General features: G+C 34.9%; 173 protein-coding genes, 1 tRNA gene and 1 pseudogene. 77 read left to right on the top strand and 98 right to left on the bottom strand.

All coding sequences use genetic code 11. From position 1 onward, the window contains the following. Window positions 1-242 precede the first annotated feature (242 nt). From EKL99_RS12740 to EKL99_RS12750, 3 genes are all read right to left on the bottom strand, one after another. Window positions 243-2,117 carry a M1 family metallopeptidase gene (locus tag EKL99_RS12740; RefSeq protein ID WP_126577079.1) on the bottom strand — a complete coding sequence of 625 codons (1,875 nt, stop codon included), beginning with the start codon at window positions 2,115-2,117 and terminating at the stop codon, window positions 243-245. A gap of 149 nt (window positions 2,118-2,266) precedes the next feature. Further along, window positions 2,267-3,898, bottom strand: a complete 1,632-nt coding sequence (locus EKL99_RS12745) for a S8 family peptidase (protein ID WP_126515245.1) — start codon at window positions 3,896-3,898, stop codon at window positions 2,267-2,269. Window positions 3,899-3,974: 76 nt separating this feature from the next. After that, on the bottom strand, window positions 3,975-4,835 hold the full coding sequence (locus EKL99_RS12750) for an MBL fold metallo-hydrolase (protein WP_126577080.1): 861 nt from the start codon (window positions 4,833-4,835) through the stop codon (window positions 3,975-3,977). A 167-nt stretch (window positions 4,836-5,002) separates the two neighbouring features. Between EKL99_RS12750 and EKL99_RS12755 the strand changes: the two genes are divergently transcribed. The 8 genes from EKL99_RS12755 to sufD all read left to right on the top strand — a co-directional run bounded on the left by EKL99_RS12755 (window position 5,003) and on the right by sufD (window position 10,325). Then, window positions 5,003-5,332 carry an iron-sulfur cluster assembly accessory protein gene (locus EKL99_RS12755; RefSeq protein ID WP_126455801.1) on the top strand — a complete coding sequence of 110 codons (330 nt, stop codon included), beginning with the start codon at window positions 5,003-5,005 and terminating at the stop codon, window positions 5,330-5,332. A gap of 43 nt (window positions 5,333-5,375) precedes the next feature. Continuing rightward, window positions 5,376-5,633, top strand: coding sequence for a four helix bundle protein (locus EKL99_RS12760; RefSeq protein ID WP_126552925.1), 258 nt, complete (start codon window positions 5,376-5,378; stop codon window positions 5,631-5,633). A 155-nt stretch (window positions 5,634-5,788) separates the two neighbouring features. Beyond that, on the top strand, window positions 5,789-7,237 hold the full coding sequence (sufB, locus tag EKL99_RS12765) for a Fe-S cluster assembly protein SufB (RefSeq protein ID WP_126457852.1): 1,449 nt from the start codon (window positions 5,789-5,791) through the stop codon (window positions 7,235-7,237). A gap of 19 nt (window positions 7,238-7,256) precedes the next feature. Next, window positions 7,257-7,460, top strand: coding sequence for a DUF2683 family protein (locus EKL99_RS12770; RefSeq protein ID WP_126552921.1), 204 nt, complete (start codon window positions 7,257-7,259; stop codon window positions 7,458-7,460). Next, window positions 7,451-7,690, top strand: a complete 240-nt coding sequence (locus tag EKL99_RS12775; protein WP_126457846.1) for a Txe/YoeB family addiction module toxin — start codon at window positions 7,451-7,453, stop codon at window positions 7,688-7,690. Before EKL99_RS12770 ends, EKL99_RS12775 begins: the two co-directional genes overlap by 10 nt. A 44-nt stretch (window positions 7,691-7,734) precedes the next feature. Beyond that, a complete protein-coding gene (sufC, locus tag EKL99_RS12780; RefSeq protein ID WP_126455797.1) occupies window positions 7,735-8,487 on the top strand; it encodes a Fe-S cluster assembly ATPase SufC in 753 nt (250 codons plus the stop codon). Window positions 8,488-8,536: 49 nt separating this feature from the next. Then, window positions 8,537-8,911 (top strand): four helix bundle protein, encoded by a 375-nt coding sequence (locus tag EKL99_RS12785; protein ID WP_126552919.1) that lies wholly within the window; start codon window positions 8,537-8,539, stop codon window positions 8,909-8,911. 97 nt (window positions 8,912-9,008) lie between these two features. Further along, window positions 9,009-10,325, top strand: a complete 1,317-nt coding sequence (sufD, locus tag EKL99_RS12790) for a Fe-S cluster assembly protein SufD (RefSeq protein ID WP_126552917.1) — start codon at window positions 9,009-9,011, stop codon at window positions 10,323-10,325. Window positions 10,326-10,395: 70 nt separating this feature from the next. On the opposite strand, the gene EKL99_RS12795 is transcribed toward sufD, so the two are convergent. Then, entirely contained in the window at window positions 10,396-11,742 is a 1,347-nt protein-coding gene (locus EKL99_RS12795; protein ID WP_126577081.1) for a serine hydrolase, read from the bottom strand. A gap of 237 nt (window positions 11,743-11,979) precedes the next feature. Between EKL99_RS12795 and EKL99_RS12800 the strand changes: the two genes are divergently transcribed. From EKL99_RS12800 to EKL99_RS12835, 10 genes are all read left to right on the top strand, one after another. Then, window positions 11,980-13,194, top strand: coding sequence for an aminotransferase class V-fold PLP-dependent enzyme (locus EKL99_RS12800; RefSeq protein ID WP_126577082.1), 1,215 nt, complete (start codon window positions 11,980-11,982; stop codon window positions 13,192-13,194). A 106-nt stretch (window positions 13,195-13,300) separates the two neighbouring features. Continuing rightward, on the top strand, window positions 13,301-13,732 hold the full coding sequence (locus EKL99_RS12805) for a hypothetical protein (RefSeq protein ID WP_126577083.1): 432 nt from the start codon (window positions 13,301-13,303) through the stop codon (window positions 13,730-13,732). A 23-nt stretch (window positions 13,733-13,755) separates the two neighbouring features. Then, window positions 13,756-14,175, top strand: coding sequence for a SufE family protein (locus EKL99_RS12810; protein ID WP_126457833.1), 420 nt, complete (start codon window positions 13,756-13,758; stop codon window positions 14,173-14,175). 71 nt (window positions 14,176-14,246) lie between these two features. Then, the gene (locus EKL99_RS12815; protein ID WP_126567857.1) at window positions 14,247-14,666 is read left to right on the top strand and encodes a GxxExxY protein; all 420 of its coding nucleotides are present in this window, start codon (window positions 14,247-14,249) and stop codon (window positions 14,664-14,666) included. 183 nt (window positions 14,667-14,849) lie between these two features. Beyond that, window positions 14,850-15,173: an SUF system Fe-S cluster assembly protein gene (locus tag EKL99_RS12820; RefSeq protein WP_126455787.1), complete on the top strand. Its 324-nt coding sequence runs from the start codon at window positions 14,850-14,852 to the stop codon at window positions 15,171-15,173. An 82-nt stretch (window positions 15,174-15,255) separates the two neighbouring features. Continuing rightward, window positions 15,256-15,765, top strand: coding sequence for a DUF2480 family protein (locus tag EKL99_RS12825; protein ID WP_126552907.1), 510 nt, complete (start codon window positions 15,256-15,258; stop codon window positions 15,763-15,765). 25 nt (window positions 15,766-15,790) lie between these two features. Next, window positions 15,791-15,958: a hypothetical protein gene (locus tag EKL99_RS14465; protein ID WP_156063277.1), complete on the top strand. Its 168-nt coding sequence runs from the start codon at window positions 15,791-15,793 to the stop codon at window positions 15,956-15,958. Between the two features lie 12 nt (window positions 15,959-15,970). Continuing rightward, on the top strand, window positions 15,971-16,123 hold the full coding sequence (locus EKL99_RS14470) for a hypothetical protein (RefSeq protein WP_156063279.1): 153 nt from the start codon (window positions 15,971-15,973) through the stop codon (window positions 16,121-16,123). Between the two features lie 206 nt (window positions 16,124-16,329). Then, window positions 16,330-17,454: a PQQ-dependent sugar dehydrogenase gene (locus EKL99_RS12830; RefSeq protein WP_126577084.1), complete on the top strand. Its 1,125-nt coding sequence runs from the start codon at window positions 16,330-16,332 to the stop codon at window positions 17,452-17,454. Window positions 17,455-17,457: 3 nt separating this feature from the next. Then, window positions 17,458-17,901, top strand: a complete 444-nt coding sequence (locus EKL99_RS12835; RefSeq protein ID WP_126577085.1) for a cytochrome c — start codon at window positions 17,458-17,460, stop codon at window positions 17,899-17,901. Between the two features lie 22 nt (window positions 17,902-17,923). Here the strand turns inward: EKL99_RS12835 and EKL99_RS12840 are convergent, their stop codons facing one another. After that, window positions 17,924-20,002 (bottom strand): TonB-dependent receptor, encoded by a 2,079-nt coding sequence (locus tag EKL99_RS12840; protein WP_126577086.1) that lies wholly within the window; start codon window positions 20,000-20,002, stop codon window positions 17,924-17,926. Window positions 20,003-20,343: 341 nt separating this feature from the next. On the opposite strand from EKL99_RS12840, the gene EKL99_RS12845 reads away from it, so the two are divergent. Together EKL99_RS12845 and EKL99_RS12850 are read left to right on the top strand one after the other, a co-directional pair. After that, complete coding sequence (locus EKL99_RS12845) at window positions 20,344-21,372, top strand: hypothetical protein (RefSeq protein ID WP_126567852.1); 1,029 nt, start codon at window positions 20,344-20,346, stop codon at window positions 21,370-21,372. 15 nt (window positions 21,373-21,387) lie between these two features. After that, entirely contained in the window at window positions 21,388-22,236 is an 849-nt protein-coding gene (locus EKL99_RS12850; RefSeq protein ID WP_126567851.1) for a polysaccharide deacetylase family protein, read from the top strand. Window positions 22,237-22,437: 201 nt separating this feature from the next. Here the strand turns inward: EKL99_RS12850 and EKL99_RS12855 are convergent, their stop codons facing one another. From EKL99_RS12855 to EKL99_RS12890, 8 genes are all read right to left on the bottom strand, one after another. Then, on the bottom strand, window positions 22,438-23,691 hold the full coding sequence (locus EKL99_RS12855; RefSeq protein WP_126455028.1) for a murein hydrolase activator EnvC: 1,254 nt from the start codon (window positions 23,689-23,691) through the stop codon (window positions 22,438-22,440). A 23-nt stretch (window positions 23,692-23,714) separates the two neighbouring features. Beyond that, window positions 23,715-24,500 (bottom strand): DUF4292 domain-containing protein, encoded by a 786-nt coding sequence (locus tag EKL99_RS12860; RefSeq protein WP_126457815.1) that lies wholly within the window; start codon window positions 24,498-24,500, stop codon window positions 23,715-23,717. Then, a complete protein-coding gene (locus EKL99_RS12865) occupies window positions 24,500-25,849 on the bottom strand; it encodes a lipopolysaccharide assembly protein LapB (protein ID WP_126577087.1) in 1,350 nt (449 codons plus the stop codon). Before EKL99_RS12865 ends, EKL99_RS12860 begins: the two co-directional genes overlap by 1 nt. A gap of 417 nt (window positions 25,850-26,266) precedes the next feature. Then, window positions 26,267-27,277 (bottom strand): sugar phosphate nucleotidyltransferase, encoded by a 1,011-nt coding sequence (locus EKL99_RS12870; RefSeq protein ID WP_126567849.1) that lies wholly within the window; start codon window positions 27,275-27,277, stop codon window positions 26,267-26,269. A gap of 84 nt (window positions 27,278-27,361) precedes the next feature. Continuing rightward, window positions 27,362-27,796 carry a dUTP diphosphatase gene (gene dut / locus EKL99_RS12875; protein ID WP_126552895.1) on the bottom strand — a complete coding sequence of 145 codons (435 nt, stop codon included), beginning with the start codon at window positions 27,794-27,796 and terminating at the stop codon, window positions 27,362-27,364. Beyond that, a complete protein-coding gene (locus tag EKL99_RS12880; RefSeq protein ID WP_126577088.1) occupies window positions 27,793-29,259 on the bottom strand; it encodes a lipopolysaccharide biosynthesis protein in 1,467 nt (488 codons plus the stop codon). Before EKL99_RS12880 ends, dut begins: the two co-directional genes overlap by 4 nt. Before the next feature lie 121 nt (window positions 29,260-29,380). After that, window positions 29,381-29,842 (bottom strand): hypothetical protein, encoded by a 462-nt coding sequence (locus EKL99_RS12885; protein WP_126577089.1) that lies wholly within the window; start codon window positions 29,840-29,842, stop codon window positions 29,381-29,383. A 10-nt stretch (window positions 29,843-29,852) separates the two neighbouring features. Then, window positions 29,853-30,296 carry a GNAT family N-acetyltransferase gene (locus tag EKL99_RS12890; protein ID WP_126457805.1) on the bottom strand — a complete coding sequence of 148 codons (444 nt, stop codon included), beginning with the start codon at window positions 30,294-30,296 and terminating at the stop codon, window positions 29,853-29,855. A 406-nt stretch (window positions 30,297-30,702) separates the two neighbouring features. Between EKL99_RS12890 and EKL99_RS12895 the strand changes: the two genes are divergently transcribed. The 5 genes from EKL99_RS12895 to EKL99_RS12915 all read left to right on the top strand — a co-directional run bounded on the left by EKL99_RS12895 (window position 30,703) and on the right by EKL99_RS12915 (window position 35,497). After that, window positions 30,703-32,163, top strand: coding sequence for a hypothetical protein (locus EKL99_RS12895; RefSeq protein ID WP_126552891.1), 1,461 nt, complete (start codon window positions 30,703-30,705; stop codon window positions 32,161-32,163). 50 nt (window positions 32,164-32,213) lie between these two features. Further along, window positions 32,214-32,876, top strand: a complete 663-nt coding sequence (locus tag EKL99_RS12900) for a hypothetical protein (protein ID WP_091259556.1) — start codon at window positions 32,214-32,216, stop codon at window positions 32,874-32,876. A gap of 83 nt (window positions 32,877-32,959) precedes the next feature. Further along, complete coding sequence (locus tag EKL99_RS12905) at window positions 32,960-33,586, top strand: hypothetical protein (RefSeq protein ID WP_126457799.1); 627 nt, start codon at window positions 32,960-32,962, stop codon at window positions 33,584-33,586. 169 nt (window positions 33,587-33,755) lie between these two features. After that, on the top strand, window positions 33,756-34,526 hold the full coding sequence (locus EKL99_RS12910) for a hypothetical protein (protein WP_126552889.1): 771 nt from the start codon (window positions 33,756-33,758) through the stop codon (window positions 34,524-34,526). After that, entirely contained in the window at window positions 34,520-35,497 is a 978-nt protein-coding gene (locus tag EKL99_RS12915; protein WP_126457795.1) for a hypothetical protein, read from the top strand. The genes EKL99_RS12910 and EKL99_RS12915 overlap by 7 nt, the downstream gene beginning before the upstream one ends. 60 nt (window positions 35,498-35,557) lie before the next feature. Here EKL99_RS12915 and EKL99_RS12920 read toward each other — a convergent pair whose 3' ends face one another. From EKL99_RS12920 to EKL99_RS12940, 5 genes are all read right to left on the bottom strand, one after another. After that, complete coding sequence (locus EKL99_RS12920) at window positions 35,558-36,406, bottom strand: thiopeptide-type bacteriocin biosynthesis protein (RefSeq protein WP_126457793.1); 849 nt, start codon at window positions 36,404-36,406, stop codon at window positions 35,558-35,560. A 3-nt stretch (window positions 36,407-36,409) separates the two neighbouring features. Then, window positions 36,410-38,620: a lantibiotic dehydratase family protein gene (locus EKL99_RS12925; protein ID WP_126457792.1), complete on the bottom strand. Its 2,211-nt coding sequence runs from the start codon at window positions 38,618-38,620 to the stop codon at window positions 36,410-36,412. After that, window positions 38,620-40,284 carry a S8 family serine peptidase gene (locus tag EKL99_RS12930; RefSeq protein WP_126457791.1) on the bottom strand — a complete coding sequence of 555 codons (1,665 nt, stop codon included), beginning with the start codon at window positions 40,282-40,284 and terminating at the stop codon, window positions 38,620-38,622. Before EKL99_RS12930 ends, EKL99_RS12925 begins: the two co-directional genes overlap by 1 nt. Beyond that, a complete protein-coding gene (locus EKL99_RS12935) occupies window positions 40,281-40,460 on the bottom strand; it encodes a hypothetical protein (RefSeq protein WP_126457790.1) in 180 nt (59 codons plus the stop codon). Before EKL99_RS12935 ends, EKL99_RS12930 begins: the two co-directional genes overlap by 4 nt. Before the next feature lie 141 nt (window positions 40,461-40,601). After that, complete coding sequence (locus EKL99_RS12940; RefSeq protein ID WP_158614838.1) at window positions 40,602-42,308, bottom strand: AraC family transcriptional regulator; 1,707 nt, start codon at window positions 42,306-42,308, stop codon at window positions 40,602-40,604. A gap of 421 nt (window positions 42,309-42,729) precedes the next feature. Between EKL99_RS12940 and EKL99_RS14720 the strand changes: the two genes are divergently transcribed. The 3 genes from EKL99_RS14720 (at window position 42,730) to EKL99_RS12955 (ending at window position 44,535) form a co-directional block, all read left to right on the top strand. Next, on the top strand, window positions 42,730-42,903 hold the full coding sequence (locus EKL99_RS14720; protein ID WP_231507447.1) for a bacteriocin: 174 nt from the start codon (window positions 42,730-42,732) through the stop codon (window positions 42,901-42,903). A gap of 24 nt (window positions 42,904-42,927) precedes the next feature. Further along, window positions 42,928-43,113, top strand: coding sequence for a hypothetical protein (locus EKL99_RS14565; protein ID WP_091259184.1), 186 nt, complete (start codon window positions 42,928-42,930; stop codon window positions 43,111-43,113). 279 nt (window positions 43,114-43,392) lie between these two features. After that, window positions 43,393-44,535, top strand: coding sequence for an HlyD family secretion protein (locus EKL99_RS12955; protein ID WP_197037248.1), 1,143 nt, complete (start codon window positions 43,393-43,395; stop codon window positions 44,533-44,535). 44 nt (window positions 44,536-44,579) lie between these two features. Here EKL99_RS12955 and EKL99_RS12960 read toward each other — a convergent pair whose 3' ends face one another. Then, complete coding sequence (locus EKL99_RS12960) at window positions 44,580-44,942, bottom strand: four helix bundle protein (RefSeq protein ID WP_126577090.1); 363 nt, start codon at window positions 44,940-44,942, stop codon at window positions 44,580-44,582. Window positions 44,943-45,005: 63 nt separating this feature from the next. Here EKL99_RS12960 and EKL99_RS12965 point away from each other — a divergent pair, with 63 nt between their 5' ends. Then, the gene (locus EKL99_RS12965) at window positions 45,006-47,174 is read left to right on the top strand and encodes a peptidase domain-containing ABC transporter (protein ID WP_126577091.1); all 2,169 of its coding nucleotides are present in this window, start codon (window positions 45,006-45,008) and stop codon (window positions 47,172-47,174) included. Window positions 47,175-47,263: 89 nt separating this feature from the next. Here EKL99_RS12965 and atpG read toward each other — a convergent pair whose 3' ends face one another. The 15 genes from atpG to EKL99_RS13040 all read right to left on the bottom strand — a co-directional run bounded on the left by atpG (window position 47,264) and on the right by EKL99_RS13040 (window position 60,595). Next, complete coding sequence (atpG, locus tag EKL99_RS12970; protein ID WP_126577092.1) at window positions 47,264-48,124, bottom strand: ATP synthase F1 subunit gamma; 861 nt, start codon at window positions 48,122-48,124, stop codon at window positions 47,264-47,266. Window positions 48,125-48,222: 98 nt separating this feature from the next. Further along, a complete protein-coding gene (gene atpA, locus EKL99_RS12975) occupies window positions 48,223-49,800 on the bottom strand; it encodes a F0F1 ATP synthase subunit alpha (RefSeq protein ID WP_126457785.1) in 1,578 nt (525 codons plus the stop codon). Window positions 49,801-49,838: 38 nt separating this feature from the next. Then, window positions 49,839-50,372, bottom strand: a complete 534-nt coding sequence (atpH, locus tag EKL99_RS12980; protein WP_126455011.1) for an ATP synthase F1 subunit delta — start codon at window positions 50,370-50,372, stop codon at window positions 49,839-49,841. Window positions 50,373-50,377: 5 nt separating this feature from the next. Then, complete coding sequence (locus tag EKL99_RS12985) at window positions 50,378-50,878, bottom strand: F0F1 ATP synthase subunit B (protein WP_126455009.1); 501 nt, start codon at window positions 50,876-50,878, stop codon at window positions 50,378-50,380. 117 nt (window positions 50,879-50,995) lie between these two features. Further along, window positions 50,996-51,187: an ATP synthase F0 subunit C gene (gene atpE / locus EKL99_RS12990; protein ID WP_073353856.1), complete on the bottom strand. Its 192-nt coding sequence runs from the start codon at window positions 51,185-51,187 to the stop codon at window positions 50,996-50,998. A 106-nt stretch (window positions 51,188-51,293) separates the two neighbouring features. Then, a complete protein-coding gene (atpB, locus tag EKL99_RS12995) occupies window positions 51,294-52,430 on the bottom strand; it encodes a F0F1 ATP synthase subunit A (protein WP_126552879.1) in 1,137 nt (378 codons plus the stop codon). A gap of 120 nt (window positions 52,431-52,550) precedes the next feature. Continuing rightward, a complete protein-coding gene (locus EKL99_RS13000; RefSeq protein ID WP_126561349.1) occupies window positions 52,551-52,943 on the bottom strand; it encodes a hypothetical protein in 393 nt (130 codons plus the stop codon). Between the two features lie 102 nt (window positions 52,944-53,045). After that, window positions 53,046-53,273 carry an AtpZ/AtpI family protein gene (locus EKL99_RS13005; RefSeq protein WP_126552877.1) on the bottom strand — a complete coding sequence of 76 codons (228 nt, stop codon included), beginning with the start codon at window positions 53,271-53,273 and terminating at the stop codon, window positions 53,046-53,048. Further along, window positions 53,239-53,649 (bottom strand): polymer-forming cytoskeletal protein, encoded by a 411-nt coding sequence (locus EKL99_RS13010; RefSeq protein WP_126457781.1) that lies wholly within the window; start codon window positions 53,647-53,649, stop codon window positions 53,239-53,241. The genes EKL99_RS13005 and EKL99_RS13010 overlap by 35 nt, the downstream gene beginning before the upstream one ends. A gap of 2 nt (window positions 53,650-53,651) precedes the next feature. Further along, a complete protein-coding gene (locus EKL99_RS13015; RefSeq protein ID WP_197037249.1) occupies window positions 53,652-56,276 on the bottom strand; it encodes a tetratricopeptide repeat protein in 2,625 nt (874 codons plus the stop codon). A 324-nt stretch (window positions 56,277-56,600) separates the two neighbouring features. Beyond that, on the bottom strand, window positions 56,601-57,296 hold the full coding sequence (locus tag EKL99_RS13020) for an ABC transporter ATP-binding protein (RefSeq protein ID WP_126577093.1): 696 nt from the start codon (window positions 57,294-57,296) through the stop codon (window positions 56,601-56,603). Window positions 57,297-57,346: 50 nt separating this feature from the next. Beyond that, complete coding sequence (locus EKL99_RS13025; protein ID WP_126577094.1) at window positions 57,347-58,816, bottom strand: DUF5687 family protein; 1,470 nt, start codon at window positions 58,814-58,816, stop codon at window positions 57,347-57,349. 47 nt (window positions 58,817-58,863) lie between these two features. Next, window positions 58,864-59,565, bottom strand: coding sequence for a hypothetical protein (locus tag EKL99_RS13030; protein WP_126577095.1), 702 nt, complete (start codon window positions 59,563-59,565; stop codon window positions 58,864-58,866). 6 nt (window positions 59,566-59,571) lie between these two features. Then, window positions 59,572-60,243, bottom strand: a complete 672-nt coding sequence (locus EKL99_RS13035; protein ID WP_126577096.1) for a hypothetical protein — start codon at window positions 60,241-60,243, stop codon at window positions 59,572-59,574. 10 nt (window positions 60,244-60,253) lie between these two features. Beyond that, complete coding sequence (locus tag EKL99_RS13040) at window positions 60,254-60,595, bottom strand: PadR family transcriptional regulator (protein ID WP_126577097.1); 342 nt, start codon at window positions 60,593-60,595, stop codon at window positions 60,254-60,256. A 151-nt stretch (window positions 60,596-60,746) separates the two neighbouring features. Between EKL99_RS13040 and EKL99_RS13045 the strand changes: the two genes are divergently transcribed. Then, on the top strand, window positions 60,747-61,799 hold the full coding sequence (locus EKL99_RS13045) for a ferredoxin--NADP reductase (protein ID WP_126454992.1): 1,053 nt from the start codon (window positions 60,747-60,749) through the stop codon (window positions 61,797-61,799). Window positions 61,800-61,884: 85 nt separating this feature from the next. On the opposite strand, the gene EKL99_RS13050 is transcribed toward EKL99_RS13045, so the two are convergent. Continuing rightward, window positions 61,885-62,892: a glycosyltransferase family 9 protein gene (locus tag EKL99_RS13050; protein ID WP_126577098.1), complete on the bottom strand. Its 1,008-nt coding sequence runs from the start codon at window positions 62,890-62,892 to the stop codon at window positions 61,885-61,887. 43 nt (window positions 62,893-62,935) lie between these two features. Further along, window positions 62,936-63,541 carry a DUF4254 domain-containing protein gene (locus tag EKL99_RS13055; protein ID WP_126561354.1) on the bottom strand — a complete coding sequence of 202 codons (606 nt, stop codon included), beginning with the start codon at window positions 63,539-63,541 and terminating at the stop codon, window positions 62,936-62,938. An 86-nt stretch (window positions 63,542-63,627) separates the two neighbouring features. Between EKL99_RS13055 and upp the strand changes: the two genes are divergently transcribed. Then, the gene (gene upp / locus EKL99_RS13060) at window positions 63,628-64,281 is read left to right on the top strand and encodes a uracil phosphoribosyltransferase (RefSeq protein WP_126454984.1); all 654 of its coding nucleotides are present in this window, start codon (window positions 63,628-63,630) and stop codon (window positions 64,279-64,281) included. Here the strand turns inward: upp and EKL99_RS13065 are convergent. Further along, window positions 64,276-65,205 (bottom strand): DUF6427 family protein, encoded by a 930-nt coding sequence (locus EKL99_RS13065; RefSeq protein WP_126454982.1) that lies wholly within the window; start codon window positions 65,203-65,205, stop codon window positions 64,276-64,278. The genes upp and EKL99_RS13065 overlap by 6 nt on opposite strands. 143 nt (window positions 65,206-65,348) lie before the next feature. Here EKL99_RS13065 and EKL99_RS13070 point away from each other — a divergent pair, with 143 nt between their 5' ends. Further along, window positions 65,349-65,579 (top strand): uracil phosphoribosyltransferase, encoded by a 231-nt coding sequence (locus EKL99_RS13070; RefSeq protein WP_126454980.1) that lies wholly within the window; start codon window positions 65,349-65,351, stop codon window positions 65,577-65,579. Window positions 65,580-65,606: 27 nt separating this feature from the next. Here EKL99_RS13070 and purD read toward each other — a convergent pair whose 3' ends face one another. Continuing rightward, window positions 65,607-66,881 (bottom strand): phosphoribosylamine--glycine ligase, encoded by a 1,275-nt coding sequence (gene purD / locus EKL99_RS13075; protein WP_126561357.1) that lies wholly within the window; start codon window positions 66,879-66,881, stop codon window positions 65,607-65,609. A 132-nt stretch (window positions 66,882-67,013) separates the two neighbouring features. On the opposite strand from purD, the gene EKL99_RS13080 reads away from it, so the two are divergent. Continuing rightward, on the top strand, window positions 67,014-68,324 hold the full coding sequence (locus EKL99_RS13080; RefSeq protein WP_126577099.1) for a phenylacetate--CoA ligase family protein: 1,311 nt from the start codon (window positions 67,014-67,016) through the stop codon (window positions 68,322-68,324). Here EKL99_RS13080 and EKL99_RS13085 read toward each other — a convergent pair. From EKL99_RS13085 to EKL99_RS13095, 3 genes are all read right to left on the bottom strand, one after another. Beyond that, on the bottom strand, window positions 68,308-69,090 hold the full coding sequence (locus EKL99_RS13085; RefSeq protein WP_126577100.1) for a glycosyltransferase family 2 protein: 783 nt from the start codon (window positions 69,088-69,090) through the stop codon (window positions 68,308-68,310). The two genes, EKL99_RS13080 and EKL99_RS13085, sit on opposite strands and share 17 nt — an antisense overlap. A 2-nt stretch (window positions 69,091-69,092) precedes the next feature. Further along, window positions 69,093-70,445: an exopolysaccharide biosynthesis polyprenyl glycosylphosphotransferase gene (locus EKL99_RS13090; protein ID WP_126577101.1), complete on the bottom strand. Its 1,353-nt coding sequence runs from the start codon at window positions 70,443-70,445 to the stop codon at window positions 69,093-69,095. Between the two features lie 120 nt (window positions 70,446-70,565). Then, on the bottom strand, window positions 70,566-71,549 hold the full coding sequence (locus EKL99_RS13095; RefSeq protein ID WP_126577102.1) for a UDP-glucuronic acid decarboxylase family protein: 984 nt from the start codon (window positions 71,547-71,549) through the stop codon (window positions 70,566-70,568). A gap of 290 nt (window positions 71,550-71,839) precedes the next feature. On the opposite strand from EKL99_RS13095, the gene EKL99_RS13100 reads away from it, so the two are divergent. Then, window positions 71,840-72,946 carry a glycosyltransferase gene (locus EKL99_RS13100; RefSeq protein WP_126577103.1) on the top strand — a complete coding sequence of 369 codons (1,107 nt, stop codon included), beginning with the start codon at window positions 71,840-71,842 and terminating at the stop codon, window positions 72,944-72,946. Here EKL99_RS13100 and EKL99_RS13105 read toward each other — a convergent pair. From EKL99_RS13105 to EKL99_RS13135, 7 genes are all read right to left on the bottom strand, one after another. Further along, a complete protein-coding gene (locus EKL99_RS13105) occupies window positions 72,882-74,186 on the bottom strand; it encodes an O-antigen ligase (RefSeq protein ID WP_126577104.1) in 1,305 nt (434 codons plus the stop codon). The genes EKL99_RS13100 and EKL99_RS13105 overlap by 65 nt on opposite strands. Further along, window positions 74,158-75,222: a hypothetical protein gene (locus EKL99_RS13110; RefSeq protein ID WP_126561362.1), complete on the bottom strand. Its 1,065-nt coding sequence runs from the start codon at window positions 75,220-75,222 to the stop codon at window positions 74,158-74,160. The genes EKL99_RS13105 and EKL99_RS13110 overlap by 29 nt, the downstream gene beginning before the upstream one ends. Window positions 75,223-75,253: 31 nt before the next feature. Continuing rightward, window positions 75,254-76,564, bottom strand: a complete 1,311-nt coding sequence (locus tag EKL99_RS13115) for an MATE family efflux transporter (RefSeq protein ID WP_197037250.1) — start codon at window positions 76,562-76,564, stop codon at window positions 75,254-75,256. A gap of 34 nt (window positions 76,565-76,598) precedes the next feature. After that, window positions 76,599-77,582, bottom strand: coding sequence for a hypothetical protein (locus EKL99_RS13120; RefSeq protein WP_126577106.1), 984 nt, complete (start codon window positions 77,580-77,582; stop codon window positions 76,599-76,601). Window positions 77,583-77,589: 7 nt separating this feature from the next. Next, window positions 77,590-79,269 carry a hypothetical protein gene (locus tag EKL99_RS13125; RefSeq protein ID WP_126457763.1) on the bottom strand — a complete coding sequence of 560 codons (1,680 nt, stop codon included), beginning with the start codon at window positions 79,267-79,269 and terminating at the stop codon, window positions 77,590-77,592. A gap of 36 nt (window positions 79,270-79,305) precedes the next feature. Continuing rightward, complete coding sequence (locus tag EKL99_RS13130) at window positions 79,306-80,805, bottom strand: GH3 auxin-responsive promoter family protein (protein ID WP_126577107.1); 1,500 nt, start codon at window positions 80,803-80,805, stop codon at window positions 79,306-79,308. 67 nt (window positions 80,806-80,872) lie between these two features. Then, window positions 80,873-81,394: a peptidase gene (locus EKL99_RS13135; protein WP_126552842.1), complete on the bottom strand. Its 522-nt coding sequence runs from the start codon at window positions 81,392-81,394 to the stop codon at window positions 80,873-80,875. A 214-nt stretch (window positions 81,395-81,608) separates the two neighbouring features. On the opposite strand from EKL99_RS13135, the gene tatA reads away from it, so the two are divergent. Next, window positions 81,609-81,782: a twin-arginine translocase TatA/TatE family subunit gene (tatA, locus tag EKL99_RS13140; protein WP_126454940.1), complete on the top strand. Its 174-nt coding sequence runs from the start codon at window positions 81,609-81,611 to the stop codon at window positions 81,780-81,782. A gap of 40 nt (window positions 81,783-81,822) precedes the next feature. Here the strand turns inward: tatA and EKL99_RS13145 are convergent, their stop codons facing one another. After that, on the bottom strand, window positions 81,823-83,946 hold the full coding sequence (locus EKL99_RS13145; RefSeq protein WP_126577108.1) for a Tex family protein: 2,124 nt from the start codon (window positions 83,944-83,946) through the stop codon (window positions 81,823-81,825). A gap of 64 nt (window positions 83,947-84,010) precedes the next feature. Between EKL99_RS13145 and EKL99_RS13150 the strand changes: the two genes are divergently transcribed. Then, a complete protein-coding gene (locus EKL99_RS13150) occupies window positions 84,011-84,289 on the top strand; it encodes a DUF1294 domain-containing protein (protein WP_126577109.1) in 279 nt (92 codons plus the stop codon). Here the strand turns inward: EKL99_RS13150 and rpiB are convergent. Together rpiB and EKL99_RS13160 are read right to left on the bottom strand one after the other, a co-directional pair. Further along, complete coding sequence (gene rpiB / locus EKL99_RS13155) at window positions 84,286-84,714, bottom strand: ribose 5-phosphate isomerase B (RefSeq protein ID WP_126454933.1); 429 nt, start codon at window positions 84,712-84,714, stop codon at window positions 84,286-84,288. The genes EKL99_RS13150 and rpiB overlap by 4 nt on opposite strands. A 718-nt stretch (window positions 84,715-85,432) precedes the next feature. Further along, window positions 85,433-85,666, bottom strand: a complete 234-nt coding sequence (locus EKL99_RS13160) for a DUF2007 domain-containing protein (protein WP_126454931.1) — start codon at window positions 85,664-85,666, stop codon at window positions 85,433-85,435. 108 nt (window positions 85,667-85,774) lie between these two features. Here EKL99_RS13160 and rnr point away from each other — a divergent pair, with 108 nt between their 5' ends. From rnr to EKL99_RS13175, 3 genes are read left to right on the top strand one after another with little or no spacing between them, the layout of a single operon-like run. Continuing rightward, on the top strand, window positions 85,775-87,964 hold the full coding sequence (gene rnr, locus EKL99_RS13165) for a ribonuclease R (RefSeq protein WP_126577110.1): 2,190 nt from the start codon (window positions 85,775-85,777) through the stop codon (window positions 87,962-87,964). 5 nt (window positions 87,965-87,969) lie between these two features. Further along, on the top strand, window positions 87,970-88,713 hold the full coding sequence (locus EKL99_RS13170) for a head GIN domain-containing protein (protein ID WP_126577111.1): 744 nt from the start codon (window positions 87,970-87,972) through the stop codon (window positions 88,711-88,713). Between the two features lie 41 nt (window positions 88,714-88,754). Then, window positions 88,755-89,432, top strand: coding sequence for a LysE family translocator (locus tag EKL99_RS13175; RefSeq protein ID WP_126452318.1), 678 nt, complete (start codon window positions 88,755-88,757; stop codon window positions 89,430-89,432). Window positions 89,433-89,637: 205 nt separating this feature from the next. Here EKL99_RS13175 and EKL99_RS13180 read toward each other — a convergent pair. Together EKL99_RS13180 and folB are read right to left on the bottom strand one after the other, a co-directional pair. Further along, window positions 89,638-89,708: transfer RNA gene (locus tag EKL99_RS13180), tRNA-Cys, on the bottom strand. Between the two features lie 82 nt (window positions 89,709-89,790). After that, entirely contained in the window at window positions 89,791-90,150 is a 360-nt protein-coding gene (gene folB / locus EKL99_RS13185; RefSeq protein ID WP_126452316.1) for a dihydroneopterin aldolase, read from the bottom strand. Window positions 90,151-90,275: 125 nt separating this feature from the next. Here folB and EKL99_RS13190 point away from each other — a divergent pair, with 125 nt between their 5' ends. The 4 genes from EKL99_RS13190 (at window position 90,276) to EKL99_RS13205 (ending at window position 93,657) form a co-directional block, all read left to right on the top strand. After that, window positions 90,276-92,378: a glutamine--tRNA ligase/YqeY domain fusion protein gene (locus EKL99_RS13190; RefSeq protein WP_126563535.1), complete on the top strand. Its 2,103-nt coding sequence runs from the start codon at window positions 90,276-90,278 to the stop codon at window positions 92,376-92,378. A 304-nt stretch (window positions 92,379-92,682) separates the two neighbouring features. Continuing rightward, the gene (locus EKL99_RS13195; protein ID WP_126457756.1) at window positions 92,683-93,012 is read left to right on the top strand and encodes a YtxH domain-containing protein; all 330 of its coding nucleotides are present in this window, start codon (window positions 92,683-92,685) and stop codon (window positions 93,010-93,012) included. Between the two features lie 39 nt (window positions 93,013-93,051). Next, the gene (locus EKL99_RS13200) at window positions 93,052-93,402 is read left to right on the top strand and encodes a competence protein (RefSeq protein ID WP_126452310.1); all 351 of its coding nucleotides are present in this window, start codon (window positions 93,052-93,054) and stop codon (window positions 93,400-93,402) included. Between the two features lie 3 nt (window positions 93,403-93,405). Continuing rightward, window positions 93,406-93,657, top strand: coding sequence for a DUF6327 family protein (locus EKL99_RS13205; RefSeq protein ID WP_126457755.1), 252 nt, complete (start codon window positions 93,406-93,408; stop codon window positions 93,655-93,657). Between the two features lie 31 nt (window positions 93,658-93,688). Here the strand turns inward: EKL99_RS13205 and EKL99_RS13210 are convergent, their stop codons facing one another. Further along, entirely contained in the window at window positions 93,689-94,675 is a 987-nt protein-coding gene (locus EKL99_RS13210) for an SPFH domain-containing protein (RefSeq protein WP_126457754.1), read from the bottom strand. Between the two features lie 280 nt (window positions 94,676-94,955). Between EKL99_RS13210 and EKL99_RS14725 the strand changes: the two genes are divergently transcribed. Further along, a complete protein-coding gene (locus EKL99_RS14725; protein ID WP_231507448.1) occupies window positions 94,956-95,135 on the top strand; it encodes a hypothetical protein in 180 nt (59 codons plus the stop codon). Between the two features lie 327 nt (window positions 95,136-95,462). Here the strand turns inward: EKL99_RS14725 and gltX are convergent, their stop codons facing one another. Then, window positions 95,463-96,968 (bottom strand): glutamate--tRNA ligase, encoded by a 1,506-nt coding sequence (gltX, locus tag EKL99_RS13220; protein WP_126577112.1) that lies wholly within the window; start codon window positions 96,966-96,968, stop codon window positions 95,463-95,465. A 308-nt stretch (window positions 96,969-97,276) separates the two neighbouring features. Here gltX and EKL99_RS13225 point away from each other — a divergent pair, with 308 nt between their 5' ends. The 6 genes from EKL99_RS13225 to EKL99_RS13250 all read left to right on the top strand — a co-directional run bounded on the left by EKL99_RS13225 (window position 97,277) and on the right by EKL99_RS13250 (window position 107,513). After that, entirely contained in the window at window positions 97,277-100,579 is a 3,303-nt protein-coding gene (locus EKL99_RS13225) for a hypothetical protein (protein ID WP_126577113.1), read from the top strand. Further along, window positions 100,576-100,983: an rRNA maturation RNase YbeY gene (ybeY, locus tag EKL99_RS13230; RefSeq protein WP_126457751.1), complete on the top strand. Its 408-nt coding sequence runs from the start codon at window positions 100,576-100,578 to the stop codon at window positions 100,981-100,983. Before EKL99_RS13225 ends, ybeY begins: the two co-directional genes overlap by 4 nt. A gap of 153 nt (window positions 100,984-101,136) precedes the next feature. Next, the gene (gene mnmG / locus EKL99_RS13235) at window positions 101,137-103,008 is read left to right on the top strand and encodes a tRNA uridine-5-carboxymethylaminomethyl(34) synthesis enzyme MnmG (protein WP_126577114.1); all 1,872 of its coding nucleotides are present in this window, start codon (window positions 101,137-101,139) and stop codon (window positions 103,006-103,008) included. 221 nt (window positions 103,009-103,229) lie between these two features. Beyond that, window positions 103,230-104,078, top strand: a complete 849-nt coding sequence (locus EKL99_RS13240) for a bifunctional 2-polyprenyl-6-hydroxyphenol methylase/3-demethylubiquinol 3-O-methyltransferase UbiG (protein WP_126567807.1) — start codon at window positions 103,230-103,232, stop codon at window positions 104,076-104,078. A gap of 315 nt (window positions 104,079-104,393) precedes the next feature. Continuing rightward, the gene (locus tag EKL99_RS13245; RefSeq protein ID WP_126553165.1) at window positions 104,394-104,960 is read left to right on the top strand and encodes an OmpH family outer membrane protein; all 567 of its coding nucleotides are present in this window, start codon (window positions 104,394-104,396) and stop codon (window positions 104,958-104,960) included. A 285-nt stretch (window positions 104,961-105,245) separates the two neighbouring features. Beyond that, the gene (locus tag EKL99_RS13250; protein WP_126577115.1) at window positions 105,246-107,513 is read left to right on the top strand and encodes a helix-turn-helix domain-containing protein; all 2,268 of its coding nucleotides are present in this window, start codon (window positions 105,246-105,248) and stop codon (window positions 107,511-107,513) included. Between the two features lie 57 nt (window positions 107,514-107,570). On the opposite strand, the gene EKL99_RS13255 is transcribed toward EKL99_RS13250, so the two are convergent. Next, a complete protein-coding gene (locus EKL99_RS13255; protein ID WP_126457747.1) occupies window positions 107,571-108,515 on the bottom strand; it encodes an SPOR domain-containing protein in 945 nt (314 codons plus the stop codon). Window positions 108,516-108,617: 102 nt separating this feature from the next. Here EKL99_RS13255 and dprA point away from each other — a divergent pair, with 102 nt between their 5' ends. Next, complete coding sequence (gene dprA / locus EKL99_RS13260) at window positions 108,618-109,718, top strand: DNA-processing protein DprA (RefSeq protein ID WP_126552819.1); 1,101 nt, start codon at window positions 108,618-108,620, stop codon at window positions 109,716-109,718. Between the two features lie 47 nt (window positions 109,719-109,765). Here the strand turns inward: dprA and EKL99_RS13265 are convergent. The 4 genes and pseudogenes from EKL99_RS13265 to trpS form a co-directional block, all read right to left on the bottom strand. Then, window positions 109,766-109,903: pseudogene (locus EKL99_RS13265) on the bottom strand (tryptophan--tRNA ligase); the annotation flags it as partial. 264 nt (window positions 109,904-110,167) lie between these two features. Beyond that, window positions 110,168-110,569, bottom strand: a complete 402-nt coding sequence (locus EKL99_RS13270; RefSeq protein ID WP_126552817.1) for a hypothetical protein — start codon at window positions 110,567-110,569, stop codon at window positions 110,168-110,170. Window positions 110,570-110,585: 16 nt separating this feature from the next. Continuing rightward, the gene (locus tag EKL99_RS13275; protein ID WP_126552815.1) at window positions 110,586-112,049 is read right to left on the bottom strand and encodes a hypothetical protein; all 1,464 of its coding nucleotides are present in this window, start codon (window positions 112,047-112,049) and stop codon (window positions 110,586-110,588) included. A gap of 333 nt (window positions 112,050-112,382) precedes the next feature. Then, complete coding sequence (gene trpS, locus EKL99_RS13280) at window positions 112,383-113,357, bottom strand: tryptophan--tRNA ligase (RefSeq protein WP_126577116.1); 975 nt, start codon at window positions 113,355-113,357, stop codon at window positions 112,383-112,385. A 260-nt stretch (window positions 113,358-113,617) separates the two neighbouring features. Here trpS and EKL99_RS13285 point away from each other — a divergent pair, with 260 nt between their 5' ends. Next, window positions 113,618-114,361 carry a 1-acyl-sn-glycerol-3-phosphate acyltransferase gene (locus tag EKL99_RS13285; protein ID WP_126561375.1) on the top strand — a complete coding sequence of 248 codons (744 nt, stop codon included), beginning with the start codon at window positions 113,618-113,620 and terminating at the stop codon, window positions 114,359-114,361. Window positions 114,362-114,657: 296 nt separating this feature from the next. Here the strand turns inward: EKL99_RS13285 and EKL99_RS13290 are convergent, their stop codons facing one another. The 5 genes from EKL99_RS13290 to EKL99_RS13310 form a co-directional block, all read right to left on the bottom strand. Beyond that, entirely contained in the window at window positions 114,658-115,074 is a 417-nt protein-coding gene (locus EKL99_RS13290) for a hypothetical protein (RefSeq protein ID WP_126577117.1), read from the bottom strand. A 143-nt stretch (window positions 115,075-115,217) separates the two neighbouring features. Further along, entirely contained in the window at window positions 115,218-116,225 is a 1,008-nt protein-coding gene (recA, locus tag EKL99_RS13295) for a recombinase RecA (RefSeq protein ID WP_126452335.1), read from the bottom strand. A 202-nt stretch (window positions 116,226-116,427) separates the two neighbouring features. Beyond that, the gene (locus tag EKL99_RS13300; RefSeq protein ID WP_126452284.1) at window positions 116,428-116,937 is read right to left on the bottom strand and encodes an acyl-CoA thioesterase; all 510 of its coding nucleotides are present in this window, start codon (window positions 116,935-116,937) and stop codon (window positions 116,428-116,430) included. Window positions 116,938-116,982: 45 nt separating this feature from the next. Then, entirely contained in the window at window positions 116,983-117,366 is a 384-nt protein-coding gene (locus tag EKL99_RS13305; protein ID WP_126457742.1) for a DoxX family membrane protein, read from the bottom strand. A 4-nt stretch (window positions 117,367-117,370) separates the two neighbouring features. Next, a complete protein-coding gene (locus EKL99_RS13310) occupies window positions 117,371-118,519 on the bottom strand; it encodes a DNA polymerase III subunit delta' (protein ID WP_126561376.1) in 1,149 nt (382 codons plus the stop codon). A gap of 282 nt (window positions 118,520-118,801) precedes the next feature. Here EKL99_RS13310 and pgk point away from each other — a divergent pair, with 282 nt between their 5' ends. The 4 genes from pgk to EKL99_RS13330 all read left to right on the top strand — a co-directional run bounded on the left by pgk (window position 118,802) and on the right by EKL99_RS13330 (window position 123,652). After that, the gene (gene pgk / locus EKL99_RS13315) at window positions 118,802-119,989 is read left to right on the top strand and encodes a phosphoglycerate kinase (protein ID WP_126561377.1); all 1,188 of its coding nucleotides are present in this window, start codon (window positions 118,802-118,804) and stop codon (window positions 119,987-119,989) included. A 298-nt stretch (window positions 119,990-120,287) separates the two neighbouring features. After that, window positions 120,288-122,120, top strand: coding sequence for a LysM peptidoglycan-binding domain-containing protein (locus EKL99_RS13320; RefSeq protein WP_126552805.1), 1,833 nt, complete (start codon window positions 120,288-120,290; stop codon window positions 122,118-122,120). 48 nt (window positions 122,121-122,168) lie between these two features. Next, on the top strand, window positions 122,169-123,149 hold the full coding sequence (locus EKL99_RS13325) for a DUF4837 family protein (protein ID WP_126561378.1): 981 nt from the start codon (window positions 122,169-122,171) through the stop codon (window positions 123,147-123,149). Between the two features lie 47 nt (window positions 123,150-123,196). After that, window positions 123,197-123,652, top strand: a complete 456-nt coding sequence (locus tag EKL99_RS13330; RefSeq protein ID WP_126457737.1) for a GNAT family N-acetyltransferase — start codon at window positions 123,197-123,199, stop codon at window positions 123,650-123,652. Here the strand turns inward: EKL99_RS13330 and EKL99_RS13335 are convergent. The 3 genes from EKL99_RS13335 to rnpA all read right to left on the bottom strand — a co-directional run bounded on the left by EKL99_RS13335 (window position 123,641) and on the right by rnpA (window position 126,618). Continuing rightward, a complete protein-coding gene (locus tag EKL99_RS13335; protein ID WP_126457736.1) occupies window positions 123,641-124,447 on the bottom strand; it encodes an OmpA family protein in 807 nt (268 codons plus the stop codon). The two genes, EKL99_RS13330 and EKL99_RS13335, sit on opposite strands and share 12 nt — an antisense overlap. Continuing rightward, window positions 124,444-126,075: a S41 family peptidase gene (locus EKL99_RS13340; RefSeq protein WP_126577118.1), complete on the bottom strand. Its 1,632-nt coding sequence runs from the start codon at window positions 126,073-126,075 to the stop codon at window positions 124,444-124,446. The genes EKL99_RS13335 and EKL99_RS13340 overlap by 4 nt, the downstream gene beginning before the upstream one ends. Window positions 126,076-126,183: 108 nt before the next feature. After that, window positions 126,184-126,618: a ribonuclease P protein component gene (gene rnpA, locus EKL99_RS13345; protein ID WP_126457734.1), complete on the bottom strand. Its 435-nt coding sequence runs from the start codon at window positions 126,616-126,618 to the stop codon at window positions 126,184-126,186. A gap of 127 nt (window positions 126,619-126,745) precedes the next feature. Between rnpA and EKL99_RS13350 the strand changes: the two genes are divergently transcribed. From EKL99_RS13350 to EKL99_RS13360, 3 genes are all read left to right on the top strand, one after another. Beyond that, window positions 126,746-127,480 carry a 1-acyl-sn-glycerol-3-phosphate acyltransferase gene (locus EKL99_RS13350; protein WP_126457733.1) on the top strand — a complete coding sequence of 245 codons (735 nt, stop codon included), beginning with the start codon at window positions 126,746-126,748 and terminating at the stop codon, window positions 127,478-127,480. Window positions 127,481-127,490: 10 nt separating this feature from the next. Next, window positions 127,491-128,480 (top strand): acyl-ACP desaturase, encoded by a 990-nt coding sequence (locus tag EKL99_RS13355; protein ID WP_126457732.1) that lies wholly within the window; start codon window positions 127,491-127,493, stop codon window positions 128,478-128,480. Between the two features lie 91 nt (window positions 128,481-128,571). Then, complete coding sequence (locus tag EKL99_RS13360) at window positions 128,572-129,225, top strand: HD domain-containing protein (protein WP_126457731.1); 654 nt, start codon at window positions 128,572-128,574, stop codon at window positions 129,223-129,225. 218 nt (window positions 129,226-129,443) lie between these two features. On the opposite strand, the gene EKL99_RS13365 is transcribed toward EKL99_RS13360, so the two are convergent. The 7 genes from EKL99_RS13365 to EKL99_RS13395 all read right to left on the bottom strand — a co-directional run bounded on the left by EKL99_RS13365 (window position 129,444) and on the right by EKL99_RS13395 (window position 136,181). Beyond that, the gene (locus EKL99_RS13365) at window positions 129,444-129,848 is read right to left on the bottom strand and encodes a hypothetical protein (RefSeq protein ID WP_126567800.1); all 405 of its coding nucleotides are present in this window, start codon (window positions 129,846-129,848) and stop codon (window positions 129,444-129,446) included. A 146-nt stretch (window positions 129,849-129,994) separates the two neighbouring features. Continuing rightward, window positions 129,995-130,777: an enoyl-CoA hydratase/isomerase family protein gene (locus EKL99_RS13370; protein ID WP_126457729.1), complete on the bottom strand. Its 783-nt coding sequence runs from the start codon at window positions 130,775-130,777 to the stop codon at window positions 129,995-129,997. 10 nt (window positions 130,778-130,787) lie between these two features. Then, window positions 130,788-132,260: a PAS domain-containing sensor histidine kinase gene (locus EKL99_RS13375; protein ID WP_370274107.1), complete on the bottom strand. Its 1,473-nt coding sequence runs from the start codon at window positions 132,258-132,260 to the stop codon at window positions 130,788-130,790. A 2-nt stretch (window positions 132,261-132,262) separates the two neighbouring features. After that, the gene (locus EKL99_RS13380; RefSeq protein ID WP_126561382.1) at window positions 132,263-132,808 is read right to left on the bottom strand and encodes a CopD family protein; all 546 of its coding nucleotides are present in this window, start codon (window positions 132,806-132,808) and stop codon (window positions 132,263-132,265) included. Continuing rightward, complete coding sequence (locus EKL99_RS13385; protein WP_126561383.1) at window positions 132,795-134,150, bottom strand: MATE family efflux transporter; 1,356 nt, start codon at window positions 134,148-134,150, stop codon at window positions 132,795-132,797. Before EKL99_RS13385 ends, EKL99_RS13380 begins: the two co-directional genes overlap by 14 nt. Then, on the bottom strand, window positions 134,151-135,206 hold the full coding sequence (hemH, locus tag EKL99_RS13390) for a ferrochelatase (protein WP_126567798.1): 1,056 nt from the start codon (window positions 135,204-135,206) through the stop codon (window positions 134,151-134,153). 99 nt (window positions 135,207-135,305) lie between these two features. Next, window positions 135,306-136,181, bottom strand: coding sequence for an AraC family transcriptional regulator (locus EKL99_RS13395; RefSeq protein ID WP_126567797.1), 876 nt, complete (start codon window positions 136,179-136,181; stop codon window positions 135,306-135,308). A gap of 228 nt (window positions 136,182-136,409) precedes the next feature. Between EKL99_RS13395 and hemA the strand changes: the two genes are divergently transcribed. From hemA to EKL99_RS13455, 12 genes are all read left to right on the top strand, one after another. Further along, window positions 136,410-137,666, top strand: coding sequence for a glutamyl-tRNA reductase (gene hemA / locus EKL99_RS13400; RefSeq protein ID WP_126452248.1), 1,257 nt, complete (start codon window positions 136,410-136,412; stop codon window positions 137,664-137,666). Window positions 137,667-137,737: 71 nt separating this feature from the next. Then, window positions 137,738-138,658 (top strand): hydroxymethylbilane synthase, encoded by a 921-nt coding sequence (hemC, locus tag EKL99_RS13405; protein WP_126567795.1) that lies wholly within the window; start codon window positions 137,738-137,740, stop codon window positions 138,656-138,658. Beyond that, on the top strand, window positions 138,658-139,341 hold the full coding sequence (locus EKL99_RS13410) for a uroporphyrinogen-III synthase (protein ID WP_126567793.1): 684 nt from the start codon (window positions 138,658-138,660) through the stop codon (window positions 139,339-139,341). Before hemC ends, EKL99_RS13410 begins: the two co-directional genes overlap by 1 nt. A 22-nt stretch (window positions 139,342-139,363) precedes the next feature. Then, the gene (gene hemE / locus EKL99_RS13415) at window positions 139,364-140,389 is read left to right on the top strand and encodes a uroporphyrinogen decarboxylase (RefSeq protein WP_126452242.1); all 1,026 of its coding nucleotides are present in this window, start codon (window positions 139,364-139,366) and stop codon (window positions 140,387-140,389) included. Between the two features lie 188 nt (window positions 140,390-140,577). After that, window positions 140,578-141,480: an oxygen-dependent coproporphyrinogen oxidase gene (hemF, locus tag EKL99_RS13420; RefSeq protein WP_126567792.1), complete on the top strand. Its 903-nt coding sequence runs from the start codon at window positions 140,578-140,580 to the stop codon at window positions 141,478-141,480. Window positions 141,481-141,589: 109 nt separating this feature from the next. After that, window positions 141,590-142,582: a porphobilinogen synthase gene (hemB, locus tag EKL99_RS13425; RefSeq protein WP_126457720.1), complete on the top strand. Its 993-nt coding sequence runs from the start codon at window positions 141,590-141,592 to the stop codon at window positions 142,580-142,582. Between the two features lie 2 nt (window positions 142,583-142,584). After that, window positions 142,585-143,094, top strand: a complete 510-nt coding sequence (locus EKL99_RS13430; protein ID WP_126563552.1) for a DinB family protein — start codon at window positions 142,585-142,587, stop codon at window positions 143,092-143,094. Window positions 143,095-143,132: 38 nt separating this feature from the next. Beyond that, entirely contained in the window at window positions 143,133-143,519 is a 387-nt protein-coding gene (locus tag EKL99_RS13435; protein ID WP_126457718.1) for a c-type cytochrome, read from the top strand. A 237-nt stretch (window positions 143,520-143,756) separates the two neighbouring features. Beyond that, a complete protein-coding gene (locus EKL99_RS13440) occupies window positions 143,757-144,227 on the top strand; it encodes a methylated-DNA--[protein]-cysteine S-methyltransferase (protein WP_126457717.1) in 471 nt (156 codons plus the stop codon). Window positions 144,228-144,309: 82 nt separating this feature from the next. Further along, window positions 144,310-145,023 (top strand): 3'-5' exonuclease, encoded by a 714-nt coding sequence (locus tag EKL99_RS13445; RefSeq protein WP_126577119.1) that lies wholly within the window; start codon window positions 144,310-144,312, stop codon window positions 145,021-145,023. A 123-nt stretch (window positions 145,024-145,146) separates the two neighbouring features. Continuing rightward, window positions 145,147-146,586, top strand: coding sequence for a nucleoside recognition domain-containing protein (locus EKL99_RS13450; protein ID WP_126457715.1), 1,440 nt, complete (start codon window positions 145,147-145,149; stop codon window positions 146,584-146,586). A gap of 295 nt (window positions 146,587-146,881) precedes the next feature. Next, the gene (locus EKL99_RS13455; RefSeq protein ID WP_126577120.1) at window positions 146,882-149,080 is read left to right on the top strand and encodes a TonB-dependent siderophore receptor; all 2,199 of its coding nucleotides are present in this window, start codon (window positions 146,882-146,884) and stop codon (window positions 149,078-149,080) included. A gap of 73 nt (window positions 149,081-149,153) precedes the next feature. Here EKL99_RS13455 and EKL99_RS13460 read toward each other — a convergent pair whose 3' ends face one another. From EKL99_RS13460 to EKL99_RS13480, 5 genes are all read right to left on the bottom strand, one after another. Next, window positions 149,154-149,813 (bottom strand): 3-oxoacid CoA-transferase subunit B, encoded by a 660-nt coding sequence (locus EKL99_RS13460; RefSeq protein WP_126561390.1) that lies wholly within the window; start codon window positions 149,811-149,813, stop codon window positions 149,154-149,156. A 2-nt stretch (window positions 149,814-149,815) separates the two neighbouring features. Then, entirely contained in the window at window positions 149,816-150,517 is a 702-nt protein-coding gene (locus tag EKL99_RS13465) for a CoA transferase subunit A (RefSeq protein ID WP_126552783.1), read from the bottom strand. A 188-nt stretch (window positions 150,518-150,705) separates the two neighbouring features. Continuing rightward, a complete protein-coding gene (locus EKL99_RS13470; protein WP_126552781.1) occupies window positions 150,706-153,015 on the bottom strand; it encodes a penicillin-binding protein 1A in 2,310 nt (769 codons plus the stop codon). A gap of 9 nt (window positions 153,016-153,024) precedes the next feature. Beyond that, a complete protein-coding gene (locus tag EKL99_RS13475; protein ID WP_126457707.1) occupies window positions 153,025-153,504 on the bottom strand; it encodes a gliding motility lipoprotein GldH in 480 nt (159 codons plus the stop codon). After that, window positions 153,488-154,744 carry a regulatory iron-sulfur-containing complex subunit RicT gene (locus EKL99_RS13480; RefSeq protein WP_126457706.1) on the bottom strand — a complete coding sequence of 419 codons (1,257 nt, stop codon included), beginning with the start codon at window positions 154,742-154,744 and terminating at the stop codon, window positions 153,488-153,490. The genes EKL99_RS13475 and EKL99_RS13480 overlap by 17 nt, the downstream gene beginning before the upstream one ends. Before the next feature lie 604 nt (window positions 154,745-155,348). On the opposite strand from EKL99_RS13480, the gene EKL99_RS14475 reads away from it, so the two are divergent. Beyond that, complete coding sequence (locus EKL99_RS14475) at window positions 155,349-155,510, top strand: hypothetical protein (RefSeq protein ID WP_156063281.1); 162 nt, start codon at window positions 155,349-155,351, stop codon at window positions 155,508-155,510. 282 nt (window positions 155,511-155,792) lie between these two features. Here the strand turns inward: EKL99_RS14475 and tnpA are convergent, their stop codons facing one another. The 6 genes from tnpA to EKL99_RS13510 all read right to left on the bottom strand — a co-directional run bounded on the left by tnpA (window position 155,793) and on the right by EKL99_RS13510 (window position 162,539). Beyond that, window positions 155,793-156,227 carry an IS200/IS605 family transposase gene (gene tnpA, locus EKL99_RS13485; RefSeq protein ID WP_126563558.1) on the bottom strand — a complete coding sequence of 145 codons (435 nt, stop codon included), beginning with the start codon at window positions 156,225-156,227 and terminating at the stop codon, window positions 155,793-155,795. A gap of 21 nt (window positions 156,228-156,248) precedes the next feature. Beyond that, the gene (locus tag EKL99_RS13490) at window positions 156,249-157,634 is read right to left on the bottom strand and encodes a rhodanese-related sulfurtransferase (RefSeq protein WP_126567788.1); all 1,386 of its coding nucleotides are present in this window, start codon (window positions 157,632-157,634) and stop codon (window positions 156,249-156,251) included. A 505-nt stretch (window positions 157,635-158,139) separates the two neighbouring features. Continuing rightward, complete coding sequence (locus tag EKL99_RS13495; RefSeq protein WP_126577121.1) at window positions 158,140-158,550, bottom strand: BrxA/BrxB family bacilliredoxin; 411 nt, start codon at window positions 158,548-158,550, stop codon at window positions 158,140-158,142. A gap of 87 nt (window positions 158,551-158,637) precedes the next feature. Further along, window positions 158,638-159,792, bottom strand: coding sequence for a lycopene cyclase family protein (locus EKL99_RS13500; protein WP_126577122.1), 1,155 nt, complete (start codon window positions 159,790-159,792; stop codon window positions 158,638-158,640). Window positions 159,793-159,828: 36 nt separating this feature from the next. Continuing rightward, window positions 159,829-160,296 (bottom strand): thioredoxin family protein, encoded by a 468-nt coding sequence (locus EKL99_RS13505; protein ID WP_126577123.1) that lies wholly within the window; start codon window positions 160,294-160,296, stop codon window positions 159,829-159,831. Next, complete coding sequence (locus tag EKL99_RS13510) at window positions 160,296-162,539, bottom strand: TonB-dependent receptor (protein ID WP_126577130.1); 2,244 nt, start codon at window positions 162,537-162,539, stop codon at window positions 160,296-160,298. Before EKL99_RS13510 ends, EKL99_RS13505 begins: the two co-directional genes overlap by 1 nt. A 197-nt stretch (window positions 162,540-162,736) precedes the next feature. On the opposite strand from EKL99_RS13510, the gene EKL99_RS13515 reads away from it, so the two are divergent. The 3 genes from EKL99_RS13515 (at window position 162,737) to EKL99_RS13525 (ending at window position 164,685) form a co-directional block, all read left to right on the top strand. Next, the gene (locus EKL99_RS13515; RefSeq protein WP_126457701.1) at window positions 162,737-163,384 is read left to right on the top strand and encodes a metal-dependent transcriptional regulator; all 648 of its coding nucleotides are present in this window, start codon (window positions 162,737-162,739) and stop codon (window positions 163,382-163,384) included. A 2-nt stretch (window positions 163,385-163,386) separates the two neighbouring features. Further along, on the top strand, window positions 163,387-164,205 hold the full coding sequence (locus EKL99_RS13520; protein WP_126457700.1) for a ZIP family metal transporter: 819 nt from the start codon (window positions 163,387-163,389) through the stop codon (window positions 164,203-164,205). A gap of 63 nt (window positions 164,206-164,268) precedes the next feature. Then, complete coding sequence (locus tag EKL99_RS13525) at window positions 164,269-164,685, top strand: hypothetical protein (RefSeq protein ID WP_126457699.1); 417 nt, start codon at window positions 164,269-164,271, stop codon at window positions 164,683-164,685. A gap of 407 nt (window positions 164,686-165,092) precedes the next feature. Here the strand turns inward: EKL99_RS13525 and EKL99_RS13530 are convergent, their stop codons facing one another. The 5 genes from EKL99_RS13530 to EKL99_RS13550 all read right to left on the bottom strand — a co-directional run bounded on the left by EKL99_RS13530 (window position 165,093) and on the right by EKL99_RS13550 (window position 171,132). Then, window positions 165,093-165,224, bottom strand: coding sequence for a FeoB-associated Cys-rich membrane protein (locus EKL99_RS13530; protein ID WP_126457698.1), 132 nt, complete (start codon window positions 165,222-165,224; stop codon window positions 165,093-165,095). 67 nt (window positions 165,225-165,291) lie between these two features. Beyond that, complete coding sequence (locus EKL99_RS13535; RefSeq protein WP_126577124.1) at window positions 165,292-167,520, bottom strand: TonB-dependent receptor domain-containing protein; 2,229 nt, start codon at window positions 167,518-167,520, stop codon at window positions 165,292-165,294. Between the two features lie 452 nt (window positions 167,521-167,972). Further along, the gene (feoB, locus tag EKL99_RS13540; RefSeq protein WP_126577125.1) at window positions 167,973-170,072 is read right to left on the bottom strand and encodes a ferrous iron transport protein B; all 2,100 of its coding nucleotides are present in this window, start codon (window positions 170,070-170,072) and stop codon (window positions 167,973-167,975) included. Beyond that, window positions 170,072-170,311 carry a FeoA family protein gene (locus EKL99_RS13545; protein WP_126457695.1) on the bottom strand — a complete coding sequence of 80 codons (240 nt, stop codon included), beginning with the start codon at window positions 170,309-170,311 and terminating at the stop codon, window positions 170,072-170,074. Before EKL99_RS13545 ends, feoB begins: the two co-directional genes overlap by 1 nt. A gap of 155 nt (window positions 170,312-170,466) precedes the next feature. Then, the gene (locus EKL99_RS13550; protein ID WP_126577126.1) at window positions 170,467-171,132 is read right to left on the bottom strand and encodes an SCO family protein; all 666 of its coding nucleotides are present in this window, start codon (window positions 171,130-171,132) and stop codon (window positions 170,467-170,469) included. A 138-nt stretch (window positions 171,133-171,270) separates the two neighbouring features. Between EKL99_RS13550 and EKL99_RS13555 the strand changes: the two genes are divergently transcribed. Further along, entirely contained in the window at window positions 171,271-173,334 is a 2,064-nt protein-coding gene (locus EKL99_RS13555; protein WP_126452174.1) for a M13 family metallopeptidase, read from the top strand. Window positions 173,335-173,481: 147 nt separating this feature from the next. Here EKL99_RS13555 and EKL99_RS13560 read toward each other — a convergent pair whose 3' ends face one another. From EKL99_RS13560 to EKL99_RS13580, 5 genes are all read right to left on the bottom strand, one after another. Continuing rightward, window positions 173,482-174,423 (bottom strand): DMT family transporter, encoded by a 942-nt coding sequence (locus EKL99_RS13560; protein WP_231507449.1) that lies wholly within the window; start codon window positions 174,421-174,423, stop codon window positions 173,482-173,484. Between the two features lies 1 nt (window position 174,424). Next, window positions 174,425-175,228, bottom strand: coding sequence for an SDR family oxidoreductase (locus EKL99_RS13565; RefSeq protein WP_126552761.1), 804 nt, complete (start codon window positions 175,226-175,228; stop codon window positions 174,425-174,427). A gap of 120 nt (window positions 175,229-175,348) precedes the next feature. After that, window positions 175,349-177,739, bottom strand: a complete 2,391-nt coding sequence (locus EKL99_RS13570) for a M28 family peptidase (protein WP_370453910.1) — start codon at window positions 177,737-177,739, stop codon at window positions 175,349-175,351. Between the two features lie 27 nt (window positions 177,740-177,766). Further along, complete coding sequence (locus EKL99_RS13575; RefSeq protein WP_126577127.1) at window positions 177,767-178,117, bottom strand: hypothetical protein; 351 nt, start codon at window positions 178,115-178,117, stop codon at window positions 177,767-177,769. Continuing rightward, complete coding sequence (locus tag EKL99_RS13580) at window positions 178,114-179,643, bottom strand: bifunctional GNAT family N-acetyltransferase/carbon-nitrogen hydrolase family protein (protein ID WP_126452162.1); 1,530 nt, start codon at window positions 179,641-179,643, stop codon at window positions 178,114-178,116. Before EKL99_RS13580 ends, EKL99_RS13575 begins: the two co-directional genes overlap by 4 nt. Window positions 179,644-179,821: 178 nt before the next feature. Between EKL99_RS13580 and EKL99_RS13585 the strand changes: the two genes are divergently transcribed. Continuing rightward, window positions 179,822-180,154 (top strand): single-stranded DNA-binding protein, encoded by a 333-nt coding sequence (locus EKL99_RS13585; RefSeq protein WP_126452160.1) that lies wholly within the window; start codon window positions 179,822-179,824, stop codon window positions 180,152-180,154. Window positions 180,155-180,449: 295 nt separating this feature from the next. Here EKL99_RS13585 and EKL99_RS13590 read toward each other — a convergent pair whose 3' ends face one another. Beyond that, window positions 180,450-180,956, bottom strand: coding sequence for a ferritin (locus EKL99_RS13590; protein WP_126457689.1), 507 nt, complete (start codon window positions 180,954-180,956; stop codon window positions 180,450-180,452). Window positions 180,957-180,993: 37 nt separating this feature from the next. Further along, window positions 180,994-181,623 carry a chloramphenicol acetyltransferase gene (locus EKL99_RS13595; RefSeq protein WP_126561401.1) on the bottom strand — a complete coding sequence of 210 codons (630 nt, stop codon included), beginning with the start codon at window positions 181,621-181,623 and terminating at the stop codon, window positions 180,994-180,996. Window positions 181,624-181,831 lie beyond the last annotated feature (208 nt).

Here is a 181,831-nt window from a genome sequence, read left to right on the forward strand (position 1 = left end):
AAATAATTGGTTCGTTTATATTTCATAAAAATAGGGTATAATTTACAAGCTACAATACCCACTTTTAGGGATATTTTTAGTAACGAAAAAACAAAAAACTTCAAGTATGGAAACATGAATTTAATTTAGAAACGATGACTGTCGATATGTTGGAGCATTTGAAGTAAATCATTTAACAATATAAACCAAAAAAAAAGTCTAGTTGTGAAAATTAGACTTTTTTTATAACGTTTCAATAGTAGTTACTTTATTTCGTACGTATTGTTTTCCTTTTTCAAATCAGCCATTAATCCGCTTGGGTCAATGGTAATTTTTTTGATGGAAGTTTTCGATTTAGAAATATCAAATTCAAAGGTTGGGTACGCCCACGCCCAATCATTCAAAACCGTTCTTTTTATGGCGGGATTTGGATTTTCTTTTTCGAAACTCATCATGCGCAACGGAATGTAGAAACTTTCCGTTGTTCCATCTGTGTACTCCACTAATAAATCAATTGGCATTGGCATTCTACCAATTCTTTCTAAAGTAACGGTTGTTTTGTCTCCATTTTCTTTTATATCCTTAATACCATAATCAATAGTATTGGTGGTTTCTGTCCAATCCACTAAGTACCAATCGAGATTTGCTCCAGAAATTCGTTCTGCAGATCTTTTAATGTCATTTGGCGTAGGGTGCTTGAATTTAAAATCGCTGTAATATTTCTTCAATGTTTTCATGACATTATCTTTTCCAATCAAATATATCAATTGAGTCAAGAAAATTTCCCCTTTACTATACGATGTGATGCTGTAGACTCTGTTTTCATCAAAACGATCTGCATGCGTTCCTTGTGGTAATTCTTTTCCCGAATTTGCCATAGAAAAATAACCGGTATAGGCTCCTGTATAAGGGTTTTCTACTTTTTTATTTGCAATTTCATTCAGTCCAAAATCTTCCAGAAATGAGGTAAAACCTTCGTCCATCCATCCGTGTTTTGATTCATTGGAAGCCAAAACATGTTGGAACCAAGAGTGCGCCATTTCGTGTGCGGTTACACCGAGCAAACCTTCAAACGTGCCTTGTCCTAAAATTAACGTACACATGGCATATTCCATTCCGCCATCGCCACCTTGAATTACGGAGTACTGCTTATATGGATAATCGCCAACCGTTTTGTTGTAAATCTCCATTAACTGTACTGTTTTGAGCTGTAAATTTTTCCAGTTCTGAATAAATTGTGGGTTGTTTTTATACAAAAAATGAATGTCGACACCATTAGGTCCTTTCGCCACATCATGAATATAATCCTTATCTGCTGCCCAAGTAAAATCATGAACCATGGGTGCATTAAAATGCCAAGTCAACGTTTTTGCTTTCTTTGGCACATTGACCACAACACCTTGATCTTGGTAACCAAAACCAATTTCATTTTTGTTTAGTAAGTAGCCCGTACCGCCTAGAACGTAGTTTTTATCGATCGTGATTTTGACATCAAAATTTCCCCAAACACCGTGAAATTCTCTGGCGATATACGGATCAGCATGCCAACCTTCAAAATCAAATTCCGCCATTTTTGGATACCATTGCGACATGGATAATGCTACACCTTCAGCATTATTTCTTCCGGAACGACGAATCTGAATGGGAACCTGACCCTCAAAATCTAATGTAAATGTAGTTTTAGTATTCGGTAATATTGGCTTGGCCAAAGTCACTTCAAGAATAGTTCCAACCTCTTTTGCAGTAGCAACTGCTCCATCTTGTTTAAAATTTGAAATTCGCAAAAAACCAATTTCATTTGGTTTCAGGTTTTTAATGCGGCTTTCCTTCACTTCTTTACCGTCTACTTTTATTTTGGTGACCATTCTGCCGTCAGGATCTTTGATACTTTGGATTCTGGCATCCATTTCGCTTCCGGGCTGAAAGGCATTATTAAATAGGTGATAATATACTTTTCTCAAAGTATCCGAAGAATTATTGGTGTATACCAATTCCTGCTTCCCGGTGTACTGGTATGTTTTTACATCCAAGGTAACATCCATTTTGTAATCGACATGTTGTTGCCAATACGAGGAGTTTTGGGCAAAAACAGTTCCGAGACCAAAAACAACAAAAGAAAATAAAAGTAATTTTTTCATATGTAGATAATATTTGTTTTTTATAGGAATATGGTATCGCCAGATCTTCATTGGTGTTTGCGACAGCTTCTGTCATGGCGATTTCATAGGTAGGTTTAAATAAAAATGGAAGGACAAACTGCCCTTCCAAGTACTAAATTCTTAAAATATTATTTTTTAGACATTTTTTCTGCCATGAGTAAAGCATTGTATGCATTTACTATTTTACCAGATTTAGAAAGTGCCGAAAAGGGACGCGTGTCATTTGGTTTTCCTCCCACAATAACAGCTGTTGTAATTGCAATTCCGGAATCCATCAAGATGTGTTTTACTTGTTGCGCGGATAATTTTGGGTAATACGAACGGATCAAAGCCGCTACTCCGGCAACGTTTGGCGCAGCCATTGAAGTTCCTTGCAAGTATTTATAAGTATCGTTTGGAGTTGTAGCATAGATTTTTACGCCAGGCGCAAAAACATCTACATTAATTTTTCCAATGTTAGAAAAACGAGCCACCACTTTGTTTCCATATTCAAAATTTAAAGCCCCAATTGTGATAAAATTATCTGCAAACTCTGTTATTTTATCCTCAGAGTCATTTGGAAAATTGTCTGCATAATCGATGTCTTTTGCGTCATTTCCGGCTGCATGTACAATCAAGACGTCTTTTTTCTCTGCATATTTTATAGCATCGTACACCCATTGCTTGTGAGGAGAAAAGCCTTTTCCAAAACTTCCGTTGATTACTTTGGCTCCATTATCTACTGCGTAACGAATTCCAAGTGCAATATCTTTATCATACTCATCTCCATCCGGCACAGCGCGAACGGTCAGAATTTGAACATTATTAGCCACACCATCACCTCCCAAAGTATTATTTCTGGTTTGAGCAACAATTCCGGCAACGTGAGTTCCATGAAGAATTTCGTTCTTGTCTGGTCCCATCACATTATTATTCCCGTATTTAGTATCCGTAATATCATTTGGATTGTCGCCTACTACTTTACGATAATCTGTTTTTAGATTGTCACCGTTTATAAGGGCAACCTGATCGTCTAATTGTTTTTGAATAGCCACTTTTAGTTCCGCAATTGGCAATCCATAAGAGAGCATTTGTTGCATAGCCGCTTTGCTCTTTTGTATTTCCAGTTCTTGCGAAACAATCGCATTTACCTCTTCAATGGTATAAACTGACTTACCAAAATGTTTTACTAAAGTAGCATCGCTGGTCATAAGAGCTGCTAACATTTGCTCGGAACGTGTTTTTCCTGCCGCAGCATCAGCCACTTTTTTGTCATTCAACGCTTTTGCAGCTTGATAGGTAACGTCATCTACCAGGGTTTTATCTTTGATAATTCTTTCGTATTCCAGATTCTCTTTGGTACTATCTCCAAGAAAATTCCAACCGTGAATATCATCAATATATCCATTTTTGTCATCGTCAATTCCGTTTCCGGGAATTTCTTTGGTATTAGTCCAAAGTGCCGATTTTAAATCCTCATGTTCAATATCCACTCCCGAATCTACAATCCCAACAATAACAGGCACGCCTTTTTTACCCTTCAATAATTCAGCATACGCTTTATCTACGCTCATTCCGGGAATCGTGTCAGTAACAATATCTAAATGGCTCCAACGTTTCAAGTCATTTTCAGTTATTGGTGCTTTTTTTGTAATATTCAAAGGAGCGCTTATGGCAACCAGTCCAGAAATTGAAGTATTTGAAACTTGTCTTGAAGCGCCACAACCTGCTAATGCTAATAAAGCAAAAGCAGAAATGCAAATGGGTTTAATGGTATTCATCGAAAATGTTTTTTGTTAATTTTAAAATATTTGTCTAAAATAATTTTTTTTGTTACAACTGAAACTATACTTAACACTACGTTAAGACTTCATCACATGAAAACCGTTCTTTCAAACGCACCCCTTTTTCCGTTTTTTCAACCGTTATGATTTCGTTATGCGCATCATGTTCTAAAAATAAATAGTAATTATTTTCTGCTGCAGCATTTAGAAATTTCGCTTTTTCAGGCATCGTTAACAAAGGTCTGGTGTCATAACCCATGACATACGCAATGGGAACGTGTCCGGCTGTTGCCAATAAATCAGCGCAAAAAACGATTGTTTTGTCATTGTATTGTATGTGCGGAATCATTTGCTTTTCCGTATGTCCATCAGCAAAGAAGATGCCAAAACCCAATTCCGATTTTGCCAGAAAATCGCCTTCCGGTCTTTGGATGAAATGCAACTGACCGCTTTCCTGTATCGGCAAAATGTTTTCAGACAAGAACGATGCTTTCTCTCTGGGATTTGGTTTGGTTGCCCATTCCCAGTGATTTTCGTTACTCCAGAATTTAGCGTTTTTAAAAGCCGGTTCATACCCCGTTTTGCCCTTATTCCATTGTACACTGCCCCCACAATGGTCAAAATGCAAATGCGTCATAAAAACATCCGTGACATCATCCCGATGAAAACCGTGTTTGGCTAATGAGTTGTCCATCGAATGGGTACCCCAAAGCGAGTAATATCCAAAAAATTTATCGGATTGTTTGTTTCCCATTCCGGTATCAATCAAAATCAATCGATTGCCCTCTTCTATTAGTAAACAACGAGCGGCAATGTCAATCAGGTTATTCTCATCTGCGGGATTGGTTTTGTTCCAAATGGTTTTTGGCACTACGCCAAACATTGCACCACCATCTAATTTAAAGTTTCCAGTTTCTATGGGGTATAATTTCATGTTTTTGTGTTTTTTGAGAAGTTTCAAAGTTAAGGAATTCAAATGCTTTTAGTTGTTTAAAATAGCTTTTTTCTATTTTTGTATTGGTTATAAAAATGTTATCAACTATGTAAAAAGCTTTTTATATACTATCTTTGTCTTTAATTTAGACAAAATCAATATAAGCTATGATAAAAGTTTCTGACACAGCAAGAAAAAAAATCATCGATTTAATGCAAGATGATGGTTTTGACGCCTCCATAGACTACGTGAGAGTAGGTGTGAAAAGCGGCGGATGTTCTGGATTGTCTTATGATTTAAAATTTGATAAAACAAAAAGCGACGACGATAAGATTTTTATTGACAACGATATCACTATTGCTGTCGAAAAAAAATCCTTTCTGTACCTAGCCGGAACAGTATTAGAATTTTCAGGAGGAATAAATGGCAAAGGATTTGTTTTTAATAATCCTAATGCCAATAGAACATGTGGTTGCGGTGAGAGTTTCTCTCTTTAATTTAAAGATTGAAAAATTTAAAAATTAAAAGATTAATGATAGTATGACAAAATCATTTGAAGAATTTGATGTCCATAAAAAAGGTATTGTCTTAACTAAATTAGTTTTTGAATTATTAAATAATAAATCCTTGGAAAAAGAATTTGGTTTTAAGGACCAAATAAAAAGAGCAGTAGTTTCAATTACAAATAATATTGCCGAAGGTTCAGAATACAACAGTAATAGACAATTTACAAGATATTTAAAAATCTCCAAAGGCAGTTGTGCTGAGGTTAGAAATATGTTGGTATTATCCAGATAGTTAGGTTTTTGCAATCACGAAGAAATTCAAAAAAGTTATAATTTAACTATTGAGATTTCTCAAAACCTTTCTAATTTTATTAAATATTTAGACACAAATAATAAAGTTTAATATTCAATAATTGAATCTTTAAATCTTTAAATCTTTAAATCAGAATGAGCAAATATACAGAAGACGACTTAAAAATCGAACTCGAAAATAAAGAATACGAATACGGATTTTACACTGAATTAGAATCAGAAACGTTTCCTATAGGTTTAAATGAAGATATCGTTCGCGCTATTTCGCACAAAAAAGGAGAACCTCAATGGATGACTGATTGGCGTCTTGAGGCTTTTCGTGCTTGGGAGCAAATGACAGAGCCAGAATGGGCAAATGTGCATTATACCAAACCTGATTTTCAGGCTATTTCCTATTATTCAGCTCCAAAAGCGGTAGATCCAAATAAAACATTGGATGATGTAGATCCGGAACTTTTAGAAATGTACAAAAAGTTAGGCATCTCTGTCGATGAGCAAAAGATGATGAATAATGTAGCTATGGATATCGTTGTGGATTCCGTTTCAGTAGCAACGACTTTCAAAAAAACATTAGGCGAAAAAGGAATTATCTTCATGAGTATTTCTGAAGCTATTAAAGAACATCCCGAATTAGTTCGTAAATATTTAGGGACAGTTGTACCGCAAAAAGACAACTTTTATGCGGCGCTGAATTCGGCAGTTTTCTCGGATGGATCTTTCTGTTATATTCCAAAAGGCATTCGTTGTCCAATGGAACTATCTACTTATTTTAGAATTAATCAAGCAGGAACAGGACAATTTGAAAGAACATTATTAATTGCTGACGAAGGTAGCTATGTGTCTTACTTAGAAGGTTGCACCGCTCCAAGTCGTGATGAAAATCAATTGCACGCTGCAGTAGTAGAATTAATCGCTTTGGACGATGCCGAAATAAAATATTCAACCGTACAAAACTGGTATCCGGGAAACAAAGAAGGAAAAGGCGGCGTTTTCAACTTTGTAACCAAAAGAGGAATTTGCGAGAAAAACGCAAAAATTTCCTGGACACAAGTGGAGACCGGCTCTGCAATAACATGGAAATATCCTTCGGTTATTTTAAAAGGAGACAATTCAACCGGCGAATTTTATTCGATTGCGGTGACCAATAATTTCCAACAAGCCGATACAGGAACTAAGATGGTGCATCTAGGTAAAAACACTAAATCTACTATTATATCTAAAGGGATTTCTGCCGGAAGATCACAAAATAGTTACAGAGGTTTGGTGCGCATTTCAGCAAACGCAGAGAACGCTAGAAACTTTTCACAATGTGATTCCTTATTAATGGGAAACAATTGTGGCGCGCATACGTTTCCTTATATCGAAAGCAAAAATCCATCGGCAAAAATCGAACATGAGGCTACGACAAGTAAAATTGGCGAAGACCAAGTTTTCTATTGCAACCAACGTGGAATTCCAACCGAAAAAGCTATTGCTTTAATCGTAAACGGTTTCAGTAAAGATGTATTGAATAAGTTACCAATGGAATTCGCCGTAGAAGCACAAAAATTATTAGAAATTTCGTTAGAAGGTTCTGTAGGGTAATTTTTTAAATCTAAATATTATGGATATAATTTTAAAAAATGTAAAGAAAAAAGATTTTCCATTGTTAAAATCGTTGGCGAAATCACTTGGATTTGAAATTGTAAAAGAAGAAAATCCATATAACCCTGAGTTTGTAAAAGAAATTTTGGAAGCAGAACAAAGTATTAAAAACGGGAAAGGGATAAAAATGACGATGGAAGAAATACGTGCTTTATGCAAATAGTATTTACGACTAAAGCTAGAAAAGATTTAGATTTTTGGATTAAATCTGGAAATAAAAATATTTTAAATAAAATTACAGATTTAATAGAAGACATTCAACTACATCCTTTTGAAGGAATTGGAAAGCCGGAACAATTGAAATACCAGCTTTCTGGAAAATGGTCAAGAAGAATAAATCAAGAACATCGCATTATATATAAAGTTACCGAAAAAATACAATTGAAATATTAGACATTTTATCACTAAAAGGTCATTACGAATAAACAAAGAAACAAATGTTAAGTATAAAAAATTTACACGCCTCAATAGGTGACAAAGAAATATTAAAAGGAATCAACCTTGAAGTAAAAGCGGGAGAAATTCACGCGATAATGGGACCAAACGGTGCCGGAAAAAGCACGTTAGCCTCCATCATTGCAGGAAACGAAAACTACGAAGTAACCGAAGGCGAAATCACTTTAGACGGAGAAGACCTTTCGGAATTGGCACCAGAAGAAAGAGCGCACAAAGGCGTTTTTCTTTCGTTCCAATATCCAGTGGAAATTCCAGGAGTTTCAGTTACCAACTTCATGAGAACAGCAATCAACGAAACCCGTAAAGCTAAAGGATTAGAAGAAATGCCTTCTAATGAAATGCTAAAAGTGATTCGGGAGAAATCAGAATTATTAGAAATTGACCGTAAATTTTTATCTCGTTCTTTAAACGAAGGTTTTTCTGGTGGAGAAAAAAAACGGAATGAAATTTTCCAAATGGCAATGCTAGAACCAAAATTGGCTATTCTTGATGAAACTGATTCTGGACTTGATATTGATGCCTTGCGTATTGTTGCAAATGGGGTAAACAAACTAAAAAGCGACAAAAATGCAATTGTAGTGATCACACACTACCAAAGATTGTTAGACTATATCGTTCCTGATTTTGTTCACGTATTGTACAATGGAAAAATTGTAAAATCTGGTGGAAAAGAACTGGCACACGAACTGGAAGAAAAAGGATACGACTGGATTAAACAAGAACAAGAAGCTTAAAATTAAAATAGTCTAAAGTCGAAGGTCATAAAGTCAAAAGAAAAAAGTAATGGGAAAATTTAATTCTTTCGAAGAAATTAATTCTTGGCAAAAAGCAAGAGTTTTTAACAAAAAAGTTTACTTAGTTACCGAAAATACAAATTTCAAGAAAGACTTTGATTTCACTAGACAAATTAGGCGAGCATCAATTTCTATATCATCAAATATCGCTGAAGGCTTTGAGAGAAATACAGACAAAGAGTTTATTTACTTTTTATATGTTGCAAAAGCTTCCGCTGGAGAAGTTCGTTCTCAATTATATTTAGCATTTGATTTAGATTATATTACTAAAGAAGAATTTGAAAAACTTTTAGAATCAGTAACAGAAATATCAAAATTGTTAAGTGGTTTTATTAAATACCTAGAATCTAGTCGTAAAGTTTAAAAATCGAAAGTCGAAAGTCTAAAATAGTTGAATCAGCTATTTTATGCTTATACCGACTTTAAGACATTTGACTTTCGACTTTAAGACTTAAATAAAAATGGAATTAAAAGAAAAATTACTATCGTCTTTTATGGCTTTCGAAGAACGCATTGATGTACACTCTGAACTTCATGACGTGAGAACTGCTGCCATAAAAAACTTCGAAAATAAAGGTTTCCCAACAAAAAAAGAGGAGTCTTGGAAATACACATCGCTAAACGCCATCCTGAAAAATGACTTTACCGTTTTTTCAAAACAGGAAAATGCAGTTGAATTCAACCATGTAAAAAAATATTTCTTACACGAAATAGACACCTACAAAGTAGTATTTATCGACGGTGTTTTCAGTTCTAATTTATCGTCAACCACACACGAAGGGATTGATGTTTGCTTAATGTCATCGGCATTGACCAAACCAAAATACAAAATGGTTATTGATACTTATTTTAATCAAATTGCCAGCAAAGAGGAAAGTCTAACATCATTGAATACGGCTTTCGCCAATGAAGGAGCGTATATCAATATCCCAAAAAGTAAAGTAGCTGACAAGCCTATTGAAATCATGTATTTCTCTACAGGGAATGAAGCAGCACTAATGGTTCAACCTAGAAATTTGATTATTGTAGGGGAGAATTCCCATGTACAAATTATTGAACGGCATCAAAGCTTAACCGAAAATCCCGTATTAACGAATTCTGTGACTGAGATTTTTGCTCAAAAACGCGCCATCGTTGATTATTATAAAATTCAAAACGATACGCTTGAAGCCAATCTCATTGACAATACCTACGTTTCTCAAAAACAAGAAAGCAGTGTATCCGTTAATACGTTTTGTTTTGGCGGAAACCTCACCAGAAACAACTTGAACTTTTATCATTTTGGAGAAAGAATCGTAAGTTATCTTAACGGAATAACAATAATTGGGGAGAAACAACACGTAGATCATTACACTCTAGTGCAGCACTCTACTCCTAATTGCGAAAGTCATCAAGATTATAAAGGAATCTATTCTGATCGCTCGACGGGCGTTTTCAACGGAAAGATTTTTGTAGAAAGAGAAGCCCAGAAAACCAATGCCTTTCAGAAAAGCAATAATATACTATTGAGTGATAAAGCAACAATCAACGCCAAACCGCAACTAGAAATTTTTGCTGATGATGTAAAATGTTCTCATGGCTGTACTATTGGACAATTGGATGAAACCGCAATGTTCTACATGCAAGCGCGTGGAATTCCTAAAAAAGAAGCCAAAGCGTTATTAATGTATGCCTTCTCCAATGCAGTTATTGAAAGCATTAAAATACCGGAACTCAAAAAACGAATTACTACGATTATTGCAACTAAATTAGGTGTAAAAATGGGATTCGATTTGTAATCAACACTAAAAAGAAGTTATAATAGTAACCCTGTCAGAGTTTAAAACTCTAACAGGGTTTTTTATCCAATCATTTTTTCACACTCTCCACAATCCCACGCAACATTCCATTAAAATCAAAATTAGGATTTTCCTTCAAACCCATTCGTACAATCACTAAATCCAGTGATGGAATAATCGCTACCATCTGACCTTGAAAACCGCTGCAGTAATACATATCTCTGGGAACATCAGGGAAGTGTCCGCCGGCATTGAGCCAAAAGTGTCCACCATATCTTCCATTGGAAGTGTTTGTAGGAGTTGCGGTGTATTTTGCCCAACTTTCGTTGAAAATTTGTTCACCATTCCAGTTGCCTTTATGCAAATACAACAACCCAAATTTAGACCAATCACGTGTGGTAGCCCAACCGTAAGATGAACCCACATAATTTCCTGCCATATCCGTTTCGATTACCATCGAGTACATTCCTATTTTATCTATCAAGGCACTGTACCAGAAGTCTAAATATTCCTGATGCGTTTTGAACTGCTTCCGTAAAATTCCCGAAAGCAAATTCGTGGTCCCCGAAGAATAATTCCAATGCGTATTCGTCCGGAATACCATTGATTTTTTCCGTTGTACAAGGGTCATGTCTTCGGCTTGGAAAAGCATTTTGGTGGCATCAGAAATTTTATCGTATTGCTCCTCCCATTCTAAACCGGAATTCATGTGTAATAAATCATTGGTAGTAATACTTTTTCGATCGTCATTTTTCCATTCTGGAATTGGAGCAGGTTTGTAAATATCGTATTTGCCTTGTATTTCCAAAATTCCAAACATGGCGCTGGTAATACTTTTTGTCATCGACCAACCCAATATTTTACTGTTTTTATCAAAACCGCTATCGTATTTTTCGGCAATAATTTTATCTTTATAAATCACTAAAAGGGAGCGGGTTCTTTTTTTGATTGCCTCTTTTTCATCAAAAGCATTGGCAACAGCCGCATTCAATTTAGTGTAATCAACATCTGAAAAAACAGTGTCTTTTGGCTCGTTATTCCCGTATGGAAAAGGCATATTAATATTCAATCTCGTTCTTTTAGGAAGCAAATACGGCTTTGAAACATCAAAATCATCGTTGATTAAAGTGGCCCCCAAGCCTTCACGATAAATCGCTTTTCGTTCTTTCAAACCATAAACCGAAGCAACCGCAAATTTTCCGGTAGCTTCTATTTTGTTTTTGGCTAAGTCAATCATATCGATGTCATTGTCGCCTTTTTCTATCATTTTCTGCGAACGATTATCAATAAAATGTCCCGAGGCTATACTTTTGGCTGAAAAGCCAGAAATTAAATCCAATTTTGGATAGGTTATTAAACCAACATAAAAGATTCCGATAAAAGAGACAAAACCAACGAACTTGAATACTTTTTTCATAGAGGCTTAATTTGAAGCAATTTAATAAAAAAGAACCACATTATTGGAACAGTATCGGATTGAGAAAATGAGGTATTATTAACAAGTGTTTGCTATAAATTAATTCCAATTTCACTACTTTTGTATGTAGAAAAATTCTAAATAAGAAAAGACCAATACTAAATTGGATTGTCTAAAAAATTGTTGACTATTGGCGTTCTATCTTACCAATAAAAACAATAAAAACAAGCAGATAAAATGTTAGATGTAAATAAAATTAGAGCCGACTTCCCTATTCTTTCTCAGAAAGTAAACGGGAAAGCATTGGTTTATTTTGACAACGGAGCCACTTCGCAAAAGCCACAAGTTGTGATTGATGCGATCTCTAAATACTACCAGGAAATCAATGCTAATATTCATCGTGGTGTTCATACGCTGAGCCAACTGGCCACCGATGCTTATGAGATTTCACGCGGTAAATTACAAAATCACATCAATGCAAAATTTCCCCATGAAGTGCTTTTTACTTCGGGGACTACTCATGGAATTAATTTAGTGGCCAATGGATTTGCTTCGATTTTGAAACCCGGTGATGAAATTTTAGTTTCGGCAATGGAACACCACAGCAATATTGTGCCTTGGCAAATGTTGTGTGAGAAAACCGGAGCAATTTTGCGGGTCATTCCAATGAATCTGAATGGCGAACTGATCATGTCCGAATATGACAAATTACTTTCGGACAAAACGAAGATTGTAACAGTAAATCATATTTCGAATGCTCTTGGAACTGTCAATCCTATCAAATACATGATTGACAAAGCACATGAGGCAGGAGCCGCAATTTTGATTGATGGCGCACAAGCCGTTCCACACCTGAAACCAGATGTACAAGAATTAAATTGTGATTTTTATGTTTTTTCAGGACATAAAATATGTGGTCCAACAGGCGTCGGAATTTTATACGGAAAAGAAGCGTGGTTGAATAAATTACCCCCATATCAAGGCGGAGGCGAAATGATCAAAGAAGTAACTTTCGAAAAAACTACTTATGCGGAATTGCCCCATAAATTTGAGGCCGGAACACCAAATATTGCCGGAGGAATTGTTCTGGGAACTGCGGTTGATTATATGAACCAAGTGGGTTTTGACAACATTCAACAACAGGAATTAGAATTATTGGAATATGGAACCAAACGGTTATTGGAAATTGAAGGGTTGAAAATTTTTGGCACCGCAGCAGCAAAGACTTCCGTAATATCCTTTAATATTGAAGGCATTCATCCGTACGATATTGGCACTATAATTGACAAGCTAGGAATAGCCGTACGAACAGGCCATCATTGTGCGCAACCCATCATGGATTTCTTTAAGATTCCAGGTACGATACGAGCATCATTTGCTTTTTATAATACCACCGAAGAAATTGATGTTATGGTTGAAGCTATTAAAAAAGCAAAAGTCATGCTGTCCTAAAATTTAAAATTATCTTCATATGAAATCGCCATGACAGAAGCTGTATCAAACACCAATGAAGATCTGGCGATACCATATTCCTATAAAAAACAAATATTATCTTCATATGAAAATACTATCTATTATATTCCTGACTATTTTTATGGGCAACGGTTGCAATAGTGCCAAAGCACAAGATATGGAAACTACTGTTATTGAATACACGGTCAACACCAGAGGTTTTTATCAAAAAATAACGGTGAAAAATCAGATACTGACAGTTTCAAAAGACAGAGATGGAAATGACAAACCAATACCCAAAAAAGTATCGGATGCCGACTGGAAAGAATTAGTGGATTGTTTTAAAACAGTGAAATTGGATAGTTTGTCTAAGCTCAAAGCGCCCAGCGAAAAACGTTTTCATGACGGTGCCGCTATAGCCAAACTGAAAATTACCCTTAAGGAGAAAGCCTATGAAACCACTAGTTTTGATCACGGTTTTCCACCAAAAGAAATTAAGAAGTTTGTGAATACGATAACTTCATTAGCTAAAGAATAATACTGAAATAAATTCAGCATAGTATGAAAATTAAAGAAATACAAGAAGAAATTGTAGCGGAGTTCTCCATGTTTGACGACTGGATGGAGCGTTATGAATACATCATCGAATTAGGAAGAAAGCTTCCTTTAATCAAAGAAGAATTCAAGACAGAGAACAACATTATCAAAGGCTGCCAGTCCAAAGTGTGGTTGCAAGGAGAACAAACGGATGATAAAATTATTTTCACTGCTGACAGTGATGCCATTTTGACAAAAGGAATTATTGCGATATTAATTCGTACTTTTTCCAATCAAAAAGCATCTGATATTCTGGAAGCAGATCTACATTTTATTGACGAAATAGGTTTGAAAGAACACTTGTCGCCAACTCGAGCCAACGGATTGGTATCTATGATAAAAAATATAAAAATGTATGCTTTGGCGTTCAACGCACAGAATTGATTTCAAACATATAAGTCATATCAATTTTTTTAATTCAAATTAACATACACTAACTTTACCAACGTAAGCTGATGGCTGTAAACATAACGAGGAGTTATCTCAAAGATTTAGTGTATCAGGTTAATGGAGCAGCGATTGAAGTTCATAAAAGTATAGGTCCGGGTTTATTGGAATGTGTTTATCATCAATGCCTAAAAAAAGAATTAGAATTACGGAAAATAAATTATTCTTCTGAATTACTGGTCCCTTTAAAATATAAAGGATATGAGTTAGAATCTAAATTACGATGTGATTTATTTATTGAAAATGCTCTTGTTGTTGAATTAAAATCGGTAAGTGAAATAAACCCAATTTATGAAGCACAATTACTTACTTACATGAATTTATTAAATGCGCCAATTGGTTTGTTGATTAACTTTAACGTGAAAAATATTTTCTACGAAGGTCAAAAAACAATGGTGAATGAATTATATAGGCGGCTTGGAGACTAAAAAAAATTAAACATATAAGTCATATAAGCAAATTTAGATGAATGTTTTACTTTGAACAAAGAAACTTACATGACTTATATGTTTTAAAAATATTAAAAACTAAAATAAAAACGTACACATACTTATATCTTCTTTAAAAAGAGAAACTTATATGACTTATGTGTTTAAAAAATAGACAAAATTATGACACAAGAAATAGACACAACTGAATTAGGAGAATCGATCGTAAAAATATTAAAGACTATTTACGATCCGGAGATTCCTGTAGACATTTACGAATTAGGATTAATTTATGACGTGATGGTCAATACGGATTATGAAGTAAAAATCCTGATGACCCTTACTTCGCCCAACTGCCCCGTTGCAGAAAGCTTACCAAGAGAAGTGGAAGAAAAAGTGAAATCGATCGAACATGTAAAAGACGCTGAAGTAGAAATTACTTTTGATCCGCCTTGGAGCAAAGATTTAATGAGCGAAGAAGCTAAATTAGAATTGGGAATGCTTTAAATTAGTCCTAATGTCGAAAGTCATAAAGTCTCTAAGTAATTGACCTTATGACTTTAGACATTCGACTTTAAGACTTTTAAAAATGGAAATAATAAATAAAGTTGCGAATAGTGTTTTGGAAGTTTTCGATCTTGAAGACTATTATCCAAAAGGGATTCGTACGCAAATCGATATTTCAAAATGGCTTTTAGAAGGATTTTTATTGAAAGAAAAAGACTTTAGAGAGGAACTGAAAAATCACGATTGGTCACAATATCAAGATCACTATGTGGCAATTCACTGCAGCACTGATGCTATTGTTCCTGCCTGGGCTTCGATTTTGGTTGCCATTCAATTGGCGCCATTTGCAAAGAAAATTATCAATGGAACCTTGGAAGATTTAGACGCATCCTTGTATGAAGAATTACTCCCTAAAATTGACTACTCAGCGTATGAAAACAAGCCTATTATTATAAAAGGATGCTCCAGAAAACCGGTTCCGATGCGGGCTTATGTATTGGCCGCGCATTACTTGTACCCTTTTGCACGAAGTATCATGTATGGTGAAGCCTGCTCTGCCGTTCCATTATACAAAGCGCCTAAAAAAGGATAATACCATTACGGAAACTAAAAGCGCCATGAAAGGAAAGCCGGTATTAGTATCTGTGAATATTTCTAATCCAATGGTTTTTGGGGAATTTAAAAAAGAAGTAGATGCCATCGTGGGAGAATTTGGTGTTCAAATGGAAGCTTTATTGGATATTGTTTCGGGTAAAACAGAACCTTCCGGATTATTGCCATTGTAAATGCCATTGAATATGACAACCGTTGAAAAACAATTAGAAGACGTTCCTCTTGACATGATTCCACACACAGATGCATCTGGTAATGTGAATGATTTTGGTTTTGGATTGAACTGGAAAGGGGTAATCAACAACGACAGAACTGCAAAATACAGCGCTAAGAAATAATTTTTTTTCAAGAAGATTAAATTTAACCCCCTGATTTTTAGGTGAGTTTTTTGTCCAATTCTAAATTTAAATCATAGCTCTAAAAAAGGAATTCAATAGCTCCCTTTTGTTAATTCTAAGCAAAATCAAATACTTATTTGCCTTTTTAAATCCTCTTTTACTATCTTTAAAAGATTTCTTTTTTTTAAAGACCAAAAATGATACTCATGAAAAAAATTAAATTAGTTTCACTTTCAATTATATCCTTTCTTTCTTTAAGTTGTAACGCTCAGGTAAAATCTGATGACATTCCTATTAAAGACGAGGTAAAAAACTATACGCTTGAAACCGTGGTTGCAGATATTGTTGTTCCGTGGGGGATGACTTGGTTGCCAGACGGTGCAATGTTGGTTACTGACAAAAGTGGTATTCTATATCACATTAAAAACGGAACAAAAACAGAAATCAAAAATGTTCCAAAAGTATACGCACGCGGACAAGGCGGGTTATTAGACATCGCTTTACACCCTGATTATGCTAAAAATGGTTGGATTTATATGACCTTCGCTTCCGATGAAGGGGAAGGTACCGGCGGTCACACAAAACTCATTCGAGCCAAATTATTGGACGGAGCGCTGACACAAATCGAATCACTTTACAAAGCCACTCCAAACACTACAAAAGGACAACATTTTGGTTCCCGAATTCTATTTGACGACGATGGTTATTTATATTTCTCCATCGGAGAGCGGGGCGAACATTTTGTAAATCCGCAAGACATTACGCGTGATGGCGGAAAAATATACCGATTAAATGATGATGGAAGCATTCCTAAAGACAATCCATTTGTAGGTCAAACCGGAGCCAAAGAAGCAATTTACACTTATGGAAATCGGAATCCGCAAGGAATGGCCAAAAACCCCGTAACAGGAGCCATTTGGGAACATGAACATGGTCCGCAAGGTGGAGACGAAATCAATATCATAAAAAAAGGAATCAATTATGGATGGCCTGTGGTTACTTATGGTATCGATTATGACGGAACCACCATTAGTAAAGAAAATGAAAAACCAGGCATCCAAAAACCTATTTATTATTGGTTGCCGTCCATCGCTCCAAGCGGAATGACCTTTGTCACCAGCGACAAATATCCAGACTGGAAAGGACATTTATTGGTGGGCTCTTTGAAATTCCAATATCTTGAATTGCTAAAGTTAAAAGGAAACGAAGTGATCGGCAGACAAAAAATTGCAACCGGAATTGGTCGCGTGCGTAATGTGGCACAAGGTCCGGATGGCTATATTTATATGGGCGTGGAAGGAAAAGGAATTATTAAAATTATACCAAATTAAACGATGTTGATAACGAAATTATTTTTAGGATTTGGAGTGTTTGTATTGGGAAGCTTCTCTTTTGCAAATCCATTTTCCGCAGACAACTATATTGACTTGAATACTGAAACCGCAGTTGCTGCAAAACTTCAGTCACCCGGAAAAGAAATTTATGCAGATTTTTGCATGCAATGCCATGGCGCAAATGGAAAAGGAGATGGTAAGAACTTCCCGCCTCTAGACGGTTCGGACTGGTTAAAAACTAAGAGAAATCAAAGTATCGCTGCCGTAAAATTTGGACAAAGTGGCGAAATTGCTGTCAATAAAATCAAGTACAATAGCAGCATGCCGGCCATGGGACTTACGGATCAGGAAGTGGCTGATGTGATGAATTACATTATGACTTCCTGGAGTAATAAACAAACCAAAATCGTTACCGAGAAAGAAGTCGCGGGCATTAAAAAATAAAATATCGGCTTAGGATTCCTATCTAAAAAAGAAACGCTACCGAAAAACCACCGTAAAAATTGACGGGATTTCCTGGATAAAAATAACGTGGCGCAGCAGTGCCAAAACCAACTGCGTTTGGCAAAATATTAGCCGCATATTTAGTATCCAAAGCGTTATTGATTCCAGCATTCAGCTCTGTTTTCAGGATTTTAAGAATCGTGAAAACATAGGTCGTTTTAATATCAAGCAACGAATACCGCTCACTGTATTTTGTATTGGAATCATTTAACGGAATTTTACTAATCGTTCGGAAAGAAGTATTGACACCAAATCCATTTTTTGTGGTTAAATCTACTCCAAAATTAAATTGCTTTTCAGGAACGCCCGTCAATTGATTTCCCGAATAATCAGCATCACCATCCAAGAATTCTTTGAATTTAAAGTTATTCACCGCACCTGAAAAATAAGAAGTCATTTGAAATTGGGTAAGTTCGAAAAGTTTGTAATTAACCAAGAATTCTAATCCTGAATGTGAACTGCTTCCTGCATTAATCCCAACAAATTGATCATTGGCGGTGCGTCGTGCCACTAATAAATTTTCAATTTGTGTGCTATAAAACGTTACTTCGGTGTATATTTTATTTTCAAGCCAGTTTCCTTTGAAACCCAATTCATAATTCCACCCCACTTCTGGTTTCAAATCGGTGTTTATTTGCCCTTCTGGAGTCAATGTTTCAGCAACTGATGGCACCGAAAATCCTTTACTCACCGATGTAAATATATTTTTTCCTTTGCTTACTTTATACGAGAAACCAATTCTTGGTGACCACACATTTCCAAAAGTAAAGGGCATTTTTTGAGCCCCAGAATTATTTTCGAAAATATCTTCTAACGAATATTTGGTTGTGTTAAATGCTACTCCGGTTTCCAGATGCAGTTTTTCTGAAATCCAAAATTCCATTTGTAAAAAGTAGTTGCTGTAGTTCCGGTTTTGTTCGATGGAGCTGAATTCGTCGCCTTTTAAACTACCTTGACCAGGTTGCGATTTGTACAAATTTTTAAAAAGGGAATACGCGTATTTTTCCGTCAATAATTCGGTGCCAAAACTCAGTTCAAAGGGCAAAGAAAACAATTGGTCTTTGTAATTCACATTCGAACGAAGGCCTAGCGAACTTGTTTTTTCGTCCAAAATGTCAAAAGGTCTGGGTTCGTAAGCATCTTTAAAATTAGAAAAAATACTGGTTTGCAGCGACCATTTTTCAGAAAATTGATGGTCGTATCCTAAACCCAGCATGAATTTATCATACGACTCAAAACCTTGTGCGGCTGCCCATGTAGCGGCTGCTTTCTCTGGATTATTTTTTAAATCCGTCTCATTAATAGAACTTGGAATAAAAGCTTTCAATCGGGTGAATGTTCCCAAAAAGGAAAAACTACCCTTTGAATTAATTTTTTGTTTGGCATGCAGGTTAAATGATTTTCTGTCATAGGAACTATTTTCCCTGAATCCCTCACTTTGTAAATCCGTAAAACTCGCAAATACATTCGTTTTGGAATCGCTGTATCCTGCCGAGAGTCGGTTTTGTAGCAACCCAAAACTCCCAAAAGTAACTGTTGATTTTCCAAACGATTCCAATAATGGAGTTTCTCTTGAAAACAACTGAATCACGCCACCCAAACCGGATCCAAAACTCGTAGAATTTGGTCCTTTTATGATTTCTATTTTTTCGATTGACGCTAAATCAATATCGTCAATAGTGGTTTCACCATCACCGGAACTCAATGGTATACCATCAAAATAGGCTTTTATTTTATTGGTTCCGTATTGAGATCTGGCGCCAATGCCACGAATCGTAATCCTGTTGGTGTTCAACGCACCTTGTTGCATGGTAACCCCGGGAATTTTGTTTAGTACAGGGGTCAGTATAATGCCATCACTTTTATTGATGTCGGCAGTAGTAATCACTGAAACGGAAGAAGCAGTGTTTTGAGGTGCATTTTTAATTGGCGAACCCTTCAAAGTGATTTCTGAAAGGGCTATGGTATCTTTTTTTATTTGTCCAAAAACAGTGAAAACACTACATAAAAAAAGAAGAAAGGAAAGGCTGTTTTTGAACAATTTTTGTTGTGTTTAAGGGAATGAAAACGTTTATAAAGTTAGTATTTTCTTTTTGTTCCAAAAAACCCTTTTAAATAAAATATGGATTAAATAAAAATGCTCCCCACAATTATTAAGTTGCAATTTACATTCTGTTTCATATTGTTTTGAATTCGATTAAAGATTATTGTAAAATTACACAAAAGTCTAGTTTAAACGGAAATTATATAAAAAACACCATTTTAAAAACACTAGTTTAACCAAAATGACGTTCTTTAAAAATCATATCTTTGTGATTAATCCCAGAATTAAATTATCTTTAAACTTGGACCTTCATTTTAAATAAAAAGTAGTAGCTACCTATGAAAAAATCAACAATTGCATATATCACACTTCCCGTATTATTGTTAAGTACGCTAGCCTGTAATCGGAATAAAGCCGCTGATAATGAAAGTGAAACAGAAAAACCGGCCACCGTAAAAGTAGATTCGATAGAAAAGAAAATATCCCTTACCATCGACACGCTTGATTTTAATACCAGAATGATTGCCTTAAGCAACAATGACACCTCGGGCAGATGGCCTGTAAAAGCCCCTTATCCTTTACCGGGCGCACTCTTACCCTACAATAGAATCATTGCTTATTACGGCAACTTATATTCCACCAGAATGGGAATATTAGGTGAAATTCCCCGAAAAGAAATGTTGGCAAAATTACAAGGTGAAGTGGCCAAGTGGCAAGCTGCTGATTCTACTGTAAAAGCAATTCCGGCTTTGCATTATATTGCCGTTACCGCTCAAGGCGCTCCGGGAAAAAATAATATGCACCGCATGCGTATGCCATTTAAGCAAATAGACACTATTATAAGTTGGGCAAAACCTATAAATGCGCTGGTATTTCTAGACATTCAGGTGGGACACAGCACCGTTAAGGCAGAAGTGGCAGAACTGGAACAATACCTTTCAATGCCTAATGTACACCTTGGAATTGATCCGGAGTTTTCTATGAAAAATGGAGAGCGCCCAGGTTCAAAAATCGGGCATTTCACTGCCGCTGATATTAACGATGCCATTGACATATTGGCAAATATTGTGCGCAAAAATAAACTGACTCCAAAAGTGCTTGTAATACACCGTTTTACTCAGGGCATGGTAAAAAACTATAAAGAAATCAAGACCGTTCCTGAAGTTCAAATCGTTATGGACATGGATGGTTTTGGAAGTAAAATTCTAAAAAAGTCCACGTATATGAGTTATATTTATAGAGAACCGGTACAATTCACTGGTTTTAAATTATTTTATAAAAATGACAATAAAAACGATTGGAAGATGTACAGCCCAGAGGAATTAGTAAAATTTACTCCAAAACCAATTTACATTCAGTACCAATAATTTACCAATTGATTTATGAAGAATATTCTTTATTCCCTTTCTGTTGGGTTTTTTTTAGTAGTTGGATGCCAATCAGAACCTCGTAAAATAATACCGGAAATCCCGCTTATAACTGTTCCTGCAAAAATTATTGCACCAAAAAAAGTAGCGGCTGATGCTGCGACTATTCTTTCAAAAAAAGAAGTACCCGTTTTATGTTATCATAATATCCGAGATTTTAGTGCCAGTGCGAGCGGAAACATGAAAGTGTACACCGTAAAACCTGATGCTTTTGCAGCACAAATGAAAGCCTTAGCCGATGCAGGATATAAAACCGTTTTGCCACAACAACTCTATGATTATTTAGTATTTGATGGTCCCTTACCGGAAAAGCCAATCATGATTACTTTTGATGATACCAGAGAAGAACAATTTAGCATTGGCGCAGCCGAAATGAAAAAACAGGGTTTCAAAGGCGTGTTTTATATTATGACTGTCTCAATTAATCGTCCCGGATATATGAGCAAAAAGCAAATTAAAAGCTTATCTGATGACGGACATGTGGTAGGCGCGCATACTTGGGATCACCACATGGTTACAAAATATATGGGCGACGACTGGAATTTACAATTGGTAAAACCAAAAGCAAAATTAGAAGAAATCATAGGAAAACCGGTGACGGATTTTGCCTATCCGTTTGGATTATGGAATACTGCAGCTATTCCTGAAATTAAGAAAAGTGGTTATGAAATGGCTTATATTTTATCAACCAAAAGAGATCCTGCAGATCCATTGTACACTATCAGACGTATTATAGTTTCCGGAACCTGGTCTACTGAAGGAATGATGAAAGCTGTACATTCTTCTTTTAATAAAGCAGAATAACCCATTAAAAGGTTCTAAATTCGTTAATTTATTCAAAAATCAAACAGCTATCTATACTAACACTACAGCAATGGAGCACAACCGTCAAAAAGGTTTCGTCAACAGACCTTTTATCCATTAATACTAAAGAATTCCTTAACTAAAAAAAGCACTATCAATTCGATTGAATTGATAGTGCTTTTTTTATCAGACAACTATTTTCTATCTTGGGGACAACCAGCTTGAAGGATTATTATAGGTTGTATTTTGTAGGATTAAAAATTTAATTATCGTTTTTCCGGTCTCGCCATTCGTTCTTACTTTTCCAAGACTTTGCTTTATACTCACTTTATCTCCTTTATTGACTGACACTGAGCTTAAATTTTGATAGACCGTAAAGAAATCTCCGTGCTGTATCATTACGGCTTTGTTTACTGGTGACAAAACGATGACACTGGTTACTTCTCCTCCAAAAACAGCTCTGGCACTTGCGCCATTGTCCGTAGTGATTTCTACACCGCTGTTGTGAACCGTAATTGTATTGAACAAAGGATGGGTTTGGTTTCCATATCCTAATGATATATATCCTTTTTCAACAGGATACGGCAATCTTCCTCTATTCGCTCTAAAATTATCAGCAACTATTTTAGCTTCGGGAGTTAACTCAATTTTAGAGGATGACACTGCACCTCTGGAAACCGGAGCACTTGGATTGGCTTTCGCTTTTTCTAAGGCGGCTTTCCTATTGGCTGCCGCAATGGCTTCCCGAATTAATTTATTGATTTGTCTGTCAATTGATTTGTACTCTTGTTGTCTTTTCTTAAGCTCTTTGGCAATCATATTTTTATCTTTTTTGATAAAATTTACTACCTTTTGCTGTTCTTTCTTTTCCTTTTCCAGAGCCAATCGTTCCTTTTCGTTTTCGGCAATCAGTTTTTGTTTTTCCTTTTTTTGAATGTTTAATTTATCATTATAGTCCAATAACTTGGTCGACTTAGATTTAATTTCCTCGCCCTGTGCTTTTCTATAACTGGTGTACTGCTTCATGTACTGCGCTCTTTTGTATGCCTGTAAAAAGTTTTCAGAAGACAATAAAAACATCGCTCTACTTTCTGACGAACGGCTTTTATATGATTTTAAAATCATTTCGGCATAATCCTCCTTCAGTTCCCCCAATTCTTTTTTTAATTTATTGATCTGAACCTGATTAATATACATATCGTTGTTAAGCAACTTGGTTTGCTTTTCAGTGGTATTTATTAATTTTTCTTTAAGCCTTATTTTAGTACTTTGAATAATCACCACATTGAGAGCGGATTTCTCTTTTTTCTTTACATTCTGCAGTAATCTTTCATTTTCTCGAATTTCTTTTTGAATTTGAGCTTTACGTTCTTCTAATTTTTCTTGTTGGGATTCCTGACTCCATAGTAATGAAGTGGTACAAATTAAAATTAGGCTTAGGAGAAATTTTGGCATATCGGAAAAATATTTTTGCTAATTTACTTAATTATAATTCTTTTGTACCCATTTGGAACACTATAAGGAAAAGAAAGTTCTTCATTGAAAGTTACCGTATTGTAATCTAAACTGATTTCGGTAGTTCCTTTCTTCTGAAACGTATTAATTAAAACACTTGTAGGCAATGTTGTCTCGTTGTATACTTTGTTGTCTGTGTATGTAACTTTGATCGTTCGCTCTTCGGCAGTTTGTGTAATTTCTTGCTTTTGAACTAAAAATTTATCGGCATCTAAAAAGAATGATTTTTTTGTGTTTTTGTTCGATGTATCATCTAATCGATAGGTTTGTTCCAATAATGTTTCTAGATATTTTCCTTTAGTCAAATCATCAATAGCCTGACCTAATAACATGTTCTGGATTTTATTATAATCCAAATCCGTTCCTAACCACTGGCTTAAACTGCTGAAATCCCCTTCAAAATAGTTTCCGTTGATTTTTTCGTAATAGCTCACCGTGGAAGGCGTAATCAATGCTTTTGCCATTGTAATTCCAAGAAAACGAATGCTTACTAAAATTTGTTCGTCTTTCTTGATTTTAATTTCTGCGGTAACGTTTTGGGTCTGCTTGTCATCCGCATAACGCGCGCTTGACTTAATGTATAATGTAGAAAATTCATTTTTATTGTTATAATGATTTTCTATTATTTTTTTGGCTGACATATACCCCGCTTCAGCAACGGGCTCATTACTGGCAGCAACCACAATGGCTTTAGATTTACAAGAAATCATAAAAACAGTAAGTAGAACTACTATTGAAATTTTTTTCATTATTTTTTTTCTTTTAATAATTGATTGGCTTTAGAGAAAAACGAGTCTTTTTTCTTGAAATCTCCCAAACCATTATACGCTTCTCCAAGTTGAATATTGAAATTGATTTCCAACTCTTTATTCTCCACTACATAATCCATGCCCATTTCTAAAAAACCCTTCGCCTTTTTAAATTGTTGCAGCTGATTGTTGGCTAAACCCGCATAATAATAAAACTGAGGCTGCGTTGGAAAAGTCTCCATAAGTGCCGAAGCTTTCCTAGCTACTGTATCAAATTGTTTCATCTCCGTATGCGCTTGAAGCAAAAGTAAATTCATTCCGACGGCATCATCAGATTCCTTATTTGCTGATTTTTCATAATACATAATTGCTTTGTTCCACTGTTTTTTAGCATGGAAAAACTTCCCAATTTCTTTGGCAACATCAACGGAAGTATCCTTGTCAAAATAGCCGACAGCCTTCTCTAAATCAGCCGAATATTGCGGATTTTTATCGGTAAAAACCAGAAACTCATTCAGAATTCGGTGTTTAATCTTTGAATCAATTTTGGCACTGGCCAAAACAATATTCATTGCTTTAATGGCTTTTGGTGCGTCATTAGCATCCAAGTAATTTTTGAATACACTTACTTGTGCCCACTCCGAATCTGGGATTGCTTTTTCGAGTTTTTTGACGGTTTCAAACGCTTTTGACTCTTCATTATTTTTCGAATACAAAAAAATTAAACTGATATAATTGAACTCATCCTGTGGGTTTTTAGCAATCAGATCTACCAGATTGGTAATCTCCATATTCTGAAATTTTCCTACAGACAGAATCTGGCTTTTGTATAATTCCCTTCTATCTGTTTTTCCGATGGTTTCATTAAGTTCCTGAATCAGTGCCAAAGCTTTCTCATACTGATTAGTCCCCATATAAAGTGAGGTCAAATCTTCTTTGTACTTGGGATCAAATTCAATCAACTTATTGATGACGGTAATTCCCTGAGTAAAATTTTTAGTTTCGTAACTCACATCATACATTCCTATCCAGAACCACTTGTTTTTAGGATCAATTTTAGTGGCGTTTTCAAAGTAATTATAAGCACTTTTATACTCTTTTAATGCTAAATAATTCTTCCCTAACTCATAATATACGGCGGCATCATTGGGTTTAATTTTATTGGCTTTATCCAAAGCTACAATTGCTTTATCATAGTTCTCAATCCCTTTTTGCAACAACGATTCATAAAAAAGTTCCTGAAACTGATCCGTATCGAGCTTTATTTCCTCAGGTTCTGTTTGTGCCCACAGCAAAGCCGAATTGCATTGCAAAACGAGAAATAAAATTATGAAAGCGCTTTTTTTCATGCTGTATTTTTAATCCTGAATCTTTTTTATATAATACCACTTAACATTACAAATAATAACATTTCGTCGCATACTTGTTTAAACATATAAGTCATATAAGTTTTGAATTAATTCAAGTAAAACCAATAGTTCATTTAAGCGAAGCCACATAGCCTTGCAAGACTCGTATGTTTAAAATTAAATATTTTTATTTTTGATTATAGCATTTAAGTAGTTGGACCTATTTAATGTCATACTAAAAAATGAGTGAAATACTATTTGATATATAAGTCATATAAGAATTAAACCTTAAATGACCTTATGATTGTTTAAGTTACATAAGGCCAACACAATTGAAACTTAAACTTACATGACTTATATGGTAAAAAAATGCAACATTGTTTTATTCTTATTGCTTAGTGCATTAATTGAATCCTTTTACTCCAATACCGAATAATCCCCAATGCTAATACTGGAAAAATTACCGTCGAAACTAACGTGATTCCCAATCATTGCATTGTCTAAATTCGCATTTTTGATATGAGAATGGGTTTGTACCAAACTGTTTTTTATTGTACTGTTTGAAACATGGCATCCATCTCCTAAAGATACATTAGGACCAACAGTTGCGTTAATCAAAATTACATTTTTACCGATATAACAAGGCGGAATTATAGTCGAATTCTCTAATTTGACATCAAAATCCACTAAATGTTCGCCATCATTATGCAAGAATCCTAACATTCTGGAATTGGTTTCAACGGTTACATTCTTGTTGCCACAATCCATCCATTCGTCCACTTTACCGGGAACAAATTTCATGCCTTTAGCCATCATTTGTTTGATACCATCATTTATTTGATATTCACCACCGTGGATAATATTGTTATCTAATACTAATTGTAATTCGTTTTTCAGCACGGCCACATCTTTAAAATAGTAAATTCCGATAACGGCAAGATCTGAGACAAAAGTTACCGGTTTCTCTACTAATTCTACTATTTCATTTGCTTCATTCAGTTTTACAACACCAAAAGCTTCCGGCTGATCTACTTGTTTCACCCAAATCACGCTGTCGGCATTTTGGTCCAAATCGAAATCAGCCCGAATCAACGTATCTGCGTAAGCGATAACTGCTGGTCCACTCAAAGAATCTTTGGCACACATAATGGCGTGACCGGTTCCTAAAGCTTCGTTTTGGTAATAAATAGTGCCTTTGGCGCCTAATTTTTGTGCGATAGCAATTAGTTCCTCTTCTACTTTTTTGCCAAAACTTTCATGAATAATAAAGGCTACTTCTTCGATCGCTTGATTTAATACGCCTGCAATATCCTCTACTAAACGGTGAACAATCGGTTTTCCTGCAATAGGAATTAAAGGTTTAGGAATGGTTAATGTATGTGGGCGAAGGCGTGAACCACGGCCTGCCATTGGGACAATTATTTTCATGTTTTTTTATTGAAAGATTAAACGATTGAAAAATTTAAAGAGTATCGCAAATCTTTAAATTTTTCAATCTTTAAATTATTAAATCTATTTCACTCCCGTACTACCAAATCCGCCTTCTCCTCTGGAGGTTTCTGTCAGCTCTTGTACTTGAATCCACTCTGCACGTTCGTGTTTTGCGATGATGAGTTGTGCAATGCGTTCTCCGTTTTGGATAACAAAATCTTCATTGGATAAATTTACTAAAATAACTCCGATTTCACCCCGATAATCGGCATCTACTGTTCCGGGAGCGTTCAACACCGTAATTCCGTTTTTAGCAGCGAGACCGCTTCGAGGTCTTACTTGCGCTTCGTACCCTATGGGCAATTCGATGAAAAGACCTGTTTTTACAATCGCTCTTTCCAGTGGCTTTAATGTTATGGGTTCCGTTAAATTGGCACGTAAATCCATTCCTGCTGAGGCTATGGTTTCATAGTTAGGCAAGGCATGTTGTGATTTGTTGATTATGTTTATTGTCATTGTTTTTTTCGATTAATAATTTTGATTAATAATTCTTTTTCATTGTGGTATATAAAATACATAAACACCAGTAATAACGTGATTCCTACGTAATAATTCTCTCTGAAACCATAAAAGGAAACTGCCGAAAATCCTACTGAAATCAATAGATACATGAAGATTTTATTGGTATCATACGGAATAGGATAATATTTATTCCCAAAATAGTAGGAAATACACATCATACTTCCATAAGCCGCAATGGTGGCAATTGCAGAACCGTAATAACTCATTGTAGGAATTAAAAGAAAGTTTAATGCTAAGGTAATGATGGCTCCCACTATAGAAATGTATGCACCAATATGGGTTTTGTCGATCAGTTTGTACCAAACGGAAAGGTTGGTGTAAATGCCTAGGAAAAAATTAGCCAAAATAATTAATGGTACTACTTTCATGGCTTCCCAATAGGAATCATCTCGGATCATAATAACTTTGAGCACATCGGCAAAAACGATGACGGACAGTAATATAAACGACCCAAAAATGACAAAATATTTGGTAATTGTAGCGTAGGTTTGTGGCGCATCTTTACTATTAGAATGGCTAAAAAAGAAGGGTTCGATTCCCAAAGTATAGGCAGTTCGGTACAAGACCATGAACAAACCGAGTTTGTAGCAGGCGTTATACACTCCCACTTCGGCATCAGCAATGTCAGGAGGCAATAAGTATCCCAATAAAATTTTGTCAAATTGGTCGTTGATGGCAAATGCTATTCCGGCCACCATAATAGGCATTCCGTACTGCATCATGCGTTTCCACAGGGAATAATCAAACTGCCATTTCAATATAAAGTAATTGGGTGACAACACTATAAAGGTCAGTAGACTGGCAATTAAATTAGACACAAAAATATATCCTATTTGGAAATCTTCCAGGTACAAAGAGCGTAAAATACTGTCCGGATTTGATTCTGCAATCGCGGGTAAATAACTCAAAAAGAAAAGGTTCAGAAAAAGATTGACGGCTACATTTCCTATTTTGATTATGCCGTATCTTACGGGTTGCTGGTTGACCCTTAATTTAGAGAACGGAACAATAACCAATGCATCGAGCACTAAAATCCAAATGGTGTATGTAATATATTGTTCATCAATTCCTGACCAAAGCGCTAATGTGTTTCGAAAAAGTAATGCTATGAATAAAAAGGTAAGTGAAGTCCAGAAGATCGACACTGAGGTTGTTTCAACTACTGAATTCTTGTTTGTTTCCTTATTATAAAACCTAAAAAAAGCAGTTTCCATTCCGTATGCAAGAATGACATTAAAAAAAATCATTCCGGCAAAAATTATGGAAACCTTCCCATACTCCGCTTTAGGAAGTAGATCCGTATATAAAGGCACCAATAAAAAACTGAACATTCGCGGGATGACCGTTGCTAATCCGTAAATGGCAGTCTGTTTAAAAAGATTTTTATATAATCCCAAAATGGTGTTTTTATTAAAATTAAAGAGCCAAAAATAACTAATTCTTTGGTTAAATACACTGAAGTGAATGTTTGTTTTGAAAGAGAAAAATCAATTACAAAAGCTTTTCAATTGCAAAAAATTATCGCAAGGGTTTTTCTAGGACATTCGATATTTTATAAAAAAGGGTTTTACCGTCTTTCGTATATTCCAAAACTGCTTCATTGAATTTTAAATCAAATTTAGATTTTTGAACGACTGGTGCCTTATTGCCATATTCTTTGGCGGGATTCCTATTCAAAATTAAATCTTCTTTTTTATTACTTTGATAAAAATGTGATACAAAAGTATTTTTAGTAATTTCACTCACCGGGGATTCTTCATTGTGAAAATAGATTTTCTCCAATTTGATGTTGTTTGCAAGCGGTTTTTTGAATTCGATATAAAAATGCGTAGCGCTATTTTCGTTGCCATTCTTTATTTTCTGATAAAAAGCAGACTGGATTTCTTGAGGAAATTCCGTTTGAAGTTCGTGCTTCATGGCACAAAAAGTAAGGCTGATAGCGGTAATCGCTGAGAAAAAAATTGTTTTATATCCTTTCATAATTTTCTATTTAACTTAGTCCTTCTTCGTTTAAAATTTTAAGAAAGTGAAATCCTTTGGGTACGTAACCTTGGTTGTAATAAAAGCGATGTGCGGTGAAATTTCCGGTAAAGGCATCTAAAACGATCATCGTACAGCCCGTTTTTTTTGCCAAAGCATCAACATAATCCGTCAACATTTTGCCAATTCCTTTTTTGCGGTGATCTGGGTGTACAATAAAATTATCAATTTCTAAATACTTGCCAGACCAGAGTTTAGTTCCTGACCACAATCCAGAGAGTCCAACACATACATCACCTTCAAAAACGGCAATTTGCTTGTAGTTGTGTGGGATCATCTCTGTGAGATACGCATCGTATTTGTCTAAAGTGAAATTCGTATATAAATGTAGCATAACTTCATATTGAGCTAACATTTCCTGTTTAGTGGTCAGTTCTCTAATTTCTAATTTCATATTTGCTTTTCAAAAATGTAAAATTAGAGAAAAAGGAATGAGATTGAAAGTGATGATAGGGTAAATTTTTGAGAAATCTAATTGAAAATTTTGAAGTTTAATAAGTGTCATTTATCGCGCAACACCTAAAATTAGAGCTTATAGCTTAAATTCATAGAAAAAATCATGTTTTCAAATTATTGATGTTCAGGTATTTTAAAAAAATATTCACGGAATTAAGACACGGAATTCCGTGAATTCCGATAACAAGTGTTTGTATGTTAAAATATATGAGGGTAGTTTTGGAGTCAAGAAAAACAAATAAGTTCTTAGTAAGACGTTATTTAGAATTAAGTTTTTTTTCTAAAATGATATTGTAGCTACTTATCTAAAATTTATCAATTTAAAACAATTAAAACAATCTTAAATGAGAACAAAATTTATAATGAGAAAAAGTATATTCCTACTTTCCTTCTGCCTCTTGGTAATCAGTTGTTCTACTGAAAACAATAGTGAAACACTAGAAAAAACAAATTTAAATTCAAAACAGAAGTTAGTACAAGAAACTGCTATTTTGTTAGGCAAGTTATTAACTGACTCTGAAGTCAAAAACGCTTTAAATAACAAAATGAAAGAAGTTGACAAAGATGCAAATATTGTATCTTTTGCATACTTACTTGAACAAGAAGAAGGTTTAAGAAAAAATGAACAAGCTACGTTCAAAAACCAAATAAATAATTTAAGAAAGCAAAATATTTTTAAAAATGCTTTAAGAAAAGAGTTTGAAAATAATTCTAATGATTATAAAACAATTAAAGAAATTTTGGACAAAAACTTAACTTCTAAGAACAATTTTAGATCTACAGCGTTTATTGCAGATGAATTAACTAATCTTCTTGTTTCACAGGAATTACAAATTTTTTTTCCATTTGATCCTGAATATGAAAATGATGATCAAAATGCACAAGAATATTATGTTTCATTCGATCCGCTAAACAATTCGCAAACAAACATCGGATTTCAATTTAATACAGGCTACAGTGATTATGAAATTATTAATAATCTTGATAACAATTTTTTAGATAACAATCCCGTTTATGTAATCGTACCTATAGATCCATGTGATATTGCTGGTAGACCTTGTAATTTTATAGAACTGTTACCTACACCTTTAGACCAAAATAATGAACTGATAACTAGTGAGAATCAATTCATGGTTTACAATCCTAGTGGATTTACTAATAATAACAATACAATACCAACAACAACATTACTGACAACAAATACCAATCATAATAATATTCCCGAAACAGATGGTATCAGTTCCTATATCCCAAGAATAAGAATAAATGGAACTGGTTACATGGGGTTTGGTGGCACACATCAAAAGTTGAGATTTTACCGCGGCACAACTGATGGTTCTGTCACACAAAACGCAGATGGCACAATAACAGCTTCTCCAAAAGATTATATTGTAAAAGAATTCAGATGTAAAAGAAAACATGTCAAAGATAAAAATTGGGTTGATTTTGGTGCTGAATTTGACCAAGATTGGAACATGAGCGAAAATACACAGGATTTCGCTATTTTTTCCATACATAACTTGAAGGCTACAGCATCTTTTGAACTTTCCATGAAGTCAGGTTTTAAACTTGAAGATGGTAAAATTAAACCAAATGCCGAGGCAAGCGGTTCAGCTAAAATTAATGTTTCAGTCGGTAATGCAAAGTTTAGGACAAATGCAGAAATCTCACGTAGAATTGTTTTAGCAACTATTGTAGGTCTTGGCGCTACTGGTGAAACAGTCAGTGATGGTGGTGTGGATTATAATGTGAAGAAAAATGGCATTGTAGATTACTACTTTAAACACTATTATACCGACCTTTAATTATTAATTAGATGCTGTATCTTTGGTACAGCATCTACATTTATGTTGTTATGAAAAAAAATTTTACAGTTTTATTTATCTTTATTTTTACAATCTCATCTGCTCAAAACGAAAGCGTTTATGTGTCAATTGGCAAACCTTGGTTTCCTGATAAAGAAAGCAACTTAAATAATTTTTCACTAGGTTTAAATTATCAAAATAGATTTTCTCAGTCTTTTGCATTTGATTTGTATTTAGAATACAATCAAAGTAATGATTTTCCTCGTTTTTTTGATGATGCAACAGCAGTCGATAATTATTTAATGGATCAAACCTACTCAGGTGTATATTTTAATTCGCTTTGGTCAAAAATAAATACTGTTACTGTAGGAACTAAGATAGATTATCTATTTGTTAATAATGATCGGTTTTTATTTAATTTTAATTTAGGTGCTGGCTATTTGTTTTCATATTCTAGAGCGCATGATGTAAAAAATTGGACTTATGATTTTAATAATGGACAGATACTTACTTATGAAAATGGAACCACTTCAGGTAATTTAAATACTTTTTATTATACCTTAGGATTACAATTTCAATGTACATTTTATAAGAATTACTTTGTTGGTATCAGTCCGTACTATTTAATGCCTATTGGCGAAAAAAAAATTAACTCAATTCCGGTGTATCCTAACCACTATAACCTTACTTTAAATATTGGTAAAAGATTCTAATTATCATAAAATTATTTTTAGAAAAATGATTCAATAAAACATTCATTAAAATTAAAAAACAGTTACTTATAAAATCTAATCCTATGAAAAATAGACTACTATTAACTATATTTTTTCTTTCAACTTCTTTATTTGCTCAAGAAAACAAAGAACAAAAAATTGAAATTTCGTTCTCTTATGGTCTATCCTACATCGAGTACTCCAAATCCTTTTTAGATGATCCCGTACCTTTTGAATTGCCAAATATTGGCTCGTTTTATGAAATAAATTTTGATTTTAAATTACCTAAAGACCGCTACATTGGATTAGGTTATTCTAGGTTACAGCATGCAAAAAATATAGATGATGGTGTAATACTTACTTCAACCAATACTGGTTTGGTTTTACAAAACTATAGAAACATTCATACCAAAGACTTTTATGATGTTCATTTTAGAACCGTTTTTAAAAACAATTTGCAGTTTACGCTTGGAGCATACTATTTTATTGAAAATATGAACAGAAGCGATATTACTAATATTGATAACAATACTGTGTTTGTGTTAATAAACGAAAAAAATCGAGCAGACAATTTGGGTTTATTTGGATCTTTAGAATATTATTTCAAACTCAATAGTTATGCTGAACTTGGTTTAAAAAGCAAGTTGTATTATTCATTAAATGGTGTTGAAACCATAGCTATATTACCTACTTTAAGAGTAAAATTATAACGTAATGATTGTTACTTGTTATGTAGCAAATCGAATAGAAATGTTCAGTAATTTTGCTATTTTCCAACATAAAAAATGATGGTGCTAAAGTCAATTTTTAAAGGATGCTTACAATGTTTGGGAAGGTACTGCATCAGAGGGTTGGCAAAGAGACAACATCTATTATGGATTGACTCCTAGCAAGCAAAAAGGAGCAATTAGTGGTGGGAAGTATAGAGAATACATAACCTCTTTCAAAATGTCGGGAAATGATGCACAAGGAGCATTTAATACTATTTCAAACACAGATGACCCAAAACAAGTAACTGATTATAGACTCAATAGCTCCTCCGGATGGACAGACGGACAATTTGAATTTATGATTTATTGCTTTTATGGATCAAAAGCATCAAACACTGGTGAATCAGATAAAAAAGGCTTTTTTGCTAAACCGTCTGATTTATTTGAATTAAAACATGAAGCATACAGCAGATTTAATTGGCCTTTCAAAAAAACTTACATTCGTACAACTATAATTGGCTTAAAAACTATAAATTTTTTGAATAATAATTACGGTACAGTGTTAGAATTTCAAACGTGGGATTTAAATAGATTTTCAAATGAATGGAAATTTTCTTTTGAAGAAGTAGATGATCCATTAATAATTGAAACTAAACAATCAATAAGCTCAAAATTCAATGCTAACTTTTCTACCGAATTAAGCGGGACAATTTTTGAGGTTGTTAAAGTGAACACGAAATATGGAGCGTCAATTGAAGAATCAAAATCAAATGATTATATCGTCAAAAGAACAACGAAAAGCAACAATTTATTCGACTCTGTAATTCCTTTTTACGATAATGTAGTAAATAAAAATCCTAATACTGGGCAATTTGCTACAAGAACATATTATACTGGTAAAGTAGAGTTTCAAGTAAGACCAATTCAAGTTCAATGGTAGGCACAAAAAAAAACATATCCACCTACGGTAAGTACTGTAGGTGGTTTTTAATAAAAGCAAATAGTTTGCTTTTATTCCTTTTTATAGCATCTTGTGAAAGAGAAGAAGTTCTTAAAGAAGAAGTTGTGAATTCTCTAAATATTAAAATTGACAATGAACAGTTAAATTTAATAAATAGTCGCATCGGCTCCAACGAAAGTTGTGAAAGTTTATTTTTTAGTTGTAGCTATCAAAACAATAAAAATCCAGGTTTTAGAATTGAATTCTCGCTATTGAAAAATGGTACGTTAAAAAATATTACACTTTTTGACTATAGAAATCAAAATGCACATTTTGAATCTGCCGATTTTAACCCTAAAGGCTTAATGACAATATCAAATTTCAACTACGATGAAACAAAAAAGTACCTTCATTTTGATTTTAAAGGATATCTATTAGAACAATCTTACTATGATGAATTAGACATTGATAAAAAAAGAAAATATATCGAAGGGTCGGTAACTAGTAATAATGTAAGAACTACCGAGTGCCCATATACTTTTACAAATATGAATTTTAAAGGAACTGCTTTAAGTTTTTTTACCGCATTTCATTTTGGCGAATATGATCCGAAACTATTAAATAATCCATATCAAATGTACTTTTACACAGATAACGGATTTAGAGCTTTAATTAAATCTAAAATTAAATTGCCAAATTTAGCAGTAGGCACGTATAAATTTGACCAAAATACAATAGAGAACAGAATTGATTTTGATCAATATGTTGGCATATTTAGAGCTACCCAGTTATTGTGGATTAGAGATATTGATTGGAAAAAATACCAAACAGCTGGCAGTTACACAATTCTTGAGCATACAACTATAAATGAAGAAAAAGTAACTAGAGGCGAAATGAATCTGCAAGTTTATAATAAAGGCGCTTTGATTCACAATATTACAAATGGTAAATTTGTTGTCACTGATTTTTAACTAAAACATTCTATTGTATTATAGAGCAAAAGGGCTTAACTCAAAAGTCAATCCCAATTTTTAATGCCTTCTGAGCTCCTGAGTTTTATAAAACCGATACAAATGGTCGTATATCAGGAGCTCATATTGTCGTTGGCGGGAGGTAAACTGACGATTAACCATCATGTGAATATGGCTGCTTAAAAAATCAAAAAGAGGAATCTCCAACTGACTTTTTATGTTGGAACTTAACAAAGCAATTTCTGATATTTTAGTTTCTATGAAGGGAGTTAATACTTCAAATGGCAAGTCCGTTTTGCCTAGTAGCAAGGCAGTAATTTCTACTTCACGCTTGCGGTATTGGGTATCTAGTCCCTTATTTGTGGCCGCATCGGCATTAAATTCTTTTTTAAAATTCATTTGTAACCGGCGCATCAATTCATGTTTTTCAGACATTGATAACTGAAAACTTTCTAAAAAATGATGAATTGTAAACAGTCCAAACAATAGCTGTGCTGCTACCTCAAAATTGGATTTATGCTTTAAATAGGCTACAATCAACTCACTATGATACCCAAACAAAGTCTCAGAATCTACCATGGTAGCCTCTCCGTACCGCTCCAATTCTCTCTTATAAGTATCCGTTTGTACTTTCCAAACTAAATGGTTGACCAATAACTTCTCAAAAACAGGATGGAATGAACTGATAATGGTAGCTATTGCTTCTGGTTTGGTTACTAAAAAACGAAGACGAAGATGCGAATCAGGATCGTTATACCGAATAAAAAACCATTTGGCAATTATCTTTTCCTTTTGTAAATCTAAAATTAAGGGATACAACTTTTCAGATAATATAAGATCTGCTGTTTTTACTCCAGTGTATATTTTATAATACAGCCATTCACTTCCTATGCAAAAATCCCTTTTCATACTTTACAATTGGTCTTTATAATAGGATAGAATGAACTGATTGGCAAAATTTTCACCTTTTGCGTTTTTCACCACAGATTCCTCTGTAAATAGAAATTCTTCTAAAGTGATTTTAACATGATTTACAACTGATTTCAAAAATAATTGAATCCCTATATTTGTCTCAAAATCAAGTAACAATGTGTTGTCAAAATGAGCCCAATTTACAAGACTAGGAATGCTTCGTTGTTTTCTCCAAATCGAAAAAGCTTCAAATAATAGAATGCCATCCATTTTATAAAAAGGCATAATTTCAGTTTTACTTACGATCCATTTTGATTTTGAAAGTAGTACTCCGTTATATTCAACCCTTGGAAAAAAATCATAATGCGTTTCTAAAACACCCCAACTGAAACTGTAAATAGGCTTTACATCTTGCGACTGTAAATCACATAAAAAATGATAAACAGGCAGCGATTTAGTAACATAATTATGGGCATTTGACAAACAAGGAATAACTTCTTTATTGTGTTTCTTAGATCGCAAAATAATTTTGTTGTTGCGTATCGAAATCATTAAATCATTTAAGTCAATCGTGTAGTCTTTAGTTGCTGCCGAATTAGCCAAATAGGCAATTTCAAATGCTCTTAAAACAGGTCTTCTTAATATATTACCAGTTCTTGATTCCGGAATATGAACAATCTCTGCTAAAATTTTATCAGAATGATAGGTCGCTTCTTTGGCTACAACTTCATTGGTTAAATTGAAAATAGCATCATTTCCATTACAAAAACGCCCTAATAGTTTGGCGGCACTAACATCCCCCGAAGATTCAATTGATATGATTTCTTTTTCTTGATGCAATGCAATTTCAATCATTACCGAGAAAGTAGCTGGTGCATTATTCCAACTAGGATCAAAATCCGGAAAATCCTTTTCAGAAAGCGATACTGCTTCTTCATTTTTAAGAATACATTGCTGAAGTTTCTTCTCCATTATAAAATCATAAGCCGTCCAAGGTTCGAGGATTGTTTCTTGAACTTTACTTTTAAAAGAAAAATGCTCCAAAATCTCATGCGTATCATTCATTTCAGAATTTTGAAGATACCCAATTCCCGTTTCAGTATCTAAAACAGTTGTCAAAGGCATTTCTCTTGATTCATTCCTTTGTGTGAATGCTTTTATAAAATTAGTATGGTTTTCAGACTTCTTTTGCTTTTGAATTCCGTTTAAAAAACGAACCGCTTGGAAGACTTTATTTTGTGAACTAGTACTCAAAGTATTTACGGAAGCGGTCGTATTTAAATCAGTTTGAAAAAGATATTTTTCATCAAACTCCACACCTGTTTTCTCAATTAAATCCTGTATCGCTTCATAGTCTTTTTCAGAAGGAACAAGCGTTTGGTCTAATACTAAAAATTGAGTTCTTATACTTTGCAAAAGTTGAGAATCTTTTTTTAAGTTCGGAATTTTATCGATGATAGAAAAAACGCGTCCCCATTCATCACTACCTGTAACTGTTGCATCCAATTCACTTACAAGAAACTGAAAATCGATAAGCTGATTAATATATTCTAAAGCTTCTGCGGTTTCAGAATCATCATCGGCAAGAAGACAAACCATTTCATCAACAGTCATCCCTGATGTTGCTTTAAGCACTAATTCACTTAAAAGGGCTGTTTTTCGCAATGCTGAAATGGTATGGACTCTTTTTGTTTTTACATAGTTGTAATCAACATAGCGGTAAAAATCCCCAAGAGCATAGATCGAATTATTAGGATAATATTTAAGATAAGGTATAACTTCTTCTCTTTTAGCAAATTCTCGTAATAATGCCACCCAAAATTGCATGTCAAATTGTGTAAAACGACTAAAATTTTCAGTTGAATTGAGTATAATGTTCGTTTCAGAAGCTATTTTTCCAACTGAACAACCCGCAAATAACCCGAAAGGAGTACAACGAGTTGATATTCGCGCAATGTATTTCAGTAAACTAAGCTGCAAACTCTCCCTTTTTTTAGGTGATACACTGGAAGGATCAGCTTTCCATTTTTTTAAAGCTGTTAGTAGTTCCGGTGAAGCCATACGAATGGCTTCTCTAACATAAGGGTTTTCAAACTGCAGCAATAAGGCCTCTTCGGAATAATTTTCCAATAAATCAAAATAGAAAGGCAATGGAAATAAAGGGGTTCTTAAAACATAGTGCGAGAAAGGACGAACTTGATAGTGGTGCATTATCGTTTCTTTTTACTCACTTTCTCAGCGAGTTGCATCGCGTTATAGACATTTAATACTTTTCCTGATTTAGATAATTCACTAAATTTGATTTTTTTGCCCTCTCCACCAGGGACCAAAACGTCTAAATCGTAAGCCGTTCCTGATTCTAGAATAATTTGTTTAACCTCCTTAGCTGTTAGTTTAGGATAATACGACCATATTAAAGCCGCTGTTCCAGAAACCATGGGTGCTGCAAGTGAAGTACCTGAATCATAGCCATAACTATTGCCTGCGGTTGTGGTATAAATTTTATCTCCAGGAGCAAATAAATCTACATTCTTCTTGCCGTAATTTGAATAAGAGGCCACAAAAGTACTGTCTGCTTTTGCAGTAGTGGCGCCTACATTGATAAAATTATCTACGACTTCTTTTGCATCATCCTTAAATTCTGTATCTGACGGATAATAAGGGTTTTCGTCAATATTGAATTTATTGTTACCCGCAGAATGTACAATCAATACATCCCTTTTCATTGCATACTTTAATGCTTCTATTACCAATTCTTTATATAAAGAAAATTCTTTACCAAATGACATATTGATAACCTTTGCACCATTATCTACTGCATAATATATCGCATTAGCTATATCCTGATCGTATTCATCACCTGATGCCGAAATTACTAACGGCATTATCTTGAAATTATTTTTTGCAATCATCGATACAATACCTGATACCTTAGTTGAATGATTATGCGTAGATCTTTTGCCTGCCTTGTTTTCTGAGATAGTCGCATTTCCATATCCTTTACTAACTAAATAAGGATTGCCTTTAATATATATTCTTTCATCAAAATTTACATTTAGATTTCTGTTGACTATCGAATCTATTCGAACCCTTGTATCTAAAGCTTCCTCAATTGTATTCTCTCCTGCTTGCAATCTTGACTTTATAAAACCTATCATTGCACCAATATCATAATCCTTGTCTTCACGTCTTTGTTTAAAAGTTTTATCATTAATTTTATGCTTGAGATACAAACTATCTAATTCCTTGATTGAATACTTTTCATTAGGAAAATATCTTTTTAAGCTATCTTTTGCTATTTGATAATTATCAACAATGTATTGTTGTGATTTTAACCAGTTGTCATAAGCTCCAAATTGCTTGTTATAAGTGTTGATTATACGTTTATATTCATCACCGCCTAGGTTTTGAATAGTTAATTGAGGATTAGAATTAGCGTTCAAAATTTTCAAAAATCTTACAAATTCAAAATTAACCCAAACTAAATAACCATTATCTCTTGTTCCTATAAAATTCCAACCATTAATATCGTCTACATAGCCATTTTTATCGTCATCTATACCGTTAGAAGGAATTTCATGTTTATTGAACCAAATATTATTCTTTAAATATTCATGATTAGTATCTAATGGAGTGTCAATTATAGCAACCACAACATTATTGTTTCGAACTTTACTTTTAGATGTTTTTTTGACTTGAATAAAATCAATGATAAAAGCATTTTGATCTTTATTGACTTTATGAAACCAATTTAAAGAATCTAAACTTCGCCAACCAGAGCTAATTGATTCATTTTTTAAAACATAAACTCCATTTTTTTTTGTGGCACAACTTAAAATTATACAGACTAAAAAAATTAAATAAATATTTTTCATTTTTTTAAGTTAAAGTTATTGGGAGGAGGCATTAAAGAGTCAGTTACAGTTTCAATGTCACCAGTCAATTTTAAAAAACCACCATTTATTAAATGTAAGTTATCCAATTGAGCTACTTTCATTTTTTCTAAATTGAACTTTGATTGCGTTTTTGTTTGTTTTTTTTCTGTTTTCATGTGATAAAATTATTTATTTATTATACAAGTTGCAAAAGTAAAAGCTTGGCCTGATAATAGCTAAAAAAAATTAAAAGTTATTGGCGGAATTCCGTGAATTCCGATAGCGCTATATAAAATAATTAACTGAAAACGAAATAGTTATGAATATTTTTCATTTTCTAGTGCTTTTAGAAAAAAAGTAGGCTTAATCTTGTTTTTCTTATAAAAAGCCGCAGCAAAAGCTTCGGCAGAATTGAATCCAAACTCCTTCGCTAAAAAAGGCATGGTGTAATTTCGTAATTTCGTTTGGGCTTGCAATTGGTCAACCGCATGTGTAATTCTCAAATCGTTAATATAATGCACAAACGTTTTTCCTTTATGTTCATTAATAACATTAGACAAATATTTTGTATTTGTATTTAACTGCAAAGCTACTTTTTGAATGGTAATCGTATTCTCTAAATATCCCTTATTGCGTTCAAAGTAGACTAACTTCTCTAATAATTGCTCCACAACCTCTATTGCTATACCTCGTGATTCTTGTGATTTACTTTCTTGTTTAAAATCATCTTCCTTTTTTATAGCACCAGAAGGCTGAAAATCAACTGATGTAGGACGAATAATTGCTTCAAATCGTTTTTGATATTGTTTTTTTGAATAAAATTGGTAGCCTATTAAGCCTCCAATACCTACTATTAGAATCAAAATCCATATAAAATATCTAGATTCATTGTTTTGCAAGGATTGTACAAGGGATTCTTTTTCTGCAAGTAAACGAGGAGTGTCATATTCTTTGACTAAAACTTTATTTAAATGCTTATAGTTTCTTTGTAATATGCTATCAATACTCATAAACTTATTCAAGAATTTTAATTGATTTTCTTTGTCTCCAGTTTTTTTGTAATATTCAATTAAATAGGAATACCCACTTATAAACTCTGGTGTAATTCTTTTATTTAATAAATACATGGAATCTACTTTGATAAAATTTTGAATCGCTTTCTTTTCACTACTCATACCAGCGTACGACTTTCCTAAATAAAAATAAGACGCCAGTATATTACCAAAATTTTTATCTAATATTATTTGAGGCAATGCCTTATTTATACTATCTAAAGATGCTTTGTAATTTTTCTTTAACATTTCATTTGCACCTTCATTTAAAATAAAATATGGTATATAAAACTTATCGTTGGTTATAATCGATTCTTTGTACCCTAATTTGTTATAAAAACTAGCAGAGTCTAAATTCTTTAATGATTTGTGCGCATCGGCAATCACAAATAAAAGATTGTGATAATCGCTACTGTATTTTAAAGATGATATGTCTTTTTTTCTTATGTAACTTAAACATTCACGATATAGTAGCAATGCCTCCTCTACTTCACCTAATTCCTCTGACCTTAAAACACCAATTGACCGCTTGATATAAAAATTTAAATCTTCATTATTGTCTTTAGCATATTTTTCTGCTTTGAAATAATTAGCTAAAGCCTTGCTATACTTAAATTGCATTCTTAACTCATATGCCTTTCTAGAATAAGACAATGCTGGAAAATTATAATCATTTTGATTAGTTGAATAGGCAATAGATGAATCAAGGTATTGTATTGCTTTATTTCCTTTGTATAATGTTGATAAAAGATAAAAACCCCGTGAAAGACTTAAATTATTTTTTCTAGAATAAGATTTAGAAATGATTTCCGAAATAAATGTTTTCTTATTATTATCACTTTTCTGTAAAATAAACTCTTTTTTTAAATCTTCATACGAATCTTTTCCGATAAATTTATCAGCCGTTTGCGCCAATAAACAATAAGGAAACAGTATTAAAAGCACTATTTTAATAAAACGTTGGTTAGTCATTACAGTAGATTTTGCACAAAAATACAGCAACATCACTAAAATAATCTTAAAAATAATGATTTTTTTACATTATTTAAATAGCATATTTTCAGTGATTTATAAAATACAATTTGTGGAATTCCGTGAATTCAGTATCGGAATTCAGGAATTCCGATAACAACAGTTTGCTTAGAACCTCTTCTTACTCTAGTTTTGGCACAAAGAAAGTGAAAGCGTTTGGAGTAAGACGTTACTTTTAAATGTAGATTACTTTCCTAAATCAATTGGCCAATTACAAGGGAATAATTCAGCTGTACTGTAACCCTTTCAAAAAAAACAGAGCAAGGAGTTTGAAAGCTATGGTCTCTAAAAAAAACCAAGCACAAAAGTTCTCGAGAAACTTTTTATTGAAATGAAATGTGTAATTTTAAAAACTTAAAAAATGAATTTAGATAATTTGAATTTAGTGGAGCTTAATGCTCAAGAAGTTAAAGGAACAGAAGGTGGGTTTATACCTCTTCTAATATGGGGAATAGCAATATCTGCTGAAACTGTAGCTACTGCATTTTGGGTAGGAGTTGGTGTAGGTGCAGCAGTTGCTCAAGGACAAAAATAATGTTAAATATCAAAAAATTAAAATATGAATTTAGAAGCGTTGAATTTAAAGGAAATTAGTATCCAAGAGTCCAAAGAGACTGAAGGAGGTTATCTTGCTCCAGCAGTGATAGCCGTGGCTGCTGCAGGGGCTACAGTTGTTGGCGTTGTTGTTGTAGGTGCTTTAGTTGGATATGGCGTCTATAAATTTGTAGACTGGGCAACATCATAAAATTAACACAATGACTTATCATAAAATAATGCAATACTTAGCTCCTTATTGGTTTAAGATATTTATCATAGGTATTGCTTTAGGAGCGTTAATTGCTCATATTCAAAAGTTAAAAAATAACTTTTAAATCAAGATTTTTATTGTGAGACTGCCTATTTTATTAGGCAGTCTTTTTAGTATTGAAATAGTAATCAGTTAAAGGAAATTTGTTTGTTGGATTGCAGGTTCTCCATGTTTTTATTATCTATACAAACGTGTCTTATAAATTCACTAAAAAAAATGAACTTCAGTCAAGATCCCATAAACACTCTCGAAAACCTTATCGCAAAAAACAAAACCAAGAGTATTTCTATTTACTTGGTCTTGATTCTGGCTATACTTATTTTTCTGGCACTATTGCCTGTCATCAAAATAGACATTAGCAGTCAGAGTCGCGGTATCGTGCGAAGTACTACTGACAATGTTCCAGTAAGTAGCTTAGTGAATGGCAAAGTAACTTTTATAAAAATAAAGAATAACCAAGTAGTGCAACAAGGAGATACCCTGATTGCCATTACCCAAGAAAATTTAAATACCGAGAAAGCCAATAATCAAGTGACGGCGGCTACTATTCAGGATCAAATTCATGATTTAACTCAAGTTACACAAGGCAGGGCTACGGGTTTTAAAACACTTGCTATGCAGCAAGAGTGGCAGAGTTACAATAATAAAAGAGAGGAATTGCAAAGCAAAATTGCCCAATCAAAAATAGTATATGACCGAAACAAACAGTTGCATGATAAGGGCATAATTGCCAAAGCTGAATTTGAGAAATATAGTTTTGATTATACGTATGCTCAGCAAGCACTTTCTGGTTTAGAAAAAAACCAACGTAGCCTTTGGCAAAACAGCAAACGAGAGCTACAAATGCAACTTCAAAACCTAAACGGCACCCTAGAAAAAATAAAAGTAGAAGCGCAAAACTATTATATAACAGCACCATTATCTGGAACTATAGAAAATTTCTCAGGAATTCAAGCTGGTTCTTTCTTGAACGCCTCTCAACCTATAGCCTCTATTTCGGCAATAGATCAATTGATTGTAGAAAGCACCGTTTCACCAAACGATATAGGTTTAATTAGAAAAAATCAAAAGGTGAAATTTCAACTCGATGCTTTCAATTACAACCAATGGGGTTTGCTAGAAGGAAAAGTAATCGATATTGACCGTAATATTACCATTCAAGGGGAACAAGCTTTTTTTAAAGTACGATGCGCACTGAATACTACCGCAATGCAATTGCAATCCGGTTACAAAACCCAAATTACAAAAGGAATGACCCTCACTACACGCTACATCATTACAAGAAGAAGCTTATTTGATTTATTGTTTGACAAAGTCGATGATTGGCTCAACCCAAAACAATTAGCAATTAGGAGTTAGAAATTAGTAATTGGGAAAAATTGCTAATTTCTACTTGTTCCTTTTTAATTACTTAAAGTTTCTTTCAATTTTTTAGTTATGGCGACCAATAGTTTTAGTATTTCAATACAATCCGTAGACAATGAATCAAATTCCATTTTTGTAATGTATTCCGTTTCAAACAATAGTTCAATCCAATACTGGGTTTCGTTTGCTTCTTTTAAAGCAATGTACAATTTGTTCAGAAAATCTTTTCTGCTTTGGGCAAATTCACTTTCTTTAATTAAAGCGCCAATTGCTGTTCCACTTCGAAGCATTTGTTTAGACAAAACAAATTCTTTTTTCTCTGTTTGTAAATACTTAAAAGTATTGATAATTTTAATTGCAAATTTTTTTGACTTTACATGGATAAGATTATCGTTTTTCATAAAGAAATTAATTTATAGAAAATCAAAATTACTAATTTCTAACTACTAATTTCTAATTACATAATGGCCTCTATAAAAATAAAACAACATGATATCAAAGATTGTGGCGCTGCTTGTCTCGCTTCTATTGGCAATCATTACAAAGTTAATCTGCCTATAGCCCGAATTCGTCAATTTGCCAATACCGATAAACGAGGTACCAATGTCCTGGGGATAATTGAAGCCGCCGAAAAAATGGGTTTTTCTGCCAAAGGAGTAAAAGGAGGTATCGATGCTATTGATAAAATTCCGCTCCCTGCTATTGCTCACGTGGTGGTAAAAGAACAATTGCATCATTATGTTGTTATTTATTCTGTCTCCTCCCCTTCGGGGAGGTCGGGAGGGGAAATTACAGCAATGGATCCCGCTTTTGGCAAAATGGAAACCTATACGTATGAAGAATTTCAAAAAATCTGGACTGGTGTACTGATTCTTTTTGCACCGAATGATGATTTCAAGGAATATAACGAAAAAGTTACTCCATTAAAACGCTTTTGGGATTTGGTACAGCCACATAAAACCATTTTAATTCAGGCTTTGGCGGGTGCCATACTTTTTACCGTTTTAGGATTGGCCATGTCCATCTACATTCAAAAAATTACCGATTATGTTTTGGTTGAAGGCAACAGAAACTTACTCAATTTGCTGAGTGTTTCCATGATTTTTATCATCATATTGCAAGCCTACATCGGTTCTCAAAAGAGTGTTTTTGTTATGAAAACGGGGCAATTGATTGATGCCAAATTAATTTTAGGATACTATAAACATTTACTCCATCTTCCGCAACGTTTTTTTGACACGATGCAAGTTGGAGAAATCACATCCCGGATTGGCGATGCGGTAAAAATTAGATCTTTTATCAATGAAGTGGCGATTGATATGATTGTAAATATCTTCATTGTGATTTTTTCCTTTACCTTGATGTTTACCTATTATTGGAAATTGGCCTTGGTGATTCTGTTGGTAATTCCATTTTATGGAGCTATTTATTTTATTTTAAATAAATTCAATAAAAAAGTAGAACGTGTTATCATGGAGAATGCCGCCGAATTACAAACACAATTAGTTGAAAGTGTAACGCATATCAGAACCGTAAAAGAATTTGGAATCGAAGAGTTTTCGAATCTAAAGACAGAAAACAAATTTGTAAAACTATTGTTCACCACCTATAAATCAGGCTTAAACAGTGTTTTTGCAGGGACTTCCACCCAATTTCTGGCTTCGATATTTACTGTTATTCTAATGTGGATTGGTTCGGGTTATGTGATTGACAGAGCCATTACTCCAGGGGAATTATTTTCCTTTTATGCTTTGATTGGATATTTTACTTCGCCTGTTGCTTCCTTGATTGGGATGAACAAAACAGCACAAAATGCACTCATAGCAGCTGATCGACTTTTTGAAATAATGGATTTAGAACGAGAAGAGACAGAAAATAAAGTCGAATTACAAAGAGAAAACATAGGAGATATAAAATTCGAAAATGTAACGTTTCGTTATGGCTCTCGAACAGAAGTTTTCAAAAATTTTAATGCGGTTTTCAAGAAAAATGAAACCACAGCTATCGTTGGCGAAAGCGGAAGTGGTAAAACGACACTGATTTCACTGTTGCAAAACTTATATCCCATAAAAGAAGGAAAAATTTATATTGGAGAATATGATTCTCAATTCATACATTATCAGAGTTTACGGAATTGCATTGGTGTCATTCCGCAACAGCTCAATCTGTTTTCGGGAAATATTATCGAAAACATTGCTTTAGGCGATTCATTTCCAAATATTCAACGCATTTTAGATTTGTCCAAACAATTGGGAATTACAGAGTTTGTGGAGAAATTGCCCAATGGTTTTGAAACTCAAATTGGAGAAAATGGCGCCATGCTCTCTGGAGGACAAAAACAACGTATTGCTATAGCAAGAGCCTTGTACAAAAACCCGGAAGTGTTATTAATGGATGAAGCCACTTCTTCATTAGATACTAACTCGGAACACATTGTAAAAGAAGTGATTGATAATTTTAAATCTCAGGGAAAAACAGTTATTGTCATAGCCCATCGATTGAGTACTATAGCTAATGCAGATACTATTTTGGTAATGGAAAATGGCACTATCGTGGAGTCCGGAAATCATGTCGCATTATTAGAACAAAAAGGAAAGTACTACGATTTATGGAATAAACAAGGATTGGTATAAGAAAAAAAAGATTATTAAACAATTCCCTTAGAAACAAAAAAAGAGTCACGCATAGCGTGACTCTTTATATATTTTGAATCAATAATCTATTATCCATTCAATGCTTCCGCACCACCAACGATCTCTAAGATCTCATTAGTAATAGAAGCTTGACGTGCTTTATTGTACGTTAATTTCAATTGATTTCTCATTTCCGTTGCATTATCAGTTGCTTTATGCATCGCAGTCATACGCGCTCCGTGCTCTGAGGCAAATGAATCCCGAATTCCTTTATACAATTGTGTTTTTAATGATTTTGGAATTAAAGTCAACACGATTTCTTCTTTTGAAGGTTCAAAAATATAATCACCAGTTGAAACTGTAAGATCAGATTTTATAGGTGCCAATGGCAAAAATTGTTCGGTTTGAACGATTTGTGTTGCGGCATTTTTAAATTGGTTATAAATCAACTCAATTTTATCATATTCTCCTGAAACGAATTTCTCCATTAATGTATCCGCAATTTTAGCTACAGCATCAAAAGTCAAGTCATCAAAAACAACGCTTTGATTATCAACCACTGAATGTGTTTTACTCAAAACATCATTTCCTTTTTTGCCAATAGCAAAAATATCCACTTGCTTCCCTGTATAAAATTCAGCGCGATTTTTAGCTTCTTTGATTGCATTCGTATTAAAAGCACCCGCTAAACCTCTGTTAGATGTTATTACAACTAATAAAACTTTCTTGATCTCTCGTTGTATGGTAAACTCTCCTCCTATCTCACCATCAAGCGTGGCAGAAAGATTTTGCAATAATTCCGTTAATTTTTCGGCATAAGGGCGCATTGCTGTGATTGCATCTTGTGCTTTCTTTAGCTTTGCTGCAGAAACCATTTTCATTGCCGATGTAATTTGCATCGTAGATGAAACGGAAGTAATTCTATTACGGATTTCCTTTAAATTTGCCATTTTATATTAGTCTAATGTCGTAAAGTCATAAAGTCTAAAGTCCTCAAAAGCAGATAAACTGACTTTAAGACTTTCGACTTTACAACTTTTGACTAGTTTTAGTTATATTTTGCTGATAATTCTTTTGCCACAGATTCAATTACATCTGTAATTTCGTCTGTTAATTTTCCTGCTTTTAAAGCGTCAAGAGTTGCTCTGTGTTTGTTGTTCAAGAATTCCAAGAAATCTTTCTCAAATTCTCTTACTTTATTTACAGGAACATTTCTCAATAAGTTTTTAGAACCAGCATAGATAATTGCAACTTGATCTTCAACAGTATATGGATCGTTCAAACCTTGTTTCAAGATTTCAACGTTTCTTCTTCCTTTTTCAATTACGTTTAAAGTAACGGCATCAAGATCAGAACCAAATTTAGCAAACGCTTCTAATTCACGGAATTGTGCTTGATCCAGTTTCAATGTACCTGCTACCTTTTTCATTGATTTAATTTGGGCATTTCCTCCAACACGAGATACCGAAATACCTACGTTAATTGCCGGACGAACCCCAGAGTTAAACAAATCTCCATCAAGGAAAATTTGACCATCTGTAATCGAAATTACGTTTGTTGGGATGTATGCAGAAACGTCACCAGCTTGAGTTTCAATAATTGGCAGCGCAGTCAATGAACCACCACCTTTTACAATTGATTTCAATGAATCTGGTAAATCGTTCATGTCTTTAGCAATTCCATCATCTGCAATTACTTTACAAGCACGTTCTAATAATCTACTGTGAAGGTAGAAAACGTCTCCAGGATATGCTTCGCGTCCCGGTGGTCTTCTCAATAACAGAGAAACCTCACGGTATGCAACCGCTTGTTTAGATAAATCATCATAAACAATTAAAGCCGGACGTCCTGAATCTCTAAAATATTCTCCAATTGCAGCACCTGCGAAAGGAGCATACACTTGCATTGGAGCTGGATCAGAAGCATTTGCAGCAACAATAATGGTATATGCCATTGCGCCTTTTTCTTCTAACATTTTAGCAATTCCTGCTACAGTCGAAGCTTTTTGTCCAATAGCAACATAGATACAAAATACTGGTTTCCCAGCATCGTAAAATTCTTTTTGATTTAAGATAGTATCGATACAAACAGTTGATTTACCTGTTTGACGGTCACCAATAACTAGCTCACGTTGTCCACGACCTACTGGAATCATAGCATCTACTGCTTTTATTCCTGTTTGTAATGGCTCAGTAACGGGTTGACGGAAGATAACTCCAGGAGCTTTTCTTTCCAAAGGCATCTCGTATAAGTCTCCACCGATTGGTCCTTTTCCATCAATAGGAAAACCAAGTGTGTTTACTACACGACCTACCATTTGTTCTCCTACTTTAAGAGAAGCAATACGTTGTGTTCTTTTAGCAGTTGAACCTTCTTTGATTCCTGTAGATGGTCCTAAAAGTACCACACCTACATTATCTTCTTCAAGATTCAAAACAATAGCTTCTAATCCATTGTCAAATTCAACTAACTCTCCATATTGAACATTCGAAAGCCCGTAAACACGAGCAATACCATCTCCAACTTGAAGTACTGTTCCTACTTCTTCTAGTGTAGCACCAGATTCAAAACCTTCTACTTGCTTTCTTAATATTGCTGAAATTTCAGCAGGTTTGATTTCCGCCATCTTAATTTATAATTTAGACACTTAAATGTGCAATAAAACTAATTACTTAACTCTCTTTTTAATACTTGTAATCTGTTGGCTACTGAAGCATTGTATTGCTTGTCGCCTATTCTAAGAATAAATCCTCCAATGATTGAAGCATCTACTATATTTTCTATTGTGATTTTTTTATCCGAAAGTGTTGCAATTTTAGCCAAAACTTTAGCTTCTAATGCTGCATCCATAAGAATCGCTGTAGTAACCTGCGCTACTTCAATACCATTCATAATATCCGATAATTTACTGTACTCTATGGCAATTGCTTCTAGAATTTCGAATCTTTTGTTTTCAAATAATAAATGAAACAACCCTTGAGTTACGCCATTTATACCGGCAAAAACTTCTAACAGTGCTTTCTCTTTTACCTCCACTTTCATGGTCGGGTTTTGAATAAAAGTACTCAATTCTAAATTACCCTTAATTGTCGAAGCAATCAATTTCATGTCGTTATTTACAACTTCGGCAACACCTTTTGAGTTTGCTAAGTCTAGAATTGCTTTTGCATAGCGAATTGCTGCTCTTGTACTTGCCATAATTGTTAGTTTAACTTTACATCACCTAACATTTTCTCAACTAATTTAGTTTGAGCTTCTTTGTTAGATAATTCGTCTTTCAATATTTTTTCTGCGATATTCAATGACAATGTTGAAACTTGTAATTTCAATTCGGCCATGGCTGCATTTTTTTCACTTTCAATTGCTGCTTTCGCTTGCTCGATCATTTTTAATCCTTGAGCCTGTGCTTCATTTTTTGCATCAGCAACCATTTTCTCTTTTATTTCACGAGCGTCTTTAAGCATGTTGTCACGCTCTAATCTTGCTTCTTGTAAAATACGTTGGTTGTCAGCTTGAAGATTTTGCATTTCTTTTCTAGCGTTTTCAGCAGATAGTAAGGCATTTTTAATTCCTTCTTCTCTATCATTAACTGCATCCAGAATTGGTTTCCAAGCGAATTTTTTTAACAAGAATATCAATCCTACAAATATTACTATTTGCCAAATAAACAAACCAAACGAAAAATCATTTATTAACTTATCCATTATATCTAATTATAAATTTTAAAGTATGAATTGCTTTTAATCGCAATTTGTAATGTTTTAATTTTAAAAACAATAGTTACAACCAACCGTTGTAACTATTGTTTTTTTTAGTTTTAATTAAGATGCGAATAACGCAGCAAAACCAATACCTTCAATAAGTGCAGCTGCGATAAGCATAGCTGTTTGGATTTTTCCAGAAGCTTCTGGTTGACGAGCAATAGCGTCCATTGCTGAACCACCAATTCTACCAATACCTAAACCTGCTCCGATAACGATTAAACCTGCTCCTACAATAGTTGGAATTTCCATAATATATAAATTAAAAATTAAACATTTTTATTAATAGTCTAAAGTTGTAAGGTCGAATGTCATAAAGTCAAGGTGACTTTTAAACTTTCAACGTTTGACTTTCGACTTAATGGTGAGCCTCTTCGTGATGATGCTCTTCGTTTCCTGCTCCAAAATAAAGTGCGGATAACATAGTGAAAATATACGCTTGTAAAAAAGCTACTAATATTTCAAGAATCATAAGCACAAATGCCAATCCAAATGACAAACTGCTTCCAATCCAACTTTTAAAAATAAACATTAAACCAATGATACTCATCAAAACTACGTGTCCTGCTAAAATATTAGCGTACAAACGGATCATTAATGAAAATGGTTTGATGATGGTTCCCAATAATTCAATTGGCGCCAAAATAAATTTCATTGGAGTTGGCACCCCTGGCATCCAGAAAATGTGTGCCCAGTAATTTTTATTGGCTGAGAAAGTGGTAATTACATACGTCAAAATAGCCAGCGATGCTGTTATAGCAATATTTCCCGTTATATTGAATCCCAGTGGCGTTAACCCTAAAATGTTTAGAAATAAAATAAAGAAAAATATCGTTAACAAGTAACTCATGTATTTCTTATATTTTTTTTCTCCAATATTTGGTATGGCAATTTCGTCTCTGACATACAAAACAATCGGTTCAAATATGCGTCCGGCTCCTGAAGCAATTCCTCCGTTTTTAGTATATGATTTTGCTAAACCTTTAAACAAGATAAACATTAAAATGGCGACAAACAAAATACCAACCACACTTTTAGTGATGGATAAATCAAGTGGCGTTACATTAGTAGGATGACCATGTTCGCCTTCTGTTAAAGTTCCGTCCGCCTCTGTTTTGTATATTTTTTCGTGGTGCAATACGTAGAAGTTTCCATTGTGCTCTGCTGTTTCTTCACCATAATGAAATTTTGAAGAAGAAAATACTTGCAAACCATTGTCCCAAAGGATAACAGGCAATGAGAAACCATTATGTGATCCTGATTCTTTATCCGCATTAAAGGTAAAAGAATGTGAATCTAAAAGGTGATGATTGATAAATTCCTTAATTTCAGATTTTACATCTGTTGGTTCAGCATGAGCTCCTTCAGCTGCCTCATGAGCAACTTCTGTTTTTACTTTCACAGAATCCTGTTCCGGATTTGCAAAACTAATTAAAGGAAGACACGCTACTAAAGTCGCTACTATGAATCTAAGTGGTTTGTTTGAAATCACCATAACAGTTAATTATCTTAATTTATTACGTTTCTGAAATTTGGTGCAAATGTACATCTTTTATTAATATGCAAAAGAATATAAAAAATTATTTTTGATGGATTTGTTCCTTAAAAAATATATTTATTGCTTTTCGTTTAAGATACGTATTGTTAATATGGTTTCGATTGCTAAAAAGAGAATAAACATTATAAAAAAATTAATTTTCTCTATTGATTTAATTTCAATTGTAACCCGCAATATAGGCTTTAAAATCAAATAACAAACTATCATTTTGATACTGGTGCTCAAAAGAAATGACATGCCTACATTATCAAAACTTCGTTCTTTCACTTTCAGCAAAACCACAAATACCATAATTGACAACGCCAAGAACAGCAGGTATAGGGTTTCTATCGAATAGTAAAAAGTGGAGTCATTTATGTGCAAAACATAAAAAATAACTCTATGAATACCGTAAGCCAATCCCGCAAGCACCAATAAAGGCAGCAGTGGTTTGTATTTTTTTAAATTCATTGTATTTGTTTTTTGCCGCAAAGGCACTCAGGCGCAACGTTATTTTAATTTGTAAAATCGGAACGTGTTACGATTGGTTTTTACGCTTTTTATTTTGAAAAATTACTGCGTTTTATTGATTTCGTTTACCTGACGGATTACATTGTACAATGCCAAAACCACGCCAACCATCACTACAATTTTACTGTAATATACTCTTGGATGGGGATAATTCTCGTCTAACCACTCCCCAAGATAGGAAAACAAAAATATGATAACTCCCATTTGAATTGGAATATTAATGAACTGCAGCCATTTATTCGCTCTTTTCGGGGGTGGTTTGTTGTCCATCGTTTTGCATTACATTTTTAATATTTGTTTTCATGGCACAAGATGCACTAAAATCAGCGCCTGGCTCTACTGCTAATTTCCCTACAATAACTTCTCCATGAATACTGGCCTTTGATTTTACATTCAATACTTCGGTTACCTGAATTTTACCTTCAAATTTTCCTTCGATGTCCGCATTTTTGCATACAATATCTCCAGTGACACTTCCTGCGGGTCCAATCACTATTTTTCCTTCTGACTGAAAATTACCAATTAAATTTCCGTCTAATCTAAAATCAGCCTGCGAAATAATATCGCCTTTTATCGTAGTTCCTTCAACAATCCGATTCGTTTTTCCTAAAAGATCGGTATAGGATTTTGCTTTTTTATCAAACATAATTATTGCTTTTTTGGTACCAAATACGTTTCGAGATTTTTCTTGATTTGGATTACTTTGTAGTTTTCACCTGAAACCACTATTGCGGCATCCGTGATTTTATATTTTATGTTCTCTGCTAAAACCAATGTTATGTCAGTTGCATAAACCCGTGATTTTATACCGTGAATGGTAATGAAATTTTCTTTCTCCGTATAAATATCATAGGAATAATATAGTTTCTGAAGATTTTCACTGGCTATGAACATTTTAATTTTTTCTTCCACTGCTTTTGTATTTTTATCGTCACGAGAACCTACTTGATATAGAATTTTCCAATTATTTGAATCCGTTGTATTCAACTCCATTTTCTCTAAAAACGGGATTTGGTCATTCAAAATAACCTGTGCTCCTTTGCCTTCTTCGCTATTTGGATAATTATCAGCCACCTCTTGTAATGCGTTTTTGTAGGCCGTCACACCTTTTAGTTTTCCAATGGCACTTGCTTTGAGCAATTCGAATTTAGATACAATATCCTCGCCTGAAAATTGAGTAATCAAGCTGTCTGAATGCTCTATAACGGCAATAAATTGCTCTTCTTGGAATGCATTATACCACTTAGCATAGACGCTTTCCGGGGTTTCGGTTTGAGAAATTGCATCTGGATTGGTGTTGTTAATTATTTGTGCATAACGCGAATCCGGAAACTGAATTGTTATCTTCTTTTTCATCGCAGTTGCCATGTTTACATCGGTGATTTGATATAATTTATACAAATTATACATCGCTGGAAGTACCAGTTTTTCCTCTGGATTATTGTTTAATAATTGTTCCAGTTTTGCAATAGCCAAACTATTTTCTTTGAATTTTTCCTTATAAATAATACCCAATTGATAGTAAGCAAAATTACGTTCTTTGGCTATACTGTCTAACTCGATTTGTGCCGTAGGAAGCTGTTTCAGGTAAAAATCTGGTGTATGTTCTTCTATAATTTTATTTGATTCCGTTTTCTTTTCAACGGATTGACTGTTCTCAACCGAAGCAGCAGCCAAAGTTGGGTTAGCATTTCCTGATGAAAGTCTCCAATTCCCATTTAAAGTCCTTTCGCCCCAATTTTTCTTGAAGTCTACTTTTCCAAAAGCAACTGTTGTAGGATTATAAAAATAGAAACTACCCGCTGATTGGGTCGTCGCGCTGGGAATGGTTGGTGGCATCATGGGTGATTTCCGAATGGGTTTTGCGGACTCTTGATCTGAAGCCGAACCTGCCGATCCAATCGAATTATTCCGCTCTATGTTTTCCTGTTTTGCTTTATTTTGCTCCGCTAAAAGTCTTTTGGCCTCCTCTTTTTCTTTTAGTTGAACGATATACTTTTCAAAATAAGTTTGACGATCCGCAGGGTTCATCGCCACCACATTCAGGATGCTGTCATTTCGCTTTGCAAGCGCTTCATACAAAATCACCTCATCGAGATTGCTTCTTATTTTTTGTATTTTATTAAACTCCCTTGATTTTGTATTCAATTTAACCAAGGTACTGTCATAATATTTTGCCGCCACAGGATAATCCGCATTTCTAAAATACAGGTTTCCTAAATTTCTATAATTTGAAGCTACTAAATAGGTGTCTTTTGAACTGGTCTTTAACGAGGCGTTATAAAAATCTAAGGCTTGTTCCTGTCTGTTTTGTTTATCATAAAACACTGCCATTTGATGAAAAATCAGATCTTTATAAGGCCTGTTCTCTCTGTCTTCTATTAATTCATCGTAAGTTTCAACAAAAGAATTAAAATCTCCCTTTTCATAATCAAACAATTCGGCTTTTTTGGCATGCGCCTGAATGACAAATCTTCTTTCGGATTTTCGGTTCATGTCAATCACGGATTGATAGGATGCAACCGCGCTGTCTTTGTATCCTAATCCCTGATACAGTTGTCCCAAAACAAAACGGTATCGTGCTTTTTCCTGATTTATTTTAGTGAATTCAATCGCGTTTTTGATCTTAGCAACAGCGCTGTCTTTTTCTTCTAAATTAAAAAAAGAAGCGGCCAAAAGGGCATTTGCATCTGCAAAAACTTGATTTTTCAGGTCGTGATCTTCTACTAATTTACTGATGTTTTTTATGACCAAAGCATCATTTCCCAGACGCATGTTTGTTTTTTCCCGCCAAATTTTGGCTTCATAAATCTTGCTGCTGTTTGGATATTTGTAGAGAATGTAATTGAAAGCATCGAGTGCCGGAACAAATCGCTGGTCGTAATACCTGGCTTTTCCAAGCATCAGATACGCTTCGTCTATTTGACTGTTTTTTTCTCTGCCACCAATGTTCATCGAATGTTTTTGAATGGCTTTGGTCGCTTTGGCTTCTGCCAATTCAAAATCGGTATTTTTAGGTTTTGTTGTGGAAGTAAAATCTTCTACAATTTGCATTTTTTCTACCGGCAGAAGTTGCCAAAAATCATCATCGCTATTGGCATTTACCGCCAGAACTCCTTTATCCAATCCTACTTGACCGTTATATAAAATATTATACTTGGTACTTAACGCGTGTGAATTTCTTGCCATAAAAGTATCTCTCTTGGTAGAACAGGCTACCAAAAAAGAAAAAAAGAAAAAGAAAAATAACTGCTTGAATCTATTGATTTTCAATGGAAAACGTTTTTTATCAATTAACTAGTAAATACCCGTTTTAGTATATTTAGTGGTAAAAATACATTTCTTTTTGCTATCGTGAAAATTATGGTGTTATATTTCGGTTTTCCTATCGTGCGTAAGGGATGGAAGCGGCATCCCTCGCTTTTTAGCGTGGATACAGCGTACAGCCCGACCCGAAGTTGCGAGGAGGAACGACGAAGCAATCACGGAGGGTTACGCCCAAAAAAAACCGCTAATTCGCAAACTGAACATTTAAATTAATAAATGCAATTAGCAAATTAGCGGTAAAAGTTTAGTCTACGACTGTTGCGTTGAATTTTAAACGGCAAAAAATAGTTCTAATTCCTTTAAGGTTTCCTCCGAAGTTTGAATGTCTTTGACCACTTCGCCTTTGTGCAGCGCAACAATCCTGTTGCTGACCTCAACGGTGTGTAGTAAATCGTGGCTAGAAACCAGAACGGTTACTTCCGGATTATCCGCTAAATCCTTGATGATTTTTTTTAATCGAAATTGGGTCGTGGGATCTAAATTGGCAAACGGCTCATCCAGAATAATGACTTCCGGATTTCCGATTAAGGTGGCAATGATGCCTACTTTCTTCTGGTTTCCTTTGCTTAAATCACGTAAATATTTCTTGTTTTTAAGAATTTCTCCGTTGAAAAATTCTTCATGTGTGGCCAATAAAGCATCTACATCGGCTTTGTTTTGTCCGCGTAAATCACCAATGAAATAGAAATATTCTTCCGGCGTTAAGTAGCCAATCAGGAAGCTTTCATCCAAGAAAGAAGCGGTGAATGGTTTCCAGTTTTCGCTGGTGTTTACCTGAATGTCATTATTGATAATATTTCCTGTTGATGGCTGGATCAAGTCCAATAAAAGACTGAAAAAAGTGGTTTTTCCTGCTCCGTTATTCCCTACTAATCCAAAGCTTTCGCCTTTTTTTATTTCTAAAGTATCTATTTTTAATACGGTTGTTCCGTTGTATGTTTTCGAAAGGTTGTTTACTTGTATCATTTTTTGAAGTTTAATCGGTTGACTCGTTATTTGGTTAATGTAATTGCTAATTATCCTTTTTGTTTGTAAGCCGCAATGGTCGCGTATTTCTCTGATTTATAGATTTTTTCAATTAACGAAAATGCTTTCTCTTTGAATGCAAAACCAATCACCCCTGCCCCTGCTACTATCGCTAAGCCTATATTGGCATTGCCAAATTTAGAACCTAACCAATACAACAAAACGGGCAAAGCCAACTGCGGAATCGAAATCAACATGGTTTTTACATTGAATGCTTTTTTATCGCCAAAAGCACCTTTTCCGGAACTTAAATCGATTGGTGTTTTAGTGTATGCGCCGCCCAGCAATACCAAATGGGAATTGACTCCAATGTTATAAATAGCACCCACAATAATTGTTAAATATACCTGCCATCCAAAATAAAGATAGAAGGACGCAATGGTTGTGGTCACTACTGTAGCAATCACCATCAGCCACCATTTCGAACTTAAATAGCCTTTATACGGAATGTTTTGCGTCATCATTAACGGATAATACGCGCTGTCCCAACTCGGTACAAATTGTCCGAAGGTGATTAAGAATCCACCCGAAACGAATATCCCCGCAAAAATATGCATTATAGGATTATTATACGCTTCAATCCCATTAGTGAAGAAAAGAAAGCCATAAAAAAGGAACATGACGCTCAGTCCCACAGTGGTTTTTGACCGTTTGTTTCTTTTGATTAATTTAATGTCATTTTTCAAAAAGGTTCCTATGGTTCCAAATTGGTTTAACCAAGTCAGCTCTTCCGTTTTAGCAACATCATGTTTGTTTGACAATCCCGCGTCGAGGTATAAATTCTTTTTGAAATACTGAAAAGTAATATAATATAGCACGATTAAAACCAAAACCGGAATAGCGAAAGCCCAGTACGTATTGAAAATAGCATTAAAAAATGGCGCTGTAAACTCCGTAATATTAAAGAGTCCGTAATAGTGTAATCCTCCTAAAATAGCAGCTATTGCCAAGAAAATCGCAAATAAATTATCTTTATTACTCAATAGAATATTCAGAAAATTATTGCTGAACAGCAAAGAAAAGATCGCAGTGTACCAAAGCATTACGGAAACTACATCGTATCCTTCGATAATTAAAACAACACAAAACGGAATCAGGAAAAAACAGTGCACCAAATTGAAGAAGGACAAAACCGTCTTCCCTAGTGAGAAATGAACAATTGTTGATTTTTTTATGGGGAAAATCAACATAGGACGAATGTTCATTACCGGAATTTTTTGCAACAGCAATCGGATGGTTAGATCCATCAACACATAATAAATCAGGAATTGATTTACGGTAACAATTGGGTCCAGATTCATTTTCTTCAGAATATAAAAGGCCCCGACTCCTAATGCCAAGAAAATTAAAATGAAATAAATGGCAACAAAACCCATCAGGATTTTCAAAGCCAAATTAGTGGCGAAGGAAGCCGATCTAAAAAATGCTTTCCATTCGAGATAAAGAAATTTTTGAATCATAGTTTGGTTCTTTTGGTTTTATAGTAGGTAGTCAAAATGAGAAAACGTTACAAATTTTCTAATTTATATTCCGGATAGGTTTGTTTTAAATAGGCCTCAGCTTTGGAAGGGATTATTTTTAATACAATGAAAATCGCCAAAGACATTGAGACTATAAACAAGGTCATGCAAAATAGTGCCAAGTCACTTGGATTTGAAATTCGATCAATTCTAATGATATTAAAAAAATGAATGGGCAAAATCATTAACCACGGAAAAGTTCCATAATTAGATAGTATCTTTTCAAAAAGCCAAATTTTTCCCGTTTCCTGCTTGCGCTTCTTCATTTTTCTGTTTTCAAAAAACAAAAAAGGCAGCATACTACTAATTAAAAAAAGCATCGTTGCGGTAAAAATCTCTTTTGTATAATATTCTTTAAGAAAATAAAACACTGCTAAAATCAAAAACCCAGTTAATATAATTTTAGGTATGGTAAAAAACCCTTTGAAATGACTCCATACAATACGATTGTATTTTTTCCCTAGAGCTGTTTGCCGACTTTCTACCACATCCATAAACCCAAAAACACCAAACTTCCTGAACTCTTTATGTAGAACTTCGTCAAAAGTAAGTTTGGGATTTTGCTGCCATTCAGTTTCAATAGCGTTTGCTAAATGATCGACCAATTCCGTTTGTAGATCGTAATATTCCACATAATGCTGACGGGTAAAAAGGTAAAGTTGGTCTATTTGTTGGTGGGTTAGTTTCATGTGAAATTAATTCAGTTGGTATTGTTTTTTGACATTTTCCTTTGTTTCTTTTTGAAGGTGAATTGCTGTAATTGAAATCAAAATTCCTAATACCCAAATACAACAAAAGAGTAATACCAACCATTGGTATTGGACTAATTCTTGTTTCAGTAGATTACTCATACTCATTCCCAAATTAGGAAAAGAAAATACCAAAAGATTAGGGTTTAAGGTTTCTAAAGTTAAAAAGTGCTTACCATCAATTTCTTTGCTTTTCCACCAGTAATATAACGATGGCAAACCAATGAGTAATAAAGAACAAAATAATACCGCTAAATATTTCTGAGGACTAACAAAATAAGCTGAAAAAGTATAAGCGAGATATACTAAAAGAATACTTCCAAAAATTTTAGGAAACTTCAAATATTCAGTTATCATTTTCCATTGTACTTTTCTGTACAATTTTTGTAAAATACGTTTTCTTTCCTCTTGAATCGCTTTAAAACTAGAATCCCCTACAAACTTATTTGCAGCATTCTGTTTCACTTGATGAAAAGTAAGTTCGGGATCTTTCTCCCAAATTTCCTCTATACTGCTTACCATGTGATCTGTAAATTCTACTTGCAATTCATACCATTTGATGTCAAAGGATTTGACATAGTTGGACACATATTCTATTTGTTCGGTGGTTAGTTTCATCTTCAAAAAATTAAAATTCTAATTTTGGACTTGGGTTCACTAAACTCTGCATATTCCGAATGAAATCTTCGAGTTCTGAGAGTCGGTTTACGGTTTCTTTCTGACCACTCTCCGTGAGTTTGTAGTATTTACGCATGCGGTTATCCACTTTTTCCATCTCTACATCCAGCAAACCTTCGGCTTCCAGTTTGTGCAAGGCCGGATACAAAGCACCTTCGGTAATGTTGAGTTCGCCTTGGGTAATTAACTTTACTTTCTGAGTGATTTCATATCCGTACATCTTGCCGTTTTCTTCGAGCAATTTCATGATAATCGTATTCAGACTTCCTTTGTATAATTGTGAGTTTTTCATTTTTTTGTCATTGAGCGTTTTGGAATCATCTCGATTGTACCTAACAAATATACATAAGAAACTTATACATAACTTAGTGATGTATGTTAAATTTCAAATATTTTGAATTCAAAAAACCTATTCTGTTTACTATATTTGCAAAAAAAACAACATGTCGTCATTCTATAAATTAAACATTAAAGAAGTTAAACGAGAAACCACAGACTCGGTTTCGGTCTTATTTAACGTCCCATTAGAATTTAAAGCTTTTTACACCTATCTGGCTGGTCAATACACAACCTTAAAATTGAAACTTGACGGTGAAGAGATCCGCCGTGCGTATTCCATTTGTTCTTCTCCGGAAAGCGGCGAATTGCGAATTGCGGTAAAAGCCGTAAAAGGTGGTGCATTTTCTCAATTGGCTAATACAAAACTAAAAGCAGGAGATACCCTGGAAGTAGGAACTCCAGAAGGAAAATTTACCTTTGTTGCTGATGCGGATCGCGCCAGAAATTATGCGGCTTTTGTAGCCGGAAGCGGAATTACTCCCGTTTTATCCATCATTCAAAGTGTTCTCAGCAGCGAACCTAAAAGCAGTTTTATCTTGGTTTACGGAAATAAAACTCCAGAAGAAACCATGTTTCACCAACTATTACATGATTTACAACAAAAATATGTAGCTCGTTTCTTTGTTCACTATGTATACAGTCAGTCCAAAATTGAAGGTGAATTATTCGGCAGAATTGAAAAATCAACCGTCAACTTCATTTTGAAAAATAAACATAAAGAATTAGAATTCGAAAAATTCTATTTGTGTGGTCCGGAAACAATGATCAATACGGTTTCGGATGTTTTAAAAGAAAATAATGTCAAGGAATCGGCTATAAAATTTGAACTTTTCACTCCGTCTGCCGAAGAAAATCAAATAAAAAAATCATTGGGTGGACATACCAAAATCACGATTATGGTGGATGATGAGGAAACGACTTTTGAAATGTCACAAAAACAAACCGTTCTTGATGCCGCTTTAAAACAAGGCCTTGATGCTCCGTACTCCTGCCAAGGCGGAATTTGCAGCAGCTGTCTGGCTCGCATTACCTCCGGAACTGCCGAAATGACGAAAAATTCTATCCTTACCGATAAAGAAATCGCAGATGGACTTATTCTTACCTGTCAAGCGCATCCTACCTCTGAAACTATCTATGTAGATTATGATGATGTTTAGGAAAACTGTTCCCTTTACGGTAGCTTTGTTTAAAACATCTTGAGAGGCATAATTGAGATGTAATTTTTCTAAATACCTTAATGGTTCAAAAAAACATTTTTATTTTTAAAACTATTGTCCCCGGCAAAATCGTACGCATCGCATCTTCATAACCAGCTACTTTTTTATTCCCGTAAACCGAAGTCGGTAATTTTGGAAACATATTTCGATCGGAAACCAAAGAATTTTCCAATGGCTGATTAAACGGTGAAAATCCTGCATACGGATGCGTCGCGCCCCACAGTGTAATCACTTTTACGCCTAGCATTGCTGCAATATGTGCATTCCCAGAATCCATGGAAAGCATTACATCAAGATTGCTAATGAGTTGTAATTCCTGTCGCAATTTGAGTTGCCCCGCAACAACAATCATGTTTTCTTTATTAGCAGCAAGCGAATCTAAGATTTCGATTTCCTTTTTTCCACCGCCAAAAAGCAAAATGGTATTGGTTGTGTCCAGAGCTAATTTGTCAATTACTTCCTGCATTAAATCCAACGGATACACTTTAGAATCGTATTGTGCAAAAGGAGCAATTCCAATCCATTTTTGATTTTTTTCTCCAATTATCGCAAGAATTTCTGGACTCAAAATTGCTTTTTGAGGAAATTCAGGTTGTGATAAATTAATTGTAAAACCGAGTTGTTCAAATACTTTAACGTGTCTTTCGAACATCGTAGGGAGTTGCTGGAACACTTTGTTTTCTGGCTGGGTCAGCGCTTTTTTCTCGGCTCTTCCTTTATCCGCAGAAGCTACTTTTTTTCCGCTTAAAGCAAAAAGGTTTCGGATGATTTTAGAGCGCAAGACATTGTGTAAATCGGCAAAAGCATCAATGTTTAAACCTTTTAAATCTCGGAACAAACGCAACAATCCTGCAACCCCTTTGTGTCGTACTTTTTCATCGAAAGCAAAAAAAGAAAGATTCGGAATTCCTTCAAAAAAAGGTTCGAAAAACGGTCTGGAAATCACTGTGATTTTAACATTCGGATGCTGGTTTACAAAAGCGCGTAAAACAGGAACCGTCATGGCGACATCTCCCATTGCGGAAAGCCTCATGACGGATATATGTTGGATTTCTTTTGACAAAAGAGGGTTTAAATTATTTCTTGTTTTGGTACAAAACAGGATTCAAATCATCATCGTTGTACATTTTCATTTGTTTGTACACTTTCATGAATTTATTGCCATTTTCAATGTCTGTTAATAAATCATCAATGGCAGTTGACAAATCTGTTCTTTGTTCCAATAAAATATTCAACTTAGCCTGACATTTATCTCTGTGCTCTTGTGAAGCTTCTGTACGAGTAGCTTCTTCATTCATGTGATAAATTTTTAAGGCTAAAATCGACAATCGATCAAAAGCCCAAGCCGGACTTTCGGAGTTGATTTTTGCTTGGTCTTTTACTTTTACAGCACTGTATTTTTGAAGAAAATAACTGTCAATATATTCCACCATATCGGTACGTTCCTGATTAGAAGCATCGATTCTTCTTTTTAAGGTCAAAGCGGCAACCGGATCAATATTTGGATCCCGAATAATATCCTCAAAATGCCATTGCACGGTGTCAATCCAGTTTTTGTGATACAACAAATGTTCAAATTTATCCTTTGGGAAAGGATTATTTATGGGCTGATCAACAGTATCAAATTGATGATAATCGTTGATACTTTGTTCGAATACGGAGTACGCTAATTTTGAAAACATATCTTTATATATTAAAAGACAAAGATACTTTTTATACTTTTATACCATATAAAAATAACTATAAGTTTAATTACAAAAATACGACCATGCAAATCCATTATTTATCAGAGGAAAACAGCGTCCTAAATCATTTTTTAGGGCAGATTAGAAATGTGAACGTTCACAATGACAGCATGCGCTTCCGAAGAAACATTGAACGTATTGGTGAAATAATGGCGTATGAATTGAGTAAAGAATTACAGTATAAAAGTGTAGAAATCAAAACACCATTAGGCCTTAAAAAAACCACTGAAATCAAGGATCAATTGGTTTTATGTTCCATTCTACGGGCCGGATTGCCATTACATTTGGGTTTTCTGAATTATTTTGACTATGCCGAAAATGGTTTCGTTTCTGCTTTTAGGCACCATCCAAACCATGATGATTCCTTTGATATACTTGTGCAATACGAGGCCATTTCTGACATCAACAACAAAAATTTAGTACTAGTAGATCCTATGCTTGCCACCGGTCAATCTATCGTTGCGGTTTACAATAAATTGATGGAGAGAGGCACACCTAAAGAGATTCACATTGCGGTCGTTATTGCTGCTCCGGAAGGTATCGCACATCTGGAAGCACATTTGCCGGAAAATTGTCATCTTTGGGTCGCTACATTAGATGAAAAGCTAAATGAGCACAGTTATATTGTTCCCGGTTTAGGAGATGCAGGTGATTTAGCCTACGGTGAAAAGCTATAATTGCGTAAAAAAAGCAAACAAGCTGCAGGCAATAAGCACAAATAGTACCATTTCCTGTTTTAGTTTAAGTTGAGGCAGTTCAATGTGACTGGTTGCCATAATGGCCAAAGGAGCAAATGTAAACACTAATAAGTCGCTGCTTTTATTTGATGAAATCAGAAAAATAAGTACCCCAATAAAAAACGAAGCAACAATTTTTTTGAAAGAAGTGTGCACCACTTGTGGCCTGTTAGATAATGTGGCAAACATCGAAACCAGAAAAAATAGCGCGATTGTTGCATAAATAGACAAGGCGCCGTTTTGATAATTGGTAGTGAAATAATCAATTTTAAAATTAATTTTTACACTTTTCAAAACGTAATCAACCACATTCAGGTTGAAAACTGTTGCAAAAAGCAGAAACATAATTCCTGCAATAAAAAAAGCAATAAAAGGCAACATCCAGTTTCTATAATCTCTGGAAACATGAAAAATTATAGATATAAAAACCAATACGATAAAGATTATGCTCCAAAAATGAAATAAAGCAGCCAGAAAAATCCACAATGAGGCATCAAATATTTTTTCTTTAGAAGCTTTCAGGGACTGCAATGAAATCAATCGACGTAGGGCTAATAAAATGAAGAAATTCGAAATAATCAGATTTGTATTGTCGAATATAGTTGGGGAAAAAAGCAACAACAAAAAGTAAAAAAAAATCGTGTAGGTACTGTCTTTGCTCAATCCGTTTTTTTTGGCCACAAAATCGGTAATAAAAACAGAAGCCACTACAAAACAGAACAATCCTGCTTTATTTAGGATCGAAAAAAAGGAATTCACCCACGATAAATCTTGAAATTGGTATATAGAAAAGAAAACCAGCATCAAAATTACGACCAATGAAAAATTTAATGGTGTAGATTTTCTAAAAATACTTGTTATCATACGGATATTTTATACTTTTGTGTTCGTAAATATAATACTTGTTTAAAAAGCAAACCCTGCAAGTTCAAAAAGATTCTTCTAAATAAGAATTTTTACCCGTCAGAGTTCCCAAAAGACAACTACTAAAATTAATTTTATACATTATGAAAGCATTTTTCGAAGGAATACAATACTTATTTGTAAATATTTTATTTGCTCCTCTAGACTTTTTACGCTCACTAGAGCTTACCTCTTGGTTTGCTGCAAACACAATTAACTGGATTTTCATGATTATTTGTGCCTCAGCAATGGTATATTGGATCAAACAATTGAAAATTTTTGAAGAAGCAGGAACAGAAAAACAAGATACTACCGCTCACTCTTTCTTAAAATAAGAATTAAAAATGAGCGATAACTGGAAACTATTTTAAGTCGTTTCCAATATCTTTTCTAAAATACATCTTATCAAAATGTAGCTTGTCTATGTTTTGGTAGGATTTTTTTATGGCTTCTTCAAAATCATTTCCATACGAAGTTACGGTCAAAACCCTTCCTCCGTTAGAAACTACATTTCCGTTATCGAGTGTAGTTCCTGCGTGAAAAACAATCGAATCTTCAATGGTTTCTAATCCTGAAATTACTTTTCCTTTTTCGAATTCCTCCGGATATCCACCGGAAACAACCATAATGGTAGTAGCACTTCTTTCATCAATTTCCAGATTAATTTCGTCTAGTTTTTCATTGGCTACAGCCAAAAATAATTCTACTAAATCCGTTTTCAATCTCGGTATAACCACCTCAGTTTCCGGATCACCCATTCTCACATTATATTCTATTACGATTGGCTCATTTTTTACATTAATCAATCCAATAAAAACAAAGCCTTTATATGCAATTCCGTCTTTCTGGAAACCGTCAATTGTAGGTTTTACAATGCGTGTTTCTATTTTTTCCATCAAAACAGCATCAACATAAGGAACTGGAGAAACGGCTCCCATTCCGCCTGTATTTAAACCTGTATCACCATCACCTATGCGCTTATAATCTTTGGCAGTTGGCAGGATTTTATAGTTTTTTCCATCCGTAAGAACGAAACAGCTTAATTCTATACCGTCCAGAAATTCTTCGATAACAACTTTAGAACTGGCGGCACCAAATTTTTGATGCACGAGCATATTTCTTAATTCTTCTTTGGCTTCTGCCAAATCTTGAATAATCAACACCCCTTTTCCGGCAGCTAAACCATCTGCTTTCAAAACATACGGCGGTTGCAATGTTTCTAGGAATTTACATCCTTTTTCAACTGTTTCAGCAGTAAAACTATCGTAAGCAGCCGTTGGAATATTATGTTTTATTAGAAATTCTTTGGCAAATTCTTTACTTCCTTCCAGTTGTGCCCCCATTTTTGATGGACCGATAACCGGAATATGACTTAATGTAGCATCGTTTAGAAAGAAATCATAAATCCCTTTTACCAAAGGATCTTCTGGTCCTACCACAACCATTGCTACTTTTTCCTGAAGAACAAACGTTTTTATAGCTTCAAAATCAGTTGGGCTAATAGCCACATTAGTAGCTATTGAAGCTGTTCCAGCATTTCCTGGTGCTACAAAAAGTGTGTCACAAAGCGGACTTTGAATCATTTTCCACGCAAAAGCATGTTCTCTTCCGCCCGAACCCAGTAGTAAAATTGTCATGTGTAGTTGTGTTTAGTTGTAGTGCAAAAATAATTGCTTTTGTACGTAAAAAATAATTAATTTTTAAAAAGTTGTTCGTTGTCTGTCATTAGTTGTTGGTAAATATTATTTTTGATGAATTATCACTTTAAAATGCTCCCACTTTTCGACTTATCGTTGCAGCTAAATGGTTTTCCAATGAAGGAGGCTAAAGCCGAATTGCAAAAAATTGTAGCCTTTTCTGAAACAGAACTTGAAGTTTTCGTTGCAAATAAAAAAGTGGAAATTGTCCATTTTCATTTGCAAAATAATGCTTTTTACAAAGATTTAGTTGGAAATACAACTTTTACAAACTGGGAAGACTTACCGATTTTAAATAAAAAAAACTTACAAAAACCTTTAAAGGAACGGCTTTCGGAAGGCTATTCCGCTAAAAACAGTTACATCAATAAAACATCTGGTTCCAGCGGAACTCCTTTTATTTTTGCCAAAGACAAATACTGCCATGCGTTGACTTGGGCTTCAAACATGTATCGTTTTGGCTGGTATGAAATTGATTTTAATACTTCCTATCAAGCGCGGTTTTATGGAATCCCAATGAACTTTATTGGCAACAAAAAAGAACGTTTCAAGGATTTTTTGAGCCATCGGTTTCGGTTCTCCATTTTTGATTTATCAGATGCTGTTTTAGAAGGATTTTTGAATCATTTTCGAACTAAAAAATTCGATTATATCAATGGGTATACAAGTTCCATTGTTTTGTTTGCTAAATTTTTACAAAAGAAAAACATCGTATTATCAGCAATTTGTCCGAGTTTGAAAGTGTGCATGGTAACTTCTGAAATGCTTTTTGAAGAAGACAAACTCCTATTGGAAAAACAATTTGGCATTCCTATTGTCAATGAATACGGTGCATCAGAACTTGATTTGATTGCTTTTCAGAATAAAGAAGGAGAATGGCAAGTGAATTCAGAAACGTTATTTATGGAAATTTTGGATGAAAATAATCGAGTTGTTCCAAATGGTACTTCAGGCCGAATCGTGATTACTTCCTTGTTCAACAAAGCGCATCCGTTTATTCGCTATGACATTGGCGATCTTGGAATTCTAGACGAAAAAAGCACATTACAGAAACCCATTCTCAAGCAATTAATAGGCCGGACCAATGATGTTGCCATTTTACCCAGCGGGAAAAAATCACCTGGACTTACCTTTTATTATGTGACAAAAAGCATCATCGAGGACGACGGAAACGTGAAAGAATTTCTGATAAAACAAACCAAAATAGATACTTTTGAAATTGAATATGTGAGTGAAACCGAATTAAATTTGGAACAAATTGAAAAAATTAAAAAGGCGATTGAACAATATCTCGAACCGAATTTGAATTTTATATTTATCCGAAAAAAAAGTTTAGAAAGAAGCAATCGAGGCAAATTGAAGCAATTTAAATCGATGCTTTAATGGTCTTGGAATACCGTGGTTTGAGAATTAACTGCGTAAATAAAAACCCAACCATGCAAAGTGTTGCGCTAATTAAATTCAAATGATGATGCGTTCTGTACACGGCAAAATTATGCTTAACTAACTCCATTTTAGAAGCCGAAATAGAATTTTCTCGGATGCGATAAAAAGCTAAACTTTCCGGAACGGGCTGTGCAGTTTTTATTTTTTTGAGTACTGTAAGCCATTGTATCCAATCCTGACGCTTTCGAATGGGGGAAACAGCGATTTTTCCAAAGTAATTAGCTTCATAGATTCCCGTTAGATTCCCTATATAATTACAAAAAAATAACTGTTGGTAGGAAAGATGCAATGGCGCTTCAATTCTTTTGTTTAACGGGTTTCCCCCTTCGTTTATGCAATCATAAAATGAAAATGTGAAAGGAAGCTTATTCACTTTCATAAAATCAAGTTGTTTGTCTAGTTTTTCGGGTTTCCACAAATCATCCGCGTCTAAAAAAGCAATAAATTTCCCGCTAGCTTGGGCCAAAGCGGCACTTCTGGCAATTCCTGTTCCGGAGTTTTTTATAAGTTTAAAAAGGTGGATTCTGCTATCTTTTTTTGTGATTTCTTCAACTATAGATACCGTTTGATCCGTAGAGCAATCGTCTACAATAATCATTTCCCAGTTTTTATAGGTTTGATTTTGCACGGATTGAATGGTTTCAGTGATGAATTTTTCCGAATTAAAAGAAGGCGTAATTATGGATACAAGTGGTTTTTCCATTATTAATACGCTTTTTCATCACCTTTTATGGTGTTGTATATTGTGTTAAAAACAATCTTAATATCTAATAAAATAGACCAATTTTCTAAATAAAAAATATCAAATTTTACTCTGTTGATAATATCTTTATCTGTTTCGACTTCACCACGAAATCCTTTGGTTTGAGCAAGTCCGGTTATTCCTGGCTTTACAAAGTGGCGTACCATGAACTTATCCACCTTCAGCGCATACATTTCGGTATGACTTACCATGTGGGGTCTGGGACCTACAACGGACATATCGCCAAATAGTACATTTAAAAACTGTGGCAGCTCATCAATACTTGTTTTCCGTATAAACTGACCTACTGTAGTTACCCGAATATCATTTTTAGAAACCTGATTTATATCAGCTTCATCGTTTAATTCCATCGATCTGAATTTGTAGCAATTGAATTCTTTATAATTTAATCCGTTCCTTTTTTGGATAAAAAATAAAGGCCCTTTGGATTCCCATTTTATAAAAATTGCGAGAATTATGGTAAGCCAAGATAACAACCCTAGAATCACCACAACCGAAAATAAAATATCAAAAACCCGTTTGATCACCTTGTTCAAGCTATCGTCTAACAAGATATTTCTCAAGGAAATTACTGGAATGTAATTGTAATATTCAAAAGTAAAATTCCGGGAAAGAATCTGCTTTTTGTCCGGAATAAATTTTAATGTTTTTAGGTTATTGTCAGCAAAATATACAATTTCATTAATTTGACTTTGCGTCAAATCACTCATCGAACAATACATTTCATCTATTTTGTGTTCCAAAACAAAGGCAAAACTCTCCCTAAGCTTTCGCACTTTATCTTTTTTCAAGTCAAAAACTTTTTCTAATTTGTATCCATAATCTGGATTTTTAGTAAAAAACTGTTGTAATGGCTCCACACTTTTAGAATTTCCTAACAGTATTACAGTTCTAAAATTACCGCCAAAAAGCACTCTGTACCTTTTTAGAAAATAATAAATACACAGTTTAATGATTAGAATTAAGAACAGCGAAACTGAAGTGAAGAGAACGATTCTTTGAAAACTGGAGTTTTCAGAGTCAAAAAAAGCGAAGACGAGACAAAAAAGGGTAAATAAAACACCTTGTTTTAAAGCACAGTTTAATATAGATATCAATTTTGTGTATCTGTATACTTCATAAAACCCAAGATTGGCCGCTATAATAAACCAGCTGGCACTTATAAATAAGGAATAAAAAACCTTATTTACAGGAAAGTCAGACAAGTATACCGAAAGCACATTGATAAAGATCAAGTCTATTACAAATGAAAAAGGGCGAATGTAACCTGAATACCTTCCCGTTTTGGTTTTCACAAATTTATCTGATTAGAAAAAGTGTAATACTCTTCTTTTACTACTATAATCCATAATTACTCTGATGCTGAATTTTCATACCTAAACTTAGGTTTTTTAAACTGTTTTAAAATCGTTGAATTAAAAGATATATTTTGAGAAATCTTTATGCTCCTCTTTAGAAAGTTCTTCTTTAGATAACGATTTGAAATAATCATAGGTGATTTTCATTCCTTCGGCGCGACCCACTTTAGCTTCCCATCCCAACAAGTTTTTAGCTTTTGTGATGTCTGGCTGACGCTGCAACGGATCGTTTATGGGTAAGGGATGATACACCACTTTTTGATTGGTTCCGGTTAGTTTTATGATTTCCTCGGCAAAATCTTTGATCGTAATTTCGTCCGGATTTCCAATGTTGACCGGATAAACATAATCCGAATGCAGCAATCTGTAGATTCCTTCGACTTGATCGTCTACATAACAAAACGAACGCGTTTGCATCCCGTCACCAAAAATGGTTAAATCTTCTCCGCGAATCGCCTGACCTATGAATGCTGGAATAACACGACCATCATTAAGTCTCATTCTTGGCCCATACGTATTAAAGATTCTAACGATTCTGGTTTCTACGCCATGAAACGTATGATATGCCATAGTAATTGATTCTTGAAAACGTTTTGCTTCGTCATAAACCCCTCTTGGTCCAATGGTATTCACATTACCATAATATTCTTCGGTTTGCGGATGAACCAATGGATCTCCGTACACTTCAGAAGTGGATGCGATAAGAATTCGTGCATTTTTTACTCTGGCCAATCCCAACAAATTGTGCGTTCCCAAAGAACCCACTTTCAGGGTTTGAATTGGAATTTTTAGATAATCTATAGGACTTGCCGGGGAGGCAAAATGAAGGATGTAGTCTAAATTTCCCGGTACATGGACAAACTTAGTGATGTCATGATGGTAAAATTCGAATTGTTCTAATTTAAAAAGATGCTCAATATTTTTTAAATCTCCCGTTATGAGATTGTCCATTCCAATAACAAAATAGCCTTCCTTGATAAAACGGTCACATAAATGTGATCCTAAAAATCCTGCGGCTCCGGTGATAAGTATTCTTTTCATATTAATTATTTAAACGTAACAAATGTAATTGATTTGAAGAAAACTCACCCACAAACCGCATCTTTCTTTTTAAATTCGAAGCAAGAAATACAAGGCTTTCTAGGACATATCGTGCCGTGATCCACTATATCTTTGCTTTTTAAAAGAAAAAACAAAGGATACCGCTCCTCCCGGGGCTAAGGAACAACAAATTGCTTTTTCGGATTTGATTTTACATCAATTCTATCTCCGTTTATTGTAAAAGTGCAAAAGAATACTTTATTTTTGTTTCCCACGCAAAAAACAAACATTTGAAAGTTGTACATATAATTGAAGCATTAGGCGGAGGCATTTATACCTATTTTGAAGATCTAACCCATCATTTCGAAAAAGAAATCATTCTTCAAAAAGTACAAACTTCCATCCTATACAGTGCCAATCGCAAAGAGATTGACCCAGAAAAAGTAACCCAATTATTTGCTACTATTCCAACTGTCAAAATTGAGATGAGGCGAGAAATAAACTTCATTTCAGACCTTAAAGCATTACAAAAATTAGTCTTTGAACTTCAAAAAATCAAACCTGATATAGTCCATTTACATTCTTCTAAAGCAGGCGTTTTAGGGAGAATCGCTTGCAGTTTTTTGAACCCAAAACCAAACGTTTTTTATACACCGCACGGATATGCGTTTTTGCGTACCGATATTTCTACTATGGCCAAAAAAGGATATTGGTACATCGAGAAATTCTTTCAGAAAATTTTCGGAGGAATCACCATCGCTTGTGGTGACTCGGAGTTTGAAATGGCAAAGCAACTAGGAAAAGCCGAAATGATTAGAAATGGAATAGATATTTCTGCCATCGAAAACTATTCTCAAGCAGTTGATAATACAAAACTAACCATAGGAATTGCAGGTCGGATTACTGCGGCTAGAAATCCAAGACAATTCAATGCCATTGCTTTGCAATTTCCAGAGTATCAATTTGTATGGATTGGCGATGGAGAAGAACGCGATGAAATTACAGCCCCAAACATCAAAATTACAGGTTGGTTTATAGAAAAGAAACAGGTGTACGAGCAAATCAATGCTTTAGATATCTATCTTCAAACCTCGCTTTGGGAAGGATTACCTATCGCGGTTCTTGAGGCTATGGCATTACAAAAACCAATAATTGCGACTAAAATAAATGGCAATAAAGATACCGTTGTTCACAAAGAGACTGGCTTTTTATACCAAGAATTATCGGAGTTACCGGTCTATTTCAAAATCCTTGAAGATTCAAAAGTTAGAGCTCAATTTGGCAACAAGGGCAAAACAAGATGTAAAGATTTATTTAATACAACAATTAATTTCACAGCACTTCAGAAGTTGTATGAACGTTACTTTTTTGCTGCAGCCAAAAACTTCCAAAAATAGAAAACCAAAAGCCACTAAACGTAATTCCGTCGAAACGCAATAAAAAATCATCAGTCAAATTCGAAGTAAAAAAAAGAAAAAAGAAAGCAAAAATTAATGCGTTTTTTAAATCGATTCCCAGATAACCAATCGTTCCAATAAAAAGCAAAACCACTAGCGGCCCTAAAACACCAAACTTCAACAAAGAGTCTAAAAATTGATTGTGTGTAGGAAAAGCATATTTTGCTAAAAAATACTGATTCGTTTGTTTATAATAATTTACTAATTCTGGTTTTCCATCCGAAGCTCCAACGCCAAAAGGTAAATGTTGCAAAGATAATTCCCAAGCCGATTGCCAGATAGAAACTCTGGTTACGAGAGAATTAAAAACCTTTATTTCGGGATGATCAATTTCGTCAAGCTTCCCCACTTTGTCCATGTAAGCAAAAGTTACCGTGCTATATTTTTCTTTCATATACGAATTTTTTTGAATAAAGAGAAAAAGAACCCCACACACTACACCACCAATAACTACAGTATAAAGCAATACCTTTTTTAGGTCAAATTGTGCTGCAAAAAACGAAAACAATACCAATAAATACCCAACTAAAACATTGAATAAAGCCATTCGAGTATTAACTAAAAGCACGACAAAAAAAGAGATTACAAATATCAAAAAGGATATAAACACAAGTCCAATCTTCTTTTTCGATTGGCACCTTTGCAATAACAAATACAAGGCTGAAATACTCACAAAAACCAAGTGCATATTGAGAGCTGGAGCATGAATTCCGATAGAATTTGCAAAAACATAGCCCATTTCCCATAGGTGAATTCCATGCCAATACTTAGTGATATGCTCCGGAAAAACAAATACAAAACGCAACACAAAAGCAATCATTACTAACGTGGTACTATTTACATAAAATTGTAACAATTTTTGAAATGAAATGCGTTTGTAATTTCCCAAAATAATTATTGGAAATAAGACTAAAGAGACTGTCTTTTCTAAAGATTTAATACCTTGAGCAAAAGAATCATTGTTCCAAAATAGCAATAATTCTAACAAAAAAGGCGATGCGATTGTACTGGCTAAAATCAATGCCTTTCTAGATAACTTTATTTTCTTGAAATAGAACATATTAAAAATAGCGAAAGCAAAAATTAACCAAGTACAAGGCTTCCTGAAAATTAGCGTACAAGCTATCGCCACCAAAAAAAAAGAGAAAACTTTATTGAACTGCTTTTCGGAAATGGTCATAATAAAGAGCATAATAAATTAATGGGAAAACACCCATTTTGTGACGAATCGCTGATCCTAAATCAGGTTCAAAAACCCCTTGAATGATAAAAAAAGAAAATATAAAAAGAAGCATCCATAACTCGTAAACATATTTTTTTTTATCTTTTATGCAACGTGCCAATCGAACCAATAAAATATAAAACAGAAATAATTGCCAAATTACGAATAACAAAATTTGTGGAGAAAAAATATGCTTCAACCCATTAAGGGGTACATTTACAGTAAAAAAACCATACAAAATCCCTATGATTTCACCATACCAAGTGTCTGTTTTTACAGGTGAAACAATGCTTGAATTAGCATCAACAGATCCTAATCGGGCGCTATTTATAAGCTCTCTGCTTTGCTCTGAAAAAAATTCTCCTTGTACAAAGCCATAACTCAATGACAAAAAAATTACAATTACAATTCCGTAAAAAAGAGTTGCAAAAGTACGATTCGGAATCTTGACACAAGTAACCCAATACATTCCCATGGCTACGATAGGCAGTAGCGCAAAATAAGGCCTGTAGATAACTCCAAAAAACACAAAAAGAGACAAGGCTATAAATAAGGTAGTCTGAAAAGTAAAATGCTTATTTTGAAATAAGAAAACGATCACGGAGAGGTACAAAAAAGTAATAAACTCCTTGGAAGGCATTGCCATAAAAATCGCAATCATGATGAAAGCAAAATACACCAAAATATTCTTAATTGTAACTTTCTCAAACGTACTTGGAATTCCTATTTTATACAAAATACCCATTAAAATGGAAAACTGAATCAATGCAATTATTGAAAAAGGCAAATAACGCAAACCTGTAATTTTATAAAACAAAATAGTCAATGGGTAACTTCCAAAATAACCAATTTCGTTACCATTATCATAAGCAATTATAGCAGCATCATAAAAAAAACGTTTCGGTAAAATAAAACTCGCAGCAAAGGCCACAAATAGATTGAGTCCCACAAGGAGTAAAAAAGCTACTTTATTTTTTTTTATGAGTAAAGACATTTAGGTCTGATTGAAAATAGAAGTGACAAACTTAACTCAAAAACAACTTAATCCCGTCTTTGTAATACACAAAAAGAGCTGTTCCAAAATTCCAAAAAATTGCACTTGCCGAAAAAGCGATTGCCCCTCCTAACATTCCATAGGAAGGAATTAACCAATAATTGAGAATAAAATTAAGGCCAAGAGCGCCCAAAACAATACGTTGAAAAATTCGTTGCCGCCCAGTCATGTTTAAATAAACAGGAGCCGACCCAAAAAAGGCACAAAAACCTTGTCCCAAAACCAATACTATTAATGCCTCTTTCGCCGCTAAATAATTGGGGCCAAAAAAATTCAAAACAAACTCCGGAAAAATAAGCAATCCAATAACTGCGGGTAGCGTAATCGCTACAATTAATCGGGAACTATTTTGAACTATTTGCTGTACTTTTTCAATTTCTTTATTCGAAAAACTTGCTGCGATAGATGCCGAAACGGTAATGTTTATTGTCAAAATAATAACAGACAACAATGTCATTAACTTGACCGCCACCGAATAAAAAGCAACTGCTGCGTAACCTTGGTATTTTTTTAAAAACAAGATGTCAAAACTCATCATCAAAAAAATAGCCATTCCGCTTACGGCTATGGGAAAAGATTGAGTGATAATCTCTCGAGCTGAGAAACAATCCGTAGTGCAAATAGCTGTTTTTTTTGTAAAAAAATAAAAAGTTAGTACTGTAGTAACAACTCCCAAAAAAACAAAACTCAACAATAGAGCATCCACTAAATACAATTCTAATTGCCATTGAACTAATAAAACAGCCAGAACAATAATAGGCAAGTATTTAAAAACATTTCGAAATAATTCAGCTACTACTATTTCCTCTAATGCTCTAAAAACCTCAACGTTTAGAATAGCAAGTCCATAAAAAAACATAACTGCGGAGGCTTTGAATAGAAGGAAATAAGTTGCATTATCAGCAAAAAATTGTGTAATAACAGAAGCATCTAATAGTACAAAAAAAAGAAATAAAAGTAAGGATGCTAAAAACAGCATCAAAACCATTTTTAAATATACTTTCTTCAAATGGCCTAAAGAATAATTAGGATACAAACACCCTTTAAAATACAATATGGATTGGTCAAATCCTAGCAAACAAATACTACCGATTGCGAAAAGAAACGTACGCACAAAATCATATTGCCCAACTAGTTTAGGATCATATTTTTGAGTTAAAAACAAAGTAAAACCAAATAAAAGAACCACACCAAAAACCCGAATCAATAAGGTTAGTAAACTTTGCCGAACTACAGGATTTTGGACTGTTGTAAGTAAGTAGTATCGAATTGTTTTTAACACAATGGCTCTGTTTTGCAAAAGAAAAATATTTTTTTTAAGAAGCAATTACTTTTGATTTTGCTAATTGCTTTTGATAAAATCGAATGAACAAATGAATAAAAACAAATAATAATACTAGCAATACTGGAAATACAAACTTCATAACGCCATTTACTGATTTTGAAGTATCACTATTCAATGTGAATGTTACCTCTCTAATCGTTTTTTGAAAATTGATTAATTTTAATCGGTTTAGCCCTTGAATGTATAACAATTCCTGTTTGGTTTTAATAATATCATTCAGTTGTGTATTTTCATTATAATACATGAGCTTATCATTTTTTAATGCACTTTTTACATTGGCTGTAAACCCATTAAGAACTCCATTTATTTGTTGAATAATCGTGTCATTTTGAGTAATATCCTGTTTTAAATTTGCCAATCCTACCTTTTGTATGGCGGTAAAATATTCAGATTGATTTAGATAATTCAATAATGGTGTAATCAATTTTTTCTCACTAGTAGTTCCATTGGTAACAACCGCAATCGTATGGTACGTATAATTTTTACTAGTAATATTATCTTCAAGTACTTTTTTTACCTCTCCAACTTCTGCCATTAACTTAATCAACTCAAAGTTTCGCTCTTTATCTTCAATGAATTTATAAACATCAGCTATGGGTTTAATTTCAATTTTTATTAGATCTTCAGGTTGGGACAATCCTATTTCATTTTGTAAAAAAACGATATCGCCAGCATTAATTTTAGATTGAATCAAATTGATTTTTGCATACAAATAATCCACACTCCCAAAATTAGGAATTACAGTAATTTCAGTAGTATACAATTTATTATTCTTATCCAAAAACAATCCCAAACCAAAACCGATGATTAGTAATACTAAAACAACCTTCCATTGATTTAAAAAAAACTGAATACAATAGAACAACAGGGTATTCAACCTTCCGAACCCTTTTTTTAGCTTACTGGTAATTTGAAATACATCAATTTCTGAATCGCTATGCGCGTTTAAATTCATGAGCTAATTATTTTACGTTGAAAATTTGTTCTAATATTTTAATGGTAATCAAGTAAGTTGGTTTTACACCAGTGGTTCCTAGTCCGCCTGAAGCTAATGTACTTCCCGTTTCCAGCGGGTTATCTGATGCATAATACGCATATCTGACCTTCACATCATGTGGAACACTCTTTCTAATTTTTGAAGCTGATTGAATGGCTTTCTGGTAATAAGAACCTTCCATTTCCAACCCAATAATTCCCCAGGTCGACTCATGGAAAAACTTCAATAAATCCCTGTTCTGCAATGAAGTTCCTAAAACAGTAACCATGGGTCCGGCAAAAACAGCAATATCATTGCCTTCAAACATCTCAGCCGACAATTCATTATGGAAAAAATAATTATCTGCCGTTCCTTCATTAATGTGTGCATTCGGAATCATAATGTCCCCTTTTCCACCTTCCAGAATCCCAGCTTTCCCCATGATAGAAACCGATTCCACATTCAATAAAGTGTCTTTTTTAAACGGTTTCAGCAACTCATCAATCGTTTCATACGCCTGTTCCCCAAAAGCATAATCCATAACAATCAATACTGGCTTTTTATCTCCTGTACTCGCTTTAGGAAAAGATGTTTTTGCCCAATCAATTTTGGCCGTATCAAAAATCTGAATATCGATATTCGTTCCTGAGGTATCCGGCAACGAAATCATTCCAAATTTCAAGGCTACTTCTTCCACTTGGTTTCGCACAGCATCTGCTCCGGATTTACTCAATTCCTCGTAAATAAAGAAATCTGATTTGTCTTTGAACTTAGTTTTCAACACTTCGGTGGCAAAAATAGAATTCATCACACTGTGCATGTTCGCACTAATCACGTGAATAGGGCGGTCTAAAAGTTCGTTTTCTTCTAGCACTTCTTTAATTTTGGTAGCCCAAATTTCTCCGTGAATATGGTGTCCCAATCGTTCTCTTAAAATAGGACTAAAGGTGATTGTTCTCTTATTATCGTCTACAATTTCTTCAATGGCGAGTTTTCCCAACCAAAAGATAACATGCAAGAAACGATCTGGCGCAGCAGCTGAACCAAATGCGTCATAAATATCCAATACTTCCTCAAATGTTCTTCCCAGAATATTAGCGGCATGCGAAATGGCTTTCTCTTTTTCTACAAGAGTCAGTTTCTTCTTTTGGGAAACTGCTTGTTCCAGTTTGAACCAGTCGCGGGAAACTTCACCGGCGTCATCCAGTAAAACCCTGTTTCTAATTTTGTGTGATTCTATGAAAATAAACGTCAAATGCGTCAGAATATCATAAATATCTGAGCGTCCACGAGTAATCTCCACGTTCATTTGTTCCTCGTCGATACGGTAACAATTGCGTCGCCTTTTTGGCGGTACAATTGCCTGAAAATGCGATTTAGAATACCCTTCATCCGAAGTTAAATTGATAAATCTGCATTCTTCAATTCCAACTGGAAGACGTTCAATTACATATAAAAGTCCGTTCAATTCTACTTTTTCTTCGGCAATATTTCCATAAATTTCTGGTCGTAATGCTAATAATGCTTCGCGCAATGTATCGCCTGAAATTCCCATCGGTTTGTAAAATCCCCTGTTAAAAAGGTGGCGCATCGTGATGTACATTTTTTCAATTGCTGCCGAAGACTCTTGTGCTCTGGAGCGTGATATATTTTTTGTTTCTTTCATTTTCTACTTATTTTCTAACCTTCAAAGGTAAGACATTTATTTACTTTTTAACAAATCCACTATATTCCTATCATTAGAAAGTCTCGGGATTTTATTTTGTCCGCCCAATTTGCCAATCGATTTCATATAGTCTTGAAAACCATTTTTAGCCACTTTGGTGACAACCACTTTTTGCAACACTTTGCCCACAATCAAATCATCATAATACATGTTCTGTTTTCGCATGGCATTGTCCAGCGCTTCCGCAAAAGATACGCTGTCTTCCGGTTCGTTTTCAAATTCAATACACCATTCATGATACGGCAATCCCTCTGCAGGAGTGATTTGTGGTGCCACGGTAAACTCATTGATTCGAATGGTAGTTCCAAGAATTGCTTCCTGTAACGCACTTTCCACTTCTTTCCCAATTACATGTTCTCCAAAAGCCGAAATATAGTGTTTGATTCTTCCGGATACTATAATTCTGTAGGGTTTAAAACTGGTAAATTGAACGGTATCGCCTAAATCATATCCCCAAAGTCCTGCATTAGTAGAAATGATTAAAACGTAATTCACGCCCAGTTCCACTTCACCAATCGTAAAACGTCTTGGTCCCGAACCTTCGGGATTCGTATAAAATTCGTCCGATTTAATAAATTCATAAAAAATTCCCGAGTTTAAAAGCAGTAACATTCCTTTTTCTTTTTGTGAATCTTGGTACGCAAAAAATCCTTCCGAAGCCGGAAACAGCTCAATACTGTCTACTTTTCGACCTATCAAATTTTCAAATTTGGCGCGGTACGGTTCATAATTTACACCGCCGTAAATAAACAAATTGAAGTTTTTGAAGATTTCCCCAACAGGCTTCCCTGCTTTTTGATGCAATTTCTCAAAATACATTTGCACCCAGGAAGGAATTCCAGAAATCACAGCCATGTTCTCGTTGATTGTTTCCTCGACAATTGCATTCACTTTAGTATCCCAGTCTTCAATGCAATTGGTTTCCCAAGAGGGCATTCGGTTTTTTTGTAAATATTTTGGAACAAAATGCGCTACAATTCCAGATAAACGACCAAATTTTATTCCATTATTCACCTCCAGAAGTGGGCTTCCCTGCAAGAAAATCATTTTTCCATCTACAAAATCAGCGTTACCGGTTTCATGAATATAATGCAAAATAGCGTTTCTGGCTGCTGTAATGTGAAACGGCATGGATTCTTTTGTCAAAGGAATGTACTTAGCCCCAGATGTTGTTCCGGAAGTCTTGGCAAAATAAAGTGGTTTTCCTTTCCAGAGCACATCAACTGACCCCTTGACCACCTTATCAATATAAGGTTTTAACCCTTCATAATCTCGAACAGGAACCTGATTTGTAAAATCATCGTAATTTTTAATTTGGTCAAAATGATGGTCTACGCCAAATTGGGTTTTATTTGCGTCTTTTATTAATTGTAAAAAAACTTTTTTTTGAGTTTCAATAGGATCAGTAGACCAAGCTTGTGTGGTATTGTAAATTTTTTTTGCAAATAATTTTGCTGCAATTGATTTTAGTGACATTTCTTCCTTCTGATTTTAATTGTTTGAGCCGCTGGGCGCACTCCATTTTATTGTAATAAAAACTATTTTACTTTATTGGAGGTTGACCCTTACCTTTGTTGGAGGATCGCAGGGAATTTACATTTTTCTCTTCCTGCGCAACCTGTTGCCTCAATTCTAATTCTTGTTTTGATGCAGACATATCAACCTGTGAAGGCGCTTCCTCTGCCTCCGCGAGTATTGAATCTTTATTGAATTTTGCATATTCTAATTCTCCGGTCAGCACTTTTTGAATCGATTGGATATAGGCTTCGTTTTGTTTTAATGCGCGTGACAAAGAATCCGATTTTAAAGACAATTCCATTGCATCCTTTTTCAATTTTGAAGAAGAATAGCCCGGTATAAATTCTCGTAAAGGAGTGAATGCAATGATAAAGGTGGTGACAAATGTAATAATTATAGCGCCCAAAGTTGCTACCACAAAAACGTTCATTAGGGTAAGTTTCAATGAAAAAGTTTCTTCAAAAGTATCTTCGTTTAGTATGATTAAACGTCTTTTATTAAATAAATTTTCCTTTAATTTCTGTCTTTTTAATCCTTTGTCGGGCATCTTTTTTGATTATTTAACAAATATAACAATTATTGTCGTTGATTGTATTCGCTTTTCTAGGATCATATTTCTTAATCTTGCATTCGTTTTTAATAAATTTTTAACGTTTTTAAAATTAAAATAAATGAATTTAAATGAGTTTCTATTAATTAATTCTCTATACCTTTGCTGATAGGTTTATTACAAACTTGCTTCGGCAAAAAATTATCGTATTATGAGTAGTATAGGTGTTACAGAAATCCTTATTATATTGGCGGTTGTTTTATTACTTTTTGGAGGTAAAAAAATCCCGGAACTGATGAAAGGCTTAGGAAGCGGAATCAAAGAATTCAAAAACGCAGCTAAAGAAGATCCGTCAGCTGATAAAAAAGTAGACGAAACAAAATAAAAAAAGGCTTTTCATAATTTGAAAAGCCTTTTTTTATAATTTAAATAACCATCGTCAACTGAATTCTCTTTCTTTCCTCATCTACTTCGGTCACTTTGACTTGAACATGTTGGTGCAATTTAACCACTCCATTTACATCACTAACAAAACCGGCTTTGAGTTGCGAGATGTGAACCAACCCGCTTTCTTTGACTCCAATATCCACAAAACAACCAAAATTAGTAATGTTATTGATAATTCCCGGCAAAATCATTCCTGTTTTTATATCTTTTATCATTTTTACATTCGGATCAAATTCAAATACTTTAGCTGATTGTCTGGGGTCTAATCCTGGTTTCTCTAATTCCTTGATAATGTCTTTCAATCCCAATAAACCTATTTCTGGTGTACTATAGTTTTCTGGTTTTATCAAAGCGATTTTCTCTTTGTTGGCAATCAAATCATGCACCGTCAATTTCAAATCTTTAGCCATTTTTTCTACAATTCCATAGGCTTCCGGATGAACCGCTGAATTATCCAATGGATTTTTTGCATTCGAAATTCGGATAAAAGCAACGCCTTGTTGGTACGCTTTTTCACCCAAACGCGGCACTTTTTTAAGTTGTTTTCTATCTGTAAAAGGACCATTATCCGAGCGGTATTGTATTATATTTTCAGCCAGCTTCTCTCCTATTCCACTCACGTAACTCAATAAATGCTTGCTCGCAGTGTTTATGTTTATCCCAACTGAATTCACGCAACGAACCACTGTATTATCCAATTCTTCTTTCAACTTGTTTTGGTCCACATCATGTTGGTATTGGCCTACGCCAATGGCTTTCGGGTCAATTTTTACTAATTCGGCCAATGGATCACTTAATCGTCTACCTATAGAAACCGAACCTCGAACCGTGACATCATAATTCGGAAATTCATCTCTAGCAATTTTTGAGGCAGAATACACCGATGCTCCCGCTTCTGAAACGATAAAAACCTGGACCGGTTTGTCGAAAGCTATTTTCTTGATGAAGAATTCGGTTTCACGCGAAGCCGTTCCGTTTCCTATTGAAATAGCATCAATTTTATACGAATTTACCATCGAACGAATTTTTTTCATCGCCATCGCTTCCTCTTTTTGAGGCGCATGCGGATAAATAGTTTCATTGTACAACAAATCTCCTTTTTCGTCCAAGCAAACAATTTTACATCCGCTTCTAAAACCGGGATCAATCGCCAGAATTCGTTTTTCACCCAACGGCGGCGCCAGTAATAACTGTCCAAGATTGTTCGCAAAAACCTGAATAGAATTGGCATCAGCCTTCACTTTAGCTTCTTGCAAAGTTTCATTTGAAATCGCCGGATTCAGCAATCGTTTGTAACTATCTTCGATAGCTAATTGAACGTGCGGTGTGGTTTTATTTTCACTTTTTAAAACTAACGCATCAATAATAACATACGCTTCATCAATATCAACTTCTACTTTAACCTTAATAAAACCTTCATTTTCGGCACGGAGCATGGCTAATAATCTGTGTGAAGGTGTTTTAGTCAACGGCTCAGACCAATCGAAATATTGATTAAATTTTTGTGCTTTTTCATCTTCTTTCTTTGTTTTTACCACTTTAGTCGTAATAATGGCTTTGCGTTCGTACAATCGTCGGAGTTGCTTTCGAACATAACTATTTTCATTAATCCATTCAGCAATAATATCTCTGGCGCCTTGTAGAACTGCTGCTTCATTGCTTACTTTTTCGTTCAAATATTTTGTCGAAATAAAATCGACATCATCATTATTTTGCGCCATAATGATTTTGGCTAGTGGTTCCAATCCATTTTCTCTAGCCACATCGGCTTTGGTTTTTTTCTTCTTTTTGAATGGGAGATAAAAATCCTCCAATTCCTGTAAATCGAAACTTTGTTGTATTTTTTTTTCTAATTCTGGACTGAGCGCATTTTGTTCCTGAATCGATTTTAAAATCGCTTCTTTACGTTTTACAATCACTTCGTATTCTTTTTGAAGCTTTGCAATTTGTTCTATTTGTACCTCATCCAGATTTCCTGTTGTATCTTTTCGATAGCGAGAAATGAAAGGAATAGTACAATCTTCTTGTAATAATTGTACTGTTTTTTGAATGTTTATTGCTGCAGTCGCAACGACTTTTGATATGAATTGTATGTTGGTCATTTTAAATTTAAGATTATAAAATCATTTTGCTAAAATAGTATCTTTGAGTCAAAATTTCTTATTTATGTCTTTTTTATTCTGGTATTTTGCACTCATTAATTTGGTTGCTTTTTCAATAATAGCAGTTGACAAACAGCTAGCTGTAAATCAAAAAAGACGCATTTCAGAACTTAATTTGTTACTGCCAAGCGTTATTGGCGGAACAATTGGTTCCGGGTTAGCAATGCTTCTATTTAGACATAAAACCTCAAAAGAAAGCTTCCTTTTGAGGTTTTACGGAATTATAGTAATTCAAATTTTAATCTTTTTTGGACTGTATAATTTTGGAATAATTAAATTCTAGCAAGAAATTTTATCTACTCTATTTTGGTGTCTTCCACCTTCAAATTCAGTACTTAAAAATGCTTCAACCATTTCTACTGCTTGTGGAATTGAAGTGTACCGAGCGGGAATACTAATAATATTAGCATCATTATGTTGACGAGCTAAAACTGCTATTTCTTTCATCCAGCATAAAGCCGCACGAACTTTAGATTGTTTATTGACTGTCATAGAAATTCCGTTGCCACTCCCGCAAATAACAATTCCAAAATCAGCTTTTCCCTCTGCAACATCTGTAGCAACAGGATGACCAAAATCTGGATAATCTACACTTGCTGCTGAATCTGTTCCGTAATTAGTTACTTCATGTCCTTTTGCTTGAAGCATTTCCACAATTGCTTTTTTGTATTCCGGACCTGCATGATCGTTTCCTATGGAGATTTTCATATACTATGTATTAAATAATGTTGTGCAAATTTAAATAAAGTAATCTATTCTGATGAATTAAATAAGTCCTATTTATTTGATAAATTCAATTTAAATATACCTTTAAAATTGAATTTAATATTTTATTTTGTAACTATCAGATCCTTATTTAATTAACAGTTATTAACAATTCCTTTTAATCCATAAATAGTTGTAAATCAATATAAATTTTGTATTATAAATGTTAAAATTTTACATTGTTAATAACGAAATGCAATTGCTTGATATTCAGTTAACTTTAAATTAACGTACTATGTTCATAACTTAAGATAGAATCTTAGAACTATTTTTGGGTAATATCTAAAAAATAAGTAATCCAAAACCTAGTTTTTAAATCCTAATTTAGTTTCGTTAATTTTTAGAATAGTTATTAATATTAAAAAGTGGGTTATCAACAAAATAATGTTGTGTGAGTTATTTACAAAACCACTAATTTTTATATTATCAACCATTGTTAATTAAAATATAAAAAGACTTTAAAACTAATACTTTATCTTAAAATAAGTATGTTAATAACTTTTAACAACATCTTTAAACTTGATTTCAACCATTTTTAAAATAAATTTATTGCCACTATTAACATACTATAATAACAACCAAAAAATAATTTAAATTTAATTTTTCTTTTTATTTAAAATAATAGATGTTGACAACTTTCAAAAAAAGTACTGTTTTAGATTTAAACAATAGTCAGTTTTGTATTCAGGTTATCTAATAATTCCTGAACCTTTTCAAAATCATTAATATGAACTTTAAGTTTAATTCCACCATAAGCAAAACTGCCAAACGGATCGATGGAAACCAACGTTTCATTTTCAAAAAAATAGTTGATTTTTTCCTGTTCTAATAAATGCTTTAGTACCACAATTTCATGTGAATAATTAAAGGTTCTAATTATTTTGAAATCTTCCATTTTTTCAATTTTTATAAAGATACGAAAGTTATTTTTTTAATAAATATAATCCGTAAAATCTGTAATATGATATCTTCTTTGTAATTTTAGACTTTTAAGAACCGATTTATGAGTAAAAGACTAAGAAAGCCGATAAAAAAAGAGAAAGATTTCTCTGAAAAAATAATAAAAATATTATCGCAAAGTGCTAATAAAGCATTCAATTATAAACAGATAGGAGCAAAACTTGAGCTTGATGATACCGAAAGCAGAAATCAAATTATAAAAGATTTGAAGATTCTGGCTTCGCAAAACAAAATCATAGAATCAGAGCCGGGTAAATACTTAGTAAAAGCCGAAAGTAAGGAGTATTACGAGGGTAAAATTGATATGACAAGCCGTAAAACAGCTTATTTTGTTTGTGCTGAAATGGAAGAAGATGTTTTTATCCCGACCAATAACTTGAACCACGCCTTAGATAAAGACATTGTCAAAGTGTATGTATACAACCGCAGAAAAGGAAAAAGACCCGAAGGTGAAGTAATTGAAGTACTTGAAAGAAATAAAACAGATTTTGTGGGTGTAATTGACATTCAAGCTAATTTTGCTTTTGTTTCTACTGCAAATCCAAAAATGTATACCGATATTTTTATTCCAAAGGATAAAATAGGCGAGGCCGAACAAGGTGATGTCGTTTTGGTACACATTGAAGATTGGCCGGCCAGAGCTGATAGTCCTTTTGGTTCCGTAATAAAAGTTTTAGGAAAACCAGGGGAACACGATACAGAAATTCATGCCATTCTTGCAGAATATGGTTTGCCGTCAGAGTTTCCTATTGAAGTAGAAATGTTTGCACAAAAAATTGATACTTCAATAGAAGAAAATGAAATTGCTAAACGTCGCGATATGCGAGATACGTTGACTTTTACGATTGATCCAAAAGATGCGAAGGATTTTGATGATGCACTTTCATTTAAAAAACTAGAAAATGGTAATTACGAAATTGGTATTCACATTGCTGATGTTTCGTATTATTTACAAGAAGGAACAATCCTGGATGATGAAGCGTATCAAAGAGCAACATCAGTTTATTTAGTAGATAGAGTAGTGCCAATGTTACCCGAAGTATTATCAAACTTTGCGTGTTCGTTGCGACCAAATGAAGAAAAATATACGTTTTCGGCTATATTTGAAATTAACGAAACATCCGAGGTTATCAACCAATGGTTTGGTCGAACGGTAATTTACTCTGATCAACGTTTTGCGTATGAAGAAGCGCAGTATATCATAGAGACCAAAGACGATGTGATTCCATCAGAAATTTCGATCACGGCAAGTTCGTATCAAGTTTCGAAAGAAATTGTCGCTGCGACGCTAAAAATGGATGAATTAGCTAAAATTCTTAGAAAAAGAAGAATGGCTGAAGGAGCTATTACTTTTGATAAAGTGGAAGTGAAATTTAATTTAGACGAAGCCGGTGAACCGCAAGGCGTTTATTTTAAAGTTTCGAAAGATGCCAATCATCTGATTGAAGAATTCATGCTTTTAGCCAACAGAAAAGTAGCGGAATACATTGGAAAACAAAAGAAAACGTTTATTTACAGAATTCACGATGAACCCAATGAGGATAAACTTTTTGCAATGCAAGCTGTTATTGCTAAGTTTGGACATAAAATTGATTTTAAGCAAGGTTCTATTTCACAAGCTTTAAATAAATTAATGGAAGATGTAAATGGTAAAAAAGAACAAAATTTAATTGATACCCTTGCGATTAGAAGTATGAGTAAAGCCAAATATTCAACGGATAACATAGGACATTATGGTTTAGCTTTTGATTATTATTCGCATTTTACATCACCAATTCGTCGTTATCCGGATGTGATGGTGCATCGTTTGTTGCAACATTATCTGGACGGAGGTAAATCAGTAGATGAAGAAACGTATGAAACAAAATGCGTTCATTCGTCCACAATGGAAGGTTTAGCAACTAATGCCGAACGTGATTCTATTAAGTACATGCAGGTCAAATACATGCAAGATCATCAGGACGAGGAATTTTTGGGTGTAATTTCCGGTGTGACAGAATGGGGAATTTATGTAGAAATTATCGAAAATAAATGTGAAGGAATGTGTAGAATCAGGGATATAAAAGACGATTATTACACCTTTGATGAAAAACAATACGCACTTACTGGTGCAACTTCTGGAAAATTATTACAATTAGGAGATGAAATTTACGTTAAAGTAAAAAATGCTGATTTAGTTAAAAAACAACTGGATTTTAATTTTTTAAGAAGAATTGGAGAACCATTAAAATAAAAAAAATGAAATCAAAGATTCACGACACGAGTGCTAACGAACTGGCGAAGCAATACCAAAAAATAAATATTAGAAATAGGAGTAAAAAATTAGTGATTATTGCTTTTATATTTTTAAGTCAAATAACAAATGCTCAGATAACCAGAAATTTAGGAGATTTTGATGAAGTAAAAGTATTTGATAAAATCAGTGTTAAATTAATTGCAGCCTCAGAAAACAAAATTATTATAACTGGTGCTCGTGCAGATGAAGTGGAAACGGTGAATAAAAACGGTGAATTAAAAATCAGAATGCCTTTCCCTAAATTATTATCTGGAGATGATATTAAAGTTAAGTTATATTTTAAAACCTTGCAAAGTATTGCTGTAAGCGAGGGAAGTTATGTATCAAGTGACTCTGATTTTAAACAAACAGTATTAGATTTGAATGCAAAATCTGGAGGCGAAATAAAGTTAGAAATTGATGTTGATAAAGTAGAAGTGAAAGCGAATGCAGGAGGAATAGTTTCAGTATCCGGTAGAGCCAAAAATCAAGATGTTGTAATTACCTCGGGCGGAATTCTTAATGCTAAGGATTTAGAGACTTCTCAAACAACCATAAGTGTTGCTGCAGGAGGACAATCAGAAATTCATGCCACAATATTAGTGGATGCAAAAGTAAAAGCTGGAGGCTCAATTTTTATCTATGGAAAACCAAAACAGATTAACAAAAGTGTTTTCATTGGTGGTACTATCTTAGAGAAAAATTAGTATTTTAGTTTATTTTTCATACCAATAAATTTAGATATTTAATGATAAACGATATTCTAGCTGGTATTCCTTGGGGAATTTTCTTAAGTTTTATGATTGGCCCTGTTTTTTTTATTTTACTGGAAACAAGTATTATAAAAGGATTTAGAGCGGCTTTAATATTTGATTTAGGCGTAATTTTAGGAGATATTGTTTTCATCGGAATTGCTTATTTAGGCAGTTACCGGTTAATTCAAAGTTTAAAAGACCAACCAGCACTTTTTATTTTTGGAGGTGTGTTGATGCTCGCTTATGGTGTAATTTCTTTCCTGCAATTAAAAAAAGAAGAGAAAATAAATACAGACATTATCGATAAGGAAATAGTTAAAAAAAATTATTTAAGCCTTTTTATAAAAGGTTTTTTGTTAAATATTATCAATATAGGTGTACTTGGTTTTTGGTTGGCTATTATTATTTCAGTAGGACCAAAACTAGAAATGCAAACATTTAGAATGGTCACTTTTTTTATTGCAGTTATTGGAACCTATTTATTTATAGATTGTATCAAAATTGGATTAGCTAAACAATTAAAAACAAAACTTACCCCTAATAACATCCTTAAAATTAAAAAAGGAATCAGTATTGTAATGATGGTTTTTGGGATGGTTTTGATCACCCAAGGTTGGTTTCCGGAAGAAAAAGAATTGGTAAAAAAAGCATTTGATAAAATAGATAATTAAAGTCTATTACGTTTTTTTAAACCATTAAGAAATTAAGAAAAATTAAGTCTTAAGTCTTAATAAAATGTAGTTTCTTAATGGTAAAAATTTGAGTCAAAAAAAAACTAAAGTGTTTTAAAGGTTTTATATTTTATCCGGATTCGAATCCTAATTCTCCTAAAAATTAGACATAAAAAAAACCTCCAAATTGCTTTGAAGGTTTTAGAGGCATCGTCCGGATTCGAACCGGAGTAGGAGCTTTTGCAGAGCCCAGCCTAGCCACTCGGCCACGACGCCCTGTTGAATGGACGGCAAAAGTACTCAAAAAGTTTAAAGTTTAAAAGTTTAAAGTTTAAAAGTTTTAAAAAAAATTTTTAATTTAGCTTCTATATTCTTCCAATTCAATAGTAACTGCTTCAACATCACCACCAATAGGGGGGTTTAGTTTAGAAACCGCCACAATAATTCTGGAAATTTCCGGAATTTCTTCAAAGATTCGCGTTAAGATTCGGTGTGCCACATGTTCTAATAAGTCTGAACGAATCGCCATTTCTTCTACAACGATATGATTTAAGAGCACATAATCCACCGTGTCTTTCAAATCATCTGTGACACTGGATTTTCTCAAATCAGTCTTAACTTCTAAATTTACAATATAGTCTGACCCAATTTTTCCTTCCTCGATCAAGCAACCGTGGTAGGAGTAGGTGCGGATATTTTTAAGTTTTATAATTCCCATTATTTTATTTTTTTGTGTAAAGCGTATAATGTAAAGAGGAATCGCTAATTTTTCAAAGGTTTCTATGGAAACTTTAAACCTTTAACCTCAAACTTTTTTTATCTTTGCTAAAATAAAACAAAAAAATGTCAACTGAAGAAAAATCGCTCCATTTTATAGAACAAATCATTGAAGACAGTTTATCTAACGGTTTTCCTAAAGATAAATTACGTTTTCGTTTTCCGCCGGAGCCTAATGGCTATTTACATATTGGTCATGCTAAATCAATTTGCTTGAATTTTGGTTTAGGATTAAAGTACAATGCACCGGTTAACTTGCGTTTTGATGATACCAATCCTGCTAAAGAAGAGCAGGAATATGTAGACGCCATCAAAGAAGATTTAAAATGGTTGGGATTTAACTGGACCGAGGAATTGTATTCTTCTGATTATTTTCAGCAATTGTATGACTGGGCAATTTTGATGATTAAAAAGGGAAAAGCATATATAGACAGCCAATCCTCGGAAAAGATGGCATTGCAAAAAGGAACGCCAACACAAGCAGGTGTAGATGGGCCTTTCAGAAACCGTACTATAGAAGAAAATCTCATTTTATTTGAAGGAATGAAAAATGGAGATTTTCCGGAAGGAAGTCATGTTTTACGTGCGAAAATTGATATGGCATCTACTAATATGTTGATGCGAGATCCATTGATGTATCGTATTTTACACCGTCACCATCACAGGACAGGCAATCAATGGAATATTTATCCAATGTATGATTATGCACACGGAGAAAGCGATTATATCGAGCAAATTTCGCATTCTATTTGTACGCTTGAATTTGTAATGCACCGAGAATTATACAACTGGTTTTTAGACCAAATTTATGATGACTCAAAAGTACGACCACAACAATATGAATTTGCCCGTTTGAACTTGAACTACACGGTAATGAGCAAACGAAAACTGTTGCAATTAGTACAGGAAAATATTGTAAACGGTTGGGATGATCCTAGAATGCCAACAATTTCAGGATTGCGAAGAAGAGGATATACCGCAGCTTCTATTCGTAAGTTTTGTGATAGTATTGGTGTTGCCAAAAGAGAAAATATAATTGATTTTTCACTTTTGGAATTTTGCCTGCGTGAAGATTTGAATAAAACGGCTCCAAGAGTTATGGCGGTTTTAGATCCTATAAAATTAGTCATCACAAATTATCCGGATGACAAAGAAGAATGGCTTGATGCCGAAAACAATCAGGAAGATGAAAGTGCAGGATTTAGGAAAGTTCCTTTTTCAAGAGAATTATTTATTGAAAAAGAAGACTTTCTAGAAGAGGCTCCTGCCAAATTTTTCCGATTGAGTTTAGGCAGAGAAGTACGTCTTAAAAACGCCTATATTATTAAAGGGGAGCGTGTTGTAAAAGATGCTGCGGGTAATATTACTGAAATTCATGTAACGTATGATGAAGACAGCAGGAGCGGGAGCGGGAGCGAAGCCAGTCAACGAAAAGTGGCCGGAACCCTGCATTGGGTTTCTATACAACACGCTCTAGAGACGGAAGTTCGGCTCTACGATCGATTGTTTATCGATGAAGCGCCAGACAGTCATAAAGAGAAAAATTTCCTGGAATTTATGAATCCTGATTCGTTACAAATTGTAAAAGGATTTGTAGAACCAAGTTTGGCAACGGTACAATCTGGGGATAAATTTCAGTTTCAACGATTGGGTTACTTCAATGTGGATAAAGATTCAACTGAAGGCAAAATTGTCTTTAATAAAACCGTTGGATTAAAAGATGCTTGGGAAGAAAAGGGCAAAAAAGAAGAAAATTTATTGATGAACACGCAAAAAGAAATCAATAAATATGTAAAAGAAAAGGATGAAAACAATGCCAATTTGATTTTAAACAACATTGTGACTAATATAAAAAGTATAGATAATTACAGTTTAATTATTCAGACTATTGTCAAAAATATTAAGAATGATAATAACTCGTTATTGTTTTCTAATTTGATTTTACTGCATTCTGATAAGGTTAATATAAAAGATATTGATGAAGAGTCTTTAACAAAATTATATTCGATGTCATTGAAAAGCCAATTGGCAGCGGTTCGAATTTTAGTTATCGAAAACTTACAAAAGGACGGCGGTAATTTTAGTCTTTTTCAAACACAACTTTCAGAAATGAAAAATAATGAAAAAAACGATAAAGTGCTACAGGTATTAAATGATCTTACATTTTAAGAACATATTGCTAAAATAGTTTTACCAATCAAAAATCCTCTTTTTAGAGGATTTTTGATTGGTATAGTAATTTTTTATAGAAATACTATTTTTAATATTTTTATCTAATCGGAAACAACATCCATATATTGATTTTAAACGTCTTTTATAGCATAAACAACATCTTTTATAGAATTTAAAAAAACACACAAGAGCTTGCTTTTATTTGCTTTTGGTCTTGTATAATTACACTTTAACGAGTTGTTAACGGGTTGTTGTTTATAAATATGTATCTTTATAAAACGAACATATAAAAGTAAGAATCATGTCGAATAATACAGGAAATACAGTATTGGCTCTTTTAACAGGTGTAGCTATAGGTGCAGGAGTAGGAATTTTATTCGCTCCGGATAAAGGATCTAGAACTAGAGAAAAATTTAAAGATGGTTTTGAGGATGCTAAAAATGAATTAAAAAACAGATTTGATAGTGTATCTTTAGAATTGAAAGATAAGTTTTCGCTTGCTAAATACGATCTGGAAGGAACTTATGAGGAGCTAGTGTCTAATATGAGTCACAAGACGGATGATGTCATTTCTTTCTTAGAAGAAAAATTGGCGGAATTAAAATCTCAAAACGCCAAACTTCAAAAGTAATTTTGATTTAATTTAGTATTAAAATCTAAAAATAAGTACATGGCTTTTGAAGAACTAAAAGAAAACACAGAAAACATTCAAGAACAGGCTAAAGAATATTTGGAAGCTACCGCTGCTTATTATAAATTAAGAGGCTTTAAGCTTGCAATGAAATCAACGACAATGATCATAAAAATGTCTTTGATTTTACTTTGCTTTAGTATGGTTTTATTGTTTTGTTCTGTTGCGGCAGCATTTGCTATTGGAATAGCTTTAGATAGTTATGCCTATGGGTTTTTAATAGTTGGTGGAATTTATCTTGTACTGACAATGCTTTTATTTACTATTAAAGATAGAATTATTGAAGGACCCATTTTAGAGAAATTTTCAGAAATCTTTTTTAACGACTAATTTATGGAAACCAAAAAATATTCATCCTATGCTCAAATTGAAAGAGAACTGGAAATTTTAAGGATTGAAAAAGAAATCAGTTATCAAAAATTAGCGTATGGTTTTCAAAAAACAAAAGAGAGTTTAACCCCCTCAAATATTGTGAGTGGTGTCATAGGATCATCCTTAAATGCATTTTCAGGTTCGTACGGATCGCTATTGACCATTGCATTACCATTTGTGATCAAGTGGATAAAAAAAATAAAAAGAGGCTGATGAGCCTCTTTTTTTATGATTTGAATTTAAATTATTCTTCCGTTTCCGGAGCTTCTGGTTTTTCAGGTAATTGATAATCCGTTTTATTTTCTTTTTTAGGATTTGGTTTTCTATTACCTTTTTTCATCATTTCACCCACTTGATTGGAAGCGCTGAAAGAGGCAATCATGTTATTCAGCATGTCACTTCCTGCTTGAGGTGAATTGGGTAATAAAATTAAATTAGAATTAGAATCTGCTCCAATCGCTTGTAGCGTATCATAATGTTGTGTAACCACTATCAAAGCCGAAGCTTCTTGTGAGTTGATACCAACTCTGTTCAAAACATCTACACTCTCTACTAAACCTTTGGCAATTTCTCTTCTTTGGTTCGCAATACCTTGTCCTTGTAATCGTTTGCTTTCTGCTTCTGCTTCGGCTTTAGCTACAATTCTAATTCTGGAGGCTTCGGCTTCAAATCCTGCAACAGTTTTTTCTCTATCAGCTGCATTAATTCTGTTCATCGCATTTTTCACTTGAATATCCGGATCGATATCTGTTACCAATGTATTGATAATCGTATAACCATACGTAGTCATGGCTTCATTTAATTCTCTTTTTACAGCAATGGCGATATCGTCTTTTCTTTCAAAAACATCATCCAGTTTTAGCTTTGGAACTTCGGCACGAACCACATCAAACACATAAGATGTTATTTGATCGTGTGGATATTCCAGTTTATAAAAAGCATCATAAACGGTTTCTTTGATAACCATAAATTGAACCGAAACTTTTAGTTTCACAAAAACATTGTCTTTGGTTTTTGTTTCAATTATAACGTCTAATTGCTGTATTTTAAGATTAACGCGACCGGCAATTCGGTCTATTAAAGGAATTTTTAGATGTAAACCTGATTGTCTAATGTTTAAAAACCTTCCAAATCGTTCTACTACTGCAGCTGTTTGCTGTTTGACAGTAAAAAAAGAGGAAAGTAAAATAAAAAATCCAACTACTAAGAGTACTATTAATGGAATGTTCATAATGTTTTTTTTAGTTAAATAAATATCCGACAATTTACAAAAAATCTTTAGGTTTGTTCTTGTAAATTTTAAATAATATGAGAAAGATTTTGTTTGCTTTAGCTTGTGTTTTTATTTCAATAAGCACTTTTACCCAATACAAATACCGGGATTCCAATAGAGTAGGTATTATTTTTGGAGAGAATCAATTTACCTTTAACACAAATAATTTTAAACTAAATAAGGACTGGGTTGGAATGCAGAATTTTCTATTCGAGGAAATTTTTATAATAATTGGGATATGGTGTATGTAATTCAGTTTAGCGAAAATAATTTTTCTGTAGCAACAAACAGTTTGTCTTCAGTTAATGAAGATGTAAATTATAAATTAGCATCAGCTCAAGTGTCTTTACAAATGTGTTACAGGCTTATTGAAAATCATTTGAGTATTGAGTTTGGACCCGTGCTACACGGTAAATAGAAAATTAAATACAAATAACACGGAGAAAAACAATGTTATTTGCGGAATAACTTTATTAGCTAAAGATATTAGGGAAATTTCAAATTTTAATTGTTATCCAACTGTTAGAATCACTTTTGGCGTTCGTCATTTTAGAGCTAATATTTCTTATAAATATGGAGTCAATAATATGCTTTAAAAATGGAACAACAAGAATTTAGGAGTCAACTTCAAAGGAAATCCTGGAATACTAAACGGAAATATGATAATTTATTTGTAAAATTTTACTTGTGAATTGTATAAAATATAAAGCTTCTAGCCTTCAAAAGGCTAGAAGCTTTATTAGTTTTAAAGAGTAGCAATTGCTTTTTTAATTCTGTTAATCGTTTCGTCTTTTCCAAGTACTTCAACGATATCAAATAGGTGAGGGCCTTTTAGTGCGCCAACCAAACTCAAACGAAACGGTTGCATTACTTTTCCCATTCCAATTTCATTTTTTGTCATCCAATCTTTGACAATTGTTTCTGTGTTCATCGAAGTGAAATCGGTAATTTCCTCTATAACAGAAATTAATTCTTGCATCAATGCCGGAGTTTCTGCTTTCCAATTTTTGCTTGCTTTCTCATCATAGGCTGTTGGAGCCACAAAAAAGAAATCGCTCATTTCCCAAAATTCTGAAACGAAATCCGCACGTTCTTTGATTAAAGAAACCACTTTTGTTAGTACACTTTCATCAACTGAAAACCCTTTTTTAGACAAAATAGGAGTATAGGCTTTCGCCAAAGTTGCATCTTCCTGCTTGATTAAATACTGGTGATTGAACCATTTGTTTTTTTCTGGATCAAATTTAGCTCCAGCTTTATGAACTCTGTTCAAGTCAAATGCTTCCACTAATTCTTCCAGCGAGAATAATTCTTTTTCTGTTCCATCGTTCCAACCTAATAATGCTAAAAAGTTGATTACGGCTTCCGGGAAAAATCCTTTTTCCCTGTAACCCGATGAAATGCCTTCTGTAGTTTTCCAATCTAATGGAAATACAGGAAATCCCATTTTATCACCGTCACGCTTGGATAATTTTCCGTTCCCAACAGGTTTCATAATCAATGGTAAATGTGCAAATTCCGGTGCTTCCCAACCAAATGCTCTGTACAACAAAACGTGCAAAGGCATTGATGGTAACCATTCTTCACCGCGAATTACATGTGATGTTTCCATTAAATGATCATCCACAATATTAGCCAAATGGTACGTTGGCATTCCGTCGCTTTTGAACAATACTTTATCGTCTAAAAGATTCGTTTCAAATTTCACATCGCCACGAATTATGTCATTCAGATGCAAGGTTTCATTCACTGGAGTTTTAAAACGGATGACATAATGTTCTCCATCAGCAATTCTTTTAGCAGTTTCATCTGCAGAAATCACTAAGGAGGTATCTAGTTTCTCTCTGTTAGTATGATTGTAAATAAAAGTTTTCCCTTGATCTTCTTCTAATTTTCTTGCTGAATCCAATGCTTCGGCTGTATCAAAAGCATAATACGCATTTTCAGAATTGATTAATTCAGCAGCATATTGTTGGTACAATTCTTTTCTTTCGCTTTGACGGTATGGACCAAATTTTTCATTTTTACCAATAGTCTCATCGGGTGCAATTCCTAACCATTCTAGCGCTTCCATGATATATTCTTCGGCTCCGGGAACAAAACGATTTTGGTCCGTATCTTCAATTCTCAGGAAGAAGACACCATTGTTTTTTTTGGCAAACAAATAATTGAATAATGCGGTACGAACTCCGCCAATATGTAAAGGTCCCGTTGGACTTGGTGCAAAACGCACCCGAACTTGTCTAGACATTGCTGTATTTTTTTTGCAAAGATACAAATTCAAGTAGGCAAACACATCAGTTTTTAAAAGAACCGCAAATCCGCAAATTTATTTTTAGAAAAACTAAATTTTGTATTTTAGGATGTTAATTAGTGCAATTCTACATCAAGTGGTTTATTTAATATAGATTTTTTTATAAAAATTAGCGGATTAGCGGTAAAAACGTTGATTCTGTTTGCCAAGAGACTTCAATCTTTGATTCAGATATTTTGGAATTTGGATAATTGCCAGCATATAAATTATTACTTTTATTGGTTACAATAAACAAAGCATAAATTTTGGAAACTCAGCAATTTATTTATCTAAAATTAGAAGCTTTCATCAGGAAGTTTTATACCAACGAATTGATACGGGGAACTATTTTCTTTGTCGGTTTAGGATTGTTGTATTTCCTTTTTACGCTTTTTGTCGAATATTTTCTTTGGCTCAAGCCAATAGGAAGAACCATTTTATTTTGGACTTTCATTGGAGTAGAAGTCTATTTGCTGTTCCGTTTTATTTTGTTTCCCATTTTTAAATTATTCAAACTTCAAAAAGGAATCGATTACAATCAGGCTTCGGAAATTATTGGAAATCATTTTACGGAAGTGAGTGATAAGTTGACTAATTTCCTGCAATTGGCAGATTCGGATATTCATCAAAGTAAATCGGAGTTGTTAGCTGCTTCGATTGAACAAAAAGCCAATGCATTGCAACCAATCCCTTTTGGGAACGCCATAAATTATAATGTTAACAGGAAATATTTTCCTTTTGCTTTAATTCCAATTTTGTTATTTGCTTTCTTTTATTTTTCTGGAAACAGCAGCATGATTTCTCAAAGTTTGAATAGAGTAGTGCATTTCAATTCGGATTTTCTGCCACCGGCTCCTTTTAAATTTGTAGTTTTAAATTCGAATTTACAAACCGAGCAAGGAAAGGATTTTATCCTTCGCATTAAAACTGAAGGAAAGATAGCTCCGGAGAATGTAATGATTTTCATTGGTGATGAAAGTTATTTCATGGAATCTACTAAAACAGGAGAATTTCAATTTAAGATGGCAAAGCCTTCAGTAAATATTTTGTTTCACGTGGAGGGAAATGCGATTGCTTCGCAGGATTATGAATTGAAAGTGATAACCGTTCCTTTGATTGCTAATTTCGAAATGCAATTGAACTTTCCTTCATATTTGAATAAAAAAGCAGAAACTATAAATGGAACTGGAAATGCTGTTATTCCTGAAGGAACGCGTGTAACTTGGAAAATAGAAACTCAAGCGACCCAAAATATTGCGTGGATGAGCGGAATTTCCAAATCTTCTTTTTCGAAAACAGAAAACTCCTTTATTTTATCCAAAAATATACTTCAAAATACAGATTATCAAATATTTACTTCAAATGATAAGGTAAAAAACCACGAAAAACTCAATTATCAGCTTATAGTTATCAAAGATCAGTTCCCAACGATCAATGTGAACAATACACCGGACAGTTTGAAGATTGCTAAGAACTATGTTTTAGGCCAAATCACGGATGATTATGGTTTGTCTAGACTTCAGATTGTTTATTACGAAATAGAGAAACCACAAACCGCAAAACGTGGAACAATTGCTATTAAGAAAAGTTCTTTTGACCAATTCGTGTTTTCGTTTCCAAGTAATCTTCCGGTGGAGCAAGGGGTTTCTTATGAGTATTATTTTGAAGTTTTTGATAATGATGCGATTCACAATTTTAAAAGTACGAAGTCTTCGGTTTTCTCTAATCGTGTTTCCACAGATGAAGAAAAGGAAGATCAAATTTTGCAGCAGCAAAACGACAACATTAACAGTTTAGAGAAGTCTTTAAAAAACCAGGACAAGCAAATGGCCGATATAGAAAAGTTTCAAAAAACCGGAAAAGAGAAAGAAAATTTGGATTTCAAAGATCAGCAAAAAGTAAATGATTTTATCAAGCGTCAAATGAAACAGGATGAGATGATGAAAGAATTTACAAAAAAAATGAATGACAATTTGGAGCAATTCAAAACGGATAAAAAAGATGAATTAAAAGAAGTGCTTCAAAACCGAATGGACAAATCGGAAAAAGAATTGGAAAAAAACCAAAAGCTTTTAGACGAGTTGAAAGAACTTAACGATAAAATCCAGAATGAAGAGTTGTTGACCAAGTTGGATAATTTTAAACAAAACAGTAAATACCAGACTAAGAATTTAGAACAGTTGGTAGAGTTGACTAAGAGATTTTATGTTGAAAAGAAAGCGGAACAGTTAGGTGAAAAACTGGACAAGCTTTCTAAAAAACTAGACAAATTATCTGATGATGAAAATGAAAATAAACTGGATAAACAGGAAGATATTAATGCGGAGTTTGATAAAATTCAATTAGATTTAAATGATTTGGAAAAAGAAAATAAGGAATTAAAATCACCATTGGATTTACCAAAAGATGATGCTAAAGAAAAAAGTATTGATGATGATTTAAAGAAAGCTTCTGAGGAATTGAATAAAGATAAAAAGGATAAAGCTAAACCAAACCAAAAAAGTGCTTCAAAAAAGATGAAAGAGATGGCGCAAAAAATGGCGCAAACTTTGGATAAAGGAGATATGGAACAGTTGCAGGAAGATGTTGTCATGTTGCGACAAATCGTAGATAATTTATTAGCTTTTTCTTTGTCACAGGAAGATTTGATGAATCAGTTCAAAAGGCATAAATCAGGGTCTCCAGCGTTCAATAAAAACATAAAAATTCAACAGGATTTAAAGCAACAGTTCAAGCATGTTGACGATAGTTTATTTGCGATGTCCTTGCGTAATCCTAAAATTGCGGAGGATATTACCAAAGAAATTGGTTATGTAGTTTACAACGTCGACAAATCGTTATCCAGTTTAACCGACGCTCAAGTTCCAAAAGGTTTGTCTCACCAACAATATTCGATTTCATCGGCTAACAAACTAGCAGATTTTCTCAGTGACATGCTTTACAATATGCAAATGCAAATGTCAGGAATGGGTTCTGGGAAACCGAAGCTAGGTCAAGGACAAGGAATGCAATTGCCGGATATTATTAAAAAACAAGAAGGTCTTGGCGAGAAAATGAAAGACGGAATTAAGAAAGGAGATAAGTATGGGGACGGTCCAAAAGGGCAAAATGGTAAACAAGGAAATCAAGGAAAACCGGGACAAAAGGGTGAGGGTGGAGAAGGTGATGCACAAGCTATAATGGAAATTTACAAAGAACAAAAGCAATTAAGGGAAGCATTGCAAAACGAATTAAATAAACAAGGATTGGTTGGTAATGGACAAAGCGCTTTGGAACAAATGAAGCAAATTGAAAAGCAATTATTAAACAAAGGTTTTAAGAACGAAACGCTTCAAAAGATATTGAATGTGAAACAGGAATTGTTGAAATTAAATTCCGCTATTCAGCAACAAGGTGAAGAAAACAAACGCCAATCCGAAACCAATAAAAAGGAGTTTAAAAACCCATCTTATGTGCTTCCGGCAGCTTTATTAGATTATTTGAATAGCATAGAAATATTAAATAGACAATCCTTACCTTTACGCTCGAATTTTAATCAAAAAGTTCAAGAATATTTTAATAATAAATGATCAATTTTAATTACGAAACCGACTTTAATTTAGACAACGAAGAAGCTGTTGTAGCTTGGTTGGAAAATGTTATTACTTCAGAAAACAAGAAAGAAGGAGAGATTAATTACATCTTTTGTGATGATGAGTATCTACATAAAATCAATGTAGAATATTTGAATCATGATACCCTAACAGATATAATTAGTTTTGATTATTCTATGGGTAATGAGTTGCACGGTGACATTTTTGTTTCTGTCGAAAGAGTGAAAGACAATGCCGCTGATTTCAATGTCTCTTTTGAGCAAGAATTAAAGCGCGTTTTAGTTCACGGAATTTTACATTACTGTGGCTACAAAGACAAAGGAGAGTCGGAGGAGCTTTTAATGCGTAGTAAAGAAGATGAAAAAATCGCTATGTTTTAGGTGAAATAATAGTGTTTTCTTTATTTTAATCTAAAGTGTTTCACGTGGAACATTTAGTTTAGATTTGAAAATTGAGTATATAATGTTTCACGTGGAACAATAAAATAGATTTCAAAATCACAATCCTTAATACGGATTAAATTATAAAAGAAGATGTTTTTAAATGAATATGATGTGATAGTTGTGGGCGCAGGACACGCCGGTTCTGAGGCTGCTGCCGCTGCTGCAAATCTTGGTTCTAAAACCTTACTGGTAACAATGAGTTTGCAGAATATTGCCCAAATGTCATGCAACCCAGCGATGGGTGGAATTGCTAAAGGACAAATTGTACGCGAGATTGATGCGCTTGGGGGGTACTCTGGAATTGTTTCGGATAGAACTGCAATCCAGTTCAAGATGCTGAACAAATCCAAAGGCCCTGCAATGTGGTCTCCGCGTGTTCAAAGTGATCGAATGCGTTTTGCCGAGGAGTGGAGAATGATGCTTGAAGGAACTCCAAATCTTGACTTTTATCAGGAAATGGTGAAAGGTTTGATTATTGAAAACGGAAAAATAAAAGGAATCCGAACTTCGCTAGGAGTAGAGATTCGGTCTAAGTCGGTTGTGTTGACTAATGGAACTTTCCTGAATGGATTGATTCATATTGGCGAAAAACAATTTGGTGGTGGAAGAGCAGGCGAGAGTGCTGCACATGGAATTACTGAAGATTTAGTTGCTGCTGGGTTTCAATCAGGACGAATGAAAACAGGAACGCCTCCAAGAGTTGATGGACGATCTTTGGATTATTCAAAAATGAATGAAGAAAAAGGAGATGCGAAGCCGGATAAATTCTCCTATTCGGATGTGACCTCACCGTTGATTCATCAAAAATCGTGTCATATGACCTATACCTCTCTTGAAGTTCACGATATCTTGAGAGAAGGGTTTGATCGTTCGCCAATGTTTAACGGTAGAATAAAAAGTCTTGGGCCAAGATATTGTCCGTCGATTGAAGATAAAATTAATCGTTTTGCGGATAAAGAAAGACATCAACTGTTTGTAGAACCTGAAGGATGGAATACTTGTGAAGTTTATGTGAATGGATTTTCAACGTCGCTTCCTGAGGATATTCAATTCAAGGCATTGAGTTCTGTTGTAGGATTTGAAAAAGTAAAATTCTTTCGTCCGGGATATGCAATTGAATATGATTATTTCCCGCCGACACAATTGAAGCATACTTTGGAAACAAAACTTATTGAAGGATTGTATTTCGCTGGTCAAATAAACGGAACTACAGGATATGAAGAAGCAGCTTCTCAAGGACTGATGGCCGGAATAAATGCGCATTTGAAAGTGCATGAAAAAGCACCCTTAATTTTAAAAAGAGACGAAGCCTATATCGGAGTTTTAATTGATGATTTAATTACGAAAGGAACTGAAGAACCATACAGAATGTTTACGTCTCGAGCAGAATATAGAACGCTGTTGCGTCAGGACAATGCCGATTTTAGGTTAACTCCCATGTCACATGAAATAGGTTTAGCCTCAGAAGCACGTTTGCGCAGAATGGAACACAAACTAAATGAATCCGAAAAAATGGTGGCTTTCTTCAAAGAAACGAGTGTTTCGGTTGCGGAAGCAAATCCTGTTTTAGAAGCAAAAGAGACGGCGCTGATTTCGCAAGGGGATAAGATGTTCAAAGTGTTTTCTCGTCCGCAAATTGATTTAGAGGACATGATGAAATTCGAGAAAGTAGTAGCTTATGTTGCCGCCAATGATGTGGATCAAGAAATTTTAGAACAAGCCGAAATCCAAGTGAAATATTCTGGTTACATAGAAAAAGAAAGAAATAATGCTGATAAGTTACTTCGTTTAGAAGATGTTAAAATCCCTGAAAATTTTGATTATAATAAAATTAAGTCCATGTCAATTGAGGCCAAACAAAAACTAAGCAAGATTCGTCCTGTTACCATTTCGCAAGCATCAAGAATCAGCGGTGTGTCACCAAGTGATGTTTCGGTGTTGTTGATTTATATGGGACGTTAGGAAGTGATCAGTATTCAGTTTATAGTGATCAGTTTAATTGTCGATTTATACTGAATACCGCCTCTGAACACGGAACACTAAAATTTGTTCCACGTGAAACTACGCTGTGAAGCCTTGGAATTATTAAAGAATCATAAAAATAAATAATTCAGCCCTGAAAGCATTCGTATGTGTTTTCAGGGTTTTGTTTAAAATTAAAAATATAAAAGCACTATTAATTAATGAACATTTCAAACCAACAGCCTTTTTTAACCGTTAAAGATTATTCTGTTTCTCAGGAGGTTTTTAACTTGTATCATGACGCCAAATTAGATATGCTGATTACGTCTCCACAACCCAGTTTAGAAAATTTAGGGAAGTATTATGAAAGTGTGGATTACATTTCCCATACAGACGGTAAGCGATCCTTGTTTGAAAAAGCGTATCATTTTGTAAAAAGCATCGCGCTAAAAAACAAACTGAATTTAATCAATTCATTGCAATCCAACAAAGGGAGTATTTTAGATATAGGTGCCGGAACAGGGGATTTTTTATATGTTGCCAAAGAAAACGGTTGGCATACCATAGGAGTAGAGCCAAGTGAAAAAGCAAAAGCAATTGCCAAAAAGAAAGGCGTTTCATTTGTTGGCGAAACCAGTGAGTTAGACAATCATTCTTTTGAAGTCATTTCGATGTGGCATGTTTTGGAGCACGTTCCTAATTTGGAAAACCAAATCAAAGAACTCAAACGATTATTAAAACCTAATGGAACTTTAATTATTGCTGTTCCAAATTTTAAATCCTTCGATGCAAAACATTACGGAACGTTTTGGGCCGCTTATGATGTGCCAATTCATTTTTGGCATTTTTCTAAAACGGCTATAAAAATGCTTTTCGAGAAAGAAGAAATGAAATTGGTACAAGTGCTTCCCATGAAATTTGATTCGTTTTATGTTGCTTTGCTTTCGGAAAAATACAAAACCGGAAAAATGAATTATATAAAAGCCTTTTTTGTTGGATTGCAATCAAATTGGGAAGCGAAGAAGAATTCTGAGTATTCCTCACACATTTACATCCTAAAAAACATCTAAAAATCATTTTAAGTGTATTTAAGCGTGTTTTTTAATGAAATCGAGGTGATCATCGGATTTTTAAACTAATTCGTTTATTTAGAAGATATGAAGCTCGGTTTTAATAGTCATAGATTATGCATTTGTGAATCACAATAATAAAATCTTATATCATAAAAAAGTAGCATTTTTCAAACTTTATGTCAATACTATCTATTTTTTTATATTTTTGTCACCAATACTCAAAACTAGAAATTCATCAAAATGAAATCAAAGATTCACGACACGAGCGTTAGCGAACTGGCAACGCAATACCAAAAAATAAATATTAAAAACATGAGTAAAAAAGCATTAGTAATTATCGCATTATCAATTTCAATTGTTGCTTGTAACAAACCAGCAGAAGTTAAGGAAGTGAAAACTGCTTACGTAGATACTTCTGAATTAATGAAGGAATATACAGAGGCCAAAGATCTTGAAGCAAAATACAAGACAAAAGCAGAAGAAAAAGGAAGACAGCTAGAGGCTGAAATTAATCGATTCAAGCAAGAAGCAGCAGGTTTCCAAGCTCAGGCACAAGCTAACGGGCAGGCTTGGGCACAACAAAAAGGAGCTGAACTGCAAAAAAAAGAACAACAATTGAGCTACGCACAACAAGCGTTGTCTCAGGAATTGCAGCAAGAAAGCGGAAAAGAAATGGATTCTCTGGTGAGTGGTGTGAAAAAATTTATTAAATCCTACGGTAAGGAAAAAGGATATGCCTACATCTATGGAACCGGTGACGCTGCCTCAATTTTATACGCAGAAGATAAATTTGATATCACAAAAGAAATTATCAAAGCCTTGAACGATAAATATAAAGCTCCTGCAAAAACGGAAGAAACAGCAGCGGCTAAAAAATAAATTTTTACTATTAATTCAAAAGATTGCCTTCGTCTATAGTTAGATTGAAGGCTTTTTTTTTTGAAGCCATACCCGGTTATCCGCTATAAACGTAGTTCACTGAACTCCAATTGAAATAAAAGTATAGTGAAGTAATCTCTCGTGTAGCAAGTGTTTTTTCTAAATTTCGAGGATTTTCGCTGCTATCTGGGCTAAAAAACAGTCGAATTATAATCGTAAATATTTTCCAATTATTCCAATAGTGTTTTTAATTTTCAATACTTTAGCTTTATATATACACGCCTAATGCAAACCATTTCAGAAGCCGCCGCTTATACAATACGATTCATCAATCAAACTCATCGATCCATTTTCCTGACCGGTAAAGCAGGAACGGGAAAAACCACACTTTTACGGGAAATTATCCAAACCACGCACAAAAATACCGTTGTGGTGGCGCCAACAGGAATTGCCGCGTTAAATGCAGGAGGCGTTACGATTCACTCCATGTTTCAGTTGCCGTTTGGAGGATTTATTCCAGATAATTCATCACCTCAATTTTCCGAAAGTACTAAATTTGAAACCAAAGCTACCTTGCGCAGGCATTTCAAAATGAGTGGTTTGAAGAAATCGGTGATTCGCAATATGGAATTATTGATTATCGATGAAGTCAGTATGCTTCGTGCGGATTTGCTGGATGCGATGGATTATATGATGCAAACAGTACGCAAGCGCAACACTGCTTTTGGAGGTGTTCAAGTCTTATATATTGGTGATTTGTTGCAGTTGCCGCCGGTCATTCGGGACGAAGAATGGCGTACGCTGAAAACCTATTACAAAGGAAAATTCTTTTTTCATTCGCACGTCGTGCAACAAAATCCGCCTTTATACATTGAATTGTCCAAGATTTTTCGCCAGACTGACGATACATTTATTTCGGTTTTGAATAACCTGCGCAACAATGAGATTTCACAGCAGGACATTCAAACCTTAAACCAATATGTAAAACCCGATTTCGATTTAAAAGCAAATAAAGGATACATCACATTAACCACGCACAACAACAAAGCCGATACGATGAACGCGCAGGCTTTACAAGATCTGGAGGGAAAGCTGGTGGTTTATAAACCGGAGATTACCGGAGATTTTCCGGATAAGATATTTCCCGTGGAACAACAATTGCAGTTAAAAGTGGGCGCGCAAATCATGTTTGTAAAAAATGATTTATCCTTTGATAAACACTATTTCAACGGAAAAATGGGCGTTATCAAATCCCTTTCGAGTAAAGAAATTCTGGTTCATTTTCCGGAAGAAAATAAAACTATAGAAGTTGAAAGATATGAATGGCAAAACATTCGATACAAAGTAGACGAAACCACTAAAGAAATTGATGAAGAGGTTTTGGGAACTTTTGTGCACTATCCCATCAAATTAGCATGGGCGATTACGGTGCATAAAAGCCAGGGACTAACCTTTGATAAAGCAGCACTTGATGTTTCGCAAGTTTTTCTACCCGGACAGGCTTATGTGGCATTATCTCGTTTGCGCTCACTAGAAGGGCTTATTTTGCTATCTCCGTTGCGTATGAATGGCATTTCAAACGATCAGGATGTCATGGATTACTCATTAAACAAAGCTTCGGATTCGTTTTTAGAGAATGCCTTGCATTTTGAAACCAAAAATTTCATCCATAACTATCTGACAAACACCTTTGATTGGAACGATTTGGCTCAGGAATGGCGCAATCATAAATTCAGTTATAACGAAAAATCAGAAATTTCAGAGAAATCCAAACACGCTGTTTGGGCCAAAAAGCAAACAGAAATCATTGAACAGCTTTTAGATCCATCCAAAAAATTCATTTCGCAGTTGAATACCCTTTTTGGTCAGGAAACGGTCGATTTGAATCACGTATCGGAACGCATTCAAGCCGCTTTCAGTTATTTCCTAAAACCAATGGACGAGCTGGTTTTTGAAATTCTTTGGAAAATTGAAGAAGTAAAGCGCATCAAAAAAGTAAAAACGTTTTATGATGAATTAATCGTGCTAGAAGAATTGCAAACCAAAGCCGTTTTACGCTTAATGAAGGCCAAATTATTGATAGAAACCGTTGTGGCAGGAGAAGCCATTTCGAAAGAAAAATTGACCTCTTCAGAAATAAAAAATTACATCATCCGCAAGACAGAAGCCATACAAAATCAATTCAAGGAATTAAATATAACCTTGATTGCCGATGATAAAGACATAGAGCGTTATACTTCGAAAAAAGCAAAAACAACGGTACCTAAAAAAACAACGGTGCAGGAAACCTATGAATTGTGGGTCGAAAAGAAATCAATTGCGGATATTGCAACTATCAGAGTGCTGACCAAACAAACGATTTACACCCATTTTGTAAAGCTGATACAAACCAAAGCAGTTTCAATTTCAGAGGTTTTATCGGAGGATAAAATGCAGGATTTAGCAGCTGCTTTTGCAGGATATAAAGAAGAATCACTGAATGCGTTGATGGAGAAATACGGTCATAAATTTTCTTGGGAAGAAGCGAGAATGTACAAAGCGAGTTTGAATTAAATAATAAGAAAGTATTAAAACTAAAAAACCCTATTCGGTACGAATAGGGTTTTTGTTTTATAGTGACTGAATTAATATCCAAGCTTCTGGATTGTGCTTTTCATTGATTTCTTTTTTTGCTTTTTCTGCTTCAGCAAATGTGGCGTAACTGCCATACAAAACCGGAAAATAACCGTTTCGGTTAGGAGCGATTCGCTTGGCATCATATCCTAAGCGATTTAAAATCCGCAGTGTTTTATCCGCATTTTTTTCTTCCCTGTACACTCCGGCCATAATGTGATACGGCATTTTTGCTTCGATAGTCGATTTTACGGATAGTGTAACAGCAGGAACCGGACTTTCGATGAAGAATGTGGCTTGCTGAATTTTATTTTGAACTTGTTTTTGAACGGCAGTTTCTACAAGAATCGTTTCTGAGGCAATTTGATTTTGATACATTGGATAACCAACACTTCCCGCAAGTCCTAATCCTAACACAAAAATAGCGGCGTATTTTAAATATGGATTCGCTGTTCTGGTTTCAGGAACCATAGTGATGGTTGCTTTTTCTTCAATTGCTTCTACTTCTTTTTCGAAGATTGCTCTTTTTACAAGTGGTGAAACAAAGGGAGCCAACCCAAAAGAGCTGGTTAAGTAATTCGTTTGGTCGTATGGAGTGAAAACTATATTTTTATCCGCGTTCAAATGAAGATCACCTACATTTTTGATAGAAAAAAGTTCGTTTTCTTCTAATGTTTTTTTCCAAGTAAAAACTTCATATTGAATGGCACTAACGGCATATTCATAAGACGTTTTCTCTGCTAAAGCGATATGATTGGCTAATAAACCATCATTGTTTTTCAAATTAGCATTGAAAGCGATCATTTTTTTGGGAGGAGAAAACGAGTTCGTGCTTTCGTTCCGTTTAGCCGATTGAATTTCGGTCAAAAAAGCTCCGAAACCCGGAACGGTTACACATTGATAACGGTATAAAAGCTGCGCGATGTATAGTTCGATTTTCATACTCACAAAGTTATACAACGAAAACAGGTATCAAAATTTTATTTACAATTTTTATTAACAATCCGCATAAAAATTTATACATTTCACCCTCAAATAATTAGCATGAAAGAGCAGGATTTATTTTATTTATTGGCATTGCAAAGAATAGAGGGCGTGGGCGACATCATAGCCAAAAAACTGCTTACCCATTTTGGAACAGCAGAAGCGGTTTTTAATACAAAAGCATCGCAACTCGCTGCTATTGATGGAGTAGGATCTGTTTTGCTGAAAAATTTAAAAGATAAATCAGTTTTCGAAAAAGCGACTCAGGAACTGGAGTTTATAAAAGCAAATGAAATCAATGCGGTTTATTTTCAGGACGAAGAATATCCAGATCGGTTGAAACATTGTATTGACGGACCACTTTTATTATTCACATCTGGAAATATCAATTTAAAAAACAGAAGAATAATCAGCATTGTAGGAACGCGCCAAATTACCTCGTACGGTACTGAATTTTGTAGAAAACTGATCGAAGATTTGGCTCCACTCGATCCTATAATCGTAAGTGGTTTTGCCTACGGTGTCGATATTGTGGCGCATCAATTGGCAATGGAAAATAACCTACAAACCATTGGTGTTGTTGCTCATGGTTTAAACCAAATTTACCCGAAAACCCATAAAAAATATGTTGCTAAAGTCGAGCAAAACGGTGGTTTTATGACTGAGTTTTGGAGTTCCTCCAATCCGGATAAAGAAAATTTCGTGCGAAGAAACAGGATCGTTGCAGGAATGTCTGAAGCGACCATTGTAATTGAATCTGCCGATAGAGGCGGATCGTTAATCACTGCAAACATGGCGAATGATTACAATCGTGATGTTTTTGCGGTTCCGGGACGTGTTACAGATAAGTATAGCCAAGGCTGCAACAACCTCATAAAGACTCAAAAAGCAAATGTATTGACTAGTGCCGCCGATTTGGTTTATATTTTGAATTGGGATATTCAGAAGGAATCCAAACCCGTACAAAAACAATTATTTGTAAGCTTAGAGGAAGACGAGCAAAAAGTTTACGATTACCTGGTAAAAACTGGAAAAGAATTAATGGATATCATTGCTCTGCGTTGTGATTTTCCTATTTATAAAATTTCGGGAATGCTGTTGAATATGGAATTGAAAGGCGTGATACGACCTTTGCCGGGGAAATTGTTTGAGGCGATTTGATTTAATCCTATCAGGGTTCCAAACCCTGATAGGATTGTAATTATTTTTTACACTTCAAATCCTAGTTTTTCTCTTACTCTTGCCAAAACAATATTGGTAACTACTGCTGCTTTTTGAGCACCAATTTTCAATAAAGCATCTACTTCATTAAGATTATTGATGTAGTAATTGTATTTTTCTCTCTTATGTTGTCTACATACTTTGTGGGCACGGATTGCAAATCCGCCTATCGGGGTTATTGAGGTAGTAATTGTATTTTTCTCTCTCACGTTGTCTACATACTTTGTGGGCACGGATTGCAAATCCGCGCTATCGGGGTTAAATAGCGTGATGCAGTTAGCAAGATCCAGAGCAAGAGGTTATAGAAATCCAGATAATTTTATAAAAATGGTGTATTATTTAGGCAATGCCTAAAAATACAATTCCACTAATTTAGGCGAAGAGCCATATTAATTTAGTGAGATTAAAATTGTATTAGATTTACGTTGATTAAAATTTCCAGATGTAATATCAATTTTAATGTTTTTTTTATCCTCGTATACTTTTACAATATTTATATTGATAAAATTCTCCAATAAATATAATTTGCAAATTGGCAGTTCTCCAAATTCGCATTTTGATAAATACAAATTATTGGAAACTTCACCTGATTCTGCATTTTTTGCGCTTCCTACCTCGTTTTTAGTGATAACGATATTGATTAAATTATCAGTTAAAGCGTAAGATTTAAAATAACTTATATTTCCAATTAAATTATTTAATTCTAAATTGTTTACTTCTTTAGCTTCAAAGTTTTGAGATTTACAACTTAAAGCTGTTATAATAAATAATAGTAAAATAATGTTTTTCATAATTATATTTTAAGGATTAATAACTTTGAACTGATACATGAATGTGGTCTTGGTGACCGCCAATAGGCCAATTCAGATTTACAGATCCGTTAGGAAATGTCTTGTGTTTAAAAGAAGGCCCGAAATTCTCTCTGATTGATGGATAGTTATCAAAAGCATCTTGCAGGGCTTTAACTTGAATATTATTACCTATATTTATCATTTTTGTGCCATTTATTCTACTTATGTCAACCGCAGTGCCTCTTGTATGATTACTTGTAGAGGAATGAGTGCCATTTGTTGTGGCAGCAATATATATTGAGGTTATTTTATTAGAATTTTCTAGGTTGCTATTTGCTAAATTTATTGCAAATTTTATACTATTAACTAAATCTACAGCAACCTCATTGTTTGAATTTTTATTGTCGCTTTGAGTGGTTCCAAAGGTTATTATTAGTGTAGAACCATCGTTCAGAATAATACTCTTTGGAATCAACTGTTTAGGGCCAGAATAATCAATGTTATCGTAATCAGTGTCCCCCATAAATCCGTCAGAAGAATAGCCATAATTATTTACCATTGAATTAATCATTTCTTTAACAAATTGATTAATTGCAGGAACAATAATCCCGTTAAAATTATTTTCAGATAAATAATTAAACATTTCTTGCGCAAAAACACAACTTTCGTCCGACCAATTTTCATCGATTTGATATTGAATTATTTGATTAAAAGCATTCATATTATCTTGATTACTGGCAAAAAAACCTTGTCCTGCATCTCCTAAATTAGTCCAAACATACGACCTCTTTACTGCATTAATATAGTTTGGGTCGTCATATACAGGATTGTCATAAAAATTAGGTGCGTAAGCATAAGGATCCGCAGTGCCTCCGCCACCAGAAGTATTGCCTGGGTCAGATGAACCTCCGCCGCCACTACCTCCTCCGCTAGAGCAAGATTCATAAGACACGGATGTGCTAACACACAAATTACATAAATCACATTTACCTGAACCGTCACAAATTCCTGGGTCAGTACAATGATAACTCGTAGTTTCATAACTACACATTTCTAAACTTGATGTTTTTGATGTCAAAGAATTAGCAACGGTTCCTTCATATATCCGTTTTATTTTTTCAAATAATTTTTGTTTAGTATCGCTTTTCGGGAATTTCTTTAAGTAAAAAATGGAGGTTTCCCATGAATTGTTGACTTTATGATATACCAGATTATATATTTCATTTGGTTGCGCTACTGTTGTCAATGGGTAAATACGAAAAGTATAAGTCGTTTTATTAGTTTGACTAACGTGTTTTTTTATTGCCAGCGTATCAATTATAAAATCAGAAAAGCGCCTGGTTTCTTTAGCTGTATTGTTTTTTTTAGCTGCTGTATTGGATAGCATTTGCTTGGGATTGAGCTTTGTTTCGTTTTTGAATTGAAGCAGCGAAATTTTGTCTTTATCAATTCCATTGTGTTGCAATTTATTTTCAAGCATTTCTTCCTCTACTTGGCAATTGCTAAACGTTATTGCTAAAATAAAAAGAAGTATAAATTTGCTAATGTAGCTTTGTGCTTTGTGCTTTGTTTCATAGTTTTAAGATTTAAATTTAATGCTATTTTTTTAAACAAGATTAATCAAAACTATAAAATGAAAATAGTAAAAACAATACCCACTTTTAGTGATATTTAAAAAAAAACCTTTTTAGTCATTAAACTAAAAAAGGAATGCTATAAACGCGATATAATTGTAACATATATGTCATTTAAGCAATAGCAAAGTATTAAACTTAAAAAAACTTACATGACTTATATGGTTTAAAAAAGATTGTTACATCTCAAATCCTAATTTCTCTCTCACTCTTGCCAAAACTCCATTGGCAACAACAGCTGCTTTTTGAGCACCAATTTTCAGTAAAGCATCTACTTCAGGAAGGTTATTCATATAGTAATTGTATTTTTCTCTTTCGGTTTTGAAAGTTTCTATAATCAACTCAAACAACGCTTGTTTGGCGTGACCGTAACCGTAATTTCCATTTAAGTAATTGGCGGTCATTGTGTCGATTTGTTGTTGATTTGCCAATAATTTATAAATGGCAAACGCATTGCACGTATCCGGATTTTTAGGATCTTCCAGCGGCGTGCTGTCGGTTTCAATGCTCATAACTTGTTTGCGTAAGGACTTATCATCCAAGAATATATTGATAATATTATTAGCTGATTTACTCATTTTTCCGCCGTTAGTTCCGGGAATCAGCATGCTGTCTTCCTGAATTTTTGCTACGGGAAGTACAAAAGTCTCTCCCATTTGGTGGTTGAAACGGGACGCTACATCACGCGTGATTTCAACGTGCTGCAATTGGTCTTTTCCTACGGGTACAAACTCGGCGTCGTATAATAAAATATCTGCCGCCATCAGCATTGGATACGAAAACAAACCAGCGTTGACATCTTCCAGTCTATCCGCTTTATCTTTGAAAGAATGCGCTAATGTCAAGCGTTGAAAAGGAAAAAAACAGCTTAAATACCAGGATAATTCTGCTGTTTGTGGCACATCTGATTGTCTGTAGAAAACGACTTTATCTACATTCAAACCACAGGCAAGCCAAGCAGCAGCAGTACTGTAAGTATTTGTTCTTAAAGTTTCGCCGTTTTTTATTTGCGTTATGGAATGCAAATCGGCAATGAAAAGAAACGATTCGTTTTCCGGTTTATTTGATAGTACTATTGCGGGAATGATTGCACCAAGTAAGTTTCCTAAATGCGGTGTTCCGGTACTTTGAACGCCTGTAAGTATTTTTGCCATTATGATTTTTAACTATTACCGCAAAGTTCGCAAAGTTTTTTATTTTTTACCGCAAATTTGCAAATTATAAAAATCAAGTTACTTTAAATCGTGTTAGTAATTTCTTTTAACCATATCAGACATTTAAGTCAATAAAACCTTGATGGTTAAACGAAGATATTATAATTGAGCAGTAAATTAGAACTTATAATACTTATATGTTGAAAAACGCAAGAATATTTTTTGAGTATCATAACATCCGATTTCTTACTTTTGAACTTATGAGAGCATTAAAAATTATTTTCTGGGCGCTATGGCGTATATGGTTTTATATTTTGATGACCATTCCTATATTGGTGATGTTTCCTTTTCTGGTGCTGTCTATTTTGACGGAAAACGGGTATCCTTATTTTTTTAAGATGGCTCGTATTTGGGCAAAATTCATTCTTTTTGGCATGGGTTTTCATTATAAAATAGATAGAACACAAGCAATGGAGTGCCAAAAAAGTTACATGATTGTTGCGAATCATACCTCCATGGCTGATATTATGCTGATGCTTGTCCTGACAAGAAATCCGTTTGTTTTTGTAGGTAAAAAAGAACTTTCAAAAATTCCGTTGTTTGGCTTTTTCTATAAAAGAACCTGTATTTTGGTGGATAGAAATTCTTCAAAAAGTAAAATGGAAGTCTTTAATCGCGCTCAAAAAAGAATTAATCAAGGACTGAGTATCTGTATTTTTCCAGAAGGTGGCGTTCCATGTGATGAATCAGTCTTGCTGGACACTTTCAAAGATGGTGCTTTCCGATTGGCAATTGAGCATCAAATACCCATTGTTCCCATTACTTTTGGAGACAATAAAAAAAGATTTCCATATGCTTTTTGGGGAGGAAGTCCAGGATTTATGCGGGTAAAAATACATTCTCATGTGGAAACTTTGGGAAAAACAGGGGCAGACAGGAAACAAATTCGAGAAGAAGTACGCGAAATCATTTACGACCAATTAGTTGCTTTCGACTCTAAATAAATTTTAAAAACTGTAACTGATCCCGGAATACAACTCAATAAATAGCGGTTTAAAGTCTCTAGAGTTGTTTTAAAAAGTATTTATTTGATACTTTACCATAGGTTCAAAATTAATCTGAAATGATTTTACAATTCGGTATTTAAAGCCGGTACTCACATTAGTGCTAAAATGGATTTGCTTCAAATCTGTAAATTTTCTTCGGCATCCGGATAACTACTCGAATGTATCAAGTAAACTCCTAATAGCTTTTTACAGTCAATAATTTATTGGTCTAACCGCACAATTTTATTCAAGAATTAATTAATAACGACAGGAACTTCTACTTCTTCAAAGATATTTTCTCCATTAGCATTCTCTCCTTTATAAAATTTAAAAATATAAGAACCGGTATTGGTTACATAAAAATTAAAAGAAACCTCTGATGGTGAAGGTATTTGTTGCGTACAAACTTGACTAGTATTCACTGCCGTTTGAATGCCTATGGTTCTTACATTCAAATTTTTGTCATAATAAATCCCTTGAAATAAATGACATTCGGTTGGTCTTGTATATTTTAATTTTATCTCATAGGTATTTCCCAATATGAATTTTTCGGGTAATGTATAGCTATCTATAGGCAGCACTTCAAAGCTATAAGAATCTTGATTGTCATTATCAATGGAACATCCGGTCAAGGTTGTAATGAACAGCATAAAAAGCACAATTTTTTTCATTTCTTAATTTTTTAAATTTATACAATTCAGTTTCTTAATTGAATTCTAAGCTGTTTTGCAAAAGATCAAAATTTCAACAAAAGGTTGCGTGTAAAAATAAAAAAATCCGTCTCGTTTTTTAGGTACGAGACGGGTTTTACTTTTTATGCTTCTGCCAATTCTTTTATTCTGGCTTTAATCTTTTCTTCTAATTCATCCGCTAATTCCGGATTGTCTTTAATCAAAGACTTAACAGCATCCCGACCTTGTCCTAATTTAGTTTCACCGTAACTGAACCAAGATCCTGCTTTTTTGATGATTTCAAACTCAACAGCAAGATCAAGAATCTCTCCTGTTTTTGAAATTCCTTCCCCATACATGATGTCAAATTCCGCGATTTTAAATGGCGGAGCGACTTTGTTTTTCACCACTTTTACTTTGGTTCTGTTCCCAAGGACGTTATCTCCATCTTTAATTTGAGTAGAACGACGAATATCCAAACGAATCGAAGCATAAAACTTCAATGCATTTCCTCCCGTTGTCGTTTCTGGATTTCCAAACATCACACCAATTTTCTCTCTCAATTGATTAATAAAGAAAACTGTACAGTTTGTTTTACTGATGGTTCCCGTTAATTTACGCAATGCTTGAGACATTAAACGGGCGTGTAATCCCATTTTAGAATCTCCCATTTCGCCTTCAATTTCACTTTTTGGAGTCAAAGCTGCAACCGAGTCAATGACAACAATGTCAATTGCTCCGGAACGAATCAAGTTCTCCGCAATTTCTAACGCTTGTTCTCCATTATCAGGTTGTGATATGATTAAGTTTTCAATATCTACGCCTAATTTCTCCGCATAGTTTCTGTCGAAAGCATGTTCTGCATCAATAAAAGCTGCAATTCCACCTGCTTTTTGAGCTTCAGCAATAGCATGAAGCGTCAATGTGGTTTTTCCAGAAGATTCCGGACCGTATATTTCAATAATTCTACCTCTTGGATAGCCTCCAACTCCTAATGCCAAATCGATTCCTAAAGACCCGGAAGAAATAGTTTCTACTTCTTCAATGGCTTTGTCGCCCATTTTCATTACTGTCCCTTTTCCGTAGGTTTTGTCTAATTTATCAAGCGTAAGTTGTAGCGCTTTTAATTTAGATTCTTTCTCTGAACTCATCTTCTCTTTTACCTTTTCTTTCATCTATTTGTATTGGTTTATAACTGTAAGAAACTGACAGGATGATTACTTATCCCATAATTTCATTTGTATATTGAATATATGTTTTGTAAAAATACTTCTTTTTTGATTTAAAATTTTCTCTTTCAAGAATATTTTAAATCTATTTATCAATTAAAAATAGTCAGTTGTATTTTGCTTCTTACACGAACAATGCTTTTAATTCGGTTGCATCATGGGGGTTCATTTTTCCGGCTAAAACTAAACTCAGCTGTTTGCGTCGCAATGCAGCTTCAAAACGTTGTTTTTCTATTTCGGTTTCCGGAACAATTTGGGGTACTTCAACGGGTCTTCCCGTATCGTCTACTGCTACAAAAGTATAGATCGCTTCATTGGCTTTGGTTTTATTACCGGATTCTCTGTCTTCAACCCAAATGTCAATGAATATTTCCATTGAACTTTTGAAAGCTCTGGAAACTTTAGCTTCAACAGTAACGACACTTCCCAACGGAATGGCTCTGTTGAATGCAACGTGATTTACGGATGCTGTAACTACAATTCTTCGGGAATGTCTGCGTGCCGCTATACTTGCTGCGCGATCCATACGGGCTAATAATTCGCCACCAAAAAGATTGTTCAAAGGATTGGTCTCGCTTGGTAAAACCAAATCAGTTAATATCGTCAGGGATTCTGAAGGGTGTTTTGGTGTCATTTTTTTATTTAAAAAGGAGTTGTTCAAAATAATAAGTTGTAAAGTCTAGTTTAACCAATAAACGGCCAATATTGCAGGGATAAAATAAATAACAATTGTTCTGGCTCCATCATAATCTTTGGCCAATCGCTGTCCGAAAAGCAACATCAACAACGTGATACAAGAGAAAACGGCTCCGTAAAAACCAAAAATTCTTCCGTTGTTTACGAATAATTCGATGCAACCCACCACACATAAAATACCGGAAATTAATTCTAAAATCAAGATATTTAGTAGTGCTAAAGGTACATGGTTTTTTAATGGTGTTTTAGCGAAATGACCTTTTAACCATTCGACATTATCTTTCCAATAAAACAATTTGTCGTATCCGGACTGTAGGAAAGTGATGGCCAGGAAAATTAAAATTAAAATAGAAGTAATATTGTTCATTTTTTTATTTTTTGTGAATTAAACGAGTAAGTTTTATTGATAAATCGGTTAAAATAATTTTAGCGTTTCCGTTGCGTTCAATGTGATACATTGCCTCTGAAAGTTCTTTAAAAATATCATTTATGTTGTTGCCATTTACAAAAGGTGCAAAATTCTCCAGTTTGAATTTTTCCACTTGTGGTTCCATGTAGACTAAACTTGGCGTTTGGTAATTGAGCAACAAGGCCTGACGAAACATATCAATACAAAAATGTAAAAACTTTTTTTGGGTTTCTCTTCCCAAACCAGCAATTTGCTCGCTCCACTGGATCAAATCCTGAATGGCAGCGGCGTTTCCTTTTGCTCTAAAAGCCGCACGAACCCAATCGACAAACCATTTTTCAAAAAAAACTGATTCGCTGTCCGGTTGTATTAATTGCAATGCTTTATTGAAATTTCCTTGTGCCTGATGCGCTATTTTTAAAGCTATTTTAGAATCCGTATTTTCTTTTGAAACCAAGGCCTCCGCAATGACAGTTTCACTCAAACCATTAAAATGTAGTACTTGGCAACGGGAACGAATCGTTTGAATAATATCTTCTTCATTTTCTGAAATCAGGATAAAAACCGTTCTGTCTGTAGGTTCTTCCAATAATTTCAGTAATTTATTAGAAGCAGCGATATTCAATTTATCAGCCATCCAAATAATCATTATTTTGTATCCGCCTTCATAAGATTTTAAAGCCAGCGATTTCAAGATTTCCTGCGCATCATCGACCCTAATTTCTCCTTGCTTGTTTTTAACACCTAGCATTTGGTACCAATCAAACAAACTTCCGTACGGATTTTGTTCTATAAACTGTCGCCATTCCGTTATGAAATCAATGCTTTTGGGTTTTGTTTTTACTTCTTCAGTACTGACAGTCGGGTAAATAAAATGCAAATCAGGATGGGAAGTTTTCTGAAATTTCAGGTTGCACGCTTCATTTGAACCGGAATTCTCTCCGTTTTGATTGCTGCAAATGATGTATTGTGCATACGCAATCGCCATGGGTAAAGTGCCACTGCCTTCCGGACCTACGAACAGTTGTGCGTGGGGAATTCTGCCCAAATCAGCACTTTTTGTCAAATGACTTTTGATGTGTTCTTGTCCTAAAATTTCTGAAAATTGCATGAAGCAAAGATAGCAGAAAATGGTGTAGTCTAAAATTTTAGCAGGCAAAGTTTCAGCAGAAGCTAGTTTATAGAAGTGTCAATTTATGTTTTATTTTTAAAATTTAACAGGCCTTTATCTAAAATAATATCTAGACAAATTGATAAATAAAAGCATTATTTATTAATTTACATCGATTTCGTTGCTAAAAATTGATTTTATATGATTTTCTCTAATTTATTAATAATTTAAAAGTTCTATATTTGTTACTCTTTCAAAAAAAATAAACTAAAAAACAGACTGATGAAAACCATAAGTGATTTCAATTTTGCAAATAAAAAAGCCATAATTCGGGTTGATTTTAATGTGCCTTTGGACGAAAAGTTCAATGTAACGGATGCCACGCGTATTGAAGCTGCAAAACCTACTATTGACGCGATTCTTGCGCAAGGCGGAAGCGTGATTTTGATGTCGCATTTAGGTCGGCCAAAAGGAGTGGAAGAAAAATACTCTTTGAAACACATTTTGAAAACAACTGCTGAAATTCTTGGAGTTTCGGTTCAGTTCGCTTCAAACTGTATTGGTTCAGAGGCGAAAGCTGCAGCTGAAAAATTGCAGGCTGGAGAAGTTTTATTGTTAGAAAATTTACGTTTTCACAGCGAAGAAGAAGCGGGTGATGTTGCTTTTGCAAAAGAACTGGCGTCACTTGGTGATATTTTTGTAAACGACGCTTTTGGTACAGCGCATAGAGCGCACGCATCGACTACAATTATTGCGCAGTTTTTTCCAAGCGAAAAATGTTTTGGATTATTATTGGCCAAAGAAATAGAAAGCTTGAACAAAGTTTTAAAAAACAGCGAAAAACCAGTAACAGCAGTCCTTGGTGGATCAAAAGTATCTTCTAAAATTACCGTAATCGAGAATATTCTGGATAAAGTAGACCACATGATTATTGGTGGCGGAATGACTTTTACTTTTGTGAAAGCATTAGGCGGTAAAATTGGAGATTCAATTTGTGAAGATGACAAACAAGAATTGGCTTTGGAAATCTTGAGATTAGCCAAAGAAAAAGGAGTTCAAATCCATATTCCGGTTGATGTTGTAGCGGCAAATGCTTTTTCAAATGATGCTCAAACCCAGATTGTGGATGTCAAAGCAATTCCTGACGGGTGGCAAGGATTGGATGCTGGACCAAAATCATTGGAAAACTTCAAAAAAGTAATCATGGATTCTAAAACGATTCTTTGGAACGGTCCATTGGGTGTTTTTGAAATGGAAAATTTTGCTAACGGAACAATTACATTGGGCAACTTTATTGCAGAATCTACTGCAAACGGAGCATTCTCTCTTGTAGGTGGAGGGGATTCAGTGGCAGCTGTAAAACAATTTGGGCTGGAAGATAAAGTGAGTTATGTTTCTACAGGCGGAGGAGCAATGCTGGAAATGCTCGAAGGCAGAGTGTTACCCGGAATTGCAGCTATTTTAGACTAATAAATGCAGTAAAATTAAAATAAAAGCCGTTTGATATCTAAATAGCATTCAAATCAAACAGCTGTTTTATCACATGTATAAAAACCTTAGCGATACCTTATGTATCGCTGAGGTTTTTTTTAAGTTTCACAATTGGATCTTTAAAGTAATTTTACCCACAAACGATTAGAAATTCAGTGCCAAGGACTGAAAAATTATATTTTTAACAATATTTAAAGAAAATTTTAGTTTTAACCTCTTAAGTTTGTAAAAATAAGACTTCTAATCATTTGGATTATAGGTCTTTGATCTTTTAAATATGACTATAAAAAATACCACATTATCGTTTTTTCTGTTGTTATCAATTCATTTATTTTCGCAGAAAGCAACTGAAAACAAAGCATTTGAAAAAATTGATGCAAAATTATCCTATTTAGATTCCATTAAGAATTCCTTTGTTGAATATGATCTGGCATCTTGTGTAGACAGTTTATGGATGAATGAAATGACCAACTTAGATTTATATAATGATCTTACAGAAGACATCGAAAATATAAATATAGATGAAAAAGTAGATTATGAGTTACCAACAGCACTGCTGAAAGAAAGATTGGCGGCAATGAATGCAAAATCGCCGTTTAATATTGCGTACAATCAAGGTCTGGAAAACATTATTAAATCATTTTTAAAATACCGAAAAAAATCTTTTGAACGATTAATGGCCACTTCGGAATATTATTTTCCCATGTTTGAGGAGGCTTTGGCCAAACAAAATATTCCCTTGGAGATAAAATATTTAGCCGTTGTGGAATCTGCTTTAAATCCAAAAGCAGTTTCAAAAATGGGAGCAACTGGACTGTGGCAATTTATGTATCAAACCGGAAAACAATATGGGTTGAAAATTGATTCGTATGTGGATGAACGCAGCGATCCCTTAAAAGCTACCGAGGCAGCAGCGCAATATATGACCAATATGTACAAAATATTTGGAGATTGGGATTTGGTTTTGGCCTCTTATAACTCTGGTCCGGGAAATGTTTCCAAAGCTATCAGACGTTCCGGTGGTCAGCAAAATTATTGGAATATCAGGAAAAATCTTCCCAGAGAAACCCAAGGATATGTACCTGCTTTCTTAGCAACCATGTATCTTTATGAATACCATAAGGAACACGGAATCGTGCCCCAGCGGGCTACCATAAAGCATTTTACTACGGATACTATCCTGATCAAGAAGCAAATTACATTCAAGCAAATATCAGATTTACTTGATGTTCCAGTAGTTCAATTGCAGGTTTTAAATCCCTCCTACAAGCTTGATATAATTCCTTTTTATCATGATCAAAATCATTATTTGAGATTGCCACAAGAAAAAATTGCTGTTTTTGCCTCTAATGAAGGTCCGATTTATGCCTATACAGAATACGAATCCAGCAAACGAGAGAAGCCCTATTTTGCCACAAAAACAACACCCAAAAAAGAACGTGAAGATACTGGCAATCAAAGAATAGCGCAATCCCAGACAACCCAGTATTACAAGGTAAAAAAAGGAGATAATCTGGGAGCTATTGCCAGTAAATACAATGTTAGCATTGCTGATTTAAGACAATGGAATGCGCTAAGCAGCAATGTTATCGCGTATGGTAAAAACCTAAAAATTAGTAGCAACGAAGCGGTTGTTTCTAATGAAGTAATAAAGAATTCAGATCCAATACAAGCCCTTTCTGAGAAGCAAGTTGCCGCCTCATTAGAGGCAAACGCAGCTGTAGCATCTACTGAAAGCAAGGCGTATTATATAGTTCAAAAAGGAGATAATTTAGAGCGCATTGCTAAGAAATTTGGCACCTCTCCGTCTACTCTGAAACAATGGAATAAAATTTCCGGGCAGACAATTATTTTAGGGAGTTCTTTGATTGTCGCCAAAGAGGAACCTGTAATAAATACAAATAAAGCAACGATAAGTTACTTTAATAAAAAAATAAATGGTTCCGGATTATCCCAGAAAGAAACCGTTGATTACTATGTAAAAAAAGGGGATTCGTTGTATAGTATATCAAAAAAATATCCAGGCGTAACCATTTCTGACCTGAAAAAATGGAACGGTATTCGCGGGGAAGTACTCAAACCAGGAATGAAACTTAAAATTAACGGATAATAGAATAATCTTATCTAAATTTGGGTTTTATTTTATAATTGAAATACAATGAATAAAGCCCTTCTTTTATTGCTTCTTACTGCCATTTTGCTGGGTTCTTGCAACCAAAAAAAGGATCCCCAACCGCGTGCTACAACAGGAAAAATTAATACTATTTCAGTTATCATAGACGACCAGTTGTGGAATGGTGAGATTGGCGACAGTATTCGAAATAAATTTGCCTCCGCCGTTATAGGATTGCCTGAGGAGGAACCTCTTTTTACGATAAATCAATATCCTACTAAAATTTTAGAAGGATTTATGACGGACAGCCGTACGATTATCGTAGTCAAAAAAGAAGAGCAAAATAAATTTGAAATTAAAAAAAATCAATACGCATCACCCCAAAATGTGTTTCATATTTCCGGAAAAACAAGTGTAGATATTCTAGAAATAATAGCGAAAAATTCGCCAAAAATAATTGAAATTATTAAGGAAACTGAAATTTCCGAAAACCAACGCATTATAAAACAGTCTATTCTTAATCCAAAAATCATCAAGAATAAATTTCAAATTTCGATTAATATTCCTTCTTCATATCAATACGTCCTTCATAAACCGCTTTTTATATGGTTAAAAAATGAAATTATAAGCGGCAACACGAGTTTGTTGATTTATCAAGTTCCTATAAATGTCATCACTAAAAAGGATACAGATCTGATCACGAATATTATTAAAATGAGGGATTCTATTGGCAATCTTTACATCAGCGGAAAAGAGAATAATACTGCAATGATTACCGGAGAAAGCTATTCGCCTTATTTTTTTAAGATCAGTCTGGACGGAAAGGAAACGTATGAAACAAAAGGAACTTGGGAATTGAAAAACGATTTTATGTCAGGCCCTTTTATTAATTATGCTATTCTGGATACAGAGCACAACAGGATTTTAGTTTTGGAAGGCTTTTGTTATGCGCCCTCCAAAGAAAAAAGAGACTTAATGCATGAGTTAGAAGCCATCATAAAATCAGTTGAGGTTTTGAAAAAATAGTTTTATTTTCTTTTATTTGCAGTCTAATAAAAACTAAAAAAAATAAAATGTTAAAATGGAGTATAAAGTCGTTTAAGGAACTTTCTGTGGATGAGTTATACGATCTGCTGAGATTGAGAAGCGAGATTTTCGTGGTGGAGCAAAACTGTGTATATCTCGATCTAGATGGAAAGGACAAACTAGCTCTGCATCTTATTGGGGAATTTGAAGGTAAAATTGTAGCGCATTCCAGACTTTTCAAACCAGGAATCAGTTTTGACAATGCCTCAATTGGCCGAGTAACAGTTGATTCAAATTACCGCGACAGAAAATGGGGTCATGACTTAATGCGGGAATCTATTGCAGGAATAGCGCATCATTTTGGCGAAAGCCACATCACTATTGGAGCGCAATTGTACCTAAAGAAATTCTATGAGAGTCATGGTTTTGTGCAAACCAGTGAAATGTATCTCGAAGACGATATTCCGCATATTGAGATGAAAAGTGGGGAACTAAATTTTTAGAATCAGAAACTCAACTCTGCGGTCTAATGCTTCTCCTTGACCTAAGGGAAATTTGTTTCCGTTTCCTATATAATGCATCCTAAGGCTGTTTACGCCTTTATTTATCAAGTATTTATAGACGTTTTTTGCACGGTTCAAGGAAAGCTTGCGTTCTCGGGTTCCCTTATCTATGGCATCCAGGTAATAACTGGGCGTGCAACAAACGTGGCCTCTGATTTCGAATTCCAACGTTTTTTGTTGCTGCAAAAGAACCACAATCTTGTCTAATTCTTTCTTAGATTTCTCCGTTAATGTGCTGCTGCCAAGTGGAAAAAGGATATTTTCCAGATAAATACGGTCGCCTACTTTATGCTTCTTCTGAAACGAATTGTAAATGCCGTTTCCAAAACTGTTTTTCTTGACAAGAAACAAGTCGACTCGCCTGTTTTTAGAACGGGTTTCGGATAGGTTTTCTATCATATCTTTTTTCAGAATCACGCGGCCTTTGCCTTCAATAATGACAATTTTGTTTTTACTGAAACCATTTTGGATAAGTATATTTTGTACCGTAATTACTCTGTTTTTTGATAATTCATAATTATAATCGTTAGCACCCCGGTCATCACAATACCCATAAATTTGTATCGATTCTACTTTTGAGGTATCTGTGTTTTTTATAAAATCGACTATCGTTTGTATTTGGTCGTTATAAAGTGTGAATTTGTCAAATTCAAAATAAACCGTTTCTATAGGTTGCCACTGAGCTGATACGTAGCTCGAAAAAAGTAATAGCACTATGGAGAACGATTTTTTCATTTTAAGATAGACTGATACTCCATATTGGAATTCAAAATAGTAATGGCCCGTTTGATTTCAGAATTATTTTTGATGTAATACTGATACAGCCCTTCCTGATATTGATAGCGTTTAATGATTTCATCGACCATCAGGTTTTTGATTTCTTTTTGGTTTTTGTCCAATAAGGCATTTTCGCTTTTTTGAAGCGCAACACTTAATTGTTGATATTCTACCAGAATAGATTCCTCTATTTTTTCTTTTTTGGCCATAGCCAAAGTGTTTTTCAAGGCCAATTCCGTTTCCGTGTCAAAGGAGAATTTTTGTGTTTTTAGGAACTGTTTGAACTCTAAATACTCCACATCAGAAATAACAGGAATGCGATTTCCTAAATTTGGATTTTTATAATAATACGTCGTGGCATAGTTAAAAATCCCGTCGTTGTGAAGCAAAGCATTTGCTATCGGACTTAATTTAGTTTCTTCCAGTTCTACATCCGGCTGAATTCCTCCGCCGTCATAAACGGTTCTGCCTTTTCTGGTTTTAAAGGCATTATAGTTTTTCTCCTCTGTTTTTAGAACCATTCCGTTTTTGTTTTTTCGTGAATAATCTAAAGCTTGAATGCATCTTCCGGATGGCGTGTAATAACGGGAAATGGTTACTTTTAGTTGTGTACCATACGTTAAATCTACCGGTCTTTGCACGAGTCCTTTCCCAAAACTGCGGCTACCCACCACTACAGCACGATCTAAATCTTGAAGTGCGCCAGCCACGATTTCGGATGCTGAAGCGCTGTGACCGTTAACAAGTATTATCAAAGGAATGTCAGTATCTACAGGGTCTTTGGTTGTTTTATATGTGCTGTTGTGTTGCTCTATTTTTGATTTTGTAGTAACAATAATTTCGTTTTTTGGAACAAATAAATTACAAATATTCACGGCTTCATTCAAGAGTCCGCCCGGATTGTCTCGGACATCCAGTATAATGCGTTCGGCACCTTCTTTTTTGAGTTGTTCTAAGGCTTCTTTGGTTTCCAAGGACGCTTTTTTATTAAAATGCGATAATACGATATAGCCGGTCTTGTCGTCTATTTTTGCAAAAAAGGGCACCGATTTGATTTCGACTTCGTCCAGGATAATCTGGGTACTTTGTACTTTTCCTTGTCGGATGTATTTGAGGTCTATTTTGGTGTTTTTGGTACCTTTGAAAAGCTGAGAGGCCTCGTCTTTAAAATCAGACAAAAGGATATCGCCCACTTGAATAATTTCGTCACCGGCTTTAAGGCCAGCTTTGTCGGCGGGAAAATTTTTATAGGGCTCTTTAACGATCAATTTATCTTCTTTTCGAGTCAGTAAAGCGCCTATTCCGGTATATTCTCCAGTGTTGTTTATCTTGAATCGCACTACATCCTGCTCGTTGAAATATACGGTGTATGGGTCTAAATTAACCAGCATTCCTTTGATGGCCTTGTCCATTAATTCTCCAGGATTCGTTTCATCGACATAATTTCGGTTTAATTCCTTGAAAAGGGTCGTGAATATCTCGATTTGCTTGGCGATTTCAAAAAAATCATCTTTGAAGCTGGTTCCAATAAACAGAAATACCGAAGCGACAAGGGGAATTAAGAATTTTTTTTTGAGGAAGCTCATAGGTTTAATTAACTAAATTTGAGACCACTAAAATAACAATAAATCACGAAATAATGATGCAGGACTGAATCTAAAGGTGATTTTGTTTAATTGGGATAGGTGAATTGTTTATATTTCAGAAATAGAATCGCTTTCGGATACTGGTTTTTTAATGTTTTGAGCAACAAATTTCTCAAACAATTGAATGGTTTTGGTATTAATTTCGGCGTACGTCAATCTGTCTTTAGTTTGATAAAAAAACATAAAGGAATAGGGTTGGTCCAGATGGTCAATCAAAAGGTGTTTGTTCAGCCGGTAGGTTTCGCGCAGGACGCGTTTGAAATAATTGCGGTCTACGGCTTTCTTGAAATTCTTTTTGGAAACCGAAACTCCCATTTTTATTTTTTCTCCCGTCCCGAAGTTTCGGGATTCTGGATCGCCAAAAGAGCTGGCTTTATACACCAATCGCAACGGATATTTTGATACTGATTTCCCTTCGGTAAACAATAATCCAATAGTGGTCTTGCTTTTTAGTTTTTCGTTTTTTGAGTAAGTAAAATTCATTTTAATAGAAAAAAGGACATGGATTTTGACTGGCAAAGTTACGATTAAAGGTTGAGTCCATATATTGTTTGGGATTTAAAATCGGGCTAAAAATATATTTCTTACTTTTACGGCAAATTTTTAAAGCATGGAAAAACTAATTTCGTATCCCATATCCGTAATCTATTATTTATGTTTTGGTCTTACCTTGGTTATTTTTCACCCAATTCAATGGGTTTGCTTTCACGTTTTTGGGTATCAAGCCCATAAAATAAGTGTCGATTATTTAAATTTTTTTCTGATTTTGTGCACAAGACTGTTAGGAACATCGTACCGGTTTGAAAATGTGGAAAGCATCCCAAAAAATGTTCCGTTAATTTTCGTGTCCAATCATCAAAGTATGTACGATATTATTGCTATGATTTGGTTTTTTCGCCGATTTCATTGTAAATTTGTCAGTAAAAAAGAATTGGGAAGTGGGATTCCCAGTGTGTCGTTTAATTTACGACATGGTGGTTCTGCTCTTATTGATCGTAGAGATCCCAAGCAAGCCATTCCTGCGATCAAAAATTTGTCTGAATATATTGAAAAACACAATCGTTGCGCAGTTATTTTTCCGGAAGGAACACGAAGCAAGACTGGGAAGCCAAAGGAATTTGCGCAAAGCGGATTCAAAATTTTATGCAAATACGCGCCTTCAGCTTATGTAGTTCCGATAAGCATAAACAATTCTTGGATAATTGTTAAATATGGGTTTTTCCCTTTAGGTTTAGGAAATCGCCTTACCTTTGTAGTTCATAAGCCATTAGCGGTTAAAGATTATAATTTTTCTGATTTGATCGAAAAAACAGAAAAAGCAGTTGTTCAAGGAATAAAAATTTAATTTATATATAATGTCAATAAAAAACATTCGATTAGAAGTAATGCAGTTTTTGGAAAAAAACGTAGATAGCTTTGTCGATCAGTATCTGATACCAGTAGAAAAAATATGGCAACCAACGGATTTTTTGCCTAATTCTCAAAGTGATACTTTTTTTGATGAGGTCAAAGAATTGCGTGAAATTGCAAAAGAATTACCCTATGATTTTTGGGTAACTTTAGTAGGTGACACGATTACTGAAGAAGCCTTACCGACCTACGAATCTTGGTTAATGGACGTAGACGGAATAGATAATGTAGAGCGAAACGGTTGGTCCAAATGGATCCGACAATGGACTGGAGAGGAAAATCGTCATGGCGACATGCTCAACAAATATCTGTATTTATCAGGTCGCGTGAATATGCGTGAAGTAGAAATGACTACCCAACACCTCATCAACGATGGTTTTGACATAGGAACCGGAAGAGACCCTTATAAAAACTTTGTTTATACTAGTTTTCAAGAGTTGGCAACCTATGTTTCCCATAACCGAGTAGCGCAAATGGCTAAGAAATATGGGGATAACAAATTGTCTAAAATGTGCAAAATGATTGCGGGTGATGAGATGCGCCACCATCATGCTTACAGTGAGTTTGTAACTCGTATTTTTCAGGTGGATCCTAGCGAAATGATGCTTGCGTTTCAATATATGATGAAAGCAAAAATCGTTATGCCAGCACATTTCTTAAGAGAATCCGGTGAAAAAATAAGTACTGCTTTCGAACAGTTTTCGGATTCGGCACAACGAATCGGGGTGTACACTGCAGCGGATTATGTAGACATTATGCAAAAATTAATTGACAAATGGGAAATTGATAAAATTACAGGCTTAACTGATGAAGCAGAAAAAGCCCGGGATTATTTGATGAAATTACCCGGAAGAATGGCACGAATTTCTGAGCGATTGGTCATTCCGAAAGAATCCCATATTTTCAAATGGGTAGAACCCGCTTTAGTACGATAGCTTTTTGAATGCAAAAATAAAGAATAAAAAAGTTGAATTTTGAAGTTACAGAACTTTGAAATTCAACTTTTTTTTTAAAAGTATATAAAGAATGATAAATGCAGATTTAATTCGAAAAACGATTCTTTTTGTAAAGGAAAAACTAAAAAATGCCGAAGGCGGACACGATTGGTTTCATATTGAAAGAGTGTTTAAAAATTCCGTTTTGATTGCTAGAAAAGAAGCTTGTGATCCCACGGTGGTTCAATTGGGTGCTTTGCTGCATGATATTGCCGATAGTAAGTTTCATGACGGTGACGAAACTGTAGGGCCAAAACTAGCGAGATCATTTTTAGAATCAGAAAATGTTGACGCAGATACCATTGTACATGTGGTCAAGATCATTGAAAACATCTCATACAAAGGCGGTAATTTCGAAAAGAAATTCTCCTCCATAGAACTAGATGTGGTTCAGGATGCGGACCGATTAGATGCGATTGGCGCCATTGGAATTGCCAGAACATTCAATTATGGCGGATTTAAAAACAGAGCGATCTACGACCCTAAAATTGCTCCAAATTTCAACATGACCAAGGAAGAATACAAGAAGAACGATTCTCCAACGCTCAATCATTTTTACGAAAAATTATTGCTTTTGAAAGATAAGATGAATACCGAGGCGGGAAAACAAATTGCACAAGAAAGACACCAGTATATGGAAGGATTTCTAGCGCAGTTTTATGCGGAATGGGAAGGGGAGAAGTAAGTAAACAGTGTTCAGTTTTAGTATTCAGTTTGTTGACGTCCAAATACTGCAACTTTAATTAAAAAAGATCGATTTCAGTCTTGCCTTACACCCAAGCCATGAACTGATTACTAAATTCTGGTCCCTAACCACTATTTTTAAATTTCAGATATTTTTTGGATTGCTGGTTTTTTAAATCAAAAATCAGTCCCGATAGTTATCGGGATTAATCAAAAATCTTAAATCGAAATCCCTTTTGCTTTCATTTCCAAAATCACATCCGAAGCATTTTTAAAAGTGGGCGCTTGCTTAATAATAGTTCCTACTCTTTTTTTATTGAGTTTAAAAGTGATGTCGTTCTCCGTTGTAAACAGTAAAGCAGTTAAAAATGGATTGTTCATAAAAGGCGCTAATACCATAAAAGCTTCGTCGAGCGTATGGGAACTTTCTATTTCTTCGGTTTTATAACGCGCCGTAACGGAAAGGCTGAATACATTACTTTCTGATAAAACGGGACGAACGTAGATGTTTTTCAGTTCGGTGTCACCAATGGTTTTGGCAAGTGTTAGTTTGGCGTAAGTGCCATTTTGGATGCTTTCTTTTACATTTTCCCAGAAAAGTGCAAATACAGGTTGGAAGGACATTGGTTTAATTTTAGATGGTTATATTCCGAAAGAGGATTGCAAAATTAAGTCTTGTCAAGCAGATAATCTGTTTTTTGAGCAAAGATTATTTTAAAGGAACATCATTTATAAACTAAAAAGAGAACCAACGTGGTTCTCTTTTGTTATTATTTCCCCGTAAACACTGCTTTTCTTTTCTCTAAAAATGCAGCTGTTCCTTCTTTAAAATCTTCGGTTCCAAAACATTTTCCAAAAGCTTTTATTTCGGTTTCATAGCCATTTTTTCCTTCTTTAAAATTAGCATTGACCGCTTTTATGGCTTTGCCGATAGCATAAGGAGAGTTCTTGATTATTTTATGGGCTACACTCACACAGTAATCTAAAAGTTCAGCTTCAGGGACTACGTGATTTACCAGTCCCGTTCTGTAAGCATCTTGCGCTGTTACCATTCCTGCGGTCATAATCATTTCCATTGCGCGTCCTTTTCCTATCAATTGTGGCAAACGTTGCGTTCCTCCGTAACCCGGAATTACACCCAGCGAAACTTCAGGTAATCCCATTTTTGCATTTTCTGAAGCTACTCTGAAATGACACGCCATGGCTAATTCTAATCCGCCGCCCAATGCAAAACCATTAACGGCTGCGATTACGGGTTTTTTTAAATTTTCTATGAAATCAAATAATTTTTCTTGTCCTTCAGCGGCCAATTGCGTTCCTTCTTCAACTGAAAAAGCAGCAAATTCAGAGATATCCGCTCCCGCCACAAAAGCTTTTTCACCGCTTCCCGTTAAAATAATAACACGAATTTCATCATTTTTCCCTAATGTTTTGAAAGCTTTATTCAAATCAGAAATCGTGGCAACATTCAACGCATTTAGTTTTGTAGCACGATTAATGGTAATCGTTGCAATGTTATTTTCGGTTGCAATTAAAAGATTTTCGTAGTTCATAATTGTATTTTTAGGTGTTAATTATTGGAAGCGAAACCGTAAAAGTAGTTCCTTTTCCATATTCAGTTTCAAAGGTAATCGTTCCTTTATAATTTTCGATAATGTTTTTTATAATTCCAAGACCAAGACCCATTCCGCTGCTTTTAGTGGTAAATTTTGGTTCGAATATACGGTCAATATCTTTGAGTTGAATTCCAATTCCATTATCGGTAACAGTAATTAATACGTTGTTTGCTGCTTTATGGATACGGAGAACTACTGATTTTTTTTCTTGTTGTTCCGGAATAGACTGAATAGCATTTTTAGCCAGGTTCGTGATAATCCGGATCAGTTGGGTACGGTCAATTTTCGAAATAATTTCAGGAGAATCGCTTTGAAATTCAATGTAGTCTTCATTGAAAATGTCCATCGCAAGTTCTACTACGGCAACAACATTCAAGGTTTCGTTTTGCTGTGCCGGCATTGATGCAAAATTTGAAAACGCAGAGGCAACGGCACTCATGGTGTCAATTTGTTGAATTAAAGTTTCGGAGTAATCGTTCATTTTTTGTTTTACATTGGCATCGTTTGGATCAAATTTTCGTTGAAAACTCTGTACTGTTAATCGCATTGGCGTAAGCGGATTTTTGATTTCATGGGCGACCTGTTTGGCCATTTCGCGCCACGCTTCTTCTCGTTCGCTTTGGGCCAGTTTAATGGCGCTTTTCTCCAGTTTGTCCACCATTCCGTTGTAGGCATTGATCAATAAGTTGATTTCCTTACTGTTTGCTTCCAGAACAATTTTTTCATTTTTTTGATTTAAACTCGTTCCACTTAACTTATCTGATATTGTTTTTAATGATTTTGTAATGTAAGAGGAAAGGAAATAAGCGACAGCAAAAGCAATAATAAGCATAAAAGCATACACCTGTCCCAGACGAATTAGGAAACTTTTTAATTCGTTTTCATAATATCCATCATCTTCTACATAAGGTAAGTTCAATATCCCCAGTGGTTTGAATTTATGATCTTTGATTTGGCTGAAAGCGGAACGGTTCTTTTTGCCATCTATAGTTTTAATATCAACGTATCTTTTTTCGATAGAAGAACGAACTAGTTTTAAAATGTATTTTGGAATAGGAGGCGCCACTATATCCACAGAAAAAGACTCTTTAGAAGACTTTAGTAATTTTCCGTCCAGACCATAGATGTTTATTTCCGCATTATGAATGTGGGCTAATTCATGGATTTTATCTTTAAAAATCAAACTTAAATTGGCAGAATTTAAAGGATATGTAGTGGTAGAGAGTACATAATTGATGTGCTCTTTTACAGAATTCTCATTGCGTTCTAAGCGTTCTTGGTGGTATTCTTTGGCTTCGTTTTTAAATTGAATGATGGATATAGAAGCTAATAAAACAGACGCTATTAATATCAACACAATCATCGAAAGGAAGATTCTGATTCGTAACGAGAGCATTGCTATTTTGAAGCTTTTGAACATAATTAAGATTGATTTCTTTGTCGAATCCGTTTGTAAAATTTAAAACCCAACATAATTAAAATGGAAAACAAAAAGATTCCAATTACACCATAAATCCAGTTCACTGCATCTTTGACAATGATTAAAAAAACGACTGCAAATAAAATTATGGTCGCACCTTCATTCCACAACCGCATAAAGTTTGAACTGTATTTTATTTCATCATTTTGCAAATGATTGTAAATTTGTTGGCATTTTCCATGGTATAAATAAAGTGCAAAAACAAAGCCAAATTTTACTTGCATATAATCTAACTGAATTAAACTTGGATTCAGATAAAGTAATGAAAAGGCAAATATACTCGCTAAAACAGCCGAAGGCCAAGTGATAATATACCACAAGCGATAGGTCATTATTTTGTATTGTTTTTGCAGAATTTCTTTCTCTGGCGAGGGTTTATCTGCCGCTTCAATTTGGTACACGAACAAGCGTACAATATAAAACAATCCTGCAAACCATGTAATTACAAAGATGAGGTGCAGAGATTTAAGGTAATTATAGTATTCCATCGTTAGTTTGAATCAGTTTTGTATTCATTTCTTTTTTTAGAAAATAGCCAGTTAGTATTGTTGATAAGATATCTGCAATTGGGAATGCAAACCACACTCCAAAAATACCTAAAAAATTTGGTAGAATGAGCACTAACGGAATCAGGAAAAATCCTTGTTTACTTAACGTCAAAAGCAGTGCTTTTTTTGCCTTTCCTGCAGCTTGAAAATAAGCCGCACCAATGAGCTGAACAGCAATAATTGGCGAAGCTGCAAATACCCAGCGCAACGCTTCCGGAGTTTGGTCGATTACAAGTGGATCTGTAGTAAAAATAGCAACGATAGGCTTTGCAAAGATTAGAATAACCACAAAAATAAGCGAGGCGAGAAATGCGGCATATTTTATGGATAGTTGCACACTTTCTTTCACTCTTTCATAATTTCCTGCACCGTAATTGAAACCGGCAATTGGCAGAAATCCTTGCGTAATTCCCAGGATAGGAAACAAGGAAAACATCAGCATTCGACTGATAATTCCATAAATAGCAACAGAATGTTCGCCGCCATACGTATATAAAGTATGATTCAGGATGATGGCTAAAATGCTCACAACTCCTTGTCTTGAAAAAGTCACAAAACTCAACTCAGTGATTTCTTTGACAATGGGCATTTTAAATTTAAAATGCTTCATTTTCAGTTGAAGTTCACTTTTGAAAACAAAAAACCAAAGTACAAACAAGAAACAGGTAAAATAGGATATGGCAGTAGCCAAAGCAGCGCCAAACATACCTAAATCTAAGTATTTGATAAAAATAATATCCAATGCAATATTGACAAATGCAGGAATAATCATGGAGACCATCGCAAACTTGGCCTTGCCTTCGGCGCGAATCACGTTGTTTCCCATCATGCAAAGTGCCAAAAACGGAACGCTTATAATTATGGGGATAAAAAATTCTTTTGCGGGTTCCATTATGGCTCCTTTCGCGCCAAAAAGCATTAGCATTTCGTCACTAAAAAAAAGACCAAATACCACAAAAACAGAAGCCAATAAAAAAGTCATCATGATTTGGTTGCCAAATGTTTGAAGTGCTTTTTCCTTGTGACTGGCTCCCAATGCTCTGGAAAGTACAGATCCTCCGCCCACACCAATCGCCATTCCCAGAGAAGAAATCAAAAAGGTGATGGGCAGAACTACGGTTACCGCAGCAATGGCCAAAGAACCAATCCATTGTCCAACAAATATGGTATCAATCAAGATATTAACCGACATGAATAAAATCCCAATAGAAGACGGAACTGCCTGTTTTATCAAGAGTTTTTTAATGTCTTGTGTTCCTAGTTCATCGGCGGTAACAGTCATTTAAGCGTTAATTTTTTCGGAGTCAAGTTTAAGTGATGATGAAGCATTGGACCAGCTTGAAATCCAATTACTTACGGTTTTACACCAGTCGTCACCATCATTTAAACAAGGAATTGCTTTAAAATTTTCTCCTCCGTGAGCCTTAAATTCATGATTGGCTTCCATGGCAATTTCTTCCAAAGTTTCCAAGCAATCCGATACAAAAGCAGGCGTTACAACAGCCAGGTTTTTGATTCCTTTCTCGGGCATTTTGTTTACTTCAACGTCTGTATATGGTGTCAACCATTTGTCTCCGGCTAAGCGCGATTGAAAAGTCTGGCTGTATTTTCCTTCTGGAATTCCCAGCAATTTTACAACTTGTTTGGTCGTTTCATAACATTGATGGCGGTAACAAAACTCATGTGCCGGCGACGGGGTGTTGCAGCATGAACCGTCAATTTTACAATGTGATTTTGTGATATCCGTTTTGCGAATATGACGCTCCGGAATTCCATGGTAGGAGAATAATAAATGATCATAGTCAAAACCTTCTAGATGACCTTTAATGGAATCAGCCAAGTTTTTGAGATAATCTGGTTTGTTGTAAAACGCAGGAACTATCGTGAATTTCATACCCGGAAAATACTTTTTACGGTACTCTTCGGCCAGTTCTATTATTGTGGTGGTAGATGCCATTGCATGTTGCGGGTACAATGGAAAAAGCAGTACTTCATTTACGCCTTTGTCGTGCAGTTCTTGTAAACCTGACAAAAGCGAAGGATTTCCATAACGCATCGCTAAGGAAACCGGAATATCAACCAGTTTTTTTACTTTCGCGTGCATTCTTTTGGAGATAACCACAAGCGGGGAACCTTCGTCCCACCATATTTTGGCGTAAGCGGCAGCAGATTTTTTAGGTCTTGTTTGCAAAATTATACCACGAACTAATAATGCTCGCAACAAAAACGGAACGTCAATTACGTATTTGTCCATTAAAAATTCATCTAAATACGGTTTTACATCCTTTGGAGTTGGACTTTCCGGAGAACCTAAATTAACTAATAATACACCTTTCATGTTATCTTTTTTTGTTGGTACAAAAGTAAATAAACTTACTTTTTTATAAATTGCGATTAACTATTTTTTATTTATTGTTTAATATATGAAATCAATTGTTTAGGACATATTTGGATTGATCGACATCAAGTATTTTTTTGGCGTAGTGGCAAATTTTTTCTTAAATGCCGCTATGAAATGGCTTCCGGTACTGTAGCCAATTTTCAATCCTACTTCGTTTACATTATAGGAGCCGCTATCGAGTAATTTTCGAGCAAAATCCATTTTGTAGTCAAACAGAAAACCATAAACGGTATCGCCATAAATTTGTTTGAAACCCATTTTTAGTTTCTTTAGATTCAATCCTATTTCATCCGCCAATTCTTGTAATCCGGGTGGCTCAGCCATATTGGCTATGATGATTTCTTTGGCTTTTTTAATTTTCATGACATTGTCCTCATCAATTAGAAATGGACATTGTTCTGCGTTTGGATCTTCAGTTCTATTGAAATACAAACTCAGTAATTCGTATCCCTTGCCTTTGTAATACAAGTTTTTTATGGAAGGATGCAAGTTATAATGAAACAATTGCGATAAAACAATCGCCATCGAGGGACTGATATTGCCGTCGTTATAATATTTTTTGTCCTTATTATCTGCGCTTAAAAAAGTAATATAATCGGCTTCGGTCGAAAATAAAGCATGGAATTTTTTGATAGAAATAATCACAGAGATTACCCAAGAATTAGGTGCTAACTCCAGATTTAAAGGCAGTTCTTTTTGTGGGTTGTACAGCAATAATGATTTTTCCTCTTTCAGTTCCAAAGCATAATTGCCTTGGTTGAAAATGAATTTCGCTTTTCCTTTGATTCCAAAATGAAACTGAATCAAACCGCTGCCCACTTCCCGTTGCGCATTAAAAGAATCGTTGCTGTCATTCTGAAAGCGAATGAGCGTGAAATCATCCTCAATTTTTATAATTTCCTGAGAACCCATAGCGATATTTTTTTTTAATGAAAATGATATTTATCAAGTTATTTTATTTAGAACCACTTTAAATAAAGCAATTCAAACAACTTGAATTCATTACAAAAGTAGCCTTTTTTGCAGTATTCTGACCATTTAGAATTAAAAAATCACTGAGCGATACAAAAAGAACTTCTAGCGTTACTTTTATAAATACTATAGTGATAATTTTGCTTCACTTTTAGGAAAAGTGCAAATATGGAAAACAATAACACATCAAAGCATCATTATTTTTACTCCGTAGGATTAAGCTATAAAAAAGCAGATGCTGAGATTAGAGGAAAGTTTAGTTTAGATGCCGCAGCAAAAACGCGGGTATTGGAACAAGCTAAGAATGAAGGAATAGAGAGTTTAATAGTTACTTCTACCTGCAACCGTACAGAGATTTACGGTTATGCGGAACATCCGTTTCAATTGATCAAATTAATCTGCGAGAACAGTCAAGGCTCAGTTGAAGCTTTTCAAAAAGTGGGTTTTGTCTATAAAAATCAAGAAGCCGTCAGTCACATGTTTCGTGTAGGAACGGGTTTAGACAGTCAAATTCTGGGTGATTTTGAAATTATTGCCCAAATAAGAAACTCATTTTCACAATCAAAATCATTGGGCTTAGCCAATGCTTTTATGGAACGATTGGTGAATGCGGTGATTCAAGCCAGTAAAAAAATAAAAACCGATACCGAAATTAGTTCTGGAGCTACTTCGGTTTCTTTTGCTGCGGTTCGTTATATTATTAACAATGTGCAAGACATTGGGAACAAAAATATTCTATTGTTTGGTACTGGAAAAATTGGTAGAAATACGTGTGAAAATTTAGTAAAACATACTAAAAACGAACACATTACACTTATCAATAGAACCAAAGAAAAAGCAGAGAAACTAGCCGGAAAACTGAATCTAATTGTGAAAGATTATTCGGAACTGCATTTGGAACTACAAAAAGCAGATGTTGTTGTGGTAGCTACCGGCGCACAGAATCCTACTATTGACAAAGCGATTCTGAATTTGAAAAAACCAATATTGATTTTGGATCTATCAATTCCTAAAAATGTAAATGAAAATGTCGAGGAATTAGAAGGTGTTACGCTGATTCACATGGATTATTTGTCACAATTAACAGATGAAACTTTAGAAAATAGAAAAAAACACATTCCCGCTGCTGAAGCCATCATTGAAGAAATCAAAGAAGAATTTACTACGTGGACCAAAGGCAGAAAATTTGCCCCTACTATCAATGCTTTGAAAGCAAAATTGAATGCGATAAAAACATCCGAATTGGATTTTCAAAGCAAGAAAATTTCAAATTTCAACGAAGAACAAGCAGAGATTATCAGCAACAGAATTATCCAAAAAATAACTACACATTTTGCCAACCATTTGAAAGATGATGATACGATGGTGGATGAAAGCATCGATTGGATTGAGAAAGTTTTCAAAATAGGAGCGACTACAAAATAAAATTTACACCATTAAGGAATTAAATTTCATTAAAATAAACCTTTAATTCCTCTTGGTTTGAAAAAATAAAAATGGCAAACAAAACAATACGCATAGGAACCCGAGACAGTGAACTCGCACTCTGGCAAGCCCATACCGTCGAAAAAAAACTAAATGATTTAGGCTATAAAACCGAAATTATAGCGGTAAAATCGCAAGGAGATATTATCCTTGACAAACCACTTTACGAATTAGGAATCACAGGCATTTTTACTAAAACACTTGATATTGCCATGATCAACGGTCAGGTTGATATTGCAGTGCATTCCATGAAAGATGTTCCTACGGCTTTGCCAATAGGAATTGTACAGGCGGCAGTTTTGGAAAGAGCCAATACGTTAGATATCCTAGTGTACAAAGGAACCCTTGATTTTCGTAATGGAGCAGGAACAATTGCCACAGGCAGTTTGCGTCGTCAGGCACAATGGCTCAATAAATACCCCAACCATAAAGTAGTTGATTTACGTGGAAACGTCAATACGAGAATGCAGAAATTGCAGGAAAGCGATTGGAACGGAGCCGTTTTTGCGGCAGCAGGTTTGGAAAGAATCAACTTGAAACCTTCTAATTATATCGACTTGGATTGGATGATTCCGGCGCCAGCTCAAGGCGCAATGGTGATTGTTGCGATGGCAAAAGATGAATTTTGCAGAGAGGCCGTTTCTGAGTTAAATGATATTGATGCCGAGGTATGTACACACATTGAAAGACAGTTTCTGAAAACACTCGAAGGCGGTTGTACGGCACCAATTGGCGCTTTGGCAGTATTTACAGAAGAGGAAATAGTATTCAAAGGCGTTTTGTTTTCAATTGATGGGAAACAAAAAATCGAAATAGAAAAAACCGTTCCGATGCAGGAATGGAAGAAATTAGGCTTTTATTGTGCCAAAGAAATTTTAGAAAATGGCGGAGCAGAATTGATGACAGCAATTAAAATTAATTTGAAGAAATAATGAGCCAAACAAGCATTTTATCCACCAAAACATTATCGGCAGAACAAAGGCAAGTATTTATTGATGCTAATTTTGATCTTTTGGAACAAGATTTCATCGAAATAAAAAACAACCTTTTCGAACTCAGTACCATCAACAACAACTTAATTTTTAGCAGCCAAAATGCTGTTTTAAGTTTGATAGAACAAAACGGTTGGGAAGTTTTAAAGACTAAACCTGTTTTTTGTGTAGGTATTAAAACCAAAGAATTACTGGAATTGCATGGCTTTACAGTTGATGTGTATTTGGATTATGCCTCTGAATTAGCCGAAATAATCACTTTAATTTACAATAAAGAAAGCTATACTTTTTTGAGCGGAAATTTGCGTAAAGAAACGTTGCCTGAAGCATTAAAAAGTGCCGAAATAATTTTTAATGAAATCGAAGTGTATCAAACAACACTAGCGCCTTTTAAAATATCAGACCAAGAAAATTTTGACGGAATTCTGTTTTTTAGCCCATCTGCCGTTGAAAGTTATTTGACAAATAATAAAATCAAGAATGAAGTTTGTTTTTGCGTAGGCACTACTACAGCAGCAGCATTAGAAACAAAGAAAATTAAAAACATAGTAATTCCCGAAACACCAACTATCGAAGCCGTGATTTTGGAAGTTATTGAATATTATACACCGGAAAGCATCTAGCAATCCGCTAAAATTTAAATACATGATCAAAAACGACCTATTTTTAAGAGCACTAAAAGGAGAAACAGTACAACGTCCGCCAGTTTGGATGATGCGTCAAGCCGGACGGTTTTTGCCGGAATTTATCGCATTGCGTGATAAATATGACTTTTTTACCCGTTGTCAGACTCCGGAATTAGCAGCCGAAATAACGATGATGCCGATTCGCAGAATTGCTCCAGATGCTGCCATTTTGTTTTCGGATATCTTGGTAATTCCTCAAGCCATGGGAATTGAAGTGTTGATGAAAGAAAATTTCGGGCCGTTTTTACCAAATCCAATTCGTACGATTCAAGATGTGGAGAAAGTAATTGTTCCAGATGTACATGAAACATTAGGGTACGTTTTTGATGCTATTAAATTGACCAAAGAAATGTTGAATGATGAGGTGCCATTAATTGGTTTTGCAGGTTCACCTTGGACAATTATGTGTTACGCGGTGGAAGGGAAAGGTTCTAAAAGCTTTGATATGGCCAAAGGATTTTGTTTCGAACATCCAGAAGCTGCTCATGTTTTATTGCAAAAAATCACTGATACCACGATCTTATATTTGAAAGAAAAAGTGAAATCAGGAGTGGATGCTGTTCAAATTTTTGACTCTTGGGGCGGAATGTTATCTCCAGTTGATTATCAAGAATTCTCTTGGAAATATATCAATCAAATCATTGAAGCTTTGGCTGATGATGCACCAGTTATTGTTTTCGGAAAAGGATGTTGGTTTGCATTGAATGAAATGGGAAAAAGTAGGGCTTCGGCACTTGGTGTAGATTGGACGTGTTCTCCAAGAAATGCAAGATACTTGTCTGGCGGAAACATCACATTACAAGGAAATTTTGATCCTTCCAGATTGTTATCTCCAATTCCGGTTATCAAGAAAATGGTACATGAAATGATTGACGAATTCGGAAAAGACAAATACATCGTGAATTTAGGTCACGGAATTTTACCAAATATTCCTGTGGATCACGCAAAAGCGTTTATTGATGCGGTGAAGGAGTACGGGAAATAGTATACAGTAATTAGTGTTCAGTTTGCAGTCTTTACTACAAGGTTTTTTGGAAGATAAAGTGTACACCTGGGTATTGTTGGGAATTAATTTAGATACTTTTAGTCGCTTTTTAGTCACTTTTTTTTTAAAGCATTATTATTTAGTGGTTTAAAAAAACTAAAAAATAATTTAAACACTTTTAACTTAAAATGAAACAACAATTTTACACCTACATACAAAACCTTCAAGACCAAATCTGTAAAGGATTGGAAGCGGTTGAAGGTCAAGCCAAATTCCGTGAAGACCTTTGGGAACGGCCGGAAGGCGGTGGAGGAAGAACCCGTGTAATCGAAAACGGCAAAGTTTTCGAAAAAGGTGGTGTTAATATCTCAGCCGTTCATGGGAAATTACCAGAAGCCATGCAAAAAATGTTTAATGTGGGCGAAGCTGATTTTTTTGCCTGTGGATTAAGTTTGGTAATGCATCCAAAAAATCCAATGGTTCCTACGGTTCATGCCAACTGGCGCTATTTCGAAATGTACGATGACAACGGAAATGTAATTCAGCAATGGTTTGGTGGTGGACAAGATTTAACACCCTATTATCTGTTTGAAGAAGATGCCATCCATTTTCATCAAACCTGTAAAACTGCTTGTGACAAGCACAATCCGGAGTTTTATTCAAAATACAAGAAACAATGTGATGCCTATTTCTGGAATGCGCATCGCAATGAAGCACGAGGAATAGGCGGATTGTTTTTCGATTATTGCAAAGAAACTCCAGAGCGGAGTATGAAAGATTGGTTCAATTACGTTTCAGAAGTCGGCAATAGTTTCCTCGAAGCCTATGTTCCAATTGTAGAAAAAAGAAAAGATTTACCCTATACGCCAGAAAATAGAACGTGGCAGGAAATTCGTCGCGGTCGTTATGTAGAGTTTAATTTGGTTCATGACAAAGGCACTTTATTTGGACTAAAAACCAACGGAAGAATCGAAAGTATCCTGATGAGTTTACCACCAAATGTACAATGGGTGTACGATCATCATCCGGAAGCGGGAAGCGAAGAAGAAAAATTAGTCAACGTTTTAGAAAATCCAAAAAATTGGATTTAAATAGTTAAACCATAAAGAAATTAAGGAAAATTAAGTTTAAAACCTTAATGAACCTTAATTTCTTAATGGTTAAAAAAATAAATTAAAGTTTAACTTTAAACGAAAATATATGTTCCCATTACACAGAGGCAGAAGATTAAGAACAAACGAATCCATAAGGAGTTTAGTTCGTGAAACGAGTTTAAGTCCATCGGATTTTATGTTTCCTATGTTTATAGCTGAAGGCGAAAATGTACAAGTAGAAATTTCTTCCATGCCGGGTATATTCCGTCGTTCGATAGATTTAACAGTAGAAGAAGTCAAAGAAATATTTGCATTGGGCATTCGTGCGGTAAATATTTATGTAAAAGTAAGTGAAAATTTAAAAGACAATACGGGACTGGAAGCGTGGAATCCAAACGGATTGATGCAAAATGCCATACGTGCCATCAAAGCCGCTTGTCCGGAAATGATTGTAATGCCTGATGTGGCTTTGGATCCTTATTCTATTTATGGACATGACGGAATCATTGCAAATGGAGATGTAGCAAATGATGCAACGAACGCAGCCTTGGTAAAAATGGCTGTTTCTCATGCGCAAGCGGGAGCCGATTTTGTAGCGCCATCAGACATGATGGACGGACGTGTATTGCGTTTGCGCGAGGGTCTGGATACTGCCGGTTTTCATAACGTAGGTATTATGAGTTATTCGGCAAAATACGCATCTGCTTTTTACGGGCCGTTCCGTGACGCGTTAGACAGCGCTCCTGTTGACGCCACTGAAATTCCAAAAGATAAAAAAACATACCAAATGGATTATGCCAATCGCATAGAAGCTATCAAAGAAGCGTTATGGGACGTTGAAGAAGGCGCTGATATGGTCATGGTAAAACCTGGAATTGCCTATTTAGACATTGTTCGCGAAGTCAAAAATGCGGTAAATGTGCCGGTAACAGTCTACCACGTTTCGGGCGAATATGCAATGATCAAAGCCGCTGCCGAAAGAGGTTGGCTCGATCACGATAAAATTATGATGGAGCAATTAATGTGTATCAAACGAGCGGGAGCCAGTTTGATTTCGACCTATTTTGCGAAAGAGGCTGCAATACTTCTTAACAAATAGAAATGAAAAAATGTTTAATAATAGTGGTTTTATTGCTTTCCAATAGCATTTTTGCACAAGCGGAAGTAGTTTCTACTTTCATAGAGAAATGGGATAATTCCAAAGATTATTTAGTGGCCGTTGCAGAAGCTATGCCGGAAGATAAATATGATTATAAACCCGCTGAACGTGAAATGTCCTTTAAAGAACAATTATTTCACATACAAGATAACATGAATTGGTTGGGCACAACTTATTTTTCGGAAGAGAAATATGTGAAAAAAGAAGCCGTAAAAGGGCTTTCAAAAGCACAAATAATCCAAGAGATAAAAACCTCTTTTGATGCAGCAAAAAGAGTTGTCCAAAAAACCAATGATGCTGAATTATCCCAAAAAGTTACTTTTTTTGCGGGTCAAAAATCAAAATTGCAAATACTTAATTTGATGCAAGACCATGTCACCCATCACAGAGCACAAATTTTAGTGTATTTGAATCTGAATCAAATTCAGCCACCCAAGTATATTGGATGGTAATTCTAGCCACTGAGCCACCTATAATTAAAGAAATTAACATGAGAAAGACATTGTTTTTATTTGCCGTTTTAGCCTTAGCTTCTTGTAAAAAAGAAGAAGCCAAAAAAGAACCTTTATACCCAACCACTACCGAAGAAATTGCTCAAACACCAGAGCAATTGGGAGAAGAAATTTTCAAAGGGAAAGGAAATTGTGTGGCCTGCCATCAGGTTGACAAAAAGGTTATAGGGCCTAGCCTGCAGGATATTGCTAAGATTTATAAAGATAAAAACGCAAGTATCGTAACGTTTTTGAAAGGCGAAGGCGAGCCTATTGTTGATCCTAGCCAGTATGAAGTGATGAAAACAAACTTCGTGGTTACCAAAGCCATGTCTGATGACGAATTGAAAGCCTTGGAAGCATACGTATATTCCAATTTGAAATAATCCTGGCGTTTTTTAGGAGCTACTCCCGCTATCCGCTGTATTCCCGATAAATAAAAACTACGGATAAAAAGCCTTGTTTTTCTAAATCGCGAGATGCCGCTGCTATCGGGGTTAAAATACAAGAACCATTCGTCTCTGCGAATGGTTTTTTTATGCTCAAAACACTTTAAGTGCATTTATTTCTGAACTTTATTACTTCTTTAGGAACAATGTGGGTATTTTTTTTATCTTTAAAATATGGAAACCGCATACATCAAAACGCCATTGGGAATTGCCAAAATCATAGGCGATGAAAGTGGAATATCACGAATTTCAGTCACCGAAGAAGGGTTGTGTTCAAATACAATTCAGGCTGTTTTACAACAAGCCGTTGTACAACTCAACGAATATTTTGAAGGCAAGAGAACCGATTTCGATTTTAAATTAAATCCAAAAGGGACTGAATTCCAACAAAAAGTCTGGAAATCTTTACTGGACATTCCTTATGGGAAAACGAGAACATATCTCGAACAATCCAAAATTTTGGGTGATGTCAAAGCCATTAGAGCCGTTGCATCTGCTAACGGGAAAAATCCGCTTTGGATTGTCGTGCCCTGTCACAGAGTCATTGGAACAGATGGTTCACTAACAGGATATGCAGGCGGATTATGGCGAAAAAAATGGTTATTGGAACATGAGAATCCAACGACGCAACAAAGTTTGTTTTAGTTGTTGATGAATAAATTTGGTATATTCGTTTAAGAAAATCTGTAAAAATCTGTAAAAATCCACGTAAGCTGCGTGCCATCAAATGATAGAAAAAATAAACCTCAATAACATTCTGTTTCTGGACATCGAAACCGTTCCGGAAGCCGAAGATTTCAATGCATTAGATGCTGAAATGCAAGATCTTTGGGAACATAAAACCCAATACCAGCGCAAAGACGAATATACTCCCGAGGATTTCTACGATCGTGCGGGAATTTGGGCCGAGTTTGGGAAAATCGTTTGTATTTCGGTGGGTTATTTTACCATCAAAGGCGATATTCGGAATTTTAGGGTGACTTCTTTTTTTGGTGAAGAAAAGAAACTATTGTTAGATTTTAATACTTTGCTGAATACTCATTTCAACCAGCCGCAACATGTTTTGTGTGGGCACAATGCTAAGGAATTTGATATTCCGTTCCTCGCCCGACGCATGATTATCAACCAAATTGCTATTCCAAACAAACTGAATTTATTTGGAAAAAAACCATGGGAAATTCCCCATTTGGATACCTTGGAATTGTGGAAATTTGGCGATTACAAGCATTTTACTTCTTTGAAATTGATGTGTAAAGTCCTTGGAATCCCTTCTCCAAAAGGCGATATCGACGGTAGCCAGGTAGGACATGTATTTTATGTAGACAAAGATATTGATCGTATTGTAACCTATTGTGAGAAAGACACGATCGCCGTGGCGCAGATTTTCTTGAGATTAAGACGGGAAGAATTATTGATTGAGGACGAAATAATTCATGTGTGATAATTTACCGCCAATTCGCAAATTGGATATTTTGCGAATCGAAATGTTTATTCCTGGTTTATTTTTATTAGCGAATTTGCGGTTAAACTTTTTAAATTTTTACATTTACAAAAATTATAGATTATGGTATTGAGTAGATTTTGGTTAGTCATTTTTATTTCAGCAATTGTATTTGTAGTGTTTAGTTTGTTTTCGGGAGACAGTTATACTATTGACCACGTTTTGAACGGAAAGAAAGATGATCCAATTCTGGTTTCGGAGAAATTTGCCGAAGAACTTCCTGCCTTTATTAAAGACAGCATCAAAAAAGCACCCGAACAAACCATGATAATTAATCGTGATACGCTAAATGCGGATACGACTTATGTTTATAAAAACAAAACCGTAAAAATATACAGTGGCGTTCAAAAATCAGATGGTTTACTGCCAACGTGCAAAAGTACTTTGCTTGATTTAGTCCTTCCGTTGATGGCTTACTTGGCCTTTTTCTGTGGATTAATGGAGCTTTTAATCATTTCCGGAGCTTCTGGAAAGTTAGCGAAAGCATTGAGTCCAGTTTTTGTAAAAGTGTTTCCTAGTATTCCTAAAAATCATCCTTCCATTTCCTATATGACCTTAAATTTTGCTGCTAATTTCTTAGGATTAGATTCTGCTGCAACTCCTTTTGGTCTTAAAGCCATGGAGAGCTTGCAAGAAATAAATCCTGATAAAGACAAGGCCAGTGATGCACAAATTATGTTTATGTGTTTGCATGCTTCGGGTCTTACTTTGATTGCAACCTCTATTATAGGGTATCGTGCTGCGGCTAATGCCAGCAATCCGGCGGATGTGATGTTACCTTGTATTATCACTTCTTTTATAGGAACTATTGCAGCATTTCTAATTGTTGGAGTGAAGCAAAAAATCAATTTCAAAAGTGCTTCTCTAGTGATTGTATTGATGGTTTTAATAGCTGCAATTGTTGGTTTGTTGATGTATGTGAACCATTTAGATTTAATCGGGAAAAACTATTTTACGGCTAATCTTTCTGCTTTAATATTAATTGGAATTATTGCTTTTACCCTGATTTTCTCCTTTATAAATGAGAAGAAGTTTACGGTCGCAAGTACTACAGTTTTTGATTCTTTTGTAGTAGGAGCAAACAATGGTGTGAAAACTGGAGTAACTATTTTTCCTTATGTATTGGGAATGTTGGTTGCCATTTCTTTATTTAGAAACAGTGGTTTATTTGAAATTATTAGCAATTGGATCGCTTTTATTTTCTCAAATATGGGTGTTAGCAAGCAAATCACGGATGCCTTACCAGTTGCGTTGCTTCGTCCCTTTAGTTCTGCAGGATCAAGAGGATTTTTGATTGACTCAATGAATACTTTTGGTGCTGATTCCTTAACGGCAAGATTGAGTAGTATTTTTCAATGTAGTGCCGAAAGTACTTTCTATGTGATAGCCGTTTATTTTGGTTCCGTAAATATTAAAAATACGCGTTATGCATTAGGAACGATGCTTATAGTCGATTTGATTTGTGTGATTACGGCTATTTTTGTGGCGACTTGGTTTTTCTAAAAGCTGAATTTCCCTGTAAAAATCAAAAATAACTGATTATTTGAGATTTTTGTTTTGAGATTGAAATTACTACAAATGCTATTTTAAAAGTAAGTAAAAACGAATCTTTCTCTTTAATCACCTCTTACAAAAAAACAAAGTGAATTTTGGTTTTAAAATTGATTTTAAAATTGATATAATTAAAAATCATAATACTCAATTTAATTTAAAAACTAGATCCTTTATCTATTCACTATTAGATACTCCATGTTTTTTTTTTGAAGTATCTATTTTAAACAAAATTAATTACACAAACATGAAAAAAATAATAATCGTAATGGTTTGTATTTACTCTTTGTCGGGATTTTCCCAAACTAAAAAAGACATTATAAATTCAATAGGATTAGATGAAGTAGTTGTAAGTACACAACGATTTGCAAAACCAAAAAGAAAAATTACGCAACAAATTGAAAGTATTTCTAAAAAAGAAATCGAGTTTAATAACTTCCAGTCCAGTGCCGATGTGTTAGGGAATTCGGGGACTTTAGCAGTTCAAAAATCGCAACAGGGCGGCGGAAGCCCTGTTATTAGGGGTTTTGAATCCAGTAGAATTTTATTACTCGTTGATGGAATCCGAATGAATAACTTAATTTACAGAGCTGGACATTTGCAAAACATAATTACTGTTGATAAAAATATGCTTGAAAATGTAGACGTGCTTTTTGGACCATCATCTACTATTCACGGAAGTGATGCGCTTGGCGGAGCCATTTATTTACAAACTAAAATTGCAAAATTGCTTTCCGATACGGAAAACCAAAAGGTTAGCGGAACTGCTTTAACAAATTATAACTCTGCAAACCAAGGAAAATCAGGTCATTTAGATTTCAACTTTGCGGGTCAAAAATGGGGTTACTTAACTTCATTCTCCTATAATGATTATGGGGATTTAAAAATGGGAAAACATAAAAATGGTAGCAATGATTTTTTTGGAGAAAGACCTTTTTATGTGGTAACCAAAGATGGTATTGACACTAAAGTTGCTAATGATGATAAATATGTGCAAAAATTTTCTGGATATAAACAATATGATTTTATGCAAAAAATTATTTTTCAGCAGAATATCAGCACACGACATAGTATAAATTTACAATTTTCTACCACATCAAACATTCCCAGATATGACAGGCTAACTGATTTGAGTTCAAACGGAAAATTTAAATCTGCAGTTTGGAATTATGGTCCACAAAAAAGGTTAATTTCTTCTTATAAATTAGACAAAAAGAAGGTATTCTTAAACAGTGATATGAATTTGGTTGCCAGTTATCAAAACATCGAAGAAAGTAGAATTACCCGTAATTTCGGCAATCCAACGCAAAGTTCAAGGATTGAAAAAGTTTCGATATTTGCCATCAATTCTGATTTTAAAACAAAAATAGGTAATGGTGATTTTATTTATGGCGCCGATGTTTATTATGATAATTTAAATTCTTTAGGAAATAAAAAAAATATTTTAACTAATGCTGAAAGCATTACTGATTCGCGTTATCCAGATGGAAAAAACAATACTTTTAGAGCCGAAGGTTTTGCATCCTACAGCAATGACATTAACAAAACAGCCTCGTGTAATGTAAGTGCTAGGGCTGGTTACACGACTTTGAATAGCGAAATTTTAACCAATTTTCTGAATTTACCTTATACTAGCGTATCACAAAAAAACTTTACCTATAGCGGTGCCGTTGGAATTGTAAATAATGCCAGCGAAAACACAAAAATAGGTTTTAATTTAGCTTCTGCATTTCGAGTTGCAAACATTGATGATTTAGCAAAAATATTCGAATCGGCAGCAGGAACTTTAATTGTACCAAACAAAGATTTGAGGCCTGAAAAATCAGTAACGGCTGATTTGAGCATTACTTTTTGGGAAGGTAAACGTTTTCAGTTTGAAAATATTTTTTATTACACAAGACTGTATGATGCAATAATAACGGGTTCTTTTACGTTAAACGGACAATCTTCGATTGTTTATGAAGGAAAAAACTGTCTCATTCTTGCCAATCAAAATCAAGGAAAAGGAAATATTAGCGGAATTTCCTCTACCTTAAGAAGTTATATCACAAAATCATTCTTGTTTTATGGCACTTTCAATTTTACTCACGGTAGAGTCCAAAATGCGGTGGGTAATTTTCCTTTAGACCATGTTGCTCCATTTTATGGAAAAACAGGTTTTAAATATGAAAGTAAACTAGTAAATTTGGATTTATATATGTTGTATAATGGAAAAAAAGAGTTGAGCAATTACTCGCCTAGTGGAGAAGATAATTTGCAATATGCTCCAAAAAATGGAATGCCTTCTTGGGAAACCTATAATTTGAAAGGATCATTATCTTTAACGGAACAGTTCACTGTTTATTCCGGTATTGAAAATGTTTTAGATATACAATACAGGACTTTTGCCTCTGGAATTAATGCTAGCGGAAGGAGTATTTACCTTGGAGGGAAATACAATTTTTAGAACCTAAATCACTAAATACAAAAAGCCCTAAATTTCATTAAATTGTGGTTTTTTTGTGTTTTTAAGACTCGGGCTACTCAATAACCATTTCCAGAATTTCGCCTTCAATAATTAAATCAGCTTCCGTAGAAGCGATGATATGCGCTACGGTTACACCCGGTGCGCGTTCCAATAATTTGAAACCTTGCGGCGTTACTTCTAAAACGGCTAGTTCAGTAACGACTTTTTTAACACAGCCAACACCTGTTAAAGGCAAGGTACATTTTTTAAGTATTTTAGATTCGCCAGCTTTGTTAACGTGCATCATGGCTACAATAATATTCTCGGCAGAAGCCACTAAATCCATTGCGCCACCCATTCCTTTGACCATTTTACCAGGAATTTTCCAGTTGGCAATATCACCATTTTCGGAAACTTCCATTGCACCAAGGATTGTTAAGTCAACATGTTGTCCACGAATCATTCCAAAACTGAATGACGAGTCGAAGAAACTTGCTCCAGGCAAAGTAGTTATGGTTTGTTTTCCGGCGTTGATTAAATCAGCGTCTTCATCGCCTTCTAAAGGGAATGGACCCATGCCGAGAATTCCGTTTTCACTTTGAAATTCGACGTCAATTCCTTCTGGGACATAATTAGCAACTAATGTTGGAATCCCGATTCCGAGATTCACATAGTAGTTGTGTTTTAATTCTTTTGCAATGCGTTTTGCAATTTGATTTTTATCTAAAGCCATAATCAGAAAATTTTTCTCACGGTTCTTTGTTCAATTCTTTTTTCATATTTCACACCTTGAAAAATTCTATTTACAAGTATTCCTGGAATATGAATTTCGTTTGGATCTAAACTACCTACAGGCAACAATTCTTCTACTTCGGCGATAGTTATTTTTGCCGCTCCGGCCATACAAGGATTAAAGTTTCGTGCTGTTCCTTTGAAAACTAGGTTGCCGGCTTCATCACCTTTCCATGCTTTTACGATGGCAAAATCAGCTTTGAAAGCGTATTCCATAAGATGCATTTTTCCATTGAATTCCCGTGCTTCCTTCCCTTCGGCTACTTCAGTTCCATAACCGGCGGGGGTAAAAAAAGCTGGAATTCCTGCTTGTGCCGCACGACATCGTTCTGCAAGAGTTCCTTGCGGGATTAATTCTACATCGAGTTCTCCAGATAGCATTTGACTCTCAAATTCGGCATTTTCACCTACGTAAGAAGAAATCATTTTTTTGATTTGGCGTTTTTGCAAAAGCAATCCAAGGCCAAAATTATCTACTCCTGCATTGTTTGAGATACAGGTTAAATCCGTAGTTTCTTTTTTTACTAATTCGGCGATGGAATTTTCTGGAATACCGCATAATCCGAAACCGCCCAGCATGATGGTCATCCCGTTTTCAATTCCTTGAAGGGCTTCATGTACGTTATTTACTTTTTTGTTAATCATAAAATTGAATGCTAGTTGACGAATTTTAATTTAAAGAAGAACCCAATCTGTTTGTAGTATTAATAACAACAAGATTTAATTTTAAGAACGAATTGCCTAGCCCAGATAGAAGCGACATCCTTTTAGTCTCCTTCTTTAAGGAGACTAAAAGATATAGCGGATGGCTGGATTAGCTCCAGATGAAAATTTTACAATTCAAATTCATCGGTATTTTGTTCAATATTAGTGGTGTCTATTACTTTTGGAGCGGTGTAGCAGTCTACTTTTATGGATAGATTTGCGGGTCTTTCAAAGGATGCTTTGGATACTTTTAGAGCGGGATCTTCGTAACAAAGTTTCATAAAATAACCCCAAACCGGCAGTGCTGCTGTGGCACCTTGTCCGTAAGTTATGCTTTTGAAACGGGCAGAACGGTCCTCGCAACCCACCCAGACTCCAGTTACAAGATTAGGAACCATTCCCATAAACCATCCGTCAGATTGGTTTTGTGTAGTTCCTGTTTTACCTGCAATAGGATTTTTAAATTGATAGGGATATCCTGTCCAGCGTTTGTCTCCGTTTCCGCCGCCGGTGGTGCGCAAACGATCTCCGGACCCGCCTTCCGTAACGCCTTCTAATAATTTGATCACGGCATACGCGATGTCTTTGTTTAAAACATCATGTGATTCAGGGATGGGTTCGTAAATAATTACGCCACCTTTATCTTCGATTCGAGATATAAATTGGGGTTTCATATACACGCCTTGATTGGCAAAGGTGCTGTAAGCAGCAACCATATCTTCGACGGTTATTTCAACGGCTCCCAAAGCAATGGAAGGCTGAAGTGGAATCTCTGATTTGATGCCTAATTTATGGGCTAAATCGACTACAGCTGCCGGACCTACTCGGTCTATTAATTTTGCGGATACAATATTGATGGAATTTGCCAATCCTCGTTTTAGCGTTACCATTCCGCTGTATCTGTTGTTGGAGTTTTTTGGTTCCCAATCTTCGGTAACATTATGACGTCCTTTTCTAATCATAAAAGGGGAATCAATAATGGAATCGCAAGGTGACATATTCAATTGCTCTATGGCTGTAGCATAAACAAAAGGCTTGAAAGTGGAACCAACTTGTCTGGCACCTTGCCCTACGTGATCGTATTGAAAATATTTATAATCGATACCCCCAACCCACGCTTTTATATTTCCCGTTTGAGGTTCCATCGCCATGAGTCCGGATTGTAAAAAATGTTTGTAATACCGAATGGAATCCAATGGCGTCATAATAGTGTCTTTTTCTCCCTTCCAAGAGAAGACTCTCATTTTAGTTTTTATGCTAAAGGATGCTATAATTTCTTCGTCCGTTTTTTCCAGTGATTTTAATACCGCCCATCTGTTCGAGGATTTCATGGCTTGGCTTAAAATGCGTTGTGTTTCTACAGAAGAGATGTTGACAAATGGCGCATTTTTATTTGTTTTGGATTGCTCGAAAAATTCTTCTTGAAGATTGGCCATGTGCTCCGTTACTGCTTTTTCAGCATGCAGTTGCATTCTGGAATCAATGGTAGTATAGATTTTTAGACCATCTTTGTAGATGTCATAATCTGAACCATCCGGTTTTTTATTTTCCTCCGCCCATTTTTTTAGGTAGTCTCTTAAATATTCTCTGAAATAGGTTGCTGTTCCGTCTTTGTGCGTTTCTAATTTGAACTTTAATGTGATTGGTAAAGCTTGCAGTCTTTCTTTTTCTTCTTTTGAAATTATTTTTCCTTTTTCTAATTGCAGAAGCACTACATTTCTTCGGTTTATGACTCCTTGTGGATTTCTCACAGGATTGTAAAGGCCAGAATTTTTAAACATTCCCACTAATATTGCCGACTCGCTGATGGTTAAGTCCTTTGGTTCTTTAGAAAAATACGTTTTTGCGGCTGAACTAACTCCGACAGAATTGTTTCCAAAATCGTATACATTACAATACATGGCAATGATTTCATTTTTAGTGTATTGTCTTTCTAATCGGATGGCAATAATCCATTCTTTTATTTTTTGTACAATTCTAAAAGGCAGGAATTTAGATCCTTCTCCGTGAAATAATTGTTTGGCTAATTGCTGCGTCAAGGTACTGGCTCCTCCGCTGGTTCCTAAGCTCGAGATGGCTCTCAAAGTACCTCTTCCGTCAATGCCGGAATGCTCATAAAAACGAGCATCTTCCGTTGCGATTAGTGCTTGAACCAAATTTTTTGGCAAGTCAGAATACTTTAATTGAGATCTGTTTTTTTCGAAATATTTCCCTAAAACCACTCCGTCAGCGGATATGATCTCAGTCGCTAAATTAGAATCGGGATTTTCTAAATCTTCAAAAGAGGGCATCGAACCGAAGATTCCCCAGGAAGCAAACAGGAAAAATAAAGCAAGACTTCCTAACCCTACAAAGAATATTTTCCAAAAAATATTTTTGTAATGAGCCATGTCTTTGTCATTATCTTTAGCGGGACTGTTGTTTTTTTTGATAGCCATAATACTATTTTATTCTTTTTTTTCTATTCTAAAACCTACATCTGTAACTCCGTCTAAAGCCGTCACGCCGGGAACTTTGCCGTTTTCTCTGACTGCTTGCTTAATATGAACGGTGTATTTGGATCGAAACCGTACATTTTCCTTATAAAAAAGTTTGCTTTCTTTTATGTCTGAAAACCCATTCCCTAATAGTAATCCCTCCGGATCAGCCATTTGGTATTCGAGCGTGTCTACTTTTGTAAAACCATTAGGTAGTTCTAAAGCTACAATTAAGAACAAATTGTTGTATTGATACGCATTATTCGCTCTCAAATTCACAAACAAATTATAGCGTTTTGTGGAATCTAGTTCTGGTAAATGGAACGTTACAATGCTGTCTTTATGCCACGCACTACCCACAGATTGATAGTCATCAAAAACCCTTTTTTTATCACACGACCAGAATAGAATTACTACCAAAAGAAGTAAAGCGCTATTTTTTATCCACATTTTTAGTAATAATTATAGGTTTTCTTGGCTCTACAGGCTTTTTGTCATTTGGAGTTTGACGGGTATTGTTTGCAGGTTTGTTGCTGTTTGCTACAATTGCATTTTCACCGCCCGGTTTTCGTTTTTTATTTGGTTTTTTCTTCGTTTTGGGTTGGTCAAAACGAGTTAAACTTTCTTGTCCCATTGCATTATTGAAGTTTTTCTCTGGTTCTGCAATGATTTCTATTGCAAAATCTTCTAGCGAAGAAACTTTATTTTTCAGTTTGTTTTCAGCGATGATTTCTCGGACTTGATCAATTTTCAATACGTGCCAATTTGCAAAATTATTGGTGTAGGCAAACCACATTAATCCTTTGAAAATATCTTGTTTCTGGCAAATGGCATCTCCTTTTTCCGTCACCAATTTTGTTTCAAAATCCGGGAAGTCTTTCAAAGCATCCATGTACGTATCCAGTTCATAATTCAAACAGCATTTCAATTTTCCGCATTGTCCGGCTAGTTTTTGTGGATTCAAAGATAGTTGTTGGTACCGTGCCGCTGAGGTATTTACACTTCTAAAATCCGTCAGCCAAGTCGAACAACACAATTCTCTTCCGCAAGAACCTATTCCGCCTAAACGAGCTGCTTCCTGACGGAAACCTACTTGTTTCATTTCTATTCGGGTACTGAATTCTTTAGCAAAATCTTTAATTAATGCTCGAAAATCAATTCGGTCATTTGCCGTGTAATAAAACGTAGCTTTTGATCCGTCCCCTTGAAATTCGATATCTGAAATCTTCATTTCCAGTTTTTGAGCAATCGCCAGTTCCCGTGCGCGCACCTTCATTGGCTCTTCTTTTTCCCGTGCCGCAGACCAAATATCAATATCTTTTTGGGATGCTTTTCTATAAATTTTCGGAATTTCGTTGCCCAGGTGATTGGCTCCTTTTTTCTTCATTTGAATTTTAACTAATTCTCCTGTCAAAGTAACAATTCCTATGTCGTGTCCCGGAGAAGCAACAGTAGCCACGATATCGCCCATGCTTAACGTTAATTTCTCTGTATTGCGGTAAAATTCTTTTCTGCCGTTTTTGAAGCGTACTTCCACACAGTCAAAAGGGGCGTCACCATTAGGCAGACTCATATTAGAAAGCCAATCAAAAACCGTCAATTTATTGCAGCTGTCGGTGCCGCAAGTCCCATTATTTTTACAACCTTTAGGTGATCCACCATCAGAAGTTGAACAACTTGTACATGCCATAATTTTATATATAGTGTTGCGACGAGCACAACTTATGTTTTTAAAACGTTTAATGTGTAAAGATAGTATTTTTTAATTTTACGTCACAACGCATAAAAGCACGAATGCCTCATAAATTTTCAATAAAAAAACCCATTACAAATTAGTTTGTAATGGGTTAGTTTTGAATCCCTTCTTATAAAGATATGATGTGTTTTATATCTATTTTGATTTCAAAGATTGCCCCATGAATGTCTTCAACCGTTGAAACGGTTGGCTATAGTTTAATGGCTGTGTGTGTTTAGAACATAGCCTACGGTTTCAACCGTAGGCAACGTAAAGAACAATACATTGTTTTTCAAAGCTTGTCCTATGAATTTCTCCAACCGTTGAAACGGTTGGTTGTAGTTTAATGGTTGTTTGTTTTTTGAACATAGCCCACGGTTTCAACCGCTGGTAACATAAAGAACAACACATTATTTTTCAAAGATTGTCTCATGAATGTCTCCAACCGTTGAAACGGTTGGCTATAGTTTAATAGTTGTGTGTGTTTTGAAGATAGCCACGGTTTTAACCGTTGGCAACGTAAAGAACAATACATTATTTTTCAAAGGTTTTCTCATGAATGTCTCCAACCGTTGAAACGGTTGGCTATAGTTTAATGGCTGTGTGTTTTTTGAACATCGCCTACGGTTTCAACCGTTGGCAACGTAAAGAACAATACATTATTTTTCAAAGATTGTCTCATGAATGTCTCCAACCGTTGAAACGTTTGGCTATAGTTTAATGGTTGTGTGTGTTTAGAATATAGCCCACGGTTTCAACCGTTGGCAACGTAAAGAATAACACATTATTTTTCAAAGATTGTCTCATGAATGTCTCCAACCGTTGAAACGGTTGGCTATAGTTTAATGGTTGTGTGTGTTTTGAAGATAGCCCACGGTTTCAACCGTTGGCAACGTAAAGAATAACACATTGTTTTTCAAAGATTGTCCCATGAATGTCTCCAACCGTTGAAACGGTTGGCTATAGTTTAATGGTTGTGTGTGTTTTGAAGATAGCCACGGTTTCAAATTTGGCTTAACCCATGTAATTTTATAAATTCGTCAAATTCATCTTGAGAATTTTTCTTTAAATGATGTTGCTTTTGATTCTTTATGTAATTATAAACGGATTCTAATTGAGATTCACTAACGGAATAAGCGGCATAACCTGTTTGCCAAGCAAATTTTTCAATCATTAAATTTTCTCCATTTATAGAATGTGACGAGCTCCCTTTAATTTGTTTTATTACATCTGCAATTGATTTTTGTGGATTTAATAAAAATAAGGCGTGAATATGATCTGGCATTCCATTAATGATTCGTACGGGACATCCCAATTCAATTAATTCTTGTCTGATATAGTCGTATACTTGTTTCTCTATTGAAAAGTCAATTAATTCACCTCTGTTTTTGGTTGCCCAAACAGCATGAATCCATAATTTATTAAAGGAATGTGGCATACAATTAGTTTTAAATTTCCACTAATCTACAACTTTATATAATTTATCTGACAATCGAATCCGGAATGGCAATTTAAAAGTACAAGTATCTCCAGAAACTGCTTTTTCTTGTGCTAAATCGTTCACCAGCATTTCTTCAATAATTACTATTTGTTCTCCGGTTGTAGCTCCTTTAATCAGAATCGTATCACCAATTTTGATTTCGTTTTCTTCAATTAGAAACTGACCAATACTTGGTTTTGGATAAAAGTGAGTTCCTTTTCCAATGTATTGTTTTTTGATCTTTATTTCTTTTTTGAGAACGGTAGCTACTCTGCGAGCAATTTTTGACTCAGCCAATTCACTAAGATTCGGAACTCCTGCTAATGGATCTTGATTATTTTTGAAAGTCAAAACGTCTGATTTCCCTTTTTTGAAGATCTTATTTCCGTTTTTAATTCCTCGTCTAATAGCTTTCTGTTCTTCTTCCGGCAAATGAATTATAGTTACACATTCAGCAGAACAACAGTTTTCCATTTTTCCCTTGCAAGAGTCACATTGAATAAAAAGTAAATGACAACCTTCGTTCACGCAATTGGTATGTACGTCACAAGGTGCGCCACATTGATGGCATTGCGAAACAATATCGTCTGTAATTCTTTCGCCCAAGCGATGATCAAACACGAAGTTTTTTCCAATGAATTTACTTTCTAAACCTTCTGCTTTTACCTGGCGGGTGTATTCAATAATTCCGCCTTCAAGTTGGTACACGTTTTCAAAACCTTTATGTTTGAAATAAGCACTGGCTTTTTCGCAGCGAATTCCTCCGGTGCAATACATCAATAGTTTTTTGTCTTGTTTGTGTTCCGTAAGCTGCTCTTCGATAATGGGTAATGATTCCCGAAAAGTATCCACATCTGGTTTGATAGCTTTGGTGAAATGTCCAATTTCACTTTCGTAATGATTTCGCATATCGACTACAATCGTGTTTGGATCTTCGAGAAGTTCGTTGAATTCCCTTGCTTTTAGGTGAATTCCAATATTCGTCACATCAAAAGTTTCATCGACTAAACCGTCAGCCACAATCTTATCACGGACTTTTACGGTGAGTTTCAAGAACGAATGATCGTCTTGTTCTACGGCAATATTTAATCGGATTCCTTTCATAAAATCGTAGACCTCGATGGAATCTTTGAATGCATAGAAATGATCCGCAGGCAATGATAATTGGGCGTTGATTCCCTCACTGGCTACATAAATCCGACCCAAAACTTCAAGTGAGTTCCACGCCAGAAATAATTCGTTACGAAATTGTGTTGGATTTGAGATTTGCGCATAAGCATAGAAAGACAAAGTAAGACGTTGTTTTCCGGCATCATCAATCATGATGGCTCTTTCCTCTGCGCTTAATGTGTTATACAGTTGCATGCTATAAACAGTTTTAAGTTGAGAAATATATTTTTTGCAAAAGTAAACAAAAAGGTTAAGAGAGGCAAAGTTTTCAAGGAACTAAGGTTCACAATCAAAAACAATGCTTGCTTAATTTACGGTAATGTCTTGGTTATTTAATTTTTTAGGAGCTCTTTCCTGCTGTTCACTATATCTGTTGTGGCGAACCCCGCCACAACAGGATGCCGTTTCCATCTGGGCTAGGGTAGTTGTGGTGAATAGAAGGTTTAGTTTCTCAGAATTGTAATTAGCTCTTCAAGCCACACGAAAGGATTCGTGCGGAAGCGGGGGACAATTTTGGATTGACCTTCCTGTGTTTATTTTGTCATTCTGAGGAACGAAGAATCTTTATCTGTTGAGCAATTTATAAGGACTCTTCCTTAGTCAGAGTGACAACTTTGTCTTAAATGCAAATAATAATCACCATCAATAAACAAAAAAACCACGCCGAAACGTGGTTTTATATTCTATGCTTTGACTGGGATTAACAATACTCGTTAAATGCGTCTTTCAAGTTTTCAGCAATTAGTTCTGCTGGGCGACCTTCAATGTGGTGACGCTCTAGCATGTGCACTAATTCTCCGTTTTTGAACAAAGCCATACTTGGCGATGATGGAGGAAAAGGAAACATGTGTTGTCTTGCAGCATCAACTGCATCTTTGTCAACTCCTGCAAAAACAGTGATTAAATGGTCTGGTTTTTTAGCGCCATCCAAACTCATTTTTGCTCCCGGACGTGCGTTTCTGGCAGCACAACCACAAACCGAATTTACAACTACAAGTGTTGTTCCTTCTAATTTTATTGCGTTTTCTACTGCCTCAGCACTATGTAAATCTTGAAAACCGGCAGTCGTTAGTTCCGCTTGCATTGGTTTTACCATTTCTTCTGGATACATATCTTTTATATTTTAAATAAATACTATTTTGTGTTGCAAAGTTACAAAGTTTACCTTCAAGATTTAGAGATGAATTATAAAGTTTTGTTATAGTTTGATTGATTTGAAAACGACATGAAAAATTGCTTTGATAAATAGTGTTTTGGGACATTTCAAAATCACTTTTATGTCTTCTATCAAAGATGTTTCTTCATCTAAAAACTTAAAAATCAAGCTGGGATTGCCTTTTTTGAACATCGAAGAAAAGATAGAAGAACCCAATTCATTTTTTCGGTCTAAGATGTCTAACAGAAGTAAATCGTAAAACCAGAATTTAGTGCTTTTATGAAATTTCGTGAAGTCGGTTTCCCTTTGTAGAAAGGCAACCAATTCTGTTGATTTGGTGTCCGAATTTTTGAATGTATAGCCCGTACTAGCTTTCGTCCAGCCGCCAGAAGTTCCTATATTGATTACGTTTTTAGTATTCGCTTTCCAAAAAGGATAACACGTCATAGGAATGCTACCTTGTTCTTTTTCGACGATTTCATAGTTTGTAATCCCAAGTTTTTCGATGTATTGCTGGATTTCGTTTTCGTATTCTTCGGTCTTCAAATGGTGGTGCGAAAACAAGGTGTATTCCAGTAAAGCTTCAGTTTTGGAAGTGGGCAACACATACATAAAACGGGTATTCCCTTTTTGTTCCACTGAAAAATCCATGAAAGTAGCTTGTTCGGGATTGAATACAGCTTGCTCACTTTTGATAAACCAACCTGTAAAATGCTGTTGTAAAACAGGATATTTTGTCTGGTTTTCTGCTTTTTCTTTGTTGTAAATACTATTAAACAATTTCGAGCAGGAAAAGGATTCGCTTTCGGTTTGTACCATAATTATGGTTTCGGATTCTTTGATTTCCAAAACTTTCTGGTTGATGAACGTGATGTTTTCTTGTTTTGAAAGCAGATTAAATACCCGATTATAGAAATCCAGCCCTTTAACCATATTGTAGCGGTAGGGTTTCAGGTCTAAATCCCGATGAAAATCTGCATTGGCAAACAAAGCCGAATCCCATTTCTTGGAAATGGATTGTTCCCAAACCGAATCACTAGTTTTCCAAAAACACCAGGTTCTGTCGTTGGTTTTTTTGGTATTTTCATCCAATAACAAAATACTTTTATCTCGGAATTTACCAGATTGGACCATTTTATACACGGTCATCAAAGCCGATAATCCTGCGCCGGTAAAGATGTAATCGAAGTGTTTCATTTGAGAATTTGACATTTCCATCAAAAATAGACAATTTTATTCTTTTAGTTTGGCTAAAATCATCTTTAATTCTTTTGGCTTTAAGTAGCCGCTGTGCTGAAAAATAATCTCATTTTCACTATTCAAAACACATAAAACAGGAAAATTCACTTGCTTATTTATTGTTCCTAATGCGATGGCCAGCTCATGGGTTCCGGAGTTGTTTCCCGTGGGCTTGAATTGAAAAGTGGTTTTGTTGAAAACAATGCTTCGTTTTTCTTCGGCATTAAAATTAGCAAAATAGAAAGCAGCGTTAAGCTCCTTGATGATTTCCTCGTTTTTAAAAGTGGTGTTTTTCATCACATGGCAAAACGAGCACCAATCGGTTTGAATAAAAACAATCGTATTTCTCTTTTCGATCGTTTGCAAACTGTCTATTTGTTCGAATGAAACGGAGTGCAACTGCGCAAATCCAGCGGGAATCCCGCAGCATAATAACAACAGTAAATAAAAAATCTTTTTCATTATCTTAAGGTATATCGAAGTCCGAAAAAACTTCTGATTCCTTGATTGGGTCCATATACGTACGTCGTGTCAAATGTCAACCCATACGGGTTTTCAGGCGTTGCCAATACTTGTCCGTTTGTGTCGTAGGTTACATTTTTATCAAAAGGATCATTTGTTCTTGCAATTAAAAACGGGTTATTTTGTTTAGGCAAAAAGTTCAACAGGTTTTTAATTCCGACATAAATTTCAAAATCAGGTAAACCAGAATAGGTGAATTGAATGTTTTGTAAACTGTACCAAGGTGATTCTGGAGCACGGGGATCTAAAGCGCTTAAAAGTGGGAGTCGCATAGGGCTGTATAGATTTCCGGTGTAATCAATATTTAAATCGATAGCTTGAATTTTATAGGAAGCACTCCAGGTTGCAGTAAATTTTTCGGTTAGAAAAGGTGTTTCTTTTAGACCATTTTGAACGTTTTTGTTGTCTAACAAAGAAGCGCCGGTGATAATTTTTAATCCATTAGGAAAATTGAAATCGACATTCATACTGATTCCTTGACTTATCGCATAGCCATTGATGTTGTCATAAATGATTTGGTTGGGATCAGTAACATAATCAGAAACAATTTTATTGCTGAATCTGGTATGGAAAAAGGAAGTTTCAATGCCAATAAAGGTTCCGTTATCAAAATTTATTTTCTTAATATAATTCAAATTAGCATTGATGGATTGTTCCGGCTTCAAATTATTTACGATTACAATTTCACGAGCGCCAGTCAAGGCAGCATGATCTTCGGTAAATAAATTTACCACTCTAAAACCTGTTCCGGCGTTCAGTCGAATAATATTATTATCGTTCAATTTCCATTTATAGGCAATTCTTGGCGTCAAGATACTTCCGTGAAACGAGTTGTAATCGTAACGCAGTCCCAAGAGTATCTTGTGTTTTTCGGTAAATGTAATTTCGTCCTGAACAAAAATTCCCGGCAGCCAGGTTTTCTCGGGATTGTTATTTCCCTGTTTTAATGTTGCCGGTGTATTGTCATCGTAATAATTGTATCGGGTAGCAATTCCGGTTAGTAAATCATTCCTCCCTGTTTTCTTGTCCCAAGTTAGTTGTACAAAACCAATTTTTTGATTGGCAATATAACTGGTTGTCCCGTAGCGACTGTCTTGAAAATGTACATTTCCTGAAAAGGAAAGCATTAGTTTTTCCTGAAAAGGCAATTGGTAACTTCCTATTAGTTCCGCTCGTTTTGTATAAATGCTTTCGCCATAGATCTCGTCTCCGCCACGGTGTTTTTTCTCCCAACGCACATCGCCGCCAAAACGGTCTTCATAAACCCCACGCGCCGCAATAGTGAACAAACGGTTTTCTTTTCTGTTGAAAGTCCATTTTTGAAAAAGGGAAATTCGGTCTGAAAGGGTGACATCAGTAAAATTGTCGCCATCGTTGTCTGTTTTTTGATTGTAGCTAAAATAATTTAAACCCAAAAGAGCTGTCGCTTTCTTGCCTACATTGATTTTTACTCCTAAATCAAGGTTGGTTTCCAACCAAGAAGTAGAAAACACATCTGCGGAGAATAGGGGAGCGTTTGTTGGATTTTTGGTAATAATATTAATCAAACCTCCAACGGCCTCACTACCGTATAGAGACGAAGCGGGACCTTTTACGATTTCAATTCGTTCGACCAGTGAATTTGGAATTCCAGATAATCCGTACACCGTCGATAAACTGCTCACGATGGGCATTCCGTCAATTAGAACCAAAGTATACGGACCTTCAAGCCCATTAATATGGATGTCGCCCGTATTGCAAACGCCACAATTAAGCTGTGGTCTTACACCATTTACATTCTGTAATGCTTCATAAATACTGGCTGTTGGATTTTTCTTGAAAAATATTGGGGAATAAACTTCGACAGGAACGGGACTTTCCAGTCTTTTTACGGGTTTTAAAGTTCCGGAAACCACAACTTCGTTAAGTTGGTTTTCATTATTTGAAAGTTCCAAATCCAGAATAGTGTTTTCATTAATTTTGACCGTTATATTCTTTTTTAAAGTTTGAAAACCTTCTGCAATAATTTGTATTTTGTAATTCCCTTCAGCAATATTCGCTATACTGTAATTTCCTAAACTATCCGTTTGGGTGGCGTATTTTGTTCCAATTAAAAAAACTCGAGCCTCCGAAACCCCTTTTTTTTCTGATGAAATAAATCCAGAAAGATTTGTTTTTTCTTGGCTGTAGCCAAAGTGAAACATAAGGAAAACTAATAATGAACATAATTTTTTCACAATGCTTAAATTAAATTTAGGCAAAACTAAAAATTATATTTTGCAAAACCAATTTTTTAATTACATTTGTATCAATAACTTAATTGGTTTAGTGAGAAGTCTTCAAGAAGAAATCAATAAATTGATTTGTATTAAAATTTAAAAAGAGTATTCAAAAACATAGCATGACCTTTTCAGAAGAAAATTATCTCAAGACCATTTACCACCTTACGGCAGTTTCAGAGGTGGATATCAGCACCAATGCGATTGCCGAAAAAATAGAAATCAAGGCGTCATCCGTTACCGATATGCTCAAGAAACTCGCCGAAAAAGAGTTAGTCAACTACATCAAATACCAAGGTGTTTCCCTTACTGATCAGGGACAATTAGCCGCTAAAATGATTGTTCGAAAGCACCGGCTTTGGGAAACTTTTTTAGTTGAAAAATTAGATTTTTCATGGGATGAAGTGCATGATCTTGCGGAACAATTGGAACACATCAAATCTGAAAAACTCATCAATAAGTTAGATGATTTTCTGGGAAATCCCACTGAAGATCCACATGGAGATCCGATTCCGGATGCTAACGGAAGAATTATAAAAGTAGACAAACAACTGCTTTCTGAATTCGAGAAAAACCAAATCGGGATTTGTGTGGGTGTCAAAGATACATCTTCTGATTTTTTAAAATATTTAGACAAACAAGAAATCGCTTTGGGTTCCCAAATTGAAATTATCGAAAAGGAAAGTTTTGATTCCTCTTTGAGAATTCGGGTTGGAACAAAAGAAATAACGGTTTCAAATAAAATAGCCAGTAATATATACATCAAATAATTATGTTTCAATCTGTAGTAGATTATTTTACGAGTATCGACCCAATATTAGCCGCTTTGTATGCGAGTTTATTCACTTGGTTTCTTACGGCTTTAGGAGCCTCGTTTGTTTTTTTGTTTAAAACCATGAACCGGACGGTACTGGACGGAATGCTCGGATTTACCGGGGGCGTAATGGTTGCTGCAAGTTTTTGGAGTTTATTGGCTCCAGCTATAGAAATGACCGGCGGCGAAGGTTTTCAAAAAGTGATTCCCGCAGCTTTTGGTTTTTTTCTTGGTGCCTTGTTTATTTTTGGGATTGATAAAGTATTGCCACATCTTCACATTAATTTTAAAGTTACGGAGGGAATTAAATCGCCTTGGCAGCGTACTACATTACTGGTTTCGGCAATTACACTGCACAATATACCTGAAGGATTGGCCGTAGGGGTTCTTTTTGGGGGAGTGGCTGCCGGGATTCCGGAGGCTTCCATTGCGGGAGCTGTTACCTTGGCCATTGGTATTGGAATTCAGAATTTCCCCGAAGGTATTGCCGTGGCCATGCCGTTGCGGCGTATGGGAATGAGTAGAAGAAAAAGCTTTATGTACGGACAATCATCAGCTTTGGTAGAACCTGTTGCTGCTGTTTTAGGCGCTTTTGCAGTCACGTTTTTTACCCCAATTTTACCGTACGCTTTGGCTTTTGCAGCAGGCGCAATGATTTTTGTAGTTGTGGAAGAAGTGATACCGGAAACGCAACAGGATAAAAATACCGATATTGCCACACTGGGATTTGTTGGCGGATTTATAGTGATGATGGTTCTGGATGTGGCTTTGGGATAGGGTTTTTAATTTTTGCCATTTGTTATTAAAAAGAAGCGTAGCTTTATCTTTTAAACCGCGTTTATGAAAAAGTCAGTAGTATTCCTTTGTATGATTATCAGCAGTGCAGTTTTGGCGCAAATCCCAAAATCCCAAAAGGTCAAATACAGTACAATACATCAGAAAATATGCCCCAATCAAAAAGGATTTCAGTTGGTTCTAAAATCGATTTCTTCTGATTCCCGTTGTCCGGAAGGGGTTACTTGTATTTGGGAAGGGGAAGTTTCGGGAGTCGTTTCTGTTTACAAAGATTCAAAATTAATTGAAAACAAGATATTGGTTTTTTCGATGAAAAACGAAAAAGAAAATAAAGAGTGGTTTTCTAAATATTTGCCTAAAAAGCAAAAAAACATAAAAAACTATAGTGTTCTTCCGTATCCAAAAGAAGGTGTCAAAATCAACCCGAGTGAATACTATGTGAAAATTGGGTATTTAAAATAACTTTTTATATCACTACTGAATGACTGCATATCACTATAGCAAAATGAAAAATATTTTCATTGGGATTAAATATATATAACTTAAATATCAGATTTTTGTTAAAATTATGATGGTCTAATCGCATACGGATTACTAATTCATAATAGTACCATAATTTCAATTTTTGTAGGGATAAAACTAAAATCATGTTCAAAGTCAAATTAGATACAAGTTCAAATTTGAAAACATTTTCTAAAACATACAAACGTAAACAGTTGATATTGAGTCTAAAAATTCATTCTATTAAAGTATCGTACTTTTTTTATATTTTAAAGAAAGCACAGACTTATTGTTTTTTAAGATAGTTCAGACTACTACCAAACATTTTACATGGGCTCTTTTTTAACGTTTAAATACGAAATAAAATTTTAATGGCAGCCGCAATCACCACCACTGCCACAATTTTTATCTGATTTTTTCTTTTTGAGGAAGAATTTTTTAATCAAAAAAGCAAGTGCTATTCCAAGGGCAAAAAAAGCTAAAATTTCTTGAATATCCATATTGTAAAAATAAGAAAAAGCAACCAAAAGAGGTTGCTTTTTTGAGTTAAACTAATGAGAAAGTTTTTTACAACTGTGCCATAATTCCAAAATTGATGTTAAAAGGCATTCCGGGTCTTAATCCTGCAGGAACTCTTGAAACGGCATACTTTTCATTCATTAAATTAATGATATTCGACATCAGGCTCACTTTTTGACTAAGGTGGTATCTTGCTGAGAAATCTACAATAAAATTATTGTTTACTTTGTTTTGGGACGGAATAGTTCCCGTTCCTGCCAATGTTCTAAACGCATCTACATATTTTCCACTGATGGCCAAATTGAATTTTTCTGTTTCGAAAGCGGCAGTCAGAGCAAATTGATTTTTGGCGATGTACGGAATCTCATCTCCACGTGTTACATTTCCCCATATTGGGCTGTTAAAGTTACTATTTAATTTCGTATCCGTCAAAGTATAGGAAAAGCTAAGCGGTAGTTTATATCCTTTTTCTGAATTGTTCAGGATTTCATACGTGGCCAAAAATTCAATTCCCTTTACGATTGCGGCACCTGCATTGAATAAATCTCCAGTTCCAGTTCCGCCACCGGACATGTTATCCGAACCTTGTAAATTAGAAAAATCATTGTAATAACCAATCAATTCTCCGTAAAATGCATTTTTTTGAAAGCGAAAACCCAGTTCTGAGTTGATACTGTTTTCAGCATCTTCTCCAACTTTAGCGCCCGGAGGTGAAAATCCTTTGTGAACACTCGTAAACACATTGTAATCTTCATTTATTTTATACAGAATTCCCATTCCCGGTATCCAAACATCAGAACGGTTATCTGCATTTACTAAGCTGGTGCCGGCTCTTGTAATATCGTTACTCCCATAATTGAGGGATTCTAACTTGATATTTTCATATCGGATTCCCGGCGAGAACGTAAATTTGTCATACGTAATCGTATAAAGCACATGAGCGGCAATTGCTTCAGCGTTTGTAATCCTATTTGCATCTGTGCCTGGAGTTCCGTTTGAAGTTCTATTCATCACTCCATTTTGTATGGCGTATCCGTCAACCCATTGAAAGCGATCTTCATAATCTTCGTGGTAGCGAAATCCAAAATCAAAATCGTGTTTCAGCGCTCCTGTTGCAAAATTATAATTGGCTACTGATTGGATTCCTTTGGCCTCGTACATCCTATTGTTGGCTTTAACTAATAAAGCATTATCAGCAGTGTTATTAGCTCCTGTTAAAGCTAAATATTCCGCATTATACTTTATTGGATCAATTAATATAGAATTGATTCCTACTTTTGTAGTTCCAAGTTTTAAGGCATCAAGTTTATACCAATTTCTGGCAAAATCATTCTTGTAGGCCTTTGTGGTGATGTTGAAATTTTTTGAGGGTTGAATAAAATGGGTCAACATGATTTGTTTGTGCTCCGTATCAAGATAATCTTCATTTGATCCGGCATACCTTCTGTAAGGACTCTTGTTGTAATCGTCTTCGGTCAAACCAAGGTAAGTTTCATTGGCAAAATCTTCGCCAAACTGGACTTTAGCGGTTAAGGATTGAAAGATTTTGGCATCGAGATCCGTATTAATTCTAAATTTAGCAACATAATCATTTCCCTGAAAACCGGTGTTTTTAGAACTGTTGTCTATTTTTTTAAATCCGTCTGAATTTCGGTTGTTGTATTCTAAAACGTAACCAAAATTTTTGCGTTCATCTCCAATATTTACGTATGTTTTTTTGGTATTGAAACTACCAATGCTGGCTACAACTCGGGCTTTGAAACGATTTGGGATTTGAGTAGAAACCATATTAATGGCGCCGCCGGTAGTATAAGGACCGTATTGTATTTGACTTCCTCCTTTTACAATTTCGAAAGACTGCATTCTGTTTACTGTTGGGAAATAATACGCGGCAGGAGCGGCATAAGGAGCAGGTGCTATTAGAACGCCATCCTCCATTAGTGTAATTTTACTCGAACGATCTGGGCTGGTTCCTCTCATACCAATATTTGGGCGGAGTCCAAACCCTTCTTCTTCCTGAATATTGATGCCGGGAACGGTTCTTAGAATCCTGGAAACATCATCATAATTAAAGGTTTTTAATTCTTTTGGAGAGATAAAATATGTTGATCCGGCTTTATTTTTGGCTTTAAATTTACTTCCAATGATCGCATCGGTGGTAATAATAACTTCGTTTAAACTTTCAATACTATCTTTTTGAGTTTTTGTAAGTTCCTTTTCTTGTGCAAACAAAACGGACGTAATTAATAGCGAGCCGATAATTATAATATTTTTCATTTTTATTTAGATTAATTCTACACTGCAAATGTAGAACCTAAATCTTATTTAGACAAATTAAAAATAATAAAAATTTGACATTTTAACTTTTGTTGACATATAAGTAATGAGATTAAAATAATGTCGTATTTGTTTTTAACTCAACCTCAGTCTTTATTGAAGGTTTGACATTATAATATGTGACAATATATCGTTCCTATTACTTAGTTCTCATAAAGGAATTAAATTTATGAGTCTTAAAAGCATGTATAACCAAGTGCTTTATCCTATTTTGCTTGATCTTCTTAATTTCTTTTGCTGCTAATTCGCAAATTGTTTATCCAACTTGGAGTTATTTAATAAGTAATCAAATCGCACGGCAAAAGGCTAAGATCTGCATTTTAATTTTTTTAAATTTTAGCTTTTTTCACTCACACTCATACGAGTGATTTTAAAACCATTGTAGTGTGTGATTACTTTAAAATTTGGTATGCAATTAAAGCAACAACATACGCAAATCCGGACATAAAGATCAATTGTCCTGCCGGCCATTTCCAGGAATTGGTTTCTTTTTTAGTAACGGCGAGTGTACTGGCGCATTGCAAAGCAAAAGCATAAAAAAGTAATAGTGATATTCCGGAAGCAAAATTAAAAACCTTTTCTCCGGTAACCGGATTAATCTCGGCAGCCATTTTATTTTTAATAGTGACTTCATTATCGCTACCACCCACACTGTAAATAGTGGCTAATGTTCCCACAAAAACCTCCCTGGCGGCAAAGGAACTGATGATGGCAATTCCTATTTTCCAGTCGTAACCCAGAGGAGAAATAGCAGGTTCAATGGCTTTTCCCATGATTCCGATATAAGAGTTTTCCAGTTTTTGGGAGGCCACTGCATTCTCAAATTCAGCTTCAGGCAACGGATTATTTTTGGTGTTTTCAGTGACAATGGTTTCTGCATCATTGAATTTTTCTCCTGGTCCGTACGAAGCTAAGAACCATAAAACTATAGAAATAGCCAGTATGATTTTTCCGGCACCAAAAACAAAGGCTTTTGTTTTTTCGATCACATTAATACCTACGTTTTTGAAAAGCGGTAATTTATAATTGGGCATTTCTACCACAAAGTATGTTTTTCCTTTTATTTTAAGGATTTTATTCAAAATGTACGCTGAAAAAATAGCCGTTCCAAAACCCAAAAGATACAACAGCATCAAGGTCATTCCTTGCATGTTCAGAAAACCCAAAACACGAGTATCCGGAATTACCAGAGCAATGATTATGGCATAAACAGGTAATCTGGCGGAGCAGGTCGTGAATGGGGTGACCAGGATGGTGATCAATCGTTCTTTCCAGTTTTCAATGTTTCGGGTTGCCATAATTGCCGGAATCGCACAGGCCGTACCGGAAATAAGTGGGACTACACTTTTTCCTGATAATCCAAATTTACGCATAATTTTATCCATCAGGAAAACAACTCGGCTCATGTAACCGCTTTCTTCAAGAATTGAAATAAACATAAATAGGAAAGCAATTTGAGGGATGAAGATCAAAATACCTCCAATTCCAGGAATTATTCCCTGCGAAATTAAATTGGTTAAAACGCCGGCCGGTAATTGCTCGGCAGCAAGAGCGCTTAATGTAGCAAAGGTACCGTCAATGAAATCCATAGGAATTTTAGACCATTCGAAAATAGATTGAAAAATAACAAACAAAATCATGAAGAAAATCACATAACCCCAAATCTTGTGAGTCAGGACGCGATCCAGTTTGCTGCGAAAATCTTTAGCAATTGTCTCATCGACTTTTAATCCTGTTTTCAAGACGTCATTGATGAATTGGTAGCGTTTTATGGTTTCTTTTTGTTGCAAACGCTTTAGATCCGAATGCGATTTAGTAAATGAATTTCGGATTTCATTTCGGTCTAAATTCAGGAAATTGACGTCTTGAGTAATGACCAGCCATAATTTATACAAGAGCTGGTTGGGAAATGTTTTTCTTAAAGTATTAAAATATTCCGGATCAATGCTTGAGGCATTCAAGCAGGGTTCATTCGAAAGGGATTTGTAGTTGACTATCAATTTTTTTAGTTCATCAATTCCAAAACCTTTTCTCGAACTGATCAGCGCAATTTTTGTTTTTAAGTGCGCTTCAAGATACGGAATATCCAGCGTAATTCCTTTGAATTTCATTCTATCGGCCATGTTGATGACTAATATGGTTGGAATTTCAAGGTCTTTTATTTGGGTAAAAAGTAATAAATTTCGTTTTAGATTCTCCACATCCGTAACTACAAGGGCTACATCAGGGTATAATTTATCGTTTTTATTCAGTAATAATTCAATGACAACGTTTTCATCAATCGAACTGGCATTTAGGCTGTAGGTTCCCGGTAAATCCAAGATATTAGCCTTGATGTTATTGGGTAATTTGCAAAAACCCATCTTTTTTTCAACGGTAATTCCAGGGTAATTCCCTACTTGTTGATTCAAACCCGTCAATTGATTAAAAACAGAGGTTTTTCCGGTGTTAGGATTTCCAATTAAAGCAACATTGATATTTTGATTGGTCATTATAAATTGGTTTTTAGTATTTCAACTTCAATCTCACGGGCAGTTTCCAATCGGATAGCAACGTGTGAACCATTGATGTTTAAATATAAAGGATCGCCAAAAGGAGCAATTTGAAGTAATTCTACCAGATTGCCCGGTAAGCAACCCATTTCCAATAATTTTAATGGAACTGTATCAATGTCAAAGTCTTTTATAATGGCCTTTTCGCCTTTTTTGAGAGAATTTATCGTTGTTTGCAAACCTTATTTAGATTGAATTAAGATTGCAAAAATACACATTTTAATACAAATAAAAATGATAAATATCACATTTAAACCTTAATTAAGACAAAAAAAATGCATGGATTGGGATGGGATTTATCAGAAAAGGCGAAGAAATTAAAGGTCAATTAATCTTATTCGGCACTCAAAAAACGAATGTCGTCGATTAATCGTTTCATGTCTTCTTTGTTAGTACCGTCATAAAACCCACGAACTCTTTTTTTAGTATCTACCAATACAAAATTTTCCGTGTGAACCATGTCGTATAATTCGCTTGGTTCTCCCAGTTTAACGGCCAAATACGATTTTCTGGCCATCTCATAAATTTCTTTTTTATCGCCGGTGACTAAATTCCATTTTGAGGCATCTACATTATATTTTTTGGCGTAAGCCTTCAAAACCGGAACGCTGTCCGTCTCTGGAAAAACAGTATGCGACAATAACTTCACCTTGGGATCATTGGCAAAAACTTTCTGGATATCCGATAAATTGGTGCTCATTTTTGGACAAATGGAGCCGCAAGTGGTAAAGAAAAAATCAGCCACATATATTTTTCCTTCATAGTCTTTTTGGGTGATGGTTTTTCCGTTTTGGTTGACAAACGAAAAATCAGCAATGGTATGGTATTTACTTTTATACTGAATCGTACTGTCTACTAATTCCGGATTTACATCAGAAGGATTAAAAATAGGAAGTGTTTTTTTTGGCTTTAAGGCCGAATAAAATAAGGATAAAACGACTGCAGAAAAAACTAGGAAGACGCCTAAAAAGATTCGGTATTTTTTTAAAATTCGTAACATAATGTTATTTTAATACAAAAATACGAAAACGAAATTTGTTTTTAATTCAAATTAACACAATCTTATTGGGATAAAATTTAACAAGAAGTTAAAAGTTTTATTGATAGCTTTGTAAAACTAACTAAATATATATTAAAAATGAAAAAGAACATCAATAAGCAGTTGCTTTTTGTGATTCCTGCAATCATGGGTTTTACGGTAAGTCAAGCCCAGAACACAGCCGTGGCGAAAGAGCCAGGAATCAATGTGAACCACATGGACAAGAATGTACAACCCAACAATGATTTTTTTCGCTATGTGAATGGAACATGGTTGGATAATACAGAAATTCCAGCTGATAGAACCCGTTGGGGAAGTTTTGATGAATTGCGTCAAAAAACAGATGCCGATGCTTTGGCAATCTTGAAGGAAGCCACTAAGAATCCGAGTTATAAATCAAATACTGATCAAGGGAAAGCCGTTAATTTATACCAGTCGATATTAGATACCATAGGAAGAAATAAGCTTGGGATAGCGCCTTTAAAGCCGTATTTGACAAAAATAAACGCAGTTAAAAATGCGAAAGACCTAGAGGCATTATTAATTGAAATGGAGCCAATTGGCGGTATTGGATTTGTGGGAGCCAGTGTAGGCACTGATGCAAAGAACAGCAATAGAAATGTAATTAATGTAGGATTGGGTAGCGTAGGTTTGCCAGACAGAGATTATTATGTTTCTGAAGATGCCGACTCTAAAGAAAAACGAGCTAAATACGTGCTTCACGTTGCTAAAATGTTACAGTACCTTGGTGATACTCCGGTAGTTGCTAAAGCGAATGCCGAAAAAATCCTGGCACTTGAAATCGCCATGTCTAAACCAAGATTGGATAGAGTAGAAAGAAGAGACCGTCGTAAATCATACAACCCAATGACGGTTAAAGATTTACAAAAACTGACGCCTTCAATCAACTGGGATAATTATTTCACAAAAATAGGATTGCCTAAAGTGGATTCCTTGATAGTGTCGCAGCCTAAATATATGACTGCTTTAGAAACAATTTTCAAAGAAAATAAAGTAGAAGACTGGAAAGCATACATGCGTTGGACTTTATTAAACAGAGCATCAAGTCAATTGTCAACTACTATTGAAGACGCAAACTGGGAGTTTTACGGAAAAACCCTGACGGGCGCTGTAAGTCAAAGACCACGTGACGAAAGAGCACTTCAAACCATCAACGGAACGGTTGGAGAAGCGTTAGGAAAATTATATGTAGAGAAAATGTTTCCGGCTGAAGCCAAAGCCAAAGCGGAAAAAATGATCAAAAATATATTTCTTGCTTTCGAAAACCGAATCAATAATTTGCCTTGGATGTCTACAGAAACTAAGGTAAGTGCACTTGCTAAACTGCATAAATCAAGAATAAAAATTGGATATCCAGACAAATGGAAAGATTATTCAGCCTTGACCATTAAAAGTCCAAAAGAAGGCGGAACGTATTTTGATAATGTTAAAAACTTGGCAAAATGGCGTTTTGAAGAAAACATAGCTGAATTGAACAAGCCAGTCGATAAAGAAAAATGGGGCATGTCTCCACAAACGGTGAACGCCTATTTCAACCCATCAAATAATGAAATTGTATTTCCAGCAGCTATTTTGCAACCGCCTTTTTATAATTATCAAGCAGATGAAGCCGTAAATTATGGTGGAATTGGAGCCGTTATCGGGCATGAAATTTCACATGGGTTTGATGATTCGGGATCGCGTTACAATGCTGACGGAAACTTAGTAGATTGGTGGACCGCTGAAGATTTGAAACAATTCTCTGCTTTAACAGGAGCGCTTGCAGCTCAATACAGCGCTTTGCAACCTATTCCAGGAACTTTTGTAGATGGTAAATTCACGCTTGGTGAAAACATTGGAGATTTAGGAGGCGTAAATGCCGCTTATGATGGTTTGCAATTGTACCTGAAAGCAAACGGAAACCCGGGATTAATCGATGGATATACTCCGGAACAACGGTTCTTTATTTCCTGGTCAACGATCTGGCGTTCCAAAATGCGTGATGAAGCCTTGAAAAACCAAGTGAAAACAGATCCGCATTCTCCAGGAATGTACCGTGCGTATGTGCCTTTGCAAAATATTGATACGTTTTATCAAGCCTTTGATATTAAAGAAAATGATGGCATGTACATTGCTCCAGAAAAGAGAGTAAAAATCTGGTAGAAATTATTCACGAGAGTATGATCCTGATGTGATTTCTCCTTAGTCGAATGACACAGATACGTAGCTTCAGTCCAGAAAAAAATACAGGTATAAAAATTATCTTGTAGTATGAAAAAGTCCCATTTGCCTGAGCAAATGGGACTTTTTTTATTCTGTTTTGATACTGTTTTTTCGGGTTCTTCTCAGCGAATAATTCACCAGATACAAGCCAAATAAGGTGACGCCACCTCCTACGGCTATGGCAGTATTGAGGGTTTCCCCAAAGATTATTGCGCCTAAAATCACGGCAATAATTGGGTTGATATAGGAATACACACTACTGATCTCCGCAGGAAGATTTTGAAGAGCATAAATAAAGGCAATGAAAGTAAGTATGGAACCAAAAACAACTAAATAAGCGATAGACCACCAGGAAGCAGCAGGAATTTCGCTTAATTTGACGGAAATTCCAGTTGCGCCAGTGTAGGCGAAAACTAAAATACTAGAAATAAACATTTGCAGTCCCAAACTAAAATACGGATTAAAAGTGGCTGCTTTTTTCTTCGTGTACAAGGTGCCAAAAGCCCAAGTTAAAGTAGAAATTATGGAAATGATTATTCCAAATCTGAAACTAGGAATCAAAAAATCACTCAGGTGGTCGTAAAAAATCACACAAACCCCACTGAAACTGATAATCAAACCCACAACTGATACTCTGGATAATCGGTCGCCTCTAAAAAAAGTAATGATCACAATCCATAAAGGGACACAAGCACCAATAATTGCGCCTAGACCACTACTGATATACTTGACGCCCCAAGTGCTTAATCCGTTGCTTAAAACAAAATTAAGAATGCTTAGAATGATGATCGTTTTCCATTGTTTTCCCTTTGGCCAAGGCGCCTTTTTAAATAAAAAATAGGAAATATACAGGAATCCTCCTAAAAATTGTCTGATGGCGACAAGTTGTAAGGCGGGCATGTGTTTCACGCCCTCTTTAGAAGCAATCCAGGTAGTTCCCCAAAAAAAACTGACCCAACACAAAGCCAAAATTGGCAGTCCAATAGTGTCTATTTTGGACGAAACGGCATTCTTAATTTTAGTTCTCACATTACAAATTTGGTTTCGTAAAAGTATACTTTAAAACCGTTTCTATGCGAGCACTCAAAATTATTTTTCCAGTTGAATTTTCTTCAGAATTAAATTTTGGCAAAGCTAAATCCAGATCCTTCGCTTTTTGGGTGTAGTACTGTTCTCGAGAAGGATGAAATGGAGCCACTGCATTGAAGGTTTCATTCCATGAATCCGTTTCAATAATTTTTTCAATGATTCCAATACAATCGTCTTGATGAATTAAGTTAATGGTTGCATTAGGGTTGTCAAGATTTTCTCTGCCGGCCAAGAATTTTACAGGATGGCGGTCCTGGCCAATTAATCCGCCAAAACGCAATACCGTCGTTTTAAAATGACTGTTGTTTTGCAAAAGCTGTTCTGTTTCCAGTAATTGTTTGCCGCTTTCCGTATCCGGTTTTGGGATAGTTTCTTCAGTAACAAAAATAGCTTCATCATTATAAACAGATGTCGAACTGATGAAAAGTACGTTTTCAACAGAAGATTTTTCGATAGATGGAATCATATTTCTAATCTTGGCAACAAAGTTTTCTTGCGCTAAACCACGAAGTTTTGGTGGGACATCAATGATTAAAATTTTAGAATTTTCCAGAAAATCAGAAAGGTTTCCTGTGGTTTTATTTTCTGAAAGCGCAATTAAGAAAGGAGCGATTCCGGCATTTTTCAATACGTCTAATTTCGCTGTAGAAGTCGTCGAGCCCTTCACGGAAAATCCTTTTGAAAGGAAGGCTTTCGCCAAAGGCAAACCCAGCCATCCGCAACCCAGAACACTAATTTTTGTCATTTTCGTTTTTTGTAATCAATCGTAATTTTCAAATTTATATGCGGTTACAATTGGTGGCCGTGCATTCTCATAAATTTAAATTTATTCAAGGTCATAAAATGTGACCTTAAAGAAATTCCATCATAATTTTTTCAAACTGTCTTTCACTACTGCTAAACTATCTTTTACAACAGGATTTGTTACAGTAGTATTCAAAGTATTCACAACAACCGGACTCGCTTTTATTTTTTGCCTAATGACAACCGCATCGTTCAAAACAAAAGGGGTTGGCATCATCCAGTTTTCTCTTTTCGTGATTTCAAATAAAGGATTTGAAAGTAGGTCAAAAGAACTTTCTAACAGTTCCATGTTGAACGCAGTTGCAGCATTAAAACTAAACTGCAATTCTAAAGGGGCGTTTCCTACCACATAATAACTCAATATCTTCTTTCCTTTTCGCTGGTAAATTGAATTTTTCCGACCTAGTGTAGTCACGCCATTCGCTTTTAAATTATGAAGTATCATTTTTTCATTGGCAAAAATGTCATAGCGATTAACGTTTCTGTTCGGGGAAATTTTTATTTTGACATGTCTTTGATTTCCTATAATTCGGTCTTCCAGAAATGCGATAGTTGGTTTCGGAATCGCTTTTTTAGGAGCTTTGGCAGCATAGGTAAAACCAGAATTGTATTTGCTAAACAACGGAATTTCGTTCAAATTGGTTGCCTTTTTCGGGTTTACACCCAAATAGCCTGTGGTCCAGGAATCGAGATTGGTGTCATACGTGGCCCAATAGGCTTGATCTGTGTCAGCATTATAGAGGTATAATAAACTATTTGACTTCGCTTTTCCGGGTTTGTATCCCGACTCTAAATGCGCTTTCGCAAAAAAGCCAATGGAAAGCAAAAGCAGGAGTATAGACCAGATTCCCTTTTTGGCGAAAGCCCCAAAAATAGGCAGCAATAATCCGAACATCAATACGGTAAGAAGGGCACTTCCAAACAATACCTTTAGTCCTAAACCGATAGGAAACATTTGGATAAAAGGAGCTATAATGATCAAAGCAGGAATGCTAAAAATAAGATTTAATGTTTCGCTTGATTTTTGAGTGACAATGAAAACTCCAAAAAGGAATAGACCAAAGTACACCGGAATAATCAAGAATCCAGCTCCCGGTAACATAAAAGCTATGATAGCATTAATCCCAATCCAAATAAATAATGGCGCTACATAATGATTGATGTTGACTTTACGACATGAAAATAAATGATAAAAGACCATGCTTATTGCTAAAGCCAGCAGTACGAAAGCAGCTATGTAAGCATGTCCGTTATAGGTAAATCCGTTCAGCAAATCCGTGTATTGAGGATAGATGAGCAGCAATCCTTTCCATCCAAAAAAGGTAATTATTCCCGTTGCCGTCAGGGAACCAAACAGCGGAATGAATCCTTTTACAATTTCTCGGGCTGATATAAGGCGTTTGGCTCTTCCTATAAATAATAGCGAAAGAAACAACGCTAAGGCGAGTAGAACCATAGGCAAAACCCAACTGAAAGGATAGCTTATAAAAGTGTATGGAATGGTAAAATAGACATACTCTTCACTGGATTGCACCGCATTTAAATCCGTATTGGAAAAATAATTTAACAACGGCATTAAATATGAACCCTGATGAGCCAGCGTATTTTTGTTTAAATGCTGGATGTCATCCTGAGCGGTATGGTAGTTAAAATGGTCGTCAATAAATGCAAAGTTATAGCCCTGAATATCGCCTTGTTCCCTAAAAACGGTCAAATCAGTGTCGTTGGGTAACATTTTATAAATACTGTACATCAAGGAATTAGATACTGGAAAAGTCGCTTTTGCAGCAGCAAACTCTTTTACTAATCCTGCATTTCCATTGTTAGTTTCCATCAGCATGTAGCTGGGGCCGGAAGAACCACGGGCTTCAAAGTTGAGTACCAGTCCCACTTGTTTTGCCCATTGATGTTGGGTTACAAAAAGTGCAGCACCATTAAGTCCTAACTCTTCTGCATCCGAAAACAGAATAATAATATCGTTTTTATGCGGGGTTTTATTGTATAAAAAAGCCCGAACACTTTCCAGAATTGTAGCTACACCGGAACCCGCATCACTAGCTCCAGGCGAGTAGGAATGGGGTGCGCTGTCATAGTGTGAAAGCAACAACAAGGCTTTGGAACTATTAGAACCTTTGATACGAGCCAAGATGTTTTTTGATTGTACAAGATTTCCCCAGTCACTTAGCGTATAGCCGGTTTGAACAGAAGTCTGCAGTCCTAACTTTTTTAGCTCTTTCAGGAGGTAATTTGCGACCACATCATGATTGTCGGAGCCTACATAATGAGGTTTTTTTGAAATGGATTTGATGTGATTCAAAGCCCTTTGGGTCGAAAACTCAGTAAGGGACCCTTGATCATTGGAAGTCCATTGCGGCATCATCGTAAAGTAGATTAACGCTAGGGTTACTGAAATAAACAAACCGGCAAAAATGGAGAAATAATCTTTTTTCATGGTAAGTAAGTGGATTTGGATGCGGTGTTAAATGTCTTTTTTGACTAGCATGTAATACTCATTGTCTAAAACTAAATACCCCTGATCGTACAGGAAATAGTAAGTATTCCCTGTTTTGGTTCGCAGAATATTAGTAAAAAATTCAAAATCAAAACCTTTGCTTAATAATTTTGCGCGGGTGGTTTTTGATTTTCCATCGGGATTAAGTTCAATTAGAATGCGGTAATTTTTACGCAACTTATTGTTGATGTTGCGCATAAAATTAGTGCTGTCTTTGTTCATTTTATTGTTGTAGGCGTTGCGACATCCGTCACTACAAAACTTTTTATCTTCACGGCCTACAATTTTATCTTCACATTCTAAGCAGGTTTTTGTCATGGATTTATTTTTTTGATATCGTATAAATCAGTTCTACGGTCTTTTAGAATGCGTACGCTACCGTGCTCGTGAAGCTCTTTCAGTAAATCTAAATCTACGTCAACAATGAGTGTCATCTCGGTATTTGGGGTTGCTTCGGCTTTGATTCCATTACTTGGAAAAGCAAAATCAGAAGGTGTAAATACTGCTGATTGCGCATATTGAATATCCATGTTGTTTACCTTTGGAAGATTTCCTACACATCCTGCTATGGCTACATAACATTCGTTTTCAATCGCTCTGGCTTGTGCGCAATGTTTGACTCTGGTATAGGCGTTTTGAGTATCTGTTAAGAACGGTACAAATAAAATATTCATGCCTTCATCTGCCATTAATCTAGAGAGTTCCGGAAATTCAACATCATAACAAATCATGATGCCTATTTTACCACAATCGGTATCAAAGGTCTTAATTTGTGATCCTCCAGTCATCCCCCAGTGTTGTACTTCGTTTGGAGTAACATGAATTTTGGCATACATTTCTGAAGTTCCGTCTCTCTTGCATAAAAAACCCACATTGTAAAGCGTGCCGTTTTCTAAATGAGGCATACTTCCTGTAATAATGTTGATGTTGTACGAAATGGCCAGCTCCTGAAAGCGTTTGCGAACAGGCTCTGAATGTTTGGCTAATTCCCGGATGGCTTCTGCCTCGGACAAATGATTGTAATCCGCCATCAACGGAGCGGTAAAGAGTTCTGGAAATAGTGCAAAATCACTGCCATACCCGGAAACGACATCAACAAAAAATTCACATTGTTCAAATAAAGCTTCCAGATTGTTCAGTTGGCGCATCTGCCACTGAACGAGTCCCAGGCGGATGACACTTTTCTTGAGGTTTATTAATTTAGGGCTTTCGTCGTAATAAATATTATTCCATTCTAGTAAAACGGCAAATTCTTTAGAATCGGTATCGCCTTCCAGATAGTTTTTCATGACCCGGATTACGTGAAAATCATTGCTCAGCTGAAAAGAAAGCACAGGGTCGTGTAGCTCTTTTCTTTTTACTTTTTCGATATAATTTTTAGGAGTGAGGGTTTTGGCGTGTTGCCCATAATTTGGAATCCTGCCGGCAAAAACAATTGCTTTCAGATTCAATTGTTCACATAGTTCTTTACGGGCGTCATACAAACGTCTTCCCAAGCGGAGTCCTCTGTAGCTTGGATGAATAAACACATCTATTCCATACAAGACATCCCCTTGTGGATTGTGGGTCGAAAAGGTATATTTTCCTGTTATATCAGAATAATTATGGTTTTTGTCTACTAAGCTTTCATCCACAATTAGCGATAATGCAGAGCCTACAACTTTGCCGTCTACTAAGATTACGAGTTGGCCTTCCGGAAAAATGCTCAATAATTTTTCAATATGATGTTCTCTCCAATAGGAACCAACCATTTCCGGATACGATTCTACCATTGATTTTTTGAGCTCTTTATAGTCTTCAATCGCTAGATTTCGTAACTCTACTTTGTTTATTTTGGCTTGCATGAAATAATGATTTTATCAAATATAGCTAAAATTTACCAATTACAAACGGTTACAAATAGTTACAACCGAAAGTAAATAGTTAACAACCGAATGCTTTTTAGCTATGATCGCATCTTTGCCCTGTTGATTTGAAAGACCAATTCAACAAACATACACTAACATTTAAATAGTATACGCCATGAGCACATTAAGAAACAAAGTACAGTTAATTGGACATGTAGGAAATGATCCGGAAATCAAATCATTTGACGGAGGAAAAAAACTAGCTAATTTTTCCTTAGCTACAAATGAAAGCTACAAAAACGACAAAGGAGAAAAAGTAGAAGAAACCCAATGGCACAAACTCGTTGCTTGGGGAAAAACGGCTGAAATCATAGAGAAATATGTTACCAAAGGAAAAGAAATTGCCATTGAAGGAAAATTAACCCATAGAAGTTATGACGATAAAAATGGAGAAAAACGCTACATCACTGAAGTTGTCGTTGATGATGTTTTGCTTTTAGGGAAATAGGTTTTTCAAGACGAAGCAATAAAATAATGCCCTCTGTATCAGAGGGCATTTATGTTTTGAATCAGGATACTTTTTTTAATAAATCAAACAACGGACACCGCTTACAGCGATTGTCTTCCCCTTTTTTGAATTTTTTGCAACATTTAGATTTGCAGTTTTCTGCAATCTTAATGGTTTTAAGGATTTCTTTTTGATTTTTTTTCTTTTCCTTTTTTTTCTTTTCCAATTTTTATAAAGAATTAAAAACTAAGGCAAATGTATGTTATTTTTATCTGTTCTAAATAAATTTTAACATTTAAATAGCAGGTTTGACAAGCGCCACTTGTTGTAAGTCTCTGTCAAATAAGTATAAACCGCCTTTGTCATCTCCTATTAAGTTGATTTTGTCCAAAATAGATTTTGCGGTCGCTTCTTCCTCAATTTGCTCGGCAACATACCATTGCAGAAAGTTATGTGTGGCATAATCTTTTTCAGAGAAAGTGATGTGTACCAACTCATTTATCGAATCCGAAACAAAAATTTCATGTTTATAAAGTTCCTCAAACATATCTTTGAAGGTTTCATAAGTAGTTTTTGGGGCTTTTAAGTCCGTTATTTTTGCATGGCTACCACGTTCATTTACATACTTGATTAATTTGAGCATGTGCAGGCGCTCTTCGTCAGATTGGGCAAACATGAATTGAGCAATTCCTTCCAGTCCGCTCACTTCAGCCCAACACGCCATAGAAAGGTAGGTTTGCGAGGATTCTGCTTCAATGCGAATCTGTTTGTTTAGGGCAATTTCAATATTTTTAGATAGCATAATTTTAGTTTTTAGTAAAGTTAAAAAAAATAAGTCACTACTGATTCATCAATTCCTGAAAACAATCCACAAATTGTCCCAGATGAAAACCGTCCATTAATCCATGATGTACATGAACAGACAAGGGCATGGTTCTTTTGCCACTAGGGGAGACTTTCATTTTGCCAAAAGATATTTTTGGACAGCTGTCCGGAAAGGAAAAACTTCTAGCATGGGATAAAGAGGAAAAATCCAGCCACGGAATTGCTGAAAAATGGATCACGTTATCCTCCTCAAAGGTTCGGGTAAAAAGTCCTGTTGTGGTTTGAATGCGGGCAATCTCTGTAGCGGAGGTCGTTTTGAAAACTGCAAAATCAGCATTGTATTCGATTAAAGAAAATCCGAAAGTGCCGTCCTCCCGACCAATTGTAGCTGAAGCATTAATTTGGTCACAAATATATATTTGGTCCTCTGAAACTCGATACTTAAAAGATTCAATGGTATTTACCGCTACTAATGTTTGGTGTAAATAATAATTAAAAAAAGAAGAATTTAGTGCTTTTGCAGCTGCATAAGCTTTCGTACAATCAATTTTGACTGTGGCTCCAAAAAAAGGTTCTTCAAATTGTCTAAAAAAATGAAAATGTTCTTTTCTGGGCCAATTTTCTATATCTAAAAGGGTTCTCAAAATGAAGGGATTTTATTTAAAGTTCAAAAGTACAGCTATTCTTTGTGAATAGTTAGGAGTTAGTTGATTCTCTATTCTAAAATGGAACAGTTAGATAAGGTGTAGTTCTAAAAAAAGCCCTAAAGAAATTTTGGACATGCCCCAAAAAGTTAGACACTATTTGGGGCATTTTTTATGGAAAAAAAAGTAAAATATGATTATGCATTTA

This window comes from Flavobacterium sp. ZB4P23 (assembly GCF_003970375.1).
Classification (GTDB): domain Bacteria; phylum Bacteroidota; class Bacteroidia; order Flavobacteriales; family Flavobacteriaceae; genus Flavobacterium.

Coding starts and splice junctions, on each gene's coding strand:
- EKL99_RS12740 (WP_126577079.1), bottom strand. CDS start 2,117: ATGAAAAAATTACTTTTATTTTCTTTTGTTGTTTTTGGTCTCGGAACT.
- EKL99_RS12745 (WP_126515245.1), bottom strand. CDS start 3,898: ATGAATACCATTAAACCCATTTGCATTTCTGCTTTTGCTTTATTAGCA.
- EKL99_RS12750 (WP_126577080.1), bottom strand. CDS start 4,835: ATGAAATTATACCCCATAGAAACTGGAAACTTTAAATTAGATGGTGGT.
- EKL99_RS12755 (WP_126455801.1), top strand. CDS start 5,003: ATGATAAAAGTTTCTGACACAGCAAGAAAAAAAATCATCGATTTAATG.
- EKL99_RS12760 (WP_126552925.1), top strand. CDS start 5,376: ATGACAAAATCATTTGAAGAATTTGATGTCCATAAAAAAGGTATTGTC.
- sufB (WP_126457852.1), top strand. CDS start 5,789: ATGAGCAAATATACAGAAGACGACTTAAAAATCGAACTCGAAAATAAA.
- EKL99_RS12770 (WP_126552921.1), top strand. CDS start 7,257: ATGGATATAATTTTAAAAAATGTAAAGAAAAAAGATTTTCCATTGTTA.
- EKL99_RS12775 (WP_126457846.1), top strand. CDS start 7,451: ATGCAAATAGTATTTACGACTAAAGCTAGAAAAGATTTAGATTTTTGG.
- sufC (WP_126455797.1), top strand. CDS start 7,735: ATGTTAAGTATAAAAAATTTACACGCCTCAATAGGTGACAAAGAAATA.
- EKL99_RS12785 (WP_126552919.1), top strand. CDS start 8,537: ATGGGAAAATTTAATTCTTTCGAAGAAATTAATTCTTGGCAAAAAGCA.
- sufD (WP_126552917.1), top strand. CDS start 9,009: ATGGAATTAAAAGAAAAATTACTATCGTCTTTTATGGCTTTCGAAGAA.
- EKL99_RS12795 (WP_126577081.1), bottom strand. CDS start 11,742: ATGAAAAAAGTATTCAAGTTCGTTGGTTTTGTCTCTTTTATCGGAATC.
- EKL99_RS12800 (WP_126577082.1), top strand. CDS start 11,980: ATGTTAGATGTAAATAAAATTAGAGCCGACTTCCCTATTCTTTCTCAG.
- EKL99_RS12805 (WP_126577083.1), top strand. CDS start 13,301: ATGAAAATACTATCTATTATATTCCTGACTATTTTTATGGGCAACGGT.
- EKL99_RS12810 (WP_126457833.1), top strand. CDS start 13,756: ATGAAAATTAAAGAAATACAAGAAGAAATTGTAGCGGAGTTCTCCATG.
- EKL99_RS12815 (WP_126567857.1), top strand. CDS start 14,247: ATGGCTGTAAACATAACGAGGAGTTATCTCAAAGATTTAGTGTATCAG.
- EKL99_RS12820 (WP_126455787.1), top strand. CDS start 14,850: ATGACACAAGAAATAGACACAACTGAATTAGGAGAATCGATCGTAAAA.
- EKL99_RS12825 (WP_126552907.1), top strand. CDS start 15,256: ATGGAAATAATAAATAAAGTTGCGAATAGTGTTTTGGAAGTTTTCGAT.
- EKL99_RS14465 (WP_156063277.1), top strand. CDS start 15,791: ATGAAAGGAAAGCCGGTATTAGTATCTGTGAATATTTCTAATCCAATG.
- EKL99_RS14470 (WP_156063279.1), top strand. CDS start 15,971: ATGACAACCGTTGAAAAACAATTAGAAGACGTTCCTCTTGACATGATT.
- EKL99_RS12830 (WP_126577084.1), top strand. CDS start 16,330: ATGAAAAAAATTAAATTAGTTTCACTTTCAATTATATCCTTTCTTTCT.
- EKL99_RS12835 (WP_126577085.1), top strand. CDS start 17,458: ATGTTGATAACGAAATTATTTTTAGGATTTGGAGTGTTTGTATTGGGA.
- EKL99_RS12845 (WP_126567852.1), top strand. CDS start 20,344: ATGAAAAAATCAACAATTGCATATATCACACTTCCCGTATTATTGTTA.
- EKL99_RS12850 (WP_126567851.1), top strand. CDS start 21,388: ATGAAGAATATTCTTTATTCCCTTTCTGTTGGGTTTTTTTTAGTAGTT.
- EKL99_RS12855 (WP_126455028.1), bottom strand. CDS start 23,691: ATGCCAAAATTTCTCCTAAGCCTAATTTTAATTTGTACCACTTCATTA.
- EKL99_RS12860 (WP_126457815.1), bottom strand. CDS start 24,500: ATGAAAAAAATTTCAATAGTAGTTCTACTTACTGTTTTTATGATTTCT.
- EKL99_RS12865 (WP_126577087.1), bottom strand. CDS start 25,849: ATGAAAAAAAGCGCTTTCATAATTTTATTTCTCGTTTTGCAATGCAAT.
- EKL99_RS12870 (WP_126567849.1), bottom strand. CDS start 27,277: ATGAAAATAATTGTCCCAATGGCAGGCCGTGGTTCACGCCTTCGCCCA.
- dut (WP_126552895.1), bottom strand. CDS start 27,796: ATGACAATAAACATAATCAACAAATCACAACATGCCTTGCCTAACTAT.
- EKL99_RS12885 (WP_126577089.1), bottom strand. CDS start 29,842: ATGAAAGGATATAAAACAATTTTTTTCTCAGCGATTACCGCTATCAGC.
- EKL99_RS12890 (WP_126457805.1), bottom strand. CDS start 30,296: ATGAAATTAGAAATTAGAGAACTGACCACTAAACAGGAAATGTTAGCT.
- EKL99_RS12895 (WP_126552891.1), top strand. CDS start 30,703: ATGAGAACAAAATTTATAATGAGAAAAAGTATATTCCTACTTTCCTTC.
- EKL99_RS12900 (WP_091259556.1), top strand. CDS start 32,214: ATGAAAAAAAATTTTACAGTTTTATTTATCTTTATTTTTACAATCTCA.
- EKL99_RS12905 (WP_126457799.1), top strand. CDS start 32,960: ATGAAAAATAGACTACTATTAACTATATTTTTTCTTTCAACTTCTTTA.
- EKL99_RS12915 (WP_126457795.1), top strand. CDS start 34,520: ATGGTAGGCACAAAAAAAAACATATCCACCTACGGTAAGTACTGTAGG.
- EKL99_RS12920 (WP_126457793.1), bottom strand. CDS start 36,406: ATGAAAAGGGATTTTTGCATAGGAAGTGAATGGCTGTATTATAAAATA.
- EKL99_RS12925 (WP_126457792.1), bottom strand. CDS start 38,620: ATGCACCACTATCAAGTTCGTCCTTTCTCGCACTATGTTTTAAGAACC.
- EKL99_RS12930 (WP_126457791.1), bottom strand. CDS start 40,284: ATGAAAAATATTTATTTAATTTTTTTAGTCTGTATAATTTTAAGTTGT.
- EKL99_RS12935 (WP_126457790.1), bottom strand. CDS start 40,460: ATGAAAACAGAAAAAAAACAAACAAAAACGCAATCAAAGTTCAATTTA.
- EKL99_RS12940 (WP_158614838.1), bottom strand. CDS start 42,308: ATGACTAACCAACGTTTTATTAAAATAGTGCTTTTAATACTGTTTCCT.
- EKL99_RS14720 (WP_231507447.1), top strand. CDS start 42,730: ATGAATTTAGATAATTTGAATTTAGTGGAGCTTAATGCTCAAGAAGTT.
- EKL99_RS14565 (WP_091259184.1), top strand. CDS start 42,928: ATGAATTTAGAAGCGTTGAATTTAAAGGAAATTAGTATCCAAGAGTCC.
- EKL99_RS12955 (WP_197037248.1), top strand. CDS start 43,393: ATGAACTTCAGTCAAGATCCCATAAACACTCTCGAAAACCTTATCGCA.
- EKL99_RS12960 (WP_126577090.1), bottom strand. CDS start 44,942: ATGAAAAACGATAATCTTATCCATGTAAAGTCAAAAAAATTTGCAATT.
- EKL99_RS12965 (WP_126577091.1), top strand. CDS start 45,006: ATGGCCTCTATAAAAATAAAACAACATGATATCAAAGATTGTGGCGCT.
- atpG (WP_126577092.1), bottom strand. CDS start 48,124: ATGGCAAATTTAAAGGAAATCCGTAATAGAATTACTTCCGTTTCATCT.
- atpA (WP_126457785.1), bottom strand. CDS start 49,800: ATGGCGGAAATCAAACCTGCTGAAATTTCAGCAATATTAAGAAAGCAA.
- atpH (WP_126455011.1), bottom strand. CDS start 50,372: ATGGCAAGTACAAGAGCAGCAATTCGCTATGCAAAAGCAATTCTAGAC.
- EKL99_RS12985 (WP_126455009.1), bottom strand. CDS start 50,878: ATGGATAAGTTAATAAATGATTTTTCGTTTGGTTTGTTTATTTGGCAA.
- atpE (WP_073353856.1), bottom strand. CDS start 51,187: ATGGAAATTCCAACTATTGTAGGAGCAGGTTTAATCGTTATCGGAGCA.
- atpB (WP_126552879.1), bottom strand. CDS start 52,430: ATGGTGATTTCAAACAAACCACTTAGATTCATAGTAGCGACTTTAGTA.
- EKL99_RS13000 (WP_126561349.1), bottom strand. CDS start 52,943: ATGAATTTAAAAAAATACAAACCACTGCTGCCTTTATTGGTGCTTGCG.
- EKL99_RS13005 (WP_126552877.1), bottom strand. CDS start 53,273: ATGGACAACAAACCACCCCCGAAAAGAGCGAATAAATGGCTGCAGTTC.
- EKL99_RS13010 (WP_126457781.1), bottom strand. CDS start 53,649: ATGTTTGATAAAAAAGCAAAATCCTATACCGATCTTTTAGGAAAAACG.
- EKL99_RS13020 (WP_126577093.1), bottom strand. CDS start 57,296: ATGATACAAGTAAACAACCTTTCGAAAACATACAACGGAACAACCGTA.
- EKL99_RS13025 (WP_126577094.1), bottom strand. CDS start 58,816: ATGATTCAAAAATTTCTTTATCTCGAATGGAAAGCATTTTTTAGATCG.
- EKL99_RS13030 (WP_126577095.1), bottom strand. CDS start 59,565: ATGAAACTAACCCACCAACAAATAGACCAACTTTACCTTTTTACCCGT.
- EKL99_RS13035 (WP_126577096.1), bottom strand. CDS start 60,243: ATGAAACTAACCACCGAACAAATAGAATATGTGTCCAACTATGTCAAA.
- EKL99_RS13040 (WP_126577097.1), bottom strand. CDS start 60,595: ATGAAAAACTCACAATTATACAAAGGAAGTCTGAATACGATTATCATG.
- EKL99_RS13045 (WP_126454992.1), top strand. CDS start 60,747: ATGTCGTCATTCTATAAATTAAACATTAAAGAAGTTAAACGAGAAACC.
- EKL99_RS13050 (WP_126577098.1), bottom strand. CDS start 62,892: ATGAGGCTTTCCGCAATGGGAGATGTCGCCATGACGGTTCCTGTTTTA.
- EKL99_RS13055 (WP_126561354.1), bottom strand. CDS start 63,541: ATGTTTTCAAAATTAGCGTACTCCGTATTCGAACAAAGTATCAACGAT.
- upp (WP_126454984.1), top strand. CDS start 63,628: ATGCAAATCCATTATTTATCAGAGGAAAACAGCGTCCTAAATCATTTT.
- EKL99_RS13065 (WP_126454982.1), bottom strand. CDS start 65,205: ATGATAACAAGTATTTTTAGAAAATCTACACCATTAAATTTTTCATTG.
- EKL99_RS13070 (WP_126454980.1), top strand. CDS start 65,349: ATGAAAGCATTTTTCGAAGGAATACAATACTTATTTGTAAATATTTTA.
- purD (WP_126561357.1), bottom strand. CDS start 66,881: ATGACAATTTTACTACTGGGTTCGGGCGGAAGAGAACATGCTTTTGCG.
- EKL99_RS13080 (WP_126577099.1), top strand. CDS start 67,014: ATGCTCCCACTTTTCGACTTATCGTTGCAGCTAAATGGTTTTCCAATG.
- EKL99_RS13085 (WP_126577100.1), bottom strand. CDS start 69,090: ATGGAAAAACCACTTGTATCCATAATTACGCCTTCTTTTAATTCGGAA.
- EKL99_RS13095 (WP_126577102.1), bottom strand. CDS start 71,549: ATGAAAAGAATACTTATCACCGGAGCCGCAGGATTTTTAGGATCACAT.
- EKL99_RS13105 (WP_126577104.1), bottom strand. CDS start 74,186: ATGACCATTTCCGAAAAGCAGTTCAATAAAGTTTTCTCTTTTTTTTTG.
- EKL99_RS13110 (WP_126561362.1), bottom strand. CDS start 75,222: ATGTCTTTACTCATAAAAAAAAATAAAGTAGCTTTTTTACTCCTTGTG.
- EKL99_RS13120 (WP_126577106.1), bottom strand. CDS start 77,582: ATGAATTTAAACGCGCATAGCGATTCAGAAATTGATGTATTTCAAATT.
- EKL99_RS13125 (WP_126457763.1), bottom strand. CDS start 79,269: ATGAAAGAAACAAAAAATATATCACGCTCCAGAGCACAAGAGTCTTCG.
- EKL99_RS13130 (WP_126577107.1), bottom strand. CDS start 80,805: ATGTCACTAAAATCAATTGCAGCAAAATTATTTGCAAAAAAAATTTAC.
- EKL99_RS13135 (WP_126552842.1), bottom strand. CDS start 81,394: ATGCCCGACAAAGGATTAAAAAGACAGAAATTAAAGGAAAATTTATTT.
- tatA (WP_126454940.1), top strand. CDS start 81,609: ATGAGTAGTATAGGTGTTACAGAAATCCTTATTATATTGGCGGTTGTT.
- EKL99_RS13145 (WP_126577108.1), bottom strand. CDS start 83,946: ATGACCAACATACAATTCATATCAAAAGTCGTTGCGACTGCAGCAATA.
- EKL99_RS13150 (WP_126577109.1), top strand. CDS start 84,011: ATGTCTTTTTTATTCTGGTATTTTGCACTCATTAATTTGGTTGCTTTT.
- rpiB (WP_126454933.1), bottom strand. CDS start 84,714: ATGAAAATCTCCATAGGAAACGATCATGCAGGTCCGGAATACAAAAAA.
- EKL99_RS13160 (WP_126454931.1), bottom strand. CDS start 85,666: ATGGAAGATTTCAAAATAATTAGAACCTTTAATTATTCACATGAAATT.
- rnr (WP_126577110.1), top strand. CDS start 85,775: ATGAGTAAAAGACTAAGAAAGCCGATAAAAAAAGAGAAAGATTTCTCT.
- EKL99_RS13170 (WP_126577111.1), top strand. CDS start 87,970: ATGAAATCAAAGATTCACGACACGAGTGCTAACGAACTGGCGAAGCAA.
- EKL99_RS13175 (WP_126452318.1), top strand. CDS start 88,755: ATGATAAACGATATTCTAGCTGGTATTCCTTGGGGAATTTTCTTAAGT.
- folB (WP_126452316.1), bottom strand. CDS start 90,150: ATGGGAATTATAAAACTTAAAAATATCCGCACCTACTCCTACCACGGT.
- EKL99_RS13190 (WP_126563535.1), top strand. CDS start 90,276: ATGTCAACTGAAGAAAAATCGCTCCATTTTATAGAACAAATCATTGAA.
- EKL99_RS13195 (WP_126457756.1), top strand. CDS start 92,683: ATGTCGAATAATACAGGAAATACAGTATTGGCTCTTTTAACAGGTGTA.
- EKL99_RS13200 (WP_126452310.1), top strand. CDS start 93,052: ATGGCTTTTGAAGAACTAAAAGAAAACACAGAAAACATTCAAGAACAG.
- EKL99_RS13205 (WP_126457755.1), top strand. CDS start 93,406: ATGGAAACCAAAAAATATTCATCCTATGCTCAAATTGAAAGAGAACTG.
- EKL99_RS13210 (WP_126457754.1), bottom strand. CDS start 94,675: ATGAACATTCCATTAATAGTACTCTTAGTAGTTGGATTTTTTATTTTA.
- EKL99_RS14725 (WP_231507448.1), top strand. CDS start 94,956: ATGGTGTATGTAATTCAGTTTAGCGAAAATAATTTTTCTGTAGCAACA.
- gltX (WP_126577112.1), bottom strand. CDS start 96,968: ATGTCTAGACAAGTTCGGGTGCGTTTTGCACCAAGTCCAACGGGACCT.
- ybeY (WP_126457751.1), top strand. CDS start 100,576: ATGATCAATTTTAATTACGAAACCGACTTTAATTTAGACAACGAAGAA.
- mnmG (WP_126577114.1), top strand. CDS start 101,137: ATGTTTTTAAATGAATATGATGTGATAGTTGTGGGCGCAGGACACGCC.
- EKL99_RS13240 (WP_126567807.1), top strand. CDS start 103,230: ATGAACATTTCAAACCAACAGCCTTTTTTAACCGTTAAAGATTATTCT.
- EKL99_RS13245 (WP_126553165.1), top strand. CDS start 104,394: ATGAGTAAAAAAGCATTAGTAATTATCGCATTATCAATTTCAATTGTT.
- EKL99_RS13250 (WP_126577115.1), top strand. CDS start 105,246: ATGCAAACCATTTCAGAAGCCGCCGCTTATACAATACGATTCATCAAT.
- EKL99_RS13255 (WP_126457747.1), bottom strand. CDS start 108,515: ATGAAAATCGAACTATACATCGCGCAGCTTTTATACCGTTATCAATGT.
- dprA (WP_126552819.1), top strand. CDS start 108,618: ATGAAAGAGCAGGATTTATTTTATTTATTGGCATTGCAAAGAATAGAG.
- EKL99_RS13270 (WP_126552817.1), bottom strand. CDS start 110,569: ATGAAAAACATTATTTTACTATTATTTATTATAACAGCTTTAAGTTGT.
- EKL99_RS13275 (WP_126552815.1), bottom strand. CDS start 112,049: ATGCTTGAAAATAAATTGCAACACAATGGAATTGATAAAGACAAAATT.
- trpS (WP_126577116.1), bottom strand. CDS start 113,357: ATGGCAAAAATACTTACAGGCGTTCAAAGTACCGGAACACCGCATTTA.
- EKL99_RS13285 (WP_126561375.1), top strand. CDS start 113,618: ATGAGAGCATTAAAAATTATTTTCTGGGCGCTATGGCGTATATGGTTT.
- EKL99_RS13290 (WP_126577117.1), bottom strand. CDS start 115,074: ATGAAAAAAATTGTGCTTTTTATGCTGTTCATTACAACCTTGACCGGA.
- recA (WP_126452335.1), bottom strand. CDS start 116,225: ATGAGTTCAGAGAAAGAATCTAAATTAAAAGCGCTACAACTTACGCTT.
- EKL99_RS13300 (WP_126452284.1), bottom strand. CDS start 116,937: ATGACACCAAAACACCCTTCAGAATCCCTGACGATATTAACTGATTTG.
- EKL99_RS13305 (WP_126457742.1), bottom strand. CDS start 117,366: ATGAACAATATTACTTCTATTTTAATTTTAATTTTCCTGGCCATCACT.
- EKL99_RS13310 (WP_126561376.1), bottom strand. CDS start 118,519: ATGCAATTTTCAGAAATTTTAGGACAAGAACACATCAAAAGTCATTTG.
- pgk (WP_126561377.1), top strand. CDS start 118,802: ATGAAAACCATAAGTGATTTCAATTTTGCAAATAAAAAAGCCATAATT.
- EKL99_RS13320 (WP_126552805.1), top strand. CDS start 120,288: ATGACTATAAAAAATACCACATTATCGTTTTTTCTGTTGTTATCAATT.
- EKL99_RS13325 (WP_126561378.1), top strand. CDS start 122,169: ATGAATAAAGCCCTTCTTTTATTGCTTCTTACTGCCATTTTGCTGGGT.
- EKL99_RS13330 (WP_126457737.1), top strand. CDS start 123,197: ATGTTAAAATGGAGTATAAAGTCGTTTAAGGAACTTTCTGTGGATGAG.
- EKL99_RS13335 (WP_126457736.1), bottom strand. CDS start 124,447: ATGAAAAAATCGTTCTCCATAGTGCTATTACTTTTTTCGAGCTACGTA.
- EKL99_RS13340 (WP_126577118.1), bottom strand. CDS start 126,075: ATGAGCTTCCTCAAAAAAAAATTCTTAATTCCCCTTGTCGCTTCGGTA.
- rnpA (WP_126457734.1), bottom strand. CDS start 126,618: ATGAATTTTACTTACTCAAAAAACGAAAAACTAAAAAGCAAGACCACT.
- EKL99_RS13350 (WP_126457733.1), top strand. CDS start 126,746: ATGGAAAAACTAATTTCGTATCCCATATCCGTAATCTATTATTTATGT.
- EKL99_RS13355 (WP_126457732.1), top strand. CDS start 127,491: ATGTCAATAAAAAACATTCGATTAGAAGTAATGCAGTTTTTGGAAAAA.
- EKL99_RS13360 (WP_126457731.1), top strand. CDS start 128,572: ATGATAAATGCAGATTTAATTCGAAAAACGATTCTTTTTGTAAAGGAA.
- EKL99_RS13365 (WP_126567800.1), bottom strand. CDS start 129,848: ATGTCCTTCCAACCTGTATTTGCACTTTTCTGGGAAAATGTAAAAGAA.
- EKL99_RS13370 (WP_126457729.1), bottom strand. CDS start 130,777: ATGAACTACGAAAATCTTTTAATTGCAACCGAAAATAACATTGCAACG.
- EKL99_RS13375 (WP_370274107.1), bottom strand. CDS start 132,260: ATGTTCAAAAGCTTCAAAATAGCAATGCTCTCGTTACGAATCAGAATC.
- EKL99_RS13380 (WP_126561382.1), bottom strand. CDS start 132,808: ATGGAATACTATAATTACCTTAAATCTCTGCACCTCATCTTTGTAATT.
- EKL99_RS13385 (WP_126561383.1), bottom strand. CDS start 134,150: ATGACTGTTACCGCCGATGAACTAGGAACACAAGACATTAAAAAACTC.
- hemH (WP_126567798.1), bottom strand. CDS start 135,206: ATGAAAGGTGTATTATTAGTTAATTTAGGTTCTCCGGAAAGTCCAACT.
- EKL99_RS13395 (WP_126567797.1), bottom strand. CDS start 136,181: ATGGGTTCTCAGGAAATTATAAAAATTGAGGATGATTTCACGCTCATT.
- hemA (WP_126452248.1), top strand. CDS start 136,410: ATGGAAAACAATAACACATCAAAGCATCATTATTTTTACTCCGTAGGA.
- hemC (WP_126567795.1), top strand. CDS start 137,738: ATGGCAAACAAAACAATACGCATAGGAACCCGAGACAGTGAACTCGCA.
- EKL99_RS13410 (WP_126567793.1), top strand. CDS start 138,658: ATGAGCCAAACAAGCATTTTATCCACCAAAACATTATCGGCAGAACAA.
- hemE (WP_126452242.1), top strand. CDS start 139,364: ATGATCAAAAACGACCTATTTTTAAGAGCACTAAAAGGAGAAACAGTA.
- hemF (WP_126567792.1), top strand. CDS start 140,578: ATGAAACAACAATTTTACACCTACATACAAAACCTTCAAGACCAAATC.
- hemB (WP_126457720.1), top strand. CDS start 141,590: ATGTTCCCATTACACAGAGGCAGAAGATTAAGAACAAACGAATCCATA.
- EKL99_RS13430 (WP_126563552.1), top strand. CDS start 142,585: ATGAAAAAATGTTTAATAATAGTGGTTTTATTGCTTTCCAATAGCATT.
- EKL99_RS13435 (WP_126457718.1), top strand. CDS start 143,133: ATGAGAAAGACATTGTTTTTATTTGCCGTTTTAGCCTTAGCTTCTTGT.
- EKL99_RS13440 (WP_126457717.1), top strand. CDS start 143,757: ATGGAAACCGCATACATCAAAACGCCATTGGGAATTGCCAAAATCATA.
- EKL99_RS13445 (WP_126577119.1), top strand. CDS start 144,310: ATGATAGAAAAAATAAACCTCAATAACATTCTGTTTCTGGACATCGAA.
- EKL99_RS13450 (WP_126457715.1), top strand. CDS start 145,147: ATGGTATTGAGTAGATTTTGGTTAGTCATTTTTATTTCAGCAATTGTA.
- EKL99_RS13455 (WP_126577120.1), top strand. CDS start 146,882: ATGAAAAAAATAATAATCGTAATGGTTTGTATTTACTCTTTGTCGGGA.
- EKL99_RS13460 (WP_126561390.1), bottom strand. CDS start 149,813: ATGGCTTTAGATAAAAATCAAATTGCAAAACGCATTGCAAAAGAATTA.
- EKL99_RS13465 (WP_126552783.1), bottom strand. CDS start 150,517: ATGATTAACAAAAAAGTAAATAACGTACATGAAGCCCTTCAAGGAATT.
- EKL99_RS13470 (WP_126552781.1), bottom strand. CDS start 153,015: ATGGCTATCAAAAAAAACAACAGTCCCGCTAAAGATAATGACAAAGAC.
- EKL99_RS13475 (WP_126457707.1), bottom strand. CDS start 153,504: ATGTGGATAAAAAATAGCGCTTTACTTCTTTTGGTAGTAATTCTATTC.
- EKL99_RS13480 (WP_126457706.1), bottom strand. CDS start 154,744: ATGGCATGTACAAGTTGTTCAACTTCTGATGGTGGATCACCTAAAGGT.
- EKL99_RS14475 (WP_156063281.1), top strand. CDS start 155,349: ATGTCTCCAACCGTTGAAACGGTTGGCTATAGTTTAATGGCTGTGTGT.
- tnpA (WP_126563558.1), bottom strand. CDS start 156,227: ATGCCACATTCCTTTAATAAATTATGGATTCATGCTGTTTGGGCAACC.
- EKL99_RS13490 (WP_126567788.1), bottom strand. CDS start 157,634: ATGCAACTGTATAACACATTAAGCGCAGAGGAAAGAGCCATCATGATT.
- EKL99_RS13495 (WP_126577121.1), bottom strand. CDS start 158,550: ATGTATCCAGAAGAAATGGTAAAACCAATGCAAGCGGAACTAACGACT.
- EKL99_RS13500 (WP_126577122.1), bottom strand. CDS start 159,792: ATGAAACACTTCGATTACATCTTTACCGGCGCAGGATTATCGGCTTTG.
- EKL99_RS13505 (WP_126577123.1), bottom strand. CDS start 160,296: ATGAAAAAGATTTTTTATTTACTGTTGTTATTATGCTGCGGGATTCCC.
- EKL99_RS13510 (WP_126577130.1), bottom strand. CDS start 162,539: ATGTTTCACTTTGGCTACAGCCAAGAAAAAACAAATCTTTCTGGATTT.
- EKL99_RS13515 (WP_126457701.1), top strand. CDS start 162,737: ATGACCTTTTCAGAAGAAAATTATCTCAAGACCATTTACCACCTTACG.
- EKL99_RS13520 (WP_126457700.1), top strand. CDS start 163,387: ATGTTTCAATCTGTAGTAGATTATTTTACGAGTATCGACCCAATATTA.
- EKL99_RS13525 (WP_126457699.1), top strand. CDS start 164,269: ATGAAAAAGTCAGTAGTATTCCTTTGTATGATTATCAGCAGTGCAGTT.
- EKL99_RS13530 (WP_126457698.1), bottom strand. CDS start 165,224: ATGGATATTCAAGAAATTTTAGCTTTTTTTGCCCTTGGAATAGCACTT.
- EKL99_RS13535 (WP_126577124.1), bottom strand. CDS start 167,520: ATGAAAAATATTATAATTATCGGCTCGCTATTAATTACGTCCGTTTTG.
- feoB (WP_126577125.1), bottom strand. CDS start 170,072: ATGACCAATCAAAATATCAATGTTGCTTTAATTGGAAATCCTAACACC.
- EKL99_RS13550 (WP_126577126.1), bottom strand. CDS start 171,132: ATGTTACGAATTTTAAAAAAATACCGAATCTTTTTAGGCGTCTTCCTA.
- EKL99_RS13555 (WP_126452174.1), top strand. CDS start 171,271: ATGAAAAAGAACATCAATAAGCAGTTGCTTTTTGTGATTCCTGCAATC.
- EKL99_RS13565 (WP_126552761.1), bottom strand. CDS start 175,228: ATGACAAAAATTAGTGTTCTGGGTTGCGGATGGCTGGGTTTGCCTTTG.
- EKL99_RS13570 (WP_370453910.1), bottom strand. CDS start 177,739: ATGAAAAAAGATTATTTCTCCATTTTTGCCGGTTTGTTTATTTCAGTA.
- EKL99_RS13575 (WP_126577127.1), bottom strand. CDS start 178,117: ATGACAAAAACCTGCTTAGAATGTGAAGATAAAATTGTAGGCCGTGAA.
- EKL99_RS13580 (WP_126452162.1), bottom strand. CDS start 179,643: ATGCAAGCCAAAATAAACAAAGTAGAGTTACGAAATCTAGCGATTGAA.
- EKL99_RS13585 (WP_126452160.1), top strand. CDS start 179,822: ATGAGCACATTAAGAAACAAAGTACAGTTAATTGGACATGTAGGAAAT.
- EKL99_RS13590 (WP_126457689.1), bottom strand. CDS start 180,956: ATGCTATCTAAAAATATTGAAATTGCCCTAAACAAACAGATTCGCATT.